Source organism: Halomarina litorea (assembly GCF_024227715.1).
GTDB classification, from domain to species: domain Archaea; phylum Halobacteriota; class Halobacteria; order Halobacteriales; family Haloarculaceae; genus Halomarina; species Halomarina litorea.
The window spans coordinates 1,691,333-1,910,880 of the sequence record NZ_CP100448.1 but is presented as its reverse complement, the minus strand read 5'-3'; the positions used below and the strand labels follow the sequence as shown (position 1 = coordinate 1,910,880).

Genomic DNA, 219,548 nt, shown 5'->3' with positions numbered 1-219,548 from the left:
TCACAACCACACCATCTACTGCGGGGGCCAATCCCTCGATCACGTGCATGAGAAGTGGCTTGTCATCCAATCGAGCTAATGCTTTGTCGTGTTCGCCGAATCGAGTGGAGTAGCCGCCAGCGAGCACAATGCCCGCACGTGACCCTGCCGTCATGTCGTCTGCAACTCCGAATATCGGGGACTGTTCGTCTCAGCCATGGTTTGCCTACTAGCACCGTCTTGATGACAACAGAGAGACGCGACGGGACAGAAAACCGTCACGGATTCACATGATGTACGACCAGGGTTTTGTGGTGCCCGTTGGTCTGCGACGGATATGGCTCGACTCGTACGACACGAAGCAACCGGTCCACGAAAACTTGACGCCAGCGACGTTGATGCTGAGAAAGGCGATATCGCCGTCTGTCAGTGTGGCCTTTCGGAGGAGTATCCCTTCTGTGACGGCACTCATCGTGCGACGAGAGACGAGGCGTCGGACGTACTCTACTGTTACGAGGGCGACGACGAGAACCATCGTCGGGTTGTCGTGGACATCGACTACGACGACTGACGATCCGCGAACTCACGGATGCACGGTTCGGAGAAGCCACGTTTCCGGGTTTTGGCGTTTGACTTCGAAGCGACCGAGTGAATCGTGGTCATCGACGAGATCGAGAAGAAACCCCCGTACAGACGTCGGGTCTCGGTCGCTCACGAGATAGAACGTGTCCCCGGAACCGACCTCTTCGAAGCCATGTCTGACCCGCTCGTGGCGATCTTCGGGAGGAACGCCTCTGAGGTCGACGGCTCCGTCCGGCACGTCGACCGTCCAGATTTCGTCGATCCGGTTCTGTACTGCGGCTCCTAGTTCCCGCGCGTACTCGGTCACTCCATCGGGTGTCGGCCGCGGCGTCTCCTGCATCGACGAGGTGAACGGAATCTCAGCGAGAACCGGCACTTTCAGAGCCGCTATCGGATCCGAACCCTCGAACAGCTCGTGAGGATGACCACATTCCTCGCAGACGAACTCGCCCATATTCGCGACGACGCCGAGCACCGGGACGTCGTTCTCCTCGAACAGTTGGAGAGAGCGATGCGTATCGGATACAGCAGCGTGGAACGGCGTCGTGACGAAGACGACACCGTCGACGGGGACATCCTGTAGCGTCGTGAGGGCGACGTCACCGGTCCCCGGCGGCAGGTCCAATACAACGGTGTCCGGGTTCGACCAGGCCGTCTCCTCGTACAGTTCCGAGAGGGCGTCGTGAGCCATCGCCCCACGCCAGGCCAACGGGGCGCTCGAAGACAGCAGCCCGACGCTCATCACCTCGAGGCCGTCGGCATCGACCGGGATCGGATTGCCGTCCTCGTCGGAGTGGACCGGCCCGCTGACCGACAGCAACTCCGGGACGTTTGGGCCGTGAATGTCCGCGTCGAACAGGCCGACATCTTGGCCGTCCGCAGCGAGGGCACAGGCTAACGATGTCGCGACGGTCGTCTTGCCGACGCCGCCTTTCGCGCTGGCGACGGCGATCACCCGATCCGCGGCACCGAGGCCGATCGCTCGTCCCTCCATTTCCGGCCGCGACTGGACGTGCTCAACGTGGGCGCGTCTGACTCCGGGCACGTCCGAGACCGCTTGCATCAGCGTCGTCGTCACCGACTGTGCCTCTTGGGGCGGGAAGTCACTCAAGTCGGTCTCGACGACGAGATGGCCGTCGTGCGCCCGAATATCCTCGATCAGACCGGCTTCGAAGACGGTTACGTCAGCCTCTGGATCACGGACCTGCCGCAACGCGGCCTCGACTTCGTCCATATCAACCGACACGGTATCTTCGCTGTCCTGTCCGTCCGTTTCGTCGGCGCGCTGAGTGTCCTCTACCATGTTAGAGATCCGGTTGTCGGTTGAGTCGGCTTTCGCCAGGTAGGTCTGCGCTGTCGTTCTCCAAGCCGCCGGTGAACTGTCGCCGGAACTTGCCGACATCGATATTTAGCGACCGCGCCGCAGTGCTCCGGACGACCTTCGGTTCGTCCTCTGTGGCAGCGATCTCTTCCAGTCGCCCCTCTGCACGCTCATCGTCGACGCCGGCTAGCAGGTGGGCGGCCCACTCCCGTACTCTCTCACTGTCGTCGTATGAGAGGTCGAGCAATGTCTCCAGCAGGGCAGCACCGTGAATCTTGAACAGAGAGATGGCCGCGTTCCGTCGGACAGCGTGATGGTCATCCTCGAGTAACGCTTCGAGGTGTTGCTCGTAAGCGGTCCGGTCGATTCGATCCAGCGCTACTGTTGCTTCTGCACGGACCCAGGGGTCATCGTCGGTGAGGGCTCGTTGGGCAGCTTCACCCGAGCGCTCCCTCGTGTTCTCGGTAGCCCCATCACCGCCTACGTTGCCGAGTGATTCGACGGCAAACTGCCGGACGTCACTGTCGTCATCCGCCAGGCCGATCTCGATGAGTGCGTCTAAGACACCCTCTGTCGGTCGCTTCTCACCCAGCGCGAGCGCCGCTCGCCGCCGTTCGACGATATCGTCCGATGTCAGGTCTTCGATCAGGTCCACAGTAGAGTGGTCGGCGACCGGCCCCAGATCCGTCGCCTGGAGTTCCCGTGGCGTCGCCTCGCCCAGCGTCACGTCCCGGCTTACCTCGATATCTTCCAACCCCTCAGGTTCCTCACCGAAACCTGGGCTTTGTTCCGGGTGGACGCGAGGATCTGTCGGGCCGTCTGTTGCCTCCTCAGGGTCTCTCATTCTGAGACCTCCTTGGTATCCCGATCATGTGAATCCTTGTCGACGAGCCGATCGGTCGAAGCGAGTGCCAGTATCGCACCTAGTAACACTGCCATCGCCCGTGGCAGCGTCGCCGGGACGCCAGCGAACAGGAGGAGACCGGCACCGAACGCCAGGCTGTATTCACGGCGATGGAGACCGCCAACCGCCGCGGCCGTTCCGCCGCCGAGTGCAAGCGCAGCAAGCAAATGAGAGACGTCGACGACGGCGAACCCCACCAGCAGCCCGCTTCCGACGACGAACGGTCGTGTTACGCTCGCGTAGACGACGACGGCGAATGCCAGGACGCCGGCACCAAGTGCGGCCCAGTCGCCCTCCGCACGAATGCTGAGAGCCGCGAGACCCGCGAGCGCGAGGAAACCACCGGCCCCACGATAACTAGCCTCGAGTAGTCCGACAGTGCTCGAGAGCGAGATGGCAATGCCGGCAGTCACTAGAACCCCGACAGCGATCCGGCGCCCTTCGCGATAGGTCGCCGGCCGACCGAGACTCCCGAACAGCGCGATGGTGCCGCCACCGACCACGGCGGCGACTGCCGGGAGGGTTGCACTCTCACTGACCGCCGCCAGCAGACCGAACACACCGGCAAAGAGCAGCCCCACACGGACATCGTCTCGTCGTGTTGCCAGTGCGACCGCGACGAGTGTCGCTGCGACGACGGCGGGCGTTCCACCGACCATCAGCGAGCGGACGATCTCCGGAACGACGAGCGGTCGGTAAGGAAGGTTCCGAACGATGCCGATCGTCGTCGTGAGTGCGACCAACACCAGCGCGATGGCACCGGCTGCGAGGAGGATCCGGTCACGACCACCGGCGAAACGCGTCCGATTCCAGTTGAGGCGGAACATCGGATTGGTTTCCCCGGTCCCTCCCGTCTTCTCCCCCGTAGCTGATCGCTCGGTTGAAGATTCATTGTTCACGTTCTGTCGCCCTCCCGATCGTCCTTTCGAGCGGCTAGATCGTCCACGTCGGCGGACGTGAACCCATTCAGAAAGCCACCGAGGCGGCCGTAGAGGCCGGTGCCTGGCTCCGTCCCGAGTGCCTCAGCCAGTCCCTCGGCGAACACTCGGAGGTGCCGGTCGTGAAAGTCTAGGCGTGCGGCCGCCACGTCGGAATCGACGGCAGCCTCGCGGCGACAGAGATACCCCATGAACTCCAGTTCGAGTCGCAGGTGGTCGTGGTTGCGACGCACCTCTCGGTCGACCTCGCAGCCGAAGTATTCGTACGCTCGCGCCAAATCGAGGTTGACGTCGTTCCAAGAGACATTCGGCCGGTAGTCGGTCTCGTACAGCGATACCGGAGGGCCCTCGTTGTAGACGGTTCCGTCCGTCTTGTCGACGACCTCCGAGTAGCCGACAACGAACAGGTCGTTGTACCTCGCCGAGAGGTCCTCTCGGTCCTCCGTAACAGTGAGGTTCGGTGGCTCGACGTCGAGGCTGGTCTGGTCGAGGAGCGCGTCGAATTCGGTAGTGACCTCACCAGCGGACAGCGCGGCATACAGCTCCTCGTCAGCTTCAGTGAACAGCCGCGCCAGCAGCGCGTAGATCGCACCGCGAGCGCCAGCATCGACATCAAGCTCGTCGGCAAAATCGTTCGTTCCGACGACAGACTCGATCCGATCGTCATCGTCGTTGGTCGCCACGGTCACTCACCCCTCGTACGGCGGACACCCTCGATGGTCACCAGCGTCGTGAAGACGATCCCGAGACCGGCGACCAGCCAGAGAATCGTCTCATAGGGCGGGCCCTGCGGCCCTGGGCCGAGCGCGAGGTAGTGCCACTCGCTAGTGGCTTTCGCGCCAGAGCGCTCCATACTCGACCCATTCCAAACCGCGACGGCGACATCGACGTCCTGCTCTGCGGAGAAGGACGTGCGGTTGTCGCTCACGTCGTCCAGTGGTCGCGACAGCACCACGTGCCAACGACCGTCCTGGTACGTCGCGTTGCTTTCCAAGTTACTGTCACTGAGGACTGTGGTCGTTCCTGGGCCCCCAGCCAGGAGTTCCTGGCTGACGTTCAGTCCATTCCAGTACCAGACATTGACCCGATTGTCGGTGCTACCCATGGCGATCGGCGGCCTCGCGCTCTCGTTGACGGGCACCTGAACTGCGACCGCGTCGGCGAACTGGCGGACGTCGTCTGCGCTGGTATCCCGTGTCGGGTCTGCCCAGGACAAGCGGATATACAGCCGCTCATCGGTTCGTGCGCTGGCGACACGTACTTCGTCGATCGTACTCTCGTCACCGCCGGGAACGGCCGCACCGGAACTGCTGAGGGATACGCCAGCGGATGGGGCTTCGTCCCACCCCTCACCGTCGACTGTGTCCAGCGTGGTACTGTTGTCCACGTTCGCAACAGGGATTTCGTAGGCCGGCCGGGCTGACACCAGCGCCGGTACGACGAGTGTCGTCACTACAAGACCGATAGCAAGTAGTGCCGCCAAGAGCGTCGGTTTACGGTCCATTTTCCCTCCACCAGTTAGGTTCCATCACCAGCAGGCATACCTGCCGAGTGCTATACGTCATCAGTCGAACACCTCCAGCCGGTACTGATCCGCGGTGTCGGTCGTCGTCAGCATCTCCATCACCTCGCTCTCCTCACCGCGTTCGACTTTCGCACGCTCTCGTTCGATTGTATTCAGGGCCTCGTGGACGTCGGGCCCGAACAACTCCTCGAGATAGCTCCGCGGGATGCGCTCGGCCTCGATGGACTCGCCGCTCTCGGAATGCTGTGGCGGCGCGAACGGGGGAATGTAGTAGACGTTTGGCTCCGTGCGGTATTCGGGGTGAAGGCGTACGGCAACTCCGTGTTCGTTGACGAGTTTGTGGATCGGTCCTTCCTCGTCGTCGAGGTACCCGACGAGCCGGAGCTGGGGTGGGCAGTCCTCCGCACAGGACGGCGGCAGGACCTCCCCTTCCGGTCCCTCACCCTCGATGCGTGGATAGCAGAAGATACACTTCTCGGAGGTCTTCTTCATCGCGTTGTAGTAGACCTTCTTGTAGGGACACCCCTCGACGCAGTAGCGATAGCCACGACAGCGGTCCTGATCGACGAGGACGATGCCATCCTCCTCGCGCTTGTATAATGCTGAGCGTGGACAGGCCTCGACACAGGAGGGGTGAGTACAGTGGTTGCAGATCCTGGGGAGATAGAAGTAGTAGGAGTTGGGATACTCGCCGGCACCTTCGTCCTCGTCGAAGTTCGGCCCCCAGTCCGGCTGTTCCATCGGCCGCAAGGGCTCGTCGCTGCCCTCGTACATCACCTGCTCGTGATTGAACTCCCAGGCACGGCCGTACTCTTCCTTGCTCTGTAACTCGCCAGGCGTGCGTTCCTCGCCGTCCTCGTCCCAGCCACCGCCCATCTCCTCCCAGTCGCGCGGGTAGCCCGACCCGGGCTTGGTCTCGACGTTGTTCCAGTACATGTACTCACGGCCGCCGCCGTCAGTCCAGTTGGTCTTACAGGCGATAGTGCAGGTCTGACAACCGATACACTTGTTCAGGTCCATCACCATCGCCACCTGGTGGTCGATTCCATCGGCGAGGCGGACATCGGTACCGTCGTCGGTCTGGCTCATTGGCTGTTTCCTCCTTCTTGTCCGCCGATTTCATCGATCAAGCTGCTCGACCCGTCGGCGGTCGAGTCGTTGCCGCTGGGTTCGTCCTCGGACCCGTCGTCGCTGGTGGCGGCCGGTCGTTCGGACTCCTCGTCGGCGTCCGCGTCGGCGCTCTCTTCGATCCGTTCGACCTCGACGCGGACGTCGCTGTTGACGCCGGTCGGGCCCCAGTAGTTCGGACGGAACGAGAGGTGTTCGCCGGTGTCTTCGGGGTACTGGACGAGCTGGGTGGGTTTCATGTACATGGATACGAGCGAGTTGAAGTTGTTGCGGTCGGGAAACTGGAACCGCTCCCAGGCGAAGTACATCCGGGCCGTCCCGGGTTCACCGCTCGGGTAGCGCTTGGCCTGTATCTCCAGTTCGCCGAGGTCGTTGTACAGGCGGACAGTGTCGCCGTCCTGGATGTTCCGGTCGTCCATGTCCTCAGGGTTGAGGTAGACGACGGGTTCGCCACGCTGGAGCCGGAGCATCTTCGTCGAGTCCCGCCAGGTCGAGTGGATCGACCACCGGCCGTGGGGCGTGTTGTACCGGAGGGGGTAGTCCTCGCGGTCCTGCAGCGTCGGCGACTCCTTGTGGGTCGGTAACTGCTCGCCGAGGTCGAGAAACCAGTCGTGGTCGACGTAGTACTGCTGACGGCCGGTGAACGTCGGCCACGGTTGTTTCTCCTGGACGTACCGCTGCCAGGCGGTGAACGGCTCTCCCTTCTCTAGGTCCGAGGTCCAGTGGTCGCCGACCGAGAGGAAGCGTTGGGGCTGCTCATCGATATCCTCGAAGGTGATCTGCTCGTCAGATCCCTCGGGGTTGGTCTCCTCGGAGTGTTCGAGGATGAACTCACAGGCGGCCCGGTCGTCGGCCAGCGGGCCTTCCTCGCCGGTCTCCCAGTCGCGAACGAAGTCGTCGTGGACGCTCTGCAGGTCGATGTTGCGGTTGTAGTCGCGATCCGCTATCGGGTCGGTCCCGCGCTCCTGGGCGACCTCCTGGATCTTCGCGGCCAACTCACGGAAGATTTGCCAGTCGGTCTTCGACTCCCCCAACGGCTCGACTGCCGGCGTGAACGGGTGGACGTAGCTGTGCATATCGGTCATCGAGAGGTCATACTTCTCGTAGTGGCTGGCCGTCGGCAGGACGATGTCGGAGTACAGCGCCGAGGAATCCATCCGGAAGTTGATGTCGACGATCAGGTCGAGCTTCGGCCACAGTTGCTCCTCGATGGCGACGTTCCCCTTCGACTGGTTGAAGTAGTTCCCTCGCCACATAAACAGGACGCTGGGATCGGGACGGGAACCGTCCTCCCGCTCTGCGGGATACACCGGCATCCAGTCGCGGTCGATCGACTCCTGGATCAACGCCGCCGTCTCCTCGTCGACGTTCTCGAGGATGTTACTGTGGAAATACGTCCACAGCGTGGTCGGGACGGCACGGACGTTGCCGGTCGGATACGAAAGCTTTCGCCAGCCCTCGTACGTCCAGATCTTCTCCTGGCCGACGTAGTGATCGAAGCCGGTCCCCTGCCGGCCGAGGTTCCCCGTCAGCGTCACGAGCAGCTGAATCGCCCGGTTACCCAGGTCGTTGTGGTACCAGTCGTTGACGCCCTTGCCGTGGATGATTTTGCCTCGCTCGACGCTCGCGAACTCGCGGGCGACCTCCTGGTGCGTCTCGCGACCGACACCGGTGACCTCGTTGACGTACTCGGGTGTGTACTGGGCGAGTTCCTCCCGGAGGTTCTCCCAGACCGAGCGAACGGACACCTGGCCGTCCCCCGTCGAGACCGACGTGTCGACCGAGAGCTGCGGGTCGAAGCCGAGTTCGATGCTCGCCGTGTCGTCGTGCTGGCCGTCCCGGTCGCCCAGTGAAGCAGGTGCGATCCGTAGATTGCCACCGTCGTCCAGCATCACGAAGACCTTCTCGGGGTCGTTGACTCCCGCACCGAGGCCGTCCACCTCGGCGGCCCGCAGGAACTTGCCGGTGTCCTCTCTGACCAGCAGCGGCATGTCGCTTTGCTCTTTCAGGTGGGCTTCGTCGTAGAGCCCCTCGTCGACGATCGTCCGGGCCATTCCCAGCGCCAGTGCGGGATCGCTGCCGGGGTCGGGGCTCAACCAGTCGTCGCAGTGGATCGCCGTCTGGGAGTAGTCGGTGAAGACACCGACGCGTTTCGTGTCGTTGTAGGCCGCCTCGAGGAAGTACTTCGCGTCGGGGATGCGCGTGACGTTAATGTTCGACCCCCAGGCGATGATGTAGTCGGCGTGGTACCAGTCAGCACTCTCTGCGTTGTCTGTCTGGGTCCCCCACGTGATGGGTTCGCCCGGTGGCAGGTCGGAGTACCAGTCGTAGAACGACATCGTCACGCCGCCCAGCAGGTCGAGCAGGCGACTCCCGGAGGCAAAGGAGATCGGACTCATCGCGGGAATTGGGGTGAAGCCGTTGATCGCGTCGTACTCCCCTGCCTGGACGGTCTCCACCACCTCCTCGGCGATCTCGGTCAGCGCCTCGTCCCAGGAAATCCGCTCCCACTTGCCTTCGCCACGCTCACCGGTGCGGCGCAGGGGGTGGAGCACGCGGTGGTCGGCGTTGACGTAGTCGGAGTAACAGGCGCCCTTCTGACAGCCGCGGGGGTTGGGGTCCGGCGCGTCCTCGTCGAACTGTGGGTAGTCGCCGGCCTGAGATTCTCGCCAGACCTGGCCGTTGCGAACGTAGACCTCCCACGAGCAGCTGCCGGTGCAGTTAACGCTGTGTGTCGATCGGGCCGTCGAGTCCCAGTCCCACTGCTCACGGTAGAGATCCTCCCAGTCGCGGTACGGGTAGTCGCCGATGGGGTCGTCGACGACCTGGAGCGTATCCATCCCCTCTTGCTGGTTGGCGAGACTCACGCCGGTGACCCCTAGTGCCGCGCCGAGGCCGATCCCTTTCAGGAAGTCACGGCGTGCCGTGTCGATGTCTCTCGTGACCGATTCCGAGTCGTCGTGGAAGTCGTTTCTGTCACTCATTCTCGATTGATAATTACTGTCAGCAGTCCGACGACGACGCCAAGCGCCGCGACGGCGATGCCGGTCGCCGTCCCGCCGCCAACGTGGAGCCCGGTGCCGATCAAGGCGACGCCGAGTAGTTTGGTCACTCGATCCACCCAGTGGTACTGGCGTTCGGACAGCGTTCGTTTCCTGTTCTCGTAGTGATTACTCATCGGTGTCCTCCGGTCTGCTGCCGTCCTCGACGGCGGCCGGTTTCGACTCGCTCGTCCGGTCGACGCTATCGGGTTCGAGACGGTCCCGTTCACTGCCGCCATCGCCGATGGCCGGACCGCCGTCACGCCCGCCATCGCCGAAGCCGCCGAGGACGGCGTACGTCGTGAGACCGGCGAGGATCGGTCCGACGATCAACATCGCAGTCAGGTACGGCCTGATCACAGCCGTCGTTGACCCGACGAGGTCGGCGACGATGACGTCCATGCCGGCAATCGAGGCCAGCATCACGAAGACCACCCCGGCGATGCCGACCGCGGTCGGGAACGGTCGCACTAGGGGGTCGGCTCCGAAGTGGATTGGCTCCGACTCGTAATCGATGAACGGCCAGACGGCGACGGCGACGAACACCAGGCTTGGCAACAAGAGCCCACCGACGAACTCGGAACTGACGTGGATCCCGAACAGGTCGAAGCTCATCCAGGCAGGCGTCAGCTTCAGGAAGCCATATCCCCACATCAGGAACCAGTCGGGCATGACGAGGGAGGGTGTACTCGCCGGATCGCTAGGTCCGTAGTGAGCGACGTTGTGGACGGGAAGTAACCCTGCTAGCAACGACAGGACCCCCAACGTCAGGAAGAAGACGACGGCACTGACCGCGGCCTGGTTGGGCACCATCGGAAGGCCGACCACGACGCTACCGTCGTTCCGGTCGACGTGTTCCCGCCCGGTTACGTCCCCGTCGCGCGGAGCCTCGGTGTGCTTCTGGCGTATCAGTATAAGGAAGTGCAATCCGAGCAACCCGGCGATCAGCAAGGGTATCACGAGGACGTGCAGAAAGAAGAGTCTGGGAACCGTCGCACTCGAAGGGAAATCGCCCCCGAAGACGATCTGGCCGATGGCGTCACCGAGCAACGGTATCGACGTGGCGATGTTGTAGCCGATGCCCGCCGCAGTGCTGGCGAACTCGTCGAAGGGCAGCGCGTAGCCGGTGTAGGCCGCACCCATCGCGAGACCGGCGAGGCCGGTCCCAACGAGCCAGTTGATCTCGCGGGGATTGCGATACGCTCCGGTGAAGAACACTCGTAACATATGCAGTCCGATTGAGGCGATGAACAGGTGGGCCGCCCAGTGATGGAGCCGCCGAATGAACATCCCGAAGGGGACGTCGTAGGTGATGTTGAGGACGCTGACGAACGCCTCGGGCATCTCCTCGCCCTGGTACTCGGCGACGCTGCCTTCGTACTCAACGTCCGAGGTGCTCGGCTCGAAAAAGAAGCCGAGGAAGATGCCCGTCAACACCAGCAGCAGGAAACAGAAGGCGGCGACTTCCCCGAGCAGGTATGAGTCTTCCGCAGGGAACGCCTTCCCGAGGAACGTCTGCGCCGAGCCGAGTCCGAGTCGATCGTCGAACCAACCGTAGAGGCGATCGAGTCGTCCCACTTCACTCACCCCCTCCGGCCCCAACGGGGGCTTCGAAGTCCCCAACGGCGATCAGCTCCCCTCCATCTGAGATAGTGATCGGAAGCTGTGGGAGCGGCCGTGGCGGCGGGCCACCGGTTACGTCGGCACCTGAGAGCGGATCGAACCGGCCCGAGTGACACGGACAGACCAGCGTATCGCCGTCACGGTCGGCGACCATACAGCCGGCGTGCGTACAGACCTTCGAGTAGGCGGCATAGCCGCCGGCGGTGAACTCGAGTCTGGTCGTACCGCCGTAGGCGTCTTCCGGAAACCGTACGAGTAGGGTCGGGGCCTGATCGATGCCCGGTCGTGGCTCCGGGAAGACGGTCATGTGTTCGCCCTCGGCCAGTCGGCTTTCTTCAACTCGTACGCCCTCGCCGTCGACGAGGGCGATGCCGTCAGAGTAGACCGGCCCGGTGTAGGACCGCTCGAAGACCTGGGTCAGTCCTGCAAGCGGTGCAGCGAGGCTGCCGACGGCGGTCAGCCCACCGACTGTCGCAAGTACCTTCGCGTAGTCTCGTCGTGCCATCTTCGCGCGCTCGTCACGCCGAAATTCTTTGTAGATGCTCGGCGTTTCGGTCGTTCCCGACCTGGAACAGGGACAGTTGCCTGTGGTGGCCTGCGACTCGTCGCTCCGGTCAGTCTTCGGGCTTTCGTCGGCGTCGGCCGTCGGATACGATTGCGAGATGATCTCGTGCTGTGTACGTTCGTCCATTAGTGATCCCTCCGTTCGGCCACCTCGACATGTGGCATAAACCAGGCATAGTAGGAGACGGTCAGGCCAGCCAGCGACATGAACATGCCAAAGGCGTAGATGCCGAAGTACTGGGTTCGGGCCAAGGTGAGGTACTCGCCGGTGAACAGTGCCGCGAAGGTAATGGTCAGGACCGTGAGCCCGCCCATGGCGATGAGACCCTCGAGAGCATCACTCGAAGGATGATACGCGACAATCCAGCGGTCCTCGGTTTCGATCCAGGGCGCGGTGCGACCACTCCCGTCAGTGAGGGTCTCGCCGCCACTAGTGTCAGACCTCGCCGCCTTGTCCATAAATCGGTGGAAGAACGCTGTCACGCCGACGAGACCGAGAAGTGCAATCCAAACGATCACCCCCACTTGGCTCGGGGAGAGTTTGTTGGGAGTATCGACGAATCCGCTTAGCGGTCGAATCTCACTGACGCTGTGATCGATTTCGATTTCCTCGGACGGCGGCTCACCTTGTAGCCCGACGAACCACATCGGAAGCAGGACGGCGAGAAGGATGCCGACGATGATGAGAGTGCGACGGTGCATGATTGGTGGGAAAGTGTTGATTGTTTTTATCGAATATCTTGCGGGGATCGTCCGACTGTATACTCCCAACATCGTGACAAGGTGAGGGGGTAGTGTTAAATGTTAGCACCATCCCTGATTAATTCGTCTGTCGTCCTGTATATCCTGATCCACCAATTGGATCGATCTACCTTCTAGTAGGATTCGGCGGGGTGTGAGGTTACGCGATCCACAGAGCGTGGAGGCGACAATCGGCTCACTAATGGTTGGGGGTGGGTAGTTCCGTATCCACCGCTTCAGACTTCCTGAATCCAATTTTCCGTGACTATACATCACCGAGACGGGGACCCCATTTCTTTTGACAGTAGCGGACCTACAGCCAGTTATGGCAACAGACCCACACGATCACGATCACGGCCACGGCGAGACGGAACCCGTCACTGACCGTACTCACGACAACTCGTGGTCGGCGAATCTCGAGAAACCACAATACGCCGACGATCGCTCTCTGCTCGAACGACACGCGATCGAGGCCATCGAACACACGACCAGCGGCCACCACGTCAATCTCGTCACCCACGAAGCGCATGGCCATCCCGAGACGTATCTCTACGACGCTCTCACCGACCGATTCGAGGAGGAGGACGTCCGCTGGGAGTATGTCGAACAGTGCGGCTGTGGGGGCCACGTCGTCCGCGCTCACATCGAATAACGTCACGAACGCAGCGAACGGCGGCGGCAGGCTGTGAATCCGTCCACTCACCGATCCGAACACTATGGTCCACATCAAATCGCTCCCGGAACTCGAAGGGGAACCACACGCGAACGCCTTTCCCAGCGAGGAACCGAAGACGATCCGATTAACCCTCTCCGAGGGGGAGCATGTCGAGCCGCATGCGCATCCGGATCGAGACATCGTGCTCTACCTCATCTCTGGCAGCCTCGAACTCAGACTCGATGGGGAGCCGTACCACGTGACTCAGGGTGATGTCGTTCACTTCGATGGGGCACAGGACATCTCTCCGGTTGCAAAGGCGGACAGTACCGCGTTGCTCGTTCTCGCTGCGAAACGAGAGGGTCCTAGCTCTTCAGAAGGGGACCTATGAGCTCCCAACAGCCATCTGCTTCGACGAAGCCCGCATCTGACGACGAAGACACACCGCAGCAGCGACGGCTTGAGCGGAAACGAGAGCGGGCAATGGCTGTTCAGTCACAGGCCGAAGGCGAACGGGCTGCCGACGCCGACCCTGACACGATCCAGCTCGAAGTGTTTCGGTATGACCCCGATGTCGAGGCCAAACAGGAACCCCGATTCGACGAATTCACCGTCCCCTACGAACGGGGAATGACCGTCCTCGATGCGCTCATCTACGCGCGAGATCAGTACGATTCCTCACTCACGTTCCGCCATTCCTGTCGCATGGCCGTCTGTGGCAGTGACGGCTTCTTCATCAACGGACGGCAGCGACTGGGCTGTCAGACGCAGGTTTCGGGACTCGACGAACCCATTCGGGCTGAGCCGCTGCCTCACCAGTCGGTCATCAAGGACCTCGTCGTCGACATGGACCACTTCTACGAACGGATGGAGGCCGTCGAACCGTATTTCCAGCCTGATGATCTCCCCCTCGGCGAGCTAGAAGAGCAGCGGCAGTCGCCCGAGAACCGTGAGCAGATCAAAATGGCCTCCCGGTGTATCCAGTGTGGTTGCTGTACGTCGTCGTGTAATCCGGCCCAGACCGACGACGAGTACATCGGGCCGGCGGCGATCGTCAAGGGCTATCGGTTCTACATGGACGAACGCGAAGGGCCCGATGCCCAGGAACGCCGGCTGGACCTCCTCGACAAAGAACACGGCGTCTGGCAGTGCCACACACAGTTCTCGTGTACCACGGTCTGTCCGAAAGATATCCCGATCACCGAAGAGATCCAGGTGATGAAACGCGAGGCCATCAAGCGAAACCTCAAGTTCTGGTAACCGGAACGGTGGGGCTACGGCTTCTCTGTTCCATTCAATTTTCACAATCTATTCGCTGTGACCGCATCAAGTGACCGAGTTAGGGAACCAGCTGTTCGCCCTCGTCGTCATAGACCGTGATCGCGTCCACAGGGCAGACACGAGCTGCCATTTCCGCATCGAACTCCTCACCCTCGGGGACGTCCCGAACATAGCGGTCCTTCTCGAGTTCGTCACTTCCAACGAGTGGTGACGGGGAAACGTTTAGCGGGTGACACTCCAATTGTGGTGGCATATGAGTGCAGCGCGCGTCTCACAGGGGGCTCGGCGGCACGTAGCCGTCGGCGCACTCTTCTTGGTCGCGTGGCAGATCACCGCGCTCGTCGATGCGCCCCACCGCTCGGGCGTCGTCCTCGGACTCTACGGGTTCGTCCTCCACACCGTCGCTGGAAAGGGGTACGCGCTCGTCCCCTCCTACTTTGATCGGAGGCTTTCGCATCCTGGGGCGCCAGCCATGAGTCTCCCGCTGCTATCACTCGGTACCGTCGGCCTCGCCGTGGCGCCCTTCGATGACGTACCCTCCGTCGTCGGTATCGTGGGCGCCGTTTGCTGGGCGCTCGGCGCGCTCGTCTTCGTCGGCGCAGTCGGCTGGACGGTCCGGGACAACCTCACGGGACGTGAGACGGGCACCGGAGAGGTCAACGTCGACCGCCAGTGGGTCGACCGCGCCGCCAACGCGTTCGTCCCGGTCGTTCTCGCCTACCTCGTTGCTGGTGCCTACGAAACGGTCGCCGTCTCGGCGGCTCTTCCGACGCTCACCGGACGCGGGATGGCCGGCGCGAGCCACCTGCTCGCAGCCGGTGTCGGTGCGTTGCTGGTGTTCACGGTCGGCTTCCGCCTCCTTCCGCGATTCCTCGTGAGTTCGCCCCCGGTGATGCTCGTCGCCGTGGTCCTCACCGCGGGTGCGGTCGGCCCCGCGCTCGTCGCCGGGAACCTCTGGGGAGGGACGTGGTTTCGGGTTGGCGCCGTCGCTGAATCCATCGCCGTTGGCGGATTCGCCGTCGCGTACGTAGTACTCTTTGTTCGCTCCGAGCGTCGCCGTGTCGGTCTCTACGGGCCGCTGGTTGGAGTCGTCATGGGCGTTGTGGGAGTTGCATTGGGTGCCCACTTCGCGTTCGCTGGTGGGTCGCCCGGCTGGTCGATTGCTCACTACCGGCTGAACCTGTTGGGCTTCCTCGGACTCACGATTGTCGGCGTCGCCTTTCAGTTCTACCCGCCAGCGGTCGGCACGTTCCCGGGCGCCAACGACCGAACGGCGCTTGCCTCGATGGGGTGTCTCGCAGCTGGCCTCGGCGTGGAGGTGTACGGGTCGCTCGCCGGGGTTGACGTCGCCATGGCGATCGGGCGATTTCTCGCCGTTCTCGGTGCTAGTTTGTACGCGTACCTGCTATTGGGTCTCTTCCGGGAGCGGTATGGAGAGTGACGACCCCCACGACTGAACCGTTGTGGGAGTAGTCACGAAGGCGCCGAACTCGTTTCGCCACTCTCAGCAGTCTCTACGATTTCGGGACGCAGTTCCTCGACCGTCTCGAGAACCAGTTCACGGTCTTCGTCGGAGACCCCGTTCTCAGCGAGTGCAGTATCCAAGTGGTCTGCCACGACATTGAACTCGGTGTCGGTGATGCCCATACCTCTGTGAGCGTCGCGCATATCGTCCCCAGAGTACTCGACTGGACCGCCGGTTACCGCAGAGATGAATTGGACCTGATGAGCCCGGAGTTCCGTCGTGTTGCTGTCCTCGAAGTGATGAATGACGCGCTCATCGTTTAGCACACGGTCGTAGAAATCGTTCACGACGCTCTCGACTGCCTCGTGACCGCCAAGGCGGTCGAACACTGTTTCGTCCTCGCTCATTACGTGACTGGCATCTAGCGAGGCGACCAAGGGTGTTGTGAAATCGAGGGGAGAGAAGGATTCGGACGTGAGGTAGCCGCTGGTTTTCCTCGATACCAATCGTCGTCTTCGGCCATCCCCCGGTCGGGAATTGTCCCCCAACCTGGAGAATCACGTGGTAGCGAGACCGACCGCAACGTGAACCGCTTGGCGACCATGTCGTAGAGGAAGACGAGCGTCCCGAGGATGATCATCGTGTCACCGGGGAGCCGCGCCCAGAAGAGGAACAGGACGAGGTCGCTGTTGTAGAACGCTAGACTCCGTGCGGCGGCGTAGCTCTGGGTGAACGCCGTCTCCAATTGGAGGAACCCGACCGGGAGTACGGACACGAACACCATGACGGCGATGCCGACGTTCCAGAGCCAGAACGCCCACCGGAGTCGACGCTCCGGGCTGAATCCACGCCGACGACCCCATTCTGTCCACAGACGCATACGCTCACGATCGGTACCTTCCGTGCGTGGAATGGCCTGTCGGACCGCCACGACTACGATCTCGTCCGTGTTCGAGCTGCTCGGATGCATCACCAGAGCGATGCGATTAACGACCAGCTCGAAAACCTAGAGGACGACTTTCTCTCGACCGGGTCCGTCACGCATGTCCCCGACGGTGACGTCGGGTCTACTCTCATGGAACGTGCCAGGCAGAACGAGCGGCCGAGTCGTGGTGACCCAGACGCTCCTTTCTGAGAGATCGTCTCTCAAATATTGTCTATCACCCGCAAACGGTCCAGACCGAGGCTGTTTCTTCCCTATGGACGCGATTACTCGGATCTGTCCGCTTTCGGGGCGAACACGACGACGGCCGTGCTCGGTTCGAGTGCATGCGGTGAGATTTCGCACTCGCCACTGCATCGAACGAGCTGTCCTGGTTTCACATCGTAGGTCCCGCCGTCCAAAGACAGTTCCAGATGTCCAGACACCAGGTGAAGCACGATGTTTGTCCCATGGTGGGTGTGCGGGGGAACACGATCACCCGCATCCAGCTGGAGGTGAACCGCCCGAGAGTGTCGTTCTTCGAATATTTCCGCGTGTGGTGCCTTCGTGAGGTCATCAAGGGTCGTGATTTCTGGCATGAGTGCGAGTAGTGAAAGTAAGGTGCCCGAACATCTTCGGCTAGAAGATGGACGGTGGGTACATCGAAAGCCAACCGGGGGAATTCAGTCCTGCAGTTTCTTCGACATAGTGAATCTGGGATTCTAATTCGTTCCTCCGTTGGCGTAGTGTCCATCGGGAGCCCTCTCCGAGACGATTATACATCCGGTGTCTCTGCTAGATGACGTGATACGACGAATAGCTCGCAGCGCAATCCCGGTGGGAGCGGCAACGATATTCCTGAGCGGGATCGCCACCGCCCACGTCGATTACGTGGTCGACGCAGACCCAGAGACGATCGGTGAGGCGATCCAGTTCGTCATTACGACGATGTCGGACCCGCTGAATGCTGTCCTCTTAGCCGTAGGTGCGGTGGGACTCGTGGGACTGCTTGCCGGTTGGATCCTCGTCAGGCCGTTCCCCCGTGACATCGCGGAGTTCCGGGCAACGATGAAAGAGTACACTGACCTCGTTCCGTGGCTCTTGCGCATCGGTATTGGCTTCCCGCTGGTCGGTGCAGGCTTTGCAGGCTACTATTTCAGCCCAGCCGTACCCATCGAGGCAAGATTGCTCCAGATCGGTATCGGCTTCCTGTTGCTGTTTGGACTTGCAACGCGTGCAGTCGCCGCGATCGGGTTGGTTGCCTACGTCGTCGGCCTCGTGGTCGACCCGCGCATCCTGCTTGCCAACGAGTTCGTGGGCGGATTCTTGGCCATTATCCTGCTCGGCGCCGGACGGCCGTCAGCTGATGACGTCCTCCAGCGCGTCGCTGAAGCCGACAGCACAGTGTACGGGCGGATCGACCCTATCCATCGAATCGCCGTCTGGTTCCAACACCTCGTCGTCGATTATAAGGTGTACCTGCCAACGCTGCTCCGTGTGAGTCTCGGGTTGAATTTCGTCTATCTCGGATTTGTCCAGAAACTCATGTCCCCGCAGTCAGCCCTCGCGGTTGTCGACAAATATAACCTGACGGTGGTGGTACCAGCCCCACCGGAGCTGTGGGTAGTTGGCGCGGGAGTAACTGAAATCGCAGTCGGCATCGTCTTGCTGCTCGGGCTGTTCACTCGCGGGTTTTCACTGGTTGCGTTCCTGCTGTTTACGACGACGCTGTTCGGCCTGCCGGACGACCCCGTCCTGGCGCACCTGTCTCTGTACGGATTAGTATCTGTCCTGCTCATCACGGGGAGTGGACCACTGGCACTCGATAACCGACTTCAACCGACGGAGACGGACTCGCGGCGCCCCAGCATGGCCGACTAGCGCCTGTTACACTCGATTAGCCGTACGAGCGCGTTCACGTCACACGACACGTAACTACCAAACAAGAGAGACTGGTCACCATCGATTTTTGCACGGCACGCAGGTTCGTCATTCGATCGGATCGAACACCTCTGGATTCTCCGGTCCTTCGGCAGTGACGACTGCGAGCGCGCCCTTGCGTGCGACCCGCGAAAGTGCGTGGTCAACGAGTTTGAAGTCTCCCGGCACAGGGAACGACATCGTCGCGACGCAGGCACTCCCGGGGAGGACCGGCGTCGTCTGGACGTAGCGCATCGGTTCGCTGGCAAGCGCTCCCTGCTCCCAGACCTCGTCCCAGACGCTGCCGATGGCGTGGAAACTGCTGAACAGGTTTGGCCCACCCACTCCGTAGAAGATACGGGCGGTTTCGCCCGTCTTCACGTTCATCTCGGCGTAGTTGTCCGGCGTGATGGCGTACTTCTCCCCGTTCATCAGGACGTACGTCGGGTCTTCCATCCCCATTCGCGCGAAATCGAACTCGTGGTGGCCCTTCTGGCCCGTGTTTCCGTTCGTGTAGAGTTCGTGCTGACCGAGGTAAAACTCGTGATCCACCTCGGGGAGTCCATCCTCGGGTTCGACGAGGATAATGCCGAACATCCCACTAGAGATGTGGTAATCGACGTTCGCTACCGCACAGTGGTAGATGAACGCGCCCGGGTAGGTGACCTTGAATCTGAGTCGTTTCGTCTCGCCTGGGTTGACCAGCGTCGCCTCGGCACCCCCGCCGGGACCACGGCACGCGTGGAAGTCGACGTTGTGTGGCATCGAGTTGTTCTCGTGGTTCCGGATAGTGACGTCGACCGTGTCACCCACGCGAGTGCGGATGAACGGGCCGGGAACCCGCCCATTGAACGTCATGTAGCTGAACGTCACACCCGGTTCGACCTCGGCGACCAGTTCCAGCGTCTCGAGTTCGACTTCGACCGTGGCAGGCCCCGAGCGCTCGATTGGGGCGGGAATATCACGCGGATCGGCAGCAATTCGTTCGACGTCAACCGGTTTCGCGGCACCGAGGGACGCGGGCTGGTCGGTGTCCAGGGACATCGGTCGAGTCTGGACATCGTTCATGGGGTTGCCGACGACGCAACCTGCGAGCGCCATCGTCCCACCGAGACCGACTCCCTGCAGGACGCGACGACGAGTAGTGGTGTAGGACATGCGTGGTTGACCTCTGAATAGATATAACTCAGAAAACAGTATATATCTGATATATGGCTCTCGGACCTTGAGAATTGGCGTTCTGACCTATGTCCGTCGCACCTGTACAATGAGTATGAACAGTACCTGTACCACTCCCGAGACAGTACCGGCGACGGGCCACTCGCTGCCTCGCCGACGCTTCCTGCAGTCGGCGACCCTGCTGGCTGCCTCCGGTATGTTCGTGGGCGGTGCGAGCGGGCGCGCGACCGCGACCGAGACGCCGGACTTGGAGGCTTGGTTTTCGAACGTCTCGAACTACTCCGGCGTCGTCGATGAGCGCGGCCGAAGCCTCGTGCTGGTCCGGGTCGGTGCAGACGGCAATGGCGGGGCATTCGCCTTTGAGCCCGCCTGCCTCCGCGTCGATCCCGGTACGACCGTCCGCTGGGAATGGACCGGTGAGGGTGGTGTGCACGACGTCACCGCAGCGGACGGCAGCTACGCCAGCGAGCTGGTCGACACGTCTGGGCACCAGTTCGAGCACACTTTCGATGCCGAGAAAGTCACCACGTACGCGTGCAGCCCACACGAGGTGATGGGGATGAAAGGCGCCGTCGTCGTTGGCGATGCGGACGTTGGTCTGGAGAACGCCGATTTCCCGGCGGGCGAATCCGGTGACGCAGAGGAGATCACCTACCTCGCGCGGGAACCCCACTACGGTGGCTGGTTCTCGCATACCGATAACTACGGGCGGACCGTCGACATGCGCGGTCGCTCGCTCGTCCGTATCCAGGTCGGCACCGCGGGTAACGGCGGTGGCTTCGCTATCTCGCCAGCCGCAGTAGCGATCGATCCAGGTACGGAAGTCCTCTGGGAGTGGGTGGGTGAGGACGGCCCGCACAAGTTCACAGCTGAAAACGACAGCTACGAGAGTCCCGAGCAGTCCAAGGGTGACTTCGGAATGGTGTTCGACGGTGTTGGTGTTAGCAAGTACTCCTGTGACCCTCATCACGCGGAAGGGATGCGTGGGGCTATCGTCGTCGGCGACCCCTACGAGGGCCTCCCCCGCGTTACCGACGACGAATTCGCCGCCCTCGGTGGCGTCGGACTGGCCGGCGCCCTATTCGCCCTCTTTGTTGCGATGTCCCGTGAGCGTGATGAGGATTAGCTAGGGGATTCGACGTTTTTGAAGGTACACTAACTGCTCCTCTGGCTTACGCTATTCGTGCACGGAATCGTCTATCCCCAAGCCGTCGGAACACTACTGGGTGCGTCGGATCGGACTGCACGCACCTCGACCACTAGTATTGGAGCTGAGTTGCTCATTTAGATTATCGGGCTCACCGAACGGGTTCCTGTAATAGTGACACTCGGAGAATTGGTGGCACTTGCTGGAGTACCGCTTTGCACATCTCTACTCGTCGCAATATTCAAACCGCGGTGATCTCCGAGTTCGGGAGCTTCCCCCATACTTTCGGAATAATTCGATATGCGGCCGGAGGGGCAGGTCTAACCTCCATGTAGATCTCTGCTGTGTGACGAGATGCGGGTGGTTCTCAGCGGACTCATTGGTCATTCGCTCACAACGGCCCAAATGAGACTTTGGAGCGTCTTTCCGACGAAAAGTCCCATAACGGCTCCGAGCGCGACGCCTTCAATACTACCGAGCAGAATGCCGGTCAGCGCTCCGACAGCTGTGAGGGGGTGCTCTGGATGGGAGCAAACATGCCCGAATCCAGTGGAATATGGCTCAGACAACGGTATAGATTGCTTGCCATCGAGAACCGATAGATCGCGAGTCGGTTGAATCAAGAACACAGGGTCCAGATTGGTCTTGGAGCATACGTCGAAAGCCGGGCGATAGATCCAGACATCTTATGCCGAAGATGTCCGTCTCGGTCGAGCCTCTGGAATTTCTTCGGCACCTCTTCGAGATCGTTTCGAACGGGGACTCGAACTCGTCCTTTCGGTGAGTGAATTCGACGGACTGTGGTGATCAGCCGAGAAAGTAGATAGGATAACAATTTGCTTATCTATTCACTATTGAGGTTCAGGATGAGATTGTTTGATTGCTTCGTGAACCGCATCACGTCTGCCAACAAAGGTAAGATGGTCACCGTACTCAAGAATAAGGTCCGGTTCTGGGATCTGCGACTCTCCATCGCGACTGACGAGTGCAATGAGAACTCCGTCCGGGAGATACTCGTCTAATTCCTTGATGGATTTCCCTACTAGCTTTTCTGCTGTTACTTCTATTTCCTGCACGTCGCCAGTTCGGCCGAGTTCGGTCATCCACTCCGAAAGTGCAGGTCGCTCGATCGCATTGTCCATCTCGTGAGCAATCGCATCGTTCGCTGAGATGGCCCGAACCCCTAGTTCCTCGAACGCCTCGACGTTCCGAGGGGTGTTTACACGCGCGATTACCGTCTCGACATCGAATTTCGAGTTCGTGAGCTGGGCGATGAGGAGATTCACATCGTCGTCTGCAGTCGCAGCAGCGACGATCTTCGCGTTCTCAATCCCGGCCGATTGAAGCACGTCGATATCGGTGCCATCGCCGTGTCGGGCACTAAACCCAGCATTTCGAGCAGTTTCGATCGTTGCTTGGTCATTATCGATGATGACGACGTTTTCACCTCTATCCTCCAGTCGTTCGGCGAGGCCGCGACCGACGCGACCACCGCCAACTATGAGTACACGCATGGGAAGTACGTTGAGCGCTTGTGCGATGTGACGGGCGAAACCAGCTTCAAACACGACGGTCGTGAGAATGACCAGAAACACAGTGCCTACCAGAATAGCCGCCCCGTCCGGATTCGTCGGGCGCAGTTCGAGTGCAAACAGCGTCGCAACGCTGGCTGGAATGATACCACGAGGTCCAATGGCGCTCATGAAGAGCCGCTCACGGACAGTCAATCGCTCACCGTACGTACACAGTAACACCGAGACTGGGCGAATCAACCCGACAACCGCGACAACGACGAGAATTCCTCCAAGTCCGAGTGTTACGAGGTCAGCGAACGAAAGCAGCGTCGCCAGCGAGATGAATACAAACGAGAGAACAATCAGGGTGATATCGCCCTTGAACGCCTCGATCTCCTCTTCATAAGGGACATCTGCATTTCCGAGTAAGATCCCAGCCGTCGCGACGGCAGCGATGCCTGCCTCCGGCGCTAAACCCTCTGCGAGACCGTAAGTCACAATCGCGCCGATAAGAACGACAAGTCGAGCGTTCTGGACGGCATTCGTCGGCGAAAGGTCGACGTGCTTGAGGAGATACCACATCGTAGCGGCGGTGAACACGCCGACCAGCACTCCGATACCCAATCGAGACGTGAATCCTTCGACCAAGAGTGGCAGCCGAGTGCCTCCGACGACTGCCACATCAAAGATCACGACCGCTAGGATCGCTGCCGTCACGTCATTGACGATTCCCTCCGTTTCGAGGGCGGCCCCAACACGATCTCGAACAGGGACGACTTTGAGAATGGGAGTGATCACCGTCGGTCCAGTTGCTATGAGGAGAGCGCCGACGAGAAACGACAGTTCCCACGAAGTATTTAGAGCGAACCGGACGGCAACGGCTGTCGCGATGAAGCTGACGAGTGCCCCCACCGTGATTAGCCGCAACGACTCGCGTGGCGCCTGTTGGAGTTTCTCGATCTTCAGGTGGAACGCACCCTCGAAAATGATGATCGCCACCGAGAGGCCGACGATTGCTGACAGAGGTTCTGGACCACCGAACGAATCCAAGCCGACAATATCGAGACCCTCCGGTCCGACGGCAATGCCTGCGAGGATGAGAAAAAGGACGCTCGGGATTTGCAGCCGATCGGCTAATATCTGGGCTACGACACCCAGTCCGAGGATCGTCACGACGAGAGGAATGATCCCACTCCCAGTACTCATGACCGTGGCACCTGTATTGGATAACTCTGGTACTCTATATTAATACGGCGGACCACTGCCAGCCGTTCGATTTGCCGGTTACAGATGGTGGCGTCGATTCGAGAGTCACTCAAGAGAGATGTGAATGAAGAAACCCATGAAGACGAGAAGGAGGCCAAAGTATCCGACCGCTGCCGAGATGTCATTGAAGGTGGGATTCAGCTGTGCGGCGGGCCGAACCACTATGCTACCGAGAATGCAAAGGAGCCCACAGAACATGATATCTCCGGGCCATCGTGGGGGGTCCTCCGCCGGTTGAGAGTCTCGTACAGACATACCCGGTAGCTGTTCTATCAGCACGCGGGCCGTGTTGCTGAACGCGGGTATTAATCTGGTTCGGCCCCCAATCAAGTTATACTACCCGTCTTTCTATATCAGATAGCAATCGTATGTCACAGGAGACAAACGCCGCGTGTTGCAAGGTCGGACGGGCAATTGACTCGTATGACCTCTTCGAGTTCGATGCCGAACTCCGCACTCGCCGACAGCGAGGGAGTAGTCTCCGCGACCTCGCGACGTTTACGAACACTCGCATCCTCGAGCGAACTCTTGCGACTGCAGAGGCCGATGTGGTTGGCGACCCCGAAACACTGTATCAGATTCTGACAGATGATGAGATCCGACAGAGCAGACGAACAGAGGTGGAATCCAAACTGGAGAACCGAGAGATTGATCTCGACCGTCTTCGGCGTGACTTCGTCTCACACACAACGATGCGACACCATCTACAGGACTGTCTCGATATCGACACCAGTCGAGACCAGCACGTAGACCCAGCTGCCGAACGGGGCACGATCGAGTGGGCACGGGCGCGGAGTGAGCAAGTTATCGAAGAATCCCTCTCCCGTCTCCAAAGCGCAGGTGATCTCGAAACCGGGCCGCTAGAGGTCACCCATTCAGTCCGAGTTACCTGTGATGCCTGCGGAGAATCGTACCGGCTCCATGAACTGCTTGACACGGGGCGCTGTGCCTGCACGTATGAACGAGACTGACCTGTGCAACATACAGAGACCGGGCAAATCAAGTGGAGAGCGTGCCAACGGGTCACAAACGAAGTTGCCGGACGTGTGATCCCCAACACAACCTGATCAAAAAGCAATGTCACAGCAAACTAGCTGCGAGCCAGCAACAGTCACGGTGGAGAATATTGGCGGGATAGAAGCGTGTGAACTCACGCTCAATCCCGGCGTGACAATACTGACAGGACAGAACGCTACAGGCCGGACCTCGCTGTTGACAGCGCTCGCAGGCGCACTGGGGGGGTCTGGAGCGACATTGAAAAGCGACGCCGAAGAAGGATTCGTCAAGCTATCGATCGACGAAAAAACCTATTCTCGCCGGTTCGTCCGATCAAATGGTGACGTTACCAGAACCGGAGCGCCCTACTCCGAGAATTCCGAGCTGGTGGATCTCTTTGCGTGCCTACTCGAGGACAACGCGGCACGTCAGGCAATCCAGAACGGACAAAGCCTCAGGGAGATCATCATGCGACCGGTGGATACGGATGCCATTCAGGAGACGATCCACCAATTGGAGGACGAGCGCACGGAATTGAACACCCGGATCAACGAAATCCGTTCGAAGTGTGAGCAGCTTCCAGAACTCGAAGAGCGTGAAGAAGACCTCCAGGACCGTCTGCAGGCGATAGCAGAAGCGCTAGAGTCGGTCAGGGAGACCGTCGATGAGCACGAAGCCGACCCCGAAGAAGCTGGTGCCGCCCAGGAGGCATTCGACGAACTCGAACGACTGCGCCAACAGCTCAATCGCAAGCAGTCTCAAGTGGAGACGCACCGCGAGACTCTCCGTGCACTCCGGAACGAACGAGCGGAGCTCGAGTGTGAGATGGACTCGCTGTCGATGGAAGAAGACGAGCTTTCCGAGATTGAGTCCGAGCTGACCACCCTTCAGGAACGTGAGCGTCGATTGTCGAATCTAGTGACGGAACTCTCTGCTATTGTCGACTTCAACGAAGACCTCCTATCGAACGAAGGGCCTGACCTCGACCTCTGGTCGTCGACCGGGCAAGAGGTAACGGCTCGACTCGATCCAGCGACCGAACTCGTCGAATGCTGGACGTGCGGTAGTGAAGTCGAACAACGTGAAATCAGTGATCGCCTCGACGAACTCCGGAATGTCATCGCCGAGAAACGGAACGAGTTGCATGAGCTCGAAGACACCGTCGAAACGCTCCGTACGCAGCGGGCGAACTTTCAACAGACCAAAACGCGGAAGGCAGAACTGGAATCCCAACTCGAAGAAGTTCGGTCAGATATAAAACGACGGCAGCGTCAGGTAGAGACGGTCGAACGCGAGATTGACGAACTCCGGGACGAAATCGAAACTCAGGAACACCGGGTTCGTGAGACCGAGGAACTTCGAGACACCGAACTCCTCGATGCCTACGAGCGCCTCAGCGAACTCCAGTACGAGCGGGGTCAACTCGAACAGGAACTTTCCGACGTCGAGGACGACCTCGTGGAGATTCACCAACTGGATAACGAACTGGAGCAGCTCGAGGCGCAACGAGAAGAGGTTCAGGAGGAACTCAAATCCCAGCGCACCCGGATCGAAGACCTCGAACGAGAAGCCATCGAGGCATTCAACACACGGATGGAGGACATCCTTGACATCCTCGAATACAGAAACATCGAACGCGTCTGGATTGAGCGGAAAGAAGGAACGAAGTTCGACTCTCGACGTGGTGGGTATCGGGGTGGATCCGTGTCTACATTCGAACTGCACGTCGTCAGATCCAATGAAGACGGCGCGGTCTACGAAGACACGATCGACACGTTGAGCGAAAGCGAGCGCGAGGTTATTGGGCTCGTAGTAGCACTATCCGGATACCTCGTCCACCAGGTGTATGAAGTGGTTCCGATGATGCTCCTCGATTCGCTAGAAGCAATCGATGCAACACGAATTGCCCGACTCATCGAGTACTTCGCCGAACACGCCCCGTTCCTTGTCGTAGCGTTACTCCCCGAAGATGCGCAGGCTCTCGACGAGTCCTTCGACCGAATCCCAGCACAGATGATCGCAGCAGCCGAATGACCTCGGAGACTCAATTCGTTCTGTGAAAGCAGGTAGCCACCACTATCCACTTACAGCCCATGGGCGTATGTGGTTTACAAACTATAGTTCGTAAAGTTCGGGCGAATCACTCCTCGTCATCGGCACTCCGAAACGGCGAGATGACATCTTCGGAAACCCCGTTATCGGAAAAGATCGTCACACGATCGCCAGCGCGAATTTCTGTTGGCCCCCGAGGGACGATGATCTCACCATCCCGGTCAATCGCGACGGTAATCATATTCGGGGGGAGCAATCCAGCCATGTCTGCCTCTTCAAGCGACTGTCCAACGATTGCAGCTTCCTCAGCGACCGTGATTTCGAAGACTTCTGCGGTATCACCAACCCGCATGAAGTCCTTGATTCCGGGCCGACGAATCGTTCGATAGATGTATTCCGCGATGAGTCGCTGTGGATTCTCGACGACGTTCACACCAAGCGTCCGGAAGAGTTCGATATCCTCTTTGTTGTGAACCACGCTGATGAGCGACTCACAGCCCATCTCGCGAGAGAGCATCATGACCATCATATTAACGGGGTCCTGCTCGGTCGTCGCGATGACCACGTCGGCGTCCTCTGCACGCGCCGCCCAGAGCGCTTCGCGGTCAGTGGCGTCTTTGACGATCACAGAACAATCGTATCGCTCCTCGATATCGTGGGCAGTTGCTGGGTCCTTTTCAATGACTGTGACGTCATTATCCTCGAGAGTCGCCATTTCGATCAGGCTGGACCCAATGCTGCCCGCACCGACGACTACGATCTCCATACGCCAACGTCACACCAGGTGGTCATTAACTTCCCGACTCGGTGAGGGGCCAGCACCCCAAAGCAATGGTCGCTACAGTCGTCGTCGCATCCTTCGAACGTATACTCGGAACTGAGAGGCGTCGTGAAAACTTCAACATCACCGCAGTGAGGACACTCAGCAGTTCGTGTCGGCAGAGTCGTCCCGCATCGGGCACATTCGTGGATGACGTCGGGGTGTTCCGTCGACGAAAGACCCGCCTCACCGTCGTCCTCAAGCCCATGCTATCCTCTTTGGGACGTCGTCAATACAAAACGATGGGGGAACGCCTGGCAGTTCAAGGTTAGCGGGGCAATCGCTTCACTGAAGCCCGTTGTACAGGAGATACAGGGCGAACAGGATGAGATATACTCCCGCTAGACAGACGGTCACGAGAGTTCGCCCGAATATAGCAATTAGAATGAGGACGAACGGGCTAGAGAGTAGGAGTGCATCAAACACCGAGTCATCAGCACCGGATTCGATAACAGAACCGACGAGCGGCAAGCGTGTGAGTTTCACTGGTACAACCCTCCACGGTGGAACAATGCTCTGAGCGTAACCAGAACCGGAATGATTTCCAGACGGCCAATCCACATATTGAACAAGAACATGACCTTCCCGAAGGCCGGAAGCGACTCTGGACCAGTGATGCCAGCCGAGAGACCGACGTTCCCCTGCGCGCTCGCGACCTCGAAAATGATGTTCTCGAGGGTGTAGTCGCCTGCTGGGAGAATAGCTAATAGGACGAATACTCCTAAAGCAAGGAAGACAAACCACAGGAATGCGATTATCGCCGCCTCTTCGAATTCACGGTTTGCCTCCTCGTCAGATAGCCGGCGGCCATTGATCTCTAACCGTCGGACTGCCGTGTTCGGGTAGAAAACGTCCGTGATGCGGTATCGGATTCCTTTCAGCAGGGTTAGTGCCCGGATGAGTTTGATACCGCCGACTGTCGACCCGGCAGCTGCCCCAACGACCATCCCGAGAGAGACAGTGAGTTGGGCCTCGGCAGGCCAACGGCCGAGCGCGACGTTCGTCGCATCGACAGCCGTCTGGAATCCCGTACACGATGCTGCGGAGACGAACTGGAACAACCCATAACGAATGGCCGTGAACGGCGAGTCGTACGTACCACCGAAATAGACCATCGCACACAGAACGGCCGATCCAAGCCCGAAGGATCCGAACACCCACCGAGTCTGCAGATCTGTATAGAGGTTCTTGAGGTCTCCCTGGAGGATGAGGTAATGGACCGGAAAGGCGATACTGCCCAGAACCATCACGGGAAGGAGCGCAAAGTCGATGAGTGCGCTATCATAGGTGGCGATCGAGTTGTCCGTAATCGAGAACCCACCCGTCGCCAGCCCAGTCATGGCGTGATTGATGGCCCCCCACAGAGGCATACCAGCAAGCCATAGCAGGAAGGTGGAGACGAACGTGAACAGGATGAAGATCCACCAGATGGTTCGAACCGTCGAGACGATACTCGGATGAATCTTCTCGGATCGTGCCTCGGACTCATACAGGGTCAGCGAACCGCTCCCAGGGCGGGCAAGAATCGCCGTCGTGAGGACAATCACCCCGACCCCACCGATCCACTCGATGAACGAGCGCCACCACTGGAGTGTTCGCGGGAGGACTTCCTCGTTGTCGGTCATCGTCAATCCAGTACCGGTGAAGCCGCTCATGCTCTCGAAGAGAGCGTTTAGCGGCTCCGTGAACGCCGCAAGCGTCGTCGTCTGTGGTGGCGGTGAAAGTGGACCGATACCGAGAGATGATTCGACCGTCCAAGCAATCGTGAGAAACGGGAGTGAGCCGAAGATGGCAACTGAAAGCCATCCTGTCGCAGCGATCATCATCCCATGGAGCTTCCCCGGCACTTGGGCGTCCGCGAAGACCGTACTCAATGTACGTCCGATAGCGAGCGGGACGAAACCTGATACGAGCAGCGGCGGAATCGCATAGTATTCCCTCCAGATCAGCGGGATGAGAACTGAGATGAACATCATCCCAGAGAGCGCTTGCAGCATTCTCCCCAGATCCCGGGCGATAGTGGCTTTAGTCCCGTTCACAGGTTGCTCCATCGACTATCCCGGTGCAATTGCGTATCTATACCCGCTGCCGGAGGTGAGTTGAACATATTTGGAGCTGTCTTCGTTGTATTCGTTGCCGACCCAACTGCTATCAATCAGTCGCTGAGACCGAACGGCCCGCCTCCTTCTTCGGTGTGGTCCTCGTAGTGGCCGAAAATGTCCGTGAGTTCGGGGTCTGCCCCCCGTGCCGAATAGACGGTGAGCAAATCACCAGCTCTGATCTCAGTCTGCCCGCGAGGTGTGATGGGGGATTCAGTTCCTTCCCGCCCAATGGCAACAACGAGCGTGTCGTCGTCGATCAGTCCTGACTCCGCAGCCTCGATTAACGTCTTTCCAGCGACGGGCGCTTCTTCAGTTACCGTAATTTCGAACACCTCTGCCTCCTCGCCGATTCGCATATAGTCGACGATAGCGGGGCGGGCTACGGCCCGGTACAGATACTCCGCAATAAGCTGCTGCGGGTTCTCCATCGTGTTCACGCCGATTTGACGGAACAATCCCATATGCTCGGGGTTGTGGACGACGGATACCACACCTGGGATTTTGAGTTCTTGGGAGAGCAGACAGACCATAATATTGGTCGCGTCTTGGTCAGTCGTCGAAATGAGGGCATCGGCCTGATCTGCACCGGCATCAACGAGTGTCTCTTTGACTGTAGCGTCCGCGTTTAGCACGAGGCAGTCGTGCTCGCTGGCCACTCGATCTGCCTTTGCTTCGTCTCGTTCGATAACTACGACTTCGTTTCCTGAGCGAGTTGCGATATCGATGAGTGGCGTACCGATATCTCCCGCTCCCACGATGATGATGTACATCCGCTACTCCGGTGTTCTGTCGAGATCATTGAAAACGTGTCGTTCCATCCATCTCACCCTCGAAGGGGTTGCTATAGGTCGAACTCAGCTATGAGGTCGAGCGGTGACGCGAACACAGACCTATGGGGATAAGTTAAGTTAGCGGGCTATGAAGCAGGGTGTATGGGCGCGGACGAAGAGTCGCCCGTAGCGCCGAGTACACTTCCCGACGAGGTCCTCGAACACATCGATGACCTCGATGAGTCCCAGCTACGGGCAGTCATCGACTACGCACAGAAGCGAATGAGGTTCGTCCATCCGGACGTCACCGAACAGATCGAGAACCGCAACGGCGAAGAGATCGTCCGCATCGAGGAACGGACCGGATACACGGAAGTCGTCAAGCGCCAGCCATGTGCAGAAGGCTGTGCTGAATGTCCTCACGGACCCTTCCTTTACCACGTTTGTGAAGAACGGAGTCCTGATCGACCCACCAGTCTCCATTGGACGTATCTTGGACGGATCTTGGAGTGACTACTCGCAAACAAGGACCCGACGGGGGAGGGCCACCGCGTTCAAGACGGACACGCACGGCCGAATTCCTCGAGCGATGGCTACGGTGGGCCGCAATCTGGGGGACCCGTGGAATGCTCGTCAGTGCTGTGCCCGTTATTTGTACGTGGCTATCGGTTGGACTCTCACCATTACCGATAGCTCGTGGGCACCCTCCGATGTCTCGGACAGGCTCAACGCCATCCACCCAACTTTGTGACGCCGTACCGGAGTATCGCTGTCACAGGCGGGCTCATCTTCCTCTTCATCGTTGTCGGTGACGTGAAGACGCTCGCCCAGGCAGGGAACGTCCTCCATCTCATCGTCTACGGACTGCTCAACATCGCGCTCATCGTGATGCGTCAAGCCGACGTCGACGAGTACGACCCCGAATTCACGGTCCCGCTCGATCCTGCCGTCCCGTTCTCGGAGCTGTTACCCCGTTCGGGCAGATTGCGTTCATGAACCCCATCGAGATCGCACTCGCATCGACATCGGTTGCTGCATCGAGGATCGTCGCCGCGATATCGGCCCATACAGCGTTCTCGTCTCGATGTCGGACTTGAGCTTCGAGAAGTCTGCTTCGACGGTTCTGAATATATCGTCCGCGAGAAATTCTCGCTGTTCGACGGAGGCTTTGTCGGGCACTCCACCGGTTTCTCGATTACGTGGACGACGAGACACCGGCCGCCGATCGATTCGAGATAGGGGGCCAGTGCTGTGGCTGTCGCGCGGGCGTCTTCCCGGTTGGCGACCGGAACGACGACCCGCTGGAAGAGTGATTCAGGCATTTGTAGTGGTTTGTCCATATACGCGAGGTATGCCTAGCCGTAGCTGGGGGCGCACCGTTCGTTCAACGACTTCCGACGGAGAGAATGGGAGTAATTGATTCGCCCTCAACCGAGGTGTTGGCCGGTTACGAGCGCTGATTCCGCAGCCAACGGGTTACTCGGGACGTGATCCCGAGGTCGCGCTTTGCCATAATAACCGTATTCCTCGCTCGTCGGCCGACCTCTTCGGGAATTGCGCCGAAAACCAGCTGCTGGAGCAGTCCTTCCCGAGAGGCACCGATAATAGTAATATCGTGATCGGCGGATCGTTCCACGATTGCCGACGCGATATCGTCCCCCTCTACGATTTCTGTCGTGGTCTCGACCCCTTCGATCGATGCTGCCGCCGAGTCGATGATCGATTGGGCCTCACCCCTTTCCTCAGAACGGGGGGACATGACGTAGATGACCTCAACACGGGCATCGGTCGCACGAGCAATCGCGTGGGCGATCTTCCCCGCGAGTTCAGCGTGCGGACCACCAGCTGTCGGGAGCAGTATCGAGTCGACATCGCCAGCAGGGCCCATCCGCTCGACGAGGACGTCACACCGTGCCTGGGTGACGACCTGGTCGACGTTACTCCCGAGGACGTAATCGGCGCGACGACCCCGGCCGCGCCACCCCATCAGAACGAGGTCGGCCTCGTCTTGGTCGAGAGTGTTCAGAATGGCCTTCGCTACGTCATGGCCGATTCGGATTTTGCCACTGACGGGAACATCGGGGTGTTCCTCCTCCGCGAACTCGATTGCACGGTCTATGACGGCTCGTTCTTCCTGGACAAATTTTCGCCCTTCAGAAAGTGGCGTCTGCTGCGGCACGGTCACGACACTCATGACCTCGACGTCGGCGTTCCGGTCTTCGGCGACGTCGAGAGCTGTCCGCATCAACTGCTCGACGCTTTCGGGGTTCGCAATCGGCACGAGAATCCGCTGGTCTGTCTCCGCACGTTCCGGTGCGGGGGCCTCCTCGGTAGCCACCGTCGGAGTCTCCTCTTCGAGTTTTTCCTCCTCTTTCGGCTCCGAGTAGCCGTAGTAAATGAGGATTCCGAACCCCATCCAAATCGCGGTGGTGACGAGCGCGATGAACCCGTGTGAATCGGGCCCGAAGCCGATCTGCATACCGAGGGCCGAAAGCAGGAACGGGGTGAGCAGGAACTGCAAGACGATACCGATGAGCGGTGGCCATGGCATATACGGAACCTCGAACGTCCGTGGGAGATCGGGGTGAGTCTTGCGCATCTTGATGACGGTCCAGTTGACCTGGACGAACAGCAGAATGAACATGATGTCCGCCGAGGCAGCAACGGCCTCAATTGGGAGTGTAACCGCCATCAGTGCAATGAGGATCGCCGATAGGAAGATCGCCCAGTGAGGGGTCCGCTTCTCCGAGTGGACCTTACTGAAGAAACCTGGGAGTGCTCGATCACGGCCCATCGCGAACGATACCCGAGATGAGGAGTAGACGGTCGCGTTGAGAGCACTCATCGTTGCCGTCAGACCGGCGATGAGGAGTAACGGAACGCCGTAGGGGACGAACTGACCAGCCGCCTCGATGATCCCGAGCTCGCCGAGATCACCGAGCGCGTTCCACGTCGGGAGACTCGGATCCGCACTGTTCGGTATCCCACCGGGTTGGGCGATGAGTTCAGCTGTCACTTCGATGCCGCCGATAGCAGCGAACGCGACGAGAATATAGATGGGAACGACGATCAGGAGCGAGTAGAAGACTGCCTTCGGAATGTTCTTGCCGGGATTGACGACCTCCTCTCCAGACTGGACAATAATCTCGTAGCCCTCAAACGCGATGTATGTGAACCCCATCGCTCCGATAATGCCGACAATCCCGTTTGGAGCGAAGCTGGGACTATTAAGGAATTTCTGGGGCCAGTCGGGTGTGTTGATTGTCGCTAGGATACCGAAGGCGACGAAGACAGCAAGAATGATGACCTTGATCGCGGTGACGACGACGCCTGCTTTCCCCGTTTCTTCAGCCCCTCGGTAGTTGATATACGCAAACAGGGAAACCATCAGGACAGCCAATATCTTATCGAGAAGATGACGCCCGATGAATCCGAGCAACTCGAACTCTGGTGCCAGAACACCACCAAAAACCAAGAACTCGGTGAGGAAGACACCAAACGTAACCGCGTATAACGAACAGGCAACTGCGTGGGCGAACCAGCTCATCCAGCCCGCGTAGAAGCCGTTCGGGTCAACGAGTGCCTCCTTTACCCAAAGATATCCCCCGCCGGCTTCGGGGAATGCTGCTCCGAGTTCGGCATACGAAACAGCGGTAAAGAGCGCAACGAAGCCATTGAGTAGGAACGCGAGTGTGAGCGCGGGTCCAGCAAGGCCGGCCGCGAACCCGGTGAGCGCGAACACACCGGCGCCGATCATCGCCCCGACACCGATGAACGTGATGTCGAAGAGACTCATATCCCGCGAGAGTTCCGTCTCTACCTCGGCTGACTCTCCTTCTGCGGACCTTGAAGTAGTCGATTCGTCCGCAGGTGAATCATCACTCATACGTGGCTACCGACTCCCGGACTGGTGAAAAAACATGTGGCGCCTCGAAATCAGTACATCGTCCCCGACAGCATACTCGGAGTAGATCGTCCACAGTCCTTTACAGCATCTAGTTTGGAAAGTATAGAACCAGATCGAAATTCATGATGTTTGACGGAAGAGGCGCTCCTCAGTCGCTGGATACTGTGTAAGTCAGCCCTGAGAGAGACTGTTCTCTGGAGTTATTACGGGCAGACAACACAGCTGTACGGGCATCTGAGCGGATGGATCGGTTCGTCGAGCTATAGATGAAACGTCGAAGCCTACCTTTTGTCGGAGCACCAACGACCGTCAGGGCGTAATATCATGACTGTTCGATGATCGCATCGGCACATTCGTCGGCTTCAAGCACCCACGTCGTAGTGATTTCCGGGCGTGCAATACGCTGGTACGCCGCGTCCACATACTCATCGGCCCGTTCGCGCTGTCGCTCCGATGCGTCGTTCTCAGCGGCTCAACGTCGTCACCCAGGAGACGCGATTCGCGCTCCTCCAGGACATCCTCGGTCACCCGTCGGAACTGCCGACGCTGAAGGAACTCGACTACGTCAACCCCAGCAAGAGCCAGACGACGATTCGCCAGCACCTCCAGCAGCTCGTCGACGCTGGCATCGTCGAGGAAGTCCTCCTGCCCGAGGACCGCCGGAAGAACGATCTCCCGTACAAGTTCTACGGAATCAGTGAGAGTGGTCGGCAGTTCCTCGATGAGCACAAGCTCCTCCGGGCACAAGACACGCTTCGCGAGATCTACGATCGAGTGGAGAAGACCGACGACATCGAACGGTACGAGAGTGCCCCGCGACCCGTGCGCTAACAGCTTCCGTCTTTCACTTCGCAGACGGGGTGTCACCCTGAATCATCGGTCATCCGACTGTGACATTATTTCGTCTATTCGTCGGGATTCACTGGGGATTTGTACGTTGACTTGATGCGATTGCCTTCCCGCCACTGCCAGTAGTAGTAGCGGTTGTCGTTGATCTCCTTGATCGTAATCGTTGCCTTTGATGGAACGTCATCTGGGAGGTCGTCTGGCCGTTCTTCGATCTCGTCTTCATCCTCCGCTTTAGCAAGGCGAGCTTCACGCTCACGGTATTCAGCGAGTTCCTCGGCGTAGCTCGCGACGTGACGAAGGAGTTCGGGCGAGTAGTTATCGAGTGAGTCGATGACGTCGGTGGGGAGGTCCGCTGGGGGCGCCGGTGGGGGAAACAGGGTATCCAACGTCGCACTCTCAGTGTAGCCTGAAAAGACCAACAGACGTTGGTTAACAGCCTGGAGAAGGGGTGTTCAGCCCTCGGCGACCGTCCCGACAATCTTCTGGGCGGTCGAACTGATCCGCCCAAGACGATCCTGAATCACCTCGGGATCATCGTTCTGCCACGCGGCCAGAGAGAACGCCGATCCGCTCGTATCCAACCCGAAAAACCGACCGATGATGTACGCGACGGCTTCCGCTTCGACTTCGCGCTTTGACCGTTCGGCCTCGTCGTCGAAAAGGAGCAGCGCGTGAGCGAACTCGTGAATGAGCGTAACCGCGAGGTCGGCCTGGTTCGTCCGTGCTTTCGCCTCAACGATCGGCGTGAAATCATGGATATCCCGCTGTTTACAGACGCCCTTCGCGTCGCCGTGCTCCCACTCGTCAGCGTCGACGATACGCATCGTCACGCCGAGGTCATCCGCCGCGTCTGTGAGTGCGGGGACGAGGCCCTCAGCGTCGCCTGTCGCCTCCGTTTCTAGCTCGGGAAGCGATTCTCCCAATTCTCATGGGCGTTCTCGTAGGTAACACACTCTCGGAGAGTCTCCATATCGGGAATCGTCGCGATTGAATCGGGCTTTTGCTCAGCACCGATGCGCTGACTATAATTTAATATCAACTATATAAACAAAGCAATTAAGAAATAGCAGTGTGACACATTCATTCGATAGTTCCTTTGATCGGCGGTTAACCATAACTGTAAACCATGACTTCGGAAGTTGATTCCCCTGACGAAACATCTACGAGCGAGAATGGACGTGAATCTATTCACGTTCTCCTCGTCGATGATGATTTGGATTTTGTCAACTTGACAGCAACATATCTGAATCAGATTGAGGATGAATTTACGGTCGTGACAGAGACCCGCACCTCTAAGGGATTCGACCAACTAGACGGTGGATCTATCGATTGCATTGTCAGTGATTATGAGATTCCCGCTCAAAACGGGATTGAATTTCTCCGCAAAGTACGGGGGATATATCCAGATCTCCCATTCATTCTCTTCACCGGCAAGGGTGACGAAGAAGTTGCAAGTGAGGCTATCTCTGCGGGAGTTACTGACTATTTGCAAAAGGGAGGCAACAAAGAGCGGTTTGAGCTATTAGCGAACCGTATTCGGAATGCTGTTGATCAATATCGAGCTGACAAGGAACTTGAAGATTTCAAACGTCGGTATGAACGGGCGGCGCGTGCGTCGTCTGATGCGTTTGTCGATTGGAAAGTCACAGATAACCATTTTTGGTGGAGTGAGGGAATCGGACAGCCGTTCGGATATTCCGATGAGGAGGCCATGTACGAGTTTGAATGGTGGGAGGACCGCGTGCATCCAGCTGACCGTCAACGTGTCTTCGATACGATCGAGAATACACTCGCAAACCAGGATGCACTGGTCGAAATGGAATATCGCTTCCGCCGAGCAGATAGTACGTATGCCCATACCATTAGTCGGGGGTACATCACCTACGAAAATGGGGAACCTGTTCGACTCACTGGTGCTTTGATCGACATTTCCACTCAAAAAGAACGGCAAAAATCACTCGAACATCTGCACCAAACGTCACGAGGACTGATACAAGCGAGAACCATCGAAGAGATCAGTGAGATCGTCGTGGAGTCTGCCGATGAAATTTTAGGATTATCTGCCATTGGCCTGTACCTATGGAATGAAGACGAGGGGGTCTTACAACCACAGGCATCGACACCGAAGACGGAGGAACTCATTGGCGAGTTACCGACCTTTACTTCCGGGCGTAGTCTTGCATGGGATGTCTTCCTTGATGGGGAAACTGGTGCTTGTGCTGACGTACACGACCAAGACAACGTATACGACGAGGACTCTTCAATTCGGAGTGAACTCATTGTGCCCCTTGGTGAATATGGTGTATTACTCTCTGGATCAACATCCCGCGACTCCATCACTCAAGATGACGTGCGGTTTGCAGAAACGCTGGCGGCAAATGCGACCGCTGCATTTCAGAGGAACGAACGAGAACAAGAACTGCTTGAGAAGGAAGAAGTGTTGAGAGAGCAGAATAAGACACTTACTCGACTTGACCGCATCAATTCAACTATACGAACTATTCAACGAGATATTGTGAACGCCACAACCCGTGATGAGATTGAACAAGCGGTTTGTGACGATTTAACCAAAGCCGAACAATATCAATTCGCCTGGATTGGCACCATCGATGAATCGGGCCAAATATCGCCTCGAACGTGGGTTGGCTCAAATCGCGGATTCCTCGACGAACTCTTCGGGGACATGAACACATCTAGTGAACTGGGATCGTTACCTGCAAAGCAAGCACTTGATTCCGGTAAGCCTGTTTCGGTTCGACAGTTCAGAAAAAATCTGAATGCACAGCCGTGGCTCCGAAAGGCCCTTGATCACGGACTATATTCAATGATCTCCGTCCCAATAGTCTTTAAAGACAGCAGTTATGGCGTATTGGAGATCTATGCCGATCAAGCCACTTCATTTAGTGCAGAAGAAGTGAGTATATTAACTGAGGTGTGTAACTTCGTCGCAAATGCGTTAAATGCAATTGAACGGAGGCAGGCACTAGTTCTCCAGAGCAATACGGAACTTGAGTTCCGAATCGGAGCGGTAAATGATGTCTTCTTTCGACTGGCGCGCCATACTGACTGCACACTTGATCTCAATTCAATGCTTCCTCAATCTGATGGGGGGTGGCTGTTGTACCTCACCGTGAGCGGATGTAACGCTGAACCATTTCAAGATATTATAACCCATCAGGTGTCGGTGGAACAAGTAACACCATTAGAAGATGACGGAGACCTGTTTGAAGTCGCCGTTTCGGATTTCGAGATTGCGACAGTCCTTGGGGAACAGGGGGCCAAACTCCATTCGCTCCAAGCCTCTCCTGATGGAGGCCATCTTGTGGTCCATCTACCGCAAACTGCTGATGTAAACTCCTTCGTTGAACGTTGTACCTCTGTATTCTCGGATGCCGAACTCGTTCGTCGAACACAGGTCTCCTCCAAAAACAGTGAAGGTGTAACCCACCTCACGGGAGATCACCTCACAGATCGTCAACGCGATGTGTTGGAAGTCGCATACCGGAACGGCTTCTTCGAATGGCCACGTGAGAGCACTGGTGAAGAAATCGCAAATCGCTTGGACGTCTCTCCGCCGACATTCCACCGTCACGTTCGAATTGGAACTCACAAACTTCTAAAAACCATTTTCAAGTAGTTCCGATAAACCTGCGTTTCAGATGAGGTGGTACTCTACGTCTAGATTAAACAATTAGCGCTCCCGAACCCTCACGCTTAGTCTTTTACCTAGTTCAATTTCGGTGATACAACACACGAGGTCTAGTAATGACTTCCTCATCTACGTCCAAAAGTGGGACCGAGTCGGAAGGGACGGCGAAAAACAATATTCCTGTTCATGAGGACCAAATCGAAATTCTGTTCGTAGACGCCAGCAATGAACTCGTTCCTTCTTCACACCTCTCTCTCTTCGAGAATAGCATAGAGGAGTTTACTGTATCTGCAATTTCGATAGATACTGCTCTTTCATCGGGTTCCACCTCGGTTAACACGGTGATTTATAACAGCAACCGGGATCTGGATTGTAAAGAGACATTCCTTAGTGCCTTGCGAGATCAATACCCTTCATCATCTCTTATTGCTCTCGTAAGTCCAAATATCAAAACAGGCGTAGCACAGAGTACTGCCGACGAGCACCTAATCCGGCCAGTAACTGAGTCGGAATTGTCGGAGACGGTAACGCTCCTCCTTCGACGACAATCCTATCACAGGTTGGTTCAATCTCATTTAAATATCGCCTCGAAGCTCGCCACGCTTGAAACTGATAGCTCCATCGAGGAACTTGAGAGAGATGGACAATATACCACGTTCTCTGAGGAACTTGACTGCGTTGAAACCCAAATCGATGGGCTAGTCACCGATTTCGATGATAGCGATTTCACTCGACTATTTATGGGACTCGACAAATGAGTTCGCGGCCGCAGAGGTGTCCAACCTGCAATCGGACTTGGATCCCTTCGAACCCTCGTTCGGATGGTGGCTATCAAGAACTCGGAGCATATGTCTGGAAATACACTAACTGCGACAGTCTCTTTAAGATATCTGACCCTCACCACCAGTCAATCGCCTGGCGGCAACTGTTGTAATAGATTTGGTCGACCGTTAACGTATCCTGGGTCGGTCAAGAATTCGTGCGTGCCGATTTCCGTCCGCCATCTTCTCTCAGGCCAATTGAAGTATCGCATTGAATGTCTCCTAATCTAAACAGTTAGTAAGTCAATAATCTATACTTAAATTACTTATCGTCTTCTTACTCGTCACCATAAGATAATAACCAACCTGTAATGCGATTCAAGATTGCGGGCGTCGCGATGGTGCTGATCATCGTCGCAGCTACGCTCGGTGCTAGTGCATACACGAGTGGTACGGTTGAACGGTCATCGAATGTCAACGTCGTAAACGACGACACCGGTCTCCTCGCGCTTGCAGACGGGACCTCGGGCCCCCTCGTCTTCCAAAACGCGTCGGGCGCTCTCGAAATCGACTTCACGAAGGGCGGTGCAGGGGGCGTGAACGCTGAGTCTCACTACGAACTCGGCAATCCGTCCGACGCAATAAACCAGAGCGCGTTCAAGATTTCCAACCTCGACGCAGAATCCCACGATATCACCGTTAGCTACACGGGCGCTGGCGCTGGCGATGCTGATGCAAACATTGAGTTCCAGATCTACGACAGCTCCAACACGCAGGTTGCGACGATTAGCGAAGAGTCGACGTCAGACACGATCACTGGCGCTGCTGCCGGTGCGACCTACTACGTCGTGATCGTCGTCGACACCAACGGTGTGACGAGTTCGACGGATCTGTCCGGAACCCTCACGGTTTCGGCCTAACCCCGATCCAACGTTTAAATCGATCTTTCCATGCTAAAACGCGCTGGTCTCGTAGTCGTTGGACTCCTGTGCCTCCTGGCACTCATGCCAGCTACGGCTCCCGTCCAACTTTCTTACGTGTACTCGGGCAGTATGGAACCAACCATCCATCAGTACGATGGGTATCTGTTGGTTCCAGCCAGCGACGTTGACGTGGGTGACATCGTCACATTTTGGTCACCCGAACGAAATTCGTATACTACCCACCGGATTGTTGGCCAGTCAGAACACGGGTTCATAACGAAGGGCGATGCCAATCCATCAACCGACCAGGCAGGAGGTGCCTCGTACGTACGCCCAGATGAAATTCGCGGACGAGTGCTCGCCATCCACGGAAATCCAGTCGTCATCCCTGGACTTGGGCATGCCGTCCGATTCATTCAAGCCCACCGGATTCAGATCACCAGTCTTCTAGGGTTGGTTCTACTACTCGGGGGACTCCGTGAACGCACCCCAACGCGGCCGTCTCGGTCAGTTCCACGCGTACGGGATGTCCTGTGGCCAATATTTGCTGTCGCAGTGATAAGTGCCATCGGCCTCCAGTTTATCGGTGGACACACGGAGCAACTCACATACGTTGCTCTTGACTCCGGAGCTTCTGGGCCCAACAGGCTTACCGTAGGCGAACCGACTACAGAGACACTTGTAATCAATCGGTCGACGGTTCCATTGACTGCGTACATGGTCAGTGCAGACGGAATGGCGATCACGAACCAGACCCGTAACGCGTCTACAATCACTGTCTCAGTACGAATCCCACCGCCGTCTCAAACCGGTGTAGTCACAACTTCTGTCACTGTTAACCGCTACGTCACAGTTCTCCCGATAGGCGTGATTAGACGCCTTCATCGGATCCATCCACTTCTCGCTGGAAGTGCGACAGTCGGCGTAATTATGTTCCCAATCATGATTGCGATGTTCGTAGGCATCGATGGAAAGCGGCCGGTACGATCCGTCGAAAGTCGGTCAGTCCGAGCACTCAAGCGGAGGTGGCGGGAACTGTGAGAAGACCTCAACGACGTTCTCGTACGCGTGTGGAGTCCCACAGTTCATTCATTCGCTTATGTGGACTGGTACTCATCGGTGTGTTGGTCGTCAGTGCCAGCCTCCCTGCTGCGTCGTTTACTCAGGGAGAAGCGTCCAGAGGAGCTAACCTCAATGTCGTTGGTGATACAAATGGTGCCCTGAAAATCAACAGTTCGAAGTCAGTCTATATCAACGACACATCTGATTTAGTGACCATTACGAATCACCTTGGGCGGGACGTCACAATCACGGTCACACTCCGAAACGATTCAATACCCATTGGTGACATTAGCGCGGGTAGTGTCAACTACAGTAACGAAACCACATTTACAGTTGCACAAGGAACGGCCGAGACGGTACAAATCAAGATCCCCGACGACAGTTCGCTTACTGATGAGATCGTGTATTTTCACATCACAGCTTCTGCCCCAGGATTAACTGTGAAAGCTCTTGATCGCGAAGTACAGGTGAATGCATGAGTCGATTAGCGATTCTTCGCGTGAAGGTCTTAGTTGCTCGGTACGGTCCGAGTGTAATTATTGGGCTTTCCATCCTTGGGATCTTGCTTCTGGGAGTTTCAGGATGGGTATACACAAACCCTCCGACAACCGAAGTTACTGACCATACGAACAAGCAGACAGTCCGATCTGAACTCCACACAAGCGCAATTACCACGGGAAATACCTCCCTCTACAGTTCCGGAGTCGAATTACAGGATCAGCCAGTGTACCTTCTTGCTTCGACACCTTCGGTTACTCTCACACAGCGCACGACTCTTCCAAAGATGCAAGGCACACATGTTGAACAAGAGATACGTATCCGGTATCAGGTGGCTCATGATGGATCTGTATTCTGGCAGGAGTCTCATCTGATAGCTAAAAACGAACGTACTACATCGAGTGGTGAGTTCGTAACCAAAACGTCGCTCGACATTCGCGATCTGGACACCCGACTCGACGAAATTGACTCCGAGATCGGGCAAGCGGGGACGGTCCGGGTTCAGCTACTTGTAACGGTTTCGTACGAAACGGATGAGTATGCCGGAGAGTTAACAGAGGCCGTTCCAGTACGACTCACTGACTCCTGGTATACTATTGAGGCAGAACCCCTTGAACGGACTCACAGCACCCCCGTAACGCGGAAAGTCCCGGTTCCTGCTCGGGGCCCGATTGGGTATGCGCTAGCTGGGGGTATTGGTTTTGGACTGCTTGTAGTAGCTGGTGCCATTGCCATCAGCTATCATCGTGGATTCGACCAACGGCGACTCGAACAACGCGTTGATGAAATCAGATATTCAGAATGGATCTCCACTGGCTCATTATCGAATTCGTTTGCCGGAACAACCGTCTCAATTGACTCGTTAGAAGGATTAATTGATATTGCGATTGATACGAACAATCGGGTAATCCATGATCTCGATCGGAACGTGTATGTCGTGGTTGAGGATGCAGTAGTTTATTATTATAGTCAAGACGGATTCCGATTTGCGGCAGCGGAATGACCGTGAATTTGCTCGATTTTGACTCGCTCGGCAAACCACAATCCAAGCGGCGCCGTGACCGGGTCACTATCCTGATGGGTCGGACAGTCGCACCTTCCCGACGTCCGTGTGAACTGAAACCCGGTTCGACCAATCATGTAACCGTGTTGAACACTGGGTGGGTGGCTCGGGAGAAGCGAAGATTCTTCTCACACATCCTCTTCCGGTTCGACGAGGTCGTTGCTCTCAGCGACGAGTTCCTGCACGGCGAGAGCAGGACTCTCTTCAATCGGAACGGTTCGCTTGTCGAGCGGGGCGGGATACGCACGGTCACCCTGCGCACAGAGCAGGACCAGCCACTCCTCGGTCCCGTCACAGGGGACGACGTAGTGGTCGATGTCTCGGCGCTGGAAGACTGTCCGATCTAACCGACTTACGGTAGTCCAGTTCACTGGAAGAGACGGTTTGAGCGTTCCACCATCCGGTGTGAGTGCTTCGTACCCGGTGACCTCGGCGAGTGCGGGTCAGATTCCCGACTCGTAGTCGGCCTCGAAGTCGACGGTGAACGCGTCTGAGTCGTACGCAGCGTGGTAGGCGTGGTGGCGTTCGAGCGAGCCCGTCGCCTTGAAGTGGAAGAACGCAGCCGATGTGTAGGGCTCGCTCTGCGTCTCGATTTGCGTCTCCACCGACGCCGGAAGCGCCTCACCACTCGCCGACGCGGAAAGACTCCCCATCGAGACTGGCGTCGGGCGGGGGATGAAAGTGGATCTCGGGAGAGTGTGTAATCGGGTGACGATTGAATCGCCAGTTGACGTCGTCGCTACCGACCTAATGAAACGAATACATCCCCAGTTCGCTCCATTGGATATCGAGCCGAGCGCTGTCGGCGTCCCCGTGTCCATCGCTGAGACTGATCTGCAGTTCCGTGGGTGGACGACGGGGTAATGAGTGGGATATCAGAGGTTTCTGGATTGTTCGGGGAACTGCGCTCTCCATTCAGGACCCTTACGGAGTCTCCGATCTGGATACCGAGTTACGAAACATCCCCGAAGCGTTCGATTTTGGCAGTAGTGAACTCTGAAATCGCTGGACGGCTCCCTTATCAGGTCGTTCTGGACCCTTCTACTAAATACGCCAAACACTTGGTGAATTGGCCATCTCCCGGACAGTCATTCGCTGTGTATCAGATCACAAATCCTACTAAATTATGGAGGCTCATCTCCTCGTAGCTAGATAATGAACTCTCTTCCGCCCAAGATCCGGGTCCTCCACGTCGACGATGAACCAGACCTGGCTGAACTAACTGCGATGTTTCTCAATCGGGAGGATGACCGATTTGTTGTCGACTCTAAGACGAACGTGAGTGACGGTCTTGAGGCCTTTTCAGATGGGGAATTCCACTGTATCGTCTCGGACTATGATATGCCGGGTCAGTCTGGTCTCGACTTCCTCACAACAATCCGGGAAACTCATCCTCGCGTCCCATTCATTCTATACACGGGGAAGGGAAGCGAGGATGTTGCAAGTGAGGCGATTTCTGCTGGCGTTACTGACTATCTTCAGAAGGAGACAGGCACCAGCCAGTACACAATTCTCGCGAACCGGATCAAGAACGCCGTCGCTAACTACAATGCACAAGAGGTGATCCGAGAGACAGAACAGCGATTCTCGGAACTTGCTGAAAACTCAGAGGATATATTGTTTAGCGTTACTCCAGATTGGAGCGGGCTGCTTTTCATCAATTCCGCGTTCGAAGATATCTGGGGCATCCCCGTGGAGGTGCTTGAGGACACGCCGGACGTATTTCTCACCCACATCCACGAAAACGACCGTGAGAAAGCTCTGGTATCGATGGAAAAGCTATCAAACGGAACGCCTGATGAGATTGAATATCGGGTGATCCATCCCGAACAGGGTGTGCACTGGGTACGCGGACAGAGTAAGCCGATTCTCAACGAGGACGGATCCGTTGCTAGAATCGTGGGTTATGTCCAGGATATCACGGCGTACAAGGGGGATCACGGACTTCGCGTCATCGAGACTGCGACCGAGGGGATTAGTCTCGTGGAACCAGATGGAACGTTTTCATACCTGAACCCTGCATTTGCCTCGCTCTTCGGCTATGAGCGGTCGGAACTCAATGGCCGTTCTTGGAAACTCCTCTATCACAATGAGGAAGCAGACCGACTCGAACATAATATCCTCCCAGAAGTATCGAAGCAGGGGTACTGGAGCGGTGAGACCGTCCGTCTCACGAAGCAAGGCAACCGACTCGTTACGGATCACCGATTGGCGAAGACGGAAAGTGGAAGCATTGTCTGTACGGCCCAAGACCTCACCAGAGAACGGTCAACAGCGACGAAATATGGAGAATTCTACCACCTTTTAGAGATCGCGGACGGGAGCGCGTTCTACACCCTGGACCACGAGGGGTACCTAACTCGCTGGAACGATCACGCCAGAGACCTGCTAGGACATTCGGTCGAGGACGTTCTCGGCCTCCATCTCGATACACTACTCTCATCAGACTCGGCTGATGGAAGTCGCGCTGAGCGTTTTATCGAGTCTGCTCGGAAGGACGGCGAAGTGACGGCAGAAGTAGAATGGTGCCGGAGCGACGGTAGCACGTTCGCAGCGCCCATGACGATCATCGCTAGTCATACTCCCGAAGGAACGATTCGTGGGTTCGGTGTGATAACCGCCCCCGAAGAAACGGCTTCTGTTCCAGCGTAGCGGTCAGTCAGCGACCTCAACGCCAGTGAACTCGAAGCGTGCCCCACCGGATTCCTCCTCGGTCAATTCGATCGACCAACCGTGGTGGTTGGCGATTCGACTGACGATGGTAAGCCCGACGCCGTTCCCTCCGTACCCCGTTGAAAAGCCATGTTCGAAAACGGTTTCGCGCTTCTCTTCGGGGATTCCTGTTCCCGTGTCTTCAATGTAGAAGCCGTCTTCGCGAGCGCCAACCCGAATCGTAACCTCGTCACCACCGTGTCCGATTGCGTTTTGGAACAGATTCTCGAAGAGCGCCTGCAACTGGCCACGGTCTGCCTTCACGTAGTAGTCAGAGGCCGTCAAGCTCGCGTCACGGGTCTCAATCATCTCCCACGCATCATGGGCGACCGCACTCAACGAGACGTCCTCGAGGGAGTCCGCCATCTCGTTTGGCTGTACAAGTGTTAGCAGGTCCTGTGTGAGCTCATCGAGGCGGGTGAGTGCCTTCTCGACTTCCGTAAGATGAGCGGAGTCACCGGTTTCTTGGTACAGTTCCAAATGGCCGGTGGCAATCGAGAGTGGGTTCCTGAGATCGTGTGAGATCATACTTGCAAATTGATCCAGACGCTCGTTCTGTTCCTGTAATGCATCTGCAGTCTCGCGCTCCTGCGTTACGTCCTGTGTGGCGAGAACACCATACGGCTCGCCGTTAATCTTCGTGGGTTTGGTCTCGATGTGATGGATGCGGTCGTCATACTCGATATCGAAGGAACGTGCGTGGCCCTGAATCGTCGCACGCATTTCCGGTTCGAGACGACGGGTAGTCTGTTCAGGGAACAGTTCGTGAATTGAGCGCCCGAGTAGCTCAGTTGCTTTCGTCTTCGAGAATGGAAGTACGTTCGGACCCACAGCCCGATACCGGTGGTCCTCGTCGAAGAGAACAAGAACGCCATTCGGGAAATTCTGCACAAGAGCGGCTATGGCACTCTGACTGGAGGATATCTGTGGTGTGGAGTCACGCATTTGAATATTGGGATCTTCGCGTGCCGATATGAATAACTTTCCGAGAGCGTTTCTATGGCGTGTTAACTCGGTCGCGTTATCGACGCGGAGGGGTGTGGCGCCTTCTCGGCCCATTCGGTGGGCGCTTCCGAAAGGTCCCGACTTCCGAACGGCGAACGAGAAAGGCCCCGTCTGCGAGCCACTCGAACGTTTCACGTCCGCCCCTGATCGGTTGTTCAAAGTGAAGGTTGACCGTTTCCACAATTCATGGGTGGGCAGTCGGCTGAGCGTCCGCCAGTGGCTTGCTGTGTTCGTTCATTACGATAATTTTCAGCGACCGCATCAGTCGCTCGACGGAAGAACGCCAGCTCAGGAGGTCAACTAGACAGTGCCGATAATATATTGTAATAGATAGGCTGTCAGTTACGTGTGGCGGGACTCGCGGAGGGGTCGAACCGACCGGGACTCGAACTTCACTCGCTCCTTGCAGTCGCTCGCTGGCTCAAATTCCTCCGTTCTCCAGTCACGACTCTCACGTCCGTTCGAGTCGAGACATGCACCGACCGGGATTTGAACCCGGGTTAATGGCTTGGAAGGCCATTGTCCTGCCACTAGACCATCGGTGCGCGTCTCGGGCTACCCCGGCGCGACGTATGTGCGTTTCCCTTCTGCCCAAGGGTGGGTCACCCGCCACTCGTGACGACGGCGTAGCAGTTCCCCTCGCTCTCGTAGGCCGACGCGACGCCGAGCGAACTCGCCGCGAGGTCCGCCTCGAACTCCCCGAGGTCGTAGACGTGGTAGAAGCGGTCGACCGTCTCCCCGCCGGGGAGCGTCCAGTCCACCGTCGTGTCGAAGCCCTCCTCGGCGTCGAACTTCGAGTGGGTGACCGACCAGACGCTCACCAGCGCGCGCCCCGTCGGGGTGAGCACTCGGGCCAGTTCGTCCAGACTCGCCCGCCGCGCCGCCCGCGAGGGGAGGTGGTGGAGGGCGGCAATGTACACCCCGAGGCCGACACTCGCGTCACGGAGGGGGAGCGACGAGGCGTCGCCTCCAACCAGCGAGAGACGTTCGGCGTAGCCCCGGTCGGCCGCCCGGTCGCGGGCGGTCCGGAGGAGTTCGCCGCTCAGGTCGACGCCGACGACCCGGTCCGCACGCTCGGCGAGCAGTTCCGCGTGACGACCGTTGCCACAGCCGAGGTCGAGGGCCGTCCCCACCGGAGCGGCGTCGTCCACGAACGACTCCACCTCCGGCCACGGGTACTCGCGGGTCTGCGAGAAGTGCGCCGCGATGCGGTCGTAGGTGTCGCGGACGGCCCGGCGTCGGTCCATGTCGGGCGTTTCGCGCCGGGACGTATCAGTCGGACGATTCTCGGGGCGGGGGCGTCAGTAGATGGACTTGCCGAGCGCGCTGGCACACAGTTCGACGGCGAGTTCCGCGGTGCGGTTGTGCTGGTCGAGGATGGGGTTGACCTCGACGGCCTCCATCGAGCGAACGTCGCGGTCGGCGACGAGTTCCATCGCGGCGTGGGCCTCGCGGTAGGTGACGCCGCCGCGGACGGGCGTCCCGACGCCCGGTGCCTCGTCGGGGTCCAGCCAGTCGAGGTCGAGGCTCACGTGGATGCCGTCGGTCCCGTCGCTGGCGACGTCGAGTGCCTCCTCGGTGACCGCCGTGATGCCCCGGCGGTCGATGTCGCTCATCGTGAAGACGGTCACGTCGGTGTCGCGCAGGGCCTCGCGTTCGGCGTCGTCGAGGCTCCGAATTCCCACGAGCGCGACGTTCTCCTCGGAGACGTTCGGGGCCGGGCCCCACTCGGAGTCGGCGAACTCCCCCTCGCCGAGGAGGGCGGCGAGCGGCATCCCGTGGATGTTGCCCGAGGGGGTCGTCGCGGGCGTGTTGAAGTCGCCGTGGGCGTCGAACCAGACGACCCCGAGGTCGGCGTCGCGGGCGGCCCCGCCGACGGTCCCGATGGCGATGGAGTGGTCGCCGCCGAGGACGAGGGGGAACGACCCCTCGTCGAGTACGTCCGCCACCTCGTCCGAGAGGCGGGTACAGAGGTCACGAACCTCGTCGAGGTACTTCGCGCGGCCCGTACTGGGGGCGGCACTGTCCGGGTCGCCGACCTCCGGGTGGACGACCGGCAGGTCGCCGTCGTCGGTACAGTCGTAGTCGAGGTCCGCGAGCGCCTGCGAGATGCCGGCGTAGCGAATCGCGGAGGGGCCCATGTCGACGCCACGGCGGTCGGCGCCGAGGTCCATCGGGACGCCGATGAGGCGAAGGGAACGAGACATGGACGGGGACTCGCTCGGCCCGGGTATAGTGCCAGCGGTTCGGTGGGCGCTTCGGACCGGCGACGAACGCCGGGCAGGCCCCCGCTTCACCACATATTTGAAGCCGGCCATCGCGTGAGCGGTATGCGCCTCATCAAACTCCTCGTCCACGAGGACCAGCAGGGAGCGGTCCTCGACCTGCTCGACGAGGAGAACATCGACTTCGTGGTGACGGAAGACACCCGGTCGAGCGAGGACACCTCACTCATCGAGTTCCCCCTTCCGACGCAGGCCGTGGAGTTCGTCCTCGGCGAACTCCGGGCGGCGGGCGTCGACGACACCGAGTACACCGTCATCGCCAGCGCCGAGACGGCCAAGACCAGGAACTACCACGAACTCGAGGACCGCTTCGTCGCGGGCGTTGAGGAGGACGACTCGGTCGCCCCCGAGGAGATTCGCGCGAAGGCACTCGACATGCACCGGAACGCGCTCACCTACTACTCGATGACGCTCCTCTCGGCTATCGTCGCCGCGGCGGGCCTCCTGCTGAACTCTCCGGCGGTGGTCGTCGGCGCGATGGTCATCGCCCCGCAGGTCGGGACGGCGCTCATCACCAGCGTCGGGATGGTACTCGACGACCAGCGGATGATGCGACTGGGTATCCGCGACCAGGTCCTCGGGTTCGCCGCCGCCATCGTCGCCGCCATCGCCTTCGGCTTCGCGCTCAGGTCCGGCTTCTTCATCTCGCCGTCGCTCAACGTCTCGACGGTCGGCCAGATATCGAAGCGCATCTCGCCGGGCCTACTCTCGGTGTCCGTGGCGTTCTGTGCGGGTGCAGCGGGGGCGTTCGGTCTCGCGACCGCGCTCCCGGTGTCGCTGGTGGGCGTCATGATCGCGGCGGCGCTCATCCCAGCGGCCGCCGCCGTCGGCATCGCGTGGGGCGTCCCGAGCGTCTACGTCGGCGCGTTCGTCCTCCTCGTGGTCAACGCCATCGCGGTCAACCTCGCGGGCTTCGCCGTCCTCTGGTATCTCGACTACCGGCCGGCAGACTGGACCGACGACGGCGTGTTCGAGTCGCTCTCGGCGTACCAGACCTCGGCTGCCATCGTGGTCGTTCTGCTGGTCCTCTTCGCCGGGTTCGGCGGCCTCCTCGTCGACCAGATCGCCTTCGACAACGAGGTCAATGGCGGCGTCGAGGAGGTCCTCTCGGGGGAGGAGTACAGCGAACTCGAACTCAGAGAGGTGGGCGTCGAACTCGGTCTCGTCTCGCACTTCGGGCAGGACCCGGAGGTGACGGTGACCGTCGTCCGCCCCGACGGGGCCGAGTATCCGGGCCTCGCGACGACGCTCGACGAGGAACTGGAAAAGCGAATCGGGGAGGACGTGGTCGTGCTGGTGGAGTATCGTGACCGTCAGCGGTCAGAGGACCCTACCGGCGACGGAGCCAACGACGTCTCGGTCGGTCCTCCGGTTGCCCTCTCGGCCTACCGGTAGGGCGCACAGACCCGCGCGACGCCCTCCTCGAAGCTGATCTGTGGCTCCCAGCCGGTCGCCTCGCGAATCTTCGTGCTGTCGGCCATCGTGTCGTGGACGTACACGTCGAGGGGGTTCTCGATGTACTCGGGGTCGATGTCGGTGCCGAGTTCGACGTTGATCATCTCGACCATCGTGTTGAAGGAGTAGCTCTCCCCCGTCCCGAGGTTGTAGATGCCCTGCAGGCGTTCGTCGGCGGCGAGTTCGATGCCGCGGACGATGTCATCGACGTGCGTGAAGTCGCGCGTCTGCGTGCCGTCGCCGAAGAGGACGGGGGCCTCGCCGCTCGCCATCTCGTCGGCGAACTGGGCGACGGTGTTCGCGTACTCGCCCTTGTGGGCCTCGTTGCCGCTCTCGAAGCCCTGATAGACCGAGAAGAACCGCAGGCCGGCACACTGCATCCCGTAGTGGTTGTGGAAGTACTCGCCGTAACGCTCGCGGGCGAGTTTCGACGCCTCGTAGCCCGTGCGGGCCTCGACGGGCATCGTCTCAGGGGAGGGTTCGGTGCGCGAGCCGTAGATGGAGGAGGTGGAGGCGTAGACGACGGTGTCACAGCCGTCCTGTCGGGCCTGGTCGACGGTGTTGACGAACCCCTCGACGTTGACGCGCGCGCCCTGCGCGGGGTCCTCCTCGTGCATCTTGTACGAGGAGAGCGCCGCGAGGTGGAACAGGACGTCCACGTCGGTCGGGAGGTCGTCGTCGAGGACGCTCGCGTCGACGAACTCCACGTCGTCGGAGAGGTTCTCGGGGGTACCGAGGTAGAGGTCGTCGACCGCGACGACGTCGTTGTCGGCGGCGAGGTGGTTCGCGAGGTTCGACCCGATGAATCCCGCACCACCCGTGACGAGGACGCGCTTGCCGTTCATAGTCCAACACCCACCGTCCCGTGACTAAGTGGTATCGGTCGCATCGAAACTCGAAGGTGTGCGGGTGGGAGACACGCCCGAATCACCGTCGGACTTATGAAGTCCAATTTCGAAGCTAACCCCATGTCTAGCATCGAACTCACGTCGAGTCAGCGGAAGATACTCCAGGAGCTCATCAACCTCTACGGCGTCTCGGAGCAGGCGGTCAAGGGCGAGGACATCGCCGAGCGCACCGACCGCAACCCCGGCACCATCCGCAACCAGATGCAGAGCCTCAAGGCCCTCCAGTTGGTCGAGGGCGTCCCCGGGCCGAAAGGCGGCTACAAACCGACGGCGAACGCCTACGAGGCACTGGAGATTCAGGAACTGGACGAACCCGCCGAGGTACCGCTGTTCCACAACGGCGAGCGCGTCCCCGACGCCAACGTTCAGGAGATCGACCTCACGAGCGTCCACCACCCCGAACTCTGTCGCGCGGAGATCCGCCTCCACGGCACCCTCACGCAGTTCCACGAGGGCGACGAGGTCCGCATCGGCCCGACGCCCCGTTCGAAGCTCCTCATCGAGGGCGTCGTCGACGGGAAAGACGAGTCGAACAACGTCCTCATCGTCTCGACGACGAAGATGGAAGCGCCGGTCGGCGAACCGAACCACTGAGGCACCGTCGAGCGCGAACCGACGTGAGTTCGAGTGGCACCGTGCTCATTGATACCACACTCTTCGCTCCGTTGACCGTTCCAAAGCCTTTGTATCCGATGGCCTCGCAGAGCCACACATGACTGAAAACGTCGTCGTCCTCGGCTCGGGGTACGCCGGGGCCGGCGCGGTCAAGAGCATCGAACGGGAACTCGACGACCAGGTCGACCTGACGTGGGTTTCCGACGTGGACCACCACCTGGTCCTACACGAGGCCCACCGGTGCATCCGCAACCCCCGCGTGAAAGAGAAGATCGCCATCCCGGTCGACGAGATCAAGTCGCCGTCCACGCGCTTCATCCAGGCCGAAGTCACCGACCTCGACACGGCGGGCAAGGAGGTCGGCCTCGACGACGGCACCACCCTGTCGTACGACTACTGCGTCGTCGGTATCGGCTCGCAGACGGCCTTCTTCGGTATCGACGGCCTGCAGGAGCACGCCCTCACGCTCAAGAACCTCGACCACGCCCTCGAGATTCACGACGCTGTCAAGTCCGCGGCCCGCGACGCCTCCCGGAGCGACCCCGCACAGGTCGTCGTCGGCGGGGCCGGCCTCTCGGGCATCCAGAGTGCCGGCGAGATCGCCGAGTTCCGCGACAAGCACCGCGCGCCGATAGATATCCACCTCGTGGAGGGCCTCGACAGCGTCTTCCCGCCGGGCGACCCGGAACTGCAGGAGGAACTCGACGCGATGCTCCGCGAGCGAGACGTCAACATCCTCACCGGCGAGTTCATCACCTCGGTCGACGACGAGGTCGTCTACATCGGTGACGACACCGAACTGGAGTACGACGTACTCCTCTGGACCGGCGGCATCACTGGCCAGGAGGTCTGTCAGGACATCGACGTCGGGAAGGACGAGCGCAGTCACCGCCTCCAGACCACCTCGACGTTCTCGACGGACGCCGACGGCGTCTTCGCGGTGGGCGACACCGCGCTGGTCGAACAGCCCGACGACGAACCCGCGCCCCCGACGGCGCAGGCCGCCTGGGACGCCGCCGACATCGTCGGCGAGAACGTCAAGCGCGCCGTCAACGACCAGCCCCTCAAGGAGTGGCGCTACAAGGACAAGGGGACCGTCATCTCCGTCGGTAACGAGGCCGTCGCCTACGACGTCAAGCCGCTCAACGGCGTCAGCCTCCCCATCAACTCCCTCCTCGGCAACCCGTTCGGCGGGACGCCCGCCGAGACGCTGAAGAAGGCCATCGCCGCCCGCTGGATCAACCGCGTCACCGGCCCCGGTCGCGCCGCCAAGGCGTGGCCGGACATGTGACCGCGGCCCGATAACCACCCGACCGACCGTTCTTCGTCACCTCCACCGGAGCGCCGCAGCCCCGGCGACTGCGAGAGAGTTTATAAGCGATACCGGGACCACTCGCCGTGTGCACTGACGACCGCCCGGCTGCGGTACGCGGGTGTGCGACGCACCGCCGCCGGGGACGCCCCGCGTCGCCTGTTCGCCCTTCCCGACGACCGCTCAGTCCCGGCTCTTGTAGTCGCGCTGTTCGACCTCCTCCACCTCGTAGTCCGCCGCCTGCCACGCGGTGAACCCGCCGGCCACGTGTGCGACGTCCTCGAAGCCCATCTTCTGGAGGGTCTTCGCCGCGAGCGCCGACCGGCCGGCCTCGTTGCAGAAGAGGACGTAGCGGCGCGACGGCTCGAAGTAGTCCCGGTAGTACTCCGTCTCGGGGTCGGCCCAGAACTCCAGCATCCCCCTCGGGGCGTGTCTCGCGCCGGGGATGGTCCCCTCGATCCAGCGTTCGCGCACGTCGCGGATGTCGAGGAGCGTCACGTCCTCGTCGCCGAGCAGGTCGTGGACCGCCTCGACGGAGAGCGTCTCGACGTCCTTCTCGGCCTCCTCTGCCATGTCCCAGGCGTGTTTGCGGAGTGCTGCCATACCGGGGGAGTGGGCGGCCGCGAGAAAGGTCTGTCGACGACCGGTCGGTCAGTCGAGGCGCAGGCCGGCGTGCCAGCGGTGGGCTCCGGCCTCGGCCTTGACTTCGTCCATCCGTGCGAGGAGCTTCGTCGCCAGACTCGCCGTCTCGGCGGCGCGCGACTCACCCTCGGTCCGGAACTCGCCCGTCTCGCGGTTGGCGTAGACGGTACAGACCGCACCCGCGCGCAGTCCGTAGACGTTCGCCAGCGTGACGATGGCGCTGGCTTCCATCTCGAAGTTCTTCACGTCGGCCTGTTTGAGTTCCTCGAACAGTTCCTGCCCCTCGGGGGACTCGTAGCCGCCGAAGCCCTCGCGGCCCTGCCCGGCGTAGAAGGAGTCCGTGCTGGCGGTGTGCCCGACGTGGTAGTCGTAGCCGAGGCGCTCTGCGGCGGCGACGAGTGCAGTGACCACCTCGTAGTCCGCGACGGCAGGGTAGGACTTCCGGACGTAGGCGTCACTGGTCCCCTCCAGTCGGACGCCCCCGTCGGTGATGACGAGGTCGCCGATGTCCATGTCCGGCTGGATGGCCCCGCAGGAGCCGACGCGGATGAACGTCTCCGCGCCGACGCGGGCGAGTTCCTCGACGGCGATGGCGGCGGAGGGAGCGCCGATGCCCGTCGAGGTGACGGAGATGGGCGCGCCGTCGTATTCGCCGGTGACGGTGTGGTACTCGCGGTGACGGGCCACTTCCTCGTGGTCGTCCCACAGGTCGATGATCTTCTCGACGCGGTCGGTGTCGCCGGGCAGGAGGACGGTGTCCGCGACCTCGCCGGGAGCCACATCGATGTGGTACTGTCTCTCGTCGTCGGACTCGCTCATAGTCCGCTTGTCGCGCCGCCGGACTAATATCCACTCATCGACGTCGCCAGCGGGGCGCTCTCACGGCGACGCGAGCGACAGCTACTCCCCGTCGCCGGCATCGCCGTCTCCCGAGGCCGCCTCGAGGGTGCCCAGCGAGATGGTGTTCGGGATGAGTTCGCCGAGCGAGTACTCGCTGACGTCGTCGCCCTCGTCACAGAGGACCGTGAACTCCGCCTCGCAGAACTCCGAGAGGGTCTGTCGGCACATCCCACAGGGCGTCACGCCGTCGCGTGCGCCCGACGTGACCGCGATGCGCGAGAACTCGGTGTGGCCGTTCTTGACCGCCTCGGCGATGGCCACCTCCTCGGCGTGCAGCGAGTTCGAGTAGTTGGCGTTCTCGACGTTACAGCCCGTGTAGACCGCCCCGTCGGCGGTTTCCAGCGCCGCGCCGACGCGGTACTCGGAGTACGGGACGTACGCGGCGTCGAGTGCCCCGCGGGCGCGCTCGACGAGGTCGGAGTCGTCCATGGCCGCCCTTCCCCGGGGCGGGAGAAATAGCCACCGCCGTGCGGTTCCCGGGGCTCGGGTCAGTCCTCGCCGGACTCGTAGTGCTCGCCGGCGGCCTCGGGAATCTTCGTCCGGCCGACCAGCGCGAGGACGACGATGACGCCCACGTACGGGAGCATCTGGACGAGCGTCGTGGAGACGTCGAGGCCGGAGAACTGGAGGGGAATCTGCATGGCCTCCAGCCCCGCGAACAGCATCGTCGAGAGGAGCGCCCCCACGGGGTTGTAGTTCCCGAAGAGGTAGGCGACGATGGCGATGAACCCCTTGCCGTTGACCATCGTCTGGCCGCTCCCGGTGAACTGGCCGACGGTGAACGCGAGACTCGCCCCGCCCATCCCGGCGAAGACGCCCGAGAGGAGGACGGCCGCGTAGCGCACGCGATGGACGTTCACGCCCACCGTGTCCAGCGCCTTCGGGTTCTCGCCACTGGCGCGGACCCACCGCCCGAACGCCGTCCGGTTGAGCACGTACCAGCCCACGGCGACGGACACGAACATCAGGTACACCGACGGCGAGGCGTCGAACAGCGCCCCGAAGAACGGGACGTCGGAGAGGACGGGCACCGTGATGGTGCCGGGCACGGGAATCTGGTCGGTGTTCGGCGACCCGTAGATGAGGCGGGCGGCGAACGGTGCGAGGCCGAGGGCGACCAGCCACACTGCCAGTCCGGCGATGATCTGGTCGGCCCGGAACTCGATGCAGACGACGGCGAAGACGGCCGCGAGCAGGACGCTCGACAGCACGCCGAGCAGGAAGCCGAGCCAGAGGCTCCCCGTCGTCGTCACGCCGTACACCGTCGTGAACGCCGAGATGATGAGCAGACCCTCCAGCCCGATGTTGATGACGCCGCTCTTCTCGGCGTAGATGCCGCCGACGGCGGCCAGCGCGATGGGCACCGAGAAGCGGAGCGTCGAGGCGAGCGTCCCCTGGTCGGTGAGTATCTCGAACAGCGTCCCCGCGACGCTGTCGGGGAAGGCGAGACCGGCGACGGCCAGGAGCGCGAACAGCGCCAGCGCGCCGACACCGATGAGCTGTCGACCCGTCAGGTCGCCCAGACGGCCGGCCCCGAACGAGGTCTCACTCATCGTCCTCACCCCCCCGGACGCCGCCGTCGGTCGCGACCGCCCGGTCGCGCGGCGAGAGCGAGGCGAACCGGCCGCCGAGCAGGCGGAAGAACTCCGGCATCGCCACGAACAGGATGATGAGGCCCCGCAGGACCCCCACCAGTTGGACCGGGATGTCGATGTTCGGATCCGTCTGGATGGAGATGGTTCCGCTCTTCAGGATGCCGAAGAGGAACGCCGAGGGAACGACGCCGAGCGGGTTGTTGCCCGCGAGGATGGCGACGGTGATGCCGTCGAACCCGTAGGCGGGCACGCCCGTCTGGAAGTACCCGAAGAACATGAACACGTACACAGTCCCCGCGATGCCCCCGAGCGCCCCCGAGAGGCTCATGCTGGCGACGATGGTCTTCGCGGCGTCGACGCCCCCGTACTCCGCCGCCTCCGGCTGGATGCCGCTGGTCCGGAGGTCGTACCCGAACGACGTGCGTTCGAGCAGGAGGTAGACGCCGACGAGGACGACCAGCGCGAAGGCGAACGCGAGGACCGAGAACTCGTCGGAAGGGGCGTACACCAGCTTCGGGAAGTCCGCGAACGCCGGCAGGTCGCGGGTCTTCGTCGCGGGGCTCTCGGGGTCCTTGAAGTGGTTCTGCACGAGGTAGAGCGCGGAGAACGTCGCGACGAAGTTCAGCATGATGGTCGTGATGACCTCGTTCGCGTCCGCGTAGGCCTTCAGCGCCCCCGGAATCGCCCCGTAGAGGCCGCCGAACAGCGCACCCATCGCGAGGCCGAACGGGACGACGACGAGCGTCCCGACGAGCCCCGAGAACGCGGGTGCGACGGCGAGCATCGCGAGGGTGCTCCCGAGCGCGCCGACGACGAGTTGGCCCTGCGTCCCGATGTTGAAGATGCCCGCGCGGAAGGCGACGGCCACCGACAGGCCAGTGAACACGAGGACCGTGGTCTCGGCGAGCGTGTCGCCCATCCGGGCGTTGAACGGCGTCCACCCCTCGCGGAAGGGGGCCGCCCACTGGCCGTGTAGCGGGTCGAACAGCGGGTTGATGGGGTTGCCGAGCGCCCCGAGGAACAGCCGGTCGAAGATGCGCGCCGGGTCGTAGCAGAACCCGGTGTCGAAGTAGACGACCGCCGCCTGCTGGCACGTCGCGGTCCGGCCCGCCGCGAGGATGATGACCGTCCCGACGAGCAGCGACAGCACCAGCGCCGCGAGGCTGATGAGCAGCCGTTCGGTCCCCGACGCTCGGACGAGTCGGTCCAGCGCAATGCGGGCGCGTTCGCTCCAGTCGGTGCCGGACTTCGGCTGGTCGCCCGTGTCGCTCATCGCGACCCCCCGTCGGCCTGCGCGTCCGCCTCGCGTTTCAGTCGCTCGGGTCGTTCACCGGCCATCAGCAGGCCCAGTTCCTCCTCCGTCGTCTGTTCGGGGTCGACTACGTCCATGATCTCCCCTTCGAACATCACCCCGAGGCGGTCCGAGAGCGCCTGCACCTCCTCCAGTTTCGAGGAGACGAGCAGGACGCCGACACCCTCGTCGCGCAGGCCGAGCAGTCGCTCGTGGATGAACTCCGTCGAGCCGATGTCCACCCCGCGGGTGGGGTGGGTGGCGACGACGAGTCGCGGGTCGCGCGCGAACTCCCGCCCGACGATGAACTTCTGCTGGTTGCCGCCGGAGAGCGACCGCGCCTCCGCGTCGGCGTTCGGCGGGCGCACGTCGTACTCCTCGATGACGGACTCGGCGTGGTCCCGCGCCCGCGCCCAGTTGATGCGCCCGCCGCTGGCGAACGGTTCGCTGTGCTGGCTCCCCAGGAGGCCGTTCGAGACGAGGTCGAAGTCCATCACCAGCCCCCGCTCGTGTCGGTCCTCCGGGATGTAGGCCATCCGGTCGTCGATACGCTCGCGGCGCGAGTGGTCGGTGATGTCAGCGCCGTCGAACCGGACGCGCCCCGACTCCGGGGCGCGGAGGCCCGTAATCGCCTCGACGAGTTCCGACTGGCCGTTGCCGTCGACGCCCGCGATGCCGAACACCTCCCCCTCGCGGACCGAGAACGACACGTCGGATACGGCAGTCACGTCCCGTTCGTCGGTCACGGAGAGCGAGTCGACGGCGAGGGCCTCCTCGCCGGGGTCGAACGGGGCCTTCTCGACTTCGAGGAGGACCTCGCGCCCGACCATCAGTTCGGCGAGTTCCTCGCGGGTCGTCCCGTCGGCGTCGACCGTCCCCACGTTCTTCCCGTCGCGGAGGACGGTGACGTCGTCGGCGGCGTGCATCGCCTCGCCCAGTTTGTGTGTGATGAAGATGATGGTCTTGCCCTGTGCGGTGAGTTCGTCGAAGACAGTGAAGAGATCCCCCACCTCCTGTGGGGTGAGGACCGCCGTCGGTTCGTCGAGGATGAGGACGTCGGCACCCCGATAGAGCGTCTTCAGGATTTCGACGCGTTGCTGGACGCCGACGGAGACGTCCTCGATGCGCACGTCCGGTTCCACGTCGAAGCCGTAGCGCTCGCTCAGTTCGAGGACGTCCTCGTGGGCGGCCTCGCGGTCGACCGCCAATCCGCCCCACTTCCGGGGCTCGTGGCCGAGCGTGATGTTCTCGGCGACCGTCATCGGGTCGACGAGCATGAAGTGCTGGTGGATCATCCCGACCCCGGCGTCGATGGCGTCGCGCGGCGAGTCGAACCGTCGTTCCTCGCCGTCGACGACGACGCGACCCTCGTTCGGGCGATACAGCCCGTAGAGGACGTTCATCAGCGTCGTCTTCCCGGCACCGTTCTCGCCGAGCAACGCGTGGACCGTGCCGCGCTCGACGGCCAGGTCGACGTCGTCGTTGGCGACGACGCCGGGGAACCGCTTCGTGATACCGTCGAGGTGGACGGCCGTCGTCATTGCTGTGGGGTTATCGAGTGAGGGGTTAAACGCGTGGTTTCGCGACTGTTCGGCTCGCTAATGCTTAGACGGACGAGGGGTCGGTCGGGACCGAGATGCCCCCGTCGATGATCTGGGTGCGCGCGCTCTCGATCTGGGACTTCACGTCACTGGAGATCTCGCCGCCGAGTTGCTGACCGTAGACGAGCGAGACACCCTCCTCGCTGAGGCCGAGCGTCGTCGCGGAGCCGCCCTGGAAATCGCCGTTGACGACGTTCTCGACGCACGTGAAGACGGCCGTGTCGACGCGCTTGACCATGCTCGCGAGGATGACGTCCGCGAACGAGGACTTGGTCTGTGACTGGTCGCGGTCCACGCCGATGGCGAAGCGCCCCTGCTCCTGGGCGGCCTGGAAGACGCCGGTTCCGGTGTTACCGGACGCGTGGTAAATGATGTCAGCACCGTTGTTGTACATCGACAGCGCCGTCTCCTTGCCGCCCGCGGGGTCGTTGAAGTCGCCGACGTACGACGAGAGGACCTCGACGTCCTGGTTGGCGTAGGCGACGCCGGCCTTGTAGCCGGCCTCGAAACGCCCGATGAGTTCGCCCTCGACGCCGCCGACGAAGCCGACGGTCGCGTCGCCGTTGGTCTGGCCCGCGCCCGCGCTGAACTCCTTCGTGGTGAGGAGCCCGGCCAGCTGCCCGGCGAGGAACGAGCCCTCCTGTTCCTTGAACGTGTAGCTCGCCACGTTGCTCTCCTCGACGACGGAGTCGACGATCTGGAACTGCTGGTCGGGGTACTGCGGGGCAGTCTCCGAGAGGGCGTCGGCCTGCAGGAAGCCGATACAGCTCACGAGGTCGTAGTTCGGGTTCGTCTCCTCGGCGTAGGATTGCTGGAAGGTCTTGAACTCCGAGACCTGCGAGGGCTCGGCCTCGTCGAAGTTGATGTTCAACTCCTGCTGGGCGCGCTTGATGCCCTGCTGGGCCTGGTCGTTGAACGACCCGTCGCCGAGTCCGCCGGTCGCGTACACCATCCCGACGTTGACCTCGGCGCTCCCGCTCGCGCCGTCGGTCCCCTCGCTCTGGTTGCCGCTCCCGTTGCCCGCCTCGGTCGTGCCGGCACCGCCCTCCGCCGGGCTACTGCCGTTGCCGTCGCCGTTCTCGCCGCCGGCCTCGGGACCGCCGGTACACCCGGCGAGACCTGCGACCGTCGTCACACCCACTCCCTTGAGGAAATCGCGTCTCTCCATGTCCATGGACACCTACGTACCCATCGGTAATCCTCCGTGATTAAATCCGTTGTTTCCACCGCGTCAGTGTGTCCCGTTCACACGGAATACCGCCGCGCTGGCGGTGCTCGCCGTCGTCTGGTGGTTCGTCGTGACCGAGGGTGGAAGAAAGTCGGGCCGTTAGGACACGTCGGCGACGGCCGACTCGACGCACTCGACGACCCGCCCGACGAGGGCATCCACGTCGTCGCTCTCGGCGTACACCCGGACGTACGGTTCGGTCCCGCTGGGACGGACGAGCGCCCACGACCCGTCGGCGAAGTTCACGCGGACGCCGTACTCCGTGTTCACGTCCGCCTCGGGGTACAGCGCGGGGAGGCGTTTCCCAACCAGTTCCATCGTCTTCACCTTCGCGTCGTCCGGGCAGTCGACGCTCACCTTCCTGTAGGGGCGCTCGCTGACGGGTTCGCGGAGCGCTGGGAGGCCCCGGTCGGCGACGAGCGTCGAGAGCAGGGCCGCGCTGGCGACGCCGTCGATCCACGGCCCGAAGTAGGGGTGGATGTGCTTCCACGGTTCGCCGGCGAACACGACGTCGCCGCCGGCCTCGCGGGCCGCCGCGATGCCCTCGTGGAGCGACCCGAGTTTGACGCGTTCGACGCGCCCGCCCGCCGCGTCGACCCGTTCGTCGATGCGCCCGGAGGCGTTCGGCGTCGTGACGACCACCGGGTCGGACACGTCGGCGATGCGCACGTAGTGCTCCGCGACGATGGCGAGGACGGTGTCCTCGTGGACCACCTCGCCGTCGCCGTCCACGACGACGATGCGGTCGGCGTCCCCGTCGTGGGCGATGCCGATGCAGTTGCCGTGGTCCGCGACGAACGCCATCAGGTCACCCAGGGTCTCGGGCGTGGGCTTCGAGGGCCGCCCGGGGAAGTGCCCGTCGACGTTCGCGTTGAGCGCGACGACGTGCGCGCCGAGGGCACGGAGCACCTGCGGGGTGGCGAGCGACGCCATCCCGTTGCCGCAGTCCACGACGACGGTCTGCCCGTCGGGCGCCGGGCCGTGCTGTCGGGCGTAGGCGGCGACGGCGTCACGGTAGTCCGCGAGCGGGTCGAAGCTGGTCGCGTCACCCCACTCGTCCCACGTCGTCGGCTCCAGTCCCTCGGCGACTCGTTCCTCGACGCGTCGCTCGGCCTCGCCGTCGTACTCCTCGCCGTCGACGAACAGCTTCAGCCCGTTGTCCTGCGGGGGGTTGTGACTCGCCGTGACCTGGATTCCGCGCCGGCCGCGCGAGGCGAACGCCAGCGTTGGGGTGGGGACGACCCCGACCCGTCGGACGGTCGCGCCCGCGCTCTCGGCTCCGGCCTCGACGGCGGCGACGAGCGCCGCTCCGGTCTCCCGGCCGTCGCGCCCGACGACGAGTTCCGTGGCGTCTGCACCTGCCGCCCGTCCCACCGCGAGTGCGAGCTCCGGAGTGACCCGGGTTCGCGCGTCCCCGCGGATGCCCGCGGTGCCGAAGAGGTCCATACACCCATCGCTGTCCGGGAGCTACTTATCTCGTGTCGTATCGTCCGGTCCTCCGGCGGTTCAGAGTTCGACGCCGCTCGGGATGAGGCTGCTCTCGCGGATGACCTCGCCGTCCTCGTCGTACACGAGGAGCGTGGACTTGTCGTGGACCAGTCGCTCGCCGTCGGTGGTGCGGACGACGACGCGGTAACAGCCCCCCTCGTCCTCGTCGTCCGTACCGCCGGTCCGAGCGGCCTCGACGAGTCGGAGGACCACCTCGGCGTCCACGTTGGCCTCGAGGACGTAGTCGCCGGTGACCCGGTTCGTCAGGGAGAAGACACCGGTCGCCTCGGGTCGCATCTCGGCCGCCTGCAGACGGTAGGACACGTCGACCTGGACTGCGTCGAGGAGTGACCCGGTCTCGTCGGTCAGGCGCTCCTCGAACGGCCCGGTCGGACCGTCGAACTCGATGGTCACCGTCGGTCTGCCGTCGTCGTCCGCGGTGTCCACGTCGAGCGTGAAGTAGTCGCGCCTCATTCACCCGAGATTGGTGGGCCAGCGGGATGAACGTGACGCCACCGGCGAGAGTCGGTATCGTTTTGTTCGCCCGCTCGTGGCGACAATTATGACACTGGTCGACCCGGCGTACCGAAACGAGTTCGCCGTCCTCGCCACGTGGCTCTCCGCGCTCCTCCCCTGGTCCGTCTGGTGGCTCTCGGGGTCGGTCGGCGTCGTCGAAATCCGCTTCCCGGTGGTCGTCGCCCGGTTCGTCACCGACGCCCCCGACCCGGTCCGGACGCCGTACTTCTTCGCGCGCCTCAACGAGGGCAACGCGAGCGGTCTCGGCTACACCGTCGCGCTCCTCGGTGCCCTCGTCTTCGCCCTCGCACTCGTCGCGAGCGTCGAACTCTTCCTCCGCGAGGAGCGACTCGACGACCTCCTCCCCCGGACGCCCGCGTTCGTCCTCGGCGGCCTGCTCACCGTCTCCGGTCTCGCCTTCGCGGGCGCGACCTACCTGCTCTCGGCGGTCCAACCGGGGCTGACCGTTCCGCTCGGCGTCCTCTTCCAGGTCGGGTTCGGCGCGATTCTCCTCTCCGGAGAACAATCACCATAGAGGGATGGTTTAAGTCATCGGAGTTACCAGTTCGGGCCAGACGCCGGCCGTCGGCGACGATTACGATGGTATCCAACGACACTCCGGGGGGAGTTCGCCACTGGCTCGCACGCACCATGGAGATGCTCCGCGGGTCGACCGTCGACCTGACGAACTACGACCCCGCGGCCCACGGACCGCTCGTCTCGGCGGGCGGTCCCGACGGGTACGAGACCGACCGCTACTGGCTCGACGCACCGTTCACGTTCGCCTCCATCGCCTACGACACCGAGGTGGACGAGTACCGCTACCGGGTCGTCGAACCCGCACTCGACGACCTGGAGCGGGAACTCCTCGACTCACTCGCGGCGGACGTCCGCGACCACCTGCTCTACCGGGCCGACGACCACGAGGAGACGTCGAGGGTCGACGCCGACCCCGAACAGGCCCTCCGCGAGGAGATGCGCGACCGACTGGAGGAGTACGGCGTGGAGGTCGACGTCCCCACCTTCTACCGCCTGTTCTACTACCTCGACCGCTCGTTCCGGGGGTACGGCCGGCTGGACCCGCTCATGCACGACCCGCACATCGAGGACGTCTCGTGTGACGGGCCGGAGATGCCGGTGTACGCCTATCACGACGACTACACGGACATCGAGACGAACGTCGTCTTCGAACGCGAGGAACTCGATACGTTCGTCGTCCACCTCGCCCAGCAGTCCGGGCGACACGTCAGCGTCGGCGACCCCGTCGCCGCGGCGACGCTCCCGGACGGGTCGCGCGCCGAACTCGCCCTCGGCCAGGAGGTCACCCCCCACGGCTCGGCGTTCACCATCCGGAAGTACAGCGAGGAACCGCTGACGCCCATCGATCTGCTGAACTTCGGGACCTACGACCTCGCGTCGATGGCGTACCTCTGGCTGGCCATCGAGCACAACAAGAACCTCGTGTTCGCAGGCGGGACGGCGGCCGGCAAGACCACCTCGATGAACGCCATCTCGATGTTCATCCCCCCGCGCTCGAAGGTCATCACCATCGAGGACACCCGCGAACTCGCGCTCCACCACGACAACTGGCTCTCCTCGGTCACCCGCGAGGGCCTCTCGAAGGGCACCGACATCTCCATGTACGACCTCCTGCGGGCCGCACTGCGCCACCGCCCCGAGTACATCGTGGTGGGTGAGGTGCGCGGCGAGGAGGCCATCACGCTCTTTCAGGCGATGAACACGGGCCACACCACCCTCTCGACGATGCACGCCGACTCCGTCCGGACGGCCATCAACCGCCTGGAGAACAAACCCATCGACGTGCCCCGCCAGATGGTCGAGTCCCTCGACCTGCTCATCGTCCAGAAGCAGGTGCGCCTCGACGGCCAGCGAGTCCGCCGCGCCGACGCCGTCGCGGAGATCGACGGCATCGACCAGCGGACCGGCGAACTCGACTACGGACAGGCCTTTGCCTGGAACGCGGGGTCGGACACGTTCGAACCGGGGAGTCGGACGGTCGCCGACGAGATACGCGACGAGCGGGGCTGGTCGCAGTCCGACCTTCTCCGCGAACTGAAGCGCCGCCACCGGTTCCTCGAGGCCCTCCGCGAGCGCAACATCACTGACTACCGCCGGTTCACCGCGATGGTCAACCGCTACTACGCGGACCCCGAGCGGGCGCTCGACCGGGTCGATGCGGGCACGGCGGCGGTGGCGGACGACTGACCATGCTGGTCTTGCTCGCGCTCACGCCGCTGGTCCTGCTCGTCACGGCCTCCCTCGTCCTCGCCATCGACGGGGAGTACCTGCCCCTCCGCCAGGTGACCGACCGCATCGCCATCGTCCTGCTAGCGAACGACCGGGCGTCGCCGCTGGCGAATCGCCGCATCCTGCAGGCGGCACAGGTTTCGACGCCGCCCAGACTCTACACGGCCCGGACCCGGCTATACGCCGCCGTCTTCGGCGTCACCGGCGCGGTGGCGGGCGTCTACGCCGCCGTCGGCGTCGGGAGGTTCCTCCGGGCCGGTCGGTCCGCGGAGGGCCGGACCGGCCTCGCTGCCCTCGTCTCGGAACCGCTCGGCGTCACCAGCCCGGTCGGCCCTGTCGGGACGAACGTGAAAGTCGCCCTCGTCCTCCTCGTCGCGAGCGGCCTGTTCGCCACGCTCGCCGTGGCGCTAACCTACCTCGTCCGCTACTACGCCCCCCGACAGCGGGCCTCGACGCGGCGTCGGCGCATCGAGTCCAGCATGCCCCGGACCGTCGCGTTCACCTACGCTCTCTCGCGCGGGGGCATGACGTTCCCCGAGGTGCTCCGGTCGCTGGCGCGCAACGAACGCGTCTTCGGCGAGGGCGCGGCGGAGTTCCGCGTCGCCGTCCGCGACGTCGACCTGCTCGGACGGGACCTGACGACGAGCATCCGGAAGGTGGCCGTCCGCACCCCGAGCGACGCGTTCCGCGGTCTCTGTGAGAACCTCGCGAGCGTCCTCCAGAGCGGGCAGGACCTCCCGTCGTTCCTCAGGAGCCAGTACGAGCGCTACCGCGACGACGCGGCGGAGAAACAGGACGAGATGATCGAGCAACTCGCGACGGCCGCCGAGGTGTACGTCACCGTCGCCGTCGCCGGCATGCTCTTTCTCATCACCATCCTCCTCATCATCGGGCTGACCTCCGGGGACACGCTGACGCTCATCCAGCTCGTCACCTACCTCGGCATCCCGGTCATCAACGTCGTCTTCGTCGCCTACCTCGCGGACCTGACCGCCGACATCAGCGGCCAGCGCGTCCTCCACGACCTCCGGAACGCGGAGCGCCTCGGTCCGATTCCGACGGCTCGATTCGCGCCGCGAGCGCTCACCGACGGCGGCACGGCGCTCGCCTCGAAGGCGGAGCGGATTCGGGCGAACCACGAACGCCTCGTCGCCTACCGCTCGTTCGAACAGGTCCGGCGACTCGCCGCCCGCCCCCTCGACGCCCTTCTCGACAGGCCGGTCCGCGTGTTCTACCTGACCGTCCCGGTGGCGATGCTCTACCTCTCGTACGAACTCGTCCCCCTCGTCGTCGCGGGGCAGGTGCCGACGATGGCGGCGCTCGACGACGTGCTCGTCTTCACGTTCGTCTTCCTGCTCGGCACGTTCGGGCTGGTCTACGAGGCCAGCCAGCACCGCCTCAAGCAACTGGAGGCCGCGCTGCCTGACCTCCTCGACCGGATGGCGAGCCTCAACGAGGCCGGGATGACCGTCGTCCAGAGTTTCGACCGCATCCGCACCTCGGACCTCGGGGCGATGAACCCCGAACTCGAACGCATCTGGGCGGACATCCAGTGGGGGGCGACGGTGTCGACGGCCCTCCGGCGCTTCGAGCGCCGGGTCCGGACGCCCTCGGTCACCCGACTCGTGACGCTCGTGACGAGTTCGATGCGCGCCTCCAGCGACGTGGGGCCGGTCCTCCGCATCGCCGCCAGCGAGGCGCGCGCCGAACGCCGGTTCAAGCGCACCCGCAGACAGGAGATGTCCACCTACCTCATCGCCATCTACGTGGCCTTCCTCGTGTTCCTCGTCGTCATCGTCACGATGGACGCCTTCTTCATCCCGAAGCTGGTCGAGGCGACCAGCGGGCTGAAGACCGGGGCGGGGGCCAGCGTCGGCGGGTTCATGAGCCTCTCGGAACAGGCGGTCGCGGACTACCGCCTCACCTTCTTCCACGCCGCCCTCCTGCAGGCGGCCTTCTCGGGCGTCATCGGCGGGCAGATGAGCGACGGGTCGCTCGAATCCGGCGTCAAGCACTCGGCCGTCATGGTCGCCGTGACGTACGTCGTCTTCGAACTCGCCCAGTTGCTCCTCTAGTCCGTCGCGTCCGCTCGAATTGTCTTCTACGTCACAGACACGGAGAACGTCTCGTCGTTGTAGTACGTCGTCTCGGCCCCGTCGAACGCCGCCTCGCGGCGTTCGCGCTCCCGTCCCGCGAACACGACCTGTGACAGCCCCCAGAACAGCCTCGGGTGGCGACTCCACCAGTCGTAGACGCGCATCGCGCGGGGACGGTCGCCGGTCATCGACGGGGCTCCTCGGCTCCGCGTCCTGTGACTGCCGGTCCGACCCGCGCCGCCGAGGACAACGATAAAGTCCCCTGACACCTAGACACCCCGTGACACTCGAGTACTCCCGCGGGCGGCTGTCGATGCTCGTCGCCGTGGCCGTGACCGTCGCCCTCGGGACGTTCCTCGCCCTCGTCGCGACGGGGACGCTCCCGACGCTAGCGCTCGCGTTCGGCCTCCTCGCCGGCCTGTTCACGCTGGTGGTCGTCCCCCTCGTCGTCATCGCGGGCGAGGTGGGGTCGAAGGCCGACGACCACGAGGAAATAGAGCGACGGGTCGCTGCCGGTCTCGGCCTGACGAAGACGGAGTTCGACGCCTCCTTCGAGGGGACGGGACGACAGGGACTCCTCTACGAACTGGACGAGGAGGACTCGGAGTAACGCGCGCCCCGCTCAGAGGTCGAACATCCGCGCGGTCTGTTCCATGTCCTTGTCGCCGCGCCCGGAGAGGTTGACGACGATGGTGTCGTGGTCCCCGTTCTCGGCGAGGTCGGCCGCCAGCGCGACGGCGTGACTCGACTCCAGCGCCGGGATGATGCCCTCCGTCTCGCTGAGCGTGCGGAACGCCGCCAGCGCCTCGTCGTCGGTCACGGCGCGGTACTCACAGCGCCCGACGGCACGGAACATGGCGTGCTCGGGCCCGACGCCGGGGTAGTCGAGGCCGGCGGAGACGGAGTGGACCTCCACGTCGTCGTCGATGACGCGGGTGCGCATCCCGTGGATGGTACCGTCCGTCCCGGACGCGAGCGGGGCGGCGTGGCGCTTCGAGTCGCCTCCCTCGCCGCCTCCCTCCGCGCCGTAGAAGGCCACGTCCTCGTCGTCGCGGAAGGCGTGGAACAGGCCGATGGCGTTCGACCCCCCGCCGACGCAGGCCACGCAGGCGTCGGGCAGGTCGCCCGTCTCCTCGACGACCTGTTCTCTCGCTTCCGTCCCGATGACCGACTGGAACTCCCGGACCATCCGGGGGAAGGGGTCGGGGCCGACGACGCTCCCCACGAGGTAGTGGGTGTCCTTCATGTTCTCGGCGAAGTCCTCCAGTGCGACGTCCACGGCGTCCGCGAGGCCCGCGCCGCCCTGCGTGACCTCGTTGACCTCGGCGCCCATCAGGCGCATCCGGAAGACGTTCATCCGCTGGCGGTCGGCGTCCTTCTTCCCCATGTAGATCTCGGTGTCGAGGTCGAACATTGCGCCGACCATCGCCGTCGCGACGCCGTGTTGCCCCGCGCCCGTCTCCGCGATGAGGCGCGTCTTGCCCGCGCGGTCCGCCAGCAGCGCCTGCCCGAGGCAGTTGTTTATCTTGTGTGCCCCGCCGTGGAGCAGGTCCTCGCGCTTCAGGTAGACGTCAGCGCCGAGTTCCTCCGAGAGGTTCCCGGCGTGATAGAGGGGCGTGGGCCGCCCGGCGAACCCCTCGAGGACCTCCCGGAACGCCGCCTGAAAGTCGTCGTCGGTGGCGATAGCGTCGAAGGCGGCCGCCAGTTCCGCGAGCGGTTCCTGCATCGGTTCGGGGACGTGCCGTCCGCCGAACCCGTCGAAGTCGCCGTCAGCGTGGTCGGACATACCACGTGCGCGGCGCGAGGTGGTAAAAAGTGTTCGGGCCGGGACAGCGAGCGACGGGTGTGCTCATCAGTGGTCGGTGACGGACCGACGTGCGGGGACGGGGCGGCGAGTGCGTTACTCGTCGTCCGCTTTCGCGTCTCCCTCCTCCGCCCCGCTCCCGTCCAGTTCGGCGGCGTCCTCCCCGCTGACGGAGAACACGTCGACGCTCGCGACCCAGTCGTCGTCGGTGAGGCGCATCACGCGGACGCCCATCGTGTTGCGCCCCTGCTGGGAGACTTCCCCGGCGCGGGTGCGCATGATCTGGCCGCCCTCGCTCATGATGACGAGTTCGTCGTCCTCGCTCACCTGCTTGAGGGCGACGACGTGGCCGTTTCGCTCGTTGGTCTTGATGTCGATGAGGCCCTTCCCGTAGCGCGACTGCGTGCGGTACTCCGACAGGGGCGTGCGCTTGCCGTAGCCGTGCCACGTCACCGTCAGCAGGTCGCGGTCGTCGCCCTCCGTGTCGCAGACGAGACCGACGACGGCGTCGCCCTCCCAGTCGCGCCGGTCGCCGACGTTCGCGTTCGCGACGTTCTCGTCGGTGAGCTTGATGGCGTTGACGCCGCGCGCGGTCCGGCCCATCGCGCGGGCCTCCGTCTCGTCGAAGCGGATGGTCATGCCGCTCTCGGTGCCGATGATGACGTCGCTCTCGCCGTCCGTGACGGCCACGTCGACCAGTTCGTCGCCCTCCTCCAGACGGACGGCGCGGATGCCCGTCGAGAGGATGTTGTCGAACTCGCCGGCGCGCGTGCGCTTGATGTACCCGCCGCGGGTGACCATCGTGAGGAACTCGTCCTCGTCGAAGTCGTCCGTGTCGACGATGGCCGTGACGCGTTCGTCCTCGTCGAGGTTGAGGATGTTCACCGCCGACCGCCCGCGGGCGGTCCGGCCCATCTCGGGCAGTTCGTAGGTCTTCAACTGGTAGACCTGTCCCGCGCTGGTGAAACAGAGCAGGTAGTCGTGCGTGCTCGCCTGAAACACCGTCGAGACGCGGTCGCCGTCTTTCAGGCGCGTCCCGATGATGCCCTTCCCGCCGCGGTGCTGGGCGTCGAACGACGAGAGGGGCATCCGCTTGACGTAGTCGTCCTCGGTGAGGACGACGACCATCTCCTCCTCGGGGATGAGGTCCTCGCGGGTGACGTTGCCGTAGTCCTCGACGATGCTCGTCCGCCGGTCGTCGCCGTAGGTGTCCTTGACCCCCCGGAGTTCTTCTTTGATGACGCCGAGCAGTTCCCGTTCGTCGCCGAGGATGGTCTCCAGACGCTCGATTTCGGCCGTGACGTCCTCGTACTCCTGTTCGATTTCGGCGGCTTCGAGGGAGGTGAGGCTCCCGAGTTGCATCCGGACGATGTGGTCGGACTGACGCTCGGAGAAGTCGTAGGTGTCCTGCAGGGCCAGTTTCGCGCTGTCGCGGTCCTCTGACTCCCGGATGAGTTCGACGACGCTCTCGACGTGTTCGAGGGCCGTCAGGCGGCCTTCGAGCAGGTGGGCGCGGTCCTCCGCCTCGCCGAGTTCGTACTCGGAGCGTCGGCGGACGACCTCGCGGCGGTGCCCGACGTACTGTTCGAGCATCTCTTTCAGGTCCAGCACGCGGGGCTGGCCGTCGACGAGGGCCAGCGAGATGACGCTGAAGGTCTGTTCGAGGTGGTGTTCGAGCAACTGGTTGCGGACGACGTCGGGGTTCGCGCCGCGCTTGAGTTCGATGACGACGCGGATACCCTCCCGGTCGGACTCGTCGCGCAGGTCCGAGATGCCCTCGATCTTGCCGTCGTTGACGTCGTTGGCGATTCGCTCGATGCGCCGCGCCTTGTTCTCCTGGTAGGGGAGTTCGGTGACAACGATGCGGTGTTCCTCCTCCTCGATTTCGAGTTCCGCGCGCACGCGGAGGCGGCCCCGACCCGTCGTGTAGGCGTCGTGGATTCCCTCGCGCCCGACGATGTTCGCGCCCGTCGGGAAGTCCGGCCCCTTGACGTGTTCCATCAGGTCCGCGACGGTGCAGTCGGGGTTGTCGATGAGGTGAATCGTCGCGTCGACCACCTCGCCGAGGTTGTGCGGCGGGATGTTCGTGGACATCCCGACGGCGATGCCCGACGCCCCGTTGAGCAGGAGGTTCGGGACGGCGGCGGGGAGGACCTCGGGTTCGGTGAGTCGGTCGTCGTAGTTCCCCTCGAAGTCGACGGTGTCCTTCCCGATGTCCCGGAGCATCTCCTCCGCGATGGGGGCCATCCGGGCCTCCGTGTAGCGCATCGCCGCGGGCGGGTCGCCGTCGACGCTCCCGAAGTTCCCCTGCCCGTCGACGAGGGGGTAGCGGAGCGAGAAGTCCTGTGCCATCCGGGCGAGGGCGTCGTAGATGGCCGAGTCGCCGTGGGGGTGGTAGTTCCCCATCGTGTCTCCGACGATGTTCGAGGACTTGCGGTGACCCGAGTTCGAGGTGACGCCCAGTTCGTGCATCGAGTAGAGGATGCGTCGCTGGACGGGTTTCATGCCGTCGCGGGCGTCGGGCAGGGCGCGCCCGACGATGACGCTCATCGCGTAGTCGATGTACGACTGCTCCATCTCCTCCTCGACGCGGATGGGCGTCACGCGCTGTGCGTCGGGGTCCGGCAGGTCTTCGGGGACGTCAGAACTCATTCGTGGCCTCCGTGGTGTGTTGCATGTGGTGGCTGGTGTGTGTCGGGTGCGGTCGGTCGCTCGGTACGGGAGACAGACGAGAGAGGGTCGGGAGACATGCTGTGCCTCAGATGTCGACCCACTCGGCGTCTGTCGAGTGCTCCTTGATGAACTGCTTTCGCGGACCGACGGCGTCGCCCATCAGTACGCTGAACATCCGGTCGGCGGCGGCCGCGTCCTCGATGGCGATCTGCTTGAGGATGCGGTTGTCCGGGTTCATCGTCGTGTCCCAGAGCTGTTCGGGGTTCATCTCGCCGAGGCCCTTGAACCGCTGGACCTGGTCCGGGTTGCCGTCACAGACCTCCTCGACGATACGCTCGCGGTCGGCTTCCGTCATCGCGTCGTACGTCTCGCCCTTGTACCGGATGCGGTAGAGCGGTGGCTGGGCGGCGTAGACGTAGCCCGCCTCCAGCAGGGGCCGCATGTGGCGGTAGAGGAACGTCAGGAGCAGGGTGCGGATGTGCGCCCCGTCGACGTCCGCGTCCGTCATCATGATGACCTTCTGGTAGCGGGCGTCCTCGATGTCGAACTCCTCGCCGATGCCCGTGCCGACGGCGGTGATGATGTTCCGTATCTGCTCGTTCTCGAGGACGCGGTCCAGCCGGTTCTTCTCGACGTTGAGAATCTTCCCGCGGAGCGGGAGAATGGCCTGGAACTCGGGGGCGCGGCCCTGCTTGGCCGACCCGCCCGCGGAGTCGCCCTCCACGATGAACAGTTCGGCCTCCTCCGGGTCGCGCGTCTGGCAGTCCGCCAGTTTGCCGGGCAGGGAGGTGGTCTCCAGCGCGCTCTTGCGCCGGGTGAGTTCCTCGGCCTTCTTCGCGGCCATCCGAGCTTTCGCCGCCTCGACGGCCTTCGAGACGATGGCCTCCGCGACGTTCGGGTGCTCTTCGAGGTACGTACCGAGTCCCTCGTGCATCGCGGACTCGACGATACCCCGCACCTCGCTGTTGCCGAGTTTCGTCTTCGTCTGCCCCTCGAACTGCGGGTCGGGGTGTTTGACGGAGATGACGGCGGTGAGGCCCTCGCGGATGTCCTCGCCCTTGAGGTTGCCGTCGATGTCGGAGGTGAGGCCGTGCGAGGAGGCGTAGTCGTTGACGACGCGCGTGAGCGCCGTCTTGAACCCGGTGAGGTGCGTGCCGCCCTCGCGCGTGTTGATGTTGTTCGCGAAGGCGTGGACCGACCCCTGCACGCCGTCGGTGGCCTGCATGGCGATTTCGAGCTGGACGACGCCGTCGCTCGTCTCGACCTCCTCGTCGAAGAAGACGACCTCGTCGTGGAGGACGGTGCGCGTCTCGTTCAAGTACTCGACGAACTCGCGGATGCCGCCGTCGTACTGGAAGGTCGTCTCCTTGTCCTCCGGTTCGCTGCGAAGCGAGATGGAGACGCCGGGGTTGAGGAATGCGAGTTCCCGGAGGCGGGATTCGAGCGTCGAGTAGACGAACTCGGTGGTCTCGAAGATGTCGTCGTCGGGCCAGAACGTGATTTCGGTGCCCGTCTCCTCGTCGGGGTCCATCGTCCGCACCTCACGGAAGGCGTCGGCCTCGGGTTCGCCGTGGTCGAAGCGGTGGCGCCAGACGGCCCCGTCGCGCTTGACCTCGACCTCCAGCCACTTCGAGAGGGCGTTGACGACGCTCACGCCGACGCCGTGGAGGCCTCCGGAGACCTGATAGGACTTGTTGTCGAACTTCCCGCCGGCGTGGAGGACGGTCATGATGACCTCCAGTGCGGGGCGGTCGTACTCGGCGTGGGTGTCGACGGGGATCCCCCGACCGTCGTCGGAGACGGTCACCGAGTGGTCGTCGTTGATGGTCACCTCGATGGTGTCACAGTAGCCCGCGAGGGCCTCGTCGATGGAGTTGTCGACGACTTCGTAGACGAGATGGTGCAGTCCGCGCGTGTCGGTCGACCCGATGTACATCGCGGGGCGCTTTCGGACGGCCTCCAGGCCCTCGAGGACTTGAATTTGGCCTGCTCCGTACTCTTTCTCTTGCGACATGAACTACTTGCCAGCCCTAAGATGGACCTGCCAATAAAACCCTCGCACGCGCGCGCGAAACTACCCTCATTGGGGCACAGTTCGGACCTCGGCGGGCCGCCGGGACCCACCGACCAGGTTCACTTTCACCGCGCGGTAGCGCGGACGTTATAACGAGTGGTTGGTAACTGTCCCACAGGAATGCCATCTTATCAGTCGGAACTCGGCGGCGGCGGCGACAGCGGCGTCGCCGAGGAGCTGGCCAAGGGCCAGCGAGCCATCTCCATCGCGGAGTTCTTCGAGAAGAATAAGCACATGCTCGGGTTCGACTCGGGCGCGCGTGGTCTCGTCACGGCCGTCAAGGAGGCCGTCGACAACGCGCTCGACGCCACCGAGGAGGCCGGCATCCTCCCCGACATCTACGTCGAAATCGCCGAGGCCGGCGACTACTACCGCCTCGTCATCGAGGACAATGGCCCGGGCATCACGAAAGAGCAGGTCCCCAAGGTGTTCGGGAAGCTGCTGTACGGCTCCCGGTTCCACGCCCGCGAGCAGTCCCGCGGCCAGCAGGGTATCGGTATCTCCGCCGCGGTGCTCTACTCACAGCTCACGAGCGGGAAGCCCGCCAAGATCACGAGCAAGACGCAGGGGGACGGCGAGGCGCAGTACTTCGAGCTCATCATCGACACGGACGAGAACGAGCCCGAGATATCGGTCGAGGACACGACGACGTGGGAGCGCCCCCACGGGACGCGCATCGAACTGGAGATGGAGGCGAACATGCGCGCGCGCCAACAGCTCCACGACTACATCAAACACACCGCCGTCGTCAACCCCCACGCGCGACTGGAGTTCCGCGAACCCTCCGAGCACCTGAAGTACGAGCGGGCGACCGACCAGTTGCCCGCCGAGACGACCGAGATTCGCCCCCACCCCCACGGGGTCGAACTCGGGACGCTCATCAAGATGCTCGGCGCGACGGACTCCTACAGCGTCTCCGGGTTCCTCCAGTCGGAGTTCACGCGCGTCGGCCAGAAGACCGCCGAGAGCGTCGTCGCCGCCTTCCGCGACCGACACTTCGGCCGCGAGATGGCGTGGAAGCCCCCCGCGAGCCACGAAGATAGCGGTGCGCCTTCGGCGCACCGAAGTGAAGGCGACGAAGCCGCCGAAACGGCCGACGTCCGGGCGGCTCTCGTCGACGCCGTCAACGGAAAGGGCGCGGACGCGACGGAGCAGTTCGCGGGGAGCGTCGCGGACGCGGTGGCCGAACGCGAGCGCATCGCCCACCACGAACTGGTCGAACTGGTCGACGCGGCCGCCGAGGACGCGGCCGAGTCGACGGGCAAGACGTTCGGTTCCTCGGTCCGCGAGAACGCCGTCGGGGCGGCGTGGAGCGAGATAACCGCCCAGCGCGCCGCGGACCTCTACCAACTCGTCGACGAGGCCACCACGAGTCGGAAGGACGACGCGGCCGTCGAGGCACTCGCCCGCCGCATCGCCACCGCCTTCGAGGGGAGCGACGACCCCCGCAACCGCGTGACCCGCCGCGAACTGGAGGGGTACGTCACCCGCGCCGCCGAGCGCACGAAGGAGCGCGACGACGTGAGCTTCGGGGAGACGGCCCGCGAGAACGTCGTCGAGGCCGTCTGGTCGAACTGCCGGTCGGTCCCCGACGAGGTGCCGAAGGTCTCTGAGACGGCAGGGGACCGCGACACCGCGAGCGAACTGATGGAGGCGATGCGCGAGACGGACATCCTCGCGCCCCCCACGGACTGTCTCGCGCCCATCACGGCCGAACTGCTCGAAGCCGGCCTCCGGAAGGAGTACGACGCCGACTTCTTCGCCACCGCCACCCGCGACGCGGAGGTCCACGGGGGTGACCCGTTCATCGTCGAGGCGGGCATCGCCTACGGCGGCGACCTGCCCGCCGAGGGGCAGGTCGGCGTCCTCCGCTTCGCCAACCGCGTCCCGCTGGTCTACCAGCGGGGGGCGTGTGCGACGACGGACGTGGTCAAGGGAATCAACTGGCGCAACTACGGGCTCGACCAGCCGGGGGGAAGCGGGATGCCCAACGGCCCCGCCGTCCTGATGGTCCACGTCGCCTCCACGAACGTGCCCTTCACCAGCGAGTCGAAGGACGCCATCGCGAACGTCCCCGCCATCGAAGACGAGATAGAACTCGCCCTGCGCGAGGCCGCCCGCGACCTGAAGCGCTACCTCAACAAGCGGCGGTCGCTGGAGAAGCGTCGGCGCAAACAGGACGTCATCGCCGACATCCTCCCCCGGATGGCCGAGAAGCTCTCGGAGGTCACCGGCCGCGAGGAGTTGAACGTGGAGGACTCGCTGGCGCGCATCATGAACAACGTCCTCGTCGAACGGCAGGTCGAAGACGGGAGGGTCAGGCTGGTCGTCGCCAACCACTCCGATACGAACGCCGACCTCGACGTGACGGACATCGTGAGCGAGGACCCCGGGGAGGTCGCCACGTGGCACGTGGCTGCCAGTGGGACGGAGTCCCACGATGTCGAGGGCGCACAGGTCGTCGAGATGGACGGCGAGTGGTTCGTCAAGTGGGCCCCGAGCGTGGGCAGTGGCGAACAGGCCGTCCTCGAGTACGACCTCGGGGAGGAGACCACCTTCGACATCCAGGTCGAGGGCGTCGAAGACGAGAAACTGACGGTGAACGCGTAAATGAGCTCAGACAGCGACACGCCACGACAGGACGAACTCGCCCGCGAGCGTCTCATCGACCTCGCGGCGGAGTTCTACGACCAGTTCGCCGGGGGGGAGGTGCCCTACATGCAGGTCCCCACCCGGACGAAGAGCAACATCGAGTACGACGAGGACCAGGGGGTATGGGTGTACGGCGACCGCCACTCCACGCGCTCCGCCAACAGCGTGGCCGGGGCACAGAAGCTACTCAAGGCCATCTACGTCATCGACTTCCTCCAGAACCAGTTGAACGAGGGGCGCTCGTCGACCCTGCGTGAGCTGTACTACCTCAGCGAGTCGTGGGACCTGGACGCCGCGCAGTTCAACGATCAGGACGAGTCGAACCAGCTCGTGGAGGACCTCGAAATCGTCTCCGAGGTCACCCGCGAGGACTTCCACATGCGCCCGGAGGAGTCGGGCGCGACCCTGATGGGGCCGCTCTACCTCCGCGAGCAGACCCGACGGGGCGAACGCGAGATTCACTGCCAGAACGACGTGGGCGAGGGGGGCTACCAGATTCCCAACAACCCCGACACCATCGAGTTCCTCGACCACGACGCCGACTTCGTCCTCTGTGTCGAGACGGGTGGGATGCGCGACCGACTCGTCGAGAACGGCTTCGACGAGGACTACAACGTCATCGTCGTCCACCTCAAGGGCCAACCCGCGCGGGCGACCCGACGCATCACGAAGCGCCTGCACGACGAACTCGACCTGCCCGTGACGGTGTTCACCGACGGTGACCCGTGGTCGTACCGCATCTTCGGCTCCGTCGCCTACGGGTCCATCAAGAGCGCACACCTCTCGGAGTACCTCGCGACGCCCGAAGCGCAGTTCATCGGCATCCAGCCCTCGGACATCGTGGAGTACGACCTGCCGACGGACCCCCTCAGCGACTCGGACGTCAACGCCCTCCAGAGCGAACTGGAGGACCCGCGCTTCCAGACCGACTACTGGCGCGAGCAGATAGAGCTCCAGCTCGACATCGGGAAGAAGGCCGAACAGCAGGCGCTCGCCTCGCGCGGCCTGGACTTCGTCACGGACACGTACCTGCCGGAGCGCCTGACCGAGATGGGCGTCTTCTGACGCGCCGCGGGGCCTCCCCCCGGCACCGTCGTCCGTGGAACGTGTCTTTTATGTCGTCGTCGGGGATACGTACGGCAAATGCCGAGCTCTAAGGGCCCCTACCACAGCACCCGTGAGAAGCTCTCGAACGACCCCCGCGAGCGAGGGACCTCGCCGCCCCAGCGCGCCGTCCAGGAGTACGACGAGGGCGAGAAGGTCCACCTGAAGATCGACCCCTCGGTCCCCGAGGGGCGCTTCCACCCGCGGTTCAACGGCCACACCGGCACCGTCGTCGGTAAGCAGGGCCGCGCGTTCAAGGTCCAGATCAACGACGGCGGCAAGGACAAGGTCCTGCTCTCGCGGGCCGCCCACCTCCGCCGCCAGAAGTAGGTCATGACCTCACTCACCCCGCAGGCTCCGTCCCCTGCCCACGTTCGCCAGAGGTGTCTCACGTGACGATATTCAAAGAGAAACTCGACGAGGAGTACCTCACCGTCTCCGAGGCGAAGGAACTGCTCGCGGACATCGAAGCCGAGCGTGCGGCCGACGAGGAACGCGAGATGCGCTACGAACTCGCGCGAGCCATCGAGCACGTCAACCGCTTCGCCGAACTGTCGGCGGAGGACTCCCGCGCCCTCGTCGAGGAACTGGAGGAGAACGAGAAGATCACGGAGGCGACCGCCTACAAGATCGCGGACCTCCTGCCCCGGAACCGCGACGAACTCCGGGCCGTCTTCGCACAGGAGCGGTACTCCCTGTCGGGCGACGAACTCGACGACGTGCTGAACGTCATCAAGAAGTACGTCTAGGGGACGCGGCCTCGAAAGTACGCTTAAATACCTCCTTCCCGTTCAACTACACATGTCACCCGCCGACAGCGATGCGGTCGCCGTCGTTCTGGACTATCTCCCCCACGGACGTGCCGACGACGACCGCCCACAGTACCAGAAGCCGGCGCTGGTCCACGCACTCGGTGTCGAGGACTTCGGCCTCTCCGAGTGCGTCCTCGCCGACGACGCGGACCTCTCCATCGGTGACCGCTTCGCCCTCGGCGACGAGGGCATCGAGGAGGTCCGCAAGGTTTCCTTCGACCAGATATCGGGCGGCGCGCGCTCGGAACTCCAGTACGCGGTCGAGGAGATCGTCGAGGCGGACGAGCGGCGCTTCGTCGACCACTACAACGAGGCCCAGCCCATTACGCTGCGCCTCCACCAGTTGAACCTCCTGCCCGGCATCGGGAAGAAACTCCGCAACACCATCCTCGAGGAGCGGAAACGCCAACCGTTCGAGAGCTTCGAGGACCTCGACTCGCGCGTCTCGGGACTTCACGACCCCAAGGAGATACTCGTCGAGCGCATCATGGAGGAACTGCGCGAGGAGGACCTGAAGTACCGCTCGTTCGTCCGCTGAGTCGACTCGCGGGCCGCCGTCGCTCGGGGGCGGGCCGGCCCGCACCGCGCGCGACGACCGAGCGACGGATGTATCGCTTTTTCCGTTTCGACCGTCTACCGCCCGGTAATGACGACGTCGCCGCCGACCGGCGAACGGAACCCCGACGCCCTCGTCTCGCGGGCGGGCGTCCGCGGGAACCCCGACTACGACCAGCACTTCCTCGTCGACGACCGGGTGCTCGACCGACTGCCGGGCTACCTGCCCGAGGGGACCGATCTGAGCCACGTCCTCGAGATCGGGGGGGGAGCGGGCCCGCTCACGGACCGCCTGCTCGCACGCGTCGCCGAGGCGGACGGGCGCGTGACCGTCGTGGAACGCGACCCGCACCTCGCCGCGTTCCTCCGCGAGGAGTTCGCCGCCGACGTCGAGACGGGTCGCCTGACCGTCCTCGAAGGGGACGCCCTCGACGTGGAACTGCCCGACGACGTGACGGCGTCCGTCTCGAACCTGCCCTACAGCGTCTCGTCGGAGATAGCGTTCCGCCTCCTCCCCCTCGACGTCCCCCTCGTCCTCATGTTCCAGCGGGAGTTCGCAGAGCGGATGGCCGCCGACCCGGCCACGGACGAGTACGGTCGCCTCTCGGTGACGGCGGGCCACTACGCCGACGTCGAGGTGGTCGAACCCGTCCCGAAGGAGGCGTTCGACCCCGTCCCGGCAGTCGAGAGCGCAGTCGTTCGCTGTGTCCCCCGGAATCCGGACTACGAAGTTCCGGACGACGAGTTCTTCCTGCGGTTCGTCACCGCCGTCTTCACCCAGCGACGCAAGACGATGCGCAACGCGATTCGCAACACGGGGCACATCTCGAATCTGGCGGACCCGGACGCCGTCGTCTCGTCGGCCGACGAGAGCCTGCTGAGCAAGCGCGCGGGCACGCTGGCCCCCGCGGACTTCGCCGAACTCGCCGCCCTCGCGTGGGAGGTGGGTGACCCGCAGTGATGCAACTCCCGGTCGACCCGACCACCGTGGGTCGGGTGGTCCTCACGGCGGGCGTCCTCGGTACCGTCGCCCTGACGGCGCTGTTCGTCCACCGGCTGGGCGGACGGCTCCACGACCGGTACGACGCCGCTCTCGTCGAGGCGGGGCAGGCGAGTGTGGTCAGCGTGGCCGCGATGGTCGCCGCGGTGGCGCTGGTGGCAATCTGGGAGGCGTTCGACCTCGTCGAGCGACGCCTCCGCCCCCTCGTCTTCGAGGGTGAGGTCGGGCTCTTCGCACTCGTCGCCGGACTGGCGCTGGTCGTCGCCTACTCGTTGACGCGTATCACCCGCATCTTCCTCGAGGAACGGGACGCGAGCATCATGGACAGCCACCGGCGGGAGGTGCTCCAGCACATCGTTGAACTGGCCATCTTCGCCGCGACGGTGCTGTTCGTCCTCGCGCTGGCGGGCATCAACCCCCGCGACCTGCTCATCAGCGCAAGTCTCGTCGGCGTCGTCTTCGGCCTCGCCGCCCGGCAGACCCTCGGGGCGGTGTTCGCGGGGTTCGTCCTCCTGTTCTCGCGGCCCTTCGAGGTGGGCGACTGGGTGGCAGTCGGCGACAGCGAGGGCATCGTCCGCGACATCAGCATCTTCAACACCACGCTGCGGACGTTCGACGACGAGCACGTGATGATTCCCAACGACGAGGTGACCGCAAACGAGATACTCAACCGCTCGCAGATGGGTCGCCTCCGGGGGTCACTGGAGGTGGGCGTGGACTACGACGCGGACGTGGAACGGGCCGCTACGCTGGCGGAGGAGGGGATGGCGGAGTTGGGGGAGCTCATGGACACGCCCGCGCCGAGGGTGGTCGGCAAGCGCTTCGGGGACTCCGCCGTCGTCCTCGAACTGCGCTTCTGGATACGCAACCCGAGCGCACAGCGCCTCTGGCAGGCGAAGACGGCGGTCATCGGGGCAGTCAGGGAGTCGTTCGACGGGGAGGACATCACCATCCCGTTCCCCCAGCGGGAGGTCTCGACTCGCTCGTCCGACGGCGTCGTGGAGGCGTCGGGCGACGTCCACAGGGACGGCCAGCAGGCCGGGGGTGACGCCTGATGGTCTCCCGCGAGGACCTCGACGACGTGTACCAGCCCGCAGAGGACTCCCACCTGCTCGCGTCGGCGGCAATCGACTCGATGGGTCCCCTCGACCCGGACGCCCTCGTCGTGGACGTGGGGACGGGGTCGGGGTACGTGGCGGCGCGCGTCGGGGAGGCGACGGACGCGCGTGTCGTCGGCGTGGACATCAGCCCCCTCGCGGTGCGCGAGGCGCGAGAGCACGGGGTGTCGGTCCTCCGCGGCGACCTGCTCGAACCAATCCGAGGGCCGGTGGACGTCGTGCTGTTCAACCCGCCCTACCTCCCGACAGACCCCGAAAACGAGTGGGACGACTGGATGGAGTACGCCCTCTCGGGCGGGGAAGACGGCCGGCGGGCCATCGAACCGTTCCTCGCGGACCTGCCGCGCGTCCTCGCGCCCGAGGGTCGGGCGTACCTGCTCGTGAGTTCGCTCACCGACCCCGAGGCGGTCCGCGCCCACGCCGAAGAACAGGGCCTCGACGCCCGACAGGTCGGCGAGGAGTCGTTCCCCTTCGAGACGCTGTCGGTCTGGGAGATTACTCTGAGGAATTTTCCTGAGTAGGAAATATTATCAGAGGGGATGCCGTAGCCGCGCGTGATGACCGAGCTAGTCGCGACCACGACGGGGTTGTTTCCCCTCCCCGACTGGGCCAAGTCGGACCTCTCCGACCTCAAGGGCCACCAGAAGGACGACCTCATCAGCGGCGACGAATCGGAGGAGATCGTCGCGCAGTACGACCGCGCACGGAGCGAGGGTATCGACCGACAGCGGAGCGCCGGGCTGGACCGCATCGTCGAGGGCCAGTACCGCTGGGACGACATGCTCGCCCACCCGCTCTGTGTTCACGACAACGTCGAGACGCGCGGCATCGTCCGCTACTACGACAACAACAACTTCTACCGGGAGCCGGTCATCACCGGCGACCTCGGTTTCGACGGCGACATGGCCGCCGACCTCGAAACCGCGGCGGAGACCGTCGAGACCGACGCCCTGCAGGCCGTCGTCCCCGGCCCGTACTCCCTCGCGGACCTCGCGACCGACGAACACTACGGCGACGACCTGCTCGACGGCGTGACGGACTTCCTCGTCGACGAGGTCGGGGCGTTCCCCGACCACGCGACGCTGTTCGTCCTCGAACCCTCCCTCGTGGAGGAGGCCCCCGGCGACGGCGAGGACGAACGCGCGAGCGAGGCCATCGACCGCCTCGCGGGCGCGACGGACGCGGACGTCGTCGTCCATACGTTCTACGGCGCGCTGACCGAGAAGGTCCACGCCCACCTGCTGGACGCCGACGTGGACGCCATCGGCTACGACTTCGTCACCGACCACGAGCAGAACCTCTACAACATCAACGAGTACGGCACGAAAGACAGCATCTCGCTCGGCCTCGTCGACGGGCAGAACACGAAGGTCGAGTCCCCCGACACCGTCCGCGAGCGCGTCGAGTGGGTGAGCGAGAACGCACCCGGCGCGTCGTTCGACACGGCGTACGTGACGTTCAACACGGAATCGTTCTACCTGCCGACGAGCAAGTTCGAGGAGAAACTGGACGCCCTCGCGGCGGCCGCCAAGACCGAGGTCGAAGCATGAGTGACACACCAGACGTGAGAGAGCAGTTCCGCCCGGCCGACCACCAGAACGACCACTTCGTCCTGACCACGGTGGTCGGGTCGTACCCCAAGCCCAAGTGGCTCAACCGGGCCCGCGACCTCTACCACGGCGAACTCGAAGTGAGCGCCGCCGACCGCGCCAGCGACGAACCGCGCGGCGGGTTCGACGTCGACGTCGACTTCGACGAGGCCAACTGGCAGGAGGCGAAGGACGACGCCTCCCGTCTCATCACGAACGAACACGAGCGTGCCGGCCTCGACGTGGTCGTCGACGGGGAGATGCGCAGAAACGAGATGGTCGAGTACTTCGCCCACCGCATCGCGGGCTACGAGTTCCACGGCCCCGTGAAGGTGTGGGGTCACAACTACTTCGACAAGCCGAGCGTCGTCGACGAGGTGGAGTACGACGAGACGTGGCTGGTCGACGAGTTCGAGTTCACCGACGGCGTGGCCGACCGCCCCGTCAAGGTGCCCATCACCGGCCCCTACACGCTCGCGAAGTGGTCGTTCAACGAGCACTACGAGGACGAGGCCGAACTCGCGTACGCGCTGGCGGACCTCGTGAACCTCGAAGTCGAGAAACTCGTCGAGGCGGGCGCGCGCTACATCCAGATCGACGAACCCGCCCTCGCCACCACCCCGGACGACCACGCCATCGTCGGCGAGTGCCTCGAACACATCACCGACGGCATCCCAGAGAACGTTCGAACCGGCCTACACGTCTGCTACGGCGACTACTCCCGTATCTACCCCGAGGTGCTCGACTACCCCGTCGACGAGTTCGACGTGGAACTGTGCAACGGCGACTACGAGCAACTGGACGTGTTCACCGAACACGAGTTCACGATGGACCTCGCACTCGGCGTCTGTGACGCCCACGTCGCGGAGGTGGAACCCGTCGCCGAGATCAAGGAGAACATCACGAAGGGCTTCGAGGTCGTCCCGCCGGAGCGACTCACCGTCTCGCCGGACTGCGGGCTGAAGCTCCTGCCCCGGAAGGTCGCCTACGGCAAGATGGAGAACATGGTGCAGGCCGCCCGCGAGGTCGAGGCCGAACTCGACCGCGGCGAGATAACCGTCGGGAAGGCCGCCCCGCGGGCCGACTGACCGGACTCGCCACCTCCCTTTTACGTATCGCCGTCGAATCGGTGGTATGGGTACCACACCGCACCCCGCCGTCGAGCGCGCGGCGGCGGACATCGCCTCGATGGAGGTCCGGGGGGCGGCCACCATCGCGGCGGCGGCGGCCGACGCCCTCCGGACGCAGGCCCGCGAGTCGACCGCCGAGACGCCCGAGGCGTTCCGTGTGGAGCTTCGGCTGGCCGCGCGCACCCTCCACGAGACGCGCCCGACGGCGGTGAGCCTCCCGAACGCCCTCCGGTACGTCCTCCAGCGGACGACGGGCACGACGGTCGAGGCCCTCCGCGAGAGCGTCGTCGTCGCCGCGACGGAGTTCGAGACGCGCCTCGACCGCGCACAGGACACCCTCGGGCGCATCGGGGCCAACCGCCTGCAGGACGGCGACACGGTGATGACGCACTGTCACTCGACGGACGCCCTCGCGTGCGTGGAGGCCGCCGTCGCACAGGGGAAGTCCATCTCGGCCGTCGTCAAGGAGACCCGCCCCCGGAATCAGGGCCACATCACGGCGAAGGCCCTCCGCGAGATGGGCGTCCCCGTCACGCTCGTCGTGGACAACGCGGCCCGCCGATATCTGGACGACGTCGACCACGTCCTCGTCGGGGCTGACGCCATCGCCGCCGACGGGAGCGTCGTGAACAAGATCGGCACGTCGGGGCTGGCCGTCATGGCCCGCGAACGCGGGGTGCCCATCATGGTCGCCGCCCAGTCGCTGAAGCTCCACCCGGCGACGATGACCGGCCACACCATCGAGATAGAGATGCGCGACGAGGCCGAGATCATCGGCGAGGCGGAGCGACGCGACATCGGCGACATCTCCGTCGAGAACCCCGCCTTCGACGTGACGCCGCCGCGCTACGTCGACGCCATCGTCACCGAGAGCGGCCAGTTCCCGCCCGAGAGCATCGTCCTCCTGATGCGCGAACTGTTCGGCGACGGCGTCGACGAACCGTGGCTCGACCCCGGGGACCGGTAGTCGTCGAGTACGAAACTCAGAGGTCGTCGACGAACGGGAACAGCGCGCCGAGGACGACGCCGTAGACGATGTGCCAGACGAGCGACGCCGTCGTGACGTTCGGAATCCCCGGTTGTGCGGCGACACCGACCGCGTCCAGCCAGATGGGCATCACGATGCCCGCCCCGACGACGGCGAGGACGACGGCGTAGACGACGCCCGCGAGGACGCTCTTCCAGACCCACTCGTGGACCCGGTACAGCCCCGGGTCCGAGAGGAGCCACGCGAACAGCACCCCGAACAGCGTCCCGTGGACGAGGTGCGCGAGCCACCCCGCGACGAGGCTCCCCTCGAACCCGTAGAGGCCGGCGATAGCCCCGCGGAGCGTCGGGAGGTCGACGACGGTGATGACCGCACCCATCACCACCGTCGCGGCGAGTCCGGCGACGGCCCCGCCCTTCCACGCCCACGCGACGTCGAACTCGCCGGGGGCGGCCGTCTCCGCGGGTGCCTCTCCTCGGTACGACATGGCATGAGTTGGTCCGTGCGGGGGAAAAAGCCGGCCCGACACTGTAGGGGCCACGGCGGGGTGCCGCCACGGAAATCGGCACACGGCGAGCGGGGGCGCCGCCGGAGTCAGGTGTTTTTAACCCACGGCGACATGTGGAGGGGTAATGCGCGTCCTCTGTGCCGGCCACGTCAACTGGGACGTGACCCTCCGCGTCGACCGCCTCCCGGACCCCGACGGCGAGGTGCTCATCGAGGAGCGGGTGCAGGCGGGCGGGGGGAGCGCGGCGAACGTCGCCTGCACGCTCGCCTCCCTCGACGTGACCGCCTCGCTGTTCGGGAGCGTCGGGGAGGATCAGACGGGCCGCCTCGTCTGCGAGGAACTCGACGCCTTCGGGGTGGACACCGCGAACATCGTCCGGGTCGCGGGCCACGAGACGTCGACGAAGTACCTCGTCGTCGACGGCACGGGCGAGGTGATGGTCCTCTCGAATGCGGGAGCCAACGAGGCGTTCGCGCCCGACGACCTCGATACGACCACGCTCGCGGCCGCCGACCACCTCCACCTGACCAGCCAGCGACCCGCGACGGCGGCCGCGCTGGCCGAACTCGCCGACGAGCGGGGCATCGTCGTCAGTTTCGACCCCGGGCGGCGCATCGCGGACCGCGACTACGCGGCGACGCTGGCCAACACGGACGTCCTCTTTCTCAACGAGCGCGAGGCGGCCACGCTCTCGGAACGCGAGTCCTTCGCGGACCTCGTCAGCGAGGCCACCGTCGTCGTGAAACACGGCGGGCAGGGGGCGACCGTCCACCGTCCCGGTCGGGAACTCGACCACCCCGGCTACCCGGTCGAGGCGGTGGACACGACGGGCGCCGGCGACGCCTTCGCGGCGGGCTACATCGCCGCCCGCTGGCGCCTGTTCGACGGGGTCGTCCCCGGTAACCAGTCCGACGACGCCTACCGGGAGGTGCTGGCCGCCGCCAACGCCTGCGGCGCCCTCGCGTCGCTCCGGGTGGGGGCACGGACGGCCCCGACGTGGGCGGACGTGGAGGGGTTCGTCGCCGACCACGGCGTCGTCGGGGAGTGAGGAGCCGACGAAGAAGGGGACGGGTAGCCCTACCGGGGCGTCTCAGTCCCCCACTTCTCCATCGCGGTGGCGAGTTCCGGATGGTCCTCGGCGTACGTCGCGAGGTCGGTGCCCTCGACGGTGGCGTCGATGGCCTGTCGGAGGGCCTTCGCGCCCGCGTGGGTGCCGTCGGGGTGGCCGTGGACGCCGCCGCCCGCCTGAATGCCGATGTTCGTCCCGCAGCGTTTCACGAGTTCGGGGACGAGGCCTGGGTGCAGACCGCCCGACGCCATCGGAAGCACGTCGTTCATGCCGTGGCGGTCGGAGTAGAGCCACTCGTTGATACCCACCGTGTCCTCGTTGGCGAGTTTCCCGAGGTCCGCGGTGCCCGTGTGCAACTGGTCGGCCCCGCAGAGGCGCGTGATCTGGGCGATGACGCGCATCGAGACGCCGTGGTCGGGGACGCGGTCGAAGGCGGCGTGCATCGCGCGGTGGGCGTGGATGGCGAGGCCGTGTCTCTCGCAGCGCTCGCGGACGGCCTGCACGGCGGCCCACCCCGTCGTCACCACGTCGACCATCACGTACTCACAGCCCTGTTCGGCGGCCGCGTCGACTCGGTCCAGCATCGCGTTCGTGTCCGCGGTGACGTTGACGAGGTAGGACTTCTTCTCACCCGTCTCGTCCTGTGCGTCGTCGCGGGCCGCGAGCGACTCCGTGAGACGATCCTGATAGGGGTTGAACGCCTGGTCGGTGAGGTTCTCGTCGTCTTTCAGGAGGTCGATGCCGCCGGTCCACGCGTCGTAGCCCACCTGGACGTGCTGGTCCGTCGAGAGGCCGACTTTCGGCTTCGGGACGGTGGCGGTGATGGGGCGGTCGCCCGCGTCGAAGATGTCGTTCCGGACGCTCGTGCCGAACTGCGGGCCGGGGAACGACGTGGTGAGCGTCTCGGGCCACTCGCAGTCCTCCAGTCGGATGCGGTCGACGGCCTTCATGCCCATGATGTTCCCCGCGATACAGGAGAGCACCTGCGGCATGTTGCCCGGTTCGAACAGTTCGTCGGGGTAGGCGACCCGGATGGTGTTCCCGTCTATCGAGAACGCCGTCGCCGAGAGGTCGGTGATGGACCCCTCGACCTGCAACTCCGCCCACGTTCCGTTGGAGGACTCGCTGGCGACGCGCGAGGCGGCGGCCTCCACGTCCATGTCGGACGCCGGGTCGACGGTGAACGTACAGACGAGGTCCGAACTGGCCGGTTCGTAGTCGAGGTCGAGGAAGTCCTCGTAGGTGATGCCGGGCATACCCATGCCCTTCGCCGTCCGTGGTAATAAATGTCGGACGCCCTCGGGGTCGCGGTCAGTTCGCGAGCATCACGTCGCTGGCCTTCACGACGGCGGTGGCCTCGTCGCCCTCCTCCAGTCCGAGGCGGTCGACGGATCCGCTGGTGATAGTCGCCGTCACCTCCGACCCGTCCACGTCGAGGACCACCTCCGCGATTGGTCCCTCCACCTCGATGCTCCGGACGGTGCCGGTCAACCGGTTGCGTGCGCTGAGCGCCATGGCGAGGTGACGCTCACCCGACACGTAACTCTTCCGTCGGTCACTCCGGGCGTGCGCCTTCAGCGAGAACAGGAAGGGGAGGGGTCTCAGACCCGCCGCGAGAACAGCACGTCGAGGCCGCGGGCCAGCGACCGCGTGGTGAGGGAGTCGCTGCACGAGAGGCGCCACTCGGCACCGCGTTTCGTGACGGGAACCTCGCGGCCGACGAGGTCTGAGAGACGCTCGCCCGGCACCGCCGCGTCGTGGAGGAGTCGTTCGAGCGGGGACCGTCCGGTGAGGTCGTCGGGCAGGGGGAACCACTCGCTCGCGGTCGCCCCCTCGGGTGTTGGAATCGCGACGTCGACGCGGACGCCCGGCCGTCGGGAGCGTGCGAGCGCGAACGGCATCCGCCCGGAGCGCCGCGACTCGGGGACCACGTCGGTGACGACGCCCGCGGTGACGTAGCGTTCGTGTTCCAGCGCCCGCAGGTGCGTCTCCACGTCGGCGAGGTCGAGGTGGACGCCCGTACCGACGTGCGAGGCGAGGAGCGTTCGGACCGCCGCCGTCACCGCCGCGAGGAGGGCCACGAGTAGCCCCAACCCGACGACGACGCCCACGCTCAGCGTGAAGACGAGGAGTTCGAGGTCGGTCATGTCGAGTGAGGATAACGCACGGAAGGCGATAACCTCTCCTCGCTCGCGTCGTGTTCGCCGAATCACTTCCACGGGTTGGCGACGAGTTCCCGTTGAATCGCCGCGCCGACCCGCACCCGGCAGTCGCTGCGCGGGACGGCGATACAGAGCAGGACGTACTCCGCGTCGAGGTGGCGCGGTTTCAGCGCCCGTGGCTCCCGTCGGTGGACGAGGTCGCCCGCCACCACCTGCCCCGTGCAGGTGGCGCACGCGCCGGTCAGACAGCCGAAGGGGAGACCGAGTCCCTCGCGTTCGGCCGCCGCGAGCACCGTCTCGTCGCCCGCGACCGACAGGTCGGCGGTCCGACCGTCCTCCCACTCCAGCGTGACCGCGTAGTCCGGGGGCGCGGTCACGTTACATCCAGACGTCGGAGGTGCAGTCGCCGTCCGGCCAGCGAATCTCGTGGGCACGGGCCGGCCCCGCCGGCAGGTCCCCGAAGTCCACCATGAACTCCTGGTCGAGTTCCATCGTCCCCTTTCGGGGGTTCACGTCCGCCTTGAGCATGACGGACCCCTGTTTCCCCTCCTCGGGGTAGAACTGCTCGTCCCACGTGGAGAACAGCGAGGTGGTCCAATAGAGGCGTTCCCCGTCGAGCGAGAGCTGGAGCATCTGGGGGCCGCCGAACACGTCGCGTTCGCCCTCGATGGGGTTCCGAGGGCCGAAGTTCCCGCCCGCCCAGATGCGGTCTGCGAGTCGCGGGTTGGCGGGGTCGCTCACGTCGTACATCCGGACGTCGCCGTGGAGCCAGTTCGAGAAGAACAGGTAGCGGTCGTCCATCGACACCAGCAGGTCGGTGACGAGACCGGGGACGGGCATGTCCCAGTCGTCGTGTTCGCGAGGCTCGACGTCGATGACCTTGTCCGCGTGGTACTCTCCGTCCTGCTCGTAGAAGTGGAAGACGTTCGAGGAGAGCGCCGCGCCCACGAATCCGTGGGTGGAGACGGGCGAGTGGAGGAAGCGCACTTCGAGGGGTATCATCCCTTCCTCGCCGAGGTCGATGGTCTGTCGTATCTCCTTTTCCTCCCAGTCCCAGACGTGGAGTTTCCGGCCGTACTTGCCCGCCTCCACGTCATCGAGGTCGAAGCCGGGGTAGTAGGTCTGCGGGGCGGCCCACTCGCTCGATATCATCACGTTCTGGCGTGGCTGGTACCAGAAGTCGTAGTTCATCTCCACCTCGCCGGGCGGGTCCCAGCGCCCCTCGATTTCGAAGTCGTCGTTCAGGAGGAGGAACCCCCCGGGGAGTTCGCCGTCCGCGTCCCCCAGCATCGAGAGCATTATCTCGCCGTCCGGGATGCAGTGGACGGTGTGCGGTGCCGAGAGGTCGTACTCGAAGACCTCCTCCGGTTCGATGACCTCGATTATCTCCGGATTCCGGCGGTCCTTCGTGTCGACGACGTGGATGCGCGAGGAGCGCTGGCCCGGAATCACGAGGTGCTGGCGCTCCAGTCCCTCGACGTGACACGACGAGGAACAGGCGTTCCAGCCGAAGTGGTGCAACTCGTCGCCGCGGTTGGGCATCTCGACGCGGTCCACTATCTCGCAGTACGTCGGCGAGTCCGGGTCGACGTCCACTACGCCGAGGAAGTCGGGCGCGTCCACATCCGTTCCGACGTAGAGTCCCATCACGTAGGCCAACTGCTCGCGCTCGGACTCCTCGATGGCCGCCTGCGGCGTCGAGTAGCCCGGTCCCGCGTGGTCGCCGTGGTCGTGGTCGTGTCCCGCGTGGTCGTCGTGCTCGTCGTGAGGTGCGTCGGCATCACTCATGGTACAGAAGTCGTTTCGCGGCAACACTTCTCACATAGCGCATTGCGGAATATATTGCCGGTAGTCGAGGCCCGAAGGTCAGGACGGACGGCAGGGGTACGTCCCGAGTTCGGCGCGGTCGACCGTGTCCGGCCCGCCGAAGGTCGTAGTTCGCTCCGTGGCGCGCAGGGTCACCGCCTCGACGCGGGACTCGTGGCCCGCGTTCCAGCGCTCGCAGGCGTAGGACGCGATGTGCCGGCGGACGGAGGCGTCCCCCCACGACGCCGACCCGGCGTACTTTCGCCAGCGCGCGTTCGTGTAGTCCCCGCCCGGCGGCATCCGGAACGCCTCCACCCGTTCGCCCGATTCGAGGCGGCCCTCGGCGACGTACCACCGCTCCGCGGTCGGCGGGTTCGCGAACATGTCCCACCGACGGTCCGAGAGGTCCGCCGACGAGTCGCCGTCGGCCACGTCCACGTAGCCGAGTGCGGCCGCGTTCCACACCAGCAGGACCAGCAGGCCGGCGAACGCGAGTGCGGTCCCCGCCCGCCGGCCCCACCGGGTGACCCGGTCGCTCGACCCCGTGTGCGGGGCGAGTGCCCCTGACACCCGTTCGCGCGCACGCCTCGCCCGCGGGCGCGCTCCCAGCGGTACAACGACCCGCCGTTCGGTGGCGTCCCAGACTCGCGGGGGGAGGAAGGGGAGGAGCGACGCGACCGAGACGAGGGGGAAGAGGCCGAGGCTCATCGTGCCGAGCATCCCGAGGTGATCGGCGAGGAACGCCCCGACGAACAGGGCGCGGGCGATGCCCGTCAGGACGAGGAGGAGCGGCGAGGCGACGACCATCGCGAGCCACGTCCACCCGAGGACCGCGAGCAGGTCGGGGAAGCCGACCAGCACGTCCCCGAGCGGGGTGGCGTAGGCGTCGAGTGCGAGGGCGTACCGGAGGGCGTCGCCGCCGGTCCACTCCCCGCCGCGGAGTTTGAAGACGGCGTTCGTCGCGTAGACGGCGACGACCTGCGCGAGCAACGCGGCCGAAGCCAGCGTCGTGACGCGCCCGCGCTCGCGGTCCGCACCGCGGCGAACCGCGCCGACCGACCACCGATCCCCGAGCGGGAGGAACAGCCCCCAGAAGAGCAGTCGCCGCAGGAGTCGGTCGCCCGCGTTCAGCACGAGAGGGTTTGCCGCGTGCAGCGAGACGAGCAGGCAGAGCGACCCGAGCGTCGCCACTCTGGTCCGGTAGCCCGCGAGGAGTGCGAGGGCGAACGCCCCCGCGAGAGCGAACAGGGCCGCCTGCGCCCACGCCGCCCCGAACAGGAGGTGAATCGAGAGGTCGGAGAACGCCGGGTACTGCGCCCGGAGGACGGCGTGGGGCAGGACGCCCGCGTCGGCGTGGAACGCGACGAGGTGACGCGAGCGAGCGAGGAGGTCGACGAGCAGGAGGACTCCGAGCGAGACGCGGAGGGCCGCGAGCGCCCGGCGGTCGATACCGAGTCGGACGGCCAGCGCCCGGCGGACCCGGGTGCCGAGACTCCCCGTCACCCCGCCATCCGTCGACTCCTCGGCCATGTACTGGCGAGGCTAGTCGAAGGCGGGGCATACGTCTTGCCGTCGGGCAGAGTGCGCGCGGACGACGTGTAAGAACGATTATCGAAACGCGATGCTGCAAGCGTTCATTAGGCTGCCGTGACAGGGCGCGAGCATGCAGGTCCCCGACGACGTGGACGTCCTGGAGGAACTGTCGAGTCTCCCGACGGTGGCACACCCGACCGTCTCGCCCGACGGCGAGCGGGTGGCGTTCTACTACGACGGCACCGGCCGCAACGAACTGCACGTCCTCGACGTGGGGACGAGCGAGACGCGGCAGGTGAGCGTCGGGGAGGTGCCCCGGAACGCCCGGTGGCCGGTCGAGTGGAGCGCCGACAGCGACCGGATGTTCTTCCACGTCGACGAGGCGGGCGACGAACAGAACGACGTCCACGCCATCACGCTGGACCCGTTGGCGTGACCGACCTCCGGGACATGTACGAGAACACGATGCCCCACTTCCGCACCGAACTCATGGAGAAGTACCTCGGTCGCCCCGAGGAGAACCCCGACCTGTACGACGAGCGCTCGCCGGTGAACTACGCCGAGAACCTCGCCGCGCCCCTCCTCGTCCTCCACGGCGTCAACGACCGCCGGGTACCCGTCTCGCAGTCCCGACTCTTCCGGGACGCCCTCGACGAGAACGGCTTCGAGGAGGGTGAGTCGGGGGACTACGAGTACGTCGAACTCGGCGAGGAGGGCCACGGCTCCTCGGATATCGACCAGAAGATTCGCTGGCTTCGGGCGCTGGACGACTTCCTCTCGCGACGGCTCGACGTTCCGGCGGCTCCGGCCGACGACTGAGCTACGGGCGGACCCCCGAACGCGGCCCGCCATCGCGAGGACGGCAGTCGCTCTCGGGGCGCGCTGGTGAACGTGAGAACCGCGAGGTGGGCTACGTTACTCGTAGAGCCACTGCTCGTCCGCGCGGTCGTAGTCGACGAGTTCCGACTCGTCGAAGAACAGGTCGATCTCTCGCTCGGCGGAGCCCTCCTCGGTGTCCGAACCGTGGATGACGTTCCGGCCGAGGTCGAGACCGAAGTCGCCGCGGACGGTGCCGGGCGCGCTCTCTGCGGGGTCGGTCTCGCCCATCATGGTGCGGACCTGCGCCACCGCGTCCTGACCCTCCCAGACCATCGCCATCACCGGACCGCTGGTGATGAAGTCCGTGAGGTCCTCGAAGAACGGCTTGTCGGCGTGCTCGCCGTAGTGCTCCTCGGCGAGGTCCTGACTGATCTGCATGAACTTCGCGCCGACGAGCTTCAGACCGCGGTCCTCGAAGCGACCGACGATGTCGCCGATGAGTCCGCGCTGGACGCCGTCGGGCTTGACCATCACGAAGGTTCGCTCGTGATCGCTCATTCCTCGTCCTCCTCGTCGTCGACTTCGTCCTCCGCGGATTCGAGGTCTGGCGTGTTCCCGTCCGTGTCCTCGACGGGTTCCTCGTCCTCGTCACCGCGAGCCTCCTCGTCGGGGGTCTCGGCCTCGACGCCCTCGGTCGCGTCCGTCGCGCCAGGCGTCTCCTCGCCGGTGGTCCCCTCCGGCTTTGTCTCGGAGACGCTCTGGGCGTCGGGCGTCGCGGAGTCGCCGACGTCGGCCTGCGTGTCCTCGTCGCCGGTCGCCGTCTCCTCGTCGGGCGTGGCGACGTCCGAGGTCGGTTCGGGTTCGTCCATGTCGGTCGACCCCTCCTCGGCGACCTCCTCGACTTCGTCTTGCGAACCGACGGTCTGGCCCTTGTTGCGGCGGCCGGCCTCGGTCCACTCGAGTTCACGAGCCTCGCGGCCCATGAAGTAGTTCTTCTCCGCCTTCGAGTTCTTGAAGTGGAGGACGGTGCCGTCGTTGCGGATGAACATGATGCCCGTGCCGGGCTCGATGTCGTCGCCGCTGAAGTCGCAGGTGCGTGTCCGGGGCATCTAGCGACCTCCGATGGAATCGGCCTCGCGGGCGGTCTCGCGCAGCTGGATGACGTCGCCGACGCGGACCGGCCCGAGGACGTTTCGCGCGATGATGCGGCCCTGGTTCTCGCCCTCTCGGATGCGACACTTCACCTGCATGGCCTCGCCGTGCATACCGGTCTTGCCGACGATTTCGACCACTTCGGCGGACGTCGCATCGGATTCCTCTTCTGCGCTCATTTACTTGAGTTCCGCGAGCTTGTCCGAGATGTCCTCGACGTCGTCACCGGCCTCGCCGGCGTCGACGATGGCAGCGGCGGCGCTGCCGACTTCCAGACCGGCGGCGTGCCCGATGTCGTCTTGCGTCTCGACGAAGAGGTACGCGATGTCCTTCTCCTCGCAGAGTTCGGGGAGGTGCATCACGACCTCCTCGGGCGTGACGTCTTCGGCGATGTAGACGAGCTGGGCGTTGCCTCGCTCGATGGCCTTGGTCGTCTCGTTGGTACCTTTCTTTACGGAGCCGGTGTCCCGTGCGACCTGGAGCGCCTCGATGGCGTCGTCTTCGAGGTCGGCCGGAACGTCGAAATCAACGTATACTGGCATGGTTATTGGCGTCCCACGTGGTGGCTCGCGCTCCCTCCGCCTCGTGCCCGACGGTCACGTGAGCGACCTGTCGCGCACTGCCGACCCGAGGGTCGGCGAGAGTCCCTGGCTGGGAGCATCATCAACCCCACGCGGGTTGTACCCCGTCATAATTCTGCCCTGCATAAAAGCGCTTCCGAACGTCCCTGTGCGTGTGCCACCGCCACACGCCGCATCGTGACGGTTCAGCGTTCCGAAATTTCTGCGCCTACTCCTCGTCCCCGTACTCGGCGACCTGAACCAGTTGCTTGCCGATGTTCTCCCCGTCGAACAGGCCGAGGAACGCCTCCGGTGCGCGCTCCAGTCCGTCCGTGACCGTCTCGCGGTACTGGACCGTGCCGTCGTTCACCCACCGGGCGAGTCGCTCGTTGGCCTCCTCGTAGCGGTCCTCGTAGTCACGGACGAGGATGCCCTCGACGCGGGCGCGCTTCTGGATGAGCGTCCCGAAGTGCCGCGGCCCGGTCGGGCGCTCCTGCGCGTTGTAGAGGGATATCTGCCCGCAGATGACGACCCGCGCGCGCACCGAGAGGTTGTCCATCACGGCGTCGGTGACGGGACCGCCGACGTTGTCGAAGTAGACGTCGACGCCGTCGGGACACGCCTCGCGCACCCTCGCGCGCACGTCGTCGTCCTTGTAGTTGATGGCCGCGTCGAAGCCGAGTTCGTCGGTCAGCCAGCTGATCTTCTCCTCGCTCCCCGCGACGCCGACGACTCGACAGCCGGCATGGCGGGCGATCTGCCCCACGACCGAGCCGACCGCCCCCGCCGCCCCCGAGACGACGACGGTGTCGCCCGGCTTCGGGTCGCCCACGTCCAGCAAGCCGAAGTACGCGGTCCGGGCGGGCATCCCGAGGACGCCGAGCGCCGTCGAGACGGGCGCGAGGTCGGGGTTCACGCCGACGAGTTCGTGGCCCTTCGCGATGGCGTAGTCCGCCCACCGCAGGTTCCCGTTGACGACGTCGCCCTCCTCCCAGGCGTGGTGGTTCGAGGCGACGATCTCGCCGACGACGCCCGCCTGCATCGGTTCGCCGACGGTCCACGGTTCGGCGTAGGACTCGGCGTCGCGCATCCGCCCGCGCATGTACGGGTCGACTGACATGTACAGCGTCCGTACCAGCACTTCCCCGTCCCCGGGGACGGGTCGCTGTCGCTCGGCGAATTCGAAGCAGTCCATGTCGGGTCGACCGTCGGGGCGCTGTGCGAGCAGCCAGACGCGGTTTGTCTCGGCCATGCACGCCGAACGGACGCGGGGGTAGTTATAGTTCGCCCGCGGGACTCCGAGGACCGCAGGACGGATAGCCGCCCCCAGCCACCTCCCCGTATGCACCCACGCGTCGACGCCGCCGTCCGCGCCCTCCGCGAGGAGGCGCGACGGACGAACGAGCGCCGACTGCTGGTCCTCGCGGGGAGCCACGACGCCTGCCTCGACGCCCTCCCCGACGTCTTCGAGGCTGGCGACGTCGCGGACCCGGTCCTCGTGGGGCACCGCGACCCCGGCACGGCGAGCGTCGAACGCCACGAACCCCGGCGAGCCGACGCCCTCCTCGGCACCACCCGCGAGTGCGTCGTCGTCGACGGCCACGAGGAGTGTCGTCCGAACGCCCTCGGGCGGGCCGTCGGCGCGGTGGACGGCGGAGGCCTGCTGGTCCTCCTCGCGCCGCCCCTCGACGAGTGGAGCCGTCGGAGAGACCGCTTCGACGAGACGCTCGCCGCCCCGCCCGCGACGGTCGAGGACGTCTCCGGGCGCTTCCGCCAGCGACTCGTCTCGCTCCTGCGCGCCCATCGGGGGGTCGCTATCGTCGACGTCGATTCGGAAGTCGTCGAACGCGAGGGACTGACCGACCCCGCACCCGCCCGCCCGCAGGCATCCCCGACGCTCCCCGAGACGCACGCCTTCCCGCGCGTCGCCTACGAGGCCTGCCGGACCGCCGACCAGATTGCGGCGCTGCGGGCGTTCGAGCGTCTGCGCGACCCGAGCACCGCGGTCGTCCTCGAAGCCGACCGGGGGCGCGGGAAGTCGAGCGCCGCCGGCCTCGCCGCCGGATCACTCGCCGCGGCGGGCCGGGACGTTCTCGTCACCGCACCCGACCGGCGCGGCGCCGGGGAACTGTTCGCCCGCGCACGCGAGGTGCTCGATGCCCTCGGCGTCCTCGCCGACCGAGGCGACGAGGTCGGCGAGGGGAACGGCGAACTCCGGGCCGCAGAGGGCGGCCGGGTCCGCTTCGTCCCGCCCCTCGAAGCCAGCGAGTTTCCCGACGACCCGGACGTGGTCCTCGTGGACGAGGCGGCTGGCCTCCCCGTCTCGCTGCTCTCCTCGCTCCTCGGGCGAGTCCCAGTCGGGTTCGCCACGACCGTCCACGGCTACGAGGGTGCCGGACGCGGGTTCGCGGTCCGGTTCCGCGAACGCCTCGCGGAGAGCGACTGCGAGGTGGTCGACGTGTCGATGGCTGAACCAATCCGCTACGCCGGGACCGACCCCGTCGAACCGTGGGCGTTCCGGGCGCTCCTCCTCGATGCGAGTCCGGCCGTGGAACTCCTCGTCGCCGACGCCACCCCCGACTCCGTCGAGTACGCCCGCCCAACCCCGGACGACCTGCTGGCGGACGAACACCTCCTCAGAGAGCTGTTCGGCCTGCTGGTCCTCGCGCACTACCGCACCGAACCGGACGATTTGGCGAGACTGCTGGACGCCCCGAACCTCTCGGCGCGCTGTCTGGTCCACGGGGGCCACGTCGTGAGCGTCGCCCTCCTCGCCCGCGAAGGCGGGTTCGATGCCGACACCTGCGAGCGAATCTACCGGGAGGGTCGGGTACAGGGCAACATGCTCCCCGACCTGATGACGGGGCAACTGCGCGACCCGGACGTGGGTCGGCCACTCGGGGTCCGCGTCGTCCGCATCGCCACCCACCCATCCGTGCAGTCGTCGGGACTCGGGACCGAACTGCTCGATTCGATACACCGGGAGTTCGGCGACGAGGTGGACTGGTTCGGGACGAGTTACGGCGCGACACCCCGCCTGCTCGACTTCTGGCGGGCGAACGGCTACCACTCGGTCCACCTCTCGGCGACGCGCAACGCCACCAGCGGAGAACACAGCGTGGCGATGCTTCGGCCGGCGGCCCCGGCCCCCGCTCCGGACCACGTCACCGCCCGACACGCCCGCTGGTTCCGCCAGCGGGTAGGCGACGTACTCGGCGACACCCTCTCGGAGGTGGACGCGGACGTGGTCCGGGGTACGCTCGCGGCGTTCGACTCGCCCGTCGTGACGGACCTCTCGGACCGCGAGTGGCGACTGATCGCCAGCGCCGCCTTCGGCCCCGGCCAGTTCGACATGCACCCCGGCCCGTTCCGCCGACTCGCCCTCCGTACCCTCACGGACCCGGCGTTCGACCTCGACCCGCGACAGGAACGACTGCTCGTCCGGCGCGTCCTCCAGTTCCACGACTGGGAGTCGGTCGCCGACGAACTCGACTTCTACTCCAAGAGCGGGGCCCGCCGCGAACTCGGGCAGACGTTCGCCGCCCTCGTCGCAGGCTACGGCACTAAGGCGGCCCGCGACGAACGGGACCGGTATGGTTGAGCCACTCGGCTGGCTTGCGCTCGGACTGCTCGTCCTCGGCGTCGTCGGCGCCGTGGTCCCCCTCCTCCCGGGGGCGCTCTCGTCGCTCGCGGGCGTCCTCCTCTACTGGTACTCGACGGGGTACACCGAACCGGGACCGGTGCTCCTCGCGGTACTCGTCCTCGTGGGACTGCTCACCCTCGCGGTGGACTACTTCGGCGGCGCGGTGTCCGCGAAGGTGGGCGGTGCGTCCACGCTGACGACGGCCGTCGCCGCTGCGGTGGGCATCGTCCTCCTGTTCGTCGCGGGACCCGTCGGACTCGTCGTCGGCGTGGCGGGGACGGTGTTCGTCGTCGAGTTCGCCCGCAATCAGGACGCCCGGCAGAGCGGTCGCGCCGCGGTGTACGCCGCAGTCGGCGTCCTCGCCTCGACGGTGGTGCAGGCGCTCCTGACGCTCTCGATGCTCGTGGCGATGCTCCTCGTCGCGTTCCTCTGAGACGACCGTATCCCGCTCCGCCCGCAGGGGCTTTGCCCGCGCCGTGCGACAGGAAGCCATGGAGTGTTCGAAACCGGGTTGTGAGAACGAGGCGGCGGTGCGCCTGTACGTCCCGTGGGCCGAGGACCGCGTGGTCTGTACGGCTCACGGGCGGGCGCTGGTCCAGCGGGACGGCGTGGTCGCCGAACCCATCGAGGGGAGCGAGGAGAACTGGCGATGACTCAGGGCCAGACGGCCATCATCACTTCGTCGACGTAGTCGCCCCCGATGCGGTAGTGCTTCTCGCGGACGGCCTCCGTCTCCCACCCGCGACTCTTCAGCCACTCGATTGCGCGCTCGTTGGTCGAGGGGACGGAGTTGTACACCTTCTCGAAGCCGTTCTGCTTGGTCCACTCCAGCCCGCGCTGGAGGAGGTGGCTCCCGATTCCCTTCCCGCGGTACTCGGGGAGGACGCCGACGGTGAGTTCGGCGGTGTGCGAGAGCTTCTCGATTTCGGGCGCGCTGAGGTGGACCCACCCGACAACGTCGTCGCTGACCGTCGCGACGAAGAACACGCGCGACTCGAGGTCGTTGTGGCGCAGGAGGACTCGCTCGTGGTCCACGATGTCGGCCACCGTCTCGGCGACGATGTCCGACCGCTCGGAGAGGGCGCTCCGCATCGCCCCGACGAGCCCCGTCAGGTCGTCCTCGCGGGCCTGTCGGATGGCGAACTCCACCTCGCCCTCGGTGAACAGTTCCTGCGTGCCCGGTTCGAACGCGACCCGGAGCGTGTCGCCCTCGCGTTCGAGGACGCCGTCGCGCTTGAGGATGGCGACGTGGTGGCCGAACGCCGTCTCGTCCATCCCGAGCGTCCGGTGTGCCTCGTGGTAGTCCACGGACCCGTAGCGCTCGACGTACTCGTAGACGTCCTTCCGGTCGGTGTGGCCGAAGTCGAGTGAGTCGGAGAACTGCATGGCACGTGATACCAATGCAAAAGACTTAACATATATTGCCGCTTCCCGGGACACTCATCCAGAATTACAAAGACGCCTGACGGGTTCTCGGGGGCGAGCGGTCACTCGGCGGCGTGTGGTCGTCCCCGCGGACCGCGTCCGTGGCGGTCCGGGACGTGGGTGAGGAGCGCCGCCGTGTCGCGCACGTCGCGCGTCTCGACGAGTAACTCCGCGGCCGTCCGCAGGGAGAACTCGGCGTCGAGGTCCACCCCGTAGCAGGCGGCGTACAGGTCGAGCCAGTCGTTCATCGTCCGTTCCAGGCGGGCGAACTCCGCGGGGGAGAACGCGACCCGACGGCCCCCCGTCCGCCCCTCGACGTAGCACCAGACGGTCGGCCCGAGACCCTCCCGCAGGTAGTCGAGCGCCCGCGCTTCGTCGGGCGGATTCGCCGGCGGGACGAACCACTCGCAGGCCAGCGTGGCCCGCCGCGCGAGTCGTTCGATTCGCGCCGCGGACGCCGTCTCGTCGGCCCCCGTCATCCCTGCTCGAACTCCACGCCCTTGCCCCCGCGCGGGTGGGTCCACTCCGTGTCGGCGACGATGGCGCACGTCCCGCACTCCACGCAGGGTTGCGTGTCGAGGCTGACGACGCGTTCGGTGTGACCGTTCGTCTTCACCTCCTCCTCGCGGTAACAGCCGCCGCCGAAGTCCAGCGCGCTCACGGGACAGGCCGTGACGGCGGCACCACTGGCCGCCCACGAGTTGTCCAGCACGCGGATGTGCGGGTTGCCCACGTCGGTGTCGTAGGTGAGCGCCCCGATGCGGTCCGCGAGGCTGGGGGGTTCGACCCGGCTCTCGGCGGTGACGTCGGCACCGAGTTCCTCCGCGATGACCGACGGGAGCGTCACGTAGGGCGTCGCCGTGTCGGGCACGATGGCCGCGAGGCCCGGCGAACTGTACAGCGATTCGAGACGCCCGCCCAGCGCCCTGACTCCCAACCGCCCGACGCGGGAGGTGAGGACGGCGTCTGTCAGCGAGGCGACCCGGTCGCGTTCGCCCAGCGCCCGCGAGACGCGGTAGCCCGGCGGTCGGAGCTTCCGCATCGTCCCCGAGTCGCGCAGTTTCTCGGCGTAGCGCCGGCCCGCCTCGTCGGTGTTCCCTCGGTTGCGGGCCTCCACGAACGCCTCGGCGGCCAGCGCGCCCGCCGTGACGGCGTGGTTCATCCCCTTGATGATGGGCCCCTGCGCCTGCATCTGCCCGCCCGCGTCCCCGACGAGAACGAGTCTTCCCTCGTGGGGGTCCGGGTGGGCCACCTTCTTCGAGTCCGGGACGAGCTTCGCCGAGTACTCCAGTTCCCGGTAGTCGTCGCCCAGCCAGTCCGCGAGGAGCGGGTGGGTGAGCAGGTTGTCGAGCAGTTCGTGCGGTTCGGCCCGCTCCGCGACGAGGCTGTCGAGGTGGAAGACGGTGCCGATGGAGAGCGTCTCGCGGTTGGTGTAGAGGAACCCGCCGCCCCGAACGTCCTCGAAGAGGTCGCCCGAGAACAGGTGGGCGACACCCTCCCCGGGGTCGATGTCGAACCGGTCGTCGACGTCCGGGGCGTCCACGACTGCCTTGACGCCCTGGAACCACTGGTCGGGGTGCTCCCAGTCCATCAGGCCCGCGTCGCGGGCGAGTTCGCTGTTCACCCCGTCGGCGGCGACGACGACGTCGGCGCGGATGGGGTCTATCTCGTCGCAGGTGACGCCGACTATCTCCCCGTGTTCGCGCAGGAGGCCGTTCACCCGCACGCCGGTCAGGAGTCCACCGCCCGTCTCGCGGGTCATCTCGTGGACCCGGTCGGCCAGCCACGAGTCCATCGGCCGCCTGAGGACGGCGTCGGACCACTCCGTGTCGTGTTCGTGGAGCGCGGTGATGTCGAACGAGCGCACCTTGCGCCCGGCGACGTTGTGCAGGTAGTACTCCGTGACGGGTCGCTCCGCGGCCTCCTCGCGGAAGTCGGGGAAGAGGTCGTCGATGGTGTACGGCGCGGAGGACTCGGCGTAGAGGAGTCCCCCCGAGACGTTCTTCGACCCGGCGTCGACGCCGCGTTCGAGGACGAGCGTCTCGACCCCCTCGGCGGCGAGTTTGGCGGCGGCGGCGGCCCCGCCGGGGCCGGCACCCACCACGACCGCCTCGTAGTGTTCGTGCTCGGTCATTGGCGCTCACCCCCGCTGCCGTCGGCGACGGCCTGTACGTCCAGCGTCCCCGACTTCACCGCCTCGGTGAGCATCGGGAGCACCTCGAACAGGTCCCCCTCGACGAAGTAGTCGGAGAAGTCACGGATGCGGGCGTCGGGGTCGGTGTTGATGGCGAGGATGGTGTCGGACTCGTCCATCCCCACCTTGTGCTGGACGGCCCCCGAGATGCCCGCCGCGATGTACAGTTTCGGAGCGACGACCTGTCCCGTCTCCCCGATCTGGCGTTCCTCGCGGGTGTACTCCTCGACGTGGCCCCCGAACTCGTAGGAGCCGGTGACGATACCCCGCGAGACGCCCACGTCGGCGTCCTCGAAGGCGTTCGCCAGTTCGAGGGCGAGTTCCATCCCTCGCGTCGGGTCGTCGCCGATGCCCCGCCCGACGGCGACGACGACGTCCCGCCCGGTGAGGTCGACGCCCTCGTCTAGCTGGTCGAACTCGGTCACGCGCACGCTCAACCAGTCCTCGTCCAGTTCGAGGTCGTGGGTGACGACGAGGCCCTCTCGCTCGGGGTCCGGGTCGGGGACGTCGAAGCTCCCCGGAATCACGGAGGCCCCCTGCGGGTGGAACTCCCGCCCCGGGTTGTCCAGACAGAGGATGGTCGAGTACTCGAACCCCGAGAAGTCCGGGCGCTTCATGTGGAGGACGCCTCGGAACTCTTTCTTCTCGCCCGCCCGCCCCACCTTGGCGGGATTGGAGATGACGGTGTCCTCGATGTAGAGGCCGGAGCAGTCGCTCGCGAGGCCGGAGTCGAGTTCAGCCTGCACCTGCGCCGAGAGGTCACGCCCGTTGTTCGTCGCCGGGAAGAGGACGTAGCGCGGTTCGTCGTAGTCGCGCCACTCGGCGGGGTCGGGACCCTTCTCCCCCGGCTCCCCGCCCCACCGCGCCATGTCGCAGAACACCTCGGTGTACGCGCGGTGGACGAACCGGTCGAGTCGGTCGTCCTCGTGGACGACGACGGCGTCCGCGCCGCAGTCGATACACTCGTCGGCGAAGCGTTCGACGTCGCTCCCGATGAGGACGGCGACGACTCGCTCCGACCGGTCGTAGTCGGCGTTGTAGCCGTCCATCAGCTCGCGGGCCTTCCCGAGCATCTCGCGGGAGACGTCGAGCAGGTCGCCCGCCTGCGTCTCGCAGTAGACCCACATGTCGCCGTAGGTGGCGTCCGTCAGCGCCCGAACGTGGCGCTTGTCCGCCGTGGGGTGGTCGAGGTCCGGGTGGCGCTCCTCCGGTGTCTGTGGCTCCTCCTCGACGTCCCCGCCCTCGTCCTCCTCGCTCCCGCGGATGGAGTCGATGCGGCTCTGGACGAGGCGCTTCGCGCCGTCGCGGTTCTCGCCGGCCTCCTCGGCCGCGAGGATGGCGTCCAGACGCTCCGGGTCGTCGATGTCCTGCACCGCGTTACCGAGTTCGGCGAGGCTCATCTCCGTCGGGTCCACCTCGCCGTCCGACGCCTCCTCGTCCCCGGAGAACTTCCCGATACGGCTCTCGATGACCTTCTTGACGGGGTCGCGATTCTTCCCGTCTTCCTCCGCTTCGAGGATGGCTCGCAGTTCCGCCACGTCCTCTACGTCCTTGATTCGCGCCGTGAGGTCGGCGATGTCGTAGTCCGCGGGGTCGATGGACATCTCAGTCACCCCCCGCCTCCGCGGTCGGACTCCCGTCTCCGCCCGCGAACGGGCGGAGCACCTCCAGAACCTCGTCCATGGCCGCCGCGTCCCCCGGGTCGACCATCGTCGCCTCGCGTTCCGCGGGGGCCTTCGGGATGGGATCGACGGAGGAGACGATGGTGGGCGACCCGTCGAGGCCGATGTAGTCCGGGTCGAGGTTGAGGTCCGCGTGGTCCCACGTCGTCATGACCGCCTCGTATCGCTCGGCGCGGTCCCGCGTCTCCGCCCGGAGGTCCTTCAGGACGAGTCGTTCGCCCGCCGTCCGGTAGGACGCGTCGAACTCGGGGTCGGTCACGACGAACGCGGGGAGCGAGGTCTCGACGGTCTCTATCTCGGTGACGTCACCCTCGACGAGTCGCTTGGCCCGGAGGGTGCCCGCGTCCTCGTCGACGTCGAGGGCGACGACGTGGGTGACGATGGGCATCCCGAGACACCACGCCGTCTGCAGGCCAGTGTGCCCCGTCTCGCCGTCGGCCGTCTTGAACCCCGCCACGACGAGGTCCGGCACGCCCAGTTTCTCCAGCGCGGTGGCGATGGTGATGGAGGTAGCCCACGTGTCGGCGGCGGCCATCTCGCGGTCCGAGAGCAGGTAGCAGTCGTCGGCGTACACCGACCGCATCCCCTCCTGTAAGACTTCACCGTACCCCGGCGGCCCCATGCTCATCAGCGAGACGCGCCCGCCGTGGCGGACCTTGGTCTGGAGGGCCGCCTCTAGCGCGAACCGGTCGTTCGGGTTCATGACCGTCGGGGTCTTCCCCCGTTCGAGGTGGCCCTCCTCGTCGAAGGACACCTGCCCCTCGCGGAAGTCGGGGACGCCTTTCGTCAGGACGACTGTGTGCATCGGTAGCTAACACCGTGAAGCAGTCCGTCATACCACGAAAAATAGCTTTTTTCACGACGGACGGACCCTCCCGAGAACCGGCAATTGTTGCGGCGGCGGGGAGGGTGGAGGTCTCAGAGGCGTCCGGCCCGCCCCGCGTCCACGTCGATGGCGTCCACCGGGCAGACGTCCACGCAGAGCATGCAGTCGATACACTGCGCCTCGTTGGCCGGGTCTGCCTTGATTTCGCTCTCCGGGTGGCCGGGGGTGTCCACCCACTCGAAGACGTCCACGGGGCAGTCCTCGAGACAGGCCCCGTCCGCGAGGCAGATGTCGAAGTCCACGGCGACGTGCGTCCCGTGGATGCCAAGTTTCTCCGGTTCTTCCACCGGGCCCCACACCCGGTGGCCGTTGTGTTCCTCCGCGACTTCCCTGTTCGATTCGAACTGCGGATCGATGGCCATTGTTACCTCGACACAAGGATTGAAGAGGGATAAAACTACTCGCCCGTGGCCACGCCCATCGGGAGGGAGGTGCCCGGCTACGGGTGGTGTTTCTATCACACCGGAGTATTTTACCACTTTACGAACTGAAAGCGTTCGATGAACACCCGACGACACCTCGTGGCCACGTGTGGCGGGGCGGTCCTGTGCGGACTCGCAGGCTGTCTGGGCGTCCTCGGTGACGATTCGGGGACGCCGACGCCGAGAGTCGAAACCATCGTCGAGGAGGTGAGCGTAGAGAACGAGGGCGACTCCCCTCGTACGGTCCGGTTCACGCTCTCGCGGGACGGCGAGACGGTGCTCTACGAGGCCGTCACGGTCCCGGCCATGTCCGGACGGCGACTGGGTGTGAGACAGGTTCAGGTTCCGAAAGCGCACCGGGTTCCGGGAGCGTGGTCGATCAGTGTCGTCGACGAGAAAACCGGTGAGGAGAGCGAGGTGGCACTGGACGCGGAGTACAAGACGGGGGGAGAACGGAGCGCAATCGTCGTTCTGGTCGATGGGGACGAGACGGCCGGCTTCTACATCGTAGAACCGTTCGACTAGCTCCGCACGACCCGACGAAGAGAGCGCGCCTGCTCAGGGGTGCGCGTAGTACGCGACGACCCGAACGCCCGCCACGTCGTCGATGCGGGCGAAGCCGATTCGCTCGAACTGCACCACGTCGTCGGCCTCGTACTCGCGCAGGCCGGGTTCGGCGGTGCCCGTCACGTCGCCCTCCATGGTGCGCAACTGGACGGGGACGCCCTCGCCGGCGGGCACCCAGTGGACGACGGGGACGCCCTCCTCGCGGACCACGTCGATGTCCGCGTCGAGGAACGCCAGTCCCTCCGCGGTCCGGCGGGTGCAGCCGAGACCCTTCAGCCAGACCCGCTCGCCCTCCTCGGGGACGTCCTCGGATTCGAGGAGGACCGCGTCGCCGACGGGGATGTCGCGGGCCCCCCGTTCCTCGTGGTCGGGGTGGACCGGCGGGTGGGCGGCGTCGGGCCCGCCGTCGAGCGCCAGTTCCTCGCCGTCACGGACGAGGAACGCGCGGTCGGACTCGTCGTCCACGAGGTCGCGGTTCTTCGCGTAGATGTTCGACATCGGCAGGTCCACGTCGCTGGTGGAGGTGCCGAGTTCGACGATGGCGTCCACGATGGCCTGCCCACGGATGCCCCGACGGCGGACGCTCGCGAGGGTGGGCGCGCGGGGGTCGTCCCACCCCTCCAGGTCGCCGGCCTCCACGAGGGCCCTGATCGTCGAGGTGGACATCTTCACGTCGTAGGCGTCGATCTGTATCTTCCCCCAGTGGACCACCTCGGGGTACTCCCAGCCGAAGTAGTCGTAGACGAAGCGCTGTCGTTTGGCCGAGTCCTGCAGGTCGATGCCCCGGATGATGTGCGTGATGCCCATCAGGTGGTCGTCGATACCGGACTGGAAGTCGAGCATCGGCCACGCGCGGTACTCGCTGGCCGCCTCGCGGGGGTGGGGGGTGTCCACGACGCGGAACGCCACCCAGTCGCGCAGCGCGGGGTTCTTGTGCTCGATGTCGGTCTTCACCCGGAGGACCATCTCGCCGGAGGCGAACTCGCCGTCGACCATCGCCTCGAACTCCGCCATCGTGGTCTCGGGGTCCTTCTCGCGGTGCGGGCAGGCCTCCCCGGCGTTCTTCAACTCGGAGAACGCCTCGCCGGAACAGGAACAGGTGTAGGCCCCGCCCATCTCGATGAGGTCGCGCGCGTGGTCGTAGTACGTCTCCACGCGGTCGCTGGCCTTGACCACCTCGTCGGGTTCGAACCCCAGATAGTCGATGGCGCCGAGGATGGCGTCGTAGGCGTCGAGGTCCGGGCGCTTCGTCTCGGGATCGGTGTCGTCGAACCGACAGAGCATCCAGCCGTCGTAGAGGTCCTTGTACGTCCCGATGACGGCGGGCATCCGGGCGTTCCCGAGGTGCCACGGGCCGTTCGGGTTGGGCGCGAGGCGCATCCGCACCTCGTCGTACTCCTCGACGTTCGGCAGGTCCGGGAGCACCTGGTCGTCCTCCTCGTCCTCGGCGTCGAGTTCCTCGACCGCCTCCGGGTCGAGTTCCACCAGTCGCTCGCGCTGCTCCTCGGTCGAGAGGCCGTTGACCCGCTCGACGACGGGGGCGACGACGCCCGCTATCTGGTCGCCGTGTTCGCGGAACTCGGGGTTCTCGCCCATCAGCGGCCCCATGATGGGGCCGACCTGTGCGTCGGAGTCGTGTTTGAGCGCGTTGAACAACGCGTTTCGTTCGGCCGCTCGTTCGACACGCTCGCGGAGGTCGTCGTCCATTGGGTGACCCTTCCGCGAGTGGGGTCAAAACCTCCGGGATTCGTCGCCGACGAGCAACACACGTACCGCGAACTCACATACACGAGTGGGGGAATTCATCAGAATATGCTATTTTCTCGGCGAGCGAGCAGTCCTTCCCGGCGGTACCTCCAGCCGTACGTCGAGGACGGCACGATAGCGCTCCGGGAGAATCAGGCCATCTACCTGTTCGACTTCAACACCGACGACCCCGTCGACTCGTCGTCCGTCGGGTTTCAGGACGCCGTCGTGCTGGTCACGTTCTTCACCGAGGAGACGAGCGTGGCGATCCACCGGACCACCCGTGGGGAGGACGTCGTCTGTCCCAGCGAGTTCTGACCCCGGTCCGCGATCAGGGCGTCTGGACGGTCACCTGTTCGACGAACGCGCCCGCGTTGTCCACCGCGACGAGTTTCACCCGCGTCCCGAGCGGTACGTAGGTAGTGACGCTCGTCTGTCCGCCGCTGACCGTCGCCGTGGTGTACGTCGAGCCGGACGCGGTGACGACGACGAGCGTCCGGACGCCGAGTTCGGTGGTCGCCCGCTCGGTCAGCGTGACCGTCGCACGGACGCGATTCACTGCCCACGGCTCGCTGGCGGACACCCGCACGAACACCTGCGAGTCGGGGAACGACCGCTCGAACGACGGCGAGAGCGTCACACACCCCGAGAGACCGAGGGTCGTGCCGGCGGCGAGACCGGCGAGCAGTCGCCGGCGGGTCGTCGTGCGCTGTCCGTCTCCCCTCATCGCTGGGAGTCCCTCAGAATGAGCGGCCCGATGGCGAGGGTGCGCTTTGCGACCGTGGCGATGCGACTGATGTACGAGACGAACAGGAGGAACGGGACGAGCGTGAGGGTGAGCGCCCCGGCGGTGACCCAGAGGATGTCGCTGATACCGAGCGTCGACCCGGTGAACGTCGTCCCGTCGACGAACGACATCATGATGCCGGAGACGACGAGCGCGGGGAGGGCGGCGTAGATGATGAGCTGTGAGAGGCTCGTGAGCGCCCACTGGAAGTACAGCGTCTTGATGTGCTCGCGCGCGGGGCCGAACATCGCCAGCGACGACCGCAGTTGGTACAGGTCGCCCTGCTGTTCGTCGGAGAGGGCCGAGTCGTACTCGTCGCTGATGCGGTCCGTCTGGAATATCTTCCACGCGTAGTTGTAGTTGAGCGCGGCGAACAGCACGTCGAACGTGCCGAACGTCGCTCCGTCGAGTTCGTCTCTGACCTCCTCTGCGTTCTCGATGAGGCTGTCGACGAACGCGTCGACCTCCTCTTTCAGGTCCTCGTTGTCCGAGTCCTCGATGGACTCGCGGAACGTCCGGGCGCGCTGGCCGGTGGCGCTGACGAGCGCCCGGAGGAACATCGAGGGGTCCGCGGGCGTCGTCGTCCCGAGCAGTTCGCTCGCGTAGTCGCGGTAGTCGAGGGTCGCGCTCATCCGCTGGCGCTGGTCGCCCAGCGGCCCGTTCTCCTGTGAGATGACCAGCTGGTTGATGGAGACGATGAGCGTCACCCCGGTGAGGACGGCGCTGGTCATCGTCGTGAAGATGGTGTCGAGGACGTCGGTGGTGATGGCCGTCTGGCGGAACGGCGGGAAGAGCACCGCCCCGCTGACGACGAACGCGACGAACATCAGGGACGCGAGCACGCCCGTGAGCACGAGGCGGTTCGCCTTCAGGAGCACCCACAGTTTGAGACGGCTCTCGCCGGCACGCTCGCGCATGGTGTTCTCCGTCCCGATGGAGGAGGGGTCGTCGCCGGACATCTCGACGTCCACGGCGGTGCGGGCGCGCGTCTCATCGCTCCCACCGCCCTCCTGCTCACTCGTCATCGTCGACGGGTCGCTTGAGGACCAGGTACTTCGTGCCCCCGCCGGAGTACTCGACGGTGGTGACGAGTTCCCACCCGTCGGCGCCGAGTTCGTTCAACTCCGTCTTCGGGTCGGCTGCCTCGTGCATGGTCGCCTCCCGGTCGGGTCGGAGGGTCTCGTACTCCCATCGCTGCTGTTCGGAACCCATCTACTGGTCTCGACTCGGGGACGACGGATAAGCCCTTACCCGGCGGTCTACAGTCGCTACGCAGCCATGACTGTCCGTGCTGAGGACAGTGCCAGTCGCCGCCTGGCCGGGCGGCGAGAGGCGTAGCCGCGTCGGGGGTCAGTACTCCCGCTCGACGAGGTAGTCCGCGATGCCCTCCAGCGTGTGGCGGGCCTCGTTGTCGGGGAGGACCTGCAGACGGTCCTTGCCCGTCTCGATGTACTCGTGGGCCATCTCGCGAGCGTACTCGATGCTCCCGGCGTCCTCCAGTTCACCGACCGCACGGTCGATGTCCGCCTCAGACACCTCCATGTGCGTGTCGGTCGACACGAGGTCGTCGACGTCGACGCCCTGTCGCTTGGCGTGGAGGGTGACGATGGTCCGTTTCCCCTCGATGAGGTCGCTCCCCCGCTGCTTGCCGAGGACGTCGCTCGGCACCGTCAGGTCGAGCAGGTCGTCCTGAATCTGGAAGGCCCTCCCGACGTCGAGGCCGTAGCCGTTGAGCGCCTGTACAACCTCGTCGTCGGCACCCAGCAGGACCGCCGGAATCGACGCCGCCGCGGCGTACAGCACCGCCGTCTTCGACTCCACCATCTCGAGGTACTCGGCGGGCGTCACCGCGTCCCGCCCCTCGAACTCCACGTCGAGGGCCTGGCCCTCGCAAATCTTCGTACACGTCGTCGCCAACTGGTCGAGCGCGCGCACCGAGCGGTCGGCGGGCGCGCCGGTATCGAGCATCAACTCGAAGGCCTTCGAGTAGAGCGTGTCGCCAGCGAGGATGGCCGTCTCGAGGTCGTACTCGCGGTGGACGGCCGGGACGCCTCGGCGGACGTCGTCGTCGTCCATGATGTCGTCGTGGATGAGCGTGAACGACTGGATGACCTCGACGCTCACCGCCGCCGTCAGGACGTCTATCGCTTCCGGCCCGAACGCGCGGTAGTCGCCGGCCAGCGGGTCGGTGTCGGTGATAGCCTCCGCCGTCAGCAACAGCACCGTCGGTCGGAGGCGCTTGCCGCCCGCGTCCAGCAGGTAGCGCGAGGCCTCGTAGAGGCGCTCGGGACGCTTGATGGGGAGCGCCTCGACGATGGCCTCGTTGACCTCGTCACGGCGCTCGCGGATGGCCCGCTCGACGCGTTCGGGACCGGCGCTCATTCCGTCAGCTGGATCATGTTCCCGTTGCGAGTGACGTGGAGGTCACGCCCGAGGGTGTACCCCTGACTCGCAGCGAGACTCGTGTACGGTGCGAAGCCCTTCATGTCCTGGTGGGCCGGGATGACGTGCTGGGGCTGGAGCGCCTGCAGCATCTCGTAGTGGCCCTCCTCGCGGAGGTGACCCGAGACGTGGATGTCGTCGTAGATGCGCGCACCCTGCATCTTCAGGAGCTTCTCGGACTGGTAGCGCTGGCCCTCGTTGGTCGGCTCGGGGATGACCCGGGCCGAGAAGACGACCTTGTCGCCGTCGTTCAGCTCGTAGGGCGTCTCGCCGCGACCCATGCGGGTGAGCATGGCGCGGGGTTCGCCCTGGTGCCCCGTCACGATGGGCAGGAACTTCTCCTTGCCCTCGTTCATGATGCGCTTGAACGTCCGGTCGACGCTCTTGCGGTGGCCGAACATCCCGAGGTCGTCGGGGAAGTCGACGAAGTTCAGGCGCTCCGCGGTGCCCGAGTACTTCTCCATCGAGCGACCCAGCAGAACGGGCTGGCGGCCGATATCGTCGGCGAACTCGACGAGCGACTTCACGCGGGCGATGTGACTGGAGAACGTGGTGGCGACGATGCCGCCGTCGTAGTCCTCCATCGAGTAGAGCGCGTCGCGCAGGTGCGTGCGGGCGACGTTCTCGGAGGGCGTCCGGCCCTTGCGCCCGGCGTTCGTACAGTCCTCGATGTACGCGAGGACGCCCGGCCCCTCGCGGCCGATCTCGCGGAACCGCTTCATGTCGATGGGGTCGCCGATGACCGGCGTGTGGTCCATGCGCTTGTCGAGACCGTAGACGACCGCGCCCTCCGGCGTGTGGAGGACGGGGTTGATGGCGTCGATGATGGAGTGGGTGACGTTGACGAACTCTAGCTGGACGTTGCCCGAGTCGCCGATCTCCATCGTCTCGCCCGCGCTCATCTTCTGCAGATCGTTCTGGACGCCGAACTTCTCCTCGGACTGGATCTGCTGTTTGACCAGTTCGATGGTGAAGGGTGTCGCGACGACGGGCGCGTCGTAGCGGTGGGCCAGTTTCGAGATCGCCCCGATGTGGTCGAGGTGGCCGTGGGTCGGGACGATGGCCTGCACGTCGCCCTCGAGGTCCGACATGACCCGGTCGTCCGGGATGGCACCCATGTCGATGAGGTCGAGCGAGTGCATCCGCTCGGTCTCGACGTTGTCGTGAATCAGTACCTGTGAGAGGTTGAGACCCATGTCGAAGATGACAACGTCATCCCCGGCACGGACGGCCGTCATCTGCCGGCCGACCTCTTCGTAGCCGCCGATTGTCGCGATTTCGACTTCCATAGTGTTGACTCCGAGTGGAGTCGCCCGGGGGGCGTGGTTCGTGCGTACGACCGGCGAGTCGGTTCACTGATGGCTCGGTGCCTACGTGGCCCGCGGCCGACCACACCACGGCGGTGCGGTCCGGGACGGGCCCCGCCGGTCGCCGCCCAACGCCCCGGGGGCGACCGTACGCTCGGTTACCGAAGCCTTTCGACCGTGGGGTTAAAAATGGAGTGGCTTCGGTTCGACACCTCGTCGGAACCGGCCAAAGGGGCCGAGTTGACGCCGCTACGGAATAATCGTCTGAACTTTACTATCTTGATTTCCGAACTTATTTAACAGAAAATCAGATTAACACCGCCACGACGAGAATGAAACACATCGTAGTCGTGTTCGTCGTCCTGTCGGTCGTCCTCCCTGCGGGGGCGCTCACGGGCGACGGCACCCCGCTGGCGGAGGCTGGACTGGACCAGGAGGTCGAACGAGGGGCGACGGTCCTCCTCGACGGGACTGGGTCGCGTGACCCCGACGGCACCATCGTCGCCTACGAGTGGCGCATCGAGACGCCTTCGGGAGCGACCGAGCGACCGCGAGACGCGTCGAAGCCTCGGACTCGCTTCGTCGCGGGCGAGACCGGGCGCTACGAGGTCACGCTGGTCGTCACCGACGACGACGGCCAGACCGCGGCGGACACCCTCTACGTGGACGTCTCACGACCGTCGACACCGACCCCGACGCCCACGCCGACCGCGACTCCCTCGTCCCCCCGCGGACCCTCCACGCGGTCGACGCCCACGTCGACGCCACCGACTCCGACGCCGACGCCGACTCCCACACCGACACCCCCCGTCTCGACGAACCTGACCGGTACGAGTCCCACGGTTCGCGGACCGCAGTTGGTCACCGGGTCGAAACCGCTTCGCGGGACCTACGCCCTCGTCGGCGGCGGCCCGAACGTCGACACGGTTCGATGGATGGCCGACGGTTCGGCTCGCGACACCGGGACACGAACTACCATCGACTGGCGCGCGGGCGTCCACGAACTCCACGCAGTCGTTACCTACCGAAACGGGACCAGCGACGTAGTCCGGTTCGCCGACGGGTCGACCACTGTCGAGGCGGACCCGAAACCCACCCTCTCGCTCGGGAACCTCTCGGGCAGGGGGTCTGTGTCGGGGCTCGCGAATTCCGAGGACGGGTTCGGCAACCTCGAGACGGTCACCGTCTCGATAGACGGGATTCGGACGGAGACGCGCAGAGGGGACTCCAGCAGGATCGGCGCTCGTCAGAGCGACTCGCTCTCGCTCGATTTCGACTGGTACAACCTCGACGTCGGACGGACGTTCACGCTCACGGTGAGCGCCGTGGACACCCGGGGACAGGAGACGACCGTCTCCCGAACGGTCGTCCCCCGAACGGCACCCGAGATCACTTCTGCGGAGTTCGTCAACGATCCCGTGGACTCCTACCATCGGCGAATCGCAGCCGAGCGATACACTGCACATCACGTCCTGAAGGTGGATTTGAACGGTGTCCAGCGGGAGAACGTCGAGATTACTGCGGCTCCCCGAAGTGCGACTACGACCTTGGAACTAACCCAAAAGCGTATCGAGCAGACTGGAGGGGAGTTGATCGTACATTCGTACTGGGCGGGAAGAGCTCCCACGAATGCTTCGGGTCACGAGGTTCGGTACAGCGTGTCAACCGTCGATGACGGCGGAGATACCTGGGCATCTCGCACGACGGTATCCGCATTCGACGTCAACCCGAGCCCCCCGGAGCTCCGCCTCCGGATGTTGAACGACGGTACACGGTACGTGGGGAACCCCAACGGAACTGGCCAGAAGGTGATCGACTTTTCTGAGCCGATAACAGTTGAAGCGGGGGAATCCTTCGACCCAGACGGGAGTGACTTGACCTTCATTTGGGAGAACGGAGCCGATCCGATTTCGGCAGACAACGAAACGGCGAGACTGTCCGGATGGGACAACGGTTTGCTCATTCTCGAGGATGGTCAGGGGCAGGTCACCAAACAGTACTGGAAGACTACTGTAGGGTTCGTCCCCGACGTTGCCGAGCAGACAATCGAAAGCTCCCCACAGAGCCGGTATGGAAGTGCCGACGACGGTGAGACGTACTCACCCGACCAGACGGTACGTATCAGTATAACCACCGATGTCGTCCGATTCAGACGTGAGACCGCGGACATCTCGATCGGCGCGACACTCGACGGTCCCTCCGGGGAACTCGTCGAGTGGCGTGAGGTCGAACCCGAACGTCGCGCGGCCGGTGATCACCCGGGTGGAAGCAACGCGGTCTACTACGAAGGCACCGTCCAGATTCGGGCCGGCGCACTCGCGGCTGAGAGCGTCCGACCGGACCTCGTGCTGTTCAACGAGGCGCGGCCAGACCACACTAGGGAGCGCACCGAACTGCCGTCGGTGACCGTCTCCGAGGTCGACGAGACGGTCCGCGAGAACATCGAGATCACCGACGTCCGCTACGCGATACGGAAACCCGTCGAGACGCGAGTCCAGGTCGACAGTCGAGCCGAGATGAACCTCCGACAGTCGAACGGGTTCACGGTCGAGGAGACACACCTCCGGACGACCGGTTACGACATCGAGAAGCACGTCCAGACGCAGAAAGCGGAGTACGTCCACCACTCCCGGGAGTTCTCCACGTCGTGGAACCGACGGACGTTCCTCAAGCACAATCCGCGATGGCGAAGCGCCGGAGTGGACCGGGACGTCAGGCGCATCCAGCGCACCACGACGGACTGGAAATCCTCACGAGGGTCGGCGTTCACCGGCCGAACGCGCCGCGTCCTCGACGAACCCGCGGAGTACCACACGGAGCGGGAGTACGAGTACACGGGCTGGGAGACGTACACGCGAGAGGTGGAGAGCCGCCAGTGCTACAGCTTCGGCTGTTACACCTTCACCTACGAGAAGACGGTCCGTGAACCCGTCACTCACTCCTACTGGGCGAGTTCGCGCTACCACAGTTCTCACGACGCGACCGGACGGACGCGTCGTGAACTGGTTCATCCCGCACGGTACACCACCGAGTACGAACACGAGTACGTCTCGTGGGACGTCGAGATCACCCGCACCTACGAGGCCGAGTGGACCGAGCAGACCCAGCAGGCCGAGTACGACTGGCGCCACTACGACACCGTCTCGGACCAACGGGTCGCGTTCCGGATGGCGAGTGACAATCCCGACCTCCGCGTCGGCGACGAGCGGACCGAGCGTGTCTGGACGATGGTCCGGGAGGACAGGGAAGTCGTCGTTCGCCCCGCATACGAGAACGACTTCGACGTGGTCGAAACCCGGGCGACGGTTCGCGGTGACACGGTGCGGTACCACACCGAGGGGCCGTCGGAGGAGATGCACCGTGACACACTCGGGTCCTTCGAAGAGGCGTTCGTCGGTGACGGGTTCGTCACCAGAGACGAAATTCGCGACGCGACACGAGATAAGAACTAGAAAGAAAAACACGAACAAAAGAAATTTACAACAGCAAATGTCGGAATCACATATGCGCCAGTCCCTGCGTCTCGCCGTCGTCCTCGTCGTCGCCTGCACTCTCGTCGCGGTGCCGGCAGCCCCCGTCGGCGGACTGTCCTCCGAGGACGGCACCATCGAGCGGGAGTTCACCTCCGAGTTCGGCATCGAGTACGTCGCGACGCTCGACACGGAGACACACGTTCTCGAAGTGCACGCCCGGAATCCGACAGACGGGCACCTCGAAGCCAGTTCGATCGTGTCTGTCGACGGCAAGAGAGAGTTCGAAATCGAGTCCAGGCTGCGTCCCAGCGAGACATGGAGCAAGAGTATCAAGCTACGATCGTCGCTCGACGCTCTCAGAAGCAATCACTCGGTTGCGATTTCCACGTACGGGGCACACGAGACGTTCGACTTCGAATACACCGTCGATCCCGAGAGTCCCCACGGCGTGGCGATTCCTCGCATCACCGACGTCAGCGTCGGTACCGCACAGATCGACGGGGAACCGTCCTCCGTCGTCAACGTGACGATCGCCAACCCGTCCATCCAGACGTATCCGACCAAACTGATGGTGCACACGCGCGGAACGGACGGGAGCTTCTATGCAGCAGTAGTCCCCCCCGGCGAATCAGAGACGATCACCGTCGAACTGCTCGACGCTCGCGACGCCACCATCGCGGGAGAGGCACGACTGTACGCCGGCGACTTCGACGAGCGCGAGGGTGGACTCGACCAGGTCGGGTTCGTCGGGCGAGCAGGTGAGGAGACCGCGCAGTGGAACGAGTCGTTCGAACCGGTCGCGGCGCCGTGGAGCGACGACCCGTACCAGTACGTGAACGCGAGCGTCGACGACGGGCAGAGTATCGCGGACCGCGCGAGCGGTGGCCACGACGTCGGCGGCGTCCCGGTCGTCTATCCGATCCTCGCACTCGTCGGCGTCGCCCTGTTGGCCACTCGTCTCCGCTGACTTACCGGTCGATTCCGCCCTGTTCCTTGATGCCGAGGATATACTTCACGTTGAGGTAGATCTCCCCGGGGGAGGTCTCCTCGTCGGGGTCGTAGAGGTCGCTCACGCGATACAGAATCGCGGAGACATGCTTGCTCTCGGAGCTCTCCTCGCGGACGTCCTCCGCGATCTCCCGGAGGAGTGCGGCCCGGTCGGGATCCTTCTCGACTCCCATCAGCGTCGGGAGTGCTGACGGCGGCGGACGACGCCGACGTTGTTCGCGGCACGGCCGACGAACTCCCGGAAGGCGTCGCCGGTGGCGCTCTCATCGTCGAGGACGACCGGGGTGCCCTCGTCTCCCCCCTGTCGGACCGCGGGGTCGAGGGGGATCTCGCCGAGGAAGGGCATCTCGACCTCGTCGGCGAAGCGTCGGCCGCCGCCCTCGCCGAAGATGGCGTGTTCGCCGCCGCAGTCGGGACAGCGGAACGTCGACATGTTCTCGACGATTCCGAGGACGGGCGTGTCGTGCTTACCGAACATCCGGAGGGCCTTGCGGGCGTCGTCGAGGGCGACCTCCTGTGGCGTCGTGACGATGACCGCGCCCGCGAGGGGGACGCTCTGGAGGAGCGTGAGTTGCGTGTCGCCGGTGCCCGGCGGGAGGTCCACGACGAGGTAGTCGAGGTCACCCCACTCCACGTCGTCCCACAGTTGCGTGATGATCTTGTGGACCATCGGCCCCCGCCAGATGACGGGGTCGTCCTCGCCGACGAGGAAGGCCATGCTCATCAGCTTCACGCCGAAGCGCTCGGGCGGGACGATGGTCTCCTGAGCGGTCGCCTCGGGGCGCTCCTCGGCGGCGACCATCCGGGGGACGTTCGGCCCGTAGATGTCCGCGTCGAAGAGACCGACGCGTGCCCCGCGGTCGGCGAGACCGGCGGCGAGGTTCACGGCGACGGTGCTCTTGCCGACGCCACCCTTGCCGGAGGCGACGGCGATGATGTTCTTGACCCCCGGGAGGACCTGCTCTTGCGGGGAGAGGCCGGTCTCGACGTCGGCCGAGAGGTCGAGGTCCAGGTCCAGGTCCGAGAGGGCGTCCCGGACCGCCTCGGCGATGTCGGTCTCGTGGGGTGAGTAGGGTGCGCCGAGGGCGAGCGAGACGTGTACCGTCTCGTCGTCGACGTCGACGCCGTTGACGAGGCCGAGCGAGACGATGTCGTCCCCGAGGTCGGGGTCCTCGACCGTCCGGAGGCGGTCGAGAATCGCGTCCGTGTCCATATCTCCCCTCGTCGCGTTCGGCCGATAAGGGTTGTGAACGTGGGGGCAGCCGGGGTGACTGGTAGTCCCGGCACGTTGCGTTTCCCCCGACATCCGTCGGCAGGTAACCGACTTCGGTTTCGGGCGGGGAAGTCTCGCCCACGAGTTTATATCTGCGCGGTGGCAGGCACGTGTATGCTTGTGGATGGGTTCGGTCGTGAGGTGTCCGGGGTCCGCGTCTCGCTGACCGACCGCTGTAACTTCGACTGCGTCTACTGTCACAACGAGGGGCTCGGGGACACTCGCGGTCCGATGGACCCGCAGGACGGCGAGATGTCCACCGACGACGTCGTCCGCTTCCTCGAGGTGGCCGCGGAGTTCGACGTCAGGAAGGTGAAGTTCACCGGCGGGGAGCCGATGCTCCGCGACGACCTAGAGGAGATCATCCGCCGTACGCCCGACTCGATGGAGACCTCGCTGACGACCAACGGGACGTTCCTCCCGGGGCGTGCCGAGGGGCTCGTCGAAGCCGGCCTCGACCGCGTCAACGTCTCGCAGGACGCCCTCGACCCGAAGGCGTTCCGCGAGGTGACGAAGTCCGGCGCATACGACGACGTCATCGAGGGGGTCCTCGCCGCCGTCGACGCCGGGCTGACGCCCGTAAAGCTGAACATGGTCGTCTTCGAGGCGACGGCGGGCTACGTCCCCGAGATGGTCGAGCACGTCGCCGAGAACGACGGCCTCCAGCTCCAGCTCATCGAGTACATGCCCGAACTCGCGGGCAGGCCGGAGTGGGCGGTGGACATCGAGCGAGTCCACGGCTGGCTGGAGGAACAGGCGGACCGCGTCGAGTTCCGCGACATGCACGACCGGCGGCGCTACTGGATTGACGGCGGGATGGTCGAAGTCGTCGACCCCGTGGGCAACGAGGACTTCTGTGCGAACTGCCATCGCGTGCGCGTCACGCACGAGGGGTACCTGAAGGGCTGTCTCAACCGCAACGACGACCTGCGCACGATGGGCGAGATGACGCGCGGGGAGATTCGCGAGGCGTTCCGCGAGGTGGTCCACAACCGCGTGCCGTACTACGGCGAGTACATGGTTCGAGACGGCGACGGCGACTGGGTCGTCAACGAGGAGTACATCGGCGCCTGAGGGGACGGACCGTCGCCCCCGACACGGTCACTGTCGACAGACTGTAACCATCTCACACGCGTTCGGCGATTCGGTGTGTTTAAGTACGGCCACTGGGTTTTGTCGTATGCAATCAGTGCAGGGGCGTCGGGTCCCGAGTCCGGAGCCGAGTCGGCTCACAGGGCGCGAGTACACACGCGAGTTGTGGTAGCCAAGCCTGGCCCAAGGCGCTGGGTTGCTAACTCAGTGGCGTCAAGCCCCCGGGGTTCGAATCCCCGCCACAACGTCCGTAACCACCCACACACCGCTATGAGCACGGAAGAACCAGAGCCAGAGGAGGAGGAAGCGGAAGACGACATCCGCTACTTCGTCCGCATTGGACAGACGGACCTCGACGGGACGAAGAGCGTCGAGCGTTCGCTCACCGACATGAACGGAATCGGCAACCGAACGGCTCGCATCATCTGCGACAAGGCCGGCGTCGACCGCAAGGCCACCTTCGGCCGTCTCGAGGAGGACCTCATCGAGGCCGTCACCGAGAAGGTCGAGCAGTACGCCGACGAGGTGCCCGAGTGGCTGACGAACCACCAGAACGGGTACTACGACGGCGAGACCACCCACAAGGTCGGCAACGACCTCGAGATGATGCGCCGTCAGGACATCAACCGGATGCAGATGATCAACTCCTACAAGGGCGTGCGCCACAAGCGCGGCCAGAAGGTCCGCGGCCAGCGCACCAAGTCCACCGGTCGGACGGAGGGCACCATCGGCGTCAACGTCGAGGCCATCAAAGAGGAGGCTGAGGACGAATGACGCTCGGACAGAACACCAAGTTCTACGAGACGCCCAACCACCCCTTCCAGGGCGAGCGTATCGCCGAGGAGGGTGGGCTGGTCGGCCGCTACGGTCTCAAGAACAAGGAGGAACTGTGGCGCGCACAGTCCGAACTGCGCAGCTACCGACGCGAGGCACGAAAGCTCCTCGGTCGCGCGCAGGGTGACGCCGAGGCCGCAGAACAGGAGGGCCAGGAGTTCCTCCAGAGCCTCCGTCGGACGGGCATCCTGGGCGACCAAGACGGCCTCGACGACATCCTGAGTCTGGACGTCACGGACGTCCTCGAACGTCGCCTCCAGACCGTCGCCTACCGCAAGGGTCTCGCGAGCACGCCCAAGCAGGCGCGACAGTTCATCACGCACGGCCACGTCCTCGTCGACGGCGGGCGCGTCACCATCCCGTCGTACACCGTCACGGTCGACGAGGAGGACACCATCGGCTTCGACGAGACCAGTCCGCTGGCCGACGACCTCCACCCGGCACGGGCGGAGGGACAGGAGTAACCCATGAGTCAGAACAACGAGGGCCGCTGGGCCGTCGCACACGTCCACGCATCGTTCAACAACACCATCATCACCATCACCGACGAGACGGGCGCAGAGACGCTCGCGAAGTCCTCCGGTGGGACCGTCGTGAAGCAGAACCGCGACGAGGCGTCGCCCTATGCGGCGATGCAGATGGCGGAGACCGTCGCCGAGGACGTCCTCGCGCAGGGTATCGAGGGCGTCCACGTCCGCGTCCGCGGGCCGGGCGGCAACCTCCAGAAGAACCCCGGGCCGGGCGCGCAGGCGACCATCCGCGCGCTGGCTCGCGCCGGGCTCGAAATCGGCCGCATCGAGGACGTCACGCCCATCCCGCACGACGGGACGCGAGCACCGAAGAACTCCGGGTTCTAACACGATGAGCGACTTCGAAGTGGAGTTCATCGAACGCGGCGACCGCAAGGCGCTGTTCCTCGTCCGAGGAGTGACGCCGGCGTTCGCCAACGGCATCCGCCGGGCGATGCTCGCCGACGTGCCGACGCTCTCCATCGACACCGTGCGTGTCGTGGAGAACTCGTCGGTCATGTTCGACGAGCAGATCAGCCTGCGCCTCGGTCTGGTCCCGCTCTCGACGCCCCCGGGCGAGTTCGAGATGGGCGACGAGGTCACGCTGGCGCTCGACGTCGAGGGGCCGGCGACGGCCTACTCCGGCGACCTCGTCTCGGCCGACGGCATGGTCGAGCCGGCCGAGCAGAACGTGCCCATCATCGACCTCAAGGAGAACCAGCGACTGGAGGTCGAGGCCGTCGCGAAACTCGACCGCGGGAAGGCCCACGCCAAGCACCAGGGTGGTGTGGCGGTGGGCTACCGCAACCTCCAGACCGTCGAGGTCGTCGGCGACCGCGACGAGTTCGCCGAGGAGGAAGTCCAGATCGTCCGGGGCGTCATCGAGGAGGACGGCGAACTCGTCCCGACCGAGGAGTTCGGCAACGACCTCCGAAACCGGTACCCGGACCAGGAGGTCGTCGTCCACGACGTCCCCAACGCGTTCGTCTTCCACGTCGAGACTGACGGTTCGATGACCGTCGAGGAACTCGTACTCGAAGCGGTCGACTCGCTGTACGACCGCGCTGACGAACTCGAAGAAGCGGTCCAACTGTAACGCCAATGTCCCGAACCCCTCATCCGCCGGTGATGACGCCGACCCCGCCGAGCCAGCGGACCGAAAGGGGTTTTAGTGGACGTACGAAACACGGTACTGCGAGCAGGGATAGCCAAGTCAGGCCAACGGCGCGGCGTTCAGGGCGCCGTCCCATAGGGGTCCGCAGGTTCAAATCCTGCTCCCTGCACTTCTCACCGAATTCAGAATCATGAGTCAGAAGACCAACCCGAGACTGCAGAGTCTCATCGCCGACTGCAAGGTCGCCGCACGGAGCGGGGCCGCGGTGTGGGGCGACGTCGCCGAACGGCTGGAGAAGCCCCGGCGCACCCACGCCGAGGTCAACCTCGGGCGTATCGAACGGTACGCTCGCGAGGACGAGACGGTCATCGTCCCCGGCAAGGTCCTCGGCAGCGGGGCACTCCGCAAGGACGTGACCGTCGCCGCCGTCGACTTCTCCGGGACGGCCCGGACCAAGATCAGTCAGGTGGGTGAGGCCATCGACCTGGAACAGGCACTCGAACAGAACCCCGAAGGCACGAACGTGCGGGTGATGCGATGAGCGTCGCCGAGTTCGAAGCGGACGTCGTCATCGACGCCCGCGACTGCATCCTCGGCCGGGTCGCCAGCGAGGTGTCCCAGCGAGCGATGAACGGCGACCGCGTCGCCGTGGTGAACGCCGAGCAGGCGGTCATCACGGGCGACGAGGACGACATCATGTCCGTCTACCGCAAGCGCGTCGACGTCGGCTCCGACCGGGGTCCGTACTACCCCAAGCGGCCGGACCGCATCTTCAAGCGCGCCATCCGCGGGATGCTTCCGTACAAGAAGCCCCGCGGCCGCGAGGCGTTCGAGAACGTCCGCACCTACGTCGGCAACCCCTACGACGACGTGGAGGCGGAGGTCCTCGAGGACACGTCGCTGGACCGGCTCTCGAACATCCGATTCGTCTCGCTCGGCGAGATCAGCGAACAGCTGGGGGCGAACGTCACATGGTAACCAACACGAGCGGCAAGAAGAAGACGGCAATCGCCCGCGCCACCGTCCGAGAGGGCACCGGTCGCGTGCGAATCAACGCACAGCCCGTCGAACTGGTCGAACCGGAGATGGCCCGCCTGAAGATGCTGGAGCCGTTCCGCATCGCACAGGAGGACCTCCGCGACGACGTCGACGTCGAGGTCAGCGTCAGCGGCGGCGGCATCAGCGGACAGGCAGACGCCGTCCGCACCGCCATCGCGCGCGGACTCGTGGAGTTCAGCAACGACGCCGAACTCCGCGACGCGTTCATGAGTTTCGACCGGTCGCTGCTGGTCAACGACGTCCGGCAGACCGAACCGAAGAAGTGGGGCGGCCCCGGCGCGCGGGCCCGCTACCAGAAGTCCTACCGCTGAGGTGATCCGTCCATGATGATACCCGTCCGGTGTTTCACGTGCGGTAAGGTCGTCGGCGAGCACTGGGAGGAGTTCAAGCGGCGTACGCAAGAGGACGACGAGAACCCGGCGGCGGTCCTCGACGACCTCGGCATCGAGCGGGCGTGCTGCCGGCGGATGCTCGTCTCGCACAAGGACCTCGTGGACATCGTCTCCCCCTACCAGTGATGGCACAACAGGAACACAACCGCTACGAGAAGGCCCGCATCATCGGTGCGCGAGCGCTGCAGGTGTCCTACGGTGCGCCGGTCCTCGTCGAGAGCGAGCAGACCGAACCCATCCTCATCGCGGCCGAGGAGTACGACGCGGGCGTGCTCCCCTTCACGGTGCTGCGAGGTGAGCGATGACGCTCATCACCGACATCCGCCTGCGCCGCGTGCTCGACTCACGGGGGAACCCGACCGTCGAGGCCGACGTCTCGACGGAGAGCGGCGGATTCGGCCGTGCGGCGGCCCCCTCGGGGGCGTCCACGGGCGAGTACGAGGCCATCGAACTGCCGGCCGAGGAGGCCGTCACGAAGGCGCGCGAACTGGCCGTCCCCCGACTGGAGGGACAGGTGTACGCGGGCGACCAGCGCTCCGTGGACCACGTCCTCCGGGAGGCCGACGGCACGAACGACTTCTCCGAACTGGGTGCGAACGCGGCCGTCGCCATCTCGATGGCGGCCGCGAAGGCGGGCGCCGACATGCTCGGCGCGCCCCTGTACCAGCACCTCGGCGGGGCGTTCCGAGGCAACGACTTCCCGACGCCGCTCGGCAACGTCGTCGGCGGCGGCGAACACGCCGCCGACGCGACGGACATCCAGGAGTTCCTCGCGGCACCCGTCGGCGCGCCGAGCGTCGCGGACGCCGTGTTCGCCAACGCGCAGGTTCACGGCGAGGTCCACGACATCCTCGCCGACCGCGGCATCGCCGCGGGCAAGGGCGACGAGGGCGCGTGGGCGCCGTCCGTCGACGACGGCGAGGCGTTCGACATCGTTCAGGAGGCTTGCGAGCGCGTCGAGGACGCGGTCGGCTTCGAGGTCCGCTTCGGACTGGACGTCGCCGCCTCCGAGATGTTCGAGGGCGGCGCGTACCACTACAGCGACGGGGAGCGCACCCCCGACGAGCAGGTTGAGTACGTCGCCGGTCTGGTCGAGGACTACGGGCTGGTCTACGTCGAGGACCCGCTGGAGGAGGACGACTACGAGGGCTTCGCCACCCTCACCGACCGCGTCGGCGAGGACTGTCTCGTCTGCGGCGACGACCTCTTCGTGACCAACGTCGACCGACTGCAGGAGGGTATCGACCGGGGTGCGGCGAACAGTATCCTCGTCAAGCCCAACCAGATCGGAACCCTGTCGCAGGCGTTCGACGCCATCGAACTGGCCGTGCGGAACGGCTACGACCCCGTCGTCTCCCACCGGAGCGGCGAGACGGAGGACACGACGATTGCACACCTGGCCGTGGCGACCGGTGCCCCGTTCATCAAGACCGGGGCCGTCGGCGGCGAGCGAACCGCGAAACTCAACGAACTCATCAGAATCGAGGAAAACGCATGAGCGACAACGAGGAGGGACTCGAAGAGGTCGACGCCGAGGCCGAGGAGGCCGCGGCGGACGCCGACGAGTCCACAGACGTGGAAGCGCCGGCCGCCGACGAGGCGGCCGAAGTAGAACCCGGCGAGGTCAACGCCGACGCCGCCCCCGCCGAGGAGGCGGGCGAGGCGGCCGAGGAGGAGACTGAACCCGTACTGGACGAGGACGTCATGCCCGACGACGAGGCAGACCTCCTCATCCCCGTCGAGGACTACCTCGCCGCGGGTGTCCACATCGGGACCCAGCAGAAGACCAAGGACATGGAGCGGTTCATCCACCGCGTCCGGACCGACGGTCTGTACGTGCTGGACGTCTCCCAGACGGACGACCGCATCCGGACGGCGGCGCAGTTCCTCTCGAACTACACGCCCGAGCAGATTCTGGTCGCGTCCTCGCGCCAGTACGGGCGGTTCCCCGCCGAGAAGTTCGCGGACGCCGTCGGGGCACGCGCCCGGACCGGTCGGTTCATCCCGGGCACCCTGACGAACCCCAAGTACGACGGTTACATCGAACCCGACGTCGTGGTCGTCACCGACCCCATCGGCGACGCACAGGCCGTCAAGGAGGCCATCACTGTCGGCATCCCTGTCGTGGCGATGTGCGACTCCAACAACTCGACGAGCAACGTCGACCTCGTCGTCCCGACGAACAACAAGGGTCGCAAGGCCCTGTCGGTCGTCTACTGGCTGCTGGCCAACGAGACGCTCGACAACCGCGGTGCGGAGCCCTCCTACGCGCTGGAGGACTTCGAAGAGGGAATCTGAGGCGACGCGACGACGCGCAGTTTTCCACGGTCTCCCGTCCCGAGTGGCGACGCTCCCCGACGACGGCGTCGCGGGCTCACGGCGCGTACGTCGTCCGGTCGGTCCCGACGGTCCGACCGTCTTCGGGAGCGGAACGGCCGTGTGGCCGTCTCAGGAGTCGTTCGAGCCGTTCGAGTCGTTGCTGCCGTTCTCGCCCTCCGCGGGGGGTTTCGTCTCGATCATGCTGCCGTCCGGCCCGAGGACGTACCAGACGCCGCCGACGTCCTGTCCCTTCACGTCGCCCGGTTGTTCGTCGGGGGTGAAGTAGTACAGCGGCCACTGGCCGGCCGTGACCTGCATCGACCCGTCGCGGCGTTCGACGGTGCCGAGGTCGGCGGTGACGCCCTCGCCGGCAGTCGGGTCGCCGTCGACGACGAGGGGCGGCCACGCCTCGGCGCAGTCGTCGTAGCAGACGCTCTCGCCGTCCTCGTCGCGCGTGAACAGGTAGAGGGTCATCCCCTCGCCGTCGACGAGGATGTCGCCGTAGGGTTCGACGGTTCGGAGGGCGACGGTCACGTCGCCGGCGGCCCCGTCCGTCGTCGTGGTGTTCCCGCCGGTGGTGGTCGGTTCCGTCGTCCCGTCGGTGGTCGTCGGTTCGTCAGTAGTCGCGGTGCCGTCGGTGGTCGTGGTGCCGTCGGTGGTCGTGGTGCCGCCACCGCTCGTCGTCGTGGTATTGGTGCCGTTCTCGCCGGGGCCGCTATCGGCGCATCCCGCGAGCGCCGCGATGCCCGTTGCCGAAACGGCGAGGAAACTTCGTCGTCGCATAACGGCCGAGCTAGGCGTACTCGAATTATATCGATTGTCCGACATCTCTCCGGACTCTCTCCAAAATCTCTCCGAACTGGCGTGCGTCGGCTACTCGAGGGTGATGCGGACGAGGGCGGCGAGCGCGCTGGTCTGCAACACCGTGAGGACCATGATGGCGATGTTGTACCGTTCGGGGATGCCGGCGTACCACCGACTCGTGGAGGGGTCGACGAGGTAGATGTACGTCGCGAACCCGTTCTGGACGAGCAACAGGCCCCCGAACACGAGGAGGCCGAGCGCGAACGTCGCGCGCAACCGGAGGTAGTTGCGCAACCAGACGTAGCTGAGGCCCCCGAGGACCACCAGGTTGACCAGCGTGGCGACGCGCGTCACCGTAAACCAGAGCTCCATCAGTCGTCCCCCCCGTACCGGTCGGCTGTCGTGTCGGTCATGCTTCCTCCATCGTCTCGATGATTCGTTCGACGGTCCCCCAGTGTCGTTCCACCTCGTCGGTCAGCAGGTACACCGTCCCGTACCCCCCGCCGCTGTCGTAGATGGCGTTGTGCTTCTTGAGCACGTCGAGGTGGTGACGGACGGTGGTGTAGTCCAGGTCGAGGTCCTCTGCTAGCTGGTTCGCGTTCCGCGGGCGCTCGACGAGTGCCCGAAGGATGCGAATCCGGTTGGGGCCACCCCGCGCCCCGGTGAGCATGTACCAGAGGACGCCCTCCATCGCGTCGCACGTTGTCGGAGCGGACACATTAATGTACGTCGCCCGGCGGGCGCCGGGCGCCGGACGCGTGGCTGCCCGGGAGCGGTTCGAATACACTTAACCGAGCGGTGGGGCATTAGCCGGTATGACCGTTTCGAGCGCGCCGGGGAAGGTCTACCTCTTCGGCGAGCACGCCGTCGTCTACGGGGAACCGGCGGTGCCGTGTGCCATCGAGCGCCGCGCCACGGTGTCCGTCGAGCGACGCGACGACGACCGACTGCGCGTCGAGGCGAGGGACCTTACCCTCGACGGCTTCACCGTGGAGTACAGCGGCGGATCGGCCGACCGGCCCGACGTGAACGTCCCGACGCCGCTCGTGGAGGCCGCGATGGGCTACATCGACGGGGCCGTCGAGCAAGCACGGGAGGCGGCGGACGCCCCCGACGCGGGTTTCGACATGGTCGTCGAGAGCACCATCCCGTTGGGGGCGGGCCTCGGCTCCTCGGCGGCCGTCGTCGTCGCCGGCATCGACGCCGCGGCGCGCGAACTGGGCGTCGAACTGGCCCCCGACGACGTCGCCGACCGGGCCTACCGGGTCGAACACGAGGTACAGGACGGGCAGGCATCGCGCGCGGACACCTTCTGCTCGGCGATGGGCGGGGCCGTCCGCGTCGAGGGCGACGACTGCCGGCGCATCGAGGACGCCCCGAACCTCCCGTTCGTCGTCGGGTACGACGGCGGGGCGGGCGACACCGGGGAACTGGTCGCCGGCGTCCGCGAACTCCGCGAGGAGTACGACTTCGCCGCGGACACCGTCCGGGCAATCGGGGACATCGTCCGTCGCGGGGAGGGGGCACTGGAGGAGGACGACGTCGAGGAGGTGGGCCGCCTGATGAACTTCAACCACGGCCTGCTGTCGGCGCTCGGCGTCTCCTCGCGGTCGCTCGACGCGATGGTGTGGGCCGCGCGGGAGGCGGACGCCCTCGGCGCGAAACTCACCGGGGCGGGCGGCGGGGGGTGTATCGTCGCGCTGGACGAGACGCCGGCCGCGGAGACGGCGCTCAGTTACACGCCGGGGTGCGAGGACGCCTTCCGCGCCGAACTCGACCGCAAGGGGGTGCGCGCCGAATGATGACTGTCCTCAAACTCGGCGGGAGCATCGTCACCGACAAGGACTCCCCGGAGACGCTGGCGAAACACGCCATCGCGCACGCGGCGATGGCCATCGCGGGGTACGTCGAGGCGGAGGCCGACAACGACCTCGTCCTCGTCCACGGCGGCGGGAGTTTCGGGCACTTCCACGCCAGCGAACACGACGTCACCCCCACGGAGGGGTCCCGCGACGGGGCCGCGGTCCTCGCCATCCACGAGGCGATGCAGGAACTCAACGAGGCCGTCGTGGGTGCGCTGGCCGACGAGAAGGTCCCCGCGCTCCCGGTCCACCCGCTCTCGGCGGCCCGTCGCTCGGCGGAGGGGGACCTCTCGCTCCCCCTGGAGACGACGGCGACGATGGTCGAGGAGGGGTTCGTTCCCGTCCTCCACGGCGACGTCGTCGTCCACGAGGGGGCCGGTGCGACCATCCTCTCCGGTGACGAACTCGTCGTCGAACTCGCCCGGGGGCTGGACGCCGACCGGGTCGGCCTCTGTTCTGCGGTGCCAGGCGTCCTCGACGAGGCGGGGTCGGTCGTCCGCCGGATTCAGGCGTTCGAGGACGTCGAGTCCGTCCTCGGGGCCAGCGAGTCGACGGACGTGACCGGCGGGATGGCCGCCAAGGTGCAGGAACTGCTCGACCTGGAGATGCCCGCCTCCATCTTCGCGGTCGACGACCTCGGGCCGTTCCTCGCGGGCGACGCCGTCGGGACGCGCATCGACTGATTCGGGTCTCAGTCGTCGGCGGGCGTCGCCGCGGCATCTACGTCCGCCATCGCCCAGACGCGGACGTACGCCTCCACGAGGGCGCGCGTGTTCACGGTCTCGCGACCCTCCCGTTCCGCGGTCGCGATGCGCTCGCGCGATTCGGCGAGCATCCGGCGTTCGGTCGGCGTCTGGTCCGGTTCCTCGCGCACGTCGTTGAGCAACGCCTCGAAGTCCTCGCGGATGTCGAGGTCGGCGCGGGCGGCGTTGCACCGGGGGAGCGGGGACATCCCCGTCTCGAGGACGAGGTCGGTCACCACCGCCCAGTCCGACTCGCAGAAGTGGATGGACACCTCGCCGACGATGTCGCGCCACGCGATGGGCCCGGAGTTGCGGAGCAACTGCACCGCCCGCGGCGGGATGTCGAGGCGGGCGACGGTGTCGGCGTCGCCACAGAGACAGCAGGGCATCTCCGTCTTGCCCGTGTACATGGGCGAAGTAGGGGAGGGAACGCTTTGGACCTGGCGTTCGCGGCGGTCCGGCCCCCGGGTGCCGTCGGCGGGGGACTACTCCGCGGCCGGTACCTCGGGTGCGTTCGACCCGTCGACGGACAGGGGGTCGCCGCGCCAGTCCACGTCGAGGCGGTGGCGGGAGACGTGCGGCGCGCGGCGCGGCCGTCGCGGGTCACGACGCTCACGACGCGGGAGCCGTCGGTGACGACCTCCGCGGGGACGGCCGGGTTGCGCAGGAGGCGGGCCGCCCCGCTCGCACGCGCGGTCGACGGCAGGGTGTTCGGCGTCCGCGAGAGTACGGTTTCGACGGGCGTCGGAATCACGTCCCGGAGAGCCCCCCGACCGCACATCAACGTTCCGTACGTATCCGTACGAAGTACTAGAACGACTAGTGGTAGTTACTCACTACTGGCTCCTCTTCTGGTCGAATGTGGGAAATTCGTCTCGGAAGATTGATCCAGCGCAGTTCCGTTCGTTGCGGGGAATCGGCCGGGAGGTGTCCGCCGTCGGGCGTCGTCGGGGTCGCCCACCATCCCGAATGGCTTAAGCGCGGGACACCGGAACCGAGCGTATGGACACGGCCGAGCGGCGGGAGCTACTCACCCGCTACACGGACGAGGTCGTCACCGAGGAGGAACTCGAGGACGTACTCGCACGCGATGAGCCCCGGGCGTACATCGGCTACGCGCCCACCGGCGAGATGCACATCGGCCACTTCACGACGCTTCGCAAACTCGCGGACTTCCTCCGGGCAGGCGTCGAGGTGACGGTGCTCGTCGCGGACCTCCACGCCCACCTCGACGACGAGAAGAGCCCCTTCGACCTGCTGGAAGCCCGGGCGGACTACTATCAGGTCGCCATCGAGGCGATGGTCGAGGCGGCGGGCGCGGACCCCGAGCGCATCGAGTTCGTCCGCGGGACGGACTTCGAACTCGACCAGCCCTACACGCTCGAACTCTATCGCATGATGGCCGACACGACCATCTCGCGGGCGCAGCGCGCCGGAAGCGAGGTGGTGCGCCAGTCGGAGAACCCGAAACTCGGGGGGCTCGTCTACACGCTGATGCAGAGCCTCGACGTCGCCGCCCTCGACGCCGACATCGCCTACGGCGGCATCGACCAGCGGGGCATCTACATGCTCGCCCGCGAACTCCTGCCGGACTACGGCTACGCCAAGCCCGTCTGCGTGTTCGCCCCCCTCCTGTCGGGGCTGACCGGCGGGAAGATGAGCGCGAGCGACGCCGCCTCGAAGGTCAACCTCACCGACACCCGCGAGCAGGTCGCGGAGAAACTCCAGAGCGCGTACTGCCCGATGGGCGAGGTGGAGGACAACGGCGTCCTCGAGTACGTCCGCTTCCTCGTCTTCCCGCTCCTCGACGAGCGCGGGGAGACGTTCGTCGTCGAGCGCCCCGAGAAGTTCGGCGGCGACCTGACCTACGAGGACTACGAGTCCCTCGAAGCCGATTTCGTCAGCGAGGACCTCCACCCGCAGGACCTGAAGAACGCGACGGCCGACCACCTCGCGGACCTCCTCGCGCCCGTGCGCGAGCGACTCCTCGACGACCCGGACCTGCTCGCCACGGCGTACCCCGACCGCGAGGAGTGACCCTCCGGTAGCGGCGATTCCTTCCTCGGTATGGTGTCGTTTCGTCCGGTCAACCGCCCGTTAACGACCGGCTATCCGTCCGTTCACGAGGGGCTGAACCCGTTCGGAGCCGATTAGGCCGGACGGAACGGGTACAGGGTCACTACGCCAGACAGTTTCAGATTACGGAATGATTAGCTATCATGTCTGTCTCCGATGTATAGGTATGGTTGGAACCACTGCTGACGGCGGCCGAACCGCGGCGCGACAGGCACGACAGAACGTCGGGGGTGTCCTCGCATGAGCGTCGACGTGGGTGTCTCCGAGGAGACGACCACGCGCGAGGGCGCACGCGAGACGACCACGGAGGCGACTTCGGAGCAGGGGACGGCCCGCCTGTCGAAGGACACCGTCTTCGAGGCGCTGACGAACAGCCGCCGCCGAGCGACCCTCCACTACCTCGAGGCCAACGACGGCGAGGCGAACATCGGGGACCTCGCGGAGCACATCGCGGCCGACGAGAACGGCATCTCGGAGCTGGAGCTGAACTCGGCCCAGCGCAAGCGGGTGTACATCGGTCTCTACCAGTGTCACCTCCCGAAGCTCGACGAGATGGGTATCGTCGACTTCGACAAGCACCGGGGAACGGTCGTCCTCGTGCCCGAGACCGCGGCGCAGGTCTACCCCTACCTCCACCTGGACCCCCTCTCGGAGTCCTCCGAGGAGGACGGCGGCCTCCTGCGCGGCCTGCGGAACCGACTCCGCGGCTGACGACCGGACGTCGGCCCGGCCCCCTTTCTGTACCTGTCTGCGCCCCCGAGCGACCGCACCGTCCCCGACGACGGCCACCGGCAGAGGCAGGCGACGAAACTACCATGCCGGACGCCGAGATATGCGCCATATGCCCGATGCCACCCGTCCGGGGTCCGCGAGCGACGACCGCGCCCCGCTGGTCGGGAACTGGCTGTCCCGCATCGACGACCACCTCCACGCCGCCGGCGGCCTCCTCCTCTGTCTCGACTTCGACGGGACCCTCGCACACATCGCGGAGGACCCGACCACGGTCGCCCCGACGGCGGAGTGCCGCCGGGCGCTCGTCGACCTCGCCGACCGTGAGGACGTGCGCGTGGCCGTCATCAGCGGGCGCGCGCTGGACGACGTGCGCGACCGCGTCGGACTGGACGGCATCTACTACGCGGGCAACCACGGCCTCGAACTCGACGAGGTGGGCGACACCGTCGTCCACCCCGTCGCCGAGAAACACCGCCCGACGGTGCGGGCGGCCTGCGAGGCGCTCTCGGACCGCCTCGTCGACGAACCCGGCTGTCACGTCGAGGACAAGGGCGTGACCGCGACGGTCCACCACCGCCTCGCGCCGGACGAGCGCACCGCCCGCATCCGCGCGCTCGTCCGCTCGACGGTCGAGGAGGTGGGCGGGGACGCCCTCCGCCTGACGCCCGCGAAGGCCGCAATCGAACTCCGCCCGGACCTCGACTGGGGGAAGGGCGACGCGGTGCGGACGTTCCGCGAACGGGTGTCCGAGGACTACCTCCCGATGTACGTCGGCGACGACAGCACCGACGAGTCCGCCTTCGAGGCCGTCGCCGCCGACGGAATCGGCGTCCACGTCGGAGACGGTCGTGACACCGCCGCGACGTTCCGCGTGCCGGACCCGGACGGGGTGGCGTCGTTCCTCGACTGGCTCTCGACCCGCGAGTGACCCGCCGGGGCCCCCGACTGCCGCCTGTCCCACGGCGTCCGAGTTGAGACACGTTTACTACGGCCACCCCCATCCGGACGTGTGGAGATGGCGACCATCACGCGAGCAGAGATTCCAGCGGAGGAGTTCGCCCTTCTAGAGACGCTCCGGTCGGTACCCGAGGTCACGTTCGACTGCGAGCGCATCGTCGAGAGCGGGAGCGAACTGGTGATGCCTCTCGTGTGGGCGCGCGGGGCGACGCGGGAGGAATTGGAGGGGGCGCTGTCGGACGACCCGAGCGTCCGGGAGTTCTCGTTGCTCGCCGACTTCGACGACGACCTGCTCTACCGGATGACGTGGGTCGAACAGGTCCACCTCGTCCTGGAGATGGTGACGACGCTCCACGCGACGGTGATGGACGCCTCCTGCGACGGGGCGACGTGGACGCTGCGCGTCTTCTACCCCGACCACGACGCCCTCTCGCGGACCAACGAGTTCTGCGAGAGCCACGGCCTCAGCTTCGAGGTGACCCACGTCCGGGAGATGGAGGGCGAGCCCTCCGGCCGGTTCGGCCTGACCGACGAACAATTCGAGGCGCTCACGCTGGCCTGCCAGGAGGGGTACTTCTCGGTGCCGCGCCGGACCGACCTCGACGAACTCGCCGCCGACCTGGACATCTCGCACCAGGCGCTCTCGGAACGTATCAGGAGGGGAACGGAGGTACTGGTCGAGGAGGCGCTCCTCGTCGGCCCACTGTCCGACCGGTAACCGGGTGGCACGGACGCCACCCGGTGACACCAATGTCCGGAAACTGATATATTGGTTCCGCCTCGTACCAGATAACGTGACGCAACTACGACGCGACGTCGAGGTGGACGCGTGATACTCCAGACGACCCCGTTCGACACGGCCTTCGCCGGCATCGTCCTGTTGCTCGGCCGGGTGCTGTTCGGCGGCATCCTGGCGTTCACGGGTATCAACCACTTCATGCAGACAGAGCAGATGGCGGGCTACGCCGAGGCCAAGGGCGTTCCCGCCGCGGGCCTCATGGTCCCGTTCACGGGCGGGATGCTCGTCGTCGGCGGCCTCGCCATCGTCCTCGGCGTCTACCCCATCGTCGGGGCGGGCGCGCTGGCGCTGTTCCTGCTCGTCTCGACGCCCCTGATGCACGACTTCTGGAACGCCCCCGAGGAGCAACAGCAGACCGAGATGACGCAGTTCCTCAAGAACGTCTCGCTGCTCGGCGGGTCGCTGGTCTTCCTCGCCCTCGCGGGCGTGGAGTGGCCCTACTCGCTCGGCCTCGGCCTGTTGTGAAACCCGTCTGACGGGAACCCTGTTCTCCCGCCGCCATCGAAACCGACAGACGGCAGCGGATTCTCGCACGCTAATCCCCCGTGTGCGGGGTTGTCAGGCCTTCACACGGCAGTTTGCGATATCATTATATCCCCGGAGACGTACGACGTATGTATGACGCACACCTGCAGGAACTGCAAACGGACGTTCAGTTCGAAACTCGACCTCGAACTCCACCAGGACACCTGTTCCGACGCGCAGTTGTTCTGCGACAAGTGCGGCGACCGCTTCGCGGAGCGACGGGCGACCCGCGACGGGTGGCACTTCGAGTGCCCGAACGAGGACTGCGACGGCGCGGGCCTCGGCGAGGACCTCCGGCAGGTACGCGACGCGCTCACTGTCGCCCGATAGCGCCCGACGCCGACTGTTCTGCGGTTCGTTCCTGCAGGCGCCATGGGTGGCTCGCGATCACCTCTCGTCTCCGGCCTGTGCGCCGACGGCCAGTTCCTCGATTCGGTCCAGCGCGCGCCGACAGACGGGGACGTACCCGGCCGCCAGCGGCGGCACCTCGAAGACGACCCGACAGGCGTTCGCTCCGAGCGGTTCGACCCGGTGACCCGTCGCCGGAACGCGGGGAGCCGCGTCGAGGACGTTCCGCATCGCGTCGCCCGCGGGCACGCCCACCCGCCACGTCCACCGGTAGTCGGCACAGGCCGTGACCTCGAACGGTGCCCACGGCCCCCCCGTGAGGGCCAACTGGACGCGCCCTCGGGTCCCGTACTGGATGTATCGCTCCCCGTCGTCGCACTCGACGGCGCGGACGCTCGGGCCCCACTCGGGCCACCGGTGGGTGTCGATGAGGACCTCCCAGCACGCTTCGGTGGACGCGCCAACGCGACGCCCCACCTCGATTCGATACCCGTCCGGCGTCCGTGCGAGCGTCGTACTCATGTCGGGAACTACGGGCGACCGGCACTTGGGTCGACCGGCCACCGGACGGTCGCACCGCCGCCCGCCGTCCATCGCTCGGCGGGATTATGTACCCACCGCGTGAGCACCCCGCATGGAGTACACCACGCTCGGTGACACCGGGATGGAGGTCAGCCGCATCTGTCTCGGCTGTATGAGCTTCGGGACCAGCGACTGGCGCGACTGGGTCTTAGACGAGGAGGCGGGCATGGAACTCGTCGACCGGGCCATCGACCTCGGTATCAACTTCTTCGACACGGCGAACATGTACTCGCGCGGCGAGTCCGAACGCGTCCTCGGGGAGGCACTGGACGGTCGCCGCGAGGAACAGGTCGTCGCCACGAAGGGCTTCTTCCGGATGGACGAGGACGACCCGAACTCCGGGGGACTCTCGCGGAAAGCCATCGAACACCAACTGGACGCCTCCCGGGAGCGCCTCGGGATGGACACCATCGACCTCTACCAGATTCACCGCTGGGATTACGACACCCCCATCGAGGTGACGATGCGCGCCCTCGACGACGCCGTCCGCCGCGAGAAGGTTCGCTACCTCGGCGCCTCCTCGATGTGGGTCCACCAGTTCGCCGACGCCCTGCACACGAGCGACCGACTCGGTCTCGACCGGTTCGTCACGATGCAGAACCACTACAACCTGCTCTACCGCGAGGAGGAACGGGAGATGCTCCCCTACTGCGAGCAGGAGGGCGTCGGCGTCATCCCGTGGTCGCCGCTCGCACGCGGGTACCTCACCCGTCCCCACGAGGAGGTGGAGGCGACGACCCGCGGAAAGTCCGACAGCCACGCTCAGCGCCACCCGTACTTCGAGGGCGGCGGCGTCGAGATAAACGAACGCGTCGAGGAACTCGCGGCCGAGGAGGACGCGACGATGGCTCAGATCGGTCTCGCGTGGGTGCTCTCGAAGGAGTGGGTCGACGCCCCCATCGTCGGGACGACGAGCATCGAACACCTGGAGGAGGCCGTCGAGGCCCTCGACATCGACCTCTCCGACAGCGACGTGGAGTACCTCGAAGAGCCGTACGAACCGGTCCGCGTCTCCGGCCACGAGTAACTCACTCCATCGCGGCGGGGTGCGTCGACAGTTCGACCTCGAAGGCCGCGAGGAAGGCGTCGAAGGCGTCCCCTACTGGGGGCGCGGTCGTCGGGCCGGCAACGCCCGCCGGGGCGAGCGGAATCCGAACCGGCGGGACCGCGGGGAGGTCGGCGTTCACGAACGGGTCCATCCCGCGAAGCGAGAGCGCTGCCGACCTGCGTAGTAGGTCCACACTAGCGCTCCCGAGTTGGTAGGACTCCTCTACCGCCGACTGCCGCCCCCGGTCGGCCATCCAGACGGGCCACGCCGACGCCGCGACGAACGGGTCGGTCGGTCCCGTCCGCGTCCCACCCGCCGTCCGACCCTCGTCGGTGTCTCCTCCTGCACGAGTTGGTCCTCGACACGGCGCGACGGCCGCGTCACGTCTCGTCGGTCGAATGGTGACTGACGGGAATAACCGTTCTGCCGTCACTTCTATCTGACAGTTGGTGGTCGGCGTCAGTCCCGCGCTCGGACCTGCTCGTGGGTGTGATGGAAGAAGCGGACGGGGGGGCCGACGACGGGTTCGAAGCAGACCCGGCGGTAGCGTGCCTCGTCCAGCAGGTCCACCAGCACCTCCACGTCGTGGACCGAGACGGAGTCGTACGCGGTCGCACAGACGGGACGGCGCTCCGGGGTGTCCTCGGGGGACGGCACGGCCTGACGAGGGGACGCCCGTACGGGCGAACCTCTGTACGCCACCCGCCGACCCGTCGATAGGTCGATAGGCGCGGCGGCCGTAGTTCGGGCCGATGTCGCCGCTCTCGATGACGTGGCGCGACGTGCTGTTCGCCCACTGGCCGGTCGACCCGGGACTCGTCCAGCCGCGGCTCCCGGACGGCGTGGACGTGGACACCCACGACGGGCGGGCGTGGCTCGGCGTCGTCGCGTTCGTCATGGAGGACATCCGCCCCTCCGTCCTCCCGCGCGGGCTCACCTTCCCCGAACTCAACCTCAGGACCTACGTGACCCACGAGTCGGGAAAACCGGGCATCTACTTCTTCAACCTCGACGCCGCCGATCCCCTCGGCGTCGCCATCGCTCGGCGTGGGTTCCGACTGCCCTACTACCGGGCGTCGATGCGCGCCGACCGCGAGGGGACCGGCGTCCACTTCAGCAGCCGTCGGACCCACCGCGGCCAGCCGCCGATGGCCTTCGACGCGACGTACGGTCCCGCGTCGGGGCGAATCGGGGACCGCGAGCGGGCGGACTTCCTCACCGAGCGCTACCGCTTCTACACCGCCAGCGACGACGGGCAGGTGTACGCGGGCGACGTGACCCACCCGCGCTGGCCCCTCCGGCCGGGGCGCGTCGAGTTCCGGCGCAACGACTGCTTCCGGGCCAACGGGTTCGATCACCCGCCGGGCAATCCGCTGGTCCACTACAGCCCGACGGTGGACGTGACGGCCCGGCGACTGGCGAAGCTATGACCCGCGCCCGTCCCCCGGCTATTTACCCTCCGGCGATGAGGTTCCGGTGATGACAGCGGTCGAGGGAGAACGGCTCGACGTCGAACCACCGGCGGGGACGGTACGGACGCTGGACCCGAACGTGCGGGTCGTGTGGGCGGCGCAGGCCCTGGTGAGCGCGCTGGTCGCCGGCGTCGTCGTCGGCATCGCCTCGTCGATCGTGAGGGGGCCGCTCTGGGCCGGGCCGGCCGCGTTCGCCCTCCTCGGGGCGCTGGGAGTCGCGCTCTCGGTGGCCCGCTATCGGGTGTGGCGCTACCAGGTCCGCGAGGACTCCCTCTTCCTCGAACGGGGCGTGTTCACCCGCACGAAGACCGTCGTCCCGTACGTCCGCATCCAGCACGTCGACTCCAGTCGCGGCCCCCTCGAGCGGGCAGTCGGCCTCGCCTCCGCGGTGGTGTACACCGCGGGGTCGCGCGGGGCCGACGTGACGATTCCGGGCCTGATCCCCGAGGACGCGGAGGCGCTACAGGACCGCCTGAAGCGCCTCGCCATCGCCGCCGAGGGCGAGGACGCCGTATGAAACTCGACCCCCGCTCGGTCCCCTACCGGGCGGCGGAGACGGTGGCGCGACTCGTCTGGGTCGTCGTCATCTTCTCCGTCACCTCCTCGGGGGTCGACCCGGCGTTCGGCGTCCCGATAGTCGTCCTCGGGGTGCTCGCGGTGCTGGCCGTCGCGGCGGGCTACCAGTTCGCCTACTGGCAGCGCTTCGAGTACGACCTCACCGCCGACACGTTCGACATCCGCTCGGGCGTCCTCTCCCGGCGGACCCGCGAGATACCCTACAAGCGCGTCCAGAACGTCGACATCAGCCGGAACGTCTTCCAGCGACTGCTCGGCGTGGCGGAGGTGCGCATCGAGACGGCCGGCGGGAGCGACACCGAGGCGCACCTCCGGTTCGTCTCGGCCGGGGAAGCGACCCGCCTCCAGAACGATCTCGGACGACTGAAACGCGGGGGGGACGCGCCGGAGGAGGAGACGCCCCCAGCCGCCGAACCGCTCTACGCCATCACGCCCCGCGAATTGCTCCTGTTGGGTGCGGTGTCCGTCGACTTCCGTCTCGTCTCGTTTCTCTCGGTGGCGGCGCCGGTGTTCTGGCCGACGTTCGCCGACCTGTTCGCGCCCTTTGCCCCGCCCGGCCTGCAGGTGCTCTCGCCGATCCTCCTCGCGCCGCTTGGCGTGCTGACGCTCTACCTCGCCTCGGTGCTCGTCGGGGCCGTCGTCGCGGGGACGAACTACTACGGCTTCCGCCTCACCCGCGAGGGCGACGAACTCCGGTACGAACGGGGCCTCGTCCAGCGCTTCAGCGGGACCATCCCGCTCGCGAAGGTGCAGACGCTCACCGTCCGGGCGAACCTCCTCGCGCGGGTCATCGACCACGCGTCGCTGGCCGTCGAGACGGCGGGCTACGCCCCCGGCGACGACAACGGGTCGCAGTCGGCCGTGCCGTTCGCCGAACGCAACCGCGTGTTCCGCCTCGCCCGCTCCGTAGAACCCTTCGAGGACCCCGACTTCGAGCGCCCGCCGAAGCGCGCCCGGACGCGCTATCTCGTCCGGTACGGCACCGTCGCGCTGGGGGTGATCCTCGGCTCGTACCTCGTCGTCCGGTTCACGCCGCTCTCGGGCGCGTGGTGGGGAACGCTCGTGCTCCTGCCCGTCGTCCCGCTGGCCGCCCACGCGAAGTGGAGCGCACGCGGGTACGCCCTGCAGGACGGACACGTCATCACGCGCAACGGCTACCTCGTCCAGACGGTGAAGGTCGTGCCGTACTACCGCGTCCAGACGGTGCTCGTCTCGCAGTCCCCGTTCCAACGCCGCCGGGACCTCGCCACGCTCGTCGTCGACACCGCCGGGTCGCGCTCGCTGACCGGTCGCGACCCCCGGGCGGTCGACATCGACGCCACCACCGCGGACCGCCTCCGCGACGAGGTGGAGTCCCGGCTCTACGAGGCACTCGACGACGAGCGTGCCCGTCGGGCGCGCCGTCGCCCCGCAGACCGTCCGGAGGCGGGGAGCGGTCGTCTCGGCGAGAGTTCCGACCCCGCGGTTTGAGTCCCGACACGAGGCCAACAGTCAAATAGTATGGAGTTGTGACTGTTCTTAATGAGTGATTATCGGGGCCGGGGGGACCGGCGTGACCCGCCGTCCGGACCGGACGCAGACGCGGGTGTCGCTCCCACCGAAGGGGTCGACCGGCGGGGCCGCTATCGGCTACCGGTGGTCGGCGAGTGGTTGCGCCGCCGCGACGCGCGCGCCGACCACCTCCCCGCGTTCCGACGGCGGGTGCGGTCCGCCTACGACGTGGACCATCTCGCCCGGACCGTCGTCCGCCGCGGTATCGTCGACCCCTCCGAGGACATCGTCGAGGCACTCGCCGCCGTCCACCTGAGCCAGTCGCTGGAACGCGCGGACGCCGGGTCCACCGCCCCGCCCGCAGTCCCCGTCGCCGAGTCCGAACGGTTCGTCGTCTACTACGGCGTGGCTCCCGACGCGCCGGCGGCCGTCACCGGTCCGTACTGGACGCTGGCGCGCGAGGCGAGCTACCGACAGGTCCACGCCACGTTCGGCGAGAGGTTCGCGGAGCGCATCGAATCGGAGTACGAACACCGGTGTCGGACGCTCCTCGAGAAAGGCGGCTGGCTCGTCCTCGCCAAACCGACCGCGGCGTGGGTCGGGAGCGAGGAGACGTGGACGCTCACCGCCACCCGGGCCCCGCGCGAGGGCTACGGCATCCGGGGGGTCGACGACGCGCGGGACGAGCGCCGCGACTACGCGCTGACCGACGGCCCCCTCATGTGTCGGACGGTTCGCCCGGACGCTGACGGGGGGTGGCGAGTCCTCGACGCGACGGCGCTCGCCCCCCGCGACCGGGACGACCCCCGGTCGATCTGGCGGCTCGTCAGGGAGGACTTCGCGGCGTGGCGCGGGGTCGACCGGGACGTCGAGGAGCCACGCCCCCGGCCGGACTCGACGGTCGGGCGTCGGGCCACCGGGCCGTCCGTCCCGGGTCGGTGCCGAACTACCGGGAGCGCCCCGAACGGCGACTGACCCGCCGCGCGCCCGCCCGGACGCTCACTCGTCGTGTTCGAAGGTCTGGCACTCGACGGTCCGGTCCTCGGGGTCCTCCGCGAAGAACTGGTATCTCTCGTCGCGCTCGTTGTAGCGCGGGGCACCGTCGGCCACGTCGGCGAGTCGCTCGTGTGCCGCGTCGACGCCCGCTCTGTCCTCGTAGACGAAGGTGACGGTCCCGCAGGTCTCCACCTCGTCGCCGGCACAGAGCCGAGGCGGAACTCGCCGTGTTCGAGAACCGTGCAGTCGGGCTGTTCGAGCCACACCGACGCGCCGACCGTATCGGTGTAGAACGCGAGGACGTCGTCGAGCGCCGCCGTCCGGAGGAAGACCAGACCCATGCGGGGTGGGCGCGGGCCGCCGCGAAAGCGCTTGCGGGGACCCGGGAGGCGAACGTTCTTGTCGGACGGCGACCCCACCTCGGGACGTGACTCCCCCGCAGTCCCCCGACGATGGCGTAGCACGGGTCGAACGCGCCGCGGGCGTCCTCGCGCCCGCCGTCGCCCTCGGTGCCATCTTCCTCGCGACGCTCCTCTCGCCGACGTTCACGTGGACGGGCGACCCGCTGTCCTTCCTCGGGAGCGACGGCCAACCGACGCGCCCGCTGTTCAACTACGGTCTCGTCGCGGGCGGCCTGCTCTCGCTCCCGTTCGGCCACTACCTCTCGACGACGGGGCGGGACCGCCTCCAGCGGTCGGGCGGCGTCCTGTTCGCGCTCACGGGCCTCGCCATGGGCCTCGTCGGCGTCTTCCCGATGGGGACCGACCCGCACTTCCCCGTCGCGGTGGCGTTCTACCTCCTGCTCTCGCTCACCCTCTGGGTCCACGGGGCGGGGGCCCTCCGGGTCGGCGAGGCCCGCCGGTGGGTTGGCGCTGCGGCGATCGCCCTCGGGACGCTCAACGTCGTCACGTGGGCGGTGTACGTCGCCGTCTTCGCGGAGACGGGACTCTCGCTCGCGATTCCGGAGACGGTCGGGGCGCTCGCACTCGGCGTGTGGACGGCGGGGACGGCCCTCCGAGTCGGACCGACGGGGTGAGCGTCCGAGTCGGACAGCGGGGGAAGCGTCCGAGCCAGAAGACGAGTGAGGGGGGTTCGGGCGGGCGCTCAGCCCCGCCCCTCGGCGAGGCGGGAGAACTCGTTGATGTCGGCGTCGGTGCCGGTGACGACCAGTTCGTCGTCGGGGAGCAGGCGGAAGTCCGGCCCGAGGTCCGCGACCACGTCGTCGCCCCGTTCGACGGCGACGACGGTACACCCGGTCCGGGCGCGGATGTCCGCCTCGGCGAGCGTCCGGCCGGCGAACGACCCCGGGTCGGTGCGGATGACCTCGACCTGCTGGTCGAACGTGATGACCTCCTCCTCGAGGATGGTGGACGCGAGCATCCGCCCGCTGACGACGGCCAGCGAGAGGACGTAGTCCGCCCCCGCCCGGTAGAGCTTCCTGACGCTCTCGGTGGCCTCAGCGCGGGCGACGATCTCCACGTCCGGCGAGAGTTCGCGGATGACGAGCGTGGCGAACACCGTCGTCGTGTCGTCGGGAAGCGCGAGGATGACCGTCCCCGCGTCCTCGATGTCCGCCTCGCGGAGCGTCTCGATGTCGGTCACGTCGCCGACGACGTCCACCTCGTCCATCGCCTGTCGGTCGACCGTGACCGTCTCGACGTCCACCCCGGCCTCGTCGATGGCCCGCCGGACCGTCGAGCCGACGACGCCGTAGCCGACGACGATGGCGTGGCCGTGGCGCTTTCGTCGCTGTTCGGAGAGCGTCAGCTCCTTTAGCCGTTCGAGTTGGTGTTCGTGCCCGGCGACCAGCAGAATGGTCTGTTCGTCGATGAGCGCGTCCGGCGAGGGCGGGGAGACGAACTCGCCGCGGAACCACGCGCCGATGATGTTCGCGCCGGTCCGCTCGCGGATGCGGCTCTCCTCGATTCGCGTCCCCGTCAGGTCGCTCCCGGCCTGCACGGGCAGTTCGACGATGTCGAAGTCCTCGGATATCTCGATGGCGTCACCGAGGTCCATCGACACGCCGGAGGTGACCTTCGTCGCGAGGCTCTCGCCGATGAGCTGACGGGGCGAGAAGACGTTGCTCGCGCCGGCCAGCCGGTGGTACTCCTCCAGGTTGGACTCCTCGACGAACGTGATGACCGGCGCGTCACACACCTGCGTGGCGGTGAGCGCGATGGATGCGTTCGTGGCGTCGTCGACGTCCGCGACGAGGGCGCGCGCGTCCGCGAGGTTCGTCCCCTCCGTGTACGTCCGCAGTTCCTCCGGGTCGCTGTGGACGACGGTCGTCCCCTCCTCGTAGATGTCGGCGGCGGCGTCCCGGTCGGGTTCGACGACGACGTACGGGATGTCGCGGCCCTCCAGTTCCGCGACGAGGGCTACCCCGCGCGGGGTGTAGCCGGCGATGACGACGTGGTCCTCGAACCCGTCGACGGCCGTCGGTGCCGTCGTCTTGAGCGCCTCCTCGAACAGGGGGAAGATGAGGGCGGGCAGAGCGAGGAAGATGAGGAGCACCCCCGTCAGGTCCATGACGATGACGATGACGTTCATCTGCCAGCTCTGCCACGGCGCGTCCGAGCCGTACCCCGTGGTGGTGAACGTCTCGACGACGACCTGCAGCGAGTGGAGCCACGAGATCGGGTCGCGCTCGAAGGCGGCCATCCCGAAGTGGTAGACGACGGTGTACGCCAGCATGATGACGAACAGGCCGACGAGGTACTCTCCGGTCCGGCGCCACCAGTTGCTCATCGGCGGACGAACGCACGCCTCCGTGGAGAATCGTTCGGTCCACTGTCGCCGGTTCGGCCGGTCGAGTCGTCCGTTCAGTCGGTTCGCAGACGGCCCACCAGTTCCGCGGCGGCGCGCTTGCCCGCCTGCACGCCGCCGTCCATGTGGCCCGGCCACCGCGTCGCCGTCTCCGCGCCCGCCCAGTGGACGCGTCCGACGGGCTCCCGGAGCGCCTCCCCCACCGTCGTGAGGATGCCCGGCGGGAACGCCGCTCCGCAGCACCCCCCGGACCACGGGACGTTCGGCCACGCCACGTCTGTGTAGCCCGTCGCCTCCACCGCCCGGTCGCCGAAGTACTCGGCGAACCGGTCGAGGACCATCGACCGGCGCTCGCTCCGGGTCCGCTCGCTCCACCGCCGGGCCGCGTTCCCGAACAGTTGCCCGACGAGGACACCGCGCTCCCCGTCCAGCGGGGAGACGTCGCGGGTGCGGCACACCGGTCCTTCCTCGTCGAGGACGTCGCCCGAGAGGTCGGGCCGCCAGAACGGCACCTCGTAGGTGGCGACGCAGGTGACGACGGCCCCGTGTGGCGGGCGACGCGAGAGCGCGGCCCGCCGGGCGGGGAGGTGCGGGTCGAAGTCGAGACAGGCCACCCGCGAGGCGGCCGTCGCCACGACGACGTGGCGAGCGGCGACGGACTCGTCGTCCGTGCGGACGACGACGCCGTCCTCGTCGTGGGCGATGGCCCGGACCGGCGAGTCGGTGTGGACCCTCCCCGAGAGGTCGGCGGCCATCCGGTCTGCGAGGGTCTGGACGCCCCCCGCGATGCGCGTTCGGGGCCGACCGTCGAGCCCCGTCAGTCGTTCGAACCCGCCAGCCGCGCGGACGGCGAACAGGACCGAGAGGTACGAGAGGTCGGCGGGTTCCGACCCGAAGGACGACCGGACGGCGGCGTCGAACAGGGCACGCGCCCGACGCGTCCGGAGTGCGCCGTCGCGCCACGTCGCGAGGGTGGTCTCGTCCCACGCCGTCGCGTCGGGCGCACGGTGCGGGGCTTCGAGGGGGACTTCCCCCGACCGGCGGTCGAGCAGGCGAACCGCGGCCCCGAGGTTGAGGCGGGCCGGGAGCGGGAGCGAGTCGATCGCCGTCTTCCCGCGATGTGTCCCGTTGCCGTCGTAGCGGAGGGCGTCTCCCTCGGCTCGCTGGCGCACCTGCTCGCAGCCGAGGTCCGCCGCCAGCCGTCTGAGGTGTCGCTGGCCCGGCCCGACCCACTGTGTCCCGAGGTCGACGACGACGCCGTCCACCTCGCGCGACCGGAGGCGGCCGCCGACCTGCGGGCGCGCATCGAGGACCCGGACGTCCACGTCCCTGCCGTCGAGCCACCGGGCGGCGGTGAGGCCCGCCAGCCCGGCCCCGACGACCACTACGTCCGTCTCCCGGTCGGCGGCCGCGTCCACGTCGCTCATCGGACCGCGAGGTGTGTGGCAGCCAACAAATAGCTACCGGCTGAATCGAGCCCCGATACCGCCCGCGCGGGCCGGACTTCGTGCGACGCAAGCCTTATCGCACCTCCTGTCGCCCGTGTGGTATGTCACGCGACCCCAGACAGGTGCTCTTCGCCCTCCTCTCCGTCGCCGGCCTCGTCGCGGCAGGAGCGTTCGGGGGGACCTACCTCACGCTCGCGGCGCCGTTCAGCGGCGGGGCGTGGGCGGCGGCCGACGACGACCCGGACTCCCTCGGGGGCGGCCTGCGCGGGATGGCCGGTCCGACCGAGGTGGAGAACCCCCACGGCGCGGCGACGGTCAGCTACGACCGGTGGGGCGTCCCCCACGTCGAGGCGGAGAACGAGGCGGCGCTGTACTACGCGGCCGGTTACGTCCAGGCGCGCGACCGCCTCTTCGAGATGGACCTCCAGCGTCGGCTCATCTCGGGGAACCTCTCGGCGGCCGTCGGGAGCGTCGCCGTCGAGTCCGACACCTTCCACCGGAAGATGGACTTTACGGGCGCGGCCGAGGCGTCGTGGCGCGCCATGGCGGGCACCGAGTACGGCGGGCTGGTCGAGGCGTACACCGCCGGCGTCAACCGCTACATCGACGACGGCGACCTGCCCACCGAGTTCCGCCTGAACGACTACCGCCCACAGCGCTGGACGCCCGTCGCCACCCTCCTCGTCGGCAAGCAGATATCGTGGTCCCTGACGGGAAGCTTCCGCGACCTGCAGGGTGCGACGGTGGACGCCCGTCTCCCCGAGGCGCGGTCGCTGTACCCCGACCAGTTGGCCCACGACTCGCCCGTGATTCGCGAGGGGTGGGACCCGAACGCGACCGGGGCGTCGGGGACCGGGAACCTCGCAGCCCCCGGCGCGCTGTACGACTGGCTCTCGACCTACCAGTCGGAGCCCGGCATCGGGTCGAACAACTGGGTCGTCTCCGGCGAGCACACCGCCTCGGGGCGACCCATCGTCGCCAACGACCCGCACCTCCAGCTCACGGTCCCTCCCATCTGGTACGAACAGCGACTCACCCTGTTGGGTGAAGACGGCTACGACGTGCGCGGCGTCACCTTCCCCGGTATTCCGACGGTGATCATCGGCCAGAACCGGGACGTGGCGTGGGGCCTCACGAACGTCGGCGCGGACGTGACCGACCTCTACACCTACGACCGGCCCTCGAACGACACCTACGTCTACGACGGCGAGGTCCGCGAACTCGACCGGACCACCGAGACCATCCGGGTCAAGGGCGGCGAGGACGTCACCGTCACGGTCGAGAAGACGGTCCACGGCCCCCTGCTCTCGCGGGAGGGGCCGAACGGCACGAGCGAGGTGGCCGTCGCGTGGACCGGCCTCACGGCCACCCGCGAGGCGCGGGCACTCTACCTGTTCAACCGCGCCCGGACGATGGACGACGTCCGCGAGGGCGCGCGGTTCTTCGACTCGCCGACGCAGAACCTCGTCGCGGCAGCGAGGGCGGAACCGCGTTCCGCCGAAAACGCGAGCGGGCGGGCCCCGCGAGCGAGCGACGGCGAGACCTACTACCGCGCGACCGGGAAGTACCCCTATCGCTACACGGACGGAGAGGTCGTCCGGGGAGACCGGCCGTTCGACGGCTCCGCCGGCGAGGGCGAGTGGCGCGGGTTCACCCCCTATGGGAACTCGACGTGGGAGGGGTTCGTCGCCTACGAGGACGTCCCCCACGTCGACGACCCCCCACTCCTCGCCAGCGCGAACCAGCGAGTCGTCGACGACCCCGGCTTCTACCTCTCGACGAGCGTGGGCTACGCCGACCCGTTCCGCGGGGCGCGCATCTACGAGATGCTGGACGAACGCGTCGAGTCCGGCGACCCGATAGACCGGGCGTACGTCGAGGAGATGCAGGCCGACGTGCGCTCACGGGCCGCCACCCTGTTCGTCCCGCAGATTCTGGACGCGCGGGACGCGATGGTCGCCGAGACGCGGCGGGCCGCCCGACAGTTCGAGGACTGGGACGGCCGGATGACACAGGACTCGGAGGCCGCCCTGCTGTTCGCGCTGTTCCGCGACCGGTTCGTGAACGCCACCTTCTACGACGAGTACCACCCGGCGGGCCTCGACCCGGGCTACTACCCCCACCACTACACGCTGGGGACGCTCCCCGCCGACAGCGAGTGGTTCGACGACACGCGCACGCCCGAACGCGAGACGCGCGCAGACATCGTCGCGCGGGCGCTCCGGGAGGCCATCGAGGAGGCCGACCGCGAGGGCTACGGGACGTACGGCGACTACAACCGCCTGCGCCTGACCCACCCGTTCGGCCTCGCCTTCCTCGACTACCCCGAGCGCCCGATGGACGGGTCGCCGTTCACGGTGAACAACTTCCGGGCCGACCGGTCGATTCAGGCGGGGAGCAGTTGGCGGATGATTGCGACCTTCGACGGCGACTCGCTGGGGGTCATCCCCGGCGGCCAGTCGGGAAACCCGTTCTCCTCGCACTACCACGACCAGTTGGGCCTGTGGGCGACGGCGGACTACAAGCCGCTCTCGTTCGACGACCCCGGCGCCGTGGACATCAGGTTCACGACCGACGGAGCGAACGGGTCCGCGAGCGTGGCCGCAGGTCGGGGGGTGGGCGATGCGTAGCGCCACGGAGCAGTCGAGTCTGCGCGCCCGCCTCCGGACGGGACCGCACGCCGACCTCGCCCTCCTCGTCGCGTTCGTCGTCGGCGTCGCCCTCGCCTCGGTCCACTGGGCCGGCCTCGCCGTCGGCGGGGCGCTGGTGGGACTGCTCGCGCCGACGTTCACGCGGGCGCTGTGGTTCGGCCTCTACCTCGGTATCGCCGTCGCCGTGGCGTTCGCCGCCTACCTCGCGCTGTTCGGCGCGCTGACGCAGTTCCTCGCCTCGGGAGAGCTGGCCGTCCTGAGTCTCGTCATCGCCTTGGCGGTGCCGACGCTCGCGGCGAGCGTTCGGGCGCTCGGCTGACGCTCGCCCCGTCCGCGCCGGGCGGTTCGAGTCGCCCGTGACGGGCCACCCCGGTAGTGTTTTGCTGGGCGCGCGACACCCTTCGCTATGCGACCCGACCTCTCGCGACTCGACACCTTCCTCGACGACCACGACGCCGACGGCTACCTCGTGGACGCCGACGCCGAGAGCTCAGACCAGCGCTACCTCTCGGGGTTCGACGCCCCCGACCCGTTCGTGACGCTGTACGACGGCGACGTCCACCTGCTGGTCTCCAGTCTGGAGTACGGCCGGGCCAGAAAGGAGAGCGGTGCCGCGAGCGTCGCACGGACCGTCGACTACGGCTACGGCAAACTCCGGGCGGAGCACGGCCCCCGCGAGGCGAGCAACCGGGTCCTCGCCGCGTTCCTCGACGACCACGACGTGGCGTCCGTCTACACCCCCGCGCGGTTCCCCCTCGCCACCGCCGACGGCATCCGCGAACAGGACGTCGAGGTGACCGCCGACACCGACGACGTGGTGACGGAGATTCGCGCCACCAAGACCGACGAGGAGGTCGAACACGTCCGCGTCGCCCAGCGAGCGAACGAGCAGGCGATGGCCCGCGCCGAGCAGTTGATTCGCGAATCGGTGGTCCGGGACGGCGTCCTCGCACACGACGGCGAGGACCTGACGAGCGAGCGGGTGCGCCGCGAGATAGAGATGGAACTCCTCAGACACGACCACGCGCTGGACGAGACCATCGTCGCCTGCGGGGCGGACGCCGCCGATCCCCACGACCGGGGGAGCGGTCCGCTCCGACCCGACCAGCCGATAATCGTCGACATCTTCCCGCGCGGGAAGGACTCGAAGTACTACGCCGACATGACCCGGACGTTCGTGAAGGGCGAACCGAGCGAGGTCATCGAGGAGTGGTACGACCTCACGCTGGAGGCGATGGACGCCGCCTTCGACGCCATCGAACCCGGCGCGACGGGCGAGGACGTCCACAACGCCGTCTGCGACGTCTACGAGGCGGCGGGCGAATCCACCCTGCGGAGCGACGAGGCGACGGAGACGGGGTTCATCCACTCGACGGGTCACGGCGTCGGCCTCGACATCCACGAGCGTCCGTCGGTCGCCCCCGGCGGCGACGAACTCGAACCGGGCCACGTCGTCACCGTCGAACCCGGCCTCTACGACCCGGACCACGGCGGCGTCCGTATCGAGGACCTCGTCGTCGTCACCGAGGACGGTTTCGTGAACCTCACGGGCTACCCGAAGGAACTGGTCGTCGACTGACCCTACCCCCCGCTCCGAGCGGAGCGCATCCGTTCTCGCGTCGTCTCGGCGATGCCGGTGGTCGAAGAGCAGTTCGGGCACGCCAGTATCCGTCCGTCCGGGTCGGCGAACACCGACCGGAACTGGCGCGAGACGTGCGCGTCGCAGTAATCACAGGTGGCCATCGTCGTTCCGGCTATCGACTCCCCGGGGGTAACGTCGGTCGCTAGCTGTGTTCCGCCGACCCGACCGGGGAGCTACACCGATAGCCCGGCGGGAGCCCGACGAATCCCCTCGTGGCCCCGGAACGCGGTCGGACAGGCTTTTAGACGGCGGCGGACACTCACCGGTATGAACTTCCTCGTCGTCGGCGCGGGCGACATGGGCACCTGGCTGGGGGGTGCGCTCGCCGCCGACACGGACGCCGACGTGGCCTTCGCCGACGCGGACCCGTCGGCCGCCGACCGGGCGGCGTCGGCCACCGGCGGTCGGACCGTCCCACTCGACACCGACGAACGCTTCGACGCCGTCTGCCTCGCCGTCCCCCTCCCGGCGGTGGCCGACGCCGTCGCAGAGCACGCGGGGCGGGCCGACCGTGCCCTCCTCGACGTCTCCGGCGTCATGGACCCCGCGGTACGCGCGATGCGGGAACACGCCCCCGACAGGGAACGGGTCAGTCTCCACCCCCTGTTCGCGCCGGACGCCGCGCCCGGGAACGTCGCCGTCGTCGCCGACGAACCCGGCCTCGTCACGGACCGCGTGCGGACGACACTGACCGACCGGGGGAACGACCTCTTCGAGACCACCGCCGAGGAACACGACCGGGCGATGCGGACCGTACAGGCACGTGCCCACGCCGCCGTCCTCGCCTACGGACTCGCCGCCGAACCCGTCCGCGAGGAGTTCCAGACGCCCGTCTCGCGTGCGCTGGGTGACCTCGTGGACCGCGTCACGGGCGGGACCGCGCGGGTCTACGCCGACATCCAGTCGACGTTCGACGGGGCAGAGGACGTCGCCGAGGCCGCACGTCGGGTCGCCGACGCCGACGACGAAGCCTTCGCCGCCCTCTACCGCGAGGCGCGTCCGGGACTATCCGACCACCCCGACCGCCCGGACGACGCAGGTGAGGGACGATGAACGCCGACCAGCGGCGGGCGGTGCTCGACAGCGCGCGGTACCTCCGGGAGGTGCGTCCCCTCGACCCGGAGGAACTGACCGACTACGTCGAGGGGACGCCCCACCCCGCCGTCGTCCGGCAGGTGCTCCGCGAGGAGTCCGTCGAACTGGGCGTCGTCGAACGCGACGACGGCACCTTCACCCCCGTCGACGAGGGACCGGTCGAACTCGCCTTCGAGGGCGTGACCGAGTTCCCCCGCGACCACGCCGGCCGACTGGAGGACCTCCTCGTGGAGCGCTACGGACTGGACTGGCACGAGGGTGACTCCGGCGACCGACTCAGGGCGGTCATCCGCCGGGTCAAGGACGACTACTACCGTCAGCACCCCGTCGAGTACGACGCGGAGACGGCTCTCGCCTACGCGCTCTACCACCTCCCCGACTACTACGCCGTGGCGGGGTACGTCCTCGCGGACCTCGCTTCCGACGGCCTGCTCCCCCACCGCCTCCGCGTCCTCGACGTCGGCGCGGGCGTCGGCGGCCCCGCCCTGGGACTCCTCGACTGCCTGCCCGACAACTGCCTCGTGGACTACCACGCCGTCGAACCCAGCGCCGCCGCGGACGTCTTCGAGTCGCTGGTCGAGGTCGGTCGCAACCGGCGGGTGACCGTCCACCGCGAGACCGCGGAGGACTTCACCCCCGAGGGGGAGTACGACATCGTCCTGTTCGCGAACGTCCTCTCGGAACTCGACGACCCCGAGGCGGTGGCCCGGCGCTACGCCGACCACCTCGCGCCCGAGGGGACCCTCGTCGCACTCGCCCCCGCCGACCGCAACACGGCGACGGGTCTGCGCGAGGTCGAACGCTCGCTTGAGGCCGACGGGATGACGGTGTACGGCCCCGCGGTGCGCCTCTGGCCGGGCGAGACGCCGACCGACCGGGGGTGGTCGTTCGACGTGAAACCCGACCTCGCGGTCCCCGAGTTCCAGCACAGACTGGACGAGGCGGCGACGGACCCCGACCACGCCCTCGGCGAGTTCGTCAACGTCGACGTGCAGTACGCCTCCTCGCTCCTCCGGCACGACGACAGGCGGGCCGTCGAATTCACCCCCGACCCGGGGCGGTTCGCGCGGATGGCCGACGCGGAGTCGAACGTCACCGAACGCATCGACGTCCTCGCCGTGAAACTGAGCCACGACCTCTCGGGCGAGGAGGGCAACCCGCTGTACAAGGTCGGCGACGGGAGCGAGGCCCTCGACCACTACGCGGTCTGTACGCGCGAGTCGGCGCTCAACCGCGACCTGCGCGAGGCGGACTACGGCGACCTGCTGACCTTCGAGAACGCCCTCCTCCTGTGGAACGACGACGAGGCGGCGTACAACCTCGTCGTGGACGCCGAAACCGTCGTGGACCGCGTGCCGACGTAGCGTGGCCACTGCGGTCGAGAGTGCGCGAATCGAGAACGAACCGAGAACGAACCGAGAACGAACCGAGAACGAACCGAGAACGAACCGAGAACGAACCGAGAACGAACCGAGAACGAATCGAGAACGAATCGAGGGAGTGTCCGACTCAGGCGACCTGTCGTCGCTCCTCGTACAGTTTCCGTCCCTCCGCCGAGTGGACGATGGTCTGGATCGTGACGTAGCCATCGTTGCGCTTGACGGTCGCGCTGTCGCGGTAGCCGAGGTCGACCCGCGCGCTGCTCTCGTAGGTCTCGTTCACGGCGAGCGACCCCGCCGTCGCGTTCCCCCGCCAGAGCAGGTCGTCGTCCGCGTAGATGCGCGTCTCCACGACCACGTCGGAGCGAGCGACGTCTCCCGTGTTGGTGAGCGCCGCCGTCACGTCGCGGCAGGTGGTGCCGCACTCCTCGATGGACTCGATGGAGAAGTCGTACGTCCGGTTGGCCGCCGTCTCGCTGTTGCCGCGTTCGCCGGGTGCCGGTTCGTAGGGGGCCACCTGTTCCTCGCCGAGGGCCGCGTCGGCCACGCTGTCGCCCACGTCGGTGGCGAAGACGAGTCCCGTCCCGAGGAGGGAGACGCCCACGACGAGGGCGAACACCGCCAGTATGCGTTTTCCTGTCATCGTGTGTTCTAGTCCGACGTGGATTCAGTCACGGATACTTATATTTCTGGCGGCAACACGGGTGAGGGGCGGCGGGGTTTTAGTCCGCAGGGGCCGCACCGCCGCCATGCACGTCCTGCTCACGAACGACGACGGCATCGAGGAGACGGGTCTGCTGGCGCTGCACGCCGCACTCTCCGACCTCCCCGACGTGGAGGTGACCGTCGTCGCCCCCGCCGACGACCAGAGCGCCGTCGGCCGGTCGCTCTCCTCTCGCGTCGCCGTCGACGAGGCCGAACTCGGCTACGCCGTCCACGGGACGCCCGCCGACTGCGTCGTCGCCGGCATCCAGTCGCTCGTCCCCGACGTGGACCTCGTCGTCTCGGGGTGCAACCGGGGGGCGAACCTCGGCCAGTACACCCTCGGCCGGTCGGGAACCGTCAGCGCCGCCGTCGAGGCGGCCTTCTTCGGGCGTCCCGCCATCGCCGTCTCCATGTACATCCCGACGGGCGACGAGGAGTTCTGGTCGTACTCGCCCGACGAGGACGACTACCGCGAGGCCGCCCGCGCGACCCGCTTTCTCGTCGGCGAGGCGTTCGAGGCGGGCGTCTTCGAGGAGGCCGACTACCTGAACGTGAACGCCCCGCTGGCCCGCGACGGGACCGAGAGCGCGATGGAGGTGACGGACCCCTCGACGGTGTACGAGATGGACGCCGAGTACGACGACGGCGAGGTGACGCTCCACGACCGCATCTGGGAGCGCATGGCCGAGGGGACCATCCCGGACCCCGACGGCACCGACCGTCGGGCGGTCTTCGAGGGTCGGATCAGCGTCTCGCCGCTGACCGCCCCGCACACGATTCGCCACCACGAGGCGCTGGACGCACTGGCGAGCGAGTTCTGAGCCTGCCTCCCCGACCCCTACCCGGACGGGCGACCGCCGGGCGTCTCCGGCGTCATCCCCGGCACGTCGGGAGGGTCTCCCGTCGCGCCGACGACGGGGAACGTGACCGTGGACTCGCCCGGCGCGTGGCGGACGTTGACCCCCGCACACTCCCGCGAGTTGTAGAACCCGCCGTCAGTCGTCGCCAGCGTCACCCGGAGGGTCTCGCCGGCCGCGAACCGCCGCTGGAAGGCCGTCATCTCCACGTCCACCTCGTGACGGCCGGGGCCGTCGAACCGGAGAGGCGTCACCTGGTTGTCTATCAGGGTGGCCTCGCCGTCGACCACCCGGTACACCTTGGCGTAGAGGTGCGCCTCCGTCCCGACGGCGTCGAGGGTGAGCGAGAGGGCCGGCGCGCCGAACACCTCCGTCTCGGAGTCGAGGGTAAAGTCGAAGTCCGCCGCCGTACCGGGGACGTGGTCGCCGTTCTCCAGCGAGAGTTGACTCGTGGAGGTGGGCGCGACGCTGTTCGCCACGAGCGTCGAGTCGCCGAGCGAGACGCCCGAACCAGCGTCCGCGAGGTCGAACGTCTCCGCCCCGGCGTTCCCCGGCGGGACGTCGCTCGTCGTTCGCCACTCGCCCGACTGCACCTCGTAGAACGTCACCGGCGGGAGGTCCGCCGGTCCCCGCCCCGCGACGTGTTCGTCCACCCACGCGAGGGCGGCGTCGTCGAGGACGGAACGCTGGTCGGAACCGGCGGCGTCGGTCAGCGTGTGACCTCCCTCGAAGAGGACGAGGCGCGTCTCGACGCCCCGCTCTCTGAGGCCACCGTAGTTCCACAGGGCCTCGTTCGGGACGAACAACGTGTCGGGCCACCCCGAAATCACCAGCGTCGGGGTGTCGACGCCGTCGAGTTTCGTCGAGGGCGACCGGGCGCGGTAGTACTCGGTCGATTCCTCGGGGAACTCGTTCGTCGCGGACCCGAGCAGGTTCGCCTCGTACACTTCGAGGTCGAGGCCGTTCAGGATGTCCTCCTCCTGCGGGTAGCCGTCGCCGGAGGTGACCCCGCGCGCTCCGGTGACGCCGGTGGCAAACAGGAGGGTGTCCCACCCGGCCTTGATGACGCCGTTGGGTGCCAGCGCGTAGGGGAGGTCGTTCCACGCCCACCGCGGGACGATGGCGTCGATGCGGTCATCGACGGCGGCGGTGTTCAACTGGATGCCGCCCGCGTAGGAGACGTTGTCCATGCCCACCTTCGGGTCGTCGGGGCCGTCGTTCGCCACCGAGTCGTACTCGGCGAGCCACGAGACGAGCGCCCGGGCGTCGCCCACCTCGTTCGGCCCGTCGACGCCGACGCCCCCGCCCGACTCGCCGAACCCCCGCGAGTCGTACGCGAGGACGACGTAGCCGTTGGAGGCGTACAGGTCTGCCAGCCGCCGGACCCGTTCGCTCGTGTGGTCGCCGCCCCACCCGTGGGTCATCAGCATGGCCGGGAACGGTCCCGGCCCGGTCGGTTCGTAGAGGCTCCCCGCCAGTGTCGTCCCGTCGAAGGAGTCGATACTCACGGGTCGCTGGTCGTACCCCGCGCCGTCGTTCGCCGCGGCCCGGACGCTCTCGGTCCCTGCACCGGCCAGCGCCGCGAGGGCGAGTCCCCTGAGAACGCCCCGTCTCCCGACGCCGCCCGGTCCGTCGTCGTCCCGTCGCTCGTGTGTCACACGGGGGCGATGCCCGGTGCCGACAAGTGTTCGATGGGTAACTGATGAGGGTCGCCCCCCTCGACCCCGCTCGGCCTGCACGTGCGTGCACGCCGACCATCAGGCGGACCCGAGTAGTGGGGGGCACATGGGTTCGGAGGAGCTGGACACCCCCAGACACTACGAGAACATCCTCGAGTTGCAGATCGAGGAGGGGCTGGCGGAGCTGGAGCGGCCGGCGTTCGGCCAGTTCCTCTCGGCGCTCTCCTGCGGTCTCAACCTCGGTATCAGCGTCTTCGGCCTGCTCGCGGTCACGACGGTGCTCGGGAGCGTCATGGGCGAGGGCGTCACCCACCTGGTGAAGTCGCTCGTCTACACCTTCGGGTTCGTCCTGACCATCATGGCCCAGACCGAGTTGTTCACCGAGCACACGACGCTCGCGGTCCTCCCGGTCCTCGATGGGGAGGCCGGACTCGGGGACCTCGGCCAGTTGTGGGGGCTCGTCTACGCCGGTAACATCGTCGGCGGCGCGCTGTTCGCCGGCTTCCTCGTCGTCGCCGGCCCGGAACTCCACCTCGTCGACACCGCGGCGTTCGTCTCGACCGCGCGCACGTTCATCGACCTCTCGACGGTGGGCGTGTTCACCGGCGCCATCCTCGCCGGCTGGCTGATGGGCCTGCTCTCGTGGGTCCTCACGTCGGTCCGCGACTCGGTCAGTCGCATCCTCGTCATCGTCGTCTGTACGTTCCCCATCGGCTTCGGCCACCTGCCCCACTGCGTCGCGGGGAACATCGAAGTCGTCGCCGGGATGCTCGCCGGCGCGGACGTCTCGCTGGCCCAGTGGGCGCAGTTCCTCGGCGTGACGACGGTCGGGAACGTCGTCGGGGGCGTCGTCTTCGTGACGCTCCTGAACTACAGCCACGTCGTCTACGGGACGGAAGGCGAGGACGCGGCCATCACGGACTGAACGACCATGACGACCTACACCAGACGCCGAACGCTCGCGCTCTCGGGGAGCGCACTCGTCGCCGCCGTCGGCGGCGGCTGTCTCGACGCGAGCGAGATGGTGACGACCGTCGAACTCCGGGCCACCGAGGAGGGCTGGGTCGGCGAGACGCCCGAGGCGATTCGCGGGGCGACCAACCCCACCCTCGCGCTGAAGACCGGCGAGACGTACGAACTCGTCTGGCTCAACGAGGACGGCGCGACCCACAAGCTCGCCCTCCTCGACGAGAAGGGGGAGGTCGTCCACGACTCGAAGACGGCGAAAGAGCGGGGCGAACAGCGGACCGTCGCCTTCCGGGCCGAACCGAAACTCGTCGCCTACCACGACCACTACCACCCGGAGACGCTCAAAGGCGAGGTGTCGGTAGGCGGGTCGGGCGTGACCGCGAACGAGTCGTGACCGGCGGGGCCGGCCGACGCCCCTCAGCGGCTCATTCCTCCTCTATCTCCAGCGCTCCCGTCCGCTCGTCGAACTCCCGCCGCAGGTCGTCGTCGAGCAGTCGGCGGAGTTCCTCGTCGTCACCGTCGTCGACGTAGCCCGCGAGGAGCCCGAGTCCGGCGCCGAAGACCGGCGCCCACGGGTCCCCCCGCTCGTGTTCCGCGGCCCGGCGCGCGCCCGCCAGGACGGCCTCGACGTCCGCGTTCGCCAGCCAGTCGCCGTACCCGCTCCCCTCGGTGCCGGTCGCCGTCTCGTCGGCGACCCGACTGCCGACGACGGACGCCGCCCCCGCCAGCGCCGCCGTCCCCCCGAGTCGCCGACCCGCACGCGACCCCCGCCGGGCGTCCCGCCCGAGCGTGAGCGGGTCGACGTCGTCGAGCGGCGTGTCCTCGTGAGAACTGACGTACGCGCCGATACCCATCCCGGCGGCCATGGCCGCCGAGAGCAGCGCGTACGTCGAGTAGGACGCGGCGATGGCCGGGTTCGAGAGCGCGAGGCTGGTCCCGACGCCCCAGAGTGCCACCTCCCTCGTGTCCGCGTTGCGGACCGTGTGGGTGACCTCCGCCAGTCCGACGCGCACGCCGGCCCGTGCGCGCAGGCCGGCGTCGGCGGCCGCCCGCCGAACCGGGAGCGCGCCGTCGAGCACCAGCGAGCGGGCGCTGTCACCCGCTCGCCGCACTGAGCGCCCCGTCGCGTCGAGTCCGGGGGCCCGCTCGACCGGGAGGGGGTCGGTCGGCACCTCGCCGCCCTCGTCGCTCACGAGGGCCTCGGCCGACCGGCGCGTCGTCTCGAGGCCCGCCCGTACCCGGTCGGCGACGGTCCCGACACCGGCGGCGGCGTCTCGCCTCGCGTCCGCCGTCGAGTCGTCCAGCGCCTCACCGCCCCGTCGGACGGTCGCTCCGGCGACCTCGGCCGCACCGTCGAGGCTGGCTCGCACCCCCTCGAACCGGTCGGCGAGGGAGTCGCCGTCGCCAGTCCCGTCGTCCGACCGCCCCCCGTCGTTTGCGTCGTCTCCGTCGGTCATGCCCTCCGGTTGGTGTGTCGGCCGGGTAACGCTGGTGCCGGCGTACCGTGTCGGACGGCGGGTACCCCCCGGCCTGTTCGACTCAGTTCGTCGCGGGCGCTAGCTCGTCGAACAGCGCCCGCACCCGACGCTCGACCTCGTCACGAATCTCGCGAACCTCGTCCAGTCCCCTCCCGTCGGGGTCGTCGAGGTCCCAGTCGCGCACCTCGACGCCCGTCGCCGTCCCGAGGTCGAGCGTCGAACACCCCATCGTCGCCACGTGGTCGCACGAGCGCAGTTCCTCGTCCGATAGCTCGCGCGGGGTTCGCCCGGAGAGGTCGACGCCCACCTCGTCCATCACGTCGACGACCGCGGGGTGGACGCGGTCCGCGGGGTGGGTCCCGCCGGTCAGGAGATCGACGCGCCCGTCGAGGCCGCGACGTTCGACCTCGCGTTCGGCGAACGCGTGGGACATCTGGCTCCGGCCGGCGTTCTGGACGCAGACGAAGGCAATTCGGGTGGGTTCCGCTCGGTGCTCGCTCCCCGGGTCCGTGGTGGTGTCCGTCATCGGTGTTGTGTGGTCGTGCCGTCGGTTCACGATAGCCGGAACGACGGGATAGCGGTTACGACGGTGGGTGGGATCGCGCTCCCCCGGCGACAACTGCGAAGACGCGAACGCTATAGTCGCTCCGGGAGATGCACCCACGTATGCACGAGCGATTCGTCGAACTGCTCGAACGGAACGCCGACCACGCCAGCGAGTTCCAGTCGCGCTTCGGCGACGTCCAGGACGCACAGCACCCGAACGCGGTCACGGTCTGCTGTTCGGACTCGCGAGTCCTGCAGGACCACATGTGGGGCAACGACGAACCGGGCGGAATCTTCACGTGTAGCAACATCGGGAACCGCGTCGTCCAGCGAACGGACGCCGGGACCGTCGTCTCGGGCGACGTCCTCTACCCTCTCGCGCACACCGGGACCGACCTCGCCGTCGTCGTCGGCCACACCGGGTGCGGGGCGGTCACGGCGGCCTACGACGACCTGACCGGCGGCATCGAGGAACCGCCCGGCATCGAACACTGCCTCGCACTGCTCGAACCCCACCTCCAGTCGGGGATCGACGCCCTCCCCGACGACCTCGACCGCGAGGACGCGGTGAACCACCTCGTGGAGTACAACGTCGACCGGCAGGTCGATTCGCTCGTCGAGAGCGACGACGTCCCCGAGGGCGTCACCGTCGTCGGCGTCGTCTACGACTTCCAGGACGTCTACTCCGACCGGCGCGGGGAGGTCCACGTGGTCAACGTCGACGGCGAACGGGACGCCGACGCCCTGCGGGAGGCCCACCCGGAGGTCGCAGCGCGGGTGACGCGCCGCTGGGAGTACTGAGACGAACGCGCTGGCGAGGGCCGTTCCCCGTCGGCCCTTGTCCCAGTCCGGCCACAGCGTTATCCCCTCTGCGTGGCTCTCGGTGGGCACGATGGAGTACGACGTGACACTCGAGTTCGAGGGAACGTGGCACGAACAGGTCTCCCCGGCGAACATCGGCGACCGGTCCCCGGCCGACATCGCACTCGACCACCTGCAGGTGGCCCTCGACGAGGGGGACGTGGAGGGGACCTGGGAGGACTACTCCGTGGAGACCGTCGACGGTGGCGACCCGGAGGACGACGAGACGACGGTCGAGTTCGACGCCGAGGGGACCTGGCGCGCGACCGTCGAGTCGGACGACGCAGAGGGGGCTGGAGGGGAGGCGACACGGCTCCTGGAGGCGGCGCTGAACCCCGACGGGAACCCGTGGCACGACTTCGACGCCGAGGTCGTAGACGTCGAGGAGGCGTGAGCCGAGGTCAGCGACGCGACTCGGCCGCGGGTCGCTCTCGGCGGTACGCCCCGCGTTTCGAATAGACGTACCCGGCCACGAGTGCCGTCAGGGCGGGGACGACCAGCAACCCCGCCGCGACGGTCACGACGAGGGCGACGGCGTAGAGGGCGAGGGCGGTGCGCCACGCCCACGCGCGGAGTCGCCAGAGCCCCCAGACGACGGGGAGTTCGACCGCCGAGACGACGAGCAACGCGCCGCCGAGCAGTGACGTCGACCCGGCGAGCAGGTCGAATCCGGCCGAGACGCCGAGTGCGACCACCGCCAGCCGAACCAGGCAGGCGAGCGTGATGCCCGGCGGGGTGGTGTCGGGCGTCGGGTCGGGACGACGCGGTTCGCGCATCTGCTCGTTGGAGTGCGGATTCCGGAGGGGGGCGGTCGGTGGGGGGGCCATACCGGACACTTCCGGGACAGGTCAGTTAGGTGTTGGGTGAACGGCAGGGGTGGGACGAGGGAGACTTTACCCGCCCGCCCGGACCCACGGGTATGACCGAACCGGACCAGTCCCACCAGCGGGTGACGGTACACCTGTCGGAGCGAGAACGGGCGGTGGTCCGCAACGCGCTGGCCCACTACCTGGACGAGCAGAGCGAGGACGACGCGGCCCACGACGCGTTGCAGTCGAACCTCGACAGCGCCCGCGAGCGAGGGATCATCGCGGTCGGCGCGGGGATGGCCGACACCTACCGCGAGGTGTTCCGCGCGTACGCGCAGGCGCTCGAGGGGGCCGTCGACGAGGACGACGAGGCCGCCGGCGAGGCGATGGTCGAGTTCTTCAGCGGTGCGTTCACGAGCGTCGTCGGGAAGATCGGCGACGCGACCGGGCAGTAGCCCGACCGGAGGGGACTCAGGACCGGTAGACGCGAATCTCGTCCGTCGGTTCCCGCGTCGCTGGGTGGTTACTCACGGCTTCGTTTCCAACCTCAGCACTCACCGGCAGTCACTGTGTGACTCCTCGGCCACGGTACCTGATACCGATGGCACGGAACGGCTCACGCGACGGCGAACGGTTCAGCGAGGTTCAGTAGCAACGTCAGTCGAGTCCGACCGGCCCGACGAGGACGAACTAGCTGCCGCGTACCGCGAGACGTCCGAGAACGTTGAAACGCTCGTGGAGGAGTGGATAGCGCGAACTGTGTTGCTACCAGCCGTTCGATATCTGTCGGATTCGATGTCTGCATCAACCCCCCGGGGTCGCGACAGGGAACCTCGGAGCAGAGGCGGCACGCGCCGAACGATAGACGGAGAGCGGCTGTCTGTCAACGGAGAATCGTAGGTTCCACTCTCGAACGGGGGGGAGATCGGAGATTCGCTCGAGCGACAACAACTGTAGACATCGACAGTCACGATTATCCCTTCAAAGGGTCTACATGAGAAGATGGGACACGTAATCAGTGGCCGAATGGCTGCGGAGATCGATGGCGACTTCGTACTGTACATCAACGGATTTCGGCTCAACAGGCTCCGTGCCATCCACAAGTGGTTCCTCGCAGGGCGAAAGATCGGTGCGATGTTCGAGGAACTGGCGACCGACCCGGACAGCGGGTTCCTCGGCTACCAGCCAGCGTTGCAGGGACTCCGCGGTGGCGGCTCGATTCAGTACTGGCGGTCACTCGAAGACCTCCAGCGGTTCGCACAGAACCCGAACGACATGCACGTTCCCGCCTGGAGGTGGGTCAACGAGAACCTGCGAAACGGTGAAGTCGGCTTCTGGGCTGAAATCTACCTCATCGAGGACGGCAACTACGAGACCTTCTACCGAGACATGCCCCCGAAAGGGTTGGGCGGTCTGACGACCCTCGTCCCGATGGCTGCCCACACGCGCCGCCTCGGCATGACGACGAACCGCTCGGGACCGGACGAACGCCAGTCGGGAGCAGCGAAATGACGACTGCATCTTCGGCTGCCGATGCCGTGGCGGTTCACGGCACCGTTGCGCCCGGCTTCGAACCGGTCCGCGAGGTGTTCGCGGGGAACTTCGCCGAGCGAGACGAACTCGGCGCGGCCCTCGCCGTCTACCACTACGGCGACCCCGTCGTGGACCTCTGGGGTGGCCACCGGGACACCGCCCGTGAACACCCATGGGAGGCCGAGACAATGGTCCTCGTGGCCTCGGGGACGAAAGGGATGGCGGCTGCGGCCATTGCCGTCGCCCTCTCCCGTGGACTGTTCGCGCTCGACGACCGTATCGCCGACCACTGGCCGGCGTTCGCGCAGGGCGGGAAGGGTGACGTGACGGTCCGGCAGTTGTTGAGCCACCAGGCGGGGCTCGCGACGCTCGATGGGCGGCTGTCACCCGAACAAATCGCCGACGTGGAGTTCCTCTCGGAGCTACTCGCGAGGGAGGACCTCGACTGGGAGCCCGGGACGCGCCAAGGGTATCACGCGTTCACGCTGGGCTGGTACGCAAGCGAACTGCTCCGACACACCGACGGGCGGACGTTGGGCCGGTTCTTCGCCGAGGAGGTGGCGGAACCGCTCGACCTCACGTTCTACATCGGGCTGCCCGAACACGTACCAGACGAGCGCGTAGCCGCCCTCGATGCGTTCGGACCGCTGGACATGTTCCGGAACCTCCGCACGATGTCACCCCGGTTCGTCCTGTCGTTCTTCAACCCCTGGTCGGTGACGAGCCGGGCATTGAACGTCCTCGGCACGCGACGCCCGGCAGACCTGAACAGTCGTGCGTTCCGCGCCGTCGAGATTCCCTCGGCCAACGGTATCGGGACCGCTCGCTCGATGGCACAACTGTACGGCGACCTGGCGACAGGCGGAAGAGCATTGGGACTCGGCGGGTCAGTGTTCGCCGAACTGACTGCACCCCCGGTACCACCGTCCGGTGAGACGAGTGACGTCGTCATCGGCATCGAGACGGCGTACGCGATGGGGTACTCGAAACCGTCACCCGACTTCCGGTTCGGGACATCCGACTCCGCGTTCGGCACGCCCGGTGCTGGCGGGTCGTTCGGGTTCGCGGACCCCGATGTGGGGCTGGGTTTCGCCTACACCCCGAACCGGATGGGCCTCCACCTGAAGGACGACCCCCGAGAAGTGGAACTCAGGAACGCCGTCTACGAGTGCATCGAACGCCGGGGTCCGAAGACGACCTCGGCTCGTACTCGAGGCTGACACCACGAACAACTACTGGGACGTAGCCACAGATTTCGACCGACACCCGTCGATACCGTCGAGCTCGCGTCGCCGAATTCCTCCTCTGCAAACAGATTGGAACTGAAAGTACGTGGTCTATCCGGTCGGAGTCGTCTGTTACGTACGCGGTACGTGTCTGTCGCGTCGGGCACCTACTGGTAGAAAGAGCGTGTGTGGGTATATCACCGTCATCACCCTCATATACAGATAACCAGAGAATCTACCAATCGGTAACAAATCCATACCCTGACGGGGTTCGTATGATGGGGGCATGGCAACGCAGTCAACTCCCAAACGAACACTCGAACCCACCTCCCAGCTACAGGCATTCGGAGGAACGCTGCTCCCGGGCACGTGCTTCACGAGTGGCTACTGCGTGTGGGCGTACGATTTTCACACGACGCCAGACGGCCTCGACCCCTTCCATGACGTGTGGGTCGTCGCTCCGGACGGCGAACGCACGCTCATCATCACGTCCGAACAGGCCGAACGGACGATAGCACGCAACCATCCGTTCGACCGGACACTCCTCGGCGATATTCGTGTCGAACAGCCGACTCCCGACACCGCCCGCGCTGTTCATGGACGGGTGTGCGTACGTTCCCGTGTGGGAGTAGCCTCCTCCGCCTGACACAACCCGTCGACAGCGCATTCCCCCCGAACTAGTCTGACCGATAGTCGGACTAAATATCCGTCGAGAAGCTCTGAAACGTCAGCACAAACCGTTTTCTCGTCACATCGCCATGGGACATCGAATCGTCATGTCAAGCACTACCGCACAATCGAACGTCGAACTGGTCGAGTCGCTGTACGCCGCGTTCGCCGAGGGTGACATGGAGGCGACGATGGCGGGATGGACCGAGGACATCGAGTGGGTCGCCGTCGAAGGGGGACCCTACGGCGGGACCTACACCGGGTCACAGGCCATCGCGGAGCACGTCTTCCAGCCGCTCGCCGAGGACTGGAGCGAGTTCGCGCTCGTAAACAAGCAGTTCATCGATGCTGGTGACACGGTCGTGGTGACCGGAATTATCGACGCGATAGCTGCGGCGTCTGGTACCGCTGTCGAGGCGGCGTTCGCTCACGTCCTGACCATCGAGAACGGTGGGGTGACCCGGTTCGTCGAGTACGCTGACACACACCCCATGCAGCAAGCACTGTAGCGTCGTCTCGATTGAGTTACTCTCCGGTGGTCGCGTTCGTCCTGTTGCAGACGAGCACCGCAACGGATTCGATGGACAGTGTGTTGCGTCGGACGGTACTGAACACCAGCGCTGTCGTGGTCGGCGCGCTCATGTTGAACGCGCCGGTAGCAGCGGGTCAGTCCCGCTCCGACGGCAGCTCAGTAAGTACAGGTGGGGTGGACGAACCCGAGGGATTCAGCGTCGAAGTACTCGCCCCTCACGCGACCTCCCCGGACAGCGTCGCTGCGGGGTTCGTGGTCGACTACGACGGGAGCGACCGGGGGCCAATCACGTCGCTGCTCCCGTTCGATGCGTCCAGTGTCGTCCTCGCGAAGGTGACGTGGCACCCGGAGGTTCCCTCCGGGTGGCACACCCACCCGGGGCCGATTCTCGTGACCATCACCGAGAGGGAACTCGAACTCACCAACGAGCGTGACTGCGTCGCTCGAACCTACACGGCAGGCGAGGCGCTCATCGACCCCGGATAGGGGAACGTCCACGTCGCGAGGAATCCGAGTACCACCGAACAGGCGGTCGCGTACGGAACGTTCCTCGGCGTACCTGATGGCAAACCGGCGACGATATGGGTCACATCGGTCGAGTGCTGATGAACCGGCACAAGTAGCAGAGATACACTCTCGACACGGTGTACCGCCTACTCAGTCGCGCGATAGGCCCGTCCGTGGTCCTGACCGTTGATGGCGATGCGGGTGTAGTGTTCCATCTCCTGGAGATGGGAGCGCACTATTCGATCGGTCTTCGGAACTTCGACACGATCACGGTACGCGCCTGAGAGCTGTTGGCAGTGTGAACAGAACCCACCCACGCCGGACGACCGGTGGGCGTTTCAGTCGGGTCTCGTCCAGTTGGTCGGACAAAACTCGTGGGTTGGGTCACATCACAGGGATTGCACTCTTTCAGTCCAGATATTATTCAGATAAGTAACAATTGTCACAAACGAGATCCCGCTCGCGGTCTGCGTTCCGCCGATACGTACACACGGTCGACGAAGACGGAGAAGCACCGTCTTGTACCGACACCCCAGTCGCGGTTTCCGACTGTCGCCCCGTCTCACGATTCTCCGTCGATTGCGTATAAGCTCTATTTAAGCCGCTATTCGTCAGACTCCCCATCACCGCGCAGTCCGTCGATTTCCGTAGTGTGTCGTTGCTCGATCTTGTTCAGTTCGATGAGCAACCGGAAGATGGCCTTCACCATGTTGGCGTCCACCTCGAAGCGTTCGGCGTTCTCGCCGGCGCGGTCCATCACCGCCGCCTCTTGTCCCTCGTCGGTCGTCGACAGTCCCTGGTCGCGTTTGACCCCTGCGATGGTATCGGCGACGTAGGTTCGCTGGGCGATGAGTTCGACGATCTCCCGGTCGATGTTTCGAATCTCGTCGCGCAGTTCGTCGAGGCTCATCTCGTCCGTGCGCCCGCTGTCTGTGTCGTCGTCAGCCATGTGTCTCCCTCGTAGGTGTTCCAGTCGTCTCGCACCGATTCCAGTGCCGCCCGCTCGCCGACCGCCACGAAACTCGGGCCGGTCCCCGACAGCGACACGCCCTCGCTTCGCGTCATCGCGGCGACGACGGGGGCCGTCGGGTAGTCGAGTGCCGCACAGAACGCCAGTCCGTTGACGGTCATTGCCCGACCGTACTCGCCGTCGAGGGCGAGGTCGGCGGCGAGGTCGGCCATCGGCGCGACCTGCTCGCACCGGGCGACGTCCGCGTCCGCGCTGAACGCCTGCTCCGGCGGTGCCCACACCAGCACGTCCCAGTCGGGGTCGTCGCGGTGGAGCAGTCCGTCCGACGAGTTGTCCGTGACGGTGAGGCCGCCGAGCATCGAGGCGCTGGCGTCGTCGAACGCCCCGGTGACGGTGACGCCCACGTCGCGGGCGGCGTCGACGCCGAGGCGGCAGGCGTCGATTCGCTCGATGTCGTCCGAGGCGTCGAGTGCGTCGAGCGTCGCCAGCACCGTCGCGTTGGCGGCGGCGCTCGAACTCTTCAGGCCGGCGGCCATCGGCACCTCGCTCTCGGTGCGGACCCGACCGCCCCAGTCCTCGCCGTCCCCGAACCGGTCGACGACGGACTCGACGCATCGTTCGACGAGGCGGGTGTCGGCGTCCGGTGCGCCCGCTATCTCGCCGGTGACGCCGTCCGTCCCCGAATCGAGGTCGACGGTCGCCGTGGTCTCCATGTCGATGGCGAACGCCGACCCCACGCCCGTCGCGAGGGCGTTGAGGACGGTGCCCGCCGCGGGCGCGCTCGCCCGTCCGATGCGAGTCACGCCCACTTCTCTCGTGCGGGCGCACTTACGACTGCTGATAGTGACAGGCCCGCGAATCGGGGCGGGCGGACAGCGCGGCCCTTTTGCGCGCTCGGGTTCCACACCGAGGTATGAGCCTTCGCAACGACGTGGCCCCCGAGACGCTCTCCGTGTCGCTCGAACCGGAGGGGGTGTACGTCGAGTACGTCGACGGTCGTTCGGTCTTCTACCACGGCGTCCCCGAGGCGACGACGGGCCCCGTCCTCACTGGCCCCGGGAAGGACGTCCACGTCCTCGTGACCGACCCCACCGAGACGGAGGGCGTCGTCGTCTACATCAACGACCGCAAGACTGCCGACGAGATTCTGGCGGACACCGGTGTCGGGCGCGTCATCCTCGAGGCGGGCGAGGAGACGACGGTCTTCCCCGGCGTCGAGGCCCGCGTGGGCGACTACCGCGCCGAGGTCGACGCCGACCCGGAGGCCGCCCGGGGACGGGTGTTCGTCTTCGAGGAGGACGAACTCAGCGAGCGCTCGTGGGAGATCGTCCCAGAGTCGAGCGACCGCGTGTCGGACGGCGAGACCGGCGCTCCAGCCGAGGAACGGTCGGCGCAGGACGGGGACGACGGAACTGACGGGTCGGACGAGACCGGCGGGTGGGGCTGACGGTCCGGCCGGTCCGATCCCCGGGCGTCCAGCCTCGCGGCGGGTCGCCTACTGGAGGTAGGAGGGTTCCTCGGCGTCGCAGTGTTCCTCGTGACGCTCGGCGTCCTCGCTGTTGTCGAACATCAGTCCACAGGCCTCACAGTTGTGCCACGTCATATCGTCACGCTCGACCTGCGTTACCATGTTAACGCGTGTGGTGGCATCCGACAAAGGCGTTACTCCGGCTGAGCCCTCTGGTCCGGACGTTCGACCCGACAGCGGGTCGTAGAGTCTCCCGCTCGGACAAGTGTGAAGGTCCCTCCCGTCCGAGGGGGTTCATGAGCAAGAAGCCCGGCGTGGACCTCACCGTGCAGGGCGCGGAGAAGCGTGACGCCGGACGCGGCATCGCCCGCCTCTCGAACGCCACCTGCCGGACGCTGAGCATCCTCAGCGGCGAGACGGTCGTCGTCGAGGGCGACCGGGAAACGGTCGCGAAGGTGTGGCCCGGCGGCGAGGACGGCGTCATCCGGATGGACGCCGACACGCGTCGGAACGCGGGCGTCAACGTCGGCGACGTCGTCACCGTCCGCGCCGAGACCGTCGAGGACGCCTCGCGGGTCACCGTCGAACTCCCCCGCACGCCCCCCCACGACGACCTCGCGGACTACGTCAAGCGCCACCTCCTCGACCGACCCATCCGCGCCGACGAACGCGTCCGCCTCGAACGCATCGACGACTACGCCGAAATCGTCGCCACCGACCCCGAGGGGACCGTCCGCGTCACCGACTCGACGCGGGTGACGGTCCGTCCCGGCGGCGACCCCGTCGAGCGAACCGCCGGGACCTCGATGGGCCGGTCGGGGTCCGGGGGCGGCGGTGCCGGAGGGTCGGGGTCCTCCGGCGAGGTCGAGTCCACGCCCTCCCGGCCCACGAAGACCGACGTGACCTACGAGGACATCGGCGGCCTCGACGAGGAACTCGACCTCATCCGGGAGATGATCGAACTCCCCCTCTCGGAACCGGACCTGTTCCGTCGCCTCGGCGTCGACCCGCCGAAGGGCGTCCTCCTCCACGGGCCGCCCGGCACCGGGAAGACCCTCATCGCGAAGGCCGTCGCCAACGAGGTCGACGCCTACTTCACGGACATCTCCGGCCCGGAGGTCGTCTCGAAGTACAAGGGCGACTCGGAAGAGCGCATCCGCGAGAAGTTCGCCGAGGCGCGCGAGCACTCCCCGGCTATCCTCTTCATCGACGAGATCGACTCCATCGCGGGCGCCCGCGACGAGGACGCCGACATGGAGAACCGCGTCGTCGCCCAGCTTCTGACGGAACTCGACGGGCTCGCGGGGCGCGACGAGGTAGTCGTCATCGGCGCGACCAACCGGGTGGACTCGCTCGACCCCGCGCTCCGCCGAGGGGGTCGCTTCGACAGGGAGATCGAAATCGGCGTGCCCAACGAGACGGGCCGCCGGGAGATCCTCGACGTCCACACGCGCGGGATGCCCCTCGCGGGGGACGTGGACCTCGACTTGCTCGCGGAACGCACCCACGGGTTCGTCGGCGCGGACATCCGCACCCTCGCCACCGAGGCCGCGATGGCCTCCCTGCGGCGCTACCGCCACGACCGCGAGACGCGCGACCGCGAGGGGGCCGCCGAACCGGACGAAGCGAGTGACGGCGAGGCGGGTGGCGGAGACGAGGGGAGCGACGAAACGGCCCCAGAACCAGAACTCTCCGTGACGCGCGCGGACTTCGAGTCCGCGATGGCGGCCGTCGACCCGAGCGCCATGCGCGAGTACGTCGTCGAGACCCCACTCACCACGTTCGACGACGTGGGCGGACTGGACGAGGTGAAGGCCACCCTCCGCGAGTCGGTGATGTGGCCACTCTCCTACGAACGCCTGTTCGAGGCCACCCGGACGAACCCGCCGACGGGCATCCTCATGTACGGGCCGCCGGGGACGGGCAAGACCCTGCTCGCGCGGGCCATCGCGGGCGAGAGCCAGGTGAACTTCATCCACGTCGCCGGACCGGAACTCATCGACAAGTACGTCGGTGAGTCCGAGAAGGCCATCCGCGAACTGTTCGACCGCGCCCGCCAGACCGCCCCCACCATCGTCTTCTTCGACGAGATAGACGCCCTCGCGGGCAGACGCGGTGGCGAACAGGACGTGACCGAACGGGTCGTCTCGCAACTGCTCACGGAACTCGACGGGCTACAGGACAACCCGAACCTCATCGTCCTCGCGGCGACCAACCGGTACGAGGCGCTCGACCCCGCCCTGCTCAGACCGGGGAGGCTGGAGTCACACGTCGAGGTGCCCCTGCCGGACCACGACGCTCGCCGGGCCATCCTCGCGGTCCACACCGAGGGAAAGCCCATCGAGGAAGACGTCGACCTCGACGACCTCGCCGCCGAGACGGAGGGGTTCTCCGGCGCGGACCTCGAAGCCCTCGTCCGGCAGGCCTCGCTTCGCGCCATCCGCGACCTCGCCGAGGAGGTCGGCCCCGAGGAGGCGAACGACCGCGCCGACGAGATTCGCATCACCCGCGAACACTTCGAACGAGGGATGGCGGCCGCGGACCCGCGCCGGGACTGAGGGCGAGGACTGCCACGCCGTCGGTCGATTCCGGCGCAATTCGGGTCTACCCCCGGGTCGGTCCGGGGTCACGCGCACCGTAGCTAACTGAATTAATGATGATCTCCATACGCGTTTATCGAGACAGACGCCCAACTGTTCGCGCGATGTACAACGCGACCGTCTGTCTGTCCCGCAAGGAGGGACGACCCGCGGTGAGTACCGCGACTACTACGAGAACACCCACGCGCCCGCCGTCGACGACGGTACACTGACCGACCCGTCGGCCGAGAGGGTCAGTCCCAGAACGACTGCGTCCGGGCGTAGCGCTTCTCCTCACTGATGATGTCGCGGTAGAAGTCCTCCTCGTTCTCGCGGAGTTTCGCGATGATGCGCGCGGCGTTGTGCGGGCCGACGCCACGGGCGGCGAGAGCCACGACGGCCTGCTTGCCGTGGCTCTGGACGAGGTTCGCCGACTGGTAGGCCCGGCGGGTCATCTTCGCCTGTTCCTCGTCTTTCTCCTCGCTCGTGATGGCGTCTATCACCTCGTCCGCCCACGGGTTCAGCGCCGCGACGCGCGTCGACCCGCACTTGGGGCACGAGAGTTCGTCCGGGATGCGTTTGACCTGCTGTTTGCGCTTCCAGTCCTTGCAGTGCAGGCAGAAGAGGAGCATCCGGTCGTCCCGGATGCGCTCTTTCACCGTCTCGATGACGCTCGCGTCGGCGTTCTCCGGGGCGAGCAGTTCCTGTCCCGACGAGCGTCCGCCCGTCCCGATGGGGGTGCGCTCGCCGACAACCTCGATTGCGATACGGCCGTCCTGTATCCGCCGGAGGACGTCGCTCGCCTCGGGCACCGCGAGGTCCTCGTGGAGTATCTCGCGGACCGCCTCGTCGTAGACGGGCGTGTCGCGCAGGGCCTCCAGGAGGCGCCCGCGACCGAACTGGTTCGAACTCCCGCGCCCCCGGTAGCGTTTGAGCGCGCCGAACTTCGCCGCCACCTGCGCGAGTTTGAACTTCAGCGCGTCGGCGTTCTTCAGGCTCAACTCGATGAGCGCTCCCAGGTGGTCCGGGTCGGTGTCCTCCAGTACGTCGACGACGTTCGAGGCCCGAACTCCACGGGGCACCTCCAGTTCGATGCGGTAGGGGTCTATCTCCATTCCCACCGACGACCCGGTCTGCTGGCCGATGAGCGCCGACAGCACCCGCCCGAGCGTCTCGTTTATCTTGTGGCCGAAGGCGGCGTTCAGCACCACGTCGCGGCCCTGAAACTCCACGACGACGCGGTCGGCCGACGGCATCGCCATCGTGTGCCGTTCGACCTGTTTCAGCGCCTCGCTCGCGGTGTGGGCGTCGGTGGGGTACTCCTCCGTGACCCACCGGGCCACCTCCTCTCGACGCTGCCCCTCTTCGAACCGGTCTCTGGCCCGCGCCCGCAGGTCCGCGACGTCCTGTGCCACGTCGTAGGGGACCGGTATCTCCTGTCCGACCCACGAGGGAACCTCGCCGCCGGGGTCCTCGACGGGCGACACCTTCACTTCCTCCTCTTCCTCGTCCACCTCGGTGATGCGCCACATCTCGCCGCGCTGGATGAACACCTCGCCCGGGTCGGCGAAGTTGACGACGAACCGCTCGTCGAGGGTGCCGACCTGCCGACCGGAGGCCATGTCCTCGACGGCGTAGGTCGCCTCGTCGGGAATCATCGAGAGGTTGGCGTAGAAGTACTGCCACGTCCCGCTGGACTTCTCCAGTCTATCCGCGTCCTCCTCCAGCCAGAGGATGCGGTTGTTCGAGAGTTCCCGAATCACCTCGCGGAACTGCTCTCTCGTCACCTCGCGGAAGGGGTACGCGCGGGTGATTATCTCGTAGGCCCGCATCGCGCCGATTTCCCCGAAGTCCATCAGTAGGCCCGCGATCTGGTTGGCGACGGTGTCGAGACTGCCGTGGTGGATGTCCGCCGGTTCGACGTGGCCCGACTGCGCCCGGCGAGCGATGGCCAGCGACTCGAAGACGTCGTCGGGCATCGTCGCGATGACCGTCCCCGCCGACACCACGTCCCGGCGGTGGCCCGCCCGCCCCACTCGCTGGAGGAGACGGGACACCTCGCGGGGGGACTGGTACTGGACGACGTGGTCGATGCGCCCCACGTCGATGCCCAGTTCCATCGAGGAGGTGCACAGCAGCGCGTCGAGTTCCCCGGCCTTGAACTGGTCTTCGACCTCGATGCGCGCCTCCTTCGAGAGCGACCCGTGGTGGATGCCGATGTTCGTGTCGAGTTCCTTGAACCGCGACCCGAGTGCCTCGGCGGTCTGTCGGGTGTTGACGAACACGAGCGTCGAGTCGTGGGACTCGATGATGTCTCGAATCGCGCGGACGTGGCTGGCGATGGACTCCGTGGTCATCAGCCGACCCGCCAGTCGCTCGTCCTCGGGCGTTATCTCGGGTTGGAGCACCCGCAGGTCGAGTTTGCTCCCGACGTCCACCTCGATTATCTCACAGCCCCGGTCGCCGGTGAGGAACTTCCCCACCTCCTCCGGGTCGCCCACCGTCGCCGACAGTCCGACTCGCTGGAAGGGGCCGGCGAGTTCCCGCAGTCGCTCCATCCCGATGGTCAACTGCGCGCCCCGCTTGGCGGCGGCGAGTTCGTGTACCTCGTCGACGACGACGTGCGAGACGTCCGAGAGCGCTCGCCTGAGTTTCTCGCCGGTGAGCATCGCCTGTAGCGTCTCGGGCGTCGTCACCAGCACGTCTGGCGGGTTCTCTGCCTGCTTCTGTCGCTGGTACTGGGTGGTATCGCCGTGGCGGACGTCCACGTCGAGGTTCAACTCCTCGCCCCACCACTCCAGTCGCTCGCGCATGTCGCGGTTGAGCGCCCGCAGCGGCGTGATGTAGAGCGCCGAGATGCCGAACGGGACGCCCTCGCCGTGTCGTTGCTCGACGATTGCGTTCAGGACGGGCAGCATCGCCGTCTCCGTCTTCCCGGTCCCCGTCGGGGCGATGACGAGGGCGTGGTCGCCCGCCGCGAGTGTCGGAATCGCCCGGCGCTGTGGCTCCGTGGGCGTGGCGAATCCCCGCTTCGAGAGCGCACTCCGCACCTCGCTTCCGAGGTGCGTGAACGCGTCCATCCCCGGCCGTTGCTCGGAGGCCGTCACTGGTTCGGGATTGGGGTTCGGGCCGATTAAGACCACCGCTTGCACCGGTTCCGGGCCGCTACCGGCGTGTCGGGCGGCGGCCCGATCCCCCGCTCACACCTGCTCGTAGTTCCCCAATCGGGTCCCGTCGAGCAGGTACGCCTGCGCGTCCCGGAACCCGTCCGGGAGGTACGGCGAGAGAAAGCCCTGTCCGGTGTTCGTCCACGTCCCGCCGAGCAGGTCGTTGAACCCCGGACAGACGACGAGTTCGCCGTCGATGTCGAGTGACGCGCCGTGGTGGTCCTCGAACGGGTCCGGTACCAGCTTCCCCCGGAGCCACGCCCGTTCGGCGCGCGCCCCGCCCACCTCGTCTTCCAGTCTGACCATCGGGTGTTCGTGGCCCATCGCCACGACGTCGGCTTCCAGCACCTCGACTGCGGGCCACGTGTGCCCGTGGACGAAGCCCACGTCGCCCATCCGGACGCCGTCGGTCGACGTCACCGCGACAGGGTGGTGGGCGTCCACCTCGTCGGCCACGTCCTCGATGTCGCCGTCGTGGTTGCCCTTCACGACGGTCACCGGGACCCGCCCCGCGACGGCTCCGAGGAGCGTCGCCAACTCGGTTCGCTCCTCCGTCGAGGGGTTCCCGATGGCGTTGGCGAGGTCACCGAGGAAGACGACGCGGTCGGCCCCGGTTCGCTCCAGCAAGGTCAGCACCGCCTCGCGGCGCTCCCGGGCGCGGCTCCTGAGTTCGACGCCGTCGTAGCGCAGGGCGACCTCCAGTCCCGCGTGGTAGTCCGCGAGCACGAGCACCCGCGTCCCGTCGCAGACCGCGACGGCGGCCGGTTCACCCGGGACCGGTTCCAGCATCAGATGGGCGTCAGTCGCCCGTCCTGTGGCTCGTAGCACTGCCCACTCATCAGGGCGTCCTGGATAGCGTCCTCGACGGCCGCGGCGTCCGCGCCCGTCTCCTCGCTCACCCGCGCGACGAGTTCCTCCCTGTCAGCACCGTCGCCCTCGTCGAGGTCACGCATCGCGTCGAGGAGAGCCGTCTCGAGGTCCACGTCCTCGGCGGGTTCGTCGTCCCCGCTCTCGTCGCCCCCCGCCTCCGCGGCGGGCGGTTCCTCGCTGGACGCTTCCGGCGGTTCGCGGGCGGGGCCCTGCGATTCGGGGGCGGATGCGGCGTCACCCTCCGGTTCGGGGCCCTCGTCCGTCGCCTCCGGTTCGACGGCCTCGAAGGTCGGTTCGTCCGGTTCGAGGTCCTCCTCGGCGTCGGTCCCCTCGGGTTCGGAGTCGGGGTCGGGCGTCTCGATGTCCGCCTCGCCGGCGGGAGCCACCTCGTTGCCCGTCGAGAAGTCGGTCCCGAACTCCTCCTCGACCTCACGGCGGGTCTCCTCGTCCATCTCGAACTCGCCCGGTTCGGCGGGTTCGCCCTCGCCGCCCGCCTTGCCGCTCGTCTCCTCGGTGTCCGTCGTTCCGTCGAGATCCGCCGGTTCCTCGGGCGGTTCGGTCGTCGCGGTGGTGTCGGCCGGCTGGGAGGGTTCCGCATCCCCCGGCTCCTCGCGGGTCGCCGTCTGGTCCGCGTCGGGGTCGGCCTCGCCCGCGGACGCCTCGACGTCGGCGTCGGGGTCGGGCGTCTCGATGCCCGCTTCCGGGGTCGCGTCCGTCGCGGACACCTCGGCCTCCGAGAGGTCCGTCTCGCCCTCGGCCGCGTCGCTCGCTCCGTCCGTCGTCTCCGTCGTTTTCGTTGGCTCCGTTGGCTCCGTCGGCTCCTCGGCCTCGATGCCCCCGGTGTCGACATCGACCGGCATCGCGGGCGTGAACGCCGCGTCCCCACCCTCGTCGGGGGCGAGTTCGACGTCCGCGACCTCCTCCACGTCGCCGGTGACGTGCCTGACCGCCTGCAGCGCCGTCTCCTGAAGCGCGGCGAGGTACGCCCGCGTGGTGCCGTACTGTTCCATCGCGATGGGGATGCCCGTCGCGAGGCTCTCGTCGACGCCCGACTGGACGAGCGCCCGCTGGAGGGCGTCGCCGGTCAGGCCCGAATCGAGGGCGGCCGCGAACGTCCCGATTCGTTCGAGGGTTCGCTCGGCGGCGGTGACGGTCCACCGGTCGCGCGCGTCGGCGTCCACCGCGCTGATGCTCTCGGGACGGACGCTCGTGTAGACGACGTCGGAGTCGTCGGGCTGGAACGTCCGCGCCTTGCCCGTCACGGCGACGAACGCCGGGGGCGTGGTCCGATCGAGGAACGCCATCGCCTCGGGCTGGTACTGGCCCGCGTAGACGACGAACGCGCCTGTCGGGTCGACGACGCGCGCCCGCAGGATGCTGTCGCCGGCCTGCGACACCTCGGTCAGGACGCCCGTGACGAACAGGCGGTTGACGCGCGCGCCCGTCGGCGAGACGACGTAGTTCGGCGCGCGCTCCTCGTCGCTCTCGGAGTAGGAGTACTCCGCGTCGTCGAACTCGGCCGCGAAGAGGCGGTGGGCGACTTCGCGGTTGCCGGGCGCACTCATCGGGACACCTCCGAGAGCAGCGCACGCGCACGGTCGGTCGGGTCCTCGGTGACGCGCTCGAACTCCGTCGCGTCGAGGTTCGCGCCGTACTCGTCGACCGAGAGCGACCCCCGGACGCGGTACTCGTCGCCCACCACCCTCTCGGCGATGGTGTCTGCGACGACTTCCTTGTCCATCTCGTCGCGCGCGTGGTCGAGGGCGTCTTCGAGGGTTCCCTCGTACACCATCTCGGTCAGGACGCGGTCGAGGACGACGGTGACGGTGCCCGTCCCGTCGTCGAGGATGGCCTTCACGCGCAGGTCGTCCTCGCCGTCGACCTCGCCGTGGGAGCGACACTGCCCGTTCTGGATGACGCGGTTGCACTCGGGGCAGCGCTGGATGAGGCCGGAGCCGTCGCGCACGTCGAGGAGACTCCCGACGAGTTCGACGTCGAAGGCCCCGCCGCCCGTGACGGCCTCGCCGATACCCATCCGGCGGGCGGAGTCGCTGACCTCCACGTCGCCGTCGAGAGGCGTGACGACCGAGAACTCTGAGAGGTTCACCGAGGGCACCCCCCGGAACTCCCGGATGTAGACGTCCTCGATGCGGAGGGAGGTCCCCTCCTCGATTTCCGGACGCGGGTTCCAGTCGGTAAAGGGCAGGCGGGCCGTCTCGTCGGCCAGCACGCCCGAGAGGATGTCCGTCTCGCCGTCGCGGCCGTCGATGGTCCGCTCCTCGACTTCGACGACGCGGACTTCGAGGGTGCGCCCGCGGTCGCCGGGTTCGAGGTCGGCGAGTGAGCGCTCCCCGCCCACCTCGTAGGGGACGTGAAGCGGGTCCTCGCTCTTCGAGACGCTGGTGGAGTCCCCGAGGTTGAGTTCGGGACGACCGTCCCACTCGCGGACGCCGGCGTTGCCCGCGGTGACGGTGTCGCCCGGTTCGAGACCGAAGTCGTTCCACGCGGTGTAGTCGATGACGCCCGTCTCGTCGGCGAGTTCACCCTCGTAGATGGTGAAGTCGTCGCCCTGATACCGGATTGTCCGGGTGCCGACGGTGAGGACGCGCGCGGTGACGGTCACGCTCGCGTCGTCGGTGGTGATGTCGGCGACGTCCTTCGTGGTGGGTGCGGCCCCGCCGCCGCCCCCGCCACCGTACTTGCGTCGGAGGCTCTGGACCGCCTCCTCCATCGGGACGTCGTACTCGACCAGTTTCCGCAGGTCGTCGTGAACCTCCTCTTTGTCGACGCCGAGGTCGGAGGCGAGTTCCTCGGCAGTGGCTTCGATGTCCATCGTCCGTGGGTTTGGCCGTTCTCCCTAAAAATCGTTCGCGCCGGTGGCGGAGTGGAGGGTCGTCCGGGGCGGCCGACCTCACCCGCCGAGTAGCGTCGCGAAGAGGACGGCGCACCCCGCCACGCCCGCGGCGACGCCGACGCCCCTCGCCAGCGTGTCACCCCAGCTCACGGTCCGTTCGAGCGAGAGGACGGCGGTGATGAGCACCATCCAGACGAGGTTCATCGTCCCGACGACGACCATGAACGCGAACAGCGCCCAGCAACACCCGAGGCAGAACCAGGCGTGTTCGAGTCCCATCCGACTCGCGCCGCGGACCCCCGGCCGGTGGTGCTGCATCAGGTACCCGAGCGGGAGCCGACAGTGGCGCAGGCAGCGGTCCTTGTACGACGAGAGCTGGTAGCCCGCGAGGAGCAACAGGGTCCCCCCGAGGAGTACCTCGCTTCCGCCCACGGCAGTTATCGGCACGACCCGGTTGGCCGCCAGTGGGACCAGCCCCGTCGCCGTCCAGACGAGCGTGTAGGTCCCGAGGAACGCGCCGACCCGCAGGGACTTCGCTCGGGTCGAGACGCCGGTCAGCGTGCGGTAGTACAGGCGGACCAGCGGCACCGACGACGGGTACATCATCGCGATCATCATCACGCCCCACATCAGGAGGTAGAGCGCCCACCCGGTCGCGCCGCTGCCCGTAGCCATCGCCTCGGGGACGCCGGGGGCGGCCATGTCCATCGACATCGACGACCCGTCCGCGCCGGGCATCGGGAGCCACCGGAACACCATCGCGTCCCACGCGAGCGCCACGACGAGGTAGACGGCGACCGCGACGAGTGCGGTCCCGTCGACGCCCGTCGTGCGGACGCGGCCGGCGTATCGTGGGAGTTCCATGACTCGCTCAGGCGTTCGCCAGTTCGAAGTCACAGAAGAACGCGTTGTTCCCGCCGACGTCCCAGTCGAAGCGCTCGCCGAACGAGGCCGTCGCCTCCGTCGACTTTCCGGTGTGCATCTCGAGGCTCGACGTGAGGGGATGCGGGGCGATGGTGCCGAACTCGTCGTTGAACCCCGTCTTCGCCTCCGTCCCCATCGTCACGGCGTCGCCCACCTCCACGGAGAACTCGCCGCCGTCGCGGTCGAAGGTGAACGGGGCCGTCGCCACCTCCGTCTCCTCGAAGTGCGTGTCGGCGACCACTCCCCAGACACCGCCGGCCCGGCCGAGGTAGATGTCCTCCAGCGCAGACCGCTGTTCGTCGCTCGCCCGCTCGTCCACCAGCAGGACGACGTCCCATCCGACGTCCGGGTCGAACATGACTCCCTCCTCCGACCGGATGAGCATCGCCACCGAGAGCCCACCGAGGTCGACGTCGCCGAAGTTCCCTTCCCTGACGTGCCACGCCAGCGACGCGGTACACACGTCGCCGTCGGGCGGTTCGAGCCAAACACACTGACAGACCACGTCGCAGTTGCACGCCTCGACGTAGTCGCCCGCGAGGGCCCATTCTGTCGCCATATTTACAACACCCTAGAGACCGCGTTGGTAACACGTAGCGATATAGCTGATTGACGGGAAACGGGTAGCTACCGCGCCCGGACCAGTCGTGTCGGCGGAACGTCACGGGGGCCGTCACCGAAAGCCGTTTTCGCCCGGTCGCGGTATCCGGAGCATGCACGTCCACGCCAACGTCGCCGTCAGTGCCGACGGGAAACTCTCGCACCGGGAGAGAGAACAGGTGCGCATCTCCGGCGACGAGGACTTCGCGCGCGTGGACCGCCTGCGAGGGGAGAGCGACGCCGTCCTCGTCGGCGTGGGGACCGTCCTCGCCGACGACCCCTCGCTCGTCCGGTTCGACGCGGACCACCGCGAACGGGTGGGCAAATCGGGCGTCCCCGCCCGGGTCGTCGCAGACTCGCGTGCGCGGACGCCACCCGACGCCGCAATCCTGCGGGGCGACGCGCCCACCTACGTCCTCGTGAGCGAGGCGGCCCCCGATGAGAGGGTGGAGGCCCTCGAATCGGCGGGCGCGACGCTGGTCGTCGCGGGCGAGGACCGGGTCGACCTCCGCGACGCCTTCGCGGGACTGGAGACCGAGGGAATCGCGGACCTGATGGTCGAGGGTGGTGGCGAACTGCTGTTCTCGCTGTTCGAGGTGGGTCTCGTCGACCGTCTCTCCGAGTTCGTCGGTCCGCTGGTCATCGGGGGACGGGACGCCCCCACGCCGGCCGACGGCGAGGGGTTCGTCGACCCGGAGCGGTTCCCCCGCCTCGCCCTCGACGACGTGGAGCGACTGGACGAGGGCGTCGTCCTCCACTGGTCGGTCGCACCGTAACACTCGGTGATACCACTCAATTTATCGCCACCGGGTGGTGAGTGAGGTGACATGACGCTCCCGAACCGACTCCGGCACGGGTTCGACGCGATGGGTCCCTCGTGGCTCGCGGGGGCCATCGCGGCGGGGCCGGCGACGATGGCGAGTCTCCTCACCGCGGGCGCAGGGTACGGATACGCCCTCCTCTGGGTCGTGGTCCTCTCGGCACTGTTCGGCACGCTCACGCAGTACCTCGCGGCCCGACTCGGTCTCCTCACCGAACGCGGCATCGTCGGCGTCGTCGAGGACCACCTCGGCGACGCCTGGGCGTGGCTCCTCGTCCTCGACGTGGTGCTCGTCGCGGGCATCGCCCAGCTCGTCATCATGAAGGGTCTCGCGCAGGTGACGGCCGACCTGACGGGCGTCGACGTGGTTCCGGCGGGAATCGCGTGGGCCGTCCTCCTCGCGGTGGGTCTCGCGGGGGGCGGCTACCGGGCCGCCGAACTCGGCGCGAAACTCGTGGTGGGCGGCGTCGTCCTCGCATTCGTCGCCTCGCTGTTCGTCGTCCCCATCGACGCGGGCGGGGCGGCGGGCGGTCTGGTCCCCACGCTCCCCGCGGGGAGCGAACTCGTCGTCGCGGGCGTCCTCGGCGGTGCGGTCCACATCACGCTCATCACGATGCACTCCTACGCGATGCGCGCTCGCGGGTGGACCCGCAGGGACCACGACGCGGCCACGGCGGACGTCGTGGGGTCGATGGGCATCGCCTTCGGCCTCTACAGCGTCGCCATCTTCCTCGTCGCCGCCAGCGTGCTCTCGGACCCCGCAATCGGCCGACTCGGAGCGGCCCACGCCCTCGAACCCGTCGCGGGCCCGCTCGCGGAACGCCTGTTTCTGTTCGGCCTCCTCGGTGCCGCCGTCTCCACTCTCGGGGGCAACACCGTCGTCCCGCCCTCCCTGCTCGTGGACAAACTCGGCTGGGGGACGGACGTGGACGACCCCAAGTACCGGGGACTCGTCGCGACGACGGCCCTGCTCTCGGCGGCGGGCGTGTTCGTCGGCGGCGCGTTCTTTGGCCAACTGGTGTTCGTCCTCGCCCTCGGTCTCGTCGGGACGGTGTTCGCGCTGGCCGTCGTGCTCTCCCTCCTGAACGACCCCCGCGCCGTCCCCGAGACGAACGGCCCCCTGCTCAACGCGGCGGGCGGCCTCGTCTTCGCCGTCGTCACCGTCGTCGTCCTCGCGCAACTGCGCGGGACGGTGGCGAGCGCCGACGGCCCGCTGGACTACTTCGTCCTCGCGTTCGCCGCCGTCGTCGGGGTGGCGACGCTCGCTGTCCTCGTGCGACTCGTCAGGACCGTCCGGGGGGAGAGAGCGGGGACCGCAACCCGGAGCGACTGACCCGGACTCACAACTCCCCGACGGGCCGGGTCAGTCGCAGGCGATGGGGCGCGAAGCTCAGCCGCTCGTAGAACGCGAGCGCCCGGTCGTTGTCCGCGTCCACGCCGAGGGCGAGTTCCGTGCACCCCGCCTCGCGGGCGTGGTCCGCGACCCGACTCACGAGGGTCTCCGCGAGGCCCGACCCGCGGTACGGTTCCCGGACGTAGATGTCGCCCACGACCGTCCGGTCCGGGCGGTCGAAGACGGCCGGGCAGCGGTCCGCCTGCGCCGTGACGAATCCCGCGAGGGGCGTGGCCTCGTCGGTGAGGTCCCCTCCCCGTCGACGGCGACCCACGTCCGGAAGTCCTCGTCCGCCAGCGAGTGACTCTCGACGGTCGCTTCGAGTTCGCGGTGGTAGGGGTGCCAGAGGCCCCCGACGTACCGGCGGACGGGGGCTTCCTCGGGTGGCAGGGGACGAATCTCCATGCGTGCCGGCGACGTGGCCGACCCGTCGTCTTCGGTCCGCCGGTTCGCGTCGCTCGGGGAGGCTCTGTGGAATCGGGAGAATCGCGTCGTTCAGTTCAGTTCAGTGCTGGTGACCCGTCGCCTCGCCGAAGGTCATGCCGAAGCGCTCCTCGAAGAGATCGAGCGTGGTGTCCTCGACGGCCTGCAGTTCGTCGTCGACCTCGCCCTCCGCGTGATGGACGGTCGCGTGGATGCGCTGGGCACAGGACATCAGTGCGAGGTCGCCGACGACCTTCGCGCTGCTCTCCTCGCCCTCCGCGAGCATGTCGAGCAGTCGTGCGGGGAGCGTGACCTGGTCCTCGCCGTCCGGTCCGTCGATATGAATCTCGACCGTGTCGTCTTTCGTCGTCATGCGTCGGCTTCGCCGCGAGGCCCCTTATCCCTGTGGTGTCCGGGCGGCGAGTCGAACGCCCACCGCGCACCACCCGAGGCCGTACAGCGCGAGTCCCGCCAGCCCGACGGCCGATATCGTCACCCCGAGCGGGGTGACGGCGAGCACGTCCAGCAGGACCGTGAGCACGACGCCCGCCGGGAGCGCCGCGCCAAGGGCGAGCGCTCCGGGCCGACCGAGCACGTCGGTCCGGTAGAGCCAGTAGCCGAGCGACGGCGCGCCGACGGCCAGCGACAGTCGGCCGAGTCCGACCGCGAGCAGCGAGGCCGACCCGAACTCGTTCAGGCCGGCGAGACCGACGGCCGAGTACACGAGTAACAGGACTGCCCCGACCCCTGTCGTGACCGTCCCCACGTGGTCCGACGTGGTCACGGGGAGCGTTCGCACGAGGGTGACCGTCGCAGCGAGTAGCGACGACGCCGCGAGGAACTGTACCGGGAGGGTGAGCGGGTGGCGGACGCCGAGCGGTGCCGTGAGGACCGTCGCGAGGACGAGTACACCGGTCGCACCGACGAGACCACCGGTCAGCGTCGGCCGGGCCGCTGGCTGTCGCGAGACTTCGAACACGAGAATATATAATCGTAAAGAAGCAAGTACCTTTCTGCTGTAGTTTCGTCGGAGTCGCTCAGTCGTCCGACTCCGCCGACGCGACCCGCTTGCCGCGTTCGCGTTCGAGGTCCTCCAGGTAGTCGTCGGCATCGAGGGCGGCCATCACGCCCATCCCGCCCGCGGTGGCGGCCTGCTGGTAGTGGAAGTCCACCACGTCGCCCGCGCCGAACAGGCCGGGGACGGCCGTGGCCGTCTGGTTCCCGCCGCGTCCGCCCTGCGTGACGATGTAACCCTCGTCGTCGAGTTCGACGCCCGTCTCGGCGAGATAGCCCGTGTTGGGCGTGTGGCCGATGGCGAGGAAGACGGCACCGACCTCGAAGTCGAACTGTTCGGTCTCGGGGTCGTCGAGTCTCTCGCTCGGGTGTCCCGTCGGGTTCCGGGCGAGTCGGACGTGGTCGACGCCCGCCTCGGCCGAGCCGTGAATCTCCAGCAGTTCCGTGTTCGTCAGGAGTTCGATGTCGCCCGCGTCGACCTTCTCCTGGACGCGGTCGATCCAGTAGTCCTCGGCGCGGAACTCCTCGCGGCGGTGGGCGACGTAGACGGTGTCGGCGAACTTCGTGAGGAAGGTGGCTTCCTCCATGGCGGCGTCACCCCCGCCGACGACCAGCATGTCCTCGTCGCGGAAGAACGCGCCGTCGCAGGTGGCACAGGTGGAGACGCCGTAGCCCATCAGGTCGTCCTCGCCGGGGACGCCGAGGGTGCGCGCGCTGGCCCCCGAGGCGGCGATGAACGCGTCGGCCGTGTAGGCGTCGCCGTTCTTCAGTTCGACGTGGAACAGGCCGCTCTCGTCGCGCGCGACGCGGGTGATGACGCCGTGTTTCACCTCGGCACCGAACTTCGTCGCCTGCTCCTTCATGTTCTGGACGAGTTCCGGGCCGGAGATACCCTCCGTGAAGCCGGGGTAGTTGGCCACGTCCGTCGTGAGCGTCAACTGCCCGCCGGGTTCGGTCCCCTCCAGCACGAGCGGTTCGTTGTTCGAGCGCGCGGCGTAGATGGCCGCCGAGAGGCCGGCGATGCCGGATCCCGCGACGATGAGCCGACGGTGGGGAGTGTCGTCCGTCATTACCTCCGCTAGCCACGTTCGGGCATTGTAGCTTTCGCACGAGTGTGCGCCCCGCAACCGTCCGCGACGGCGAGGTGGCGTCGAAACCCGCCGGAAACCCCCACCGTCATACTCCCCCGCACGAAGGCACGAACCATGACAGAGGCATACGTGGTCGGGGCGGGCCAGTCCGACTTCGGCACGTTCCCCGACGAGAGCTACCGGTCGCTGTTCGCGACGGCCTTCGAGGCCGCCCGCGACAGCGTCCCGAAGGGCATGGACACGGACGACATCGACGAGGCCGTCGTCGGAACGCTCGGCGTCGGCGGCCGCCAACTGGGCCTGCCCGGTCCCGCCGTCACCGAACACGTCGGTCTGGAGGGCGTCCCGTGTACGCGCGTCGAGAACGCCTGTGCCGCCTCGGGCTACGCGGTCCGGCAGGGCGTACAGGCCATCCGCTCGGGGATGGCCGACGTGGTCCTCGCCAGTGGCGTCGAGGTCATGACCGACGTGTCCAGCGAGGCGGTCCGCTACTGGCTCGGCGTCTCCGGCGAGACGGAGTGGGAACGTCTCTCCGGGACGACGTTCGCCGGGGTGTACGCCCAGATGGCCAGCGCGCACATGGCCGAGTACGGCACCACGAAGGAGCACCTCTCGCAGGTCGCGGTCAAGAACCACGCCAACGGGGCGAAGAACCCCCACGCACAGCTCCGCTTCGAGTGCTCGCTGGAGGACGCGATGAACGCCCCCACCGTCGCGGACCCACTCAACCTGTATCACTGCTGTCCGACGACCGACGGCGCGGCCTGCGTCCTCCTCGTGAGCGAGGACGTCGTCGACGAGTTCACCGACACCAGAATCCGCGTCGCGGGAGTCGGGGCGGCCTCCGACGCCGTCGGCCTGTTCCAGCGCGACACCTACACCGGGGTGCCCGCGAGCCAGCGCGCCGCGTCGGACGCCTACGACATGGCCGGTGTCGGCCCCGCGGACCTCGACTTCGCGGAGGTCCACGACTGCTTCGCCATCGCGGAGCTGATGGCCTACGAGGACCTCGGGTTCTGCGAACCGGGCGAGGCCGGCGAGTTCGTCGCCTCGGGCGCGACGCGACCGGACGGCGAGATTCCCGTCAACACCTCGGGCGGCCTGAAGAGCAAGGGCCACCCCATCGGCGCGACGGGCGCCGGACAGGTCACCGAGGCGTTCAAACAGCTCTCGGGCGAGGCGGGGGACAGACAGCTCGACGGTCCGAGATACGGCCTGACACACAACGTCGGCGGGTCGGGCGGGGCTGCAGTCGTCCACGTATTTGAACGCGAGGAACCACGTTCCTCGGGAGGGTCGAGCGGTCGTAGACCGCGAGACGGCGAGGACGGGGGTGAGAGCGCATGACTGGCCTGCGAATCAGCGCCGTCGGCGCGTACGCGCCCGAGCGCCGCGTGTCGAGCGAGGAGTTCGCCGAGGCGTGGGGTCGCTTCGAGGCCTCCGGCGTCGAGTCCGTGGCAGTCCCGGCCGCCGACGAGGACACCTTGACGATGGCCGCCGCCGCTGGCCGCAACGCCCTCGATGCGGCCGACGTCGACGGGGAGGCCGTCGAGTGGCTGGCGTTCGCCTCCACGACGCCGCCGCTGGCGGAGGAGGACCTCACGCCCCGCCTCGGGTCGATGCTCGGCGTCGGGGAGGGCGCACGCCACCACACGTTCACCGGGAGCACGCGCGCCGGGACGCGCGCCCTGCTCGCCGCACCGACCGACGGGACGGCGCTGGTCGTCGTCAGCGACGCCCCGAGAGGTGCGCCGGACAGCGCCGAGGGGCAGGGCGCGGGTGCCGGTGCCGCCGCGTTCCTCTGTACCCGCGACGGGACCGCGGAGGTCACGCAGGCGAACGAGCACGTCAGTCCGTACCCCGGCACGCGCTTCCGGCGGACCGGCGATGAGGAGGTGACGGGCCTCGGCGTCACCAGCTACGACCGGCAGGCGTTCACCGAGACGCTGGCGAAGGCCGCGGCCGGCGTCGAGACGGACGACGCTGACGCGGTGGCCGTCCAGTCGCCCGACGGGAAACTCCCCTACCGCGCGACGGGCGCGCTGGGCGTCGAAGCCTCGGTCGTCGCCGCCTGCGAGACGGTGAGCGAACTGGGCGACACGGGGGCGGCGAGCGTCCCCCTCTCGCTGGCGCGGGCGCTCGCAGACGGACACAGGACGGTCCTCGCCGCCGCCTTCGGGAGCGGTGCGGGCGCGGACGCCCTCCGAGTCGAGGCGGACGGCGAGGTGCCCGCGACGCTCGAACTGGACGCGGGCGAATCGGTGACCTACGCCGAGTACCTCCGCCTGCGCGGCGAGATTACCCGCGAGGGCCTCGACACCGGCGCGGCGTACGTCTCGGTGCCGACGTGGCGGCGCTCCACCCCACAGCGCCACCGCCTCGTCGCCGGAGAGTGCCCCGAGTGCGGCGCGCTCGCCTTCCCGCCGGAGGGTGCGTGTCCCGGCTGCACCGACCTCGTCGAGTTCGACCCGGTCGAGTTGCCCGGGGAGGGGACCATCGAGGCGGTGACGACCATCGGGCGCGGCGGCGCGCCCCCCGAGTTCGCGGCACAGCAGTCGAGAGGCGGCGCATTCGGCGTCGCCCTCGTCCGGTTCGACCGCGAGGGCGAGTCGGTGAGCCTCCCCGGCCAACTCGTCGGCGAGGCCGAGGTGGGCGACACGGTGCGGGGCGTGATTCGGCGCATCTACACGCAGGAGGGCGTGACGCGCTACGGGACGAAGTTCGCGCCGCAGTAGGAGACCTCTCGCCGCGCGGCGCCCTCGTCTGGGCCTCGCGGGAGTGACTCTACCCGAGCGTATCGGTGACCGACAGCAGGACCCCCTGTCCGTCCCGCTCGGTCCGTTCGACCGCACAGCCGAAGGCGTCGAGGACGGCGAGGTGGGTCGCGACGTGGTCCGTCACCTCCGGGACGAGCACCTCGCCGCCGGCGAACGCGAGGAAGGGGAGCACCTGGTCGGCCATGTAGCCGTCCACGCACCCGAACCCGACGTGGAAGGCGGCGAAGTCCTCGACGGCGGCCCGGCCCACGTCCTCGGCGGGGACGCCACGTTCGCCGAGGGCGTCGAACCCGGCGCGGGTCCCCCCGTACGCGGCGTCGAGGACGACGACCGACCCCGTCGACCGCGTCTCGGCGTACTCGACGGCCGCCACCTCGCAGGGGACGCCCATCTCGTCGAGCGCCGCCATCGCGCCCTGTGCCTGCCGGCCCGCCACCTCGCTCTCGACGAGCGACTCGCTCGCCGTCGAGTACACCTCGACCGAGCGCAGGTCCCCCCGGTCGGTGAGGTCGATGGGGGAGAGCGACGACGGCGCGAGCGAGAGCGTCACCCGCCCGCCGCCCGCCGGGTAGAACCCGCGTCGGTCGGGGGTGACGATGGCGTCGAGGCCGACGCCCGTGAGCAAGGGCAGTTTCACCCGCCGGATATAGTCCAGCGGCGGTGCCCACTTCACGTCGGTCCCGCCCGTGGCGACGACAGTCAGGGGGTCGGACAGGACCGGCGCGAGGGGGAGCAGGGCGTCGAACAGGAGCGTGACGCTCCCGGCCGTCCCGATGTCGGCTTCGACCTCCCCGCCGTGGAGGTCGCCCGGGTCGAACCTGACCGTCTCGCTCCCCTCGCTCGCGCCCGTCACCTCGGCGTCACAGACTGCCGCGAGCGCCTCCACGGCCGCGAGGTGCTGCGGTCGCAGGCCGGGGTTCGGGCGCGCCCCCCGGACGTTCGCGAGTTCGACCGGTTCGCCCGTCGCGGCCGAGAGCACGAGGGCGGTCCTGACCACCTGCCCGCCGCCGGCGGCCCCGTCGAGATCGAGCATCAGCGTTCGCCCACGCGGCGCCCCGCGGCGGTCGGCCGCTGCTGGCGTCGTCGGTCGGCCGCACGTCCGTCCCGGCGGAGACCCGTCTGGGGGAAGCACATACCCCGTGATGCCGGCGCGGCGCCATATCCCTGGCGGTGCGTCGTGCTACCGAACGCCGTACGTTCGCTGACCGCCTACCCCCCGGTATGGTCACGCTCGGGGTGACCGGCGACGTTCCCGGTCGGGGACGTTCGGGTCGCAATCGTCGCGTTCACCGACAACACCCTCGAGTTCGCGGCCGGCGCGGACAGTCCGGGGACGGCCCACGTCGACATCGCGCCCAGCGACCGGTGGCTGGCCGACGAGGGGGTCGACCTCGTCCACGGCCACAGCGCGCACGTCTTCCAGGGCGTCGAGGTGTACGGGGGGTCGCTCGTCCTGTACGACACAGGCGACTTCGTCGACGACTACGCCGTCGACCCCGTCTTGCGCAACGACCGGGGGTTCTGCTTCGGGGTGGAACTCGGCCCGATGGGCGTCGAAACGCTCCGCCTCGCCCCAACGGAGGTGCGGGACTACGCCGTCCACCGGGCGAGCGACGCAGCGGCGCGTGGTCCCGCGACCGGATGGAACGGCGCTCCGGGGTGTTCGGGACGCGCTTCGAGCGCGACGGCGGGACGCTCGTGTGCCACGTCACCGAGTGACGTCCCCCTTTAACAACAATTAAACCGCGCCGTCCGTTCAGGTGAACCATGAGCGCAGAACAGCGACAGGCGCGCAAGTGCGTCTCCTGCGGTATCAACATCTCGGGGACGACTGCGGCCGCCTTCAAGTGCCCCGACTGCGGGCACCAGATCTACCGCTGCTCGAAGTGCCGCAAGCAGAGCAACCTCTACGAGTGCCCGGACTGCGGGTTCACGGGGCCATAACCATGGGGAAGGTCGCCGCGAAACTCAAGGTCATGCCGCAGAGTCCCGACGTGGACCTGGACGCCCTTCAGGAGCGTCTGGAGGACTCCCTTCCGGAGGGCGCGAAGATCAACGGCTTCGAACGCGACGACGTCGCGTTCGGCCTCGTCGCCCTGCTCCCGACCGTCATCGTCCCCGACGACGCCGGCGGCACGGAGGCCGTCGAGGAGGCCTTCGAGGGCGTCGAGGGCGTCGAGAGCGTGAAGGTCGAGAACGTCGGCCGCATCTGAGTCGGCCACCGACGAACGAACGACCGCGTTTTCCGGACTCCGGTGGGACGCCGAGCGGCCGCGCTCACTCCCCGCCGGTCGAACGCACCCGATAGAGCGTCGTCGTTCCGCTGAGTTCGTTGCCGACCGCGACCAGCGGGTCGTCGAGCGGACTCGCCTCGCCGTCGACGAACGTCACCCCCTCCGGGCCGAGGTCCCCCGCCGCGCTCGCCTCGCGCGGGCCGCTACCGATGTCGTCCTCGGGGTCGACGTCGAAGTCCCGCGCGTTGAGGTACTGGGCGAACCGCGGCCGACGGGGGTCAGTAACGTCGTAGACGACGAGGCTGGCGATGCGTTCGAGGCCGACGAAGGCGTACGTGCGACCGTCTACTTCGCCGAGAGCGATGCCTTCCGGCTCCGGTCCCATGTCGGTGCTCCGGGCGAGCGGTTCGTTGTCGAGGCCGTCGGCGTTGAAGTAGCCGGGGTGGTGCATCGCCACGAGCAGTTCGAACGCCGCGCCGCTGTCGTACACCAGATCGCCGTCGGTCGTCCAGATCGCGAACGACCGCCCGCCAAAGGAGTAGAGGTCCTCGAAGCGCCCGTCGCCGTCGACGTCCCCGCGTTCGGTCGTCACGGTCAGGTTGCCGAGGTTCTCGGGGCGCGCGAGGTCCGCGACGGAGTCGACGCCGGCGACGGTCGAGAGGTCGAAGGCGTCGGGATCGAGGTCCAGGTCCCCCACCCGGGCCACCTCACTGTAGCCTGGGTCGTCGCGGCGGGTCCCCTCGTTTGCGGTGACGAGGTACTCCTCGCCGTCCGCCTCGTACAGCGCCGCCGCGTCGGGCTGGTACATCCCGTAGACGGGCCAGTTGCGGACGCAGACCCCACCGTCAGCGTCGCTCGCGTCGAGTTCGTTGCCGGGCCGGCGGTGGTCCTTGGCCCCCAGCGGGTGGACGTCGGTCCACTCCCTCGCTTCGACGTCGAGGACGGCGATGGCGTTGTTCGGCTGGAGGACGACGTACGCCGTCCTCCCGTCGCCCGAGAGCGTGAGGTACTCGGGTTGGACGTTCCGAGAGGCACGGATCTCGTTGTGGTCGCCGGGACCGAACAGGCGGACCCCCCGTTCGCGCAGTTCGTTCTCCCGGCCGTCGAGGGCGGTGAAGTCGACCACCTCGGCGGTCGGGTCGTCCGGGTCGCTGGCGTCGACGACGGCGACGGCAGCGGGCGGGTCGCGTTCCCAGTCCTCGTCGGGTTCGGCGGCGCAGGCGACGAGGACCCGTTCGCCCTCGGGGTGGAACGTCACCATGTCGGGCATCGCCCCCACCTTGGCGGACCCGCGGGCCGTCAGGTCGCGGGCGTCGAAGAACACCACTCGGCCGGGATCCTGCGGGTCGGCGGCATTCGTCGCCACGGCCAGCAGACCGTCGTCGTGGGCGACGTTGTTCACCTCGCCCGCCCCGTCCCACGCCTCCGAGAGGGAGAGCGTCTCCACCTTCGCCGGTGTGCCGGGGTCGTCGATAGCGAGGACGTCCACGCCGCCAGCCTCGGCGTTGACGACGAACAGGTAGTCCGTCTCGGGGTCGTGGGCGAGGATCTCGGCCGCGTCGGCGGCGAACTCCCCGGAGGCGTACCGTCCCACCTCGACGAGGTGGACGCTCCCGTCTGGACGCCGCGTCGTCCGGTCGCCCGCTGCCGGGCCGTCCCGCGGGGTCATCGCCCACCCCGGCGTTCGCGTTCGGTCAGTCCGGTCGTCACCGCTTCCGTCGCCGCAGCCGGGTCGCTGTCCATGGTCACAGTTGACGACCGGGCTACGTCTAGCTTCGGGCGACGCCGTTCCGCGTCAGTCACGGGGGAAGGCGCGCACGCTGTCGTCGAACTCCCGTTTCCGTTCCTCGCCGACGTCGGCCACGGCGCCGGCGAACAGTTTCAGGCGCGCGTCGGGGACGCCCGATACCGTCCGTTCGAGCGGGTCGTCGGGGAAGAACGCGTCCTCGCCCGCCACTCGCTCGACGCCGTCGGAGTCGTGGTGGTGGTCGTGGGTGACGCAGACGAGGTCACCTCCCGCGCCCGGTAGTCCCGCCCGTCGGGGTGGCCCACGGCTTCGGTGTCGGGTTCCCACTCGCCGGTGAGCACGCCGTACCGGCCGGGGTCGAGGTAGGTGACGAACCCGTCGTGGCGTATCGTCATGTCAGTCGATGAGAGGGAACGGGACAAAAGGAGGGAGGTGGCAGCAGGCGGGTGCGGCCCGCGCTGCGAGTACGGTCAGCGGGCCGGTGCGGAGAACGCCAGCGCGGCACCCGCGAGCGAGTGGAACGAGCGAGCGGCAGTTTTTCGTGCCATTGCGAGACGCGAAGCGTCTCGCAGGCTCCCAGAAGCTTCGTCACCAGAACGCTCCGCGTTCTGGTTGCCAGCGGGACCTCCGGTCCCGCGCGCTTGCTGGGAGAGGGTTTTCGAGGAGCGGGTCGCGGAGCGACCCCGACGAAGAAAACGGTGCTATTGTAGATGGACGGCCACGTCCGCCTCGGTGATGATGCCGGCCATCTCGCCGTTGTCGATGACGATGACTGCGTCGTGGTGGTCGAGGTGGTTGTCTATCTCGTCCAGCGTCGCGTCTGGCGCGACGGTGGTGATGGACTCGCGCATCACGTCGGCGATGGGGAGGTCGCCGAGGCCCTCGTTGTCGTCGACGCGGCGCACGTCGCCGTTCGAGAGGATGCCGACGGGGTAGCCGTCGCGTGCGACGGGGACCTGCGAGTAGCCCTCGTCGCTCATCGTCTCGACGGCGGCGCGCACGCTGTCGTCCGGTGCGACGGCGACGACGGGGCCGTGCATGATGTCCTCGGCGCGGAGGATGCTCCCCTCCGCCTCGTCCAGTGCGTTGACGATGCGCCGGAGCGTCGAGAGGCGGGGGTCGACGTCGTCGCCCTCGATGCGGGCGATGAGTGGCTGTGAGACCCCCGCACGCTCCGCCAGTTCGCTCTGTGTCAGTTCCAGTTCCGTCCGACGTTCGCGCAGGTCCTCGGGCGTCGGCAGGTCCATGGCAGACGATAACCCTTAGTTATACAAAAGGGTTCTGACTATGCAGGTCGGCGACAGGGTGCGACGCCGTCGGATAGACTTTTCAGCACCGCACGCCGTGGTAGAGTGGACCATGGACGACGGGCCGACGGCGGGTGGCGGGAGTCGCCTGACCCTCGACATCTGGCACCCGAACTGCTGGACGCTGGAGGTGACCGAGGCGGTACCGGCGGGACTGCTCGGTCACGGCGTCCACCACGTCGAGGGGCGGGCCCGCGGGCGGTTCACGGCGTACGCCGACTCGACGGCGGACCTCGACGCCCTGCTGGCCGCTATCGAGGACTCGCCGCTCACGGAGGCCGTCTGGAGCGTCGACGGCCCCCGGACCGTCGACGACGAGGCACTCGCGCCCGGGAGCGCGACGCAGGGACTCGTCGTCGTCTACGACCTCGACAACAGCATCAACGACGCCCTCGTCTCGCGGGGGTTCATCCCCGACGAACCGGTGCGGATGGTCGGCGGGCGCGAGTACTGGACCGTCGTGGTCGACCGGGACCGGACGGCGGTTCGGGCGGCGCTCGACGAGATACGTGACGAGATGGACGCCGACGTCCGCGTCGAGCACATCGCCCCGCTCTCGGACGGCGTCGGCAGCGGGATGCTCACCCCGGACGTCCTCTCCGAGCGCCAGCGCGAGGTGTTCGACCTCGCGCGCAAGCGGGGCTACTACGAGTGGCCCCGCGAGGTGTCGGCGGCGGACCTCGCCGACGAACTGGGCGTCTCGAAGCCGACGCTCCTCGAACACCTGCGGAAGGCCGAGGCGAAACTCCTCGGCGGCGGGGAGGAGTAGTCCGGCCCGCGCGCTGCGACCTGTCGTTCCGACGAGGACCCATCCATGCTAGGGAGGGGAGGTAAGCCGGGCGATTGCCACCCATTCGCACATGTCTTCACCCACTGAACCGGCCGACAACAGCCTCGCCCGCGACATGGGGCCGCTCGGGGCGGTGGCCACCGTCGTCGCCGGGACGCTCGGTGCGGGGCTGTTCGTCACCCTCGGGACGGCGAGCAGCACCACCGGTCCGAGCGTCATCCTCGTGGTGGCGTTCTCGGGCCTGCTCGCGATGGCCATCGCGACGAACTACAGCTGGATGGCCACCATCTTCCCCGGCGCGGCGGGGTCGTACACGTACATCTCCCGGACCTTCCGGAGCCGCCTGCCGGGGTTCGTCGTCACGTGGTCGAAGTGGCTCGGCTACATGGCCGCGGACGCCGTCCTCGCCATCGGATTCGGGAGCTACCTCAAGGTGTTCTACCCGAACACCACCCTCCCGTTCGGTATCGACTTCACCGTGGGCGTCGGCTTCGCGCTCCTCACCGCCCTGTTCCTCGTCAACCTCGTGGGGACGAAGGGGTACAGCGTCTCGCAGAACGTCATCTTCGGCCTCCTCGTCCTCTCCATCCTCGTGCTCGTCGTGCCGGGGCTGTTCTCCATCGACACGGCGAACTACCGGCCGTTCTTCACCGGCGGGTTCGACGGCTTCGTCGCCGCCGCCGTCCCGCTGTTCTACGCCTATATCGGCATCGCCGTCGCGGGGCAGATGGGTGCCGAAGTGAGAAACCCGGGACGGAACCTCCCGCTGGCGATGGTCGGCGGGACGGCCATCCTCATCACGCTCTACATGCTGACGGCGGCAGTCATCTACGGCATCGTGGGCGACTACACCGTCCTCGCGAACTCCGAACGCCCCCTCGCCACGGCGGCGGAGGCGTTCCTCGGCGACATCGGCGTCGCCATCGTCGCCATCGGCGGTCTACTGGCCACCGCCTCCAGCGTCCACGCCGTCATGGCCGCGGGCATCAAGATGCCCTACTCGTGGTCGTGGGACGAGGTGTTCCCCAAGCAGTTCTCCGCCGTCAACGACCGCTTCCGGACGCCGCACTGGTCGCTGCTGGCGCTCTACCTCGTCGCCAGCGCCCTCACGTTCTGGTCGGGCGGCCTCGACAAGGCGCTCGCCATCGCCACGTTCAGCTACCTCATCGCGTACCTCACCGTCTCGCTCACGGCGGGCTACGTCTACGTGAAGCGCGCCGACATCGCCCGACGCGCGGCGTTCCAGCCGGGGTCGTGGTTCTACCTCTCGGTCGGGGTGGCGGTCCTCGGCTCCGCCGGTCTGTTGACGCAGGCAGCCAACTGGCTGGGCGTCCTCTCCGTCGACTGGGGGAGCGTCGTCGGTGCCCTCGGGTCCGGTGACGTCCTCGCGGCGGGGGCGATGGTCAACGGCGCCGTCCCGACGCTCAGCATCTACGTCCCGTGGCTCCTCGTGGGCCTCGGCATCTTCGAGGTGTACCGCCGCCGAGGGGAGGCGTACGGCACCGACGTCTCCGCCATCCTCGACACCCTGCCGGGCGTCCCCAGCGACGAGTGGAACCCCGACATCCGCGAGGACCGCGACGTGACCGACGACACGACACCCGCGCCGGGGGCGGGTGATTAGAGATGTCCGAGACCGAACTCGGAATCGACCCCCGGACCACCATCGACCTCCTGCAGGACCTCGTGCGGATCCCGAGTCCGTACTTCGAGGAGGCCGAGATCAGCGAGTTCGTCTACGAGTGGCTGGACGAACGCGGCCTCGACCCCGAGTACCACCACGTCTCGGAACCGCAGATTACGGGCTACGAGGGCGACAACGTCGTCGCCCGACTGGAGGGGAGCGACCCCGAGGCCCCGACGCTCCTCCTGAACGCCCACGTGGACACGGTGAAGCTCGTCGAGGCGTGGGAGGAAGACCCCTGTTCGGGGCGAATCGAGGACGGCAAGCTGTACGGACAGGGCGCCTGCGACATGAAGGGCGGCCTCGCCGCGGTCATGGTCGCCTTCGAGGCACTCGCGGAGTCTGACCTCTCGGGCGACGTCCTCCTCACCGCCGTCGTCGACGAGGAGGGTCCCTACGGACTGGGGGCCGACGCCCTCATCCGGGACGGCTACACCGACGACTGCGACGCGGCCATCGTCACCGAACCCGGACCGGTTCTCGCGCAGTCGGACGTCGAGAACCCTGCGTTGATTCTCGGTGCGCGCGGGCGCTACCTCTACGACGTCGAGGTGACCGGGAGGGCGGCCCACGGCTCACAGCCCGGGAAGGGCGTCAACGCCGTCGTGGACGCCGGGCGAGTGGCCGAAGCCCTCTCGGAGATGGCCGTCGACTCCCACCCCGACCTCGGCGACGGGTCGGTCTGTCCCCTCCTCCTCGAAGGGGGGAGCCAGACCCTCTCGGTGCCGGAGTCCGCCCGACTGATGGTCGACCGCCACGTCGTCCCCGGCGAGACGAAGGCGGTGGTCAGAGAACAGGCCGAGTCGGTCGTCGCGGACCTGAACCTCGCGAGCGACGTGGAAATCGGGTTCCGCGAGGCTCCCGCCGAGGACATCTACTACGGCCCGTACGTCACGAGCGAGGACCACTCGCTGGTGCGGTCGCTCGCAGACGCGACGAACGGCGTGACCGGAGTCGACCCCGACGTCGCGTACTTCTCCAGCGTCGGCGACTTCAACTACTTCGGCGACCGGGCGGGCCTCCCGACGGTCATCGTCGGACCGGACGGCGAGAACATCCACTCGGCGGGGGAGTTCGTCTACACCGACGAGGTGGTCGAGGTGGCCCGCATCGTCGCGGGGGCGGCCCGCACGTACCTCGGCTGACTCTCTCTCGTCCGGTTCAGTCCTCGTCCTCGTCGTCGATGGGGAACGTCTCGATGACCTTCAGCGGGACGTTCCGGAGGGCGCCGCCGATTTCGCTCTTGGCGATGCGGTGGGCGTGCTGTTCGCCGTCGGCGTTGAACACCTTCATCTCCAGGAGGAGGCCGACGAGGGCGGTGTCGGCGGCGATGAACGCCGAGTCGAACGTCTCCCCGCAGGCCGGGCAGGGCGTCCCCCCCACCTCGACTTCCACGTAGTCGAGGTCCTTCTCGTTGAGGCGCTTGCCGGCCTCGCTCACGGCCACGCCGATGGCGTCGTCGATACCGTCCACGTCACGGACCAGCCACGCCGCTTCCAGCGCGACGAGATAGTTGCTCATACCGGTGGTCCGGCATCCACCCTATCGGGCCTTGTGGTTCGCCGCGCACGTCACGCCGAGTATCGAGATAACTTATGCCGATAGTCGACGGCTCCCGAGCGGATAGTACTCTTCCCTGTCGGCGCCGGTCCAGTCGAGTTGTGCCACACGCAGGTGGGGTTGAATCGCACTACGACGGAGCCGTGTGGTGCGATACCGTCCCCGGCGATTGCCACAAGAGCTTTACTACCGGTCGGAATGCGAGGTGGTGAGCAAAGCAATGTTCCCACGGCTCCGGTCACTACTGCTACTCGCCCTGTACCAGTCCTGCCTGTTCGTCGGCATCCTCCTGCTGCCGGTGGCACTCGTCGCCCGCCGCGTCGGCATCCCCTTCCCCTTCCACCGGGTGGTCCGGCGGCTCGCCGACGCAACCGAGCGAGGCCTCCCGAACTGAACGGGACACACACCACTCTTCGGAGACCCCACCTCGCGAGCGACGCCGTCTGTCGCTGCGGCCGTCACCTCGCGCCCGGTCGGGCCAGTCGGTGGCAAGGCGACTCGTATATACGTACGGGTGGACCGAACTGGCACCCCGCGTCTCCACCTCCCGTGAGACTGAACGGGGCCCTACCCGATTTCGGGGGGTTCCGTTGAGCTTGAAAGGCGCAAGGTATTACCCCACCCCCGAGAAAGCCCAGTAGGTCGGTGACGGGGAGGCCGGTGAGTATGGGAGCACCGTCTTGCCGTCTCACCGGCCTCCCCACGCGAGGGGCGAATCGTTGCTCGTCGAGCGACGCGTCTCCCGGGTCCGTCCGGGAGCGGGTAGCGCTCGGCGCGCCCGTTGGGTAATCTATTTCCGCGCCGGACGGGTACCACGTCGTAATGCACTCCGGCATCGAGGACCGGCGAGACTACACGCCGCCCATCTACGAACCAGAGCTCGGCGAGTTGCCGAACGTGACCGAGAAGGACGCCGAGAAGGTCAATCAGACCGGCACGACCACCGTCGGTCTCACCACCACCGACGGCGTCATCATCGCGACGGACATGCGCGCCTCCCTCGGCGGGCGGTTCGTCTCGAACAAGAACGTCCAGAAGGTCGAACAGATCCACCCCACGGCCGCCCTCACGCTCGTCGGGAGCGTCGGCGGCGCCCAGTCGTTCATCCGCAACCTACGCGTCGAGGTGGACCTCTACGAGGCCCGCCGCGGCGAGTACATGAGCATGCAGGCGCTCTCGACCGTCGCTGGCAACTACGCCCGCGGCGGCCCCTTCTTCGCCATCAACCCCATCCTCGGCGGCGTCGACGACGAGGGCCACCACGTCTACTCCATCGACCCCGCCGGCGGCGTCATGAAGGACGACTACACCGTCACCGGGTCCGGCCTCACCGTCGCCTACGGGACGCTCGAACGCGAGTACACCGACGACCTCTCGAACGAGGAGGCGAAGAAGGTGGCCGCGAGCGCCGTCAAGGCGGCCGTCGAGCGCGACACCGGGTCGGGCAACGGCGTCTTCCTCGCCGAGGTCACCGACGAGGGCGTGGACATCCACGGGCACAAGGACTTCGACGAGGTCCTCTGAGCAGGCAGTCCCGACCGTCGCACCGTCCTCTCTCGACGCTGAATCGCGAGCGACCGCACCGGCCCGACCGCCTACTGGCGTTCGGTCCGTCCGCCGTCACCGGGGAGCGGCGCGGTGACGGGCAGCGCCCCCCGTTCGAGGGCGAGCGTGTCCGTCTCCTGGTCGTACTCGACGACGCCCGCCTCCGCTAGCGGCGGGACGTGGTCGTGGTACAGCGACAGGTACACGTCGAGGACCGACGCGGCGGGGACGTCGGTGATGGGCGTCCCGTGGTCGGCGACCGCCACCTCGTCGGCGACGTCGGCGAGGCTCACGGTGTGGTGGTCCCAGAGCAGGGAGAGCGCGCGGCGACGCCACGGGTCCGCGAGCAGGTCGAACCACTCGTCGAGCGTGCAGTGGCGGTCCTCGTCGAGGGTCCCCTCGACCCGGTCGACCCACGCGAGGAGCCACTCGACGGTGTCGTGTCGCGCGAGGACGACCGCCTCGGCGGGGTCGAACTCGAGGACGCCCGCCTCCGAGAGCGCGGGGAGGTCGACGTGAAAGAGGACGGTCGCCGCCTCGCGCCGACGCAGGCCGTCGTCCTCGGCGGCGAGGAGGCCCACGAGGTCGGCGAAGCGGGCGCCGTCGTCCGCCTCGCGCCGGAGGTGACAGAGGAGGCGGCGACGGCGCTCCTCGGCGAGGAGGCCGTAGAACGCGTCGAGGTCGAGGGCGGTACCCGCTGTCTCGCGCGAGACTCGGCCGTCGAGTACCGCGATAGGCGAGGGGCCGTCCGTGTCGTCGTTCGTTGTCGTCATGGCGACGTGATCTCGTGGCGCGACCGGACTGCCGAGTGGCCGCCGTCCGAAGCGACGGTCAGTCGACTGCCCGCCCTTGCCCGAGAGGACGAACGCGAACCCGCCCGCACCTGTCCGTGAGTGAATCTTCGACCAGCGACACATATACTTTGTTGCTCGTCCCCGCGGGCCGTACCGGACTACGGGAGGGTCGCTTTCCGACCGGGGTTCAGACACCCCAGAACAGTCCGATGGCGAGGGGCGTCACCACCGCGAGCAGGAACTGGAGCGGACCGCCGACGCGGACGTAGTCGGTGAAGTGGTAGCCGCCGGGCGAGTACACCATCAGGTTGGTCTGGTAGCCGATGGGGGTCATGAACGCCGTCGAGGCGGCGAAGGTGACGGCCAGCACGAACGCGAACTGGCTGGCCCCGAGGCGGACGGCGGTGTCGACGGCGACGGGAATCATCAGGACGACGCTCGCGACGGGCGTGATGACGTTCGCCAGCAGGCCCGTCAGCAGGTAGAACAGGCCCAGGACGACCAGCACGGGGAGCGCCGAGGCGTTCTCGACGAGGAGGAGCGCGAGGTACTCCGCGCCGCCGGAGTTCTGGAGGGCGAGGCCGAGGGGGATGACGCCCGCCAAGAGGAAGATGACCTCCCAGTTGACCGACTCGTAGGCCTGTGCGGGTTTCAGGACGTCCGTCAGCACCATCGCGACGACGCCCGCGAGCGCCGCGATGACGATGGGGAACACGTCCAGCGCCGCCAGCAGGATGACCCCCCCGACGATGGCGATGGCGACGGGCGCGTCCGTCTGGAAGAACGGCACGTTCCGGACCGCCTCGAAGGGGTCTTCCTGCCCGGCCGTCTCCGTGACGGCGAACGCCGGGTCCTCGTCGAGCACCTCGACCATCGCCTTGGTCGTGTGCAGGAGCAACCCGTCACCGTCGTTCAGCGTGACGGTCGCGAGGTCCTCGTGGACCACCTCCCTCCCGCGACGGACCGCGAGGACCGTCGTGCTGAACCGTTCTCGCAGGCGGGCCTCCGCGACGGTGCGCCCCACGAGCGACGAGTCCGACGGCACCACCACCTCGACGAGCGTCCCGCGTCGTTCGGGGTCGGCGAGTTCGTCCTCCGTCACGTCCGCGCGCGGGAGGCGACGGAGCGACGCGAGGCCGACGAACGCGGCCACCGCGTCGTCGCTCCCCCGCACCGTCAGCACGTCCTGTGGCTCTATCTCGCGGTCGCTTGCGGGCGCGACGTACGTCTCCGCGCCCCGGACGATCTGGATGACGTCCACGTCCGCGTCGATGCGCGGGAGGGCCTCGGCGACGGTCTGGCCCACGAGCGGGGAGTTCCGGCGGACGTACACCCGCCAGAGGTAGTCGTCGAGGTCGAACTCGGCCGTGAGGTCGACCGGGTGGATTCGCTCGGGGAGGAGCCACTGGCCCACGGTCATGAGGTACGCGATGCCGACGACGAGGACGAGGACGCCGAGCGGGGTGAACTGGAACATCGAGAAGGGCGTGTTCGGCACGCCGAGTCCGGCCGCCACGTCGCTCGCGAGGATGTTCGTCGCGGTGCCGATGAGCGTCAGGACGCCACCGAGCATCGAGGCATAGGAGAGGGGAATCAGCAGTTTCGACGGCGAGAGGTGGCTCTCGTCTGCGAGGTCGGTCACCATCGGGATGAACATGGCGACGACCGGCGTGTTGTTGATGAACCCCGCGAGCGTCCCCGTCAAGCCCACTGTCGTCCCGAGGAGTCGCCGGGCGTTCCCCCTCGTGAACACGGCGACCCGCGCGCCGAGTCGCTGGATGGCCCCCGTCTCCTGGACGCCCGCGCTCAGGATGTACATGGCGAGGATGGTGACGGTGGCCGCGTTCGAGAACCCCGAGATGGCGTCGTCGGGGGCGATGCCTGTCCACGGACCGAGCGCGACCAGCGCCACGACGACGCCGATGGCCGTGATGTCCGGCGGGATGCGCTCGGTGACGAACAGCGTCACGGCGGCGAGGACGACGCCGAAGACGACCAGCATATCCGTGGTGGGCGGCGGGGCCATGCGTCACCCAGAGTGGTGGGAGAGATAAATGGTTCAGCGCCGACAGTGTTTTGTGTTGACATCACTCACCACGGGGTGCCATGGACCCCGGAACCGACCGGCGCAAACTGGCGGCCGCGTGGTGTCGACTGGAGCGACGGCGGCGGGGCGGGACGCGCCTCGCGATGGGGACGGCGCTCCTCCTCGGGGGGACGCTCGCGCTCGTGCTGGGCGCGACGTTCCCGGCACGCCTCTGCTCGCAGGGGGCGGGCTACGCGGAGTGTGTCACCAGTTCACCGGGCGCGCCAGTCCGGGTCGCACTGCTCCTCACCGGCCTGTCGCTGACCGTCGCGGGCGTTCAGTCGGTCCGCCGTGCGTTCGGCACCGACGGATAGCCCCGCTCACTCGAGGGACAGGCCAGCCACCTCGATGCCGGACCCCTCGGCCACGCGCCCGACGACCTCGCCGTCGGTCTCGTCGGTCAGCGCCTCGGCGTCCTCGGGTGCGAGGGCGGCGACGAAGCCCGTCCCCATGTTGAACGTCCGGTACATCTCCTCGTCGTCGACGTCCCCCTCGCGCTGGACGAACTCGAAGACGGGGTGCGGGTCGAGGGCGTCCTCGACGACGTAGCGGAACGCCCCCATCCGCGAGAGGTTCGTCCACCCGCCGCCGGTGACGTGCGCGGCGGCGTTCGCGTCGTGCTCCCGGAGGGGGTCGAGCAGGTCCGCGTAGATGCGCGTCGGTTCCAGGAGGACCTCGCCGACCGTCTTCGACTCGTCGAGGGGGAACGCGTCGGTGAAGTCGTGGTTCTTCGTCGCGGCCTTCCGCGCCAGCGTCAGGCCGTTCGAGTGGATGCCCGAGGCCGGGAAGCCCACGAGGGCGTCGCCCACCTCGGCCGCGCCGGAGAAGACGGCGTCCTTGGGGGCGAGACCGGCGCAGGTGCCCGCGAGGTCCAGTCCCTTGATGACCTCGGGCATCACGGCCGTCTCGCCACCGACGAGGGTGACGCCTGCCTCGGCCGCGCCCGCAGAGAGGCCCGTCCCGACCTGTTCGGCCACGTCGTCGTCGGGCACGTCCACGGCGAGGTAGTCCACGAACGCGACGGGGTCGACGCCCGCCGCGACGAGGTCGTTCGCGTTCATCGCGATGCAGTCGATGCCGATGGTGGTGTAGTCGCCCATCGCCTCCGCGACGAGCAACTTCGTGCCGACGCCGTCGGTCGCGAGCGCGAGGTAGCGGTCGCCGATGTCCAGCAGACCGGCGTAGTCGCCCTCGAACTCCCCCACCGCGGAGACGAGTGCGGCCGTCGCCGCCTCGCTGTCGGCGATGTCGACGCCCGCGTCCGAGTAGGTCATCCCCTCGCTCTCGTCCCCGCGTCCGTCGTTCCCCGTGCCCTCGCGGTCAGCGTCCTCGCTCATGAGGGAGTGGGCGGCGACGGGAGGCAAAAACACACCGATGCGCGGAGTCGGGTCCGCGGTTTCAGACCGGCGGGGCCGACCGCGACCCCGGACGGGCGGTGACGCGGAGGACGGCGAACAGCGACGCGAGGACGGCCAGCGACCCGAGGGCCGCGAGGTACGGTTCGGTCGAGGCGCCGGCGTCGACGACGAGACCCTCGAAGACGGCCCACGGGACGACGTACCCCGCGAGGAGGACGCCGGCAACGCCGACGACGGCGGGGGCGACTCTGGCACCGCGCGGCGCGAGGACGACGGCGAGGCCCGCGACGACGGCGGCTCCGACGGTCGCGGCCGACATGGGGTCGAGGAACACGCCGAGCATGTACGCCGCGAACACCACCGCACTCGCGAGCGTGACGGTCAGGTCGAACAGCGGCTCCGTTCGGTTCGGGGACATGATCGACCGTACACCGAACGGGGTGGTAGGTCTTTCCCCGCGGTCAGATCAGTCCGACGAACAGGAGGCCGAACGCGGCGAGGCCGGCACACAGCAGGAACGACGCGGCGAAGACGGCCTTCGACCAGCTGAGGACCTTCTTCCCGTCGAGCGGGCCGAACGGAATCATGTTGAACCCGGCGAGCAGGGCGTTGATGGCGACGCCGAGGCGCCCCACCGCCGCCAGCGGGCCGACGAACAGCAGGGGGACGAACAGGCCGACGAGGACGACGTTCGTCAGCGGCCCCGCGAGGGCGATGAGGCCGTTCTGTCGGGCCGTGACGCGCCGGCCGCCGTGGTAGACCGCCCCCGGCGCGGCGAAGAGGAAGCCCGCCAGCCCCGCCCCGATGGCGAGCGCGAGCATCCCGTAGTCGGCGCGGAACTCCGCTATCTGGCCGAATCGGATGGCGACCACCTTGTGCGCGAGTTCGTGGAGCAGGAAGCCGACGCCCACCGTCGCCATCGAGAGCGCGAGAGTCACGAGCGCCTCGCCCGCCGGGAAGCGCCCGGCGAGCAGTCCGGTCGCGAGGCTCCGCTGGAGGAAGAACGAGAACGCGATGCCGAGGGCGACCCACGCTATCGCGAGGTCCAGCAGTTCGCGGGAGCTGAATCTGACGTTCATAGCGCGTTCAGGATGAGGTCGATGCTGTTTCGCGCGCCCTGTACCATCAGGTCGACGACGCCCGCGATGCTCCCCACGTCCTGTGAGAGGTACGGGAGGACGACGAACGGGAAGAGGACGCTCGCGATCATGCTGCCCACGTTCGTCAGCGCGACGACGAGGATGAGGCGAAACAGGGGGACGGCCCGCATCCGGGCGACGAGGTCGCCGAGGGGTGCCTCCTCGTCCTTCAGGAGGTCGTTGAGCGTGGAGACGTCGGCGACGTTCACCTCCGTGTAGCGCAGTTCGACGTAGCCCGCGAACCATCCCGGCGCGAGCAGCGGGTTGACGCTCGTGAGCCACGCGATTGCCCCGCCGACGCCCGCGCTCGTCCAGTGGGCGCCCGCGAGGCGGGCCAGCCCGAACGCGAAGACGCCGTTGAACAGGAACCACGCGACGAACAGCTCCAGCAGGAAGCGGTTCTGTGCGCCCGCCATCGCCAGCAGGAGGAAGGCGACGGCGAAGCCGACGGTGAACAGGTAGCCGAACACCTTGTACAGCGAGAAGCGCTTGCCCGCGGTCCGCCCGGAGATGGAGTCCATCGGCGGGAGCGTCTCCGGGTTCTCGAGGTAGCGCTCGATGCCCGCGCGGTGGCCCGCGCCGACGACGGCGACGACGTGCTTGCCCGACTCGCGCAGGGAGACGAGGTTGTGGGCGATGTAGGCGTCCCGCTCGTCGATGAGCGCCTCCGCCCCGCCCGGCGAGAACCGCCGGAACTCCTCCATCATCACACTCACCACGTCCCGGTCGGTCAGCGACGACATGTCGAAGTCCTCGTACTCGGCGGCCTCGGAGTCGAGGCTCGCAGCGAGGGCCGCCCCGAGCAGGGTCCCGACCGACGCGAGAAAGAGGACGCTCAGGCCGACGCCGACGAGGAGCGTCGCCGACCCGCGACCGAGCGTCGCCAGCGCGTCGGCCGAGAGGTCGACCGGGCCGACGGCGAGGCCGCCGGTGACCCACAGGCCGACGCCGAGGGTGAGGCCGACGACGAGGCTCGTCACCGCCCGCGTCAGGAAGTCGCCGGGGAGCAGCCCCCCGACGAACACGAGCAGGAGGAGCGCGATGCCGACGCCGGCGACGAGGCCGCCGAGTACGCCCGCGCTCGACCCGAGCGCGGCGGCGAGAGTGTTCAGACCGAGGAACCCAGCGCCGACGGTCCCGGCGAGGAGGCCGACGAAGAGGCCGGCGGCCGCGCCGACCATCGCCCCCACCTGCGTCGGCGGGGCGACGCTCATCGCCAGTCCGCCGACGAGCTTCAGTTTCTCCGTCCCGGTGAGCCGCGCCCAGAAGCGCTGGATGGTTACCTGGATGTCGCGGTCGACGAGCGCCACGTCGAGGCCGTGTTCCTCTGCGGTCTCGACCGCCGCGAGCATGTCCGCGCCGGGTTTGATGTCGAACTCGTCGCCGAGGCGCGCCTGGACGTACGAGAGCATCCAGTACGCGAGAAACTGAAAGACGGTGTTACCCCGGAGCAGGTCGCCGGCGTCGAGGTCCTCGGGACCGTCGCCCTTCATCTGTCGGTAACGGCCCTCGTCCAGTTCGACGGCCACGACGTCCGGGCGCTCGCTCTCGATGACCCGCTCGACCTCCTCGACGCTGTCCGCAGAGACGTGGGCGGTTCCCACGACGCGGACGCTGCCACGTTCAGTGGCCTGCTCGCTCATTGTCCTCCGGTACCAACTCCGGCTTGATACCAGTATCGCAGTCGAAAAGTGCCGCACTACGCGCGACGGCGGACGCTCACGCCGGCGGCGCTGTCGACGACGAAGCGGTATTCCTCGTGGTCGAACACCACGAACCCCCCTCGCGCTTCGTGCCGCCGAACCGCGGGGCGAACAGCGAGTCGAGCGCGTCCGGGTCGACGATGTCGTGGAGCGACGGCGACGTCTCGTCGCTCACGGCCGCCAGCGCCTCCACGGCGGCATCGCTGACGTTCTCACTACCGTCCACCTCGACGACGTACTCGTCCGGTCAGGTGGGCGACTCCACTGCTCTGTTGGTTCGCGCGTGTTTCGAGATGATTCCGGACTGTGAGACTCGGGCCGGGTGTGCGCCGGACGCGGCGCTCCCGCCGTCGGTCGGCGTCGGCCATCACACAGAACGGTTCAGGTATGGAGCGGATGAATATAAATCGTCCAGTTCACCCCAGCGAGTCCACCGACGAGCAGTTGTTTTCGGGACCCGTGGAGCGAAGCGCGGTCCCGGCGACCCGTGAAGGCTAACCGAGGGGGCGGCGAGTCCCGAGTATGGACGCGGTCCCACTGCTCGACTCGTACACGGAGATGACCGAAATCCTCCTGCCCAACGACACGAACAACCTCGGACGCGCGCTGGGGGGTGCCGTCCTGAACTGGATGGACATCTGCGGCGCCGTCGCCGCGATGCGCTTCGCCAGCAACCAGGTCGTCACCGCCTCGATGGACCACGTGGACTTCATCTCGCCCATCGAACTCGGCGAGGTGGTCGTCGTGGAGGGGTACGTCTTCTCAACGGGCCGGACCAGCCTCGACGTGAAGGTTGACGTCCACGCGGAGAACCCCCGGAGCGACCAACCGGACCGCGAGACGACGAGTTCTTTCTTCACCTTCGTCGCCCTCGACGAGGACGGGAACACCACGGGAGTCCCGGAGGTGGCCTGCCCCACGGACGCGGAGGTCGACCTCCGGGACGGGGCGCTGGCCGAGCGACGAGCACAGTTGGAGGCCGTCGCGGATCGGCTGGACTGACCGCTACGCCACCCCGACGTACCCGCTAACGACGGCCGCTTCCGCCTTCCGAAGGAGCTCCCCGGCAGTACTCGCCGCACAGTCGAGTTCCGCGGCCACCTCCCTGACGCTCCCCGTCCGGGGGACGTCGTAGTAGCCCGCGGCGACGGCCGTCTCCAGCGCCGACCGCTGCCTGTCGGTGAGACGTTCCGGGTGCGCCGTCCGGCCGCGCTCGACGTCACCGACCCGCTCGACGGTCACGGATCCGAGTTCGTCCAGGCCCTCGTAGAACTCGCTCAGGGCGCCCGACTCGCCGGCCGCATCGAACTCGACGACCCCGCCATCGAGGAACGTCACCGGCGGGAGGAACGCCACTCGGGAGCGCGAGACGAGGGCCATCACGGCGTCGTCGAACCCGTACTCGCGCTGGTGGACGAACGCGTAGGTTCCGCCGTCGCCGGCGACGAACTGCGCCGTCGTGAGCGATCCAACGGCCCCGAGGAGGTCACGGGCCACCGCCCGCCCGCCGTCGACCCAGAGGAGCGCCGTCACATTCGCCGTCGGCCCCCAGGTCAGTAGCTCCGCCCGTTCCGCCCCGTCCGCGTCCAGCAACCGGCAGTGTAGCGGGTGGCGCAGATCGGGCGGGTAGGCGACGGCGAAGGTGACTCGTCTCACGGGCAGGGAGTCGCGCCCGGTATCGGATAAATCACCGCACAGGTTCGGCGCCGGGTACTCGTGGCTGGCGCCGGAAACCCCCCTCGATGGCAGAGCACACGACACGACAGTCGGGGCCGCGGGCGGCGGCGGTTCTCCGGTCGGCCCCCGTCGCCGGACGTCCCGACGTCGCCTACACGGAGTACGGTCCCCCTGACGGTTCGCCGGTGGTCTTCCTCCACGGGACGCCCGGGTCCCGCCTACTCGGGTCGCTGTTCGACGCAGACGCGACGCGCCTCGGCGTCCGCCTCCTCGCCATCGACCGGCCGGGCTACGGGCGTTCCCCGCCGTGGTGCCGACGGGAACTGACGGATACCGGCGAGTTCGTCGCCGCGGTGCTGGACGACGCCGGCATCCCGCGGGCGGGGCTGGTCGGGGTCTCAGGTGGTGGGCCACACGCGCTGGCCGCCGCCGCGACTCGCCCCGAGCGTGTCCGTGAGGTCGACGTCGTCGCCGGAGCCGTCCCGCCGTCGCTGCGCCGGGAGAACCCACCCGCAGTCCAGCGCGCACTGGCGACGATGGCCGAGTGCACGCCCCCGGTCCTCAGGGCGCTGTTCCGCGGGCAGGCGTGGGTCGCGGCGCGGACCTCGCCGTCGGCCGTCGTCTCGCAGTACACGACCGGCGGGTGCGGGGCGGTCCCGGCCGACGCTGCCGAGGTGGTCCGCCGGGACTTCGTCGAGGCGTTCGCCGGCGGCGCCGCCGGAGCGGTCGAGGAGTTCCGCCTGCTCGAACAGCCGTGGACGGACCTGCTCGACGGAATCGGACCCCCCGTCCGGTGCTGGCACGGCGACCGCGACACGAACGTCCCGGTCGCGGACGCCCGGTCGCTCGCCGAGCGCCTCCCGAACGGAGAGTTGAACACAGTCGCGGACGCGGACCACCTGCGGACGTTGCTCCGTAGCCGGTCGCGCGTGCTGGAAGAACAGGTCGGAGCGGGCGCTCAGTCGAACAGCCCCGTCGACATGTAGCGCTCGCCGCTGTCCCAGAACACCGTCACGACGAGGGGGCACTCGCCGTCGTCGGAGTCCTCGTCGCCTCTCTGCGCCGACCCGCCGTCGGTCCCCTCGCCCCGCGCCTCCGGCGAGAGTGGCAACTGCTCGGAGTCGCGGTCCGGTTCCGGGGCGTCCGGTGTCTCGGGGCAGTCGGCGTCCGGGTCGGCGAGGCGGGCGGCCACCCGGCGGGCGGCGACGTTCGACGCGCCGCTCGACTGGCCGACCAGCAGTCCCTCCTCGCTGGCGAGGCGGCGACACTCCTCCTCAGCGGCTTCGAGCGAGACGGTCTCCACCGAGTCCACGAGGTCGGTGTCGAGGTTCGGCGAGACGAACCCCGGCCCCATCCCCTGGAAGCGGTCGCCGCCCATCTCGCCCCCCGAGAGGGGCGCGTTGTCGTCGGGTTCGACTGCGACCACCTCCAGGTCGGGGTGTTCCTCGCGGAGGCGGCGAGCGATACCGGAGATGGTGCCGCCCGTCCCGACGCCGGCGACGAGGGCGTCGATGGAGCGGTCGCCCACCTGGTCGAGGATTTCGGGGCCCGTGGTGTGGTAGTGGGCCTCCGGGTTCGCCGGGTTGTCGAACTGCGAGAGCTGGACCATCCCCTGTTCGGCTAGCTGGTCCGCGAGGTCGTTCGCGTCCGAGATGGTCCCCTCGACGAGTTCGAGCGTCGCGCCGTACGCTCGCATGATGCGCTGGCGCTCGGGCGACTTCGAGGCCGGCATGACGATGGTGCAGTCGTAGCCCTTCGCGGCGGCGACCATCGCGATGCCGATGCCGGTGTTGCCGCTCGTCGCCTCGACGATGCTGTCGCCCGGTTCGAGGATGCCGTCGTCCTCGGCGGCCTCGACCATCGCCAGCGCGGGGCGGTCCTTCGCGCTCCCGCCGGGGTTTCGCGACTCCACTTTCGCGGCCACCGTCGCGCCGGGCGGCGAGGCCACCCGGACCAGCGGCGAGCCGACCGTGTCGAGGACGCTGTCGTCCATGCCCGGCCTACCTCCCGCGCCAGTAAAGGCGTGGCGAAGCCCGCAACCCGGTGTACGGCGAGCGCACGGCGGCGACAGACCTTTGTGGGGACACCGACTCGACCACCACATGACCGACGGAGCGGCCGGGACCGACACCGAGGGAGGGAGCGTCGAAGAGACGTACGCCGCCGCCATCCAGCACGACCTCGTCTCGTTCCCGGACGCGACGCTCGTCGGCGTCGTCCGACGCCCGCCGGGGTGGTTCCACGCGCTGACCGACGAGAACGTCCCCGCGCTCGGTCCACCAGAATCCCTCCTCGACGAGACGAAGACCCGCTACGAGGACCTGAAGATGGCCGGGATGTGCGACGAGGGCGCGCACAACGCCGCGTGGGAGGAGGTGGGCTTCGAGGACCGCTACCGCGACCACCTCGACTCCCCGGAGGCGCGGGACGCCCTCGACGCGCTCGACGCACGCCTGCGGGACGGCGAGGACCTCGTGCTCGTCTGTTTCGAGGGCGACTCGAAGCGCTGTCACCGTCACCTGCTCCTGACCGCCCTGCGCGACCGCCTCAGCCGAGACGAGGAGGCGTGAGGAGGATACGCCGCGAACGTCGGCGTTAAACCGTTCGGTCGGCAATCGGGGGTAATGCAACTGGAGACCATGTCGCCCAACCCGGTCTGGACGGCCGGCGCGTACGAGGACACCGTCGAAACCCTCCGCGAACACGACGACGTGACGTACAAGGTGTGGGGCGGCGACTGGTGCAAGGACTGTCGGAAGCAGTTACCGGATTTCGCCGCCGCCCTCGACGCCGCCGACGTGAGCGACGACCGCATCGAGCACTTCCCCGTCGAGAAGGAGGACGGCGAGAAGGTCGGCCCCGGCGTCGAGGAGTACGGCATCGAGTTCATCCCGACCGTGGTGGTCGAACGCGCTGGGGAGGAGCAGCTCCGCTTCGTCGAGGACGCGGACGTGCCCATCGCGGTGTTCGTCGCGGAACACCTCCGCGGCGAACGGTAGGGCCCGGGCGCCACCGGCGTCAGGTTTTTTCTCCCGAGCGTCGAAAGGTGACGCCGAGGTGAGTCCTATGTCCGGGAGTGACGACACCGACACGGGCATCGTCAGTCGACTACCCTCGCTTACGCGCTACGACCACCTGCTGGCGGCCATCCCGGCGGCGTTCTATCTCGCCCTCGTGGCCAGTCAGTTCCTCCCGGTCCCGACGCGGAGTGCGCTGACCGCCGCCTCCCTCGTCGGTGCCGCACTCGTCGCCGACGGCCTGTTCAGTCGCCCGCCGCGTCTCCCCGGGCGGGCGTGACCGGACTACTCGTCGCTCCCCCGCCAGTCGAGGGCGTCCTCGATGTCAGACTGCGGTGGCGAGCAGGTGAAGTCCTCGCAGAGGTAGACGGTCGGTCCGTTCCGCGCCTCCCGTCCGGCCCAGATGGGCGGTGCCTCGTCCAGCCCCAGTTTGTCCAGCCACTCGCCCAGTCCGTCCGCCGTCGGCGGGCGCACGGTCAGCAGGCGGCGCGGGAGGTAGGTCCGGCCGACCGCCTCGCGCCAGTCGTCGGGCAGGGCGTCGGCGGCGACGGTGAGTTCGACGTGACCCGCGCGGAACTCGTCGGCGGCGAGGGCGAGGCCGGCGTGCCCGAGCGGGTTCGACTCGACCAGTTGCGCGTTCGTCTCCAGCGTCCGCTCCGCGACGTCGCGGAACCGCTCGTGGGGTGCGAAGGCGTCGAGCGAGAGGAACAGGGAGACGGCGACGCCCGAACTGGAGGGCGTCGAGTGGTCCGTGCGCTCCTGCGGCCGGGCGACCAGCGACTCCCCGCTGGCGGCGGTGAAGTAGAGCGTTCCCGAGTCCGCGTCCCAGAACTCCCGTTCGATGGCCCGCCCGAGGGTGAGCGCGAACGCGAGGTGGTCTGGGTCGCCCGTCGCCTGATACAGGTCCAGCGCCCCTCGACCGAGGAAGGCGTAGTCCTCCAGATACCCGCGGATGGCCGTCTCGCCGTCCTTGAACCGCCGGTAGAGGACCTCCTCGTCGTCGTCCCAGAGTCGGTCACGAACGAACGCGAGGGCGTCCGCGGCCGTCTCGGCGTACCCCTCGCCGAAGGTCAGGGACCCCTCCGCGAACGCCGAAATCATGAGGCCGTTCCACCCCGCGAGCACCTTCTCGTCGCGGGCGGGGCGCGTACGTCGTTCACGGGCCACGAACGCCGCCTCGCGGGCGTCGGCGAGTCGCTCGCGGACCGCCTCGGGCGACAGGTCGAACTCCCCGGCGAGGTCCTCGACGGTGGCCGAGACGGTGAGGACCGTCTGGCGGTCCTCGAAGTTCCCGCGGTCGGTGACGCCGTAGCGGGCGCAGAACAGGTCCGCCGTCGTCTCGTCGCTGATCGCGTCGTGGGCCGTCTCGGGCGTCCAGACGTAGTAGGTCCCCTCCTCGCCGCCGGAGCGGGCGTCGAGCGTCGAGAAGAACCCGCCCTCGTCGTGGGTGAGTTCGCGGGCGACGAAGTCGAGGGTCCCGCGGGCGGCGTCGGCGTAGCGCTCCCGACCGGTGAGTCGGTAACCCTCCAGCATGGCCCGGCCGATTTCGGCCTGGTCGTAGAGCATCTTCTCGAAGTGCGGGACGATCCACTCGCGGTCGGTCGTGTAGCGGTGGAAGCCCCCGCCGACGTGGTCGTAGAGGCCGCCGTGGGCCATCGCGGTCAGCGTCTCGTCGACCACGTCGCGGTACACCCCCCGCCCGGTGGCGTCGAACCCGCGCATGAGGGCGTGGATTCGGCCCGGTTGCGGGAACTTCTGGCCCTCGCCGAACCCGCCGTGTTCCCGGTCGGCGCTCCTGACGGCGGCCTGTGCCACCCGGTCGACGAAGCCCGCCTCGGGCACGTCCCGCGGGTCGGGCACCTCTTCGAGTTCCCCCTCGATGGCGCGGGTCCACTGCTCGGCGCGGTTCTCCATCTCCGGGCGGTCCTCCGGGTCCTGCCACGAGGCGGCGACATCTTCGAGCAACTGGCCGAACGCGGGCATCCCCTGTCGCGGTTCGGGCGGGAAGTACGTCCCGACGAAGAACGGTTTGCCCTCGGGCGTGAGCCACACCGAGAGGGGCCACCCCGCGTTCCCGCGGACCAGTTGGCAGATGGTGATGTACAACTGGTCGATGTCCGGGCGCTCCTCCCGGTCGACCTTGATGGGGACGAAGTGTTCGTTGAGCGTCTCGGCGACGTCCTCGTCCTCGAAGCTCTCCTCCTCCATGACGTGACACCAGTGACACGCCGAGTAGCCGATGGAGAGGAAGATGGGCACGTCGCGTTCCTTCGCGGCCGCGAGGGCCTCCTCGTCCCACGGCTGCCAGTTGACCGGGTTGTCCGCGTGCTGGCGGAGGTACGGACTGGCCTCCTCGTCCAGCCGGTTCCTGTCTGTGGGGGTCATACTCCTACGTCGGGATGCGAGCCCTAAATCGGTGGCCGTCCGGGCGGCGCGAGTCGCGCGCCGACCAGACGACCGGATGGGCACGAACCTGCACAGATTCGGTCGCCGGAAGAACAACCTTTACACTCGTATGTCTACCCTTGCCGCGTATGACCGAGACCGTACTCCTCGTCGGCGGCGGCGGCCGGGAACACGCCATCGCCCGTTCGCTGGCGGACGACACGGACCTCTACGCCTGCGCGTCGAATCGTAACCCCGGTATCGCGCGTCTCGCCGAGGGCGTCGAGCAACTGGACGAGACCGACCCCGAGGCCGTCGTCGCCTACGCCGAGTCGGTGGACGCCGACCTCGCCGTCGTCGGCCCGGAGGCACCCCTCGCGGCAGGCGTCGCCGACGCACTTGACGACGCCGGGGTGTACGCCTTCGGTCCGCACGCCGAGCAGGCCCGCATCGAGACGGACAAGGCCTTCCAGCGGCGGTTCATGCGCGAGGAGGGGATTCCGGGCTGTCCCGACTTCGAGACGTTCGACGACGTGGAGGCGGCCTGCGAGTACCTCGACGACTACGACGGTGACCTCGCGGTCAAGCCCGCGGGCCTCACCGGGGGCAAGGGCGTCCGGGTCACCGGCGACCAGGTGACGAAGGAGGAGGCCAAGGCGTACCTCCGCGAGTCGGGCCACGACCGAATCGTCCTCGAAGAGCGACTCGTCGGCGAGGAGTTCACCGTGCAGGCGTTCGTCGCCAACGGCGACCTGCAGATATCGCCCGCCGTCCAGGACCACAAGCGCGCCTACGAGGGCGACGAGGGGCCGAACACGGGCGGGATGGGGTCGTACTCCGACGCCGACTTCGCGCTCCCGTTCATGACCGACGAGGACTCCGACGAGGACTACGGCGAGGCGGTGTCGATTCTCGAAGCCACCGTCGACGCCCTCGACGACTACAAGGGCGTCCTCTACGGCCAGTTCATGCTCACCGCCGAGGGCGTGAAGGTCGTCGAGTTCAACGCCCGCTTCGGCGACCCCGAGGCGATGAACACCCTCCCGGTCCTCGAGACGGACCTCGTGGACGTCCTCGTGGCGGCCCGCGAGGGCGAACCGCTCCCGGAACTCGTCTTCAGTGCCGAGGCGACGGTGTGCAAGTACGCCGTCCCCGCCGGCTACCCCGAGGACCCCGAAGGGGGCGTGAAGGTGAGCGTCGACGAGGACTCGGTGGGGGAAGCGCTGCTGTTCTACGCCAGCGTGGACGAACGCGACGACGGAATCTACACGACCACCTCGCGGTCGTTCGCCGTCGTCGGCGTCGCCGACACCATCGCCGAGGCCGAGGAGATAGCGGAGGGGACGCTCTCCGCCGTCGGCGACGGACTCCGGGTCAGGCACGACATCGGGACCGAGGACCTCCTCCAGCGCCGTCTGGACCACGTCGCGGAACTGCGCGGGTAGCCGTCCGACGCCCCGGCGTGCTACCACGAACCGCCCCTGGGGAATACTGATTTCGCAGGCCGTTCGAGAGTCGCCAGTGGAGAACGACCCCGCCGACAGCGACTGCCCGACGTGCTCTGGAAGGTGCCCCAGAGCGTCCGGTTCTGGGCGGTCGAGCGGTGAGGCAGTCGAAGCCGAGACGGGTGGCGTGGCGGACGGCTTCATAATCCCGCCCGCCGAATCGCGACTGTGACCGACGACATCGACGGCGGTGGCCGCCACGCCCGGACCACCAGCCACCCCACGCCCGGCCCGCGCAACTCGCTGTGGCACTGGCCCGAGGCGAAGTCCCTCGGGCGCATCGTGTTCAACTACCTGCTGGTCCTCGTCGCCCGCCTCGCGCCCTTCCTCCGGGTGAAGAACTGGGCGCTCCGGCGACTGGGCGTCACCGTCGGTGAGGGCGTCTCGTGGGGCTTGGAGGCGACGCCGGACGTGTTCTGGCCGGAGTTAGTAGTACTGAGAGACCACTGCATCGTCGGCTACGACGCGACCCTCCTCTGTCACGAGTTCCTGCAAGAGGAGTACCGGACGGGGGAGGTGGTGGTCGGCGAACGCGCGATGGTCGGCGCGGGGGCCATCGTCCTCCCCGGCGTCCACATCGGCGAGGGGGCGCGGGTGGCCGCGAACTCGCTCGTGGCGGCGGACGTGCCGGCACACACGACGGTGGCGGGGGTGCCCGCACGGGAGGTTTCGCGGGTCGAAGGACCCGACGACTGATTCGACGGGTCAGCGGTAGCGGACGATACCCGACCGGAAGACGAGGTGGTTGGGGAGGACGAACTCCTCGGTGTCGCTCTCGATGGTCGTGACGAACACGTCCACCTCCTGAACGATGCCCCGGTGGCCGTCGACGCGCACCTCGTCGCCGATGCCGTAGGGCTGGGTGAGCAGGAGGTAGACGCCCGACGCGCCGGCGGCGAGGACGTCCTTCAGCGCGAGGCCGCCGAAGACGACGACGGCGAAGAGGTACCCCCCGAGGAGGACGAGCAACGCGCCGATGGCGAGGCCCAGTTCCGCGAGGGCGATGAGCGCCGCGATGTAGTAGACGCTGTACTTGACGGCGAGGGGGAGGACGTTCACCTCGGTGAGCTTGACGCTCTCCAGTCGCTCGCGGGTCGCCACCTCCGCCTTGTCGCCGGCGACGAGGCCGACGATGACGATGAGGACGGCGGCGAACACCTGCGGGAGGTAGCCCGCGAAGGCGATGAGCGAGAGGCGCGTCTCCAGCAGACCGGCGAGTTCGAGGGCCGCCGCGATGGTCGCGAGGTAGATGAACAGGGTGACGAGCGTGGCGATGAAGCTCACCGTCGAGGTGCCGAGTCGCTGGGCGGTGCGCTCGAACGTCGTCCCCTCGACGGCGCGCGGGAGGCCGATGGTGACCATCAGTCGGCGCACGAAGCGCCCGACGAGGAAGCCGGCGATGAGGCCGACGACGAGGACCAGCAGGGGCGCGAGCGAGTCAGAGACGAACCGCAGGACGTCCTGTGCGAACCTGCTGACCTGCATCAGTAGTCCTCCGGGTCCAGTTCGAGGATGAGTTCCCCGCCCGTGAACGCCCGCACGAGGCCGTCGCTCTCCGAGAGGACGATGGCGATGGCGTTCGTATCGCGCGTGATGGCGGCCGCCGCCATGTGGCGAGCGCCGAGGCCCTTCGGGATGTCGGTGCCCTCCGCGGAGGGTTCGAGGTAGCGGTAGGCGCTGACGATCTTGCCCGAGTCCGAGATGACGAACGCGCCGTCGAGGCGAGAGAACTCCTTCAGCATCACGTTCACGATGGGGTCGCCGACGTGGACGTGGGACTTCTCGAAGGGGTTGTACGACAGCGACCGGGACTTGTTCATCACCTTGCCCGCGTCGCCGACGACGAACAGCGCGCCCACCTGCTTGCCCTTCTGGCCCTTCTTACCCAGTTCGATGGTCACGTCGAGGACGTCCCGGATGACGCCGGGGTCCGCACGCGAGGCGACGAACAGGCCGTAGACGCCCGAACGGGCGAACTCCCCGGCGTTGACGCGCGTGACGGTGTCGACGCTGTCGTCGAACAGGCGCGTGGCGCAGGCGACGATGGCCCCGTCGTCGATGTAGTCGTGGTCGATGCCGCCCTCGATGCCAAAGCGGATGCGCTCTTTCACATCCGCGAAGTCGAGGGGGAGTTCGACGTGTCGTTCCGCGCCGACGGCGTTGTCGGGGGCGACGACCACCACCGGAATGTCCTCCAGTTCCACGAACCGCTCGTAGTAGGAGGTGGTCGGCGAGAAGAGAAACACGGCGTCGACCCCCTCGATGATATCCTCGAGCAAATCCCCCAGAGCAGACATAAATAGCATCTCTGCCCTAGCTATGAAAAACCTTTCCGGGCGTCTTGCGCTCGTCTGACGCGCGCCGCGGCAGGAGTGCACGCACGATTTCAGGGCGTCCGGTCGGTGGGAAAGACCTTTCAGCTACGGGACCGCCCCTCGCGCATGGACGACGACGAATTCGACGAACTCGTCGCCTCGCTCACTCCCACCTCGACGGTCGGGACCGTGCGGACCTACCGCAACACGGTGAGCGTGGCCTGTCCCGCCTGCGACCGCCCGTTCGACGACCTCGTCGTCTGCGGCGGGGAGTACGACAGCCTCGAACTCGACCGCCTCCTCGACCTCTGTGTCGGCGCACACGAGGGGGACGTGTTGCTGTTCACGCACAAGAACTGACGAGCGACCGACGGCGTGCGACCCCACAGAGGGGAAATTTTATTTCATTGACAGGAAGGCGGAAGTGATATGAACAGTAGTGATGTCGAATGTAGAGATTGATTGTCTGTAACACGCAGTGTCAGGTGATGGCGATGATCAACCAGTCTCTGAGCGAAGCATCTCCGCCCGAGCGAGAGCGCGAACTCGACAACGTCTTCTCGGCGCTCTCGAACCACCGGCGTCGGTACGTCCTCTCCGACCTCGTCCGGCACTTCCACCCGGTGCCGGTCCACGACCTCGTGGCACGACTGGCCGCGTGGGAGCGAGGGGAGTCCACCACCGACGAGACCCACCGCCTCGTCCACGCCGACCTGGAAGAGAACCACCTCCCGGCGATGGCCGAGGCAGGACTCGTCGAGTACTCGCCGACCGGCGCACTCGTCCTCACCACCGACGGCATGCGCGCAGAGCGCGTCCGACGGGCGTGCGGCAAGGCGCTCGACCGACCCGCCTGGGAGTAGCTTCACCCCGACCCGACCGCTCCACCGTGTTCCCCCACCCCGCTCGTCTCTCCTCTCCCACGTCGTTCCCCGCACAGCGACGGGCCGGCCCCGACCGCCAGTCCCCCTCGTCGGAGACGGTACCCACTCCCCGCCGAACGTCTCCGCACCCGTAGACTTCATTGAGCGCTCGCTCCCCCAGCGACCTCCCTATCGTCTCGTTTGCACGTTCACGCACTACTGTTAGCGAGCGTTCAGAATTGTGTCAAATGATTAATAGTAAAAGGATAACGTACAGCATGGGGGAGGCGGGCGACGAAGACCGCATCGTCGAGTACGAAGGCGAGTCGCTGTACGAACGCTTCGGCGGCGTCTACGGCATCGCGGGCGCGGTCGACGACCTCGTCGACCGACTGTACGAGAACGACACCGCCAACCAGAACCCCGCGGTCCGCGACTTCCACGAGGAGTTCCCCAACCCCGGGTTCAAGTACCTCGTGACGGCGTGGGCCATCGAGTACTCTGGCGGCCCGGCGACCCGGCGGTCTACCCCGGCCGCGGCATGAAGGAGGCACATGAGGAACTGGAGGTCACCGAATTGGAGTTCGACGTGGTGCGCACCGAAATCAAGACCACGCTGTATCAGGTCGGCGTCCCCGAACGGGAACTGCGGGAGTTCATGGACATCATCGACATGTTCCGGGACAGGGTCGTCGCGGACGAACACCTCCAAGAGGACTGGGAAGCACCCTGAAGCAGTTCGGCACTCTCTACGCTCTCGTGGTGAGTCGCGTCGCAGAGTGCGTGGGACCGGAATTTGAACCTCGCCGAGACTCGCTGGCGCTCGTCTCGTCTGGCTCAAATCGCCCCGCCCGCTGTTCGTCCCCGCTTCGCTCGGACAGAACATGGGTGGGACCGGATTTGAACCTCGGTCGAACCCTGTCGGGACCTCCCTGCTCCAAATCCGGCCGTTGCACTCCTCGCTCACTGTCGTTCGCGAAGGAAGTGCGTGGGACCGGATTTGAACCGGCGGACTCCTGAGAGACAGCGTCCTAAGCGCTGCGCCGTTTCCTGGCTTGGCTACCCACGCGCACCCACACGTACCGTGAACCGGCAGAAGAACCTGTCGTTACCGCCCGACGACTTTCGGCCCACGGCGAGGGCTTATGTACGCTCCCCGGGAACGGAGAGCCATGTACCGCGCCCGTGACCAGGTCGAGAACGAGCAGTGGCTCGCCGACCTCGACCGGGCGGCCGACCGCCTCGAACTGGCGTCTTCGGCTCGCTCGCGAGCGGTCGACCTGTTCCTCTCGACGGTCCCCGAATCCGAACGCTCGAAGAAACCCTCCCTCGCGGCCAGCCTCTACGTCGGCGCGCTCATCGAGGGCGACCGACGCTCGCAGGGCGACGTGGCCGACGCCGTCGGCGTCTCCAGACTCTCTGTCCAGCAACGCTGGAAGGGCCTCATCGAGGAGGCGGGGCTGAAACGACCCGGCTGGTAGCGACCCGTCCACCAGACAGGGTTATCTTTTGACATGGCCTACCGGGACGGATGAGTTCGCGACACTCACCCACCAGCACCGACGCCGCAGTCGATATCGCCCGCCGGTTCGCCGAGGAGGTGTGGAACGGGCGCGAGTACACCGCCATCCCCGAACTGGTCCACCGCGACTACGTCCTCCACGACCCGGCGGCCCCGGACCCGATTCGCGGCCGTGACGCGCTGGAACGGCACATCCGTGACTCGGTCCGAGCGTTCCCGGACCTCCACGTCGAACCCCGCCTCGGTCTGGGCGAGGGGGAGACGGTGATGACGTACTACACGACGACGGGCACCTTCGACGGTGCGTACGGCCCGCTCTCGCCGACCGGTCGCCGCGTCGCCGTAGACGGCACCGCGGTGATTCGCTACGAGGACGGGAAGATGCGCGAGGAACACCTCTACTACGACACGGCCGACTTCAGGAAGCAACTGGGCGTGACGGGGCTGGGGTTCCTCCGACAGGTCCCGAGTATCGCCCGGTGGACGCTTCGAACCGTCCGCGCCCGCCTGTTCGGGTGACGCCGCGAAGCGCTCAGTTCCCGCCGGGCGAGGGGCGGCCGGTGGCCTCGGGCGTGAGATTGCCGTGTTCGTCTATCTCGCCGCGGACGATGCGCGTCGAGGAGATGCGGTCCCCGTCCTCGGCGGGGACGTGATTGACGACGACGATTTCGAGAGGGTCGGCCCCGCTCTCCTCGCGGATGTCGTTCACTCGCTGTGCTCCCTCGACGGTTTCGGGCGAGACGATGAGGTAGTCGAACTGGGGTTCCGTGGCGATGCCGGTCGGTTCGTCCAGTCGACGGACCTCGAACTCGCGGCCGTGTCGCTCCGCGATGGGCCGGAGTTCGGACTCGAGGCGTTCCTTGCGTCGCTCGAAGGGAACGACCGCACGCGCCTCGTTGCGCGTCTTCGGCGCGAGGTCGTCGCTCGTCAGTCCGACCGTGACGTCTCCGAGTTCGAACGCTCGCTCGAACAGTGCCCGATGACCGTCGTGCACCGGGTCGAACGTCCCCCCGAGCGCGACTTGCATACCTCGGGACACGGCGTCCCGTGGCTTATGCCTTCGGCTCTCCGTCTGCAGGTCAGTCGTCGTCCGACTCCGCCGCGTTCTCGACGGGGCGTTCGACCGTGATTCTGACCGGGCGCTCCTCGCTCGTCCGGTCGGCGAGGCGGTCGTCGAGGTTGAACACCGTGTTCAGTTCCTCTTGAATCTCCCCGACGATGTCCGCGACGAGGTCGCCCGGCGGGATGGCGACGTACTCGTAGGGGTTGTTCCCAGCACCGCTGGACTCGCGCTTGCTCCGGGTGACTTTCCCCTCGCCGTTCAGTTCGGCGAGCGCTTCCCGGACCGTACTCGGGTAGAGGCCGGTCCCCTCGGCGATCTCGTTGCTCGTCGCGGCGGGATTCTCACGGAGGTAGATGTAGATGCGAGCACGGGTCTCGGTGTCGAGGACCCACGCGAGCAGGTCGACGAGACCGTCGTCGAGGCTCTCGACCGCCCGGTCGGTCTCGGCTTCGAGTCGGTCACGGACCGACCGCTGGTCTGGGCTCTCGGTGTCCTCACCGAGGTCGTCGGGTGTTTCGTCCGTGGACATGCTAATCGTAGCCGGAGCCAAGGATTTGTCAAATAAAAACCCTTGCTTCGCGGCGTGCTGAGCGGTACGGACAGACCGGGACAGGAGTGCTGACGGCGATATCGACGGATCACGGGGTCCGACCTGTGTGGGTGCAGAGAAACACAGCTTTCGTCCCGGCACCGACCGTCACGGGGCCGTCACTCCGAGTTCTGGAACAGGAAGACCGACCCGGACCCGCGAATCTCCACCTCGTAGTCGCCGTAGGTGAACCGGACGAACTCGACGGTGCCGGTCTCGCCCGACCGGCCGAGCAGCGTGACGACGGCGTCCCAGTCGACCACCCGACCGAGCGGCGGGTTCAACTCGAGCGGCGACGACTCGAGTTCGCTCGCGAGGAGGTCGGTGACGACGTGTAGCGGGTCCGTCGCTCCCGGCCGGAACTCCTCCGACCGAATCGGCGAACGGCCGTCCGTCTCCGACGGCACTCCGTCGTCGTTCAAACCCATCCTGTAGGAGGATGAAGCACCCCGAGTTAAATTTATGGACATCCGCTCGTGGAGAACGGCCCTCGGCGCCGCACGCCGCCGAAACATATAATTACTAGTGCCCTGTCGTAGTAAATATCTCGTCGGTGGGCGGCGATTTCCTACCGCCGCCGAACCGCCCGTGGCGACCGACGCGGGCCGATGGAGCGGCGGCCACGGGGGAGACACGACATGAGACTCAGTGACACAGACATCACCGATTCGTCCGCCGAGACTGACCGCCTCCTGCGGGCGATTGCAGACGAGGACCGCCGGGGCGTCCTCGAACACCTCTGTGCGGCCGACGGACCGGTCGACGTCACGGACCTCGCCGAGGTCCTCGTCGACCACGATGCCTCCTCGCGGGCCAGCGGGCCGGACGACCCCGAGACGGCCGCGGCCGCCACGGTCCTCCACTGCCACCTGCCGGCACTCGAAACCGCGTCACTCGTGCGCTTCGACGCCGAGGCGTCGGTCGCGGAGGCGACGGTCGACCCCGCCGACCTCGACGCGGTCACCTCGCAGGTCCCCGACGTCGGAGCAGACGGACGTGGAGACGGGGACGGCGACGAGGCGTAGTGCGGGGGACGGTCAGAGTCGCAGGTGCGAACAGAGCGCGTCGAGACCTACCTCCTCGCGCAGACGGCGCTGTATCGCGGTGCCGCTCTCCGCGTCGTACACCTCGCGGATTCCGGTGACGCCGAGGCGGTCGGCCTCCCGGTCGACGACGGTAGCGAGGTCGACCGTCGACTCGCACTCGCGGTCGATGAACGACGCCTCCCGGCCCCACCGGGTCGCCCGCCACTTGTTCTCGTCGAGCGTCTCGCGCCGGTGGCCGTCGGTGTTCCGGTCGGCCCACGGGTCCGAACAGTCCTCGTAGCGTTCGGCGTAGTCGACGACCAGCGCGTGGACGTACTCGACGAACGCGAGCACCCGGTCGGGGTCGGTCTGGGCGTCCGGCGTGCGCACCTCGACGGTTCCGTGGCCGGTGTGCGGGCGCACGTCGTACCAGAGTTCACCCCGGTCGCTGATGGACTCCGTCTCCACCATCAGGCGTTCGAGGCGCTGGTAGTCCGCGAAGGAGGTGAACGTCGTCGGCATCCCGGTGTTCGGGAGCGCCTCGAATATCTTGGCGCGCGCCGACGCCAGCCCCGTGTCGAAGCCGTTCCAGAACGGCGAGTTCGCCGACAGCGCGAGCACGACCGGCAGGTGCCACCGGAGTTCGTTCGCCACCCACGTCGCCTTCTCGGCGTCGTCCACGCCGACGTGGACGTGGAGGCCCGCGGTCGTGTTGCGGTGCTGGGGGTACTGGATGCGCTCCAGTTGGGTCCGGTAGCGGGGCTTCTCGGCGTGGTCGAGTTCGCGCCACTTCGCCGCGGGGTGGAGGCCCGCGGCGGCGATGCCGAGGCCGTGGTCCGCCGCGTGGTCGACCAGCGCCGCCCGCACGTCCAGCAACGCGTCGCGGGCGTCGCCGGGTCGCTCGATGAGGGGCGTCTGCGTCTCGACGACGAACTTGAACAGTTCGTGGTCCAACCGGTCGACCAGCAGGTCGGGGGGGTCCGACCCGTACACGAGTTCGTCCGTACCGGCGGTGGGGCGACCCTCCCCGTCGACGACGAAGAACTCCTCCTCGATGCCGAGCGTCCCCATCCGGTCGAACGCGTCGGCGGACCCCAGTTCCATACACCTGAGTGCCCGGCGCTCTGAGTAAACACTTCCCCTCTGGCGTCGGCGCTCCGCTCACTCGCCGAGGAAGGGGACGACACACCCGAGGAACCGGTCGGGTGCCTCCCGCGGCGGCCAGTGGCCGCACCCCCCGAGGACGCGGAGGGTGGCGTCGGGAGCCAGCACCGTCGCGCGCACCGCCCACGAGACGGGGACCAGCGGGTCGTGCTCGCCGTGGACGAACAGCGTCGGCGTCGAGAGCGCTGGGAGGCGGTCGAGGTAGTTCGTCCGCAGTCCGCCGATCCCCACCTCGCTGCGCTGGAACCCCTCGAACGCCCGCCCCGCGTCGGGCCTGTCGAGCGCCCGCCGCAGGTCCGCGACGAGTTCGGGCGTCGCGTTGCCCGGGCCGACGATTCCCCGGACGGCGAGGGAAGCCGCCAGCCGACTCCGGCGGAGGGCGCGCCAGGCGAGTGCGGCGAACGGGAGGCGAGTGAACAGCGCACCCAGCGGACCGCCCGGGACCGTCCCGCCCAGCCCGTAGCTGTCGACGGCGACGAGGCGCGTCACCCGGCCGGGGGTCGCCAGCGCGGACCCGATGGCCACGCCGCCGCCCATCGAGATGCCGACCAGCGCACAGCGGTCGACGCCCACCGAGTCGAGGAACGCGTCGAGGACGCCGATGTAGTACTCGGTCGTCGGGTCGTCGGTGGGCGGGTCGCTCCCGCCGTAGCCGGGCCAGTCGAGGGCGTAGACTCGCCGGCCCGTTTCGGCGGCCAGCGGGCGCAGGACGTCTCGCCACGAGAGGGACGCCTCGTCGATGCCGCCGCCGTGCAGGAGGACGACCGGCGTGCCCTCGGTATCCTCGCGGGGCGTCGCCACGCGGTAGTGCAGGCGG

General features: G+C 66.6%; 230 protein-coding genes, 4 tRNA genes and 14 pseudogenes (2 of these 248 running past the window's edge). 124 read left to right on the top strand and 124 right to left on the bottom strand.

What is annotated here, in order from left to right:
- On the bottom strand, window positions 1-154 hold the 5' portion of the coding sequence (gene mobA, locus NKG96_RS10425; RefSeq protein WP_254534872.1) for a molybdenum cofactor guanylyltransferase. Its footprint begins 473 nt before the window's first position; 154 of the gene's 627 nt are visible here — the first part of the coding sequence; its start codon is at window positions 152-154; its stop codon lies off the left edge, out of view.
- Window positions 155-316: 162 nt separating this feature from the next.
- Between mobA and NKG96_RS10420 the strand changes: the two genes are divergently transcribed.
- Window positions 317-550, top strand: coding sequence for a CDGSH iron-sulfur domain-containing protein (locus tag NKG96_RS10420; RefSeq protein WP_254534871.1), 234 nt, complete (start codon window positions 317-319; stop codon window positions 548-550).
- A 12-nt stretch (window positions 551-562) separates the two neighbouring features.
- Here the strand turns inward: NKG96_RS10420 and NKG96_RS10415 are convergent, their stop codons facing one another.
- The 11 genes from NKG96_RS10415 to NKG96_RS10365 all read right to left on the bottom strand — a co-directional run bounded on the left by NKG96_RS10415 (window position 563) and on the right by NKG96_RS10365 (window position 12,307).
- Window positions 563-1,864 (bottom strand): P-loop NTPase, encoded by a 1,302-nt coding sequence (locus NKG96_RS10415; RefSeq protein ID WP_438267346.1) that lies wholly within the window; start codon window positions 1,862-1,864, stop codon window positions 563-565.
- Between the two features lies 1 nt (window position 1,865).
- A complete protein-coding gene (locus NKG96_RS10410) occupies window positions 1,866-2,726 on the bottom strand; it encodes a HEAT repeat domain-containing protein (protein ID WP_254534870.1) in 861 nt (286 codons plus the stop codon).
- Window positions 2,723-3,613, bottom strand: coding sequence for a DUF8068 family protein (locus NKG96_RS10405; protein ID WP_254534869.1), 891 nt, complete (start codon window positions 3,611-3,613; stop codon window positions 2,723-2,725). Before NKG96_RS10405 ends, NKG96_RS10410 begins: the two co-directional genes overlap by 4 nt.
- A gap of 68 nt (window positions 3,614-3,681) precedes the next feature.
- The gene (locus NKG96_RS10400; protein WP_254534868.1) at window positions 3,682-4,407 is read right to left on the bottom strand and encodes a molecular chaperone TorD family protein; all 726 of its coding nucleotides are present in this window, start codon (window positions 4,405-4,407) and stop codon (window positions 3,682-3,684) included.
- A gap of 2 nt (window positions 4,408-4,409) precedes the next feature.
- Window positions 4,410-5,228, bottom strand: coding sequence for an ethylbenzene dehydrogenase-related protein (locus tag NKG96_RS10395; protein ID WP_254534867.1), 819 nt, complete (start codon window positions 5,226-5,228; stop codon window positions 4,410-4,412).
- 60 nt (window positions 5,229-5,288) lie between these two features.
- The gene (gene narH, locus NKG96_RS10390) at window positions 5,289-6,338 is read right to left on the bottom strand and encodes a nitrate reductase subunit beta (protein ID WP_254534866.1); all 1,050 of its coding nucleotides are present in this window, start codon (window positions 6,336-6,338) and stop codon (window positions 5,289-5,291) included.
- Entirely contained in the window at window positions 6,335-9,361 is a 3,027-nt protein-coding gene (gene narG / locus NKG96_RS10385) for a nitrate reductase subunit alpha (protein WP_254534865.1), read from the bottom strand. The genes narH and narG overlap by 4 nt, the downstream gene beginning before the upstream one ends.
- A complete protein-coding gene (locus tag NKG96_RS10380) occupies window positions 9,358-9,555 on the bottom strand; it encodes a DUF8120 family protein (protein WP_254534864.1) in 198 nt (65 codons plus the stop codon). Before NKG96_RS10380 ends, narG begins: the two co-directional genes overlap by 4 nt.
- Window positions 9,548-10,996, bottom strand: coding sequence for a cytochrome b (locus NKG96_RS10375; RefSeq protein ID WP_254538136.1), 1,449 nt, complete (start codon window positions 10,994-10,996; stop codon window positions 9,548-9,550). Before NKG96_RS10375 ends, NKG96_RS10380 begins: the two co-directional genes overlap by 8 nt.
- 1 nt (window position 10,997) lies before the next feature.
- On the bottom strand, window positions 10,998-11,732 hold the full coding sequence (locus NKG96_RS10370) for a QcrA and Rieske domain-containing protein (protein ID WP_254534863.1): 735 nt from the start codon (window positions 11,730-11,732) through the stop codon (window positions 10,998-11,000).
- The gene (locus NKG96_RS10365; RefSeq protein WP_254534862.1) at window positions 11,732-12,307 is read right to left on the bottom strand and encodes a hypothetical protein; all 576 of its coding nucleotides are present in this window, start codon (window positions 12,305-12,307) and stop codon (window positions 11,732-11,734) included. The genes NKG96_RS10370 and NKG96_RS10365 overlap by 1 nt, the downstream gene beginning before the upstream one ends.
- 364 nt (window positions 12,308-12,671) lie before the next feature.
- Between NKG96_RS10365 and NKG96_RS10360 the strand changes: the two genes are divergently transcribed.
- The 3 genes from NKG96_RS10360 to NKG96_RS10350 all read left to right on the top strand — a co-directional run bounded on the left by NKG96_RS10360 (window position 12,672) and on the right by NKG96_RS10350 (window position 14,261).
- Window positions 12,672-12,998 carry a CGCGG family putative rSAM-modified RiPP protein gene (locus NKG96_RS10360; RefSeq protein ID WP_254534861.1) on the top strand — a complete coding sequence of 109 codons (327 nt, stop codon included), beginning with the start codon at window positions 12,672-12,674 and terminating at the stop codon, window positions 12,996-12,998.
- 64 nt (window positions 12,999-13,062) lie between these two features.
- Window positions 13,063-13,392 (top strand): cupin domain-containing protein, encoded by a 330-nt coding sequence (locus tag NKG96_RS10355; RefSeq protein ID WP_254534860.1) that lies wholly within the window; start codon window positions 13,063-13,065, stop codon window positions 13,390-13,392.
- Window positions 13,389-14,261 carry a succinate dehydrogenase/fumarate reductase iron-sulfur subunit gene (locus tag NKG96_RS10350; RefSeq protein WP_254534859.1) on the top strand — a complete coding sequence of 291 codons (873 nt, stop codon included), beginning with the start codon at window positions 13,389-13,391 and terminating at the stop codon, window positions 14,259-14,261. The genes NKG96_RS10355 and NKG96_RS10350 overlap by 4 nt, the downstream gene beginning before the upstream one ends.
- A gap of 79 nt (window positions 14,262-14,340) precedes the next feature.
- Here the strand turns inward: NKG96_RS10350 and NKG96_RS10345 are convergent.
- Window positions 14,341-14,487 (bottom strand): annotated as a pseudogene (locus NKG96_RS10345) (ferredoxin); the annotation flags it as partial.
- Between the two features lie 48 nt (window positions 14,488-14,535).
- Between NKG96_RS10345 and NKG96_RS10340 the strand changes: the two are divergent.
- Window positions 14,536-15,723: a hypothetical protein gene (locus NKG96_RS10340; protein WP_254534858.1), complete on the top strand. Its 1,188-nt coding sequence runs from the start codon at window positions 14,536-14,538 to the stop codon at window positions 15,721-15,723.
- A gap of 32 nt (window positions 15,724-15,755) precedes the next feature.
- On the opposite strand, the gene NKG96_RS10335 is transcribed toward NKG96_RS10340, so the two are convergent.
- Together NKG96_RS10335 and NKG96_RS10330 are read right to left on the bottom strand one after the other, a co-directional pair.
- Entirely contained in the window at window positions 15,756-16,154 is a 399-nt protein-coding gene (locus tag NKG96_RS10335) for a group I truncated hemoglobin (protein ID WP_254534857.1), read from the bottom strand.
- 98 nt (window positions 16,155-16,252) lie between these two features.
- Window positions 16,253-16,579: pseudogene (locus tag NKG96_RS10330) on the bottom strand (nitric-oxide reductase large subunit); the annotation flags it as partial.
- On the opposite strand from NKG96_RS10330, the pseudogene NKG96_RS10325 reads away from it, so the two are divergent.
- Window positions 16,571-16,882, top strand: a pseudogene (locus NKG96_RS10325) (DUF7998 family protein); the annotation flags it as partial. The pseudogenes NKG96_RS10330 and NKG96_RS10325 sit on opposite strands and share 9 nt — an antisense overlap.
- Before the next feature lie 74 nt (window positions 16,883-16,956).
- Here NKG96_RS10325 and NKG96_RS10320 read toward each other — a convergent pair.
- Complete coding sequence (locus NKG96_RS10320; protein WP_254534856.1) at window positions 16,957-17,268, bottom strand: cupin domain-containing protein; 312 nt, start codon at window positions 17,266-17,268, stop codon at window positions 16,957-16,959.
- Between the two features lie 205 nt (window positions 17,269-17,473).
- Between NKG96_RS10320 and NKG96_RS10315 the strand changes: the two genes are divergently transcribed.
- The gene (locus NKG96_RS10315; protein ID WP_254534855.1) at window positions 17,474-18,550 is read left to right on the top strand and encodes a DoxX family protein; all 1,077 of its coding nucleotides are present in this window, start codon (window positions 17,474-17,476) and stop codon (window positions 18,548-18,550) included.
- A gap of 108 nt (window positions 18,551-18,658) precedes the next feature.
- Here the strand turns inward: NKG96_RS10315 and nirK are convergent, their stop codons facing one another.
- The gene (gene nirK, locus NKG96_RS10310) at window positions 18,659-19,747 is read right to left on the bottom strand and encodes a copper-containing nitrite reductase (RefSeq protein ID WP_254534854.1); all 1,089 of its coding nucleotides are present in this window, start codon (window positions 19,745-19,747) and stop codon (window positions 18,659-18,661) included.
- Window positions 19,748-19,862: 115 nt separating this feature from the next.
- Between nirK and NKG96_RS10305 the strand changes: the two genes are divergently transcribed.
- Entirely contained in the window at window positions 19,863-20,894 is a 1,032-nt protein-coding gene (locus tag NKG96_RS10305; RefSeq protein ID WP_254534853.1) for a halocyanin domain-containing protein, read from the top strand.
- An 872-nt stretch (window positions 20,895-21,766) separates the two neighbouring features.
- On the opposite strand, the gene NKG96_RS10300 is transcribed toward NKG96_RS10305, so the two are convergent.
- The gene (locus NKG96_RS10300; RefSeq protein ID WP_254534852.1) at window positions 21,767-23,635 is read right to left on the bottom strand and encodes a cation:proton antiporter domain-containing protein; all 1,869 of its coding nucleotides are present in this window, start codon (window positions 23,633-23,635) and stop codon (window positions 21,767-21,769) included.
- Between the two features lie 428 nt (window positions 23,636-24,063).
- On the opposite strand from NKG96_RS10300, the gene rdfA reads away from it, so the two are divergent.
- Together rdfA and NKG96_RS10290 are read left to right on the top strand one after the other, a co-directional pair.
- The gene (gene rdfA, locus NKG96_RS10295; RefSeq protein ID WP_254534851.1) at window positions 24,064-24,666 is read left to right on the top strand and encodes a rod-determining factor RdfA; all 603 of its coding nucleotides are present in this window, start codon (window positions 24,064-24,066) and stop codon (window positions 24,664-24,666) included.
- Window positions 24,667-24,772: 106 nt separating this feature from the next.
- Window positions 24,773-26,725: an archaea-specific SMC-related protein gene (locus tag NKG96_RS10290; protein ID WP_254534850.1), complete on the top strand. Its 1,953-nt coding sequence runs from the start codon at window positions 24,773-24,775 to the stop codon at window positions 26,723-26,725.
- Between the two features lie 106 nt (window positions 26,726-26,831).
- Here the strand turns inward: NKG96_RS10290 and NKG96_RS10285 are convergent, their stop codons facing one another.
- From NKG96_RS10285 to NKG96_RS10270, 4 genes are all read right to left on the bottom strand, one after another.
- A complete protein-coding gene (locus tag NKG96_RS10285; protein WP_254534849.1) occupies window positions 26,832-27,509 on the bottom strand; it encodes a potassium channel family protein in 678 nt (225 codons plus the stop codon).
- A gap of 339 nt (window positions 27,510-27,848) precedes the next feature.
- Complete coding sequence (locus NKG96_RS10280) at window positions 27,849-28,049, bottom strand: hypothetical protein (RefSeq protein ID WP_254534848.1); 201 nt, start codon at window positions 28,047-28,049, stop codon at window positions 27,849-27,851.
- Window positions 28,046-29,614 carry a TrkH family potassium uptake protein gene (locus NKG96_RS10275; RefSeq protein ID WP_254534847.1) on the bottom strand — a complete coding sequence of 523 codons (1,569 nt, stop codon included), beginning with the start codon at window positions 29,612-29,614 and terminating at the stop codon, window positions 28,046-28,048. Before NKG96_RS10275 ends, NKG96_RS10280 begins: the two co-directional genes overlap by 4 nt.
- 104 nt (window positions 29,615-29,718) lie before the next feature.
- Entirely contained in the window at window positions 29,719-30,435 is a 717-nt protein-coding gene (locus NKG96_RS10270; protein ID WP_254534846.1) for a potassium channel family protein, read from the bottom strand.
- Between the two features lie 162 nt (window positions 30,436-30,597).
- Here NKG96_RS10270 and NKG96_RS10265 point away from each other — a divergent pair, with 162 nt between their 5' ends.
- Window positions 30,598-30,948, top strand: coding sequence for a hypothetical protein (locus tag NKG96_RS10265; RefSeq protein ID WP_254534845.1), 351 nt, complete (start codon window positions 30,598-30,600; stop codon window positions 30,946-30,948).
- Window positions 30,949-31,182: 234 nt separating this feature from the next.
- Complete coding sequence (locus NKG96_RS10260; protein ID WP_254534844.1) at window positions 31,183-31,431, top strand: hypothetical protein; 249 nt, start codon at window positions 31,183-31,185, stop codon at window positions 31,429-31,431.
- Between the two features lie 451 nt (window positions 31,432-31,882).
- Here NKG96_RS10260 and NKG96_RS10255 read toward each other — a convergent pair whose 3' ends face one another.
- Complete coding sequence (locus NKG96_RS10255) at window positions 31,883-34,321, bottom strand: amino acid permease (protein ID WP_438267345.1); 2,439 nt, start codon at window positions 34,319-34,321, stop codon at window positions 31,883-31,885.
- A gap of 474 nt (window positions 34,322-34,795) precedes the next feature.
- On the opposite strand from NKG96_RS10255, the gene NKG96_RS10250 reads away from it, so the two are divergent.
- Entirely contained in the window at window positions 34,796-35,173 is a 378-nt protein-coding gene (locus NKG96_RS10250; protein ID WP_254534843.1) for a helix-turn-helix domain-containing protein, read from the top strand.
- A gap of 74 nt (window positions 35,174-35,247) precedes the next feature.
- Here NKG96_RS10250 and NKG96_RS10245 read toward each other — a convergent pair whose 3' ends face one another.
- The 3 genes and pseudogenes from NKG96_RS10245 to NKG96_RS21245 all read right to left on the bottom strand — a co-directional run.
- Window positions 35,248-35,610: a DUF6788 family protein gene (locus tag NKG96_RS10245; protein ID WP_254534842.1), complete on the bottom strand. Its 363-nt coding sequence runs from the start codon at window positions 35,608-35,610 to the stop codon at window positions 35,248-35,250.
- A gap of 33 nt (window positions 35,611-35,643) precedes the next feature.
- Window positions 35,644-36,111, bottom strand: a pseudogene (locus tag NKG96_RS10240) (DUF955 domain-containing protein); the annotation flags it as partial.
- A gap of 2 nt (window positions 36,112-36,113) precedes the next feature.
- Window positions 36,114-36,179 (bottom strand): annotated as a pseudogene (locus tag NKG96_RS21245) (DUF8129 domain-containing protein); the annotation flags it as partial.
- A 138-nt stretch (window positions 36,180-36,317) separates the two neighbouring features.
- Here NKG96_RS21245 and NKG96_RS10235 point away from each other — a divergent pair.
- The 8 genes from NKG96_RS10235 to NKG96_RS21170 all read left to right on the top strand — a co-directional run bounded on the left by NKG96_RS10235 (window position 36,318) and on the right by NKG96_RS21170 (window position 43,494).
- Window positions 36,318-38,828 (top strand): bacterio-opsin activator domain-containing protein, encoded by a 2,511-nt coding sequence (locus NKG96_RS10235; protein WP_254534841.1) that lies wholly within the window; start codon window positions 36,318-36,320, stop codon window positions 38,826-38,828.
- Window positions 38,829-38,956: 128 nt separating this feature from the next.
- Window positions 38,957-39,598 (top strand): HalX domain-containing protein, encoded by a 642-nt coding sequence (locus tag NKG96_RS10230; RefSeq protein WP_254534840.1) that lies wholly within the window; start codon window positions 38,957-38,959, stop codon window positions 39,596-39,598.
- Window positions 39,595-39,774: a hypothetical protein gene (locus tag NKG96_RS21040; protein WP_368409246.1), complete on the top strand. Its 180-nt coding sequence runs from the start codon at window positions 39,595-39,597 to the stop codon at window positions 39,772-39,774. Before NKG96_RS10230 ends, NKG96_RS21040 begins: the two co-directional genes overlap by 4 nt.
- A gap of 225 nt (window positions 39,775-39,999) precedes the next feature.
- The gene (locus NKG96_RS10225; protein ID WP_254534839.1) at window positions 40,000-40,521 is read left to right on the top strand and encodes a hypothetical protein; all 522 of its coding nucleotides are present in this window, start codon (window positions 40,000-40,002) and stop codon (window positions 40,519-40,521) included.
- Between the two features lie 30 nt (window positions 40,522-40,551).
- Complete coding sequence (locus NKG96_RS21035; protein ID WP_368409245.1) at window positions 40,552-41,565, top strand: signal peptidase I; 1,014 nt, start codon at window positions 40,552-40,554, stop codon at window positions 41,563-41,565.
- Window positions 41,566-41,594: 29 nt separating this feature from the next.
- On the top strand, window positions 41,595-42,065 hold the full coding sequence (locus NKG96_RS10220; protein ID WP_254534838.1) for a hypothetical protein: 471 nt from the start codon (window positions 41,595-41,597) through the stop codon (window positions 42,063-42,065).
- Between the two features lie 305 nt (window positions 42,066-42,370).
- Entirely contained in the window at window positions 42,371-43,087 is a 717-nt protein-coding gene (locus NKG96_RS10215; protein WP_254534837.1) for a DUF5305 family protein, read from the top strand.
- A 161-nt stretch (window positions 43,088-43,248) separates the two neighbouring features.
- Window positions 43,249-43,494 carry a hypothetical protein gene (locus NKG96_RS21170; RefSeq protein WP_254534836.1) on the top strand — a complete coding sequence of 82 codons (246 nt, stop codon included), beginning with the start codon at window positions 43,249-43,251 and terminating at the stop codon, window positions 43,492-43,494.
- Window positions 43,495-43,590: 96 nt separating this feature from the next.
- On the opposite strand, the pseudogene NKG96_RS10205 reads toward NKG96_RS21170, so the two are convergent.
- Window positions 43,591-43,767: pseudogene (locus tag NKG96_RS10205) on the bottom strand (DUF8025 family protein); the annotation flags it as partial.
- A 37-nt stretch (window positions 43,768-43,804) separates the two neighbouring features.
- Window positions 43,805-43,996: pseudogene (locus NKG96_RS21025) on the bottom strand (toxin-antitoxin system TumE family protein); the annotation flags it as partial.
- A 306-nt stretch (window positions 43,997-44,302) separates the two neighbouring features.
- Here NKG96_RS21025 and NKG96_RS10200 point away from each other — a divergent pair.
- Window positions 44,303-45,799 (top strand): PAS domain-containing response regulator, encoded by a 1,497-nt coding sequence (locus NKG96_RS10200; RefSeq protein ID WP_256558082.1) that lies wholly within the window; start codon window positions 44,303-44,305, stop codon window positions 45,797-45,799.
- A gap of 3 nt (window positions 45,800-45,802) precedes the next feature.
- Here the strand turns inward: NKG96_RS10200 and NKG96_RS10195 are convergent, their stop codons facing one another.
- Window positions 45,803-46,804 carry a sensor histidine kinase gene (locus NKG96_RS10195; RefSeq protein ID WP_254534835.1) on the bottom strand — a complete coding sequence of 334 codons (1,002 nt, stop codon included), beginning with the start codon at window positions 46,802-46,804 and terminating at the stop codon, window positions 45,803-45,805.
- Window positions 46,805-47,021: 217 nt separating this feature from the next.
- Between NKG96_RS10195 and NKG96_RS10190 the strand changes: the two are divergent.
- Window positions 47,022-47,168: pseudogene (locus NKG96_RS10190) on the top strand (IS6 family transposase); the annotation flags it as partial.
- 170 nt (window positions 47,169-47,338) lie between these two features.
- Here the strand turns inward: NKG96_RS10190 and NKG96_RS10185 are convergent.
- From NKG96_RS10185 to rocF, 3 genes are all read right to left on the bottom strand, one after another.
- Window positions 47,339-47,409: transfer RNA gene (locus NKG96_RS10185), tRNA-Gly, on the bottom strand.
- Window positions 47,410-47,466: 57 nt separating this feature from the next.
- A complete protein-coding gene (locus NKG96_RS10180) occupies window positions 47,467-48,111 on the bottom strand; it encodes a class I SAM-dependent methyltransferase (RefSeq protein WP_254534834.1) in 645 nt (214 codons plus the stop codon).
- A gap of 54 nt (window positions 48,112-48,165) precedes the next feature.
- Window positions 48,166-49,071: an arginase gene (gene rocF, locus NKG96_RS10175; protein ID WP_254534833.1), complete on the bottom strand. Its 906-nt coding sequence runs from the start codon at window positions 49,069-49,071 to the stop codon at window positions 48,166-48,168.
- A 123-nt stretch (window positions 49,072-49,194) separates the two neighbouring features.
- Here rocF and NKG96_RS10170 point away from each other — a divergent pair, with 123 nt between their 5' ends.
- Complete coding sequence (locus tag NKG96_RS10170) at window positions 49,195-50,544, top strand: TIGR00341 family protein (RefSeq protein WP_254534832.1); 1,350 nt, start codon at window positions 49,195-49,197, stop codon at window positions 50,542-50,544.
- Here the strand turns inward: NKG96_RS10170 and NKG96_RS10165 are convergent.
- Complete coding sequence (locus NKG96_RS10165; RefSeq protein ID WP_254534831.1) at window positions 50,535-51,449, bottom strand: NAD-dependent epimerase/dehydratase family protein; 915 nt, start codon at window positions 51,447-51,449, stop codon at window positions 50,535-50,537. The two genes, NKG96_RS10170 and NKG96_RS10165, sit on opposite strands and share 10 nt — an antisense overlap.
- A gap of 123 nt (window positions 51,450-51,572) precedes the next feature.
- Between NKG96_RS10165 and NKG96_RS10160 the strand changes: the two genes are divergently transcribed.
- Together NKG96_RS10160 and NKG96_RS10155 are read left to right on the top strand one after the other, a co-directional pair.
- Complete coding sequence (locus tag NKG96_RS10160) at window positions 51,573-52,106, top strand: Rrf2 family transcriptional regulator (RefSeq protein ID WP_254534830.1); 534 nt, start codon at window positions 51,573-51,575, stop codon at window positions 52,104-52,106.
- A 118-nt stretch (window positions 52,107-52,224) separates the two neighbouring features.
- Entirely contained in the window at window positions 52,225-53,418 is a 1,194-nt protein-coding gene (locus tag NKG96_RS10155; protein ID WP_254534829.1) for an NAD(P)/FAD-dependent oxidoreductase, read from the top strand.
- A 204-nt stretch (window positions 53,419-53,622) separates the two neighbouring features.
- Here NKG96_RS10155 and NKG96_RS10150 read toward each other — a convergent pair whose 3' ends face one another.
- The 9 genes from NKG96_RS10150 to NKG96_RS10110 all read right to left on the bottom strand — a co-directional run bounded on the left by NKG96_RS10150 (window position 53,623) and on the right by NKG96_RS10110 (window position 62,658).
- A complete protein-coding gene (locus NKG96_RS10150; protein WP_254534828.1) occupies window positions 53,623-54,042 on the bottom strand; it encodes a rhodanese-like domain-containing protein in 420 nt (139 codons plus the stop codon).
- 48 nt (window positions 54,043-54,090) lie between these two features.
- On the bottom strand, window positions 54,091-54,900 hold the full coding sequence (locus NKG96_RS10145; RefSeq protein WP_254534827.1) for a nucleoside phosphorylase: 810 nt from the start codon (window positions 54,898-54,900) through the stop codon (window positions 54,091-54,093).
- A gap of 81 nt (window positions 54,901-54,981) precedes the next feature.
- The gene (gene cdd, locus NKG96_RS10140) at window positions 54,982-55,410 is read right to left on the bottom strand and encodes a cytidine deaminase (protein WP_254534826.1); all 429 of its coding nucleotides are present in this window, start codon (window positions 55,408-55,410) and stop codon (window positions 54,982-54,984) included.
- Window positions 55,411-55,469: 59 nt separating this feature from the next.
- Window positions 55,470-56,534, bottom strand: a complete 1,065-nt coding sequence (locus NKG96_RS10135) for an ABC transporter permease (RefSeq protein ID WP_254534825.1) — start codon at window positions 56,532-56,534, stop codon at window positions 55,470-55,472.
- On the bottom strand, window positions 56,527-57,849 hold the full coding sequence (locus NKG96_RS10130) for an ABC transporter permease (RefSeq protein WP_254534824.1): 1,323 nt from the start codon (window positions 57,847-57,849) through the stop codon (window positions 56,527-56,529). The genes NKG96_RS10135 and NKG96_RS10130 overlap by 8 nt, the downstream gene beginning before the upstream one ends.
- A complete protein-coding gene (locus tag NKG96_RS10125; RefSeq protein WP_254534823.1) occupies window positions 57,846-59,408 on the bottom strand; it encodes an ABC transporter ATP-binding protein in 1,563 nt (520 codons plus the stop codon). Before NKG96_RS10125 ends, NKG96_RS10130 begins: the two co-directional genes overlap by 4 nt.
- A 64-nt stretch (window positions 59,409-59,472) precedes the next feature.
- Window positions 59,473-60,642 carry a BMP family lipoprotein gene (locus tag NKG96_RS10120; RefSeq protein ID WP_254534822.1) on the bottom strand — a complete coding sequence of 390 codons (1,170 nt, stop codon included), beginning with the start codon at window positions 60,640-60,642 and terminating at the stop codon, window positions 59,473-59,475.
- Between the two features lie 153 nt (window positions 60,643-60,795).
- On the bottom strand, window positions 60,796-62,142 hold the full coding sequence (locus tag NKG96_RS10115; protein WP_254534821.1) for a phosphohexomutase domain-containing protein: 1,347 nt from the start codon (window positions 62,140-62,142) through the stop codon (window positions 60,796-60,798).
- A gap of 60 nt (window positions 62,143-62,202) precedes the next feature.
- Window positions 62,203-62,658 (bottom strand): DUF5793 family protein, encoded by a 456-nt coding sequence (locus tag NKG96_RS10110; protein WP_254534820.1) that lies wholly within the window; start codon window positions 62,656-62,658, stop codon window positions 62,203-62,205.
- 88 nt (window positions 62,659-62,746) lie between these two features.
- Between NKG96_RS10110 and NKG96_RS10105 the strand changes: the two genes are divergently transcribed.
- From NKG96_RS10105 to NKG96_RS10095, 3 genes are all read left to right on the top strand, one after another.
- Window positions 62,747-63,235 carry a DUF7549 family protein gene (locus NKG96_RS10105; protein ID WP_254534819.1) on the top strand — a complete coding sequence of 163 codons (489 nt, stop codon included), beginning with the start codon at window positions 62,747-62,749 and terminating at the stop codon, window positions 63,233-63,235.
- Window positions 63,236-63,300: 65 nt separating this feature from the next.
- Complete coding sequence (locus tag NKG96_RS10100; RefSeq protein ID WP_254534818.1) at window positions 63,301-64,926, top strand: type II/IV secretion system ATPase subunit; 1,626 nt, start codon at window positions 63,301-63,303, stop codon at window positions 64,924-64,926.
- 2 nt (window positions 64,927-64,928) lie between these two features.
- Entirely contained in the window at window positions 64,929-67,043 is a 2,115-nt protein-coding gene (locus NKG96_RS10095) for a type II secretion system F family protein (RefSeq protein ID WP_254534817.1), read from the top strand.
- A gap of 26 nt (window positions 67,044-67,069) precedes the next feature.
- Here the strand turns inward: NKG96_RS10095 and NKG96_RS10090 are convergent, their stop codons facing one another.
- Window positions 67,070-67,252, bottom strand: coding sequence for a hypothetical protein (locus tag NKG96_RS10090; protein ID WP_254534816.1), 183 nt, complete (start codon window positions 67,250-67,252; stop codon window positions 67,070-67,072).
- A gap of 92 nt (window positions 67,253-67,344) precedes the next feature.
- Here NKG96_RS10090 and NKG96_RS10085 point away from each other — a divergent pair, with 92 nt between their 5' ends.
- Complete coding sequence (locus NKG96_RS10085; RefSeq protein ID WP_254534815.1) at window positions 67,345-67,674, top strand: hypothetical protein; 330 nt, start codon at window positions 67,345-67,347, stop codon at window positions 67,672-67,674.
- A 12-nt stretch (window positions 67,675-67,686) separates the two neighbouring features.
- Here NKG96_RS10085 and trpB read toward each other — a convergent pair whose 3' ends face one another.
- The 3 genes from trpB to gyrB form a co-directional block, all read right to left on the bottom strand.
- Window positions 67,687-68,850 (bottom strand): tryptophan synthase subunit beta, encoded by a 1,164-nt coding sequence (gene trpB / locus NKG96_RS10080; RefSeq protein WP_254534814.1) that lies wholly within the window; start codon window positions 68,848-68,850, stop codon window positions 67,687-67,689.
- Window positions 68,851-68,964: 114 nt separating this feature from the next.
- Window positions 68,965-71,520: a DNA gyrase subunit A gene (gene gyrA / locus NKG96_RS10075; protein ID WP_254534813.1), complete on the bottom strand. Its 2,556-nt coding sequence runs from the start codon at window positions 71,518-71,520 to the stop codon at window positions 68,965-68,967.
- Between the two features lie 106 nt (window positions 71,521-71,626).
- A complete protein-coding gene (gene gyrB / locus NKG96_RS10070; protein ID WP_254534812.1) occupies window positions 71,627-73,555 on the bottom strand; it encodes a DNA topoisomerase (ATP-hydrolyzing) subunit B in 1,929 nt (642 codons plus the stop codon).
- Window positions 73,556-73,735: 180 nt separating this feature from the next.
- Here gyrB and NKG96_RS10065 point away from each other — a divergent pair, with 180 nt between their 5' ends.
- The 11 genes from NKG96_RS10065 (at window position 73,736) to NKG96_RS10015 (ending at window position 84,542) form a co-directional block, all read left to right on the top strand.
- Complete coding sequence (locus NKG96_RS10065; protein WP_254534811.1) at window positions 73,736-76,225, top strand: DNA topoisomerase VI subunit B; 2,490 nt, start codon at window positions 73,736-73,738, stop codon at window positions 76,223-76,225.
- Window positions 76,226-77,332, top strand: a complete 1,107-nt coding sequence (locus NKG96_RS10060; RefSeq protein ID WP_254534810.1) for a DNA topoisomerase IV subunit A — start codon at window positions 76,226-76,228, stop codon at window positions 77,330-77,332. It abuts the gene before it with no gap.
- Window positions 77,333-77,410: 78 nt separating this feature from the next.
- Complete coding sequence (locus NKG96_RS10055) at window positions 77,411-77,701, top strand: 50S ribosomal protein L21e (protein ID WP_254534809.1); 291 nt, start codon at window positions 77,411-77,413, stop codon at window positions 77,699-77,701.
- 62 nt (window positions 77,702-77,763) lie between these two features.
- Entirely contained in the window at window positions 77,764-78,120 is a 357-nt protein-coding gene (locus tag NKG96_RS10050; RefSeq protein WP_254534808.1) for an RNA polymerase Rpb4 family protein, read from the top strand.
- Window positions 78,121-78,172: 52 nt separating this feature from the next.
- Complete coding sequence (locus tag NKG96_RS10045; protein ID WP_254534807.1) at window positions 78,173-78,721, top strand: DUF655 domain-containing protein; 549 nt, start codon at window positions 78,173-78,175, stop codon at window positions 78,719-78,721.
- 108 nt (window positions 78,722-78,829) lie between these two features.
- Window positions 78,830-79,699 carry a 16S ribosomal RNA methyltransferase A gene (locus tag NKG96_RS10040; RefSeq protein ID WP_254534806.1) on the top strand — a complete coding sequence of 290 codons (870 nt, stop codon included), beginning with the start codon at window positions 78,830-78,832 and terminating at the stop codon, window positions 79,697-79,699.
- Window positions 79,699-80,793, top strand: a complete 1,095-nt coding sequence (locus tag NKG96_RS10035; protein WP_254534805.1) for a mechanosensitive ion channel family protein — start codon at window positions 79,699-79,701, stop codon at window positions 80,791-80,793. The genes NKG96_RS10040 and NKG96_RS10035 overlap by 1 nt, the downstream gene beginning before the upstream one ends.
- Entirely contained in the window at window positions 80,793-81,377 is a 585-nt protein-coding gene (locus NKG96_RS10030) for a HemK2/MTQ2 family protein methyltransferase (protein ID WP_254534804.1), read from the top strand. Before NKG96_RS10035 ends, NKG96_RS10030 begins: the two co-directional genes overlap by 1 nt.
- Window positions 81,378-81,413: 36 nt before the next feature.
- Window positions 81,414-82,406 (top strand): 5-methyltetrahydropteroyltriglutamate--homocysteine methyltransferase, encoded by a 993-nt coding sequence (locus tag NKG96_RS10025; RefSeq protein ID WP_254534803.1) that lies wholly within the window; start codon window positions 81,414-81,416, stop codon window positions 82,404-82,406.
- The gene (locus NKG96_RS10020; protein ID WP_254534802.1) at window positions 82,403-83,533 is read left to right on the top strand and encodes a methionine synthase; all 1,131 of its coding nucleotides are present in this window, start codon (window positions 82,403-82,405) and stop codon (window positions 83,531-83,533) included. The genes NKG96_RS10025 and NKG96_RS10020 overlap by 4 nt, the downstream gene beginning before the upstream one ends.
- 46 nt (window positions 83,534-83,579) lie before the next feature.
- On the top strand, window positions 83,580-84,542 hold the full coding sequence (locus NKG96_RS10015; RefSeq protein WP_254534801.1) for a ribose 1,5-bisphosphate isomerase: 963 nt from the start codon (window positions 83,580-83,582) through the stop codon (window positions 84,540-84,542).
- Window positions 84,543-84,558: 16 nt separating this feature from the next.
- Here NKG96_RS10015 and NKG96_RS10010 read toward each other — a convergent pair whose 3' ends face one another.
- The gene (locus NKG96_RS10010; RefSeq protein WP_254534800.1) at window positions 84,559-85,050 is read right to left on the bottom strand and encodes a histidine kinase; all 492 of its coding nucleotides are present in this window, start codon (window positions 85,048-85,050) and stop codon (window positions 84,559-84,561) included.
- A 145-nt stretch (window positions 85,051-85,195) separates the two neighbouring features.
- Here NKG96_RS10010 and NKG96_RS10005 point away from each other — a divergent pair, with 145 nt between their 5' ends.
- On the top strand, window positions 85,196-86,119 hold the full coding sequence (locus tag NKG96_RS10005; RefSeq protein WP_254534799.1) for an ATP-dependent ribose-1-phosphate kinase: 924 nt from the start codon (window positions 85,196-85,198) through the stop codon (window positions 86,117-86,119).
- Between the two features lie 29 nt (window positions 86,120-86,148).
- Here NKG96_RS10005 and rbcL read toward each other — a convergent pair whose 3' ends face one another.
- From rbcL to NKG96_RS09975, 6 genes are all read right to left on the bottom strand, one after another.
- Entirely contained in the window at window positions 86,149-87,396 is a 1,248-nt protein-coding gene (gene rbcL / locus NKG96_RS10000; protein WP_254534798.1) for a type III ribulose-bisphosphate carboxylase, read from the bottom strand.
- Between the two features lie 55 nt (window positions 87,397-87,451).
- On the bottom strand, window positions 87,452-87,655 hold the full coding sequence (locus NKG96_RS09995) for a TOBE domain-containing protein (RefSeq protein WP_254534797.1): 204 nt from the start codon (window positions 87,653-87,655) through the stop codon (window positions 87,452-87,454).
- Between the two features lie 86 nt (window positions 87,656-87,741).
- On the bottom strand, window positions 87,742-88,287 hold the full coding sequence (locus NKG96_RS09990) for a hypothetical protein (protein WP_254534796.1): 546 nt from the start codon (window positions 88,285-88,287) through the stop codon (window positions 87,742-87,744).
- Between the two features lie 62 nt (window positions 88,288-88,349).
- Window positions 88,350-88,679, bottom strand: coding sequence for a 2Fe-2S iron-sulfur cluster-binding protein (locus tag NKG96_RS09985; protein WP_254534795.1), 330 nt, complete (start codon window positions 88,677-88,679; stop codon window positions 88,350-88,352).
- A gap of 1 nt (window position 88,680) precedes the next feature.
- Entirely contained in the window at window positions 88,681-90,090 is a 1,410-nt protein-coding gene (locus tag NKG96_RS09980) for a selenium-binding protein SBP56-related protein (RefSeq protein ID WP_254534794.1), read from the bottom strand.
- A gap of 78 nt (window positions 90,091-90,168) precedes the next feature.
- Window positions 90,169-91,638 carry an HTTM domain-containing protein gene (locus NKG96_RS09975; protein ID WP_254534793.1) on the bottom strand — a complete coding sequence of 490 codons (1,470 nt, stop codon included), beginning with the start codon at window positions 91,636-91,638 and terminating at the stop codon, window positions 90,169-90,171.
- 133 nt (window positions 91,639-91,771) lie between these two features.
- Here NKG96_RS09975 and NKG96_RS09970 point away from each other — a divergent pair, with 133 nt between their 5' ends.
- Entirely contained in the window at window positions 91,772-92,077 is a 306-nt protein-coding gene (locus NKG96_RS09970) for a TolB family protein (RefSeq protein ID WP_254534792.1), read from the top strand.
- Window positions 92,068-92,460, top strand: a pseudogene (locus NKG96_RS09965) (alpha/beta hydrolase family protein); the annotation flags it as partial. The gene NKG96_RS09970 and the pseudogene NKG96_RS09965, both read left to right, overlap by 10 nt.
- Before the next feature lie 96 nt (window positions 92,461-92,556).
- Here the strand turns inward: NKG96_RS09965 and ndk are convergent.
- The 5 genes from ndk to NKG96_RS09940 form a co-directional block, all read right to left on the bottom strand.
- Window positions 92,557-93,018 (bottom strand): nucleoside-diphosphate kinase, encoded by a 462-nt coding sequence (ndk, locus tag NKG96_RS09960; protein ID WP_254534791.1) that lies wholly within the window; start codon window positions 93,016-93,018, stop codon window positions 92,557-92,559.
- Entirely contained in the window at window positions 93,015-93,569 is a 555-nt protein-coding gene (locus tag NKG96_RS21165) for a 50S ribosomal protein L24e (protein WP_254534790.1), read from the bottom strand. Before NKG96_RS21165 ends, ndk begins: the two co-directional genes overlap by 4 nt.
- Window positions 93,570-93,791, bottom strand: coding sequence for a 30S ribosomal protein S28e (locus NKG96_RS09950; RefSeq protein ID WP_254534789.1), 222 nt, complete (start codon window positions 93,789-93,791; stop codon window positions 93,570-93,572).
- Window positions 93,792-94,154, bottom strand: a complete 363-nt coding sequence (gene rpl7ae / locus NKG96_RS09945; RefSeq protein ID WP_254534788.1) for a 50S ribosomal protein L7Ae — start codon at window positions 94,152-94,154, stop codon at window positions 93,792-93,794.
- Window positions 94,155-94,401: 247 nt separating this feature from the next.
- On the bottom strand, window positions 94,402-95,424 hold the full coding sequence (locus tag NKG96_RS09940) for an NADP-dependent oxidoreductase (protein ID WP_254534787.1): 1,023 nt from the start codon (window positions 95,422-95,424) through the stop codon (window positions 94,402-94,404).
- Between the two features lie 90 nt (window positions 95,425-95,514).
- Here NKG96_RS09940 and tmcA point away from each other — a divergent pair, with 90 nt between their 5' ends.
- Genes tmcA through NKG96_RS09925 form a run of 3 tightly spaced genes read left to right on the top strand, consistent with a single transcriptional unit; the run spans window position 95,515 to window position 98,468 of the window.
- Window positions 95,515-97,773, top strand: a complete 2,259-nt coding sequence (gene tmcA / locus NKG96_RS09935; protein ID WP_254534786.1) for a tRNA(Met) cytidine acetyltransferase TmcA — start codon at window positions 95,515-95,517, stop codon at window positions 97,771-97,773.
- Window positions 97,766-98,248 (top strand): DUF456 family protein, encoded by a 483-nt coding sequence (locus tag NKG96_RS09930; RefSeq protein ID WP_254534785.1) that lies wholly within the window; start codon window positions 97,766-97,768, stop codon window positions 98,246-98,248. The genes tmcA and NKG96_RS09930 overlap by 8 nt, the downstream gene beginning before the upstream one ends.
- 58 nt (window positions 98,249-98,306) lie before the next feature.
- The gene (locus tag NKG96_RS09925) at window positions 98,307-98,468 is read left to right on the top strand and encodes a DUF8014 family protein (RefSeq protein ID WP_254534784.1); all 162 of its coding nucleotides are present in this window, start codon (window positions 98,307-98,309) and stop codon (window positions 98,466-98,468) included.
- Between the two features lies 1 nt (window position 98,469).
- Here the strand turns inward: NKG96_RS09925 and NKG96_RS09920 are convergent, their stop codons facing one another.
- From NKG96_RS09920 to NKG96_RS09895, 6 genes are all read right to left on the bottom strand, one after another.
- Window positions 98,470-99,201 (bottom strand): GNAT family N-acetyltransferase, encoded by a 732-nt coding sequence (locus NKG96_RS09920; protein WP_254534783.1) that lies wholly within the window; start codon window positions 99,199-99,201, stop codon window positions 98,470-98,472.
- A gap of 101 nt (window positions 99,202-99,302) precedes the next feature.
- Window positions 99,303-99,719 carry a DUF8055 family protein gene (locus tag NKG96_RS09915; protein WP_254534782.1) on the bottom strand — a complete coding sequence of 139 codons (417 nt, stop codon included), beginning with the start codon at window positions 99,717-99,719 and terminating at the stop codon, window positions 99,303-99,305.
- Complete coding sequence (locus tag NKG96_RS09910; protein WP_254534781.1) at window positions 99,716-101,374, bottom strand: FAD-dependent oxidoreductase; 1,659 nt, start codon at window positions 101,372-101,374, stop codon at window positions 99,716-99,718. The genes NKG96_RS09915 and NKG96_RS09910 overlap by 4 nt, the downstream gene beginning before the upstream one ends.
- On the bottom strand, window positions 101,371-103,038 hold the full coding sequence (locus NKG96_RS09905) for an electron transfer flavoprotein subunit alpha/FixB family protein (RefSeq protein ID WP_254534780.1): 1,668 nt from the start codon (window positions 103,036-103,038) through the stop codon (window positions 101,371-101,373). The genes NKG96_RS09910 and NKG96_RS09905 overlap by 4 nt, the downstream gene beginning before the upstream one ends.
- Window position 103,039: 1 nt before the next feature.
- On the bottom strand, window positions 103,040-103,921 hold the full coding sequence (locus NKG96_RS09900) for an electron transfer flavoprotein subunit beta/FixA family protein (protein WP_254534779.1): 882 nt from the start codon (window positions 103,919-103,921) through the stop codon (window positions 103,040-103,042).
- A gap of 113 nt (window positions 103,922-104,034) precedes the next feature.
- Window positions 104,035-104,364: a 4Fe-4S dicluster domain-containing protein gene (locus tag NKG96_RS09895; RefSeq protein ID WP_254534778.1), complete on the bottom strand. Its 330-nt coding sequence runs from the start codon at window positions 104,362-104,364 to the stop codon at window positions 104,035-104,037.
- Window positions 104,365-104,502: 138 nt separating this feature from the next.
- Here NKG96_RS09895 and NKG96_RS09890 point away from each other — a divergent pair, with 138 nt between their 5' ends.
- Entirely contained in the window at window positions 104,503-104,949 is a 447-nt protein-coding gene (locus NKG96_RS09890) for a hypothetical protein (protein ID WP_254534777.1), read from the top strand.
- 33 nt (window positions 104,950-104,982) lie between these two features.
- Here the strand turns inward: NKG96_RS09890 and NKG96_RS09885 are convergent, their stop codons facing one another.
- Window positions 104,983-106,698 (bottom strand): glutamate--tRNA ligase, encoded by a 1,716-nt coding sequence (locus NKG96_RS09885; RefSeq protein WP_254534776.1) that lies wholly within the window; start codon window positions 106,696-106,698, stop codon window positions 104,983-104,985.
- Window positions 106,699-106,803: 105 nt separating this feature from the next.
- On the opposite strand from NKG96_RS09885, the gene NKG96_RS09880 reads away from it, so the two are divergent.
- Window positions 106,804-107,055, top strand: a complete 252-nt coding sequence (locus tag NKG96_RS09880; protein ID WP_254534775.1) for a hypothetical protein — start codon at window positions 106,804-106,806, stop codon at window positions 107,053-107,055.
- A 13-nt stretch (window positions 107,056-107,068) separates the two neighbouring features.
- On the opposite strand, the gene NKG96_RS09875 is transcribed toward NKG96_RS09880, so the two are convergent.
- The 5 genes from NKG96_RS09875 to NKG96_RS09855 all read right to left on the bottom strand — a co-directional run bounded on the left by NKG96_RS09875 (window position 107,069) and on the right by NKG96_RS09855 (window position 111,255).
- Window positions 107,069-107,464 (bottom strand): hypothetical protein, encoded by a 396-nt coding sequence (locus NKG96_RS09875; protein ID WP_254534774.1) that lies wholly within the window; start codon window positions 107,462-107,464, stop codon window positions 107,069-107,071.
- The gene (locus NKG96_RS09870) at window positions 107,461-108,549 is read right to left on the bottom strand and encodes a DUF7972 family membrane protein (protein ID WP_254534773.1); all 1,089 of its coding nucleotides are present in this window, start codon (window positions 108,547-108,549) and stop codon (window positions 107,461-107,463) included. Before NKG96_RS09870 ends, NKG96_RS09875 begins: the two co-directional genes overlap by 4 nt.
- Window positions 108,539-108,736 (bottom strand): Sp36 family protein, encoded by a 198-nt coding sequence (gene sp36, locus NKG96_RS09865; protein ID WP_254534772.1) that lies wholly within the window; start codon window positions 108,734-108,736, stop codon window positions 108,539-108,541. Before sp36 ends, NKG96_RS09870 begins: the two co-directional genes overlap by 11 nt.
- Window positions 108,737-108,874: 138 nt before the next feature.
- On the bottom strand, window positions 108,875-109,906 hold the full coding sequence (gene idsA3 / locus NKG96_RS09860) for a geranylfarnesyl diphosphate synthase (protein ID WP_254534771.1): 1,032 nt from the start codon (window positions 109,904-109,906) through the stop codon (window positions 108,875-108,877).
- On the bottom strand, window positions 109,903-111,255 hold the full coding sequence (locus NKG96_RS09855; protein ID WP_254534770.1) for a ribonuclease J: 1,353 nt from the start codon (window positions 111,253-111,255) through the stop codon (window positions 109,903-109,905). Before NKG96_RS09855 ends, idsA3 begins: the two co-directional genes overlap by 4 nt.
- Before the next feature lie 350 nt (window positions 111,256-111,605).
- On the opposite strand from NKG96_RS09855, the gene NKG96_RS09850 reads away from it, so the two are divergent.
- A complete protein-coding gene (locus tag NKG96_RS09850) occupies window positions 111,606-114,725 on the top strand; it encodes a PKD domain-containing protein (RefSeq protein WP_254534769.1) in 3,120 nt (1,039 codons plus the stop codon).
- A 109-nt stretch (window positions 114,726-114,834) separates the two neighbouring features.
- Entirely contained in the window at window positions 114,835-115,713 is an 879-nt protein-coding gene (locus NKG96_RS09845) for a hypothetical protein (RefSeq protein WP_254534768.1), read from the top strand.
- Between the two features lies 1 nt (window position 115,714).
- Here NKG96_RS09845 and NKG96_RS09840 read toward each other — a convergent pair.
- Both NKG96_RS09840 and NKG96_RS09835 read right to left on the bottom strand, forming a co-directional pair.
- A pseudogene (locus NKG96_RS09840) lies at window positions 115,715-115,912 on the bottom strand (DUF7976 family protein); the annotation flags it as partial.
- A 14-nt stretch (window positions 115,913-115,926) separates the two neighbouring features.
- Window positions 115,927-116,967 carry an Mrp/NBP35 family ATP-binding protein gene (locus NKG96_RS09835; protein WP_254534766.1) on the bottom strand — a complete coding sequence of 347 codons (1,041 nt, stop codon included), beginning with the start codon at window positions 116,965-116,967 and terminating at the stop codon, window positions 115,927-115,929.
- Between the two features lie 174 nt (window positions 116,968-117,141).
- Here NKG96_RS09835 and moaA point away from each other — a divergent pair, with 174 nt between their 5' ends.
- The 14 genes from moaA to rpsB all read left to right on the top strand — a co-directional run bounded on the left by moaA (window position 117,142) and on the right by rpsB (window position 124,325).
- On the top strand, window positions 117,142-118,101 hold the full coding sequence (gene moaA / locus NKG96_RS09830; RefSeq protein WP_254534765.1) for a GTP 3',8-cyclase MoaA: 960 nt from the start codon (window positions 117,142-117,144) through the stop codon (window positions 118,099-118,101).
- 180 nt (window positions 118,102-118,281) lie between these two features.
- Window positions 118,282-118,366 (top strand) — tRNA-Ser (locus tag NKG96_RS09825).
- 23 nt (window positions 118,367-118,389) lie between these two features.
- On the top strand, window positions 118,390-118,893 hold the full coding sequence (locus NKG96_RS09820) for a 30S ribosomal protein S13 (RefSeq protein WP_254534764.1): 504 nt from the start codon (window positions 118,390-118,392) through the stop codon (window positions 118,891-118,893).
- Window positions 118,890-119,417, top strand: coding sequence for a 30S ribosomal protein S4 (locus NKG96_RS09815; RefSeq protein ID WP_254534763.1), 528 nt, complete (start codon window positions 118,890-118,892; stop codon window positions 119,415-119,417). Before NKG96_RS09820 ends, NKG96_RS09815 begins: the two co-directional genes overlap by 4 nt.
- A 3-nt stretch (window positions 119,418-119,420) precedes the next feature.
- A complete protein-coding gene (locus NKG96_RS09810; protein WP_254534762.1) occupies window positions 119,421-119,810 on the top strand; it encodes a 30S ribosomal protein S11 in 390 nt (129 codons plus the stop codon).
- 4 nt (window positions 119,811-119,814) lie between these two features.
- Complete coding sequence (locus tag NKG96_RS09805) at window positions 119,815-120,558, top strand: DNA-directed RNA polymerase subunit D (protein WP_254534761.1); 744 nt, start codon at window positions 119,815-119,817, stop codon at window positions 120,556-120,558.
- Between the two features lie 102 nt (window positions 120,559-120,660).
- Window positions 120,661-120,745: transfer RNA gene (locus NKG96_RS09800), tRNA-Leu, on the top strand.
- Window positions 120,746-120,766: 21 nt separating this feature from the next.
- Window positions 120,767-121,117, top strand: a complete 351-nt coding sequence (locus NKG96_RS09795; protein ID WP_254534760.1) for a 50S ribosomal protein L18e — start codon at window positions 120,767-120,769, stop codon at window positions 121,115-121,117.
- Entirely contained in the window at window positions 121,114-121,554 is a 441-nt protein-coding gene (locus tag NKG96_RS09790; protein ID WP_254534759.1) for a 50S ribosomal protein L13, read from the top strand. Before NKG96_RS09795 ends, NKG96_RS09790 begins: the two co-directional genes overlap by 4 nt.
- Entirely contained in the window at window positions 121,548-121,946 is a 399-nt protein-coding gene (locus tag NKG96_RS09785) for a 30S ribosomal protein S9 (RefSeq protein ID WP_254534758.1), read from the top strand. The genes NKG96_RS09790 and NKG96_RS09785 overlap by 7 nt, the downstream gene beginning before the upstream one ends.
- Before the next feature lie 12 nt (window positions 121,947-121,958).
- On the top strand, window positions 121,959-122,153 hold the full coding sequence (locus tag NKG96_RS09780) for a DNA-directed RNA polymerase subunit N (RefSeq protein ID WP_254534757.1): 195 nt from the start codon (window positions 121,959-121,961) through the stop codon (window positions 122,151-122,153).
- Window positions 122,153-122,332 carry a DNA-directed RNA polymerase subunit K gene (locus NKG96_RS09775; protein ID WP_254534756.1) on the top strand — a complete coding sequence of 60 codons (180 nt, stop codon included), beginning with the start codon at window positions 122,153-122,155 and terminating at the stop codon, window positions 122,330-122,332. Before NKG96_RS09780 ends, NKG96_RS09775 begins: the two co-directional genes overlap by 1 nt.
- Window positions 122,329-123,525 (top strand): phosphopyruvate hydratase, encoded by a 1,197-nt coding sequence (eno, locus tag NKG96_RS09770; protein ID WP_254534755.1) that lies wholly within the window; start codon window positions 122,329-122,331, stop codon window positions 123,523-123,525. Before NKG96_RS09775 ends, eno begins: the two co-directional genes overlap by 4 nt.
- Window positions 123,522-124,325: a 30S ribosomal protein S2 gene (gene rpsB / locus NKG96_RS09765; RefSeq protein ID WP_254534754.1), complete on the top strand. Its 804-nt coding sequence runs from the start codon at window positions 123,522-123,524 to the stop codon at window positions 124,323-124,325. Before eno ends, rpsB begins: the two co-directional genes overlap by 4 nt.
- A gap of 150 nt (window positions 124,326-124,475) precedes the next feature.
- Here rpsB and NKG96_RS09760 read toward each other — a convergent pair whose 3' ends face one another.
- From NKG96_RS09760 to NKG96_RS09750, 3 genes are all read right to left on the bottom strand, one after another.
- On the bottom strand, window positions 124,476-125,129 hold the full coding sequence (locus NKG96_RS09760) for a COG4315 family predicted lipoprotein (protein ID WP_254534753.1): 654 nt from the start codon (window positions 125,127-125,129) through the stop codon (window positions 124,476-124,478).
- Between the two features lie 90 nt (window positions 125,130-125,219).
- Complete coding sequence (locus NKG96_RS09755; RefSeq protein WP_254534752.1) at window positions 125,220-125,522, bottom strand: DUF8036 family membrane protein; 303 nt, start codon at window positions 125,520-125,522, stop codon at window positions 125,220-125,222.
- A 37-nt stretch (window positions 125,523-125,559) separates the two neighbouring features.
- Entirely contained in the window at window positions 125,560-125,841 is a 282-nt protein-coding gene (locus NKG96_RS09750; protein WP_254538133.1) for a winged helix-turn-helix domain-containing protein, read from the bottom strand.
- Window positions 125,842-125,965: 124 nt separating this feature from the next.
- On the opposite strand from NKG96_RS09750, the gene mvk reads away from it, so the two are divergent.
- Together mvk and NKG96_RS09740 are read left to right on the top strand one after the other, a co-directional pair.
- Window positions 125,966-126,952: a mevalonate kinase gene (gene mvk / locus NKG96_RS09745; protein ID WP_254534751.1), complete on the top strand. Its 987-nt coding sequence runs from the start codon at window positions 125,966-125,968 to the stop codon at window positions 126,950-126,952.
- On the top strand, window positions 126,952-127,695 hold the full coding sequence (locus NKG96_RS09740; protein ID WP_368409304.1) for an isopentenyl phosphate kinase: 744 nt from the start codon (window positions 126,952-126,954) through the stop codon (window positions 127,693-127,695). Before mvk ends, NKG96_RS09740 begins: the two co-directional genes overlap by 1 nt.
- A gap of 8 nt (window positions 127,696-127,703) precedes the next feature.
- Here the strand turns inward: NKG96_RS09740 and NKG96_RS09735 are convergent, their stop codons facing one another.
- The gene (locus NKG96_RS09735; RefSeq protein WP_254534749.1) at window positions 127,704-128,165 is read right to left on the bottom strand and encodes a DUF7960 family protein; all 462 of its coding nucleotides are present in this window, start codon (window positions 128,163-128,165) and stop codon (window positions 127,704-127,706) included.
- Window positions 128,166-128,757: 592 nt separating this feature from the next.
- Here NKG96_RS09735 and NKG96_RS09730 point away from each other — a divergent pair.
- The 6 genes from NKG96_RS09730 to NKG96_RS09705 all read left to right on the top strand — a co-directional run bounded on the left by NKG96_RS09730 (window position 128,758) and on the right by NKG96_RS09705 (window position 133,174).
- Window positions 128,758-129,792, top strand: a complete 1,035-nt coding sequence (locus NKG96_RS09730; protein WP_254534748.1) for a tyrosine--tRNA ligase — start codon at window positions 128,758-128,760, stop codon at window positions 129,790-129,792.
- 279 nt (window positions 129,793-130,071) lie between these two features.
- Window positions 130,072-130,542 carry a DUF7344 domain-containing protein gene (locus tag NKG96_RS09725; protein WP_254534747.1) on the top strand — a complete coding sequence of 157 codons (471 nt, stop codon included), beginning with the start codon at window positions 130,072-130,074 and terminating at the stop codon, window positions 130,540-130,542.
- A gap of 130 nt (window positions 130,543-130,672) precedes the next feature.
- Window positions 130,673-131,491 (top strand): trehalose-phosphatase, encoded by an 819-nt coding sequence (gene otsB / locus NKG96_RS09720; protein WP_254534746.1) that lies wholly within the window; start codon window positions 130,673-130,675, stop codon window positions 131,489-131,491.
- An 87-nt stretch (window positions 131,492-131,578) separates the two neighbouring features.
- On the top strand, window positions 131,579-132,238 hold the full coding sequence (locus NKG96_RS09715) for a helix-turn-helix domain-containing protein (RefSeq protein ID WP_368409244.1): 660 nt from the start codon (window positions 131,579-131,581) through the stop codon (window positions 132,236-132,238).
- 111 nt (window positions 132,239-132,349) lie between these two features.
- Window positions 132,350-132,784 (top strand): DoxX family protein, encoded by a 435-nt coding sequence (locus NKG96_RS09710; RefSeq protein WP_254534744.1) that lies wholly within the window; start codon window positions 132,350-132,352, stop codon window positions 132,782-132,784.
- Window positions 132,785-132,937: 153 nt separating this feature from the next.
- Entirely contained in the window at window positions 132,938-133,174 is a 237-nt protein-coding gene (locus tag NKG96_RS09705) for an HVO_2901 family zinc finger protein (protein WP_254534743.1), read from the top strand.
- Between the two features lie 57 nt (window positions 133,175-133,231).
- Here the strand turns inward: NKG96_RS09705 and NKG96_RS09700 are convergent, their stop codons facing one another.
- The gene (locus tag NKG96_RS09700; protein ID WP_254534742.1) at window positions 133,232-133,714 is read right to left on the bottom strand and encodes an SRPBCC family protein; all 483 of its coding nucleotides are present in this window, start codon (window positions 133,712-133,714) and stop codon (window positions 133,232-133,234) included.
- 112 nt (window positions 133,715-133,826) lie between these two features.
- Here NKG96_RS09700 and NKG96_RS09695 point away from each other — a divergent pair, with 112 nt between their 5' ends.
- Window positions 133,827-134,801, top strand: coding sequence for an aldo/keto reductase (locus NKG96_RS09695; protein WP_254534741.1), 975 nt, complete (start codon window positions 133,827-133,829; stop codon window positions 134,799-134,801).
- A gap of 1 nt (window position 134,802) precedes the next feature.
- Here the strand turns inward: NKG96_RS09695 and NKG96_RS09690 are convergent, their stop codons facing one another.
- The gene (locus NKG96_RS09690) at window positions 134,803-135,075 is read right to left on the bottom strand and encodes a hypothetical protein (protein ID WP_254534740.1); all 273 of its coding nucleotides are present in this window, start codon (window positions 135,073-135,075) and stop codon (window positions 134,803-134,805) included.
- A 206-nt stretch (window positions 135,076-135,281) separates the two neighbouring features.
- A complete protein-coding gene (locus NKG96_RS09685) occupies window positions 135,282-135,479 on the bottom strand; it encodes a DUF8145 family protein (RefSeq protein WP_254534739.1) in 198 nt (65 codons plus the stop codon).
- Between the two features lie 95 nt (window positions 135,480-135,574).
- Between NKG96_RS09685 and NKG96_RS09680 the strand changes: the two genes are divergently transcribed.
- Genes NKG96_RS09680 through NKG96_RS09665 form a run of 4 tightly spaced genes read left to right on the top strand, consistent with a single transcriptional unit; the run spans window position 135,575 to window position 139,336 of the window.
- Window positions 135,575-136,252: a YqjF family protein gene (locus NKG96_RS09680; RefSeq protein ID WP_254534738.1), complete on the top strand. Its 678-nt coding sequence runs from the start codon at window positions 135,575-135,577 to the stop codon at window positions 136,250-136,252.
- A gap of 49 nt (window positions 136,253-136,301) precedes the next feature.
- Entirely contained in the window at window positions 136,302-136,811 is a 510-nt protein-coding gene (locus tag NKG96_RS09675) for a PH domain-containing protein (protein ID WP_254534737.1), read from the top strand.
- Entirely contained in the window at window positions 136,808-138,340 is a 1,533-nt protein-coding gene (locus tag NKG96_RS09670; RefSeq protein ID WP_254534736.1) for a PH domain-containing protein, read from the top strand. The genes NKG96_RS09675 and NKG96_RS09670 overlap by 4 nt, the downstream gene beginning before the upstream one ends.
- A gap of 51 nt (window positions 138,341-138,391) precedes the next feature.
- The gene (locus NKG96_RS09665; protein ID WP_254534735.1) at window positions 138,392-139,336 is read left to right on the top strand and encodes a hypothetical protein; all 945 of its coding nucleotides are present in this window, start codon (window positions 138,392-138,394) and stop codon (window positions 139,334-139,336) included.
- A gap of 24 nt (window positions 139,337-139,360) precedes the next feature.
- Here the strand turns inward: NKG96_RS09665 and NKG96_RS09660 are convergent.
- Window positions 139,361-139,698 (bottom strand): annotated as a pseudogene (locus NKG96_RS09660) (VOC family protein).
- An 86-nt stretch (window positions 139,699-139,784) separates the two neighbouring features.
- Here NKG96_RS09660 and NKG96_RS09655 point away from each other — a divergent pair.
- Window positions 139,785-140,393 carry a DUF998 domain-containing protein gene (locus NKG96_RS09655; RefSeq protein ID WP_254534733.1) on the top strand — a complete coding sequence of 203 codons (609 nt, stop codon included), beginning with the start codon at window positions 139,785-139,787 and terminating at the stop codon, window positions 140,391-140,393.
- A gap of 68 nt (window positions 140,394-140,461) precedes the next feature.
- Here NKG96_RS09655 and NKG96_RS09650 read toward each other — a convergent pair whose 3' ends face one another.
- Together NKG96_RS09650 and NKG96_RS09645 are read right to left on the bottom strand one after the other, a co-directional pair.
- Window positions 140,462-142,105, bottom strand: a complete 1,644-nt coding sequence (locus NKG96_RS09650; protein ID WP_254534732.1) for a potassium channel family protein — start codon at window positions 142,103-142,105, stop codon at window positions 140,462-140,464.
- Between the two features lie 74 nt (window positions 142,106-142,179).
- The gene (locus NKG96_RS09645) at window positions 142,180-143,550 is read right to left on the bottom strand and encodes a flavin monoamine oxidase family protein (protein ID WP_254534731.1); all 1,371 of its coding nucleotides are present in this window, start codon (window positions 143,548-143,550) and stop codon (window positions 142,180-142,182) included.
- A 122-nt stretch (window positions 143,551-143,672) separates the two neighbouring features.
- Here NKG96_RS09645 and NKG96_RS09640 point away from each other — a divergent pair, with 122 nt between their 5' ends.
- The 3 genes from NKG96_RS09640 (at window position 143,673) to NKG96_RS09630 (ending at window position 147,801) form a co-directional block, all read left to right on the top strand.
- Window positions 143,673-146,201 carry a penicillin acylase family protein gene (locus NKG96_RS09640; RefSeq protein ID WP_254534730.1) on the top strand — a complete coding sequence of 843 codons (2,529 nt, stop codon included), beginning with the start codon at window positions 143,673-143,675 and terminating at the stop codon, window positions 146,199-146,201.
- On the top strand, window positions 146,194-146,541 hold the full coding sequence (locus NKG96_RS09635; RefSeq protein ID WP_254534729.1) for a hypothetical protein: 348 nt from the start codon (window positions 146,194-146,196) through the stop codon (window positions 146,539-146,541). The genes NKG96_RS09640 and NKG96_RS09635 overlap by 8 nt, the downstream gene beginning before the upstream one ends.
- 87 nt (window positions 146,542-146,628) lie before the next feature.
- Entirely contained in the window at window positions 146,629-147,801 is a 1,173-nt protein-coding gene (locus NKG96_RS09630) for a M24 family metallopeptidase (RefSeq protein WP_254534728.1), read from the top strand.
- Between the two features lie 2 nt (window positions 147,802-147,803).
- Here the strand turns inward: NKG96_RS09630 and NKG96_RS09625 are convergent, their stop codons facing one another.
- Window positions 147,804-147,965 carry a DUF7563 family protein gene (locus tag NKG96_RS09625; RefSeq protein WP_254534727.1) on the bottom strand — a complete coding sequence of 54 codons (162 nt, stop codon included), beginning with the start codon at window positions 147,963-147,965 and terminating at the stop codon, window positions 147,804-147,806.
- 166 nt (window positions 147,966-148,131) lie between these two features.
- Here NKG96_RS09625 and NKG96_RS09620 point away from each other — a divergent pair, with 166 nt between their 5' ends.
- A complete protein-coding gene (locus tag NKG96_RS09620) occupies window positions 148,132-148,917 on the top strand; it encodes a prephenate dehydrogenase/arogenate dehydrogenase family protein (RefSeq protein WP_254534726.1) in 786 nt (261 codons plus the stop codon).
- Window positions 148,914-150,323, top strand: coding sequence for a small ribosomal subunit Rsm22 family protein (locus NKG96_RS09615; protein WP_254534725.1), 1,410 nt, complete (start codon window positions 148,914-148,916; stop codon window positions 150,321-150,323). Before NKG96_RS09620 ends, NKG96_RS09615 begins: the two co-directional genes overlap by 4 nt.
- Window positions 150,324-150,468: 145 nt before the next feature.
- Here NKG96_RS09615 and NKG96_RS09610 read toward each other — a convergent pair whose 3' ends face one another.
- The gene (locus tag NKG96_RS09610; RefSeq protein ID WP_254534724.1) at window positions 150,469-150,981 is read right to left on the bottom strand and encodes a hypothetical protein; all 513 of its coding nucleotides are present in this window, start codon (window positions 150,979-150,981) and stop codon (window positions 150,469-150,471) included.
- Between the two features lie 106 nt (window positions 150,982-151,087).
- On the opposite strand from NKG96_RS09610, the gene surE reads away from it, so the two are divergent.
- Window positions 151,088-151,864, top strand: coding sequence for a 5'/3'-nucleotidase SurE (surE, locus tag NKG96_RS09605; RefSeq protein ID WP_254534723.1), 777 nt, complete (start codon window positions 151,088-151,090; stop codon window positions 151,862-151,864).
- 17 nt (window positions 151,865-151,881) lie between these two features.
- Here surE and NKG96_RS09600 read toward each other — a convergent pair whose 3' ends face one another.
- Window positions 151,882-153,558, bottom strand: a complete 1,677-nt coding sequence (locus NKG96_RS09600; RefSeq protein WP_254534722.1) for a CocE/NonD family hydrolase — start codon at window positions 153,556-153,558, stop codon at window positions 151,882-151,884.
- A gap of 127 nt (window positions 153,559-153,685) precedes the next feature.
- On the opposite strand from NKG96_RS09600, the gene NKG96_RS09595 reads away from it, so the two are divergent.
- Window positions 153,686-154,504: a formate/nitrite transporter family protein gene (locus NKG96_RS09595; protein WP_254534721.1), complete on the top strand. Its 819-nt coding sequence runs from the start codon at window positions 153,686-153,688 to the stop codon at window positions 154,502-154,504.
- A gap of 6 nt (window positions 154,505-154,510) precedes the next feature.
- A complete protein-coding gene (locus NKG96_RS09590; protein ID WP_254534720.1) occupies window positions 154,511-154,942 on the top strand; it encodes a cupredoxin domain-containing protein in 432 nt (143 codons plus the stop codon).
- Between the two features lie 31 nt (window positions 154,943-154,973).
- On the opposite strand, the gene NKG96_RS09585 is transcribed toward NKG96_RS09590, so the two are convergent.
- Together NKG96_RS09585 and NKG96_RS09580 are read right to left on the bottom strand one after the other, a co-directional pair.
- On the bottom strand, window positions 154,974-156,005 hold the full coding sequence (locus tag NKG96_RS09585; RefSeq protein ID WP_254534718.1) for a hypothetical protein: 1,032 nt from the start codon (window positions 156,003-156,005) through the stop codon (window positions 154,974-154,976).
- Window positions 156,006-156,087: 82 nt separating this feature from the next.
- Window positions 156,088-156,552, bottom strand: a complete 465-nt coding sequence (locus tag NKG96_RS09580) for an arsenate-mycothiol transferase ArsC (RefSeq protein ID WP_254534717.1) — start codon at window positions 156,550-156,552, stop codon at window positions 156,088-156,090.
- A 140-nt stretch (window positions 156,553-156,692) separates the two neighbouring features.
- Between NKG96_RS09580 and NKG96_RS09575 the strand changes: the two genes are divergently transcribed.
- Together NKG96_RS09575 and NKG96_RS09570 are read left to right on the top strand one after the other, a co-directional pair.
- On the top strand, window positions 156,693-157,373 hold the full coding sequence (locus NKG96_RS09575; protein ID WP_254534716.1) for a carbonic anhydrase: 681 nt from the start codon (window positions 156,693-156,695) through the stop codon (window positions 157,371-157,373).
- 91 nt (window positions 157,374-157,464) lie between these two features.
- A complete protein-coding gene (locus NKG96_RS09570) occupies window positions 157,465-157,827 on the top strand; it encodes a hypothetical protein (protein ID WP_254534715.1) in 363 nt (120 codons plus the stop codon).
- 7 nt (window positions 157,828-157,834) lie between these two features.
- Here the strand turns inward: NKG96_RS09570 and NKG96_RS09565 are convergent, their stop codons facing one another.
- Entirely contained in the window at window positions 157,835-158,260 is a 426-nt protein-coding gene (locus NKG96_RS09565; protein WP_254534714.1) for a hypothetical protein, read from the bottom strand.
- Window positions 158,261-158,352: 92 nt separating this feature from the next.
- Between NKG96_RS09565 and NKG96_RS09560 the strand changes: the two genes are divergently transcribed.
- The 6 genes from NKG96_RS09560 (at window position 158,353) to NKG96_RS09535 (ending at window position 162,688) form a co-directional block, all read left to right on the top strand.
- Window positions 158,353-158,697 carry a hypothetical protein gene (locus NKG96_RS09560; RefSeq protein WP_254534713.1) on the top strand — a complete coding sequence of 115 codons (345 nt, stop codon included), beginning with the start codon at window positions 158,353-158,355 and terminating at the stop codon, window positions 158,695-158,697.
- A 547-nt stretch (window positions 158,698-159,244) separates the two neighbouring features.
- The gene (locus NKG96_RS09555) at window positions 159,245-159,754 is read left to right on the top strand and encodes a DUF4188 domain-containing protein (RefSeq protein ID WP_254534712.1); all 510 of its coding nucleotides are present in this window, start codon (window positions 159,245-159,247) and stop codon (window positions 159,752-159,754) included.
- Window positions 159,751-160,995 (top strand): serine hydrolase domain-containing protein, encoded by a 1,245-nt coding sequence (locus tag NKG96_RS09550; RefSeq protein ID WP_254534711.1) that lies wholly within the window; start codon window positions 159,751-159,753, stop codon window positions 160,993-160,995. Before NKG96_RS09555 ends, NKG96_RS09550 begins: the two co-directional genes overlap by 4 nt.
- A 292-nt stretch (window positions 160,996-161,287) precedes the next feature.
- Window positions 161,288-161,647, top strand: a complete 360-nt coding sequence (locus NKG96_RS09545; RefSeq protein ID WP_254534710.1) for a hypothetical protein — start codon at window positions 161,288-161,290, stop codon at window positions 161,645-161,647.
- Between the two features lie 130 nt (window positions 161,648-161,777).
- On the top strand, window positions 161,778-162,179 hold the full coding sequence (locus tag NKG96_RS09540; RefSeq protein ID WP_254534709.1) for a nuclear transport factor 2 family protein: 402 nt from the start codon (window positions 161,778-161,780) through the stop codon (window positions 162,177-162,179).
- 71 nt (window positions 162,180-162,250) lie between these two features.
- Window positions 162,251-162,688: a cupin domain-containing protein gene (locus NKG96_RS09535; protein ID WP_254534708.1), complete on the top strand. Its 438-nt coding sequence runs from the start codon at window positions 162,251-162,253 to the stop codon at window positions 162,686-162,688.
- Between the two features lie 625 nt (window positions 162,689-163,313).
- Here the strand turns inward: NKG96_RS09535 and NKG96_RS09530 are convergent.
- Together NKG96_RS09530 and NKG96_RS09525 are read right to left on the bottom strand one after the other, a co-directional pair.
- Window positions 163,314-163,658: a chorismate mutase gene (locus tag NKG96_RS09530; RefSeq protein ID WP_254534707.1), complete on the bottom strand. Its 345-nt coding sequence runs from the start codon at window positions 163,656-163,658 to the stop codon at window positions 163,314-163,316.
- Window positions 163,616-164,482, bottom strand: a complete 867-nt coding sequence (locus tag NKG96_RS09525) for a shikimate kinase (protein ID WP_254534706.1) — start codon at window positions 164,480-164,482, stop codon at window positions 163,616-163,618. The genes NKG96_RS09530 and NKG96_RS09525 overlap by 43 nt, the downstream gene beginning before the upstream one ends.
- Window positions 164,483-164,592: 110 nt before the next feature.
- Between NKG96_RS09525 and NKG96_RS09520 the strand changes: the two are divergent.
- Window positions 164,593-165,015: pseudogene (locus tag NKG96_RS09520) on the top strand (DUF5796 family protein); the annotation flags it as partial.
- A 159-nt stretch (window positions 165,016-165,174) separates the two neighbouring features.
- Here NKG96_RS09520 and NKG96_RS20895 read toward each other — a convergent pair.
- Window positions 165,175-165,309 (bottom strand): DUF7128 family protein, encoded by a 135-nt coding sequence (locus NKG96_RS20895; RefSeq protein WP_256558081.1) that lies wholly within the window; start codon window positions 165,307-165,309, stop codon window positions 165,175-165,177.
- A 134-nt stretch (window positions 165,310-165,443) separates the two neighbouring features.
- Here NKG96_RS20895 and NKG96_RS09515 point away from each other — a divergent pair, with 134 nt between their 5' ends.
- Window positions 165,444-167,705 (top strand): AAA family ATPase, encoded by a 2,262-nt coding sequence (locus NKG96_RS09515; RefSeq protein ID WP_254534705.1) that lies wholly within the window; start codon window positions 165,444-165,446, stop codon window positions 167,703-167,705.
- Between the two features lie 275 nt (window positions 167,706-167,980).
- On the opposite strand, the gene NKG96_RS09510 is transcribed toward NKG96_RS09515, so the two are convergent.
- The 6 genes from NKG96_RS09510 to NKG96_RS09485 form a co-directional block, all read right to left on the bottom strand.
- Complete coding sequence (locus NKG96_RS09510; protein WP_254538132.1) at window positions 167,981-170,806, bottom strand: DEAD/DEAH box helicase; 2,826 nt, start codon at window positions 170,804-170,806, stop codon at window positions 167,981-167,983.
- A gap of 120 nt (window positions 170,807-170,926) precedes the next feature.
- Entirely contained in the window at window positions 170,927-171,685 is a 759-nt protein-coding gene (locus NKG96_RS09505; protein ID WP_254538131.1) for a metallophosphoesterase, read from the bottom strand.
- Window positions 171,682-173,328 (bottom strand): hypothetical protein, encoded by a 1,647-nt coding sequence (locus tag NKG96_RS09500; RefSeq protein WP_254534704.1) that lies wholly within the window; start codon window positions 173,326-173,328, stop codon window positions 171,682-171,684. Before NKG96_RS09500 ends, NKG96_RS09505 begins: the two co-directional genes overlap by 4 nt.
- Window positions 173,325-174,596, bottom strand: coding sequence for a Single-stranded DNA binding protein (locus tag NKG96_RS09495; RefSeq protein ID WP_254534703.1), 1,272 nt, complete (start codon window positions 174,594-174,596; stop codon window positions 173,325-173,327). The genes NKG96_RS09500 and NKG96_RS09495 overlap by 4 nt, the downstream gene beginning before the upstream one ends.
- 78 nt (window positions 174,597-174,674) lie before the next feature.
- Complete coding sequence (locus NKG96_RS09490; protein ID WP_254534702.1) at window positions 174,675-175,481, bottom strand: DUF2182 domain-containing protein; 807 nt, start codon at window positions 175,479-175,481, stop codon at window positions 174,675-174,677.
- A gap of 7 nt (window positions 175,482-175,488) precedes the next feature.
- Window positions 175,489-176,100: a DUF1326 domain-containing protein gene (locus NKG96_RS09485; protein ID WP_254534701.1), complete on the bottom strand. Its 612-nt coding sequence runs from the start codon at window positions 176,098-176,100 to the stop codon at window positions 175,489-175,491.
- 154 nt (window positions 176,101-176,254) lie between these two features.
- Between NKG96_RS09485 and NKG96_RS09480 the strand changes: the two genes are divergently transcribed.
- Both NKG96_RS09480 and NKG96_RS09475 read left to right on the top strand, forming a co-directional pair.
- Window positions 176,255-176,917 (top strand): 2,5-diamino-6-(ribosylamino)-4(3H)-pyrimidinone 5'-phosphate reductase, encoded by a 663-nt coding sequence (locus NKG96_RS09480; protein WP_254534700.1) that lies wholly within the window; start codon window positions 176,255-176,257, stop codon window positions 176,915-176,917.
- Window positions 176,918-176,968: 51 nt separating this feature from the next.
- Complete coding sequence (locus tag NKG96_RS09475) at window positions 176,969-178,294, top strand: NRAMP family divalent metal transporter (protein WP_254534699.1); 1,326 nt, start codon at window positions 176,969-176,971, stop codon at window positions 178,292-178,294.
- A 7-nt stretch (window positions 178,295-178,301) separates the two neighbouring features.
- Here the strand turns inward: NKG96_RS09475 and NKG96_RS09470 are convergent, their stop codons facing one another.
- From NKG96_RS09470 to NKG96_RS09455, 4 genes are all read right to left on the bottom strand, one after another.
- Entirely contained in the window at window positions 178,302-178,628 is a 327-nt protein-coding gene (locus tag NKG96_RS09470; RefSeq protein WP_254534698.1) for a GNAT family N-acetyltransferase, read from the bottom strand.
- Between the two features lie 231 nt (window positions 178,629-178,859).
- A complete protein-coding gene (locus NKG96_RS09465) occupies window positions 178,860-179,150 on the bottom strand; it encodes a DUF7545 family protein (protein ID WP_254534697.1) in 291 nt (96 codons plus the stop codon).
- Window positions 179,151-179,174: 24 nt separating this feature from the next.
- A complete protein-coding gene (locus tag NKG96_RS09460; protein ID WP_254534696.1) occupies window positions 179,175-179,756 on the bottom strand; it encodes a hypothetical protein in 582 nt (193 codons plus the stop codon).
- 58 nt (window positions 179,757-179,814) lie between these two features.
- Window positions 179,815-180,861 (bottom strand): NAD(P)/FAD-dependent oxidoreductase, encoded by a 1,047-nt coding sequence (locus NKG96_RS09455; protein WP_254534695.1) that lies wholly within the window; start codon window positions 180,859-180,861, stop codon window positions 179,815-179,817.
- Between the two features lie 135 nt (window positions 180,862-180,996).
- Between NKG96_RS09455 and NKG96_RS09450 the strand changes: the two genes are divergently transcribed.
- Window positions 180,997-182,229, top strand: a complete 1,233-nt coding sequence (locus NKG96_RS09450) for a thiolase domain-containing protein (protein WP_254534694.1) — start codon at window positions 180,997-180,999, stop codon at window positions 182,227-182,229.
- Entirely contained in the window at window positions 182,226-183,617 is a 1,392-nt protein-coding gene (locus tag NKG96_RS09445; RefSeq protein ID WP_254534693.1) for a zinc ribbon domain-containing protein, read from the top strand. Before NKG96_RS09450 ends, NKG96_RS09445 begins: the two co-directional genes overlap by 4 nt.
- Before the next feature lie 49 nt (window positions 183,618-183,666).
- On the opposite strand, the gene rtcA is transcribed toward NKG96_RS09445, so the two are convergent.
- Window positions 183,667-184,692 carry an RNA 3'-terminal phosphate cyclase gene (rtcA, locus tag NKG96_RS09440; protein ID WP_254534692.1) on the bottom strand — a complete coding sequence of 342 codons (1,026 nt, stop codon included), beginning with the start codon at window positions 184,690-184,692 and terminating at the stop codon, window positions 183,667-183,669.
- 207 nt (window positions 184,693-184,899) lie between these two features.
- Between rtcA and NKG96_RS21015 the strand changes: the two are divergent.
- From NKG96_RS21015 to NKG96_RS09425, 3 genes and pseudogenes are all read left to right on the top strand, one after another.
- Window positions 184,900-185,378 (top strand): annotated as a pseudogene (locus tag NKG96_RS21015) (CapA family protein); the annotation flags it as partial.
- A gap of 48 nt (window positions 185,379-185,426) precedes the next feature.
- Window positions 185,427-185,603 carry an HVO_2753 family zinc finger protein gene (locus NKG96_RS09430; protein ID WP_254534690.1) on the top strand — a complete coding sequence of 59 codons (177 nt, stop codon included), beginning with the start codon at window positions 185,427-185,429 and terminating at the stop codon, window positions 185,601-185,603.
- Window positions 185,604-185,605: 2 nt separating this feature from the next.
- A complete protein-coding gene (locus tag NKG96_RS09425; RefSeq protein WP_254534689.1) occupies window positions 185,606-185,872 on the top strand; it encodes an elongation factor 1-beta in 267 nt (88 codons plus the stop codon).
- Between the two features lie 64 nt (window positions 185,873-185,936).
- Here the strand turns inward: NKG96_RS09425 and NKG96_RS09420 are convergent, their stop codons facing one another.
- The 3 genes and pseudogenes from NKG96_RS09420 to NKG96_RS09410 all read right to left on the bottom strand — a co-directional run bounded on the left by NKG96_RS09420 (window position 185,937) and on the right by NKG96_RS09410 (window position 188,887).
- Window positions 185,937-187,562: a choice-of-anchor I family protein gene (locus NKG96_RS09420; RefSeq protein WP_254534688.1), complete on the bottom strand. Its 1,626-nt coding sequence runs from the start codon at window positions 187,560-187,562 to the stop codon at window positions 185,937-185,939.
- 270 nt (window positions 187,563-187,832) lie between these two features.
- Window positions 187,833-188,035 (bottom strand): annotated as a pseudogene (locus NKG96_RS09415) (MBL fold metallo-hydrolase); the annotation flags it as partial.
- 306 nt (window positions 188,036-188,341) lie between these two features.
- Complete coding sequence (locus NKG96_RS09410; protein ID WP_254534687.1) at window positions 188,342-188,887, bottom strand: CBS domain-containing protein; 546 nt, start codon at window positions 188,885-188,887, stop codon at window positions 188,342-188,344.
- 112 nt (window positions 188,888-188,999) lie between these two features.
- Here NKG96_RS09410 and NKG96_RS09405 point away from each other — a divergent pair, with 112 nt between their 5' ends.
- The 3 genes from NKG96_RS09405 (at window position 189,000) to NKG96_RS09395 (ending at window position 192,566) form a co-directional block, all read left to right on the top strand.
- Window positions 189,000-189,716, top strand: a complete 717-nt coding sequence (locus NKG96_RS09405) for a helix-turn-helix domain-containing protein (RefSeq protein WP_254534686.1) — start codon at window positions 189,000-189,002, stop codon at window positions 189,714-189,716.
- Between the two features lie 91 nt (window positions 189,717-189,807).
- Window positions 189,808-191,361, top strand: coding sequence for an APC family permease (locus NKG96_RS09400; protein ID WP_254534685.1), 1,554 nt, complete (start codon window positions 189,808-189,810; stop codon window positions 191,359-191,361).
- Window positions 191,362-191,363: 2 nt separating this feature from the next.
- On the top strand, window positions 191,364-192,566 hold the full coding sequence (locus tag NKG96_RS09395) for a M20 family metallopeptidase (RefSeq protein ID WP_254534684.1): 1,203 nt from the start codon (window positions 191,364-191,366) through the stop codon (window positions 192,564-192,566).
- Between the two features lie 16 nt (window positions 192,567-192,582).
- Here NKG96_RS09395 and NKG96_RS09390 read toward each other — a convergent pair whose 3' ends face one another.
- Window positions 192,583-192,942: a DUF555 domain-containing protein gene (locus NKG96_RS09390; RefSeq protein WP_254534683.1), complete on the bottom strand. Its 360-nt coding sequence runs from the start codon at window positions 192,940-192,942 to the stop codon at window positions 192,583-192,585.
- A gap of 259 nt (window positions 192,943-193,201) precedes the next feature.
- Between NKG96_RS09390 and NKG96_RS09385 the strand changes: the two genes are divergently transcribed.
- Window positions 193,202-193,375, top strand: a complete 174-nt coding sequence (locus tag NKG96_RS09385) for a hypothetical protein (RefSeq protein WP_254534682.1) — start codon at window positions 193,202-193,204, stop codon at window positions 193,373-193,375.
- Between the two features lie 428 nt (window positions 193,376-193,803).
- Window positions 193,804-194,505, top strand: coding sequence for an archaeal proteasome endopeptidase complex subunit beta (psmB, locus tag NKG96_RS09380; protein WP_254534681.1), 702 nt, complete (start codon window positions 193,804-193,806; stop codon window positions 194,503-194,505).
- 71 nt (window positions 194,506-194,576) lie between these two features.
- On the opposite strand, the gene NKG96_RS09375 is transcribed toward psmB, so the two are convergent.
- Both NKG96_RS09375 and NKG96_RS09370 read right to left on the bottom strand, forming a co-directional pair.
- On the bottom strand, window positions 194,577-195,299 hold the full coding sequence (locus tag NKG96_RS09375) for a DUF7344 domain-containing protein (RefSeq protein WP_254534680.1): 723 nt from the start codon (window positions 195,297-195,299) through the stop codon (window positions 194,577-194,579).
- A 208-nt stretch (window positions 195,300-195,507) separates the two neighbouring features.
- Window positions 195,508-197,346, bottom strand: a complete 1,839-nt coding sequence (locus NKG96_RS09370; protein WP_254534679.1) for an SLC13 family permease — start codon at window positions 197,344-197,346, stop codon at window positions 195,508-195,510.
- Window positions 197,347-197,426: 80 nt separating this feature from the next.
- Here NKG96_RS09370 and NKG96_RS09365 point away from each other — a divergent pair, with 80 nt between their 5' ends.
- On the top strand, window positions 197,427-197,720 hold the full coding sequence (locus NKG96_RS09365; protein ID WP_254534678.1) for a hypothetical protein: 294 nt from the start codon (window positions 197,427-197,429) through the stop codon (window positions 197,718-197,720).
- 6 nt (window positions 197,721-197,726) lie between these two features.
- Here the strand turns inward: NKG96_RS09365 and purM are convergent, their stop codons facing one another.
- The 5 genes from purM to NKG96_RS09340 all read right to left on the bottom strand — a co-directional run bounded on the left by purM (window position 197,727) and on the right by NKG96_RS09340 (window position 201,832).
- Entirely contained in the window at window positions 197,727-198,743 is a 1,017-nt protein-coding gene (gene purM / locus NKG96_RS09360) for a phosphoribosylformylglycinamidine cyclo-ligase (RefSeq protein ID WP_254534677.1), read from the bottom strand.
- Between the two features lie 61 nt (window positions 198,744-198,804).
- Complete coding sequence (locus tag NKG96_RS09355) at window positions 198,805-199,182, bottom strand: hypothetical protein (RefSeq protein WP_254534676.1); 378 nt, start codon at window positions 199,180-199,182, stop codon at window positions 198,805-198,807.
- A 43-nt stretch (window positions 199,183-199,225) separates the two neighbouring features.
- Entirely contained in the window at window positions 199,226-199,843 is a 618-nt protein-coding gene (locus NKG96_RS09350; protein WP_254534675.1) for a zinc metalloprotease, read from the bottom strand.
- The gene (locus NKG96_RS09345; protein WP_254534674.1) at window positions 199,840-201,546 is read right to left on the bottom strand and encodes a TraB/GumN family protein; all 1,707 of its coding nucleotides are present in this window, start codon (window positions 201,544-201,546) and stop codon (window positions 199,840-199,842) included. Before NKG96_RS09345 ends, NKG96_RS09350 begins: the two co-directional genes overlap by 4 nt.
- Window positions 201,547-201,622: 76 nt before the next feature.
- Window positions 201,623-201,832, bottom strand: a complete 210-nt coding sequence (locus NKG96_RS09340; protein WP_254534673.1) for a HalOD1 output domain-containing protein — start codon at window positions 201,830-201,832, stop codon at window positions 201,623-201,625.
- Window positions 201,833-202,128: 296 nt separating this feature from the next.
- Between NKG96_RS09340 and NKG96_RS09335 the strand changes: the two genes are divergently transcribed.
- Entirely contained in the window at window positions 202,129-202,608 is a 480-nt protein-coding gene (locus NKG96_RS09335) for an acyl-CoA thioesterase (RefSeq protein ID WP_254534672.1), read from the top strand.
- Window positions 202,609-202,611: 3 nt separating this feature from the next.
- Here NKG96_RS09335 and NKG96_RS09330 read toward each other — a convergent pair whose 3' ends face one another.
- Window positions 202,612-203,262, bottom strand: coding sequence for a helix-turn-helix domain-containing protein (locus NKG96_RS09330; protein WP_254534670.1), 651 nt, complete (start codon window positions 203,260-203,262; stop codon window positions 202,612-202,614).
- Window positions 203,263-203,348: 86 nt separating this feature from the next.
- On the opposite strand from NKG96_RS09330, the gene NKG96_RS09325 reads away from it, so the two are divergent.
- The gene (locus NKG96_RS09325) at window positions 203,349-204,269 is read left to right on the top strand and encodes an alpha/beta fold hydrolase (protein ID WP_254534669.1); all 921 of its coding nucleotides are present in this window, start codon (window positions 203,349-203,351) and stop codon (window positions 204,267-204,269) included.
- On the opposite strand, the gene NKG96_RS09320 is transcribed toward NKG96_RS09325, so the two are convergent.
- Window positions 204,242-205,276 carry a PLP-dependent cysteine synthase family protein gene (locus tag NKG96_RS09320; RefSeq protein WP_254534668.1) on the bottom strand — a complete coding sequence of 345 codons (1,035 nt, stop codon included), beginning with the start codon at window positions 205,274-205,276 and terminating at the stop codon, window positions 204,242-204,244. The genes NKG96_RS09325 and NKG96_RS09320 overlap by 28 nt on opposite strands.
- A gap of 109 nt (window positions 205,277-205,385) precedes the next feature.
- Here NKG96_RS09320 and NKG96_RS09315 point away from each other — a divergent pair, with 109 nt between their 5' ends.
- The 3 genes from NKG96_RS09315 to NKG96_RS09305 all read left to right on the top strand — a co-directional run bounded on the left by NKG96_RS09315 (window position 205,386) and on the right by NKG96_RS09305 (window position 206,580).
- Window positions 205,386-205,853 (top strand): DUF488 domain-containing protein, encoded by a 468-nt coding sequence (locus tag NKG96_RS09315; protein ID WP_254534666.1) that lies wholly within the window; start codon window positions 205,386-205,388, stop codon window positions 205,851-205,853.
- A 54-nt stretch (window positions 205,854-205,907) separates the two neighbouring features.
- Complete coding sequence (locus NKG96_RS09310; RefSeq protein WP_254534665.1) at window positions 205,908-206,282, top strand: thioredoxin; 375 nt, start codon at window positions 205,908-205,910, stop codon at window positions 206,280-206,282.
- A gap of 67 nt (window positions 206,283-206,349) precedes the next feature.
- On the top strand, window positions 206,350-206,580 hold the full coding sequence (locus NKG96_RS09305) for a DUF8015 family protein (RefSeq protein WP_254534663.1): 231 nt from the start codon (window positions 206,350-206,352) through the stop codon (window positions 206,578-206,580).
- A 5-nt stretch (window positions 206,581-206,585) separates the two neighbouring features.
- On the opposite strand, the gene NKG96_RS09300 is transcribed toward NKG96_RS09305, so the two are convergent.
- Complete coding sequence (locus tag NKG96_RS09300) at window positions 206,586-208,685, bottom strand: thioredoxin domain-containing protein (protein ID WP_254534662.1); 2,100 nt, start codon at window positions 208,683-208,685, stop codon at window positions 206,586-206,588.
- A 149-nt stretch (window positions 208,686-208,834) separates the two neighbouring features.
- Here NKG96_RS09300 and purD point away from each other — a divergent pair, with 149 nt between their 5' ends.
- Together purD and NKG96_RS09290 are read left to right on the top strand one after the other, a co-directional pair.
- The gene (purD, locus tag NKG96_RS09295; protein WP_254534661.1) at window positions 208,835-210,130 is read left to right on the top strand and encodes a phosphoribosylamine--glycine ligase; all 1,296 of its coding nucleotides are present in this window, start codon (window positions 208,835-208,837) and stop codon (window positions 210,128-210,130) included.
- A gap of 228 nt (window positions 210,131-210,358) precedes the next feature.
- Window positions 210,359-210,886: an acyltransferase gene (locus tag NKG96_RS09290; protein WP_254534659.1), complete on the top strand. Its 528-nt coding sequence runs from the start codon at window positions 210,359-210,361 to the stop codon at window positions 210,884-210,886.
- A 9-nt stretch (window positions 210,887-210,895) separates the two neighbouring features.
- Here the strand turns inward: NKG96_RS09290 and NKG96_RS09285 are convergent, their stop codons facing one another.
- Both NKG96_RS09285 and dacZ read right to left on the bottom strand, forming a co-directional pair.
- Complete coding sequence (locus NKG96_RS09285; RefSeq protein WP_254534658.1) at window positions 210,896-211,675, bottom strand: mechanosensitive ion channel domain-containing protein; 780 nt, start codon at window positions 211,673-211,675, stop codon at window positions 210,896-210,898.
- Entirely contained in the window at window positions 211,675-212,487 is an 813-nt protein-coding gene (gene dacZ, locus NKG96_RS09280) for a diadenylate cyclase DacZ (protein ID WP_254534657.1), read from the bottom strand. Before dacZ ends, NKG96_RS09285 begins: the two co-directional genes overlap by 1 nt.
- A gap of 144 nt (window positions 212,488-212,631) precedes the next feature.
- On the opposite strand from dacZ, the gene NKG96_RS09275 reads away from it, so the two are divergent.
- The 4 genes from NKG96_RS09275 (at window position 212,632) to NKG96_RS09260 (ending at window position 214,101) form a co-directional block, all read left to right on the top strand.
- Window positions 212,632-212,865, top strand: a complete 234-nt coding sequence (locus tag NKG96_RS09275) for a DUF7385 family protein (RefSeq protein ID WP_254534656.1) — start codon at window positions 212,632-212,634, stop codon at window positions 212,863-212,865.
- A gap of 98 nt (window positions 212,866-212,963) precedes the next feature.
- A complete protein-coding gene (locus NKG96_RS09270) occupies window positions 212,964-213,368 on the top strand; it encodes a DUF7344 domain-containing protein (protein ID WP_254534655.1) in 405 nt (134 codons plus the stop codon).
- A 248-nt stretch (window positions 213,369-213,616) separates the two neighbouring features.
- On the top strand, window positions 213,617-213,913 hold the full coding sequence (locus NKG96_RS09265; protein WP_254534654.1) for a globin family protein: 297 nt from the start codon (window positions 213,617-213,619) through the stop codon (window positions 213,911-213,913).
- Window positions 213,910-214,101, top strand: a complete 192-nt coding sequence (locus NKG96_RS09260) for a globin family protein (protein ID WP_254534653.1) — start codon at window positions 213,910-213,912, stop codon at window positions 214,099-214,101. Before NKG96_RS09265 ends, NKG96_RS09260 begins: the two co-directional genes overlap by 4 nt.
- A gap of 252 nt (window positions 214,102-214,353) precedes the next feature.
- Here the strand turns inward: NKG96_RS09260 and NKG96_RS09255 are convergent.
- A tRNA-Leu gene (locus tag NKG96_RS09255) sits at window positions 214,354-214,437 on the bottom strand.
- A 103-nt stretch (window positions 214,438-214,540) separates the two neighbouring features.
- On the opposite strand from NKG96_RS09255, the gene NKG96_RS09250 reads away from it, so the two are divergent.
- The gene (locus tag NKG96_RS09250) at window positions 214,541-214,849 is read left to right on the top strand and encodes a transcription initiation factor IIB family protein (RefSeq protein ID WP_254534652.1); all 309 of its coding nucleotides are present in this window, start codon (window positions 214,541-214,543) and stop codon (window positions 214,847-214,849) included.
- Between the two features lie 50 nt (window positions 214,850-214,899).
- A complete protein-coding gene (locus NKG96_RS09245; RefSeq protein WP_254534651.1) occupies window positions 214,900-215,409 on the top strand; it encodes an ester cyclase in 510 nt (169 codons plus the stop codon).
- 13 nt (window positions 215,410-215,422) lie between these two features.
- On the opposite strand, the gene NKG96_RS09240 is transcribed toward NKG96_RS09245, so the two are convergent.
- The 3 genes from NKG96_RS09240 to NKG96_RS09230 form a co-directional block, all read right to left on the bottom strand.
- Window positions 215,423-215,917 carry a phosphopantetheine adenylyltransferase gene (locus NKG96_RS09240; RefSeq protein WP_254534650.1) on the bottom strand — a complete coding sequence of 165 codons (495 nt, stop codon included), beginning with the start codon at window positions 215,915-215,917 and terminating at the stop codon, window positions 215,423-215,425.
- 52 nt (window positions 215,918-215,969) lie between these two features.
- Window positions 215,970-216,482, bottom strand: a complete 513-nt coding sequence (locus NKG96_RS09235; RefSeq protein ID WP_254534649.1) for a winged helix-turn-helix domain-containing protein — start codon at window positions 216,480-216,482, stop codon at window positions 215,970-215,972.
- Window positions 216,483-216,661: 179 nt separating this feature from the next.
- Window positions 216,662-216,970, bottom strand: coding sequence for a HalOD1 output domain-containing protein (locus NKG96_RS09230; protein ID WP_254534648.1), 309 nt, complete (start codon window positions 216,968-216,970; stop codon window positions 216,662-216,664).
- Window positions 216,971-217,180: 210 nt separating this feature from the next.
- Between NKG96_RS09230 and NKG96_RS09225 the strand changes: the two genes are divergently transcribed.
- Window positions 217,181-217,567: a DUF7344 domain-containing protein gene (locus tag NKG96_RS09225; RefSeq protein WP_254534646.1), complete on the top strand. Its 387-nt coding sequence runs from the start codon at window positions 217,181-217,183 to the stop codon at window positions 217,565-217,567.
- Between the two features lie 12 nt (window positions 217,568-217,579).
- On the opposite strand, the gene NKG96_RS09220 is transcribed toward NKG96_RS09225, so the two are convergent.
- Window positions 217,580-218,671: a glutamate--cysteine ligase gene (locus NKG96_RS09220; RefSeq protein ID WP_254534644.1), complete on the bottom strand. Its 1,092-nt coding sequence runs from the start codon at window positions 218,669-218,671 to the stop codon at window positions 217,580-217,582.
- A 57-nt stretch (window positions 218,672-218,728) separates the two neighbouring features.
- Window positions 218,729-219,548, bottom strand: the 3' portion of a protein-coding gene (locus NKG96_RS09215) for an alpha/beta fold hydrolase (protein ID WP_254534642.1). The gene runs 59 nt beyond the window's last position; the window shows 820 of its 879 coding nt (coding positions 60-879); the start codon falls outside the window, past its right edge; the stop codon is at window positions 218,729-218,731.

Excerpts from the sequence above, each read along its gene's own strand:
- NKG96_RS09375 (WP_254534680.1), bottom strand. The coding sequence starts at position 195,299 with ATGACGACAACGAACGACGACACGGACGGCCCCTCGCCTATCGCGGTA.
- NKG96_RS09905 (WP_254534780.1), bottom strand. The coding sequence starts at position 103,038 with ATGTCCATCGACCCCGCGGACTACGACATCGCCGACCTCACGGCGCGA.
- NKG96_RS09545 (WP_254534710.1), top strand. The coding sequence starts at position 161,288 with ATGGCAACGCAGTCAACTCCCAAACGAACACTCGAACCCACCTCCCAG.
- NKG96_RS09650 (WP_254534732.1), bottom strand. The coding sequence starts at position 142,105 with ATGAGCAACTGGTGGCGCCGGACCGGAGAGTACCTCGTCGGCCTGTTC.
- NKG96_RS09385 (WP_254534682.1), top strand. The coding sequence starts at position 193,202 with ATGTTCCCACGGCTCCGGTCACTACTGCTACTCGCCCTGTACCAGTCC.
- NKG96_RS09785 (WP_254534758.1), top strand. The coding sequence starts at position 121,548 with ATGGTAACCAACACGAGCGGCAAGAAGAAGACGGCAATCGCCCGCGCC.
- NKG96_RS10040 (WP_254534806.1), top strand. The coding sequence starts at position 78,830 with ATGACGACGTCGCCGCCGACCGGCGAACGGAACCCCGACGCCCTCGTC.
- NKG96_RS10380 (WP_254534864.1), bottom strand. The coding sequence starts at position 9,555 with ATGAGTAATCACTACGAGAACAGGAAACGAACGCTGTCCGAACGCCAG.
- NKG96_RS09550 (WP_254534711.1), top strand. The coding sequence starts at position 159,751 with ATGACGACTGCATCTTCGGCTGCCGATGCCGTGGCGGTTCACGGCACC.
- rpl7ae (WP_254534788.1), bottom strand. The coding sequence starts at position 94,154 with ATGCCAGTATACGTTGATTTCGACGTTCCGGCCGACCTCGAAGACGAC.
- trpB (WP_254534814.1), bottom strand. The coding sequence starts at position 68,850 with ATGTCCGACCACGCTGACGGCGACTTCGACGGGTTCGGCGGACGGCAC.
- NKG96_RS09325 (WP_254534669.1), top strand. The coding sequence starts at position 203,349 with ATGGCAGAGCACACGACACGACAGTCGGGGCCGCGGGCGGCGGCGGTT.
- NKG96_RS09990 (WP_254534796.1), bottom strand. The coding sequence starts at position 88,287 with ATGACCGACCTCGAACTCCTCGTCTTCACGCTGAGCGTGGGCGTCGTC.
- NKG96_RS09645 (WP_254534731.1), bottom strand. The coding sequence starts at position 143,550 with ATGAGCGACGTGGACGCGGCCGCCGACCGGGAGACGGACGTAGTGGTC.
- NKG96_RS09760 (WP_254534753.1), bottom strand. The coding sequence starts at position 125,129 with ATGCGACGACGAAGTTTCCTCGCCGTTTCGGCAACGGGCATCGCGGCG.
- NKG96_RS10180 (WP_254534834.1), bottom strand. The coding sequence starts at position 48,111 with ATGGACCGACGCCGGGCCGTCCGCGACACCTACGACCGCATCGCGGCG.
- NKG96_RS09665 (WP_254534735.1), top strand. The coding sequence starts at position 138,392 with ATGAGTGATTATCGGGGCCGGGGGGACCGGCGTGACCCGCCGTCCGGA.
- NKG96_RS10135 (WP_254534825.1), bottom strand. The coding sequence starts at position 56,534 with ATGAGTGAGACCTCGTTCGGGGCCGGCCGTCTGGGCGACCTGACGGGT.
- NKG96_RS09790 (WP_254534759.1), top strand. The coding sequence starts at position 121,114 with ATGAGCGTCGCCGAGTTCGAAGCGGACGTCGTCATCGACGCCCGCGAC.
- NKG96_RS10160 (WP_254534830.1), top strand. The coding sequence starts at position 51,573 with ATGTCTAGCATCGAACTCACGTCGAGTCAGCGGAAGATACTCCAGGAG.
- NKG96_RS10130 (WP_254534824.1), bottom strand. The coding sequence starts at position 57,849 with ATGAGCGACACGGGCGACCAGCCGAAGTCCGGCACCGACTGGAGCGAA.
- NKG96_RS09445 (WP_254534693.1), top strand. The coding sequence starts at position 182,226 with ATGACTGGCCTGCGAATCAGCGCCGTCGGCGCGTACGCGCCCGAGCGC.
- NKG96_RS09915 (WP_254534782.1), bottom strand. The coding sequence starts at position 99,719 with ATGACGGGGGCCGACGAGACGGCGTCCGCGGCGCGAATCGAACGACTC.
- NKG96_RS10320 (WP_254534856.1), bottom strand. The coding sequence starts at position 17,268 with ATGCCAGAAATCACGACCCTTGATGACCTCACGAAGGCACCACACGCG.
- NKG96_RS09740 (WP_368409304.1), top strand. The coding sequence starts at position 126,952 with ATGACTGTCCTCAAACTCGGCGGGAGCATCGTCACCGACAAGGACTCC.
- NKG96_RS09450 (WP_254534694.1), top strand. The coding sequence starts at position 180,997 with ATGACAGAGGCATACGTGGTCGGGGCGGGCCAGTCCGACTTCGGCACG.
- NKG96_RS09630 (WP_254534728.1), top strand. The coding sequence starts at position 146,629 with ATGCGACCCGACCTCTCGCGACTCGACACCTTCCTCGACGACCACGAC.
- NKG96_RS10195 (WP_254534835.1), bottom strand. The coding sequence starts at position 46,804 with ATGCGTGACTCCACACCACAGATATCCTCCAGTCAGAGTGCCATAGCC.
- NKG96_RS09930 (WP_254534785.1), top strand. The coding sequence starts at position 97,766 with ATGGTTGAGCCACTCGGCTGGCTTGCGCTCGGACTGCTCGTCCTCGGC.
- sp36 (WP_254534772.1), bottom strand. The coding sequence starts at position 108,736 with ATGGGTTCCGAACAGCAGCGATGGGAGTACGAGACCCTCCGACCCGAC.
- NKG96_RS09995 (WP_254534797.1), bottom strand. The coding sequence starts at position 87,655 with ATGGCGCTCAGCGCACGCAACCGGTTGACCGGCACCGTCCGGAGCATC.
- NKG96_RS10030 (WP_254534804.1), top strand. The coding sequence starts at position 80,793 with ATGGTCTCCCGCGAGGACCTCGACGACGTGTACCAGCCCGCAGAGGAC.
- NKG96_RS09240 (WP_254534650.1), bottom strand. The coding sequence starts at position 215,917 with ATGCAAGTCGCGCTCGGGGGGACGTTCGACCCGGTGCACGACGGTCAT.
- NKG96_RS10360 (WP_254534861.1), top strand. The coding sequence starts at position 12,672 with ATGGCAACAGACCCACACGATCACGATCACGGCCACGGCGAGACGGAA.
- NKG96_RS09675 (WP_254534737.1), top strand. The coding sequence starts at position 136,302 with ATGACAGCGGTCGAGGGAGAACGGCTCGACGTCGAACCACCGGCGGGG.
- NKG96_RS10250 (WP_254534843.1), top strand. The coding sequence starts at position 34,796 with ATGCGTCGTTCTCAGCGGCTCAACGTCGTCACCCAGGAGACGCGATTC.
- NKG96_RS09420 (WP_254534688.1), bottom strand. The coding sequence starts at position 187,562 with ATGACCCCGCGGGACGGCCCGGCAGCGGGCGACCGGACGACGCGGCGT.
- mvk (WP_254534751.1), top strand. The coding sequence starts at position 125,966 with ATGACCGTTTCGAGCGCGCCGGGGAAGGTCTACCTCTTCGGCGAGCAC.
- NKG96_RS09670 (WP_254534736.1), top strand. The coding sequence starts at position 136,808 with ATGAAACTCGACCCCCGCTCGGTCCCCTACCGGGCGGCGGAGACGGTG.
- NKG96_RS09640 (WP_254534730.1), top strand. The coding sequence starts at position 143,673 with ATGTCACGCGACCCCAGACAGGTGCTCTTCGCCCTCCTCTCCGTCGCC.
- NKG96_RS10060 (WP_254534810.1), top strand. The coding sequence starts at position 76,226 with ATGAGCTCAGACAGCGACACGCCACGACAGGACGAACTCGCCCGCGAG.
- NKG96_RS09975 (WP_254534793.1), bottom strand. The coding sequence starts at position 91,638 with ATGGCCGAGGAGTCGACGGATGGCGGGGTGACGGGGAGTCTCGGCACC.
- NKG96_RS10335 (WP_254534857.1), bottom strand. The coding sequence starts at position 16,154 with ATGAGCGAGGACGAAACAGTGTTCGACCGCCTTGGCGGTCACGAGGCA.
- NKG96_RS09475 (WP_254534699.1), top strand. The coding sequence starts at position 176,969 with ATGACGCTCCCGAACCGACTCCGGCACGGGTTCGACGCGATGGGTCCC.
- NKG96_RS09620 (WP_254534726.1), top strand. The coding sequence starts at position 148,132 with ATGAACTTCCTCGTCGTCGGCGCGGGCGACATGGGCACCTGGCTGGGG.
- NKG96_RS10020 (WP_254534802.1), top strand. The coding sequence starts at position 82,403 with ATGAGTGACACACCAGACGTGAGAGAGCAGTTCCGCCCGGCCGACCAC.
- NKG96_RS09950 (WP_254534789.1), bottom strand. The coding sequence starts at position 93,791 with ATGAGCGCAGAAGAGGAATCCGATGCGACGTCCGCCGAAGTGGTCGAA.
- NKG96_RS10285 (WP_254534849.1), bottom strand. The coding sequence starts at position 27,509 with ATGGAGATCGTAGTCGTCGGTGCGGGCAGCATTGGGTCCAGCCTGATC.
- NKG96_RS09285 (WP_254534658.1), bottom strand. The coding sequence starts at position 211,675 with ATGCAGGTCAGCAGGTTCGCACAGGACGTCCTGCGGTTCGTCTCTGAC.
- NKG96_RS09635 (WP_254534729.1), top strand. The coding sequence starts at position 146,194 with ATGCGTAGCGCCACGGAGCAGTCGAGTCTGCGCGCCCGCCTCCGGACG.
- NKG96_RS10415 (WP_438267346.1), bottom strand. The coding sequence starts at position 1,864 with ATGGTAGAGGACACTCAGCGCGCCGACGAAACGGACGGACAGGACAGC.
- NKG96_RS21040 (WP_368409246.1), top strand. The coding sequence starts at position 39,595 with ATGAGTTCGCGGCCGCAGAGGTGTCCAACCTGCAATCGGACTTGGATC.
- NKG96_RS10340 (WP_254534858.1), top strand. The coding sequence starts at position 14,536 with ATGAGTGCAGCGCGCGTCTCACAGGGGGCTCGGCGGCACGTAGCCGTC.
- NKG96_RS10265 (WP_254534845.1), top strand. The coding sequence starts at position 30,598 with ATGGGCGCGGACGAAGAGTCGCCCGTAGCGCCGAGTACACTTCCCGAC.
- NKG96_RS09455 (WP_254534695.1), bottom strand. The coding sequence starts at position 180,861 with ATGACGGACGACACTCCCCACCGTCGGCTCATCGTCGCGGGATCCGGC.
- NKG96_RS10065 (WP_254534811.1), top strand. The coding sequence starts at position 73,736 with ATGCCATCTTATCAGTCGGAACTCGGCGGCGGCGGCGACAGCGGCGTC.
- NKG96_RS10300 (WP_254534852.1), bottom strand. The coding sequence starts at position 23,635 with ATGAGTACTGGGAGTGGGATCATTCCTCTCGTCGTGACGATCCTCGGA.
- NKG96_RS09585 (WP_254534718.1), bottom strand. The coding sequence starts at position 156,005 with ATGACCGACGGAGACGACGCAAACGACGGGGGGCGGTCGGACGACGGG.
- NKG96_RS09835 (WP_254534766.1), bottom strand. The coding sequence starts at position 116,967 with ATGGACACGGACGCGATTCTCGACCGCCTCCGGACGGTCGAGGACCCC.
- idsA3 (WP_254534771.1), bottom strand. The coding sequence starts at position 109,906 with ATGAGCGCCGGTCCCGAACGCGTCGAGCGGGCCATCCGCGAGCGCCGT.
- NKG96_RS09970 (WP_254534792.1), top strand. The coding sequence starts at position 91,772 with ATGCAGGTCCCCGACGACGTGGACGTCCTGGAGGAACTGTCGAGTCTC.
- NKG96_RS09305 (WP_254534663.1), top strand. The coding sequence starts at position 206,350 with ATGTCCGGGAGTGACGACACCGACACGGGCATCGTCAGTCGACTACCC.
- NKG96_RS09535 (WP_254534708.1), top strand. The coding sequence starts at position 162,251 with ATGGACAGTGTGTTGCGTCGGACGGTACTGAACACCAGCGCTGTCGTG.
- NKG96_RS09725 (WP_254534747.1), top strand. The coding sequence starts at position 130,072 with ATGAGCGTCGACGTGGGTGTCTCCGAGGAGACGACCACGCGCGAGGGC.
- NKG96_RS10420 (WP_254534871.1), top strand. The coding sequence starts at position 317 with ATGGCTCGACTCGTACGACACGAAGCAACCGGTCCACGAAAACTTGAC.
- NKG96_RS09750 (WP_254538133.1), bottom strand. The coding sequence starts at position 125,841 with ATGGAGGGCGTCCTCTGGTACATGCTCACCGGGGCGCGGGGTGGCCCC.
- NKG96_RS10395 (WP_254534867.1), bottom strand. The coding sequence starts at position 5,228 with ATGGACCGTAAACCGACGCTCTTGGCGGCACTACTTGCTATCGGTCTT.
- NKG96_RS09595 (WP_254534721.1), top strand. The coding sequence starts at position 153,686 with ATGGGTTCGGAGGAGCTGGACACCCCCAGACACTACGAGAACATCCTC.
- rdfA (WP_254534851.1), top strand. The coding sequence starts at position 24,064 with ATGTCACAGGAGACAAACGCCGCGTGTTGCAAGGTCGGACGGGCAATT.
- NKG96_RS09370 (WP_254534679.1), bottom strand. The coding sequence starts at position 197,346 with ATGGCCCCGCCGCCCACCACGGATATGCTGGTCGTCTTCGGCGTCGTC.
- NKG96_RS09400 (WP_254534685.1), top strand. The coding sequence starts at position 189,808 with ATGTCTTCACCCACTGAACCGGCCGACAACAGCCTCGCCCGCGACATG.
- NKG96_RS09730 (WP_254534748.1), top strand. The coding sequence starts at position 128,758 with ATGGACACGGCCGAGCGGCGGGAGCTACTCACCCGCTACACGGACGAG.
- NKG96_RS10290 (WP_254534850.1), top strand. The coding sequence starts at position 24,773 with ATGTCACAGCAAACTAGCTGCGAGCCAGCAACAGTCACGGTGGAGAAT.
- NKG96_RS09820 (WP_254534764.1), top strand. The coding sequence starts at position 118,390 with ATGAGCACGGAAGAACCAGAGCCAGAGGAGGAGGAAGCGGAAGACGAC.
- NKG96_RS09425 (WP_254534689.1), top strand. The coding sequence starts at position 185,606 with ATGGGGAAGGTCGCCGCGAAACTCAAGGTCATGCCGCAGAGTCCCGAC.
- NKG96_RS10255 (WP_438267345.1), bottom strand. The coding sequence starts at position 34,321 with ATGAGTGATGATTCACCTGCGGACGAATCGACTACTTCAAGGTCCGCA.
- NKG96_RS09870 (WP_254534773.1), bottom strand. The coding sequence starts at position 108,549 with ATGACGAGTGAGCAGGAGGGCGGTGGGAGCGATGAGACGCGCGCCCGC.
- rtcA (WP_254534692.1), bottom strand. The coding sequence starts at position 184,692 with ATGCTCGATCTCGACGGGGCCGCCGGCGGCGGGCAGGTGGTCAGGACC.
- NKG96_RS09680 (WP_254534738.1), top strand. The coding sequence starts at position 135,575 with ATGTCGCCGCTCTCGATGACGTGGCGCGACGTGCTGTTCGCCCACTGG.
- NKG96_RS09345 (WP_254534674.1), bottom strand. The coding sequence starts at position 201,546 with ATGAGCGAGCAGGCCACTGAACGTGGCAGCGTCCGCGTCGTGGGAACC.
- NKG96_RS09625 (WP_254534727.1), bottom strand. The coding sequence starts at position 147,965 with ATGGCCACCTGTGATTACTGCGACGCGCACGTCTCGCGCCAGTTCCGG.
- NKG96_RS09480 (WP_254534700.1), top strand. The coding sequence starts at position 176,255 with ATGCACGTCCACGCCAACGTCGCCGTCAGTGCCGACGGGAAACTCTCG.
- NKG96_RS10025 (WP_254534803.1), top strand. The coding sequence starts at position 81,414 with ATGACCGAGCTAGTCGCGACCACGACGGGGTTGTTTCCCCTCCCCGAC.
- rpsB (WP_254534754.1), top strand. The coding sequence starts at position 123,522 with ATGAGCGACAACGAGGAGGGACTCGAAGAGGTCGACGCCGAGGCCGAG.
- NKG96_RS09980 (WP_254534794.1), bottom strand. The coding sequence starts at position 90,090 with ATGAGTGATGCCGACGCACCTCACGACGAGCACGACGACCACGCGGGA.
- NKG96_RS10405 (WP_254534869.1), bottom strand. The coding sequence starts at position 3,613 with ATGTTCCGCCTCAACTGGAATCGGACGCGTTTCGCCGGTGGTCGTGAC.
- NKG96_RS10215 (WP_254534837.1), top strand. The coding sequence starts at position 42,371 with ATGCAAGGCACACATGTTGAACAAGAGATACGTATCCGGTATCAGGTG.
- NKG96_RS09875 (WP_254534774.1), bottom strand. The coding sequence starts at position 107,464 with ATGAGGGGAGACGGACAGCGCACGACGACCCGCCGGCGACTGCTCGCC.
- NKG96_RS09880 (WP_254534775.1), top strand. The coding sequence starts at position 106,804 with ATGCTATTTTCTCGGCGAGCGAGCAGTCCTTCCCGGCGGTACCTCCAG.
- NKG96_RS09695 (WP_254534741.1), top strand. The coding sequence starts at position 133,827 with ATGGAGTACACCACGCTCGGTGACACCGGGATGGAGGTCAGCCGCATC.
- NKG96_RS10270 (WP_254534846.1), bottom strand. The coding sequence starts at position 30,435 with ATGTACATCATCATCGTGGGAGCGGGAGATATCGGTACGCCACTCATC.
- NKG96_RS10055 (WP_254534809.1), top strand. The coding sequence starts at position 77,411 with ATGCCGAGCTCTAAGGGCCCCTACCACAGCACCCGTGAGAAGCTCTCG.
- NKG96_RS09500 (WP_254534704.1), bottom strand. The coding sequence starts at position 173,328 with ATGAGTGCGCCCGGCAACCGCGAAGTCGCCCACCGCCTCTTCGCGGCC.
- NKG96_RS09465 (WP_254534697.1), bottom strand. The coding sequence starts at position 179,150 with ATGACGACGAAAGACGACACGGTCGAGATTCATATCGACGGACCGGAC.
- NKG96_RS09355 (WP_254534676.1), bottom strand. The coding sequence starts at position 199,182 with ATGTCCCCGAACCGAACGGAGCCGCTGTTCGACCTGACCGTCACGCTC.
- NKG96_RS10365 (WP_254534862.1), bottom strand. The coding sequence starts at position 12,307 with ATGCACCGTCGCACTCTCATCATCGTCGGCATCCTTCTCGCCGTCCTG.
- NKG96_RS09795 (WP_254534760.1), top strand. The coding sequence starts at position 120,767 with ATGAGTCAGAAGACCAACCCGAGACTGCAGAGTCTCATCGCCGACTGC.
- NKG96_RS09900 (WP_254534779.1), bottom strand. The coding sequence starts at position 103,921 with ATGCACACAGTCGTCCTGACGAAAGGCGTCCCCGACTTCCGCGAGGGG.
- NKG96_RS09565 (WP_254534714.1), bottom strand. The coding sequence starts at position 158,260 with ATGGCCCCCCCACCGACCGCCCCCCTCCGGAATCCGCACTCCAACGAG.
- purM (WP_254534677.1), bottom strand. The coding sequence starts at position 198,743 with ATGAGCGAGGACGCTGACCGCGAGGGCACGGGGAACGACGGACGCGGG.
- NKG96_RS09755 (WP_254534752.1), bottom strand. The coding sequence starts at position 125,522 with ATGGAGCTCTGGTTTACGGTGACGCGCGTCGCCACGCTGGTCAACCTG.
- NKG96_RS09225 (WP_254534646.1), top strand. The coding sequence starts at position 217,181 with ATGAGACTCAGTGACACAGACATCACCGATTCGTCCGCCGAGACTGAC.
- NKG96_RS10045 (WP_254534807.1), top strand. The coding sequence starts at position 78,173 with ATGTCACCCGCCGACAGCGATGCGGTCGCCGTCGTTCTGGACTATCTC.
- NKG96_RS10010 (WP_254534800.1), bottom strand. The coding sequence starts at position 85,050 with ATGTCGTACCGAGGAGAGGCACCCGCGGAGACGGCCGCCCCCGGCGAG.
- NKG96_RS09350 (WP_254534675.1), bottom strand. The coding sequence starts at position 199,843 with ATGAACGTCAGATTCAGCTCCCGCGAACTGCTGGACCTCGCGATAGCG.
- NKG96_RS10035 (WP_254534805.1), top strand. The coding sequence starts at position 79,699 with ATGCAACTCCCGGTCGACCCGACCACCGTGGGTCGGGTGGTCCTCACG.
- NKG96_RS21035 (WP_368409245.1), top strand. The coding sequence starts at position 40,552 with ATGCTAAAACGCGCTGGTCTCGTAGTCGTTGGACTCCTGTGCCTCCTG.
- NKG96_RS09780 (WP_254534757.1), top strand. The coding sequence starts at position 121,959 with ATGATGATACCCGTCCGGTGTTTCACGTGCGGTAAGGTCGTCGGCGAG.
- NKG96_RS09410 (WP_254534687.1), bottom strand. The coding sequence starts at position 188,887 with ATGGACCTGCCGACGCCCGAGGACCTGCGCGAACGTCGGACGGAACTG.
- narH (WP_254534866.1), bottom strand. The coding sequence starts at position 6,338 with ATGAGCCAGACCGACGACGGTACCGATGTCCGCCTCGCCGATGGAATC.
- NKG96_RS10350 (WP_254534859.1), top strand. The coding sequence starts at position 13,389 with ATGAGCTCCCAACAGCCATCTGCTTCGACGAAGCCCGCATCTGACGAC.
- NKG96_RS09230 (WP_254534648.1), bottom strand. The coding sequence starts at position 216,970 with ATGGGTTTGAACGACGACGGAGTGCCGTCGGAGACGGACGGCCGTTCG.
- NKG96_RS10005 (WP_254534799.1), top strand. The coding sequence starts at position 85,196 with ATGCGCGTCCTCTGTGCCGGCCACGTCAACTGGGACGTGACCCTCCGC.
- NKG96_RS10165 (WP_254534831.1), bottom strand. The coding sequence starts at position 51,449 with ATGAACGGCAAGCGCGTCCTCGTCACGGGTGGTGCGGGATTCATCGGG.
- NKG96_RS09805 (WP_254534761.1), top strand. The coding sequence starts at position 119,815 with ATGAGCGACTTCGAAGTGGAGTTCATCGAACGCGGCGACCGCAAGGCG.
- NKG96_RS09615 (WP_254534725.1), top strand. The coding sequence starts at position 148,914 with ATGAACGCCGACCAGCGGCGGGCGGTGCTCGACAGCGCGCGGTACCTC.
- NKG96_RS09320 (WP_254534668.1), bottom strand. The coding sequence starts at position 205,276 with ATGGACGACAGCGTCCTCGACACGGTCGGCTCGCCGCTGGTCCGGGTG.
- narG (WP_254534865.1), bottom strand. The coding sequence starts at position 9,361 with ATGAGTGACAGAAACGACTTCCACGACGACTCGGAATCGGTCACGAGA.
- NKG96_RS09245 (WP_254534651.1), top strand. The coding sequence starts at position 214,900 with ATGAGTTCGCGACACTCACCCACCAGCACCGACGCCGCAGTCGATATC.
- NKG96_RS09850 (WP_254534769.1), top strand. The coding sequence starts at position 111,606 with ATGAAACACATCGTAGTCGTGTTCGTCGTCCTGTCGGTCGTCCTCCCT.
- NKG96_RS10125 (WP_254534823.1), bottom strand. The coding sequence starts at position 59,408 with ATGACGACGGCCGTCCACCTCGACGGTATCACGAAGCGGTTCCCCGGC.
- NKG96_RS10090 (WP_254534816.1), bottom strand. The coding sequence starts at position 67,252 with ATGACCGGCGACCGTCCCCGCGCGATGCGCGTCTACGACTGGTGGAGT.
- NKG96_RS09775 (WP_254534756.1), top strand. The coding sequence starts at position 122,153 with ATGGCACAACAGGAACACAACCGCTACGAGAAGGCCCGCATCATCGGT.
- NKG96_RS09235 (WP_254534649.1), bottom strand. The coding sequence starts at position 216,482 with ATGTCCACGGACGAAACACCCGACGACCTCGGTGAGGACACCGAGAGC.
- cdd (WP_254534826.1), bottom strand. The coding sequence starts at position 55,410 with ATGGACGACTCCGACCTCGTCGAGCGCGCCCGCGGGGCACTCGACGCC.
- NKG96_RS09395 (WP_254534684.1), top strand. The coding sequence starts at position 191,364 with ATGTCCGAGACCGAACTCGGAATCGACCCCCGGACCACCATCGACCTC.
- NKG96_RS09715 (WP_368409244.1), top strand. The coding sequence starts at position 131,579 with ATGGCGACCATCACGCGAGCAGAGATTCCAGCGGAGGAGTTCGCCCTT.
- NKG96_RS09610 (WP_254534724.1), bottom strand. The coding sequence starts at position 150,981 with ATGACAGGAAAACGCATACTGGCGGTGTTCGCCCTCGTCGTGGGCGTC.
- NKG96_RS09570 (WP_254534715.1), top strand. The coding sequence starts at position 157,465 with ATGGAGTACGACGTGACACTCGAGTTCGAGGGAACGTGGCACGAACAG.
- NKG96_RS10145 (WP_254534827.1), bottom strand. The coding sequence starts at position 54,900 with ATGAGCGAGTCCGACGACGAGAGACAGTACCACATCGATGTGGCTCCC.
- NKG96_RS09690 (WP_254534740.1), bottom strand. The coding sequence starts at position 135,075 with ATGGCCGACCGGGGGCGGCAGTCGGCGGTAGAGGAGTCCTACCAACTC.
- NKG96_RS10305 (WP_254534853.1), top strand. The coding sequence starts at position 19,863 with ATGAACAGTACCTGTACCACTCCCGAGACAGTACCGGCGACGGGCCAC.
- surE (WP_254534723.1), top strand. The coding sequence starts at position 151,088 with ATGCACGTCCTGCTCACGAACGACGACGGCATCGAGGAGACGGGTCTG.
- NKG96_RS10155 (WP_254534829.1), top strand. The coding sequence starts at position 52,225 with ATGACTGAAAACGTCGTCGTCCTCGGCTCGGGGTACGCCGGGGCCGGC.
- NKG96_RS10275 (WP_254534847.1), bottom strand. The coding sequence starts at position 29,614 with ATGGAGCAACCTGTGAACGGGACTAAAGCCACTATCGCCCGGGATCTG.
- NKG96_RS09250 (WP_254534652.1), top strand. The coding sequence starts at position 214,541 with ATGTACCGCGCCCGTGACCAGGTCGAGAACGAGCAGTGGCTCGCCGAC.
- NKG96_RS09365 (WP_254534678.1), top strand. The coding sequence starts at position 197,427 with ATGGACCCCGGAACCGACCGGCGCAAACTGGCGGCCGCGTGGTGTCGA.
- NKG96_RS09560 (WP_254534713.1), top strand. The coding sequence starts at position 158,353 with ATGACCGAACCGGACCAGTCCCACCAGCGGGTGACGGTACACCTGTCG.
- purD (WP_254534661.1), top strand. The coding sequence starts at position 208,835 with ATGACCGAGACCGTACTCCTCGTCGGCGGCGGCGGCCGGGAACACGCC.
- NKG96_RS09890 (WP_254534777.1), top strand. The coding sequence starts at position 104,503 with ATGAACACCCGACGACACCTCGTGGCCACGTGTGGCGGGGCGGTCCTG.
- NKG96_RS09510 (WP_254538132.1), bottom strand. The coding sequence starts at position 170,806 with ATGGACGCGTTCACGCACCTCGGAAGCGAGGTGCGGAGTGCGCTCTCG.
- NKG96_RS09490 (WP_254534702.1), bottom strand. The coding sequence starts at position 175,481 with ATGGAACTCCCACGATACGCCGGCCGCGTCCGCACGACGGGCGTCGAC.
- NKG96_RS09735 (WP_254534749.1), bottom strand. The coding sequence starts at position 128,165 with ATGTACACGGGCAAGACGGAGATGCCCTGCTGTCTCTGTGGCGACGCC.
- NKG96_RS10100 (WP_254534818.1), top strand. The coding sequence starts at position 63,301 with ATGGTATCCAACGACACTCCGGGGGGAGTTCGCCACTGGCTCGCACGC.
- moaA (WP_254534765.1), top strand. The coding sequence starts at position 117,142 with ATGCTTGTGGATGGGTTCGGTCGTGAGGTGTCCGGGGTCCGCGTCTCG.
- NKG96_RS10150 (WP_254534828.1), bottom strand. The coding sequence starts at position 54,042 with ATGGCAGCACTCCGCAAACACGCCTGGGACATGGCAGAGGAGGCCGAG.
- dacZ (WP_254534657.1), bottom strand. The coding sequence starts at position 212,487 with ATGTCTGCTCTGGGGGATTTGCTCGAGGATATCATCGAGGGGGTCGAC.
- NKG96_RS10225 (WP_254534839.1), top strand. The coding sequence starts at position 40,000 with ATGGTGCTGATCATCGTCGCAGCTACGCTCGGTGCTAGTGCATACACG.
- NKG96_RS09810 (WP_254534762.1), top strand. The coding sequence starts at position 119,421 with ATGAGTCAGAACAACGAGGGCCGCTGGGCCGTCGCACACGTCCACGCA.
- NKG96_RS09895 (WP_254534778.1), bottom strand. The coding sequence starts at position 104,364 with ATGGCCATCGATCCGCAGTTCGAATCGAACAGGGAAGTCGCGGAGGAA.
- otsB (WP_254534746.1), top strand. The coding sequence starts at position 130,673 with ATGCCCGATGCCACCCGTCCGGGGTCCGCGAGCGACGACCGCGCCCCG.
- NKG96_RS09335 (WP_254534672.1), top strand. The coding sequence starts at position 202,129 with ATGGACGCGGTCCCACTGCTCGACTCGTACACGGAGATGACCGAAATC.
- NKG96_RS21165 (WP_254534790.1), bottom strand. The coding sequence starts at position 93,569 with ATGCCCCGGACACGCACCTGCGACTTCAGCGGCGACGACATCGAGCCC.
- NKG96_RS09495 (WP_254534703.1), bottom strand. The coding sequence starts at position 174,596 with ATGGACATCGAAGCCACTGCCGAGGAACTCGCCTCCGACCTCGGCGTC.
- NKG96_RS09275 (WP_254534656.1), top strand. The coding sequence starts at position 212,632 with ATGGACGACGACGAATTCGACGAACTCGTCGCCTCGCTCACTCCCACC.
- NKG96_RS10410 (WP_254534870.1), bottom strand. The coding sequence starts at position 2,726 with ATGAGAGACCCTGAGGAGGCAACAGACGGCCCGACAGATCCTCGCGTC.
- nirK (WP_254534854.1), bottom strand. The coding sequence starts at position 19,747 with ATGTCCTACACCACTACTCGTCGTCGCGTCCTGCAGGGAGTCGGTCTC.
- NKG96_RS09540 (WP_254534709.1), top strand. The coding sequence starts at position 161,778 with ATGTCAAGCACTACCGCACAATCGAACGTCGAACTGGTCGAGTCGCTG.
- gyrB (WP_254534812.1), bottom strand. The coding sequence starts at position 73,555 with ATGTCGCAAGAGAAAGAGTACGGAGCAGGCCAAATTCAAGTCCTCGAG.
- NKG96_RS09485 (WP_254534701.1), bottom strand. The coding sequence starts at position 176,100 with ATGGCGACAGAATGGGCCCTCGCGGGCGACTACGTCGAGGCGTGCAAC.
- NKG96_RS09815 (WP_254534763.1), top strand. The coding sequence starts at position 118,890 with ATGACGCTCGGACAGAACACCAAGTTCTACGAGACGCCCAACCACCCC.
- NKG96_RS09390 (WP_254534683.1), bottom strand. The coding sequence starts at position 192,942 with ATGAGCAACTATCTCGTCGCGCTGGAAGCGGCGTGGCTGGTCCGTGAC.
- NKG96_RS09265 (WP_254534654.1), top strand. The coding sequence starts at position 213,617 with ATGATTAATAGTAAAAGGATAACGTACAGCATGGGGGAGGCGGGCGAC.
- NKG96_RS09705 (WP_254534743.1), top strand. The coding sequence starts at position 132,938 with ATGACGCACACCTGCAGGAACTGCAAACGGACGTTCAGTTCGAAACTC.
- NKG96_RS09430 (WP_254534690.1), top strand. The coding sequence starts at position 185,427 with ATGAGCGCAGAACAGCGACAGGCGCGCAAGTGCGTCTCCTGCGGTATC.
- NKG96_RS10015 (WP_254534801.1), top strand. The coding sequence starts at position 83,580 with ATGGGTACCACACCGCACCCCGCCGTCGAGCGCGCGGCGGCGGACATC.
- NKG96_RS10355 (WP_254534860.1), top strand. The coding sequence starts at position 13,063 with ATGGTCCACATCAAATCGCTCCCGGAACTCGAAGGGGAACCACACGCG.
- NKG96_RS10200 (WP_256558082.1), top strand. The coding sequence starts at position 44,303 with ATGAACTCTCTTCCGCCCAAGATCCGGGTCCTCCACGTCGACGATGAA.
- NKG96_RS20895 (WP_256558081.1), bottom strand. The coding sequence starts at position 165,309 with ATGGTAACGCAGGTCGAGCGTGACGATATGACGTGGCACAACTGTGAG.
- NKG96_RS09910 (WP_254534781.1), bottom strand. The coding sequence starts at position 101,374 with ATGACCGAGCACGAACACTACGAGGCGGTCGTGGTGGGTGCCGGCCCC.
- NKG96_RS09580 (WP_254534717.1), bottom strand. The coding sequence starts at position 156,552 with ATGACGGACACCACCACGGACCCGGGGAGCGAGCACCGAGCGGAACCC.
- NKG96_RS10105 (WP_254534819.1), top strand. The coding sequence starts at position 62,747 with ATGACACTGGTCGACCCGGCGTACCGAAACGAGTTCGCCGTCCTCGCC.
- NKG96_RS09555 (WP_254534712.1), top strand. The coding sequence starts at position 159,245 with ATGGGACACGTAATCAGTGGCCGAATGGCTGCGGAGATCGATGGCGAC.
- NKG96_RS09700 (WP_254534742.1), bottom strand. The coding sequence starts at position 133,714 with ATGAGTACGACGCTCGCACGGACGCCGGACGGGTATCGAATCGAGGTG.
- NKG96_RS09315 (WP_254534666.1), top strand. The coding sequence starts at position 205,386 with ATGACCGACGGAGCGGCCGGGACCGACACCGAGGGAGGGAGCGTCGAA.
- NKG96_RS09885 (WP_254534776.1), bottom strand. The coding sequence starts at position 106,698 with ATGGACGACGACCTCCGCGAGCGTGTCGAACGAGCGGCCGAACGAAAC.
- eno (WP_254534755.1), top strand. The coding sequence starts at position 122,329 with ATGACGCTCATCACCGACATCCGCCTGCGCCGCGTGCTCGACTCACGG.
- NKG96_RS10120 (WP_254534822.1), bottom strand. The coding sequence starts at position 60,642 with ATGGACATGGAGAGACGCGATTTCCTCAAGGGAGTGGGTGTGACGACG.
- psmB (WP_254534681.1), top strand. The coding sequence starts at position 193,804 with ATGCACTCCGGCATCGAGGACCGGCGAGACTACACGCCGCCCATCTAC.
- NKG96_RS10235 (WP_254534841.1), top strand. The coding sequence starts at position 36,318 with ATGACTTCGGAAGTTGATTCCCCTGACGAAACATCTACGAGCGAGAAT.
- tmcA (WP_254534786.1), top strand. The coding sequence starts at position 95,515 with ATGCACCCACGCGTCGACGCCGCCGTCCGCGCCCTCCGCGAGGAGGCG.
- NKG96_RS09920 (WP_254534783.1), bottom strand. The coding sequence starts at position 99,201 with ATGCAGTTCTCCGACTCACTCGACTTCGGCCACACCGACCGGAAGGAC.
- NKG96_RS09220 (WP_254534644.1), bottom strand. The coding sequence starts at position 218,671 with ATGGAACTGGGGTCCGCCGACGCGTTCGACCGGATGGGGACGCTCGGC.
- NKG96_RS09310 (WP_254534665.1), top strand. The coding sequence starts at position 205,908 with ATGCAACTGGAGACCATGTCGCCCAACCCGGTCTGGACGGCCGGCGCG.
- NKG96_RS09590 (WP_254534720.1), top strand. The coding sequence starts at position 154,511 with ATGACGACCTACACCAGACGCCGAACGCTCGCGCTCTCGGGGAGCGCA.
- NKG96_RS10110 (WP_254534820.1), bottom strand. The coding sequence starts at position 62,658 with ATGAGGCGCGACTACTTCACGCTCGACGTGGACACCGCGGACGACGAC.
- rocF (WP_254534833.1), bottom strand. The coding sequence starts at position 49,071 with ATGTCTCGTTCCCTTCGCCTCATCGGCGTCCCGATGGACCTCGGCGCC.
- NKG96_RS09575 (WP_254534716.1), top strand. The coding sequence starts at position 156,693 with ATGCACGAGCGATTCGTCGAACTGCTCGAACGGAACGCCGACCACGCC.
- NKG96_RS09530 (WP_254534707.1), bottom strand. The coding sequence starts at position 163,658 with ATGGCTGACGACGACACAGACAGCGGGCGCACGGACGAGATGAGCCTC.
- NKG96_RS09515 (WP_254534705.1), top strand. The coding sequence starts at position 165,444 with ATGAGCAAGAAGCCCGGCGTGGACCTCACCGTGCAGGGCGCGGAGAAG.
- NKG96_RS09405 (WP_254534686.1), top strand. The coding sequence starts at position 189,000 with ATGGACGACGGGCCGACGGCGGGTGGCGGGAGTCGCCTGACCCTCGAC.
- rbcL (WP_254534798.1), bottom strand. The coding sequence starts at position 87,396 with ATGCCCGGCATCACCTACGAGGACTTCCTCGACCTCGACTACGAACCG.
- NKG96_RS10115 (WP_254534821.1), bottom strand. The coding sequence starts at position 62,142 with ATGGACCTCTTCGGCACCGCGGGCATCCGCGGGGACGCGCGAACCCGG.
- NKG96_RS10230 (WP_254534840.1), top strand. The coding sequence starts at position 38,957 with ATGACTTCCTCATCTACGTCCAAAAGTGGGACCGAGTCGGAAGGGACG.
- ndk (WP_254534791.1), bottom strand. The coding sequence starts at position 93,018 with ATGAGCGATCACGAGCGAACCTTCGTGATGGTCAAGCCCGACGGCGTC.
- NKG96_RS09940 (WP_254534787.1), bottom strand. The coding sequence starts at position 95,424 with ATGGCCGAGACAAACCGCGTCTGGCTGCTCGCACAGCGCCCCGACGGT.
- gyrA (WP_254534813.1), bottom strand. The coding sequence starts at position 71,520 with ATGAGTTCTGACGTCCCCGAAGACCTGCCGGACCCCGACGCACAGCGC.
- NKG96_RS10095 (WP_254534817.1), top strand. The coding sequence starts at position 64,929 with ATGCTGGTCTTGCTCGCGCTCACGCCGCTGGTCCTGCTCGTCACGGCC.
- NKG96_RS09925 (WP_254534784.1), top strand. The coding sequence starts at position 98,307 with ATGGAGTGTTCGAAACCGGGTTGTGAGAACGAGGCGGCGGTGCGCCTG.
- NKG96_RS10170 (WP_254534832.1), top strand. The coding sequence starts at position 49,195 with ATGCGCCTCATCAAACTCCTCGTCCACGAGGACCAGCAGGGAGCGGTC.
- NKG96_RS09300 (WP_254534662.1), bottom strand. The coding sequence starts at position 208,685 with ATGACCCCCACAGACAGGAACCGGCTGGACGAGGAGGCCAGTCCGTAC.
- NKG96_RS09260 (WP_254534653.1), top strand. The coding sequence starts at position 213,910 with ATGAAGGAGGCACATGAGGAACTGGAGGTCACCGAATTGGAGTTCGAC.
- NKG96_RS10370 (WP_254534863.1), bottom strand. The coding sequence starts at position 11,732 with ATGGACGAACGTACACAGCACGAGATCATCTCGCAATCGTATCCGACG.
- NKG96_RS09855 (WP_254534770.1), bottom strand. The coding sequence starts at position 111,255 with ATGGAAGTCGAAATCGCGACAATCGGCGGCTACGAAGAGGTCGGCCGG.